Below are 230,686 nucleotides of genomic sequence, written 5' to 3' on the forward strand. Positions count from 1 at the left end.
AGTCGCTCGAGACGCTCTGCCTGGGTTTGCGGCCCGTGCGGCCAGTCCCAGACGAACAGGCCGATGCTCGCGCCGAGCGCTGTGTCCAGCTGCTTGCGTGCCATCAGCCCGGCCACGTTGCCGCGAGCGTTGAGGCTGCCTGCCTGGGCCTGCACATGGCCCTCCAGGCGTTTGTACAGTTCCCCTTGCAGCACCAGGTCCACAGGCTGCGGCAGCTGTCGGGTGATGGCGCCGAGCGAGGGAATATGCCGGCTCCAGTCATGGCCCTGGAGGCCATCGCCACGGCTGAGCAGCCGGACCAACCGACCCTTCTGGTAGACCAGGGAAACCGCGACGCCGTCGACCTTGGGCTGTATCCAGACATCGCGTTTGTCGGCCAGCCAACGACGCATTGCCTGTTCGTCAGGGAGCTTGTCGACGCCGGTGTGGACGATCGGGTGTGCAATCGGACCGCGTGCGCTTGCCAGTGGGGCGGGCGCCGCGTCTGGCAGGTTGAAGCACCGCTGTAGCAGCAATTGGCGCTGGCGGCTCTGGTCATAGAGCTCGTCGGCCACCAATGACTTGCCCTGACGATGGTAGTGGTCGTCCCAGCGGGCCAGGGTCTCGCCCAGCCGGGCCATTTCGGCATTCGCCTGGGATACGCTCCAATCCGGACACTGGCCGGCCTGTGCGCTGGCGATGAGTATCGGCAGGAGCATGAGTATCAGCAGCAACGGCATGGCCGGCATCCTTGCGAGGCGGTAAGGAGTCCTCAGCCTAGGTGTCAGCTGCGCGCTGCGACGTGCCGCATTGTCAGACGATATGTCACGAAAAAGCCCCTGCCGATTGCTCGGCAGGGGCTTTCTTTTACTGCTGTAGGAGACTTACAGGCCGGCGGCGTCGCGCAGGGCGGCGGCGCGGTCGGTGCGCTCCCAGGTGAAGGTGGTGAAGGTGTCGTCACCCACGGTCTTCTGCTGCGGGGTACGACCGAAGTGACCGTAGGCAGCGGTTTCCTGGTACATCGGGTGCAGCAGGTCGAGCATGGTGGTGATGGCGTACGGACGCAGGTCGAAGCATTCGCGCACCAGTTGCACGATCTTCTCGTCCGAGACCTTGCCGGTGCCGAAGGTGTTGATCGAGATGGAGGTCGGCTGGGCCACGCCGATGGCGTAGGACACCTGGATCTCGCAACGCTCGGCCAGGCCGGCGGCGACGATGTTCTTGGCCACGTAGCGGCCGGCGTAGGCGGCGGAACGGTCGACCTTGGACGGGTCCTTGCCGGAGAACGCGCCACCACCGTGGCGAGCCATGCCGCCGTAGGAGTCGACGATGATCTTGCGGCCGGTCAGGCCGCAGTCGCCCACCGGGCCACCGATGATGAAGTTGCCCGTCGGGTTGATATGGTACTGGGTACCCTTGTGCAGCAGCTCGGCAGGCAGGGTGTGCTTGACGATCAGCTCCATCACCGCTTCCTGCAGGTCTTTTTGCGAGACCTCGGGGTTGTGCTGGGTCGACAGTACGACCGCGTCGATACCGACGACCTTGCCGTTTTCATAGCGGCAGGTGACCTGTGACTTGGCGTCCGGGCGCAGCCAAGGCAGCAGCTTGGACTTGCGCGCCTCGGCCTGGCGCTCGACCAGGCGGTGCGAGAAGCAGATCGGGGCCGGCATCAGCACGTCGGTCTCGTTGCTGGCGTAGCCGAACATCAGGCCCTGGTCGCCGGCACCCTGGTCTTCCGGGCGGGAACGGTCGACGCCCTGGGCGATGTCCACCGACTGCTTGCCGATGATGTTCATCACGGCGCAGGTGGCACCGTCGAAGCCGACGTCGGAGCTGTTGTAGCCGATGTCGATGATCACGTTACGTACAAGGTCTTCCAGATCGACCCAGGCCGAAGTGGTGACTTCACCGGCGATGATGGCGACACCGGTCTTGACCAGGGTCTCGCAGGCCACGCGGGCATACTTGTCCTGGGCGATGATGGCGTCCAGCACCGCGTCGGAGATCTGGTCGGCGATCTTGTCCGGATGCCCTTCGGACACGGACTCGGAGGTGAAAAGGGAGTATTCGCTCATCTCGATGGGTTCCTGAAATTTACCGATGTTGTATGTCGCCAGTGGCCCGCTGGAAATGCCGGACCTGGATCTGAAAACCGTTACGCAAGCCCACGTAGAGGCTGTCCCCGGGGGCCAGCCCTGCCGCGTTGGCCCAACGGGCCAGGTCGTCCTGCTCGAAGCCAAGCCACAGGTCGCCGCAGGCTTCGCGCGCCCACCCCTGGTCATGGCTGCACAGCTCGGTGACCAGCAGGCTGCCGCCCGCTTTCACCCGTCTGGCCAGCAGGCGCAAGGCCTGGGCCGGGTCGCTGAAATGGTGCAGGACCATGTTCAGCACAACGCAGTCGGCTTCCACATCCGTTGTACCCAGTGCATCGGCCAACTGCAGGTTCACGTTGTTCAGTGCATTGCGCTCACAGACCTGGCGCGCCAGCTCGAGCATGGTCGGGCTGTTGTCCATGGCCGTGACCTGGTCGAAGCGGCGCGCCAGGTCAGGCAGGAAACCGCCGTCGCCAGGCCCCACTTCCAGGGCGCTGGCGCCGACGCCGAAGCTGAGCTTGTCGAGCAATGCCAGCAGGCTTTCGCGGTACTGCGGCAAGCCGGCGATGAGGTCCTGCTGGGCGCGGAATTTCTCTTCGACGCGCTGGAAAAAGTCCTGGCTGGTGGCGGCGCGGCGCTGTTGCACCAGGGCGATACGTGCCTGTACGTCCACGGGCAGCGAGAGGTCGTCGGCTTCCTCCAGCAGCGCCGTGTGCAGGCGGCCACCCAGGCGCTGACTGTCGGGCAGGGCGCGGCGGTAGAAGATCGCATTGCCCTCGCGACGGGTCGCCACCAGGTCGGCCTGGGCCAGTACCTTGAGGTGGTGGCTCATGCCCGACTGGCCGATGTCGAAGATCTGCGCCAGCTCCAGCACGCCGAACGAGTCGTTGGCCAATGCGCGCAGCACGTTCAGGCGCAGAGGATCGCCGCCGGCCTTGCACAGGGCGGCCAGCTCGTCGCTGCGTTGCGGGGTGATGGGCGCATTGAGGTTCATGGGGCGGGAGTCTAGTCAGGGGATGCTCTCGTCGCAATAGCAATATCAAAAAGTTTTGATATTGCTGGATGGGTGGTGGTTTCGCAGGCGGATTTCTCGTGAAAAGCAGGCCAAACACAGGAAAAAAGCCCGACTGCGACCATACGTCATTGCCCCCGGCCCCCCCTGTGGGCGAAAATGGTCGCCTTTTTTCGCTTCACCACCCTTTCAAGCCCCAGGAGACTCAGCGATGCCCAGCCGTCGTGAACGTGCCAACGCCATTCGTGCCCTCAGCATGGATGCCGTGCAAAAGGCCAACAGCGGCCACCCAGGTGCCCCCATGGGTATGGCGGATATCGCCGAAGTGCTTTGGCGCGACTACCTGAAGCACAACCCGAGCAACCCGAACTTCGCCGACCGTGACCGCTTCGTGCTGTCCAACGGTCACGGCTCGATGCTCATCTATTCGCTGCTGCACCTGACCGGCTACGACGTCACCATCGACGACCTCAAGGCCTTCCGTCAGCTGCACAGCCGCACCCCGGGCCACCCGGAGTTCGGCTACACCCCAGGCGTGGAAACCACCACCGGCCCCCTGGGCCAGGGTCTGGCCAACGCCGTGGGCTTCGCCCTGGCGGAAAAGGTGCTGGGCGCCCAGTTCAACCGTGAAGGCCACAACATCGTCGACCACAACACCTACGTGTTCCTCGGCGACGGCTGCATGATGGAAGGCATTTCCCACGAAGTCGCCTCGCTGGCCGGCACCCTGGGCCTGAACAAACTGATCGCCTTCTACGACGACAACGGCATCTCCATCGACGGCGAAGTGCACGGCTGGTTCACCGACAACACCCCGGCGCGCTTCGAAGCCTACAACTGGCAGGTGATCCGCAACGTCAACGGTCACGACGCCGACGAGATCAAGATGGCCATCGACACCGCTCGCAAGAGCGACCGTCCGACCCTGATCTGCTGCAAGACCATCATCGGCTTCGGCTCGCCTAACAAGCAGGGCAAGGAAGACTGCCACGGCGCACCGCTGGGCAACGAAGAAATCGCCCTGGCCCGCAAGGAACTGAACTGGAACCACGGTCCGTTCGAGATCCCGGCCGACATCTATGCCGAGTGGGACGCCAAAGCCGCTGGCGCCAAGGCCGAAGCTGCCTGGAACGAGCGTTTCGACGCCTATGCCAAGGCTTACCCGGAACTGGCTGCCGAGTTCAAGCGCCGTGACGCAGGCGACCTGCCGGCGGACTTCTCCGAGAAGGCCCAGGCCTACATCAACGAAGTCGCTGCCAAGGGCGAAACCATCGCCAGCCGCAAGGCCAGCCAGAACACCCTGAATGCCTTCGGCCCGCTGCTGCCGGAGTTCCTCGGGGGTTCGGCGGACCTGGCCGGCTCCAACCTGACCTTGTGGAAAGGTTGCAAGGGTGTCGAGGCCAATGACGCCAGCGGCAACTACGTGTTCTACGGGGTGCGCGAATTCGGCATGACCGCGATCATGAACGGCGTCGCCCTGCACGGTGGCCTGGTGCCTTATGGCGCGACCTTCCTGATGTTCATGGAATACGCCCGCAACGCAGTGCGCATGTCGGCGCTGATGAAGCAGCGCGTGATCCACGTCTACACCCACGACTCCATCGGCCTGGGCGAAGACGGTCCGACCCACCAGCCAATCGAGCAACTGACCAGCCTGCGCAGCACGCCGAACCTGGACACCTGGCGTCCGGCCGATGCGGTGGAATCCGCCGTGTCCTGGAAAGTCGCCCTGGAGCGCAAGGACGGTCCATCGGCGCTGATCTTCTCGCGCCAGAACCTGCAGCATCAGGATCGCAATGCCCAGCAGATCGCCGATATCGCCCGTGGCGGTTACGTGCTCAAGGACTGCGCCGGCGAGCCTGAGCTGATCCTGATCGCCACCGGTTCCGAAGTGGGCCTGGCCGTCCAGGCGTTCGACAAGCTGAGCGCCGAGGGCCGCAAGGTCCGCGTCGTGTCGATGCCGAGCACCAGCGTGTTCGATGCCCAGGACGCTGCCTACAAGCAGTCGGTCCTGCCACTGGAAGTCGGTGCGCGCATCGCCATCGAGGCTGCCCATGCCGACTTCTGGTACAAGTACGTCGGCCTCGAAGGTCGCGTGATCGGCATGACCACCTACGGCGAGTCGGCACCGGCCTCCGCGCTGTTCGAGGAGTTCGGCTTCACCCTGGACAACATCCTGGGTACCGCTGAAGAGCTGCTGGAAGACTGATGCACCCGGGAGGCTCCGTGCCTCCCGCCTGATCGCGGGGCAAGCCCGCTCCCACAAGGCATCCCGGTGCCTTGTGGGAGCGGGCTTGCCCCGCGATGGTCGTTCAACGCACCTGCACGTGAGTATCGAATGCCCCACCCGCGTCCCTACAAAGTTGCACTCAACGGTTACGGCCGCATCGGCCGCTGTGTCCTGCGCGCACTGTTCGAGCGAGGGGCGAAGGCCGGTTTCGAGATCGTCGCGCTGAACGACCTGGCCGACCAGGCCAGTCTGGAATACCTGACGCGCTTCGACTCCACCCACGGGCGTTTCCCCGGTGAGGTGAAAGTCGACGGCGATTGTCTGCATATCAATGGCGACTGTGTGAAAGTGCTGCGCAGCGCCACCCCCGAAGGCATCGACTGGGCCGCCCTGGATGTCGACCTGGTACTGGAGTGCTCTGGCGCCTACAACACCCGAGCCGACGGCCAGCGTTTTCTCGATGCCGGTGCGCCACGGGTGCTGTTCTCGCAGCCGATGGCCAGTGAAGCCGACGTCGATGCCACGGTGGTCTACGGCATCAACCAGGGTTGCCTGACCGGCAACGAACTGCTGGTATCGAACGCGTCCTGCACCACCAACTGCGGCGTGCCCCTGCTGCGGGTGCTGGACCAGGCCTTTGGCATCGAGTACGTACAGATCACCACCATCCACTCGGCGATGAACGACCAGCCGGTGATCGACGCCTATCACCATGAAGACCTGCGCCGCACGCGCTCGGCATTCCAGTCGGTGATTCCGGTGTCCACTGGTCTGGCGCGGGGCATCGAGCGCCTGCTGCCGGAACTTGCCGGGCGAATCCAGGCCAAAGCGGTACGCGTGCCAACCGTCAACGTGTCGTGCCTGGACATCACCCTGCAGACCGCGCGCGACACCAGCGCGGCCGAGGTCAACCGGGTGTTGCGCGAGGCCGCCCTGGTTGGCCCGCTAAAAGGCTTGCTGGCCTACACCGAGCTGCCCCACGCCAGCTGTGATTTCAACCATGACCCGCATTCGGCCATCGTCGATGCCAGCCAGACCCGTGTCTCAGGCTCCCGCCTGGTGAACCTGCTGGCCTGGTTCGACAACGAATGGGGGTTTGCCAACCGTATGCTCGACGTTGCCGAACACTATCTGCACGTCGTCCACCCAACCCGCAGCAAACAGCCCTGAAGGACTGCATTCATGACCGTGTTGAAGATGACCGACCTCGACCTGCAAGGTAAGCGCGTACTGATCCGCGAAGACCTCAACGTCCCTGTGAAAGACGGCGTGGTCGCCAGCGATGCGCGTATCCTGGCAGCGCTGCCGACCATCAAGCTGGCCCTGGAGAAGGGCGCGGCGGTAATGGTCTGCTCGCACCTGGGGCGCCCGACCGAAGGCGAGTTCTCCGCCGAGAACAGCCTCAAGCCGGTTGCCGACTACCTGGGCAAGGCCCTGGGCCGCGACGTGCCGCTGGTCGCCGACTACCTCGACGGCGTTCAGGTGCAGGCCGGTGACCTGGTGCTGTTCGAGAACGTGCGCTTCAACAAGGGCGAGAAGAAGAACGCCGACGAGCTGGCGCAGAAGTACGCCGCCCTGTGCGACGTGTTCGTCATGGACGCGTTCGGCACCGCGCACCGCGCCGAAGGCTCCACCCACGGTGTTGCCAAGTTCGCCAAGGTCGCTGCTGCCGGCCCGCTGCTGGCGGCCGAGCTGGACGCCCTGGGCAAGGCCCTGAAGGCGCCGGCCAAGCCGATGGCGGCCATTGTTGCCGGCTCCAAGGTGTCGACCAAGCTGGACGTGCTGAACAGCCTGAGCACTGTGTGCGACCTGCTGATCGTCGGCGGTGGTATCGCCAACACCTTCCTCGCCGCTGCCGGTCACCCGGTGGGCAAGTCGCTGTACGAGGCTGACCTGGTCGAAACCGCCAAGGCCATCGCCGCCAAGGTCAATGTGCCGCTGCCGGTCGACGTGGTGGTTGCCAAGGAATTCGCTGAAAGCGCCGAAGCTACCGTCAAGGCGATCGCCGACGTGGCGGCTGACGACATGATCCTCGACATCGGCCCACAGACCGCTGCCAACTTCGCCGAACTGCTGAAGTCGTCGCAGACCATCCTGTGGAACGGCCCGGTCGGTGTGTTCGAATTCGACCAGTTCGGCAACGGCACCAAGGTACTGGCCAAGGCCATCGCCGACAGCGCCGCATTCTCCATCGCCGGTGGCGGTGACACCCTGGCAGCCATCGACAAGTATGGCGTTGGCGCCGATATCTCCTACATTTCTACCGGTGGCGGCGCGTTCCTCGAGTTCGTCGAGGGCAAGGTCCTGCCTGCCGTGGCAATCCTGGAAGAACGGGCCAAGGCCTGAGTTTGAAGGCGCCTGGCAAAGGGAGCGACCTGATGGTCAAGCAATTGCCTGTGATGATCGTGGCAGTGTTGCTGGGCGCCTGCTCCAGCAACACGGGCAGCGAGGCTGACCCGGCGCAGCCGCCCAAGGGCGGTTGCTACCAGTCCCAGTGGCAGGCCGAGACGGCACCGGTGATCAACAAGCGCCTGGGCCCGGACGGCCTGGAAAAGTACGACGACGAGCACCAGCGCAAGGCGCCGGGCTGCCCTTGATCGGGCGCCAGGCAACCTGAAGGCTGTTTTGTGGTCTTGAACATAGGGCTGCTTTGCAGCCCCTGGCGGAGTGATTGAATGAAAGCGCTTCTGGCCGCATTGGCCCTGGCGACCCTGGCAGGCTGTTCGTTGCTGCAACCCGCCCAACCCGCCCCGGCGGACAACTGGACCCGCTGGGTCTGCGACAGCCAGGCCGAGGTGCTGTGGCGCTTCGCCGATGCACAACGGGACGCGGTCGATGTACGCCTGGGTGGCGGCGACCAGGTCTACCGGCTAAAGGCCGAGCCGGGCGCCTCCGGCGCGCTGTACAGCGATGGCATGCTGGCCTTCCACACCAAAGGTGACGAAGGCCTGGTGTATTGGGTGGCGACCAACGATCTGATTGGGCGGGGCTGCAAGGCACCGTGACTGGCCGGGCCGCGCAGGTGGCCCACACTACTTGAACAGCAACCGCCCCTGCGGCAGGCTTGCACGAAACAAACGACGCTTGTCGGGAGAGAGATACACAATGGCACTCATTAGCATGCGCCAGATGCTGGACCACGCCGCCGAGTTCGGCTACGGCGTTCCGGCTTTCAACGTCAACAACCTCGAGCAGATGCGCGCGATCATGGAAGCCGCCGACAAGACCGACTCCCCGGTCATCGTCCAGGCTTCCGCTGGCGCTCGCAAATACGCCGGTGCGCCGTTCCTGCGCCACCTGATCCTGGCGGCCATCGAAGAGTTCCCGCACATTCCGGTGTGCATGCACCAGGACCACGGCACCAGCCCCGACGTGTGCCAGCGCTCCATCCAGCTGGGCTTCAGCTCGGTGATGATGGACGGCTCGCTGGGTGAAGACGGCAAGACCCCGACCGACTACGAGTACAACGTCCGTGTCACCCAGCAGACCGTTGCCATGGCCCACGCCTGTGGCGTTTCGGTAGAAGGCGAGCTGGGCTGCCTGGGTTCGCTGGAAACCGGCATGGCCGGTGAAGAAGACGGCATCGGCGCCGAAGGCGTGCTGGATCACAGCCAGATGCTGACCGACCCGGAAGAAGCGGCCGACTTCGTCAAGAAGACCCAGGTCGATGCCCTGGCCATCGCCATCGGCACCAGCCACGGCGCCTACAAGTTCACCAAGCCGCCTACCGGTGACGTGCTGGCGATCGACCGCATCAAGGAAATCCACAAACGCATCCCCAACACCCACCTGGTGATGCACGGCTCGTCCTCGGTGCCGCAAGAGTGGCTGGCGATCATCAACCAGTACGGCGGCGACATCAAAGAGACCTACGGCGTGCCGGTCGAAGAGATCGTCGAAGGCATCAAGTACGGTGTCCGCAAGGTCAACATCGACACCGACCTGCGTCTGGCCTCCACTGGCGCCATGCGCCGCCTGATGGCGCAGAACCCGAGCGAGTTCGACCCGCGCAAGTTCTTCGGTGAAACCGTCAAGGCCATGCGTGACGTGTGCATCGCCCGCTACGAAGCTTTCGGCACCGCCGGCAACGCCTCGAAGATCAAGCCGATCTCCCTGGAAGGCATGTTCCAGCGCTATGCCAAAGGCGAACTGGCCGCCAAGATCAACTGATCTGGTACCGTTCAACGAAAGAGCCCGCCGCGAAGCGGGCTTTTTTTGTGCGCGCAAGACCCGATTCGTACGTCGGCTGTCCACCGCTTATACCGTTAGTCGGCTAAGATCGGTTCCGATGGCTTATGGCCATGCGCCTGCATTGCGTCTTGAGATGCCGAGACTAGAGTAACAATCGGATCCAATTAAAAGTCGCAGTTGGACTTACCAAGAGAAGCAACATGGATGGCGCTTATTCTCAAACACCGGAAAGCAGTTCGGTTCTGCTGATCGTAGACGACTATCCGGAGAACCTCATCAGCATGCGGGCTCTGCTGACCCGCCAGGATTGGCAGGTATTGACCGCCAGTTCAGGGATGGAAGCCCTGAGCACCTTGCTTGAGCACGAGGTCGACCTGGTGCTGCTCGATGTGCAGATGCCCGAGATGGACGGTTTCGAGGTTGCCCGCCTGATGCGCGGCAGCCAACGCACCCGTTTGACTCCGATTATTTTTCTGACCGCCAACGAGCAGTCCGACGCCGCGGTGCTCAAGGGGTATGCTAGTGGCGCAGTGGATTACCTGTTCAAACCGTTCGACCCGCAAATACTCAAGCCCAAGGTCCAGGCTCTGCTGGAGCAGCAGCGCAACAGGCGCATGCTGCAACGGCTGACCCGTGAACTGGAGTCGGCGCGGGCGTTCAACGCCTCGATCCTGGAAAATGCCGCCGAGGGCATCCTGGTGGTGGATGAGGGGGGCAGCATCGATTTCGCCAACCCGGCCATCTCGCGCCTCCTGGATGCGCCGGTGGAGAAGCTGCAAGGCGCGCATATGCTGGACCTGATCCAGCTCCCCTGCGCCAATCTTTGGCCTGAGTCGGACTTTTACCAGGCCTATCTGGGGCGGCAGATCTTCCGTGTCCACGACGCCCAGTTGCGCACCCTCGGTGGTCAGTTGGTGCCCGTAGCGCTGTCCTGCGCGCCTTTGCCCGCCGAGCAGAAAGCCATGGTGGTCACGGTGCTGGACATGTCGGTGGTGCGTAGCCTGCACCAGCAACTGGAGTACCAGGCAGTGACCGATCCTTTGACCGGGTTGCTCAATCGCCGTGGCTTCTACCAGACAGCCGAAAGCGCGTTGCTGCGCAACGAGCGTTCAGACAAGGCCAAGGCCCTGATGTACATGGACCTGGACGGTTTCAAGCGGATCAACGATCTGCTCGGCCATGACGCTGGCGATACCGTCCTGCGCTGGGTGGCTGACCAGCTCAAGGAATGCCTGGGCAGCGAGGCGCTGCTGGCGCGTATGGGCGGCGACGAGTTTACCGCCCTGTTTGATGGCCTGCCGTACCCCGAGCAGGCCGGTCGCTACGCCGAGAAACTGCTGGAGCGTATGTCGAGCTTCCAGCAGGTGGATGGGCTGGAGGTGAACCTGGGGGTGAGCATCGGCATTGCCACCTACCCGGACTGTGGCGCTAACGTGGAAGGCCTGTTGCGCGCCGCCGACGCGGCGATGTACGCGGCCAAGCAGGCCGGACGCCAGCAGTATCGCTTCTACGACCAGGAACTCAATGGCCGCGCCCGCTCGCGGCTGATGCTCGAGGACAGTGTGCGTACAGCCATCGAGCAGAATGACTTCACTCTGGTCTTCCAACCGCAGGTGGCTTTCACCGATGGCCGCTTGCGGGGCTTCGAGGCGTTGTTGCGCTGGCAGCACCCCAGCGTTGGCGACGTGCCGCCCGGGTTGTTCATTCCCCTGCTGGAGGAGGCTCGTCTGATCAACCGCCTGGCCAGCTGGATCTATCGCAAGGGCGCCGCGCAGCGCAATGCCTGGAGCGAGCGCTTTGGTTCGCAGCTGGTGCTGGGCATCAGCCTGAGCCGCGCCCAGTTCACCATGCCCGGGTTGGTCGATGAACTGGCCCAGGTGATCGACAAGCATCAACTGCAACCCGCCCAGCTGGAGGTGGAGGTGGCCGAGACCTCGTTGATGTACAACATCGACGCGGCGGTGAAGCAGGTGCACCGCCTGCGAGAGCTGGGCATTCGCGTGGCGCTGGACGATTTCGGCGCCGGCGACTGCTCGTTGCGCATGCTGCGCGACCTGCCTATCGACACGCTCAAGCTCGACCGCCACCTGGTCGCGCGGTTGCCGGACTCGGCGGCGGATATCGCCTTGGTGCGCAGCGTCATCGACCTGTGCGCGGCCTACGACATCACGGTAATCGCCGAGGGTGTCGAGACTCGGGCCCAAGCCGAATGGCTCAAGGGCGCCGGTTGCGCCTACGTGCAGGGGTTCCTGGTGGCCCGGCCGCTCACTGCCGACGCCGCTGGCGATTTCCCGGCGTTTTTCCCATGGGCGTCGTGATTGGCTAAACTCGCGTCTTCTCGTTCCGAACGCCAGCCATGACCGCCCTACGTTACCTGCAAGCCTACCCGCCGCACCTGCAGGAACAGGTGCGCCAGATGATCGCCAGCGATCGCCTGGGCGACTACCTGCGCCAGCGCTATCCCGAACGCCATGACGTGCAGAGCGACAAGGCCCTGTACGGCTATGCCCAGGAAATCAAGCAGCAGTACCTGCGCAGTGCGCCGCCACTGGACAAGGTCCTGTTCGACAACCGCCTGGACCTCACCCACCGTGCATTGGGCCTGAACACGGCGGTATCGCGGGTGCAGGGCGGCAAGCTCAAGGCCAAGAAGGAGATCCGCGTCGCTTCGTTGTTCCGCGAGGCAGCGCCGCAGTTCCTGCGCATGATCGTGGTGCATGAGCTGGCGCACCTGAGGGAGCGCGATCACAACAAGGCGTTCTACCAGCTCTGCCAGCACATGGAGCCGGACTACCATCAACTTGAATTCGACCTGCGCGTCTACCTGACCTATCGGGAACTGCCGGGCAACACCTGAGGGACAAGCACCCCATGACCACGGAAGTGAGCAAGACCCGCAGCAGCTTCTACCGCCGCCTTTACGTGGCCTGGCTGATCGACAGCCAGACCGCCACCAGTGTGCCGGCGTTGATGGAGGCCACCGGCATGCCCCGGCGTACCGCCCAGGACACCATCGCCGCCTTGGCCGACCTGGACATCATCTGCGAGTTCGAGCAGCAGGCCGGTGCGCGCAACCATGCCGGGCATTACCGGATTCACGACTGGGGCGCGATCGACAAGCAGTGGATCATCCAGCACCTGCGGCAGATCCGTGACGTACTGGGCTACCCTTGAGCGTCGCGGGGCAATGCCCTCAGCCCTTGCGCATGCCGATATGCGGAATATCGTCCTCGAGGTACTCCTCGCCCACCACCTCGAAGCCATGGCGGTTGTAGTAGCCCTGCAGGTGCGCCTGGGCCGACAGGTACACCGGCGTCCCCGCCCAGCAGTGCGCTGCGCACTCCAGCCCCTTGAGCAGCAACTGATGCCCCACCCCGCCCCCACGCGCCGACGGGGCGGTGACCACCCGGCCGATCACCACGTCGCCATTGTGTGATTGCGGGTCGAGCAAACGCAGGTAGGCCACCAATCGGTTCCCGTCCCAGCCCATCAGGTGCAGGGTATCGCCTTGCAGATCGAGCCCGTCGACTTCCTGGTAGGCGCATCGTTGCTCGACCACGAACACCTCGGTGCGCAGTTGCAGGATGGCGTAGAGTTGTTCCTTGGCGAGGTCGCCATGGTGCTTGCAGATCCACTCGATGGACATGGGGGGTCTCCTTCGGTTGACCGTCGATCATCGCAAATCCAGGCGGTCACGACGATGGAGAATGACGCCGTCCAGGATTCGGCCAAAATAGAGGCTAAATGACATTATCGTCCGCTGCCGCCAGGATTTGGCTTGTGTAATCTGCAACCTCCGTTGCTAGTTAGAGATCGCCGTCACCAGCGTGGGCCCCCAACTTCGAAAGGATTTGAGCATGCGGCCACTGCTTTGCGTTCTTGCATTACTGGGACTGTTGTGCGCGGGGCCTGCCCTGGCCCATGGCAAGCTGCGGCTGGTGGCCGACAGCTGGCCGCCTTTCACCGATACCAGCATGCCCGGTGGCGGCCTGGCCACCAGCATCGTCACCACGGCGCTGACCCGTGCCGGCTACGCCACCGAGTTCGAGGAGGTGCCCTGGGCCAGGGCGCTGATGGGGGTGGGCGAGGGGCGCTACGATGTGTTGATCAATGCCTGGTACAACCAGGAGCGCACCCTGATCGGCCAGTTCTCTGCAACCTACCTGGTCAACCGCATCCGCCTGCTCAAGCGTGAAGGCGAGGCTTTTGCCTATGCCCGCCAGGCTGACCTGTACCCTTACACCATCGCCGTGGTGCGCGACTACGCCTATTCCCCCGAATTCGACAGCGACGAACGCCTGAACAAGGTACTGGTGCGTAACTTTTCATCAGCGGTGCGCATGCTGGCGGCCGGGCGGGTGAACCTGGCGGTGGAGGATGAATACGTGGCGCGCTACAACCTGCAGCGCGAGCCGCAGCAGGTGCGCGAGGGTGTGACCTTCGTCGAGCCGCCGCTGGGCGAGAACAGCCTGCACATCCTGGTGAGCCTCAAGCACCCGGAGCACAAGAAGATCGTGGCGCGTTTCGAAAAAGCCATCGCCACCATGAAGGCCGACGGCAGCTACGCCCGCCTGATGCGCCAGCATGGTTTCTGAGCCCGCTCCTGGTGTGGGAGCGGGTAATCAGGCGGGCTGGCCTTCCTTGATCAGATGCCCGGCCAAGGTCCGCAACGGCCCCAACTGCCGGCAGATCAGCGCCAATTGCGTCTGCACCAGGCGCTGATGCTCGTCCAGTTCCTCGGGCATCTGTTCCAGCGCGTTGGCCAGCGCCTCCTCGGCGTCACTGTGGATCGCCACCGGCAAGCGTGCCGCCAGGCCATTGGCGATCTCGTCCAGGCTGCTGGCCAGGCTCCGCCCGGCACCATCGATCAACTGCTCGTGGACTTCGGCCGGCAGCGCTGTATCGCGGTGCGCGCCCAGCCCCGAGAGGTAACTCAGCAAGGTATGTGACAACACCAGGAAGCGGAAGCCGACGTCGGCCTCCTTACGGAAATGTCCTGGCTCCATGAGCATGTTGGCCAGGGTGGTCGACAGTGCCGCGTCGGCATTGTGCGCATTGCGCCGGGCCAGGCGGTAGGCCAGGTCGTCACGCTTGCCATGGGCGTATTGCTGCATGATCTGGCGCAGGTACTCGCTGGCGCAGGCGAGGGTGTTGGCCAGTACCTTGTTCAACCGTCGGCCTTGCCAGTCGGGCAGGAACAGGAACACCGCGAGGATGGCGATCAGGCTGCCGACCAGGGTATCGAACAGGCGTGGCAGGAACAGCCCGTAGCCATCGCCGATCTGGTTGAAGCAGAACAGCACCATCAGGGTGATCGCCGCCGTGGCCAGGGTGTAGCGGGTGGTGCGGTTGACGAAGAACACCACCCCCGCGACCACCGCGAACAGCGACTGGACGATCGGGTTGGGGAACAGGTCGAACAGCGCCCAGCCCACGGTCAGGCCGATGGCGGTGCCGATGATCCGCTGCACCAGTTTGCGCCGCGTCGCGCCATAGTTGGGCTGGCAGACGAACAACGTGGTGAGGATGATCCAGTAGCCCTGGGTCGGGTGGATCAGGTGGACCATGCCATAGCCCACCGACAATGCCAGCGACAGGCGCAGGGCGTGGCGGAACAGCAGCGAGGTGGGCGTCAGCTGGGTGCGCAGGCGTTTCCACACATCCTTGAAATTGCGTGGTGAGCGGTCGAGCAGGCTGCTGTCGCTGGCATCGGCCAGGCTGTCCGGGTTGCTGGCGGCGCTGAGCAGGCGGTCCAGCGTGGCCAGGTTGGCCGCCAGGGCTCGTAGTGAACGCAGCAGGCCGCGCCAGGCTGGGTTGTTCTGGGTGCGCAGGTGCTCCAGCGAGGCATTGAGGTCTTCAAGGGCCTCTGGGTAGCCGCTGGCGAGTACGAAGGGTTGGCGCAGGCGGATCGAGCGGGCCAGTTCCTGGCAGGATGAGCCCTGTTTGCGCAGCAGGCGCTGGCAGCGGAACATCACATCGCTGTGGAAAAACGCCTCGGTCAGCGCATTGTAGGGGTAGTGCGAGGCGCTGACCCGCTCATGGATGTCCTGGGCCAGGAAGTACAGCTTGAGGTAGCGGCTGACCTTGGAGTTGGGCTGGCTGTTGCCGACCCGGTGCAGGATGATTTCCTTGGCAGCGTTGAGCGCGGCGACCACCTTGCCATTCTGTTTTGCCAGTTCCAGGCGCGTGGCCTCGACATCGAGGGTGCGGACCGGCTCGAACAGACTCGCCTTGAGCTTGAGGTAGCTGCCCAGCTCGTAGAACAGCCTGGCCAGGCTCTGTTGCACCGGCTGGTTGGAAAACAGCGCCTGCCACAACACCGACAGCAGTCCGTACCAGGCCGCACCCGTGACCAGCAGCAACGGCTCGTGCCAGAAATCGCTGACCTCTCCGCCGCGCTGGTCGACACCGATCATGGTGTAGACCGAGAGGATCAAGGTGGCCGAGGCGATCGCCCCATAGCGTTCGCCCAAGGCTCCGAGCATGGTCAGGGAGAACGCCGCCAGGGCCAGCGCGACCGCGAAGATCCAGGGGTAGGGGAACAACAGCTCGACCGACAGCGCGGCGACGGCGAAACAGCCCAGGGTCACCAGCAGGGCACTGAGGCGTCCCTGCCAGCCATCGTCGGTCTCGGCAAGGGCGCTGGCGATGATGCCCAGGAACAGCGGGATGAGCAGGCTCATCTCGTTCTGGTACCAGCACCAAGCCATGCTGCCGGTGAGGGCGATGGTCACACGGATGGCATAGCTGAACTTGTCTTGGCCCCACAGGCGACGCAATGAATGGCGGAACGAGCTCGATGACATGATGGCCTGCTGGGCAGTATTCGAAAAAGAATCTCTGGGGCCCCATCGCGGGGCAAGCCCTCTCGCACCGTTATGACGTGGGAGCGAGCTTTCCCCGCGATGGTTTCGCACCCTTCACAACACAGAACCAGCAAGAAGCGTTCCGTGCTGCTGAATGGATTCTACTCTACACGAACTGCGCCGCAGCGTTGGCCGAAGCCCAAGCCCACTGGAAGTTGAAACCGCCCAGGTGCCCGCTCACGTCCAGCACTTCGCCGATGAAGTACAGCCCAGGGCTCTTCAGCGATTCCATGGTTTTCGAAGACACTTCGCGGGTATCCACCCCGCCCAGGGTCACTTCTGCAGTGCGATAGCCTTCGGTCCCCGCCGGAACCACCTGCCAGGCCGCCAATTTTTCGGCGACCTGCGCCAGTTCCGCAGGGGTGTACTGCTTCAGCGGCTTGGATTCGAACCACTGCTCGGCCAGCAAGTTGGCCAGCTTGCGGGTGAATACCTCGGCCAGCACGGTCTTCAGCTCGCTGTTGGGACGCTCGGCTTGTTGGCCTTGCAGCCATTCCAGGGCGTCGCGATCAGGCAGCAGGTTGATCTCCAGCGTGTCGCCGGCCTCCCAGAAGGACGAGATCTGCAGGATCGCCGGCCCGCTCAGGCCACGGTGAGTGAACAGCAGGTTCTCGCGAAAGCTGGTGCCATTGCAGCTGGCGATGCAGTCCAGCGAGGTGCCGGACAGCTCGGTGCACAGTGCCTTGAGCTGGGGCTCGGTAATGGTGAACGGCACCAGGCCGGCGCGGGTGGGCAGCAGTTCGTGGCCGAACTGGCGGGCGACCTGGTAGCCGAAGCCACTGGCGCCGAGCGTCGGGATCGACAGGCCGCCGGTGGCGATCACCAGTGACTGGCAGGCGAATGGGCCGGCGCTGGTCTGCAGGGTGTAGCCGGCCTCGGTCTTTTCGATCTTGTCGATGCTGGTGTTCATCCGCAGCTCGGCGCCGGCCTGGTCGCACTCGGCCAGGAGCATGTCGAGGATGTCGCTGGACTTGTTGTCGCAGAACAGCTGGCCGAGTTTCTTCTCGTGGTACGGCACACCGTGCTTGCACACCAGCTCGATGAAGTCCCACTGGGTATAGCGGGCCAGCGCCGACTTGCAGAAGTGCGGGTTGTGCGAAAGGAAGTTGGCGGGTTCGGTGTACATGTTGGTGAAGTTGCAGCGCCCGCCGCCGGACATGAGGATCTTCTTGCCCGGTTTGTTGGCGTGGTCGAGCACCAGCACCCGGCGCCCGCGCTGGGCGCTGAGCAGGGCGCACATCAGGCCGGCGGCGCCGGCGCCGAGGATGATCACGTCGGTGGAGTGCACGGTTTTACCTCTTCAATGGCCGGCGATGGGCTGCACAGCAGCCCCAAAAAGACTTCAGACGATACGGACTTTCAGGGCGCGACCCTTGATCTTGCCGCTGTTCAGGCGCTGCATGGCCTGTCTGGCCACTGCCCGCTCCACGGCCACGAACGCGACGAAGTCGAAGATGGCAATCTTGCCCACCTGCTTGCCTGGCAACCCGGCGTCGCCGGTCAGCGCACCGAGAATGTCACCCGGGCGCAGCTTGTCCTTGCGCCCGGCGGCGATGCACAGGGTGGTCATTGGTGGCAGCAGCGGCTCGCCACCTTTGCTTTTGAGGCTGTCCAACTGTTCCCAGCGCAGCGGCTGCTTCTGCAGGTCTTCTATGGCCTGGGCGCGATGGCCCTCGGCCGGCGCCACCAGGCTGATCGCCACGCCTTTCTCGCCTGCACGACCGGTACGGCCAACGCGGTGCACGTGGATCTCGGCATCACGCGCCAGTTCGACGTTGATGACCATGTCCAGGCCATCGATGTCCAGGCCGCGGGCAGCGACGTCGGTTGCTACCAGCACCGAGCTGCTGCGGTTGGCGAACATGGTCAGCACCTGGTCACGGTCGCGTTGCTCCAGGTCGCCGTGCAGGGCCTGGGCGACGATGCCCTTGGCGGTCAGATGGGCGACGACGTCTTCGCACTGCTGCTTGGTGAAGCAGAACGCCACGCAGGACTGTGGACGGTAGTGGCCGAGTACACGGGTCACGGCGTCCAGGCGCTGCTGAGCGTCGATCTCGATGAAGCGCTGTTCGATCTGGTTGTCGCTGTGCAGCGCTTCGACCTTGACCTGCTGCGGCTGGCGCATGAAGGCCTTGGCCAACTGCTCGATGCCGGCCGGGTAGGTGGCCGAGAACAGCAGGGTCTGGCGGCGCGACGGGGTCTTGCCGATGATGCTGGCGATGGCGTCGAAGAAGCCCATGTCGAGCATGCGGTCGGCTTCGTCGAGCACCAAGGTGTTGAGTCCGTCGAGCACCAGGGTGCCTTTGTCCAGGTGCTGCTGGATGCGCCCCGGGGTGCCGACGATGATGTGCGCGCCGTGTTCCAGCGAGGCGATCTGCGGGCCGAGCGAGACGCCACCGCACAGGGTGAGGATCTTGATGTTGTCCTCGGCGCGGGCCAGGCGACGCAGCTCCTTGGCCACCTGGTCGGCCAGCTCGCGAGTCGGGCACAGCACCAGCGCCTGGCAGCCGAAGTAGCGCGGGTTGATCGGGTTGAGCAGGCCGATGCCGAAGGCGGCGGTCTTGCCGCTGCCGGTCTTGGCCTGGGCGATCAGGTCCTGGCCCTTGAGGATCACCGGCAGGCTCTGGGCCTGGATGGGGGTCATCGAGGCGTAGCCCAGGGCGTCCAGGTTGGCCAGCATGGCGGCGGACAGCGGGAGGGTGGCAAAGGCGGTGGTTTCAACGGTCACGAGGCGGGCCTGCGGCTGGAGCGAAAAATGTCGCACAGTCTACCAGCCTCACAGCCATTCGCCCTACGACTCGACGTGTTCTTCCGGACGACGAGCGCGCCTTCCGTCTGTCGGCGCCAATTGCAGGAAAATCGCCGCCGCCAGCATGGCCATCACGCCGATGGTGACGAAGGTCAGCTGGAACGCCCCCAGGGTGCTTTCCACGCCTTCGGCGCTGCCAGCCGCGGTGAAACCACCGAGCAGCGCGCCGGCGCAGGCTACGCCCAGGCTCAGCGACAGTTGCGCGACCACCGACAGCAGGCTGTTGCCGCTGCTGGCGCTGGCGTCGTCGAGGTCGATCAGGGTCACGGTGTTCATCGCCGTGAACTGCATCGAGTTCACCGCGCCCAGCATCGCCAGCTGCGCCAGCAGCAGCGCATACGGCGTCTGTTCATCGACCAGCCCCAGGCTGGCCAGCAGCAGGCCCAGCAGCAGGGTGTTGCCGGTGAGCACGATGCGATAGCCGAGGCGCTCGATCAGCGGCCGGGCGACCGACTTGGCGAGCATCGCCGCCGCCGCCAGCGGAATCATGCTCATCCCGGCCTGGGCAGGTGAATAACCCAGCGCCACTTGCAGCAGCAACGGCACCAGGAAGGGCAGGGCGCCGCTGCCAAGGCGGGCGAACAGGTTGCCGAGGATACCGATGGCGAAAGTGCGCACGCGGAACAGTGACGGCGAGAACAGTGGCTCCGGATCGCGCCCGGCGCGCAGCCAGTAGGCGGCCAGGCAGGCCATGCCGGCGAACAGCAACAGCATCACCCGCAGGTGCGGCAGGTGCAGTTCGCCCAGCCCTTCCATGGCAATGGTGATCAGCACCATCGCCGCGCCGAACAGCAGGAAGCCCGGCCCGTCGAAGGTGGTGCGCTCGGCGCCGCGCAGGTCGGGGATGAACCTCCACACCGCATAGCAACCCACGGCGCCCACCGGCAGGTTGAGCAGGAAGATCCAGTGCCAGCTAAGAATTTCCACCAGCCAACCGCCCACGGTCGGACCAAGCAGTGGCCCGAGCAGGCCGGGGATGGTGATGAAGCTCATGATCCGCACCAGTTCGCTGCGCGGGTAGGCGCGCAACACCACCAGCCTTCCGACTGGCAGCATCAGGGCGCCACCCAGGCCTTGCACCACCCGGGCGAAGATCAGGAAACCGAGGCTGTTGGCCATGGCACACAACAGCGAGCCGAAGCTGAACAGCAAGATGGCGCTGAAGAAGATGCGCTTGGTGCCGAAGCGGTCGGCAATCCAGCCCGAGGCCGGGATCAGCAGGGCCACGGTGAGCATGTAGGCGATGATCACCCCCTGCATGCGCAGCGGGTCTTCGGCCAGCGAGCGGGCCATGGCCGGCAGCGCGGTATTGAGGATGGTGCCGTCCAGCGATTGCATGAAGAAGGCGATGGCCACCACCCAGGGGATCCAGCGGGCGGTGACGGGGTCCAATGGTGCGCGGTCGGGCATGAGAAACCTCAGGCGAGTGTAGGGCCCATTGTAGGAGCAGGCTCGTGGGAGCCCGCTCCCACGCATGTTACAAGGTGAGGGTCAGCCCTTTGACCAGCGCCCCCGGCAGATGACTCGACCCGGTGCTGCGCTGTCCATAGGTGCTGGTCGACAGGATCATCTCGCGCTCCTGGCTCAGGTCCTCCAGCTGGTTGCCCAGCAGGTTGTACAGGCTGTCGTCGAAGCGCATGGTGCTCACCGGGCCCTGGATCTGCCCGTTCTCCACCCAGAAGGTGGCGAAGCGGGTCAGCCCGGTCATGCGCGCCGCTGGCAGGTCCGAGTAGTTCAAGTACCAGAGGTTGCTGATGTAAAGGCCGGTGCCCAGACGTTCGAGAATCTGCTCGCAGGGCAGGTTGCCCGGCGCCAGGCTCAGCGCGCAGGGCGACTCGTAGCTGTCGGCGCCGTTGGCCTGCTGGCCGAATTCGACGGCGCTGCGCGCACTCACCAGCCGCTCCAGCGCCCGCCCTTCACCGATCAGCAGCAGGTCGCGGCGCGGCGAACCCTCGTCGGAGAAGGCCGGACTCAGCGAGCCGCTGACCTGTTCGCGGAAACTCACCAGCGGGCTCAATTGCGCGTCGCCGTTGTACAGGCGCTGCAACGGGCTGTTGCCAGTGGCCAGCGCCTGCGCGGAAAAACCACCCCAGCACAGCATGCCGGCGATTTCGTCCATCGCCGCCGGTGCCAGGTAGGCGCGGTAGCTGCCGGGCTTGAGGGTGACGGCCGGGCGCCCCAGGTGCGCCAGCTGTTCGCGAGCCTGACGCAGGCGTGCGGCAAAGGTTTCGCCACTCCAGGCCTGCCCTGCGTAGTTGGCTTTGACGGCCTGGCCGTTGGCGTGGAACAGGCTCCAGTCAAAGTTGAAACTGTTGGCCTGGTGCCAGCCAAAGGCGCCGAACGAGCTCGCGAAGCCACGGCAGATGGGGCCGGCGGCATAGATGCCGACCAGATCCAGGTCGCCGGCTTCGCGCTCGACCAAGGCCAGCACTTCGTCCAGCTCGGGCAGTGGCTGCTCCAGCAGGCTATGACTGTGCCAGGCGCTGTAGTCGAGGTTCAGGTAGGGATCCACCGCCAGCAGCGGCAGGGTCTGGCGCAGTTGCGCGAGGGCGTCGTGCAGGCGCTGGCGGTCGAGTTCGGCATCGTCGCCCAGAGTGATCTGCTGCTCTGCCTGGCGTCCTTCGCGGACCAGCCGCAACTGCACGCTGGCCTGGCTGACCAGCCCGGCCTGGCGCACCTTGGCATGGTTGAAGCGCACGAACTGCGAGTGCTCGGCGCTGTAGCCCAGGGTGAACTGCTCGCCGGGCTGCACGGCGGCGTTCAGGCTATCGAGCAAGCTTTCGAAACGTTGCTGGTAGGCGGTGCTCATCAGGCGTCCCCTCCGAATACGTCGATCTGGCGGAACACGCAGGCCGGCGAGGCATGGCCGACTCGCACCACCTGGTTGGGCTCGCCTTTGCCGCAGTTGGGCGTGCCGAGTACCTGGAAGGTGCTGCGGTCACCGACCGCCGAGAGGTTGCGCCAGAAGTCGGCGGAGATGCCGCGATAGTTCGGGTTCTTCACCACGCCCTTGAGTTCGCCGTTCTCGATCAGTTGGCCCCACTCACAACCGAACTGGAACTTGTTGCGCGCATCATCGATGGACCAAGAGCGATTGGTGCGCATCAGGATGCCGTGCTCGATGCCGGCGATCAGTTGCGCAAGCGTCTGCTCGCCCGGCTCGATGTTGAGGTTGGCCATGCGGTCGATCGGCGCGCGGTTCCAGCCGCAGGCGCGGCTGTTGGCCACGCCGTCCAGGCCCGAGCGCAGTTGCGACAGGGCGCCACCCAGGGGGCGCACCAGCAAGCCATCGCGGATCAGGAACTGCTTGCTGGCCGGGGTGCCGTCGTCATCAAAGCTGTAGCTGGCCAGCTCCTCGTGGATTGTCGGGTCGAAGGTCACGTTGAGCAGCTTCGAGCCGTACTGCAGATGGCCGAAATCGCTGGCTTTGACGAAGCTGGTGCCAGCGTAGTTGCGCTCATCGCCGAGAATGCGGTCCAGCTCCAGCGGGTGGCCGATGGATTCGTGGATCTGCAGCATCATCTGGTCGGGCATCAGCAACAGATCGCGCTGACCAGCCGGGGTGTTCGGCGCCAGCAGCAATTGCAGCGCCTCGTCGGCCACCCGGCGGGCCGCGCCGACCAGGCCGCAGCGCTCGACCACTTCGAAGCCGCCTTGCTGCCCGAAGTTCTCCCGGCCCAGGCTGCGGCTCTGGCTGTCCTGGCCGTCGCTGGCGGTGACGCCCAGGCCTGGGTAGATGAAGCGCTGGGCGTGACGCAGCTCGGCGCCGGCGGAGTTCAGGTAGGTCTGCTCGACCACGCTGAAGCCCAGGCTTGCCTGCCAGTCCACAAAGCGCTCGTCCCTGGGTACGCTGGCGGACTCGGCGGCGAGCAGGTCCAGGCAGTCGGCGAGTTTGGGCAGGGACTGTTCGAAGTTGGGCGATACATGATCGTGACGCCCGCTCGGGGCGGCCTGGCCACTCAGGTCGAGCAGGCTGCTGGCCTTGATCCTCCGGGCGAGTGCCTCGGCCTGTTCCAGCGCGCGTTGCAGGCCTGCCTGGGACAGGTCGGCGGTGGCCGCGTAGGCCTCGACGCCGTTGACCCGCACGGTGAGCATGGCGCCTTCGTCCTGGCTGAAGAAGGGCGGCTCGGCGACGTTGCGCCGAACCGACAGTGACTGGTGCGATTGCTTCACATGGCGAAGCGAGAACAGTTCGGCCGTGCTGCGCAGCGCGGCGAAGCGCTGGCGCAGCAGGGTGCTGGAGTCGAACATGGAAATCTCCGTGTGTGCGGTGGCTCCCCCTAGGCTTTATACGAAAAGTGCCTGCGCGTCGATCATGCTGCGTTGAAAACAGGCTCGGAATGCTCATTTGCAACCTGCAAAGTCGAGCGCGACTCCGACCGTTCCTCGCCTGTTTTCGCCTTGCCTGATCGCCGCTCGGCGACTTTTCGTACAAAGCCTAGAACCACCCCTCTTGCATGCCCAGGCACGTATCGTCGCGGGCCTCGAGCAAAGCGAGGTCATTATGGCAGCCCGGCACTTCCCAGGTGAGGAAATAACGCGCGGCCTGGAGCTTGCCCAGGTAGAAGTCGCGGTCGCTGCCCTTGAGCAGGCCGACCTCGGCATGGATCGCCTGCTCCAGCCAGCGCCAGCCGATCACGCAGTGGCCGAAGGCCTTGAGGTACAGCGCCGAGTTGGCCAGGGCCCCAGCGACCTTGCCTTGGCCCAGGTCACCGAGCAGGGCGAGGGTGACCGCTTGCAGGCGATTGACCAACTGCTCCAGCGGCTGGCGCAGTGTGTCGAGGTTCGGGTGATGGCTGGCGCGCTCGCAGGTGCCGGCGATCAGGCGGATCAGTTGCTTGAGCCCGGCGCCGTTGTTCTGCGCCAGCTTGCGCCCGAGCAGGTCGAGGGACTGGATGCCTTCGGTACCTTCGTGGATCGGGTTGAGGCGGTTGTCGCGGTAGTACTGCTCGACCGGGTACTCGCGGGTATAGCCGTGGCCGCCGAGGATCTGGATCGCCAGCTCGTTGGCCTTCAGGCAGAACGCCGAAGGCCAGGACTTGACGATGGGCGTGAGCAGGTCGAGTAGCTCCAGGGCTTGCCGGCGTGCCTCTACATCCGCCGCGGTGTGGGTGTCATCGAACAACCGGGCCGCGTACAGGCCCAGGTCGAAAGCACCCTCCACGTAGGCCTTCTGTGCCAGCAGCATGCGCTTGACGTCGCTGTGCTCGATGATCGGCACGGCGGGGGTGTGCGGGTCCTTGTTGTCCGGCAGGCGGCCCTGTGGGCGTTGGCGGGCGTACTCCAGTGAATACAGGTAACCGGCGTAGCCGAGCATCACCGCGCCCATGCCGACGCCGATGCGCGCCTCGTTCATCATCTGGAACATGCAGGCCAGGCCCTGGTGCGGCTGGCCGACCAGGTAGCCGACGCACTGGCCGTTGTCGCCGAAATTGAGCGCGGTAGAAGTGGTGCCGCGCCAGCCCATCTTGTGAAACAGCCCGGCCAGCAGCACATCGTTGCGCGGGCCCAGGCTGCCGTCGGGGTTGACCAGATACTTGGGCACGATGAATAGCGAGATGCCCTTCACCCCGGCTGGTGCGTCCGGCAGCTTGGCCAGGACCATGTGCACGATGTTCTCGGACAACTCGTGATCGCCGCCGGAGATGAAGATCTTGTTGCCCTTGAGCCGGTAGCTGCCGTCGCCTGCGGGTTCGGCGCGGCTGCGGATATCGGTCAGTGACGAGCCGGCATGGGGCTCGGTCAGGGCCATGGTGCCGAAGTAGCGGCCCTCGATCATCGGCTGCAGGAACAGGCGCTTCTGCTCTTCAGTGCCGAAACTCTCGATCAGGTTGGCCGCGCCCATGGTCAGGAACGGGTAGGCAGTGGTGCCAGCGTTGGCCGCCTGGAAGTGGGCGAAGCAGGCCTGCGATACCAGGCTTGGCAACTGCATGCCGCCGACGTCGAAGTCGCGGTTGGCGTTGAGAAAGCCCGCTTCGAGGAAGGCGTCCACGGCCGGTTTCACTTCCGGGATCAGCTCGGCGCGGCCGTCCACGTAACGTGGCTCGTTTTCATCGGCTTTGCGGTTGTGCGGGGCGAAGTACTTTTCAGCAATGGTGCGTGCGGTGGTCAGCGCCGCGTCGAAGGTCTCGCGGCTGTGCTCGGCGAAGCGCGGGCGCTGGGTCAGGGCCTCGGCGTCGAGGACTTCGTAGAGTTCGAAGGCGAGGTTGCGGCTGCTGAGGAGTTGCTCGGACATGGCGGCTTCCTGGTTCGGGTTGCAGCGAGTCTAGGCGGGGTGGTGGGGCAGGGGACAGGTTAATTGGTGTGGGTGATATGGGGGCAGAAGTGGCCATCGCCCAGGCTGCCTCGGGCGCCGGGCGCTATGGATTCCCACCAAGGCCGCTGTCGCGGGCTGCCGTTTCTCGAGCCGGGCTAGCATGAACCTTTCACCCTAACACCTGCCTGCAGCTGTCGAGACTAGTAAAAGTACCAGTTTCAGAGTGCTCCACGACTATCAATACTTGTTTGAGATTCCTTTTGGCAGGTGTGCGATGAAGTATTTTTTCTATATGGAAGGTAGGCCTGTTGTCGTCGGGGAAGTGGGGGCGGGCAGGCGTATCGTGCGTGGAGCGGGAGGCGCCTTGGCGCAGGCCGGGCAGGGTGACGGGCTGCTTACCGGCACACGCAGCGATGGTTCGATCACCTTCAGCGCCTGGGGCTCCGGGGAGTTTGGCCATGTCTATGGTCCCTACGGCTTTGAGCCTCCTGGGGATCACGCTGCACTACTAGGATATGCCGGTTATCTACGGGACTTGGAACCTGGCTGCTATCTGTTGGGAAATGGGCATCGACTTTACGATACGAGATTGATGAGGTTCGCGAGCCCGGATGCGCTCAGTCCATTCGGTGTCGGGGGGAGGAATGCCTACGCTTATTGTGAAGGTGATCCCATCAATCATGTGGATCCTGTTGGGAGGGGGAGAAACAGGTATGCTCCGATCGTTACTGGGCCCGATGGGCTTACCAGGAACAATTGGGCGAAAAGAGGGAAGAGCGGTGGCGTGATGTACCAAGGAGTTAAGAACCTGGTTGATGCCAGGAAATTACATTCAGCCTTGGGTACGAAGTTTGATATTTCCAATTATCAAGCGGGACAGAAACGGCTCGGAGAAATTATCCCGGACTTTAAGCCTATGGAGTTTGATGCGTTTGCGGCAGAGAATCTGGGGCCTTGGCGCGTAGCCGCAGACATGATGTCGGCCCATGCGGCGCGAAATACCATGCAAGCATGGATGACGGGCGAGTACACAGTTGATACCAGCGAGCTAACGCTGATCGGGCCAAAGGGCAACGATCGCCTTTACAACGGTATGTACACGCAGGATGCGCATGCAATTTTTTATGCAATTAAAAGCTATGAAAACGGCCTATCTCGATGGGCAAAACTTCCAGGGCGGGGTTGGCATGGAAAGTTTGCAAAGACGCCGGAGTTCAGATTGCTTGATCAAATGTTTGCACTGCGCGAGCAAGGCTTGAAGCCCTCTTCTCAATGACACGGCAGAATGCACCGCGGGGCAAGCCCGATCCCACAAAGTCCAAAACACGACCTTGTAGGAACGGGCTTGCCCCGCGATGGTGTCAGCCGTCTTAACCGATGGTCATCAGGCTGGCGTTACCCCCGGCAGCGGCAGTGTTCACGCTCACCGCCCGCTCGATCACCAGGCGCTCCAGGGCGATCTGGTGATCGCCGCTCGACAGCCCATGCACACCGACGATTGCCCCGGCACGCTTGGCCACCTGCTCACAGACGCCGCGCAACTGGTCGGAGTGACCGTGGTGGATGACCGCGTCGAAGGCGACCTCATCCTTGCTCCAGTCCGCCACCAGCTTGATCTTCGCTTGCAGCTCCTTCGGCAGTCGGGCGCGCACGGTCTTGCCCGGCTCGCCGTCCTGGAACACCGCCGAGCTACCCACGGCCAGTACCGCCGCCAGCTGGGCCAGCAGGTCGGCCTCGTTGTCGGCCAGGCACAGCACGTGTTCGCGTGGCAGCACGCTGTAGGTGTTGCGCTCGCCGGTCGGGCCTGGCAGCACGCGGGTGATGCCGCTCTGCGACTGCTCGGCAAACTGCTCGCACAGCGCGACCAGGTCGTTCATCTGGCTGCTGGCCGCCCAGGTCTTGAGGGTGGTCAACGTCTTGAGCTGCTGGTCGCGCAGGGTGGTGTCGGCCTTGCTGCGCGCGTCGTCGGCCTGGAAGTGGCGGGCGATGGCGTCGGCCGGGCGGGTCGACAGCAGGCGGTACAGGTACAGCGGGCCGCCGGCTTTCGGGCCGGTGCCCGACAGGCCTTCACCGCCGAACGGCTGCACCCCGACCACGGCGCCGACGATGTTGCGGTTGACGTACATGTTGCCGGCATTGACGTTGTCCACCACCTTGGCGATGGTCTCGTCGATGCGGGTGTGCACGCCCAGGGTCAGGCCATAGCCGGAAGCGTTGATCTGCTCGATCAGCTGGTCCAGGTCCTTGCGGTTGTAGCGCACCACGTGCAGCACCGGGCCGAAGATTTCGCGCTTGAGCTCGTCGAAGCTTTCCAGTTCGATCAGGGTCGGCATCACGAAGGTGCCGCGCTTGATTTCTTCACCCTCGGCAATGGCCACCTGGTAAACGCTGCGGCCTTTGTCGCGCATGCCCTGGATGTGCTTCTCGATGCCGGCCTTGGCTTCGGCGTCGATCACCGGGCCGATGTCCACCGACAGGCGCTCCGGGTTGCCCAGGCGGCTTTCGGCCATGGCGCCCTTGAGCATCTCGATCACGCGGTCGGCGGAGTCCTCCTGCAGGCACAGCACACGCAGGGCCGAGCAACGCTGGCCGGCGCTGTCGAAGGCCGAGGACACCACATCGATCACCACCTGCTCGGTCAGCGCCGAGGAGTCGACGATCATCGCGTTCTGGCCGCCGGTTTCGGCGATCAGCGGGATCGGACGGCCCTGATTGTCCAGGCGCCCGGCAATGTTGCGCTGCAGCAGGCGGGCGACTTCGGTGGAACCGGTGAACATCACGCCTTTGACGCGCTCGTCACCGACCAGGCCGGCACCGACGGTTTCGCCCTGGCCAGGCAGCAGTTGCAGCACGCCTTCGGGGATGCCGGCTTCCAGCATCAGGCGCACGGCCTGGGCGGCGACCAGCGGAGTCTGTTCGGCCGGCTTGGCCAGTACCGGGTTGCCGGCGGCCAGGGCCGCGGCCACCTGGCCGGAGAAGATCGCCAGCGGGAAGTTCCACGGGCTGATGCACACCACCGGACCCAAAGGGCGGCAGTTGTCGTTGCGCAGGTCGTTGCGTGCCTGCACCGCGTAGTAGCGCAGGAAATCCACCGCCTCGCGCACTTCGGCGATGGCGTTGGCGAAGGTCTTGCCGGCTTCGCGTACCAGCAGGCCCATCAGCGGCTGGATATCGGCTTCCATCAGGTCGGCGGCACGTTCGAGGATGGCAGCGCGCTCGGCCGGCGGGGTGGCCTGCCAGATCGGCGCGGCGTTGAGCGCGCACTGGATGGCGTTGTCGACGTCGGTGACGGTGGCTTCCTGCACATGGCCGACCACATCGCGATGATCGGACGGGTTGAGCACCGGTGCGGCCGGCTGTTCGCTGGCGGCGCAAGCCAGCAGCGGCGTGGCTTTCCAGTCGTTGTGTGCGGTGGCCAGCAGGGCGCAGGACAGCGACGCCAGGCGGTGTTCGTTGGCCATGTCGATGCCGGCCGAGTTGGCCCGCTCGCTGCCATAAAGCGCGCGCGGCATCGGGATGCGCGGGTGCGGCAGGCCGATGCTGCCTTCCTGGGTGCCCATGCGCTCGATGCTGGCGACCGGGTCGGCTACCAGTTCCTGGATCGAGATCGAGTGATCGGCGATGCGGTTGACGAACGAAGTGTTGGCACCATTCTCCAGCAGGCGGCGGACCAGATATGCCAGCAGAGTTTCGTGGGTGCCGACCGGGGCGTATACGCGGCACGGACGGTTTAGCTTACCTTCGGAGACTTTGCCTACCACTTGCTCGTACAGCGGCTCGCCCATCCCGTGCAGGCATTGGAACTCGTACTGGCCTGGGTAGTAGTTCTGCCCGGCAATGGTGTAAATGGCCGACAGGGTGTGGGCGTTGTGGGTGGCGAACTGCGGATAGATGGCTTCTGGCACGGCCAGCAGCTTGCGGGCGCAGGCGACGTAGGACACGTCGGTATACACCTTGCGGGTGTAGACCGGATAGCCTTCCAGCCCCTCGACCTGGGCGCGCTTGATCTCACTGTCCCAGTAAGCGCCCTTCACCAGGCGGATCATCAGGCGGTGACGGCTGCGCTTGGCCAGGTCGATGACGTAGTCGATCACGTACGGGCAGCGCTTCTGGTATGCCTGGATGACGAAGCCGATGCCGTTCCAGCCGGCCAGCGACGGCTCGAAGCACAGACGCTCGAGCAGGTCCAGCGACAGCTCCAGGCGGTCGGCTTCCTCAGCGTCGATGTTCAGGCCGATGTCGTATTGCTTGGCCAGCAGTGTCAGCGACAGCAGGCGCGGGTACAGCTCGCTCATCACGCGCTCGTACTGGGCGCGGCTGTAGCGCGGGTGCAGGGCCGAGAGCTTGATCGAGATGCCCGGGCCTTCATAGATGCCGCGGCCGTGCGAGGCCTTGCCGATCGAGTGGATCGCCTGCTCGTAGGAGGCCAGGTATTTCTGCGCGTCGTGCTCGGTCAGCGCGGCTTCGCCGAGCATGTCGTAGCTGTAGCGGAAGCCCTTGGATTCGAACTTGCTGGCGTTGGCCAGGGCCTCGGCGATGGTCTCGCCGGTGACGAACTGTTCGCCCATCAGGCGCATGGCCATGTCGACGCCCTTGCGGATCATCGGCTCGCCGCTCTTGCCGATGATGCGGGTGAGCGAGGAGGTCAGGCCGGATTCGTTGTGGGTGCTGACCAGCTTGCCGGTCAGCAGCAGGCCCCAGGTGGCGGCGTTGACGAACAACGATGGGCTGTTGCCCAGGTGTGGCTGCCAGTTGCCGGTGCTGATCTTGTCGCGGATCAGTGCGTCCCGGGTGCCTTTGTCGGGGATGCGCAGCAGGGCTTCGGCCAGGCACATCAGCGCCACGCCTTCTTGCGAGGACAGCGAGAACTCCTGCAGCAGGCCCTGGACGATACCGGCGCGGCCACCGGCGCTCTTCTGGTTGCGCAGCTTGTCGGCCAGGCTGGCGGCCAGCTTGTTGGTGGCTTCGGCCTGGGCCGCGGGCAGGCGAGCCTGCTCCAGCAACATCGGCACTACTTCCTGCTCGGGGCGGCGGTAGGCGGCGGTGATCGCCGAGCGCAGGACCGACTGCGGCAGGATGCTTTCGGCGAATTCCAGGAAGCACTGGTGGGCGTGGTCGGCGGCGACTTCGCCGGCGTCGTCGCCAGCGGCGGCATGGCCGTTGAGGTCGTTCAGGGTGGCGCCACCCTCGAGCTTCTCGAGATAGTTGAAGATCGCTTGCTTGATCAACCAGTGCGGCGTGCGGTCGATGGACTGCGCAGCTGCTTTGAGTCGCTCACGGGTCGGGTCGTCGAGTTTGACCCCAAGGGTGGTCGTCGCCATTTCTTATCCTCGTTATTGCCACGGATGTGGCCTAAGCTGACGGCAAGATTAGCCTGTAGGACAATTCGGGTGCAACCGGGTGCAACCCGATTTTTTCAAGGTAAAGGTGCTACTCGTCTGAAGGATGTTTCCATACAACCGAAACGGTCTTTATTGGTTCAATTTGTTATGGAAAACGCTGTGTTTGCTCCGAATTGGAGCAAGAATGCGGTTTTATCTGAAAATGCATGGCTGGGTGCAACTGGCAAATGAAAAATGGTTGCACCTCGTTCACGTTGTTGCATAGGATTCGCCGCCTGGGTGCAACCGTCGTCGTGCACGGCGGGTCGCAAGAGATAAAAACAACGCCAGGGCACAACTCATGGGCAATCCACTAACGATCACTTTCGTGGTCTACATTGCGGTAATGGTGCTGATCGGCTTTGCCGCCTATCGCTCCACCAAGAACCTTTCCGACTATATTCTCGGCGGCCGTAGTCTCGGCAGCGTGGTCACCGCGCTTTCCGCCGGCGCATCGGACATGAGCGGCTGGCTGCTGATGGGCCTGCCGGGCGCCATCTACTTCGCGGGCCTTTCCGAGGCCTGGATCGCCATCGGCCTGAACGTTGGCGCCTACCTGAACTGGTTGTTCGTCGCTGGCCGGCTGCGTGTGCAGACCGAACACAACGGCGATGCCCTGACACTGCCGGACTACTTCGCCAGCCGTTTCGAAGATCAGACCGGCCTGCTGCGGATTATCTCGGCGATCGTCATCCTGGTTTTCTTCACCATCTACTGCGCCTCCGGCATTGTCGCCGGCGCCCGTCTGTTCGAAAGCACCTTCGGCATGTCCTATGAGACCGCCCTGTGGGCCGGTGCCGCAGCCACCATCGCCTACACCTTCGTCGGTGGCTTCCTGGCGGTGAGCTGGACCGACACCGTGCAGGCCTCGCTGATGATCTTCGCGCTGATTCTGACTCCGGTGATCGTGTTGATCTCCACCGGCGGCTTCGACCAGACCTTCGCTGCCATCGACGCGGTGAACCCGGCGCACTTCGACATGTTCAAGGGCGCCACCTTCATCGGCATCATCTCGCTGATGGGCTGGGGCCTGGGCTACTTCGGCCAGCCGCACATCCTGGCGCGGTTCATGGCTGCCGACTCGGTGAAGTCGATTGCCAACGCCCGTCGCATCTCCATGACCTGGATGATCCTCTGCCTGGCCGGTACCTGCGCCGTGGGCTTCTTCGGTATCGCCTACTTCTCGGTGCACCCTGACCTGGCCGGTCCGGTCACCGAAAACCACGAGCGCGTCTTCATCGAGCTGGCCAAGATCCTGTTCAACCCATGGGTCGCCGGTGTGCTGCTTTCGGCCATCCTGGCGGCGGTGATGAGCACCCTGAGCTGCCAACTGCTGGTGTGCTCCAGCGCCCTGACCGAAGACTTCTACAAGGCCTTCCTGCGCAAGAACGCTTCGCAGAAGGAGCTGGTATGGGTCGGTCGCATGATGGTGCTGGCCGTCGCGTTGATCGCCATCGCCATGGCCGCGAACCCCGAAAACCGCGTGCTGGGTCTGGTGGCCTACGCCTGGGCCGGCTTCGGTGCCGCCTTCGGCCCTGTCGTGTTGCTTTCGGTGCTGTGGAAAGGCATGACCCGCAATGGCGCGTTGGCGGGCATCGTGGTCGGTGCGCTGACCGTGATCGTCTGGAAACAGCTGGATACCGGCCTGTATGAGATCATCCCGGGCTTCCTGTTCGCCAGCATCGCCATCTTCCTGGTGAGCAAGCTTGGCAGCCCGACGAACAGCATGGTTTCGCGTTTTGAAACCGCTGATGCGCAGTATCACGCCGACAAGTAATACCTGCTGATTCGGCGTTGTCCCTGTCGCGGGACAAGCCCGCTCCTACGCAGCCTCTTCAAGTGGCGTGGGAGAGGGCTTGTCCCGCGATGCTTTTTGCGGCGGTCAAGGCAAGGTAAACTTGTCGCCTTCGCAGGAGCTGCCATGAACTATCGCCACGCCTTCCACGCCGGCAACCACGCCGACGTCCTCAAGCACATCGTGCTCACTCGCCTCATCGCCCTGATGTCGCGCAAGGAGCAGCCGTTCGCCTATATCGATACCCACGCAGGGCTTGGCCTGTACGACCTGCAGGGCGACCAGGCAAGCCGTACCGGTGAGTACCTCGAGGGCGTCGCCCGCCTGTGGAATCGCGATGACCTGCCCGCCGTTACCGCTGACTATCTGGGCGTTATCAAGCGCCTGAACAAGAACGGCGAGCTGCGCTACTACCCGGGCTCCCCCGAACTGGCCCGGCGTTTGATGCGTGAACAGGACCGTGCGCAGCTCAACGAAAAGCATCCTGAAGACGGCGTGCTGCTCAAAGAGAACATGAAAAAGGACCCGCGAGTCACCGTGCACCTGGGCGAGGGCTGGCACATCCCGCGGGCTCTGCTGCCGGTGCAGGAAAAACGCGCGATCATGTTGATCGACCCGCCGTTCGAGCAGGCCGACGAGCTCAAGCGCTGCACCGTGGCGATGAAGGAGGCGATCGGCCGCATGCGCCAGACCGTCGCGGCCATCTGGTACCCGATCAAGGACCAGCGCTCGCTGACCCGCTTCTACCAGGACCTCACCAGCACCGGTGCGCCCAAGCTGCTGCGCGTGGAACTGTATGTGCATCACCAGGACAGCCCGCAGGGCCTGAACGGCTCGGGCCTGGCCATCGCCAACCCACCGTGGGGCCTGGAAGATGAGCTCAAGGAGCTGCTGCCGTGGTTGGCCAAGGAACTGGCGCAGACCGCCGGCAGCTTCCGCATGGACTGGCTGATCGCCGAATAAACAGGCGTCGCAAGCACCGTGGGAGCGGCGATGCGGCGGCCTGACTTGCCCGGCGATGGCGTCAGCAAATCCAGCGCCATCGCGGGGCAAGCGCGCTGCCACGTCCATGCATCGCGTCAGGCGATCTTTGCGTTATAATCCCGCCCTTTAGCCGCCATCCGCCTGAATGGCCGGTGGCGCACTTCATACCGATTTGAGAGGCTAACCCCTTGGCACTGACGATTCTTGGCCTGTCCGGCGCCCTTAGCCATGACCCTTCCGCGGCCCTGTACATCGACGGCAAGCTGATTGCCGCCGCCGAAGAAGAGCGCTTCGTGCGTGACAAGCATGCGAAGAACCGCATGCCCTACGAGTCGGCGAAGTTCTGCCTGGAGCAGGCCGGCATCAAGCCGTCGGACGTCGACGTGGTGGCCATTCCTTTCGCCCCGATCAGCCTGTTCGGCAAGGCTCGCTGGCACTACGCCAAGCGCTACTGGTACGCCCCGGACCGCGCCCTCGACGCGCTGCTGATGGGCAACCGCCGTTACAAGCGCTACCGCAAGAAGATCGTCTGGTGCCTGGAGCAGTTGGGCTTCGATCCGAAGAAGATCAAGATCGAACCGGTCGAGCACCACCTGGCCCACGCCTCCAGCGCCTACCACTGCTCGGGCTTCAAAGAGAAGACCGCGATCCTCGGCATCGACGGCAAGGGCGAGTACGCCACTACCTTCTTCGGCTATGGCGAAAACGGCAAGATCCACAAGATCAAGGAATTCTTCGACCCGGATTCCCTGGGTGGCCTGTATGGCGCGATCACCGAGTTCCTCGGCTTCGAGATGCTCGATGGCGAGTTCAAGGTCATGGGCATGGCGCCGTATGGCGATGCCAGCAAATATGACTTCTCGCGCCTGGCCAGCTTCGAAAACGGCGAGCTGGTGATCAACACCGAGTACGCCAACGTCATTGGCCTGCGCCGCTATAAAGAGAAGGGCAAGGGCTTCTACTTCTCGCCCAAGCTGATCGAGTGGTTGGGTCCGAAACGCGAAGGCGATATCGCCGACGAGCCGTATATCCACTACGCGGCGAGCATGCAGGCATTGTTCGAGAAACTCGCCCTGCAGATGATCGACCACTACCTGGGCGATGCCCTGAAAGAGACCGGCAAGCTGGCCTTCGCCGGCGGCTGTGCGCTGAACGTCAAACTGAACCAGAAGATCATCGCCCGCGATGACGTGAAAGAGTTGTTCGTCCAGCCAGCGTCCGGCGACGCCGGTACTGCGGTAGGTGCAGCTGCCTATGTGTCCCACGCCCGTGGCGTGCCGGTCGAGAAGATGGAGCACGTCTATCTCGGCCCTGCGTACTCCAACGAAGACGTGATCGCCGCCTGCGCCCGTCACCCGAGCAAACCGGTATGGCGCAAGCTCGAGAACATGCCCGAGCAGATTGCCAAGATCATGGTCGACGGCAACCCGGTTGCCTGGTTCCAGGGTCGCATGGAGTTTGGCCCGCGCGCACTGGGTGGTCGCTCGATCATCGGTTGCCCGAGCGTGCCGGGCGTGGCCGACCGCATCAACCACCAGATCAAGTTCCGCGAGCGCTGGAGGCCTTTCTGCCCATCGATGCTCGACACCGTCGCGCCGCAGATGATCAAGATCGACCATCCGGCCCCGTTCATGACCTTCACCTTCGAAGTGGCTGAAGAGTGGAAGACCCGCGTGCCGGAAGTGGTCCACGAGGACGGTACCTCGCGTGCCCAGGTGCTCAAGCGCGAGTACAATCCGCGCTACTACGACATGATGAAGGCGCTGGAAGACCTGACCGGCAACGGCGTGTCGCTGAACACCTCGCTCAACCGCCGTGGCGAACCGATGATCTGCTCGCCGACCGACGCCCTGAACATGTTCTTCGGCTCGGACCTGCAGTACCTGATCATGGAAGACATCCTGGTGGTCAAGGAAGGCGCCGCGCCGTATGACCAGCCGCTCTGAACCGCGGATCCTGCAGTTCTGCCATGGCTATGACGGGCCGTTCCTCGACTGCGCCCGTCAATACGCCAGCCTGTTCCAGGGCAGCGGCTACAAGGTCACCACCGTGTTCCTCACCGGGGCAGCTGACGCGCAGGTCGCGGCTGGCTGCGCCTCGGACGAGGTATTGTTCCTGGAATTCAGTTCAAAGGCCGTGCGTGGCCTGAAACTGGGTGCCATCGCCGCGCTGCGCAAGATCGCCGCGCAGCGCAATTTCGCGTTCTGCATCGCCCACCGCTTCAAGCCGATCTATGTCGCGCTGCTGGGCACCGGCCTGCCGGTGATCGGCGTGCACCACGCGTTTGGCGACTACCAGCGCAAGGGGCGTCGCCTGTTCGCCAACCTGTTCCGTAAACGCCTGAGCCTGCTCGGTGTCTCGGATGCGGTGCGCGACGACATGCGACGCTGCTTGGGGCGTTGGCCGGCCGAGCGTATCCAGACCCTGTACAACCGCATCGATGTCGAGACATTGCAGGCCAGCTTGGTGCCGCGTGACGAGGCGCGTCGTGCCTTGGGCCTGGATGAGCATGCCTGGGTGGTGGGCAATGTCGGTCGCCTGCACCCGGACAAGGACCAGGCCACGCTGTTGCGCGGCTTCGCTGAAGCCTTGCCTTGCCTGCCGGCTGGCGCGCGGCTGGCAATCCTGGGCAAGGGCCGCCTCGAGGCGCAGCTCAGGGCATTGGCCGCTGAGCTGGGCATTGCCGGGCAGGTGGACTTTCTCGGCCAGGTGCCGGACGCCCGCCGTTACTTCCGCGCCTTCGATGTATTTGCACTGAGCTCCGACCATGAGCCGTTCGGCATGGTCCTGCTGGAGGCCATGGTGGCAGGCGTGCCGCTGCTGGCCACTGCCTGTGGCGGCGCCCGGGAAGTGGTTGAGGGTGTGGGCGTGCTGTTCCCGCTGGGCGATGCCGCGCAGCTGGCCCAGGGCCTGAAACACATGGCCGGGTTGGACGCCGGGCAGCGCGAGGCCTGTGCTTTGCACATGCTGCAGCGCCTGCAGCAGCGTTTCAGCGACCAGGCAGTGCGCGGTGCCTTCTGGCAGTTGCCGCAGGTGCGTGCGCTGGTCGCGGAGGCCTGATGCTCAACTTTATCCAAGGCTGGCGCGAACGCGGTTGGCAAGTCATCGACGCGGCCGCCTACGGCGATACCTGGCAGCGGTTTGGCGGCAGTGTGGCGACCCATCCTCTGGTGATCGAGCAACTGGCCGACCTGGCCCAGATCCCGGTGCGTTATCTGGGTTTTCCACAGGATGGTGAGCTCAAGGCCGCGTTGCCGGTATGGGGGCGCCACTTGGCGCTGTCCAAGGACGTGCTCAAGCGACATGGCAAAAAAGGCCTGTTCGACCTGGGCAACGCCGAGATCATCCTGCCGGCCGCCGATGACTGCGCCGCGCCGCTGCGCCATGCCGGGCGTTACCTGTCCGAACTGAACCAGGGCCGTTTCAGCGGTCTCAAGGCGCAGCCAGAGCAGCTGGCCATGTCTCGTCCGCACGAGGACCTGTCGAAGAAGTTTCGCTATAACCAGCGCCGCGAGCTGCGCCTGCTGGAAGAGGCCGGCGGCCAGGTGCGACCGATTGGCGATTTCACTGCAGCCGAGATCGCGGCGATGTACTGTGACTTGTTTCAGCGTCGCTGGGGGTTCCCGGCTACCGGCGCGGCCCGCATGGCCGAAGTGGTCGAGCGCCTGCGCGAACTGTTGATTGGCTCCGTGCTGTTCCTGGAGGGCGCGCCGATCGCGATCCAGCTGGTGTATCGCGTCGAGGCGCCACAATGGATCAGCGTTGAATATGTAAACGGCGGTGTCGATCCAGAGACCAAGGCCTTCAGCCCTGGTAGCGTACTGAGCTTCCTCAATACCCAGGCTGCCTGGGAGGATGCCAATGCCCGCGGCAAGGCGCTGCGGTTCTCCTTCGGCCGAGCCGATCGAGAGTACAAGGATCGTTGGTGCAACCCCGTCAACGTCTTCCAGGTCTGAACATGAGCGCCAACAAGCAGCAACTGCTCAAACGCCATCGCAAGCGCAAGCGGGTGATCCTGCTGGTGTTGCTTGTCGCGCTGTTGCTGACGGCGCTGTGGGCATGGTGGTTGCCGCCTGTCCTCGCGCTGGTGTTGTGGGTGGCCCATGAGGCCTGGTTCTCCGACCACCTGTTCTACGTGCCCGGCAGCGACTACCAGTACGACTTGCAGGCCAGCGAGCGTCATGCACTGCACGGCCTTGGCGGGGTGCTTGCGTTGCCGAAAGATTGCCAACTGGACGGTAACGAGACCCTGTTGCTGCGGGTGAATCTGCGCGCCGGTTGGTTGGGGCGCCTGCTCGACCCGGCGGTACGCATCGAAGGTGGCGTCGCCGATTGCCAGACCTTCGAGCGTGGTGTCCGCGGTGTGCGCTACCTGAACCTGGGGGGACAGGCAGAGGCGCTGGGCGCCGGACGGCTGCGCCTGAGTGGCCGGCACTGCCGCGTGGCGCCGGAGATGGAGTTGCTGGTGTTGCGTCACACCGACTACCTGGCCGGCTCGCTGATGGTCATCGCACCCCATGCCGACGATGCCGAGCTTGCGGCATTCGCCGCTTATGCCCAGGCTAAAAGCAGCTGGATCGTGACCCTGACCGCAGGTGAGATCGAGAACGCGTATTATCGCGAAACCTTTGGCCTTGACCTGGTAGAGGCGGCACGGCTCAAGGGCGAGTTGCGCAGTTGGGACAGCATCGCCGTGCCCCGCTGGGCCGGGGTGCCTTCCCAGCAGTGCGTGCAGTTGGGTTATTTCTGCATGCAACTGCCGGCCATGCAGGCCGAGCCCGAGACACCTGTCGCATCGCGCGAGGCCGACCTGGCCGACACCCGGCCATTCCGCCGTTTCAACGAAGTCGCACTGCGCAGCGATGCCGATGGCCGGCCGACCTGGCACAACATGGTCCAGGACCTGCGCGAGCTCATCGAGCGTGCGCGCCCGGCAACCATCGTGATGCCGCACCCGACACTCGACCCCCACCCGGACCACGTGTGCGCCCATGACGCCTTGCAGCAAGCGTTGCAAGGGGCGAGTTGGCAACCGCAAAACTTGCTGTTGTACGCCAATCACCTGCACGACAATGATCGCTGGCCGATGGGCGATGCCGGTACCGGGGTGCCTTTGCCACCGTTCTTCGATGCGGGCCTGCCCATGCGCCCCTGGGTGCTTGGGGTTGGCGAGCAGCAGCAGAGGCAAAAGGCCATCGCTTTGGGTATGATGCACGACCTGCAGCCTGCGGCTCCATTCAAACGCAGGGTTCGTCGCTTCCTGCAGCGCTGCCTGGCCGGCCGGCGCTGGCCGGCATTCGGTGACAATGAATTCTTCCGCAAGGCCGTACGGCGCCACGAATTACTGTGGGTCGGTACAGTGATCGACAAGAGAGAGCCACGGTGAAAGTCCTGTTCCTGGTCCAGAAAGAGCAACGCGCCATCCTGGACCGTCTTTACGAAGGCATTGCGGCCGACTGTGAGTGCGACATACGTTGGCTCACCGGTGACGAGCAGGCTGATCTGCGCGGCTACTTCCATCGCCATGTGCAAATCGATCAGTACGACCGCATCCTGTTTTTCCTGCGGTTCAAGAAAGAAATCCGCCAGGCGCGTTTCATCCGCACCATCCCGAATCTGGTGATCCTCGAGCACGATGCCTATCAGAACTACATCCCGTGCAAGTACACCGGCAAGTTCAGCGAGTACTATCGCCAGCTGCCGTGGGCACGGGTCATCACTTCAGGTGCGGTGGTTACCCGTCGCTTACGTGATGAAGGCTTCGATGCGGTATTCGTACCCAAGGGCTACGACCAGGCGCTGCTGCGCAACGAGAATCGCGAGCGCGACATCGAGTTGGCATTCGTAGGCAGTCTGCGTAGCGTGGCCTACTCCGGGCGCAAGCAGATGCTCGAGTCGATCGCGGCGGTAGAGAACCTGCTGATCACCCGCACCAAGTCGGGCGAGGAGTACAGCCAGACTCTCAGTCGCATCCGCTTCTTCGTCAGTGCCGACGTCGGCATGGGCGAGTACATGATCAAGAACTTCGAAGCCATGGCCTGTGGTTGTGTCCTGTTCGCCTATGACCAGGGCGAGGAGGAGAACCAGGCACTGGGCTTCGTAGACATGCACAACATCGTGCTCTACCGCGACCTTGAACAACTACGCGAGAAGCTCGCCCAGCTGCGTGCCGACCTGGCCCTGGCCGAGCGTATCTCGCGCAACGGCCAGCAACTGGCCGAGCAGCGTTATACCTTTCACGCGCTTGGGCAGGCGATCACCGAGGCCATGCGTGCGCCGCTGCGCCCGGCCGCGAAACCCGGCCTGCTGACGCGTGTGCTGCTGGCCCTCGGCCTGTCGCGTTAGCTCCCACACACACATCGAGGAAGCCATGATCTTCAGTGAAAACAGCGAGATCACACTGGTGGTGACCAGCTGTGGTCGTTTTGAACTGCTTAAGCGCACTCTCCAGAGTTTCGATCTCTACAACACGGCACCTATCCGGGAAGTGTTCATCACCGAGGACTCCGGTGACGAAGCGGTACGTGGTTGCATTCCCGAGCATTGGCGCGAGCACACCACCTTCATCGTCAACAACCCCAAGCTCGGGCAGTTGCGCTCGGTGGATGCCGCCTACTCGCAGATCAAGACGTTCTGGGTGTTCCACTGCGAGGATGACTGGGCTTTCTATCGCCCGGGTTTCGTCGAGGAGTCCCAGGCGCTGCTGGAGGCCGACCCGCAAGCCTTGCAGGTCTGGCTGCGCAGCTTCAACCATGACTTGCAGGTGCACAGCCCCTACGTGTTCCTGGAGCCGCGTCAGGTGTTGCAGGGTATTGCCTTCCACAAGCTGGGCTCGCAAAAGACGGAATGGCAGGGGTTCTCGTTCAACCCCGGCCTGCGCAGGCTCGCCGACTACCAGGCGCATGCGCCGTACGCCGCGCATTCGGGCGAGAAGAGCCTGTCGCGGCTCTACGCCGAGCGTGACCGTTACGCGCTGATCCTGGAAAACGACGCGGTGCTGCACACAGGGTTCGGCGAGCATGTGGAAATGCCGGAAGAAAAAATCAAGAAGGTACGACGCAAGCGCATGGATCGCATCCGCTTGTTGGGTGTGCTGGTCATCGGACTATTGCTTGGATGGGTGTTGAAGGATGTTTGAAGGGATTGACCGAGACAACAGCAGGAGTCGTCGCTATTTCACTGCGGCGTTGATCGCTTTCCTGGCCAGCTTTGTGCTGATGGACTCGTCGAAATGGACGAACAACATTTTCTACGCGTTCATCGCGTTGCCGGGTCTGGTGTTCCTGATCAAGGAGCGAGGCGTCGGGCTGCTACACGACAAACTTGGGCTGGCCTGGCTGGTGTTCCTGCTGTGGTTCCTGGTGCCAGCGGTAATCGCCGGTGAGGGCCAGTTCTACAAGCACATCGCCTACGTGACGCTGTTCGTCTTCACCGTCGCGGGGCTGACAAACCAGCGTTTCCTGCGCTCCGAGATGTTTGCCCGGGTGCTGTTCTGGGCCATTTGTCTGTATGTCTTCGGCTATGCGGCATATGCCTACCTGACGGGCGTCCACGTCTTGGGCGAGCGGGTCGACCTGATGCCGGCGCGCATGCAGAACGTCATCTACACCAGCATCTGGCTGCTCTGTGCCCTGGCGCTGGCCATGCCGGGCTGGCTGCACCGTCGTCGCTGGTTCGAAGCTTTTTGCGCGGTGGTGCTGTCGGTGGTGGCTGTCACCTTCGTGATGCAGACACGTACCGCGATGGTCGGTGCAGTGTTCCTGTTCGCTGTCTGGGCGTGCTGGGCCTTGTGGCGCTTCCCGCGGGTGGCCGGGCCGTGGCTCGCCGTGTTCGCGGTACTCGGTGTGGTGGTCCTGTGGTTGGTCAAGGACGCGGCTTGGTTCCACTCGCTTTTCGAGCGTGGCGATTCCTATCGCAGCGAGTTGTTCCATGTGATGGTTGGTGAATGGGAGAACTGTGGCTGGATGGTTGGCTGCGGTATCGAGTTCCATACCGACAAGTTGCTGAGCGGAACCATGCCGATCCAGCATCCGCACAACATTTTCGTTGCCCTGGGCCTCTATACCGGCGGCGTCTCGCTTGTGCTGTTCCTGGTGATCGTCGCCATGACCCTGGTCCAGGCTGTGCGTTTGCGCGACCCGTGGGGCATGTACCTGGCCTGTGCCTTGGTCATGCTCAACTTCGACGGTAGCAAGCTGATTGGTAACCCCGACGAGCTATGGCCGCTGGTCCTGCTGCCAGCAGCCATGGTACTTGGCCGTGGGTTGCAGCAGCGACGTTTGCGCTGATGATGACGATGGCCGCCTTCGGCGGCCATCTTCGTTCAGGCCAGTGCGCTGGCCAGGTCCTGGCGACGGCAGACCTGCTGGCTGGCCAGGTAGGCCTCGATGAACAGGTTGTCGCGGTCACCCAGCAACCATTCCCGATCTTGCCGATACCGCAGCATGTGGCGGAAGTTGCGCTGACGTTGTGAGCGGCGAAGTGGCTTGCGGTACATTCGCAGGTCGGCGACATCGATCAACCCCAGCTTGCCTTCGGGCGTCAGTACCACGTTGCCCAGATGCGCGGAGCGGAAGTACACGCCTGACTCATGCAGCGTCGCGATGAACTGCCCGAGCTGGTCGCGCAGCTCGGGATGCTCGCCGGGCTGGTCCAGTAGCTGACGCAGCGTAAGCCCTGGGAGCGGGTCGTAATGCACGGCATCGCGGGCGATCTCGGCGATACGATACACCGCCTTGACCTGTGGGCAGGGGATGCCGCGCGCGGCCAGGGCCTCGCAGTTGTCGGCGAAGCGTCGGGCATAGGGATACCAGGCCGCGGAGGTGATCAGGCGCTTGCGCCGGAACAGCTTGAGCATCGTGCCGTCGCGCAGGCGCAGGACCTTGTCGCCAGTGCCGTCGGCTTCGAGGACATGAGCGCCCTCGCGCAGGGCAAGGTAGCGGGCGTGGTCAAGTGCGTGCATCTAGCCTCCAGGGCCATGGGTTCGGGACAGCCGCCTATCTTACCTGCAGCGCGCGGTGCGAGACACCGCGTGTGTTATAATCCCGACTCTTTTTGACCCGACGGATTCTCATGACAGTTCCCGAATCGTCTTCGCCTGCGAGCCTGAAGATCTACCTGCGCCTGCTGGGCTACGTCAAACCTTATATTGGCATCTTCCTGCTGAGCATCGTCGGTTTCGTGATCTTCGCATCGACCCAACCGATGCTGGCCGGGATCCTCAAGTATTTCGTCGACGGCCTGAGCAACCCCCAGGCCGTGTTGTTCCCCAGCGTGCCTTACCTGCGCGACCTGCAGTTGCTGCAGGCGGTGCCGCTGCTGATCATCCTGATCGCCGCCTGGCAGGGCCTGGGCTCGTTCCTGGGCAACTACTACCTGTCCAAGGTGTCGTTGTGTCTGGTTCACGACCTACGGGTCGAGTTGTTCAACAAGCTGCTGGTGCTGCCCAACCGCTACTTCGACAACCACAACTCCGGGCATCTGATTTCGCGCATCACCTTCAACGTGACCATGGTTACCGGCGCGGCCACCGATGCCATCAAGGTGGTCATCCGTGAAGGCCTGACAGTGGTGTTCCTGTTCGCCTACTTGCTGTGGATGAACTGGAAACTGACCTTGGTGATGGTGGCGATCCTGCCGCTGATCGCGGTAATGGTGAGCACCGCCAGCAAGAAATTCCGCAAGCAGAGCAAGAAGATCCAGGTGGCCATGGGCGATGTCACGCATGTGGCCTCCGAGACCATCCAGGGCTATCGCGTGGTGCGCAGCTTCGGTGGCGAAAGCTACGAAGAGCGTCGCTTCAACGCCGCCAGCCAGAGCAACACCGACAAGCAGCTGCGCATGACCAAGACCGGCGCGCTGTACACGCCGTTGCTGCAACTGGTGATCTACACCGCCATGGCCACGCTGATGTTCCTGGTGCTGTTCCTGCGCGGCGAGGCGTCGGCCGGTGATCTGGTGGCCTACATCACGGCGGCTGGGTTGCTGCCCAAGCCAATTCGCCAGCTCTCGGAAGTCAGCTCGACCATTCAGAAGGGCCTTGCCGGTGCCGAAAGCATCTTCGAGCAGTTGGACGAGAAGCCGGAGGTCGATGCCGGCACCGTCGAGAAGGAGCGGGTCGACGGGCGCCTCGAAGTGCGCAACCTCAGCTTCACCTACCCCGGCACCGAGCGTCAGGTGCTCAGCGACATCAGCTTCACCGCCGAGCCTGGGCAGATGATCGCCCTGGTCGGGCGGTCCGGCAGCGGCAAGTCGACGCTGGCGGCGCTGATTCCGCGGTTCTATCACCACACGGAAGGGCAGATCCTGCTCGACGGCGTGGAAATCGAACAGTACCGCCTGCGCAACCTGCGTCGCCATGTGTCCCAGGTGACCCAGCACGTCACCCTGTTCAACGACACGGTGGCCAACAACATCGCCTACGGTGACCTGGCCGGCGCCCCCCGGGCGGATATCGAGGCCGCCGCCGCCGATGCCTACGCCAAGGAGTTCGTCGACCAGTTGCCCAAGGGCTTTGATACCGAGGTCGGCGAGAACGGCGTGCTGCTCTCCGGAGGCCAGCGCCAGCGTCTGGCGATTGCGCGGGCGTTGCTGAAAAACGCGCCACTGCTGATTCTCGACGAGGCGACCTCGGCCCTGGATACCGAGTCCGAGCGTCACATCCAGGCGGCGCTGGACCACGTGATGGAAGGTCGCACCACCCTGGTGATCGCCCACCGCCTGTCGACCATCGAGAAAGCCGACCTGATTCTGGTAATGGATCAAGGCCGTCTGGTGGAGCGTGGCACCCACGCCGAACTGCTCCAGGCCAATGGCCATTATGCCCGCCTGCACGCCATGGGCCTGGACGAAGCGGAAAAGGCCGATATCACCTGATCGGCCGTAGGGTGGGGCCCGCGCGGCCCCGCCAGTCAATCGATACAGCATTGCCGCGGTTGGCCGTAAAGCCCTGCGCAACCCTGTGCTAATATCCTGCCCCTGTTCACTTTTCCAATGATGGGTTGCCCATGAAGTTGTCCATGCCGCGTTTCGATCAAGCCCCGGTATTGGTGGTCGGCGATGTCATGCTCGACCGCTACTGGCATGGCGGTACTTCGCGTATCTCGCCTGAAGCGCCGGTGCCAGTGGTCAAGGTCGATCAGATCGAGGACCGTCCCGGCGGCGCCGCCAACGTGGCTTTGAACATCGCCGCGCTCGGGGCCCCGGCCGCGTTGGTCGGTGTTACTGGCCAGGATGAGGCTGCCGACAGCCTGTCCAACAGCCTGCAGGCCGCCGGCGTGCGCTCGATCTTCCAGCGCATCGCCCATCAGCCGACCATCGTCAAGCTGCGTGTCATGAGCCGCCACCAGCAGTTGCTGCGCATCGATTTCGAAGAGCCCTTCGCCACCGACCCGCTATCGCTGGGGGCGGAAGTGGATGCCTTGCTCGAAGGGGTCAAGGTGCTTGTGCTGTCCGACTACGGCAAGGGCGCGCTGAAGAATCACCAGTCGTTGATCCAGGCTGCGCGCAGCAAGGGCATCCCGGTGCTGGCCGACCCAAAGGGCAAGGATTTCTCGATCTACCGCGGCGCCAGCCTGATCACCCCGAACCTCAGCGAGTTCGAGACCATCGTCGGCCGTTGCGCCGACGAAGCCGAGCTTGTTGCCAAGGGGCTGAAGCTGCTCGAAGAGCTGGACCTGGGCGCGCTGCTGGTGACCCGTGGCGAGCACGGCATGACCTTGCTGCGCATCGGCCATCCGGCGCTGCACCTGCCGGCCCGAGCCCGTGAGGTGTTCGATGTCACCGGTGCCGGCGATACGGTGATTTCCACTCTCGCCGCGGCCATTGCCGCGGGCGAAGACCTGCCGCACGCGGTCGCCCTGGCCAACCTGGCTGCCGGCATCGTGGTCGGCAAGCTGGGCACCGCCGCGATCAGCGCACCCGAACTGCGCCGGGCGATCCAACGCGAGGAAGGCTCCGAGCGCGGTGTGTTGGGCTTGGAGCAGTTGCTGCTGGCCATCGACGACGCCCGGGCGCACAACGAGAAAATCGTCTTCACCAATGGCTGTTTCGATATCCTGCACGCGGGCCACGTGACCTATCTGGAGCAGGCGCGTGCCCAGGGTGATCGCCTGATCGTCGCCATCAACGACGATGCCTCGGTCAGCCGCCTGAAAGGCCCGGGTCGTCCGATCAACAGCGTCGATCGACGCATGGCCGTACTCGCCGGGCTCGGTGCGGTGGACTGGGTTATCAGCTTCCCCGAGGATACTCCCGAGAACCTGTTGCGCCAGGTCAAGCCAGATGTGCTGGTCAAGGGCGGCGACTACGGTATCGACCAGGTTGTCGGCGCCGACATCGTCAAGGCCTATGGTGGCACGGTGAAGGTGCTCGGCCTGGTGGAGAACAGCTCGACCACGGCGATCGTCGAGAAGATCCGCAAGCACTGAGACAGTGCTTGCGCGGGACAAGCCCGCTGCCATGATAGGTGGGGGCGGGCTTGTCCCGTGTTCATTTGTGCAGTGTGTCCCGGGCCCGCTCCAACAACGCCCGAGCCTTGTTACTGAAGCGCTCAAAGTGCGAGGCCGGTTCGCGCTTGTGCTCGGCCAGGCCTTGTTGCTTCAACCAATCCTTCCAGCGGACCCGCTCTTCGCGCACCACCCAGCCCTCCTGCTGCGCAAAGCTCTCGGCCAACCATAGGCCGCGCGTGCTTGCCGGCAGCAACTCGTCCTTTCTAAGGGTGAACAGCTCGGCCACGGGGCAGCCATCTTTCAACGGCATCAGGTAAAGGTCTGGGCGCTTGCGGTCAAGCCGAGCCACCAGTTGGTCGCCTTCGAGCCGCTCGTCGACATGGAACAGGCTCAGTGACTTGGCCTCCCTGGGCACTTGCAGTCGCAGGTCGTAGATCAGCTGTAACGATGCGGTAGGCAGGTGCACGTAGGCCCGTGGCCGCTCCATTAGCGTCAGCCTGGCGGAGTGCACCGGGCGGGCGGCACCAGACTCGGGCGAGAGCACGAACGGCAGCGCCTCGCGATAGTGCAGGGCGGCGGCATAAGGCGCCGGCAGCCAGGTGTCGTTGAAGCGCCCGCCAAGCCAGCCCTCGGGGGTTTCCAGCAGGCACTCCTCGGCCACTTCCTGGATCGCCGTGTGCAGCGGCAGGTTCAGCTCGTGGGCCGGGACATAGCCGGAAATCAGCTTGAGCACCACATCGCCACGGTCCTGTCGGCGTTGGCGCACCAGCACCCAGTAGTCGCGGCCTTGCCAGTTCAGGGTGAGGCGCACTGACACGCCAAGGTTGGCCAGCTCCGCCACGAAGTGTTCGGGGTTGGCGACCTGGATGGCCTTGCGTCGCTGCAGGGTCTGGGCGAAGTTCAGCGGCATGCCGATGCTCTGGTAGGTCAGGCCATCGGGCGTGGCTTCGACGTGCAGCGGCAGGGTCTTGAAGTTGCTCGGATTCTTGCGGATCAGCGTACGCGGCACGAGGCTCCTCCTTGCGTTGGGCCCCCGTCTGGGCGGCTCAGGGCCGGCCCAGGATGCGGGCGACGGTGGCCACGTTGTGGGCCAGGTGTACCGGGTTGATGGTGCCGACGATGGCACTGCACACGCCGGGGTGGGCGAACAGCAACTCGAAACTGGCTTGCACCGGGTCGACCCCCGGCGCCAGGCAGATATGGCCGCTGGCCAGGGCCTTTTTCACCAGGATGGCCTTGCCGTGTTCGGCAGCGTAGTCGAGCACGGGCCGCTCCGCCTGCTCGTTGAGGTTGTAGGTGACCATGGCGCAATCACCTTGTTCCAAGGCCTTCAGGCCTCCCGCGGCAGTCTTGCCGGAGAATCCGTAGCCGAGGATCTTGCCTTCGCGCTTGAGCGCGGCGAGGGTTTCGTACACCCCCTCCTGCTCGAGAATCGCCAGGTCGTTGCCATCGGAATGCACCAGTACCAGCTCGATACGGTCGGTTTCCAGGCGCTTGAGGCTGCGCTCCACCGAGCGACGGGTGTGGGCGGCGCTGAAATCGAAATGCGACTGGCCGTCCTCGAACTCCTCACCGACCTTGCTGACGATGACCCATTGGTCGCGCTGGCCGCGCAGCAACGGGCCGAGCCGCTCCTCGCTGCGGCCATAGGCCGGGGCGGTGTCGATCAGGTTGATGCCCAGCTCGCGGGCTTGCGCGAGCAAGAGATGCGCGGCCTGGTCATCGGGAATGGTGAAACCATTGGGGTACTTGACGCCTTGGTCGCGGCCCAACTTGACCGTGCCCAGGCCCAGTGGCGATACCCGCAGGCCGGTGCTGCCCAAGGGACGGTGGTGATCGTGCAGGGTCGGCAGGCTCATGGCAGCAGTTGCTCCCAGGCTGGCAGCGCCAGCGGCGGGCGCGGCAGGTCGGCAAGATCAGGCTGGCTCGTCGCGCGCACGCCGTCGCGCTCGAAGCTGGCCAGCACGCGATCGGCAAAGTCCGGCGCCAGGGCCAGCTTGGTCGGCCAGCCGACCAGCAGGCGCTGCTGGTCGGCAAGGAAGGCGTTGTCCGGGCGTACCAGGCCCGATTGCGCGGGCTCGGCGCGATCGACGCGCAGGGTGGCCCAGCGCACCAGGCTTTGGTCGACCCAAGGCAACAGGCTGGCGATTTCCTTCTGCGCCGCGGCGATTTGTGCGGCGGGCTCACGGGCAACACCGTCGGCCTCGGCGATATCGCCACCCAGGTACCACACCCATTGGCCATCGGCGGCCGGATGGGTGGTCACGGTGATGCGTGGCTTGGGGCCACCGCCCAGGCAGTGGGCATACAGGGGCTTGAGGTTGGGCCCCTTGGCCAGGACCATGTGCAGCGGTCGGCGTTGCATGGCTGGTTGGTCCAGCCCCAGAGCGTGCAGCAGGTCTGCGGTGCCTCCGCCGGCGCTGAGGACGATGCGCTGGGCGCGGATCTCGCGGCCATCGACCACCAGGCCGGCCAGCTCTTCACCGTCGCGCAGTGGTTCGATTCGCTCGCCGGCCAGCAAGCTGTCACCCGCCAATTGCGCGAGGTTGGCCAGCAAGCTGGGTACGTCGATGACCAGTTCGGCCAGGCGGTAGACCTTGCCCTTGAACGCACGATCCTGCAGGGCCGGCGGCAGTTGCTCGCCCTTGACCTGGTCGACCCGGCCGCGCACGGCCTTGCTGGCGAAGAAACTGGTGAGGTTGCCGGCCAGGGTGCCGGGGGACCAGAGGTAATGGGCCTCGGACAGCAGGCGGGTGGCGCTCAGGTTCAGCTCGCCGTTGCCGGCCAGCGCTTCGCGCCAGCGCCGCGGCATGTCGGCGATGGCCTCGGAGGCGCCGGTCAGCGCCCCGTGCAGGGCGTACTTGGTGCCGCCGTGGATGATGCCCTGCGACTTGATGGTCTGCTCGCCACCGAGGCTGGCGCGTTCCACCAGTACCGTCGAGTAGCCCAGGCGGCGCAGCCGGGCATTGAGCCAGAGGCCTGCGACCCCGGCGCCGACGATCAGCACGTCAGTGGTAATGGCGGATGGCATGCGGGCACCTCGAAAACTGGGACAGGTGCGCAGTATACAGGCTGTGGCGTCGTGCTGACCCCTGTGGGAGCCGGCTTGCCGGCGATAGGGCCGCGCAGCGGCCCCATGGGCTCAGGCTCAGTGCCCTGCGGTATTGGAAAACACCTGGATCACCACCACCCCGCCGACGATCATGGCCATGCCCAGCATCGCCGGCACATCCAGCTTCTGTCCATAGATAACCAGCGCGGCGACGCTGATCAGGACGATCCCCAGCCCCGACCAGATTGCATAGGCAATCCCCACCGGAATGCTGCGCACCACCAGGGTGAGCATCCAGAACGCCACGCCGTAGCCGCACACCATCAGCAGCAGCGGCAGAGGCGTGCTCAGCCCCTTGACCGCTTTCATGGAAGCAGTGGCGATGACTTCGGCACAGATGGCGATGGCGAGATAGGTGTAGGCGTTCATGGTGCGGGTCCTCCGGTACTGGATGGGCATTCTAGAGGATCCAAGGATGCGGTAAAGTCATTACCTATCTGATATGGAGATAGGTTGAATGATGACCGAGCACTGGAACCTGGAACAGTTGCGTCTTTTCGTGCGGGCGGCGGAGCTGCGTTCGTTTTCCGCAGTGGCCCGTGAGCAGCACAAGGCGCAGTCGGCGGTGAGCAACGCCATCGCCCTGCTCGAGACGGACCTGGGCGTGACGCTGTTCGAGCGCAGCAGCGGCCGCCAGCCACGCCTTACCGAAAGCGGCACCGCGCTGCTGGAGGACGCCCGCGAGCTGTTGCGCCAGTGCGAGCGTCTGGACGGTCGGGCACTTGCGCTGATGCGTGGCCAGGAAGCGCTGCTGCGGGTGGCCCAAGACGAAGCCATGCCCTATCAGCCGGTGATCGACAGCCTCGACGAGTTGGCGGCGCGCTATCCCTACCTGGAGGTGCAGCTGGCCAGCGGTGCCCAGGGCGATGTGGCGCGCAAGCTGGTGGAGCGGCGCGCCGACCTGGGGTTGTTCTTCCACCACGAAAGCATTCCCGCCTCGCTGGAGAGAAGGGCCCTGGGCAGCGTCGAGATGGTCACGGTATGCGCCATCGACCATCCCTTGGCGAACCTGGCCAAGGTCAGCCGCCAGCAGTTGGCCCGCCATCGCCAGCTGCTGATCACGCCGCAGCAGAGCGGCTACCCCGGCGGCGAGGCGATCAGTCCACAGGTCTGGCGTGCCGACAGCTTCTATGCCATGGCCGAATTGCTGATGCGCGGCCTGGGCTGGGCCTGGCTGCCGCGTCATGTGGTGCAGTACCCCACTTACCAGGCGCAGATGGTCGAGCTGGACAGCGAATGGCGCCCGCCGGCGCTGGTGGCGGAGCTGGCCTGGCGCCGCGACGAGCCCTTGGGCCCTGCGGCGCAGTGGCTGGCCGAGCGCTTCGCCGTGCACCTGCGGGCCATTGGCTGACAGGCCTTTTCATCCAGTTCCTAGTAAACTCCGCCGCCATGAACAGAACCCTCTATACCCTGCTTTTCCATCTGGGCCTGCCGCTGGTCGCGCTGCGCCTGTTCCTGCGCGGGCGCAAGGCGCCGGCCTACCGTGCGCGTATCGCCGAGCGCTTCGCTTGTGGCCTGCGACCCATGCGCCAGGGCGGTATCTGGGTGCATGCGGTTTCGGTGGGCGAGAGCATCGCCGCCGCGCCATTGGTCCGGGCGCTGCTCAAGCAGTATCCGGACCTGCCGATCACGCTGACCTGCATGACCCCGACCGGCTCCGAGCGTATCCGTGCGATGTTCGACGGCGAGCCACGGGTGCAGCACTGTTACCTGCCGTACGACCTGCCATGGGCGGCGGGGCGTTTTCTCGACCATGTGTGTCCGCGCCTGGGCATCATCATGGAAACCGAGCTGTGGCCCAACCATATCCATCAGTGCGCCAGGCGCGGTATTCCGGTGGCGTTGGCCAATGCGCGGCTGTCCGAACGCTCGGCCCGAGGCTATGCGCGCTTCGCTGGTCTGACCCGGCCGATGCTCGAGGAGATGAGCCTGATTGCGGTACAGACCGAAACCGAGGCCGAGCGTTTCCGCTCGCTCGGTGCGCGCCAGGCGTGCGTGCAGGTGACCGGCTCAATCAAGTTCGACCTGAAGGTCGACGGCCAGTTGATGCCTCGCGCCCGGCAGTTGCGCGAGCAGTGGGGGGCCAGTCAGCGCCCGGTATGGATCGCCGCCAGTACCCACGATGGTGAGGATGGGTTGATCCTCGAAGCCCACCGGCAACTGCTGAGCGTGCACAGCGATGCACTGTTGGTGTTGGTGCCGCGCCATCCCGAGCGTTTCGCGGCGGTACATGAACTGTGCGGCGGCCAGTTCTCCACGGTGCGTCGTTCGACAGGCGATGCCGTGACGGCGCAGACCCAGGTGTTGCTCGGCGACACCATGGGTGAATTGCTGTTCCTGTACGCCCTGGCCGATATCGCCTTCGTCGGTGGCAGCCTGGTCCCCACGGGCGGGCACAACCCGTTGGAGCCGGCGGCGCTGGCGCTGCCGGTGCTCATGGGGCCGCATGTGTTCAACTTCCTCGAAATCAGCGCGATGCTGCGCGAGGCGGGGGCGTTGCAGCAGGTGGACGATGCCGAGGGCCTGGCCGCGGCGGTGCGTCGCTTGGTCGAGCTGCCGCAGGATGCGCGGCGCATGGGCGAGGCGGGCAGGGCGGTGATGCAGGCCAATCAGGGGGCGTTGCAGCGGTTGCTCGATGGGCTGGCGCGGCTTCTGAGTTGATGATGAACCTGTAGGCGCGGTTGTTGTGGGAGCGAGCTTGCCCCCACGAAGCCCGCCCTACAGGTAGTGTGTTGCCTTCAAGGCCGGCGTTCGAAGTTTTTCGCCGCCGCTGCTGCCAGGTCCGGTGGCAGGAAATCCTTGTCCGGGTTGTAGTCGGCCTTCAGGTACCGTCCCAGGTCCTGCAGGTCCTGCGGGCTCAGGGTGCCGGCCGCCTGCTTGAGACGCAGGTTGTCGAGGATGTAGTCGTAGCGGCTGTTGTTGTAGTCGCGCACCGAGGTGTACAGCTGGCGCTGCGCGTCGAGCACGTCGACGATGTTGCGGGTGCCGACCTGGTAGCCGATCTCGGTGGCTTCCAGGGCGCTCTGGTTGGAGATGATCGACTGCTTGCGCGCCTGGACCTGTTCCACGTCGGTGTTCACCGCGCGGTGCAGGTTACGGGTGTTCTCCACCACTTGTCGGCGCAGGCTTTCGCGTTGCTGCTCGCTCTGGGTCAGGCGCGCATAGGCCTCGCGTACCTGGGAGCTGGTCAACCCGCCGCTGTAGATCGGAATGTTCAGTTGCAGGCCGACGCTGGTCTGCTCCACGTCGCCGCCGTAGCGCACGCCGTTCTGCGAAGGGTTGGTGAACCCGAGGTTGTCGTTGTCGCCCTTCTGGTACTTGGCCACGGCATCCAGGGTTGGCGCATGGCCGGCCTTGCGCTGGCGCACGGTCTCTTCGGCGGCCGCCACGGCATGGTTGGTGGCCTGCAGGTTGAGGTTCTGCCGCCCGGCGGTCTCGACCCAGGCCTTGGCGTCATTGGGCGTCGGCACCTGCACGGGCAGGGTGTGGACCACGCCCTGGATCGCACTGTATTGGCGGTTGGTCAGGGTGATCAGGGCCTCGAAGGCATCCTGCACCTGGCGCTCGGCGATGATCCGGTTGGCCCGGGCCGTGTCGTAGCTGGCCTGGGACTGGAGCACATCGGTCTTGTCCGAAAGGCCGACATCGAAGCGTTCGTTGGACTGGTCGAGCTGGCGCTTGAAGGCCGCCTCTTCGGCCTTGGTCGAGGCCAGGTTGTCCTGGGCGCGCAACACCGCGAAGTAGTTCTCGGCGCTCTGCAGGATCAGGTTCTGCTCGGTGGCCGACAGTTCCAGCGCGGCCTGCTCGTTGACCGCTTCGGCAGCCTGCAGCTGGAACCAGCGGTCGGCGCGGAAGATCGGCTGCGCCAGGGTGGCGCTCCAGGCATTGCCGCTACGGTTGGAGGTGATCGACGGCTCGTCGAGCTTGGTGCGGGTATTCATCATCTCGGCGCCAGCCGAAAGGTTGGGCAGCAAGCCGGCGCGGGCCTGGGGCACCACCTCGCGGCGGGCGCCGTAGTCGGCGCGGGCGGCGGCCAGGTCGGCATTGTTGTCCACCGCTTCCTGGTAAACGCTGACCAGGTCGGTCTTCACCGTCGTGGGCGTATCTACTGCCCAGGCCACTCCGTTGGACGCACAAGACACGGCAATCGCCAGTGAGAGTTTGCGCAGCATAGGGCAATCCTTGATCAAGATGTATTTACTGTACTGTCGGGTACCGAGCACGCCAGTGTAGTGCCGCGCGCCGCCCTCAACAATCCGTCACGTGTGCCATTTATCACGCCAGGGATTTACCCGCTTGGCTTTGCCAACCACTCCAGTCTAGACTGCGCAGGTTCTTGTCGGGGTGCCTTGATGCAAAGGCTGAGATCGCAAAGTTGCGGATCCCGTTGAACCTGATCAGGTTAGCGCCTGCGTAGGGAACAAGATTGCTCTCATGTCCCGGGAGCCTCTTGTGCCAGGTCCGGGATCGCCACAGCTGCTTGCAGCCCACGGCACCCCTTGTCCGGCACTGCACCCGTCAACACGGGTGCGTCCGCGCCTTTCAGGTTCACCCCGACATTCCGCCCGCTAGGAAGCTGTCTGGAGAGCCTGTGATGAGCAAACAAGAAAAAACGATCAGTCTGAGCGAGTCGGCCCAAGTCGACCAACAGTCCGTGCAACCGCTGCCCAATTCGCGCAAGGTCTATGTCGAAGGTTCGCGCCCCGACATCCGTGTGCCCATGCGCGAGATCAGCCTGCATGACACCCCCACCGACTTCGGCGGCGAAAAAAACGCCCCGGTGCTGGTGTATGACACTTCCGGCCCGTACACCGACCCTAACGTCATCATCGACGTGCGCAAGGGCCTGGGCGATGTGCGCTCGGCCTGGATCGACGCCCGTGGCGATACCGAGCGCCTCGAAGGCCTGAGCTCGAACTTCGGCCAGCAGCGCCTGAACGACGCTGAGCTGGCCAAGCTGCGCTTCGCCCACGTGCGCAACCCGCGCCGGGCCAAGGCTGGCGCCAACGTTTCGCAGATGCACTACGCGCGTCAGGGCATCATCACCGCCGAGATGGAATACGTCGCCATCCGTGAGAACATGAAACTGCAGGAAGCTCGCGCCGCCGGCCTGCTCAGCCAACAGCACGCGGGGCACAGCTTCGGTGCAAATATCCCGAAAGAGATCACCCCCGAGTTCGTTCGCGAGGAGATCGCCCGCGGTCGTGCGATCATCCCGGCCAACATCAACCACACCGAGCTGGAGCCGATGATCATCGGCCGCAACTTCCTGGTGAAGATCAACGGCAACATCGGCAACAGCGCCCTGGGTTCCTCCATCGAGGAAGAAGTGGCCAAGCTGACCTGGGGCATCCGCTGGGGTTCGGACACGGTCATGGACCTGTCCACCGGCAAGCACATCCATGAGACCCGCGAGTGGATCATCCGCAACTCGCCGGTGCCGATCGGTACCGTGCCGATCTACCAGGCCCTGGAAAAGGTCAACGGCGTTGCCGAAGACCTGACCTGGGAGCTGTTCCGCGACACCCTGATCGAACAGGCCGAGCAGGGTGTGGACTACTTCACCATCCATGCCGGCGTCTTGCTGCGCTATGTGCCGCTGACCGCCAAGCGCGTCACCGGCATCGTCAGCCGTGGCGGCTCGATCATGGCCAAGTGGTGCCTGGCGCACCACAAGGAAAACTTCCTGTACACGCACTTCGACGAGATCTGCGAAATCATGAAGGCCTATGACGTCAGCTTCTCGCTGGGCGACGGCCTGCGTCCGGGCTCGATCGCCGACGCCAACGACGCCGCGCAGTTCGGTGAGCTGGAAACCCTTGGCGAGCTGACCAAGATCGCCTGGAAGCACGACGTGCAGTGCATGATCGAAGGCCCCGGCCATGTGCCTATGCAGTTGATCAAGGAGAACATGGACAAGCAGCTCGAATGCTGCGACGAGGCGCCGTTCTACACTCTAGGCCCGCTGACCACCGATATCGCTCCGGGCTACGACCACATCACCTCCGGCATCGGCGCGGCGATGATCGGCTGGTTCGGCTGCGCCATGCTCTGCTACGTCACGCCCAAGGAGCACCTGGGCCTGCCGAACAAGGACGACGTCAAGACCGGGATCATCACCTACAAGATCGCCGCCCATGCCGCCGACCTTGCCAAGGGCCACCCGGGCGCGCAGATCCGTGACAACGCGCTGTCCAAGGCGCGCTTCGAGTTCCGTTGGGAAGACCAGTTCAACCTCGGCCTGGACCCGGACACCGCCCGTGCGTTCCACGACGAGACGCTGCCCAAGGAGTCGGCCAAGGTCGCGCACTTCTGCTCGATGTGCGGGCCGAAGTTCTGCTCGATGAAGATCACCCAGGAAGTGCGTGAGTACGCGGCCAAGATCGAGACCGTGGACGTGACAGTCGAACAGGGCATGCGCGAGCAGGCCGAGCGGTTCCGCCAGGAAGGCAGCCAGTTGTACCAGAAAGTCTGAGTAGCAGACCCAGGCGGTGCGCGATGCGCACCGCATCGCTGGCAAGCCAGCTCCCACAGAGACTGTGATGCGGCCCCTGTGGGAGCTGGCTTGCCAGCGATGGGTTCACCCCAACTCTTCCGTCGAGCGCCCGAGCATGACCACTCCCAGCCACTTCTCTCCCGACCACCCGGTACCCTCCCACCATCGCCAGTTCGGCGCCCGCGACCTGTTCTCGCTGTGGTTTTCCCTTGGCATCGGCCTGATGGTCCTGCAGGTCGGCGGCCTGCTGGCGCCGGGGCTGGGTCTGGCGGGCTCGATCCTGGCGATCACCCTGGGCACGGCGGTAGGGGTATTGCTGCTGGCGGCGGTGGGGGTGATCGGTAGCGATACCGGCCTGTCGGCCATGGCGACCTTGCGCCTCACGCTCGGTAGCCATGGCGCGCGCCTGCCGGCCTTGCTCAACCTGCTGCAACTGGTGGGCTGGGGTTCGTTCGAGATCATCGTCATGCGTGATGCCGCCAGCCTGCTGGGCGCACGCGCGTTCGGCGAGGGCAGCGGCTGGAGCAGCCCGCTGCTGTGGACCTTGTGCTTTGGCGCCCTGGCCACTCTGCTGGCGGTCAGCGGGCCGCTGGCGTTCGTGCGCAAGGTCTTGCGCAAGTGGGGGATCTGGCTGCTGCTGGGCGCCTGCGCGTGGTTGACCTGGAACCTGTTCGCCAAGGCCGACCTGGCCGATCTGTGGCGACGCCCTGGGGATGGTTCGTTGTCCCTGGCCCTGGGTTTCGACATCGTGATCGCCATGCCGCTGTCTTGGCTGCCGCTGATCGCCGACTATTCACGCTTTGGCCAGCGCGCCATCCGCGTGTTCGGAGGTACCGCGCTGGGCTTCTTCATCGGCAATGCCTGGCTCATGAGTCTGGGCGTGGCCTACACCTTGGCGTTCGCGCCCAGCGGCGAGGTGAATGCCCTGCTGTTGGCACTGGCCGGCGCCGGGCTGGGGATCCCGCTGCTGCTGATCCTGCTGGACGAGACGGAGAACGCCTTTGCCGATATCCACTCGGCGGCGGTGTCCACCGGCCTGCTGGTGAAAATGAAGGTCGAGCACCTGGCCCTGGCGATTGGCGTGCTGTGCACGCTGATCGCCTTGCTGGCGCCGCTGGGCCAGTACCAGAACTTCCTGTTGCTGATCGGCTCGGTGTTCGCGCCCTTGTTCGGCGTGGTGCTGGTGGATCACTTTGTGCTTCGCCGCCGTCGCCTGCCGGCGATGGTCGAGGGTTTGCACTGGCAGGCGCTGCTGGCCTGGGGCGCGGGAGTGGCGGCCTATCACCTGATGGCCAGCCAGGCGCCGGAGCTGGGGGCGACCCTGCCGGCACTGTTGCTGGCAGGGGTACTGCATTTGCTGCTATCGCTCAGCCGCGGCCGGGAAACAGCTCGGGCTTGATCACGCCATTGAGGCGCGGGTAGGGGATCTTCAGCTCGACGTGGCCCATGGAGTAGGGCGCGATGGAGTAGACCTCGTACTTGATCACCACCGCGCCGTAGGTCAGGGCGATGTGCGGGGACTGCTTGAACGGCCAGGTCTTGACGAACTCGGGGTCCTTGTCCATGCCGGTGCTGATCAGCCAGGCGCGGTGGGACTCCTCGGCGGTCTTCCAGAAGGTCGCCTCCTGGCCGGGCACCAGCATGTCGTCCAGGGTCAGTACCTTGTCCAGCTTGCGTGAATAGTTGATGAAGCCGCGCCCAGGCATGCCGTGGGCACCGCCGCTGTCGAGGTAGCTGGACAGCTCGACGATCACCAGCCCGTCATGCTGCTCGCGTACCTTGGCCTGCAGATAGGTGCTGTTGCGCTTGTCGGCGCGAGCGAGGTACTGCTGCTCATAGGCTTGCAGCGAGGCTGGCGGGGTGCCGCGCTGGTTGTCCTCGGTCAGCATCAGCAGGCGTTTCTCGACAATGTCGTCAAGTTTGGGCAGGGCTGGGAAGTGCACGACGTCAATGTTGACCAGCGGGCAGTCGCTTTCGCTGCAGCCGGGTTTGACGTGCTCCCAGGCCTCGCGCTTTACCTCGAGCGGGGCCCGGTAGTTGGGCGTGAACAGGCTCTGGCAGGCGCCGAGCGCCAGTGCCAGGACGGCCACGGAAGTCAGTTTGACAAGCGTCATGTTGCCTCTTTCACAACGGTGATGATCGGCCTTGGACCGCCTGCGCGGCCTTCAGTTCGCCACTAAGCTAACAGAGAGTGACACGCCTGTCCCGGCTGCCCGAACGGTCGACGGAAAGGGATGAAACCGGGCCGTGCGCAGAGTAGGATTGCGCGATGCGGTAAACGAGGCATGAGGAGTTTGCATGACGGACACGCACAATACAGTGCCTACCCAGGTCGAGATCGTTCGGCGGGAGTCGCTGTTCAAGGGCTTCTACAAGCTCGACAAGCTACACCTGCGCCACGAGCTGTTCGCCGGGGGCATGAGCCGCGAGTTCACCCGTGAACTGTTCGTGCGCCATGACGCGGTCTGCGTGCTGCCCTACGATCCACAGCGCGACGAAGTGGTGCTGATCGAGCAGTTTCGTGTCGGCGCCATGGGCAAGGTGGCCAACCCCTGGCTGATCGAGATGGTCGCCGGGCTGATCGACAAGGACGAGCAGCCCGAGGAGGTTGCCCACCGCGAAGCCGAGGAAGAAGCGGGCCTGGCCTTCTCGGCGCTGTGGCCGATGACCAGGTTCTTCCCGTCACCGGGCGGCAGCGACGAGTATGTCCACCTGTTCCTGGGCCGTTGCGTTAGCGAGGGTGCCGGTGGCCTGCATGGCCTGGAAGAGGAAAGCGAAGACATTCGCGTGCGCGTGTGGTCGTTCGAGGATGCCCTGCAGGCCGTACGCGATGGGCGTATCTGCAACGCCGCCACGATCATCGGGTTGCAATGGCTGGCGCTGAACCGAGACGAAGTACGAGGTATGTGGAAGTGAACCTGCTGCGCGAGCGCTATCGAGTCGACCTGGTCGGGCTGCAATCGGCCTGCGAGGCCAACTATGCCCGCCTGATGCGCCTGTTGCCCGACATGCGCACCACGCAGAGCTCGCGTCGTATCGGCATGACCCAGGGCGACCAGATGCTCGGTGTGCTGGTGCTTGAAGTGCTATTGGCCTGCCCCTACACCACCACGCTCAAGGTGCGCCAGGAGCACAGCCTGCCCTGGCTGCCGGTGCCCGAGCTGGAGGTGCAGGTCTACCATGACGCGCGCATGGCCGAGGTGGTCAGTGCCGAGCATGCGCGTCGCCTGCGCAGTATCTACCCCTATCCCAACACGGCGATGCACCAGCCGGACGAGAAGGCCCAGCTCAATCTGTTTCTCGGTGAATGGCTGAGCCACTGCCTGGCCTGCGGCCACGAACTGGAAGCCGTGCGCTGAAATGTGATGCGCGTCGGTTTCGAGTATTTGCTCGAAAGCGATCCGCCGCCATAATCCGTGCTGAATCCGTTCGAGGAGACGGCCGTTGCCGCAACCACTTTCACCCCCGTCACCTGTCCATGTGGTGCAACTGACCGATGCCCATCTGTTCGCCGACCCGGCGGGCACCTTGCTGGGCCTCAATACCCGCGCAAGCCTTGGGCACGTGGTCGGCCAGGTTCGCCGCGAACAACCGCGCATCGACCTGCTGCTGTGCACGGGCGATCTTTCCCAGGATGCCAGCGTCGAATCCTACGCGGCCTTTCGCGAGCTCACGTCGACGCTCGGCGCGCCAGCGCGCTGGCTGCCGGGTAACCATGACGAGGCGCGGGTCATGGCAGAAGTGGCGGCGGAACTGGTGCAGGCAGTGACCGATATTGGTGCCTGGCGCATCGTCATGCTCGACTCGGCAGTGGTCGGTGCCACCTTCGGTCTGTTGGCCGATGACCAGCTGGTCGTGCTGGACCAGGCGCTGAGCGGTGCGGACGAGCGCCATTGCCTGGTGTGCTGCCATCACCAGCCGGTGGATATCGGTTGTGCCTGGATCGCGCCGATCGGGCTGCATAATGCCGATGAACTGTTGCGGCGTCTGCGCAGTTATCCACAGGTGAAGGCGCTGCTGTGGGGGCATATCCACCAGGAATGGGACGAAGTGCGTGACGGCATCCGTTTCCTCGCCACGCCTTCGACCTGCATCCAGTTCGCGCCGCGCAGCGAGGACTTCAAGGTGAGCGAGGAGCAGCCGGGTTACCGCTGGCTTCTTCTGCATGCCGACGGGAGGTTGGAGACCGGGGTGGAGCGGGCGCGGGATTTCGTGGTGACGCTGGATTTCGACAGCCCAGGCTATTGAGAGGCCGCTGCGCTGCCTTTGGGAGCTGGCCTGCCAGCGAAAGGGGCGCAGAGCGCCCTGTCATTTGAAGAATTTGTTGCGAAAATCCCCAGGCTGCGCCAATGACCATCGAACACGCTACACTGCGCGTCTTTGCGTCCGGGGGCAGCATGTCGGGTTCCATCCTCTATATCCATGGCTTCAACAGCTCGCCGCTGTCGACCAAGGCACGCCAGCTCGAAGCGGTGATGCAGCAGCTCGACCTGTCCGAGCAACTGCGCGTTCCGGCCCTGCACCATCATCCACGCCAGGCCATCGCCCAACTGGAGACGGCAATCGCCGAGCTCGGCGCGCCCTTGCTGGTCGGCAGCTCCCTCGGCGGCTACTATGCCACCCACCTGGCCGAGCGACACGGGCTCAAGGCGCTGTTGATCAACCCGGCGGTGGCCCCGCACAAGCTGTTCGACGGTTACCTCGGCACCCAGCGCAACCTCTATACCGATGAAGCCTGGGAGCTCACCCACGACCACGTGGACGCCCTGGCCGAACTGGAAGTACCGGCACCGCAGGATGCTGCCCGCTATCAAGTGTGGTTGCAGACCGCCGATGAAACCCTGGACTATCGCCAGGCCGAGCGCTACTACCGTGCTTGCGCCCTGCGGATCCAGGCCGGTGGTGACCACAGCTACCAGGGCTTCGCCGAACAATTGCCGGCACTGCTGGCGTTCGCCGGCATTGCCCGCGGACAGTACGCGGCACTGGACTTTTCTGTATTTTGACTTTTGCATTCACCAGACTGACGACGAGAACCCATGGCCAATCCCAGCGCTAGCGCCTATAACGCAGACGCCATCGAAGTCCTCTCGGGCCTTGACCCGGTCCGCAAGCGACCGGGCATGTACACCGACACCAGCCGGCCCAACCACCTGGCCCAGGAAGTTATCGACAACAGCGTCGACGAAGCCCTGGCCGGCCACGCCCGTTCGGTACAGGTCGTCCTACACGCCGACCATTCCCTGGAAGTCAGCGACGATGGCCGCGGCATGCCCGTGGACATCCACCCCGAAGAGGGTGTTTCCGGTGTTGAACTGATCCTCACCAAGCTGCACGCCGGGGGCAAGTTCTCCAACAAGAACTATCAATTTTCCGGCGGCCTGCACGGCGTCGGCATCTCGGTGGTCAACGCCCTGTCGAGCCAGGTACGCGTGCGCGTCAAGCGCGACGGCAACGAGTACCAGATGACCTTCGCCGACGGCTTCAAGGCCAGCGAGCTGGAAGTGGTCGGCACCGTCGGCAAGCGTAACACCGGCACCAGCGTGTACTTCAGCCCCGATCCGAAGTACTTCGATTCGCCGAAGTTCTCCATCAGCCGCCTCAAACACGTACTCAAGGCCAAGGCGGTATTGTGCCCGGGGCTGTCCATCAGCTTCGAGGACAAGGGCACCGGCGAGAAGGTCGAGTGGCACTACGAGGACGGTCTGCGCTCCTACCTGGTCGATTCGGTCAGCGAGTTCCAGCGCCTGCCCGACGAGCCGTTCTGCGGCAGCTTGGCCGGTAACAAGGAGGCCGTGGACTGGGCCTTGTTGTGGCTGCCGGAAGGTGGCGACAGCATCCAGGAAAGCTACGTCAACCTGATCCCCACCGCCCAGGGCGGCACCCACGTCAACGGCCTGCGCCAGGGCCTGCTGGACGCCATGCGCGAGTTCTGCGAGTTCCGCAACCTGCTGCCGCGCGGGGTCAAGCTGGCCCCCGAGGACGTCTGGGAACGCATCAGCTTCGTGCTGTCGATGAAGATGCAGGAGCCGCAGTTCTCCGGCCAGACCAAGGAGCGCCTGTCGTCCCGCGAGGCGGCCGCGTTCGTTTCCGGCGTGGTCAAGGACGCCTTCAGCCTGTGGCTCAATGCCCACCCCGAACTGGGCATGCAGCTGGCGGAACTGGCCATCAGCAACGCCGGCCGGCGCCTGAAGGCGAGCAAGAAGGTCGAGCGCAAGCGCATTACCCAGGGCCCTGCATTACCGGGCAAGTTGGCCGATTGCGCCGGCCAGGACCCGATGCGCGCCGAGTTGTTCCTGGTCGAGGGTGACTCGGCCGGTGGCTCGGCCAAGCAGGCACGGGACAAGGAATTCCAGGCCATCCTGCCGCTGCGCGGCAAGATCCTAAACACCTGGGAGGTTGATGGCGGTGAAGTCCTGGCCAGCCAGGAAGTGCACAACATCGCCGTGGCCATCGGCGTCGACCCGGGCGCAGCCGACCTCTCGCAGTTGCGCTATGGCAAGGTCTGCATCCTTGCCGACGCCGACTCCGACGGCCTGCACATCGCCACACTGCTGTGCGCGCTGTTCGTCCAGCACTTCCGCCCGCTGGTCGAGGCCGGGCACGTGTACGTGGCCATGCCGCCGCTGTACCGCATCGACCTGGGCAAGGAGATCTACTACGCCTTGGACGAGGCCGAGCGTGACGGCATCCTCGACCGCCTGGTCGCAGAGAAGAAGCGTGGCAAGCCACAGGTCACCCGATTCAAGGGCCTGGGCGAGATGAACCCGCCGCAACTGCGCGAAACCACCATGGACCCCAACACCCGGCGCCTGGTCCAGTTGACCCTGGACGATGTACAGGGCACCACCGAGATCATGGACATGCTGCTGGCCAAGAAGCGTGCGGGTGATCGCAAGAGCTGGCTGGAGACCAAAGGCAACCTGGCCGAGGTCCTGGTTTGATTCGTCCGTTGCTCCTGGCCTGCCTGGCGTGGTTTGCCCTGCAGGCCCAGGCCGGCGACTGGCCGCAGCTCAAGCTTAGCGCCGAGCATGCGGTCGATGGCATGCGCGGCGGTAACCTGTCGGGCCTGGCCTGGTGCCGTGGGGCATTGTGGGCGGTGTCCGACCGCGATGACGACCGGATCTACCGCCTCGACCAGGAGGGAGCGACGTGGCAGGCCCAGCCACTGACCTTCACCCCGCCGGCGGCGCCAGACACCGGCCTGCCATGGGGGCTCAAGTCGCGCAACTGGGCGGCGTCCTACATCCGCGGCGGCGAGCTGGATTTCGAGGGCATCACCTGCGATCAGGCCGGCAACCTCTATATCGTCAGCGAGGCCCACGCCGCCGTGCTGCAGTTGCCCGTGGACGGTGAACCGGACTGGCTGAAAATCGACCAGGCCATGGTGCGCCAGGCGCGGGCCAGCGGCATGTTGCTGCATTTCAACGCACTGTTCGAGGGGCTGGCGATCAACCCGGCGGGCGATCGCCTGTGGCTGGCAGCCGAGCGCGAGCGTCGCGGCCTGCTCGCGGTGCAGCGCCAGCAATCGGTGTGGACCTGCGGGCGCGGCTGCGTGCTGCTCAGCGAGGCGGGTGTCGAGATGCAGCCGCCACAGTTCCCCGAGTCGCGTCCGGTATCACGTGACTTTGCTGACCTGGCCTGGTTCGAAGGCAAGCTGTTCACCCTCGAGCGCAATGCCTACCGCATTTGCCGGCGGGATGCCGACACGGGCGCCGTGGAGCGCTGTTGGTCGTTCGCCGCCGACGCCCTGATGGAATCGCGGCGCTACTCGCAGTCCTACGGCCTGGCCGAGGCGCTGGTGATCGACAAGGGCGGCGCCTGGATCGGCGTGGACAACAACGACCGCCCGCGGGTGGATGGTGAAACACGGCCGATCGTCTGGCGCTTCGACGCGCCACAGGGCGGCTGGAGCGCCAAGCCATGAGCCAGCCACCGGGCAAGCGCGCGGGCAGGGTGTTGATGATTGTCGCCTGGGCGGCGGCGTTGTTCCTGGCCACGCGCTTTTTCGGGCAGTGGGAAAAACATCAGCAGAACCCCAACAGCGTGGTGCAGAGCGAGCAGGGCGACGGCTTCGTCGAGGTGCGTCTGTTGAGCAACGGTCAGGGCCATTTCGTTGCCGATGGCGCGATAAATGGGCGACGGGTGCTTTTCATGCTCGACACCGGCGCCACCGACGTGGCGATCCCCGAGGCACTGGCCCGCGACCTGGACCTGGCGCGTGGCGCCGCGGTGCAATTGAGCACCGCCAATGGCCGGACCCAAGGCTACCGTACGCGGCTCGACAGCCTGCAACTGGGCGATATCCACCTGCGCGACGTACGCGCGCTGGTGGTGCCTGGCCTGGATGGCCAGGGCGTACTGCTGGGAATGAGTGCCCTGAAACAACTTGAATTTACCCAGCGCGGCGGCACCATGCTGCTGCGCCAGAACCTGAAATGACGAGGCCCGCATGAGCGACTCACTCGAACTCAGTCTCGACGGCGTCGAACGCCGTTCCCTGGCTGAATTCACCGAACAGGCCTACCTCAACTACTCCATGTACGTGATCATGGACCGCGCCCTGCCGCACATCGGCGACGGCCTCAAGCCGGTCCAGCGACGCATCGTCTATGCCATGAGCGAGTTGGGGCTCGATGCCGACTCCAAGCACAAGAAATCGGCACGTACCGTCGGTGACGTGCTCGGCAAGTTCCACCCCCACGGCGACTCGGCGTGCTACGAGGCCATGGTGCTGATGGCCCAGCCGTTCAGCTACCGCTACACCCTGGTCGACGGCCAAGGCAACTGGGGTGCGCCGGACGATCCGAAGTCGTTCGCCGCCATGCGTTACACCGAGGCGCGCCTGTCGCGCTACTCCGAGGTGCTGCTCACTGAATTGGGCCAGGGCACCGTCGACTGGGTACCGAACTTCGACGGCACCTTGCAGGAGCCGGCCGTGCTGCCCGCGCGTCTGCCGAACATCCTGCTCAACGGCACCACCGGCATCGCCGTGGGCATGGCTACCGACGTGCCGCCGCACAACCTGCGCGAAGTGGCCAGCGCCTGCGTGCGCCTGCTCGACGAACCCAAGGCCACCATCGAGCAGCTGTGCGAGCATATCCAGGGGCCGGACTATCCGACCGAAGCCGAGATCGTCACCCCGCGCGCCGACATCCAGAAGATCTACGAGAGCGGCAAAGGCTCGATCCGCATGCGTGCGGTATACCGCATCGAGGACGGCGACATCGTCGTCACCGCACTGCCACACCAGGTCTCCGGCGCCAAGGTGCTCGAGCAGATTGCCGCGCAGATGCAGGCCAAGAAGCTGCCGATGGTCGCTGACCTGCGCGACGAGTCGGACCACGAGAACCCTTGCCGCATCGTCATCATCCCGCGCTCGAACCGCGTGGATGCCGCCGAGCTGATGCAGCACCTGTTCGCCACCACCGACCTGGAGAGCACCTACCGGGTCAACGTCAACATCATCGGCCTCGACGGCCGTCCGCAACTGAAGAACCTGCGGGCGCTGCTGCTGGAGTGGCTGGAGTACCGCATCGGTACCGTGCGACGCCGCCTGCAGCACCGCCTGGACAAGGTCGAGAAGCGCCTGCACCTGTTGGAAGGCTTGCTTACCGCGTTCCTCAACCTGGATGAGGTGATCCACATCATCCGCACCGAGGAGCACCCCAAACAGGCCTTGATCGCCCGTTTCGATTTGAGCGAGATCCAGGCCGACTACATCCTCGAGACCCGCCTGCGTCAACTGGCGCGTCTGGAAGAGATGAAGATCCGCGGCGAGCAGGACGAACTGCTCAAGGAACAGAAGCAACTGCAAGCGCTGCTGGGTAGCGACAGCAAACTGCGCAAGCTGGTGCGCAGCGAACTGATCAAGGACGCCGAGACCTACGGCGACGACCGCCGCTCGCCGATCGTCGAGCGCGCCGAGGCCAAGGCCCTGTCGGAAAACGAACTGATGCCGACCGAGCCGGTTACCGTGGTGCTGTCGGAGAAGGGCTGGGTGCGCTGCGCCAAGGGCCACGATATCGATGCCACGGGGCTTTCGTACAAGGCTGGCGACGGCTTCAAGGCCGCCGCCGCCGGACGTTCCAATCAGTTCGCCGTGCTCATCGACTCCACCGGCCGCAGCTACTCGCTGGCCGCCCACAGCCTGCCGTCGGCCCGTGGCCAGGGCGAGCCGCTGACCGGCCGCCTGACCCCGCCACCGGGCGCCACCTTCGAGTGCGTGCTGCTGCCGGAAGACGATGCCCTGTACGTTGTGGCCTCCGACGCCGGCTACGGTTTCGTGGTCAAGGGCGAGGACCTGCAGGCCAAGAACAAGGCCGGCAAGGGCCTGCTCAGCCTGCCCAATGGCGCCAAGGTGATGACCCCGCGTCCGGTGGCCGACCGCGAGCAAGACTGGCTGGCAGCGGTAACCACCGAGGGGCGCCTGTTGGTGTTCAAGGTCGCCGACCTGCCACAGCTGGGTAAAGGCAAGGGCAACAAGATCATCGGCGTGCCGGGTGACCGGGTGGCCAGCCGCGAGGAATACGTGACCGATCTTGCGGTGATCAGCGAGGGCTCGACCCTTGTATTGCAAGCTGGCAAGCGTACCCTTTCACTCAAGCCGGATGATCTCGAGCACTACAAGGGCGAGCGGGGTCGCCGTGGTAGCAAATTGCCACGCGGTTTCCAGCGCGTCGATGGGTTGCTGGTGGAAACCCCTGCTTGAGTGGATGGGCTGTCTGTTGCGGCGTTTTCGACGCCGCTTCGGGCGGAAATGCTGGAGTCGGGCGACCATTTCGCGGATGATAGGGCCCTCGTTGGCGCCGGCGTGGCCGAGTGCCCGGATGAATCTACATGAGTATCACTGCGGTCAGTCTACTGACGACCGCCTGGATGGGATGAATGAAATTTCTGCGCCTTCCATTTGCGCTGCTGATGACTGGCTTGCTGGGCTTGAGCGGGTGCAGCATGCACCAGCCGGTTGCCCTGTATCAGCTCGACAGCGGTGATCCCGGTCAGCCGACCCAGGCTGCGGGCATGGCGGTGGTGCTTGGCCCGGTATCGGTGGCCGATTACCTGCAACGCGAAACCTTTTTGCAGCGTCAGACCGATGGCAGCCTGACTGCAGCGACCGACGGTCGCTGGGCCGGCAGCCTTTCGTCGGATATTGACCAATTGCTGGTACGCCAGCTGGCCTGGCGCCTGGACAGCCAGCGCGTGGTGCTGGCGCCGGCAAGTGCCGGCTTCACGCCGGACGTGCAGGTGCTGCTGTCAATCACCCGCCTGGACTCGGGCAAGAACCAGCCGGCGATCCTTGATGCGCAATGGCGCGTGTTGGACCGCCGTGGCCAGGTGCGTGACAACCGTATCGTCCACCTCGAACAGCCCCATGCCGGCAGCGAGTCGGCGCAGGTTCAAGCCCAGGGGCAGTTGCTGCAGAAGCTGGTCGAACAGCTCAGCACCACGGTCAAGCCGTTGGCCAACCAGCCGGCCATCGCCGAGGAGGCGCCACGCAAGCCGGCCGCGCCGGTGCAGGTGAAGAAAGAGCCGGAGAAGCCAAAGATTCCGATGGCTTCACCGATTCGTACCGATATGGAAGTGTTCCGCTTCTGATATCCGTAGCCACAAAAAAGCCCGCAGCGATGCGGGCTTTTTTGTGGGTCTCGCCATGTGATCGGGACGGCGTGGGAGTGGGCTTGCCCCACGATAGGGCTCGCCATACAGCAACATTGCCTGCCCCGATGTTATCGTGGGGCTAGCCCGCTCCTACACAGGCCTTGAATCAGCGTTGGCTCATGCGCGGCGCTCGTGCATCCGCGCCAGTTGGCGCTCCAGCATGGACGGGTAAGGCTCCATCAGGCGCTCGACACAGCACGCGCCCTCCGGGCTGGCGATCGGCCGGATACGCGCACGCTGGCGGATCAGAGCATCATCGCTGATACGGCGCTCCACGAGCAGCAGGTTGCGGCTGTGCTGCGACAAGGCCAGCGCGTCCTGGGCTTGTTCGGTCATCAGCAAGTCGACCTGATCCATGCCTTGCAGGTCGTCGGCCAGCACCAGGCCCAGCTGCAGTTGCAGGGTGATGCCGCTGTCGGCCACCTCGATCTGCAGGGCGTGGCCCAGGGCGCGTAGCAGCTCGCCACAGCAGATGGCGTTGGTGAGGTAGTCCTCGCCGCTGTCACGGCTGTGGAACAACAGCAGGGTGCTGCCGTCGTTCAAGGTATGGACTTCCCCTTCGTACAGCGAGGCGGCCTGGTCCAGGCAGTCGCGGTAGCGCTCCAGCAGTTCGGTCAGGCGAGTGCGTGGCAGGCGGCGCAGTTGCTCCTGGGAGCCCAGTTGCACGGCCAGCACGGCGCTGTGCTGCGGTTCGTCGGACTCAACGATGACGGGTTTGGCCGGCGCGCTTTGCTCATCCAGCAGATCGGCGAAGGCGTCATCGTCATCGTCTTGATCGGGTGCCAGCGCCGCTACCTTCGTGCGTGGCGCGGTCTTGGGAGCGGGCATGTCATCGAAATCGTCTGGCTCGTCTTCTTCTTCCGGTTCCGGAGGTGGCGGCGGGGCGAGGCGGGCGTGCAGCTGACGGGCCAGGTCGCCTATCTCGTCCTGACGCTCGATGCCCGGCGTGTAGGGGTGCGGATCACGCAACCAGACGCGCAGTTGCAGCAGCGGGGTGGAGATGAAACGACCCAGGCGCAGGCTGAGGGTCAGTGCCAGGGCCAACAGGATCGCGGCAAGGATACCCATGCTCTGCAGGCTGATCAGCATCGGTTGCTGGAACTGGCTCATGTCCAGGCTGATGCGCAACTGGCCGGCGGTCACGTCCTGGAAGGTGATCTTGGTCTGGTAGACCCCTTCGGTTTCGCCCAGCAAACTATTGCGTGGGCGCTGGCCGGCCTCGGCGAGGATGCGGTTGTCCACGCTGTAGATGGCGGCATGGGCCACCAGCGGGTTCTTCACCAGGTTGCCGAGCAGCACGTTGAGGCTGAGGATGTCGTTGGACACCAGCAGCTCGGTGGCCGATGTGGCCGTTTGCGTGGTCAGGCTCTGGCCAACGGCATCGGCTTGATCGTGCATGGCCTGCTTGAACTGCAAACCCATCACGCAGGCATAGATCACCAGGGCCAGGGCCACCAGGAAGATGTTATGGCAGGCAATGCGCAGGGCCAGTGGGATTCGGCGCTGGCTGAGGGCTCGGTAGATCATCAGGAAGAAGTTATCGGGTTTAACGGGCGTGGGCCGGTTCACAGAGCGCGGCTCTTCATGGCGAGAAAGTTGCTGGGCAGTATAGCGATACGTGTTTTGTCGGCAAAGTAGCGTTGGCGCCCGATGGTCATGGAAAATCGGTAGAATGCGCATTTTTCATCGAGTTGGAGCCCGGTCTTGCGCGAAATCGTCCTGATCAACATCACTGGTGAAGACCGTCCAGGTCTTACCGCGGCCATCACCGGCGTCCTGCTCCAGGGCGGTGTGAATATTCTCGACATCGGCCTTGCGGTCATGCATGGCACGCTGTCGTTCGGCATCCTGGTCGACATCCCCGACAACGAGGTGGCCACCGCGCTGCTGCAAAGCGTACAGGCCAAGGCCCATGAGCTGAACCTGCAGGCGCGCTACACGCCGATCTCCGAGGCCGACTATCAGCACTGGGCCGACAGCCAGGGCGAGGCCCGCCACATCGTCACCCTGCTCAGCCGCCGGGTCACGCCACAACAGTTGCAGCGGGTCAGCGCCATCATCAGCCAGTACGGCCTGACTATCGAGCGCATCGAGCGCCTGTCGGCCCGCGTGGCGCTTGATGCCCAGGTCGAGAAGGGCAAGTCCGCGCTGGAAATCTCCGTGCGTGGCGAAGCCAGCGACGCCCAGGCACTGCGCGCCGACTTCTTCGCGCTGTCCGAAGAGCTGAACATCGACATCGCCTTCCAGCGTGACGACCTGTTCCGCCGCAACCGCCGCCTGGCGGTGTTCGACATGGACTCGACGCTGATCGAGGCCGAAGTCATCGACGAGCTGGCCAAGGCTGCCGGTGTCGGTGAGCAGGTGGCGGCGATCACCGAGCGCGCGATGCGTGGCGAGCTGGATTTCCGCGCCAGCTTCAAAGAGCGCATGGCGCTGCTCAAGGGCCTGGACGTGAGCGTACTGGACCAGATTGGCGCCTCGCTGCGTCTGACCGAGGGTGCCGAGCATCTGTTCGCCGAGCTCAAGCGCCTGGGTTACAAGACTGCGATCCTTTCCGGCGGCTTCACCTACTTCGCCAAGCAGGTACAGGCGCGCCTGGGCATCGACTATGTATTCGCCAACGAGCTGGAAGTGGTGGATGGCAAAGTCACCGGCGTGGCCGTCGAGCCGATCGTCGATGCGCAGCGCAAGGCTGATCTGCTGCAGCAACTGGCCAGTGAAGAGGGCCTGCAGCTTGAGCAGACCATAGCCGTGGGCGATGGCGCCAACGACCTGCCGATGCTGTCCCTGGCCGGCCTGGGTGTAGCGTTCCGCGCCAAGCCGCTGGTGCGTCAGTCGGCCAAGCAGGCGATCTCGACCCTGGGCCTGGATGGTGTGCTGTACCTGCTCGGCGTACGCGATCGCGAAGCGCGCGGCTGATCTTGAGCCCTGGGGCTGCGCTGCAGCCCTTTCGCCGGCAAGCCGGCTCCCACAAAGGTTTGCGTTCTCACTGTGGGAGCCGGCTTGCCGGCGATGGACCGCGTAGCGGTCCCAATGAAAAAGGCCCTGCTGAGCAGGGCCTTTCTTGTTGCAGCAGTCAATCAGGCCTGGGCCGGTTGCGCCAGCAGCTCACCCATGCGCACGGTGGAGCCGGCACCGAGGCTCTCGGCCCACTTCACCTGCTCTGGCCCGAACAGCACGATGGCAGTGGAGCCCAGCTTGAAGCGACCCAGCTCGGCGCCTTTCTCCAGATGGATCGGCGCACGGCTGGCGTCGTCATAGCGGAAGGTCTTCAGCTCGCGCTTCGGCGGCGTGACCAGGCCGGCCCAGACGGTCTCGATAGAGGCGACGATCATCGCGCCGACCAGCACCACGGCCATCGGGCCGCGCTCGGTGTCGAACAGGCAGACCACGCGCTCGTTACGGGCGAACAGCTCCGGTACGTTCTCTGCGGTGGTCTGGTTGACCGAGAACAGCCGCCCCGGCACATAGACCATCTCGCGCAGGGTGCCGGCCAGCGGCATGTGCACGCGGTGGTAGTCCTTGGGCGACAGGTAGATGGTGGCGAATTCGCCGCCCATGAACGGCGCGGCCAGGGCCGGGTCGCCGCCCAGCAGCTCCAAGGCGCTGTAGCCGTGGCCCTTGGCCTGGAAGATGCGGCCGTGCTCGATCGGGCCAAGCTGGCTGACTGCGCCGTCGGCCGGGCAGAGGATCGCGCCGGGGGTTTCGTCCAGCGGGCGGGCACCGGGCTTGAGGGCACGGGTGAAGAAGGCGTTGAAGTGCTCGTAGGCGCTGAGGTCTTCGACCAGTGCCTCGGACATGTTCACCTGGTAGCGCTTGGCGAACCAGGCGGTGAAGGCGTTCTTGAACCAGCGTGCGCGGCACTCGGCGACGCAGCCGGCCAGCCGCGACAGCAGGTGGTGCGGCAGCAGGTACTGGCTGATGATGAACAAGCGGGATTTCATTGAGCGTCCTTAAACTTCGACGGGCGTGTCGGGGTGGTTGCCCCATTCGCCCCAGGAACCGGCATAGCCCTTCACCCGTGGATAGCCGAGGGCCTTGGCCACGAGGTAGGTGAAGCCGGAGCGGTGGTGGGTCTGGCAGTGGGTGATCACTTCCTTGTCTGGGGTGATGCCCAGGTTTTGCAGGACTTCGGCGATGTCCTTGCGGATGCGCAGGTGGTCGTTGAGGTCCATGCCGGCGGTCCACTCGAAGTTGATCGCGCCGGGAATATGCCCGCCTTTGGCGGCCAGTACTTTCTCGCCGCTGTATTCCAGTGGCCCGCGAGCGTCCCAGATGACCAGGTCGGCGGCGCCCAGGCGGCTTTGCAGGTATTCGCGGGTGGCGGTGGGCTCCGGGTGCAGTCGCAGGTTCACCGCGCCGCCCATGCTGGCGGGCACCTCGGTGGACAGTTTGTCCGCCGGCCAGGCCTGTATGCCGCCGTTCAGGTAGTGATAGCGCTGGTGGCCAATCACGTCGAGCAACCAGATGAAACGGCCGGCCCAGCCGCCGCCTTCGTCGTCGTAGACCACATAGATCGCATCGTCGCGATGACCGAGTTCGGCGAACAGCTTTTCCAGGTCGGCGCGTGCCGGCAGCAGGCCAGGCGCCTGTGGTTGCCCCAGCTGGGTGCGCTTGGGATCGACGAAGCGTGCCCCGGGGATGTGGCCGCTGCCATAGCGGTTGGCGCTGGTCAGGTCGACCAGGATCAGTTGCGGCGATTCCAGGCGCGGCAGCAGGTCCTTGGCTTCGATCACCAGGGGCAAGCCGGAAAAGTCAGTCATCCACGGTCTCCAGGGTGCAAAGGGGGCGATTGTAGCGCAAGGCAATCATGAATGGCGGTTGCCGAAGATGGCCAGGGCGCGCTCGATGCATTGCACGGTTTTACCGAACGCCTGCACGCTGACATCGGCCAGCGGTTTGCCGTCCTGGTCCGCCACCGCCAGCATCAGCACCTGGTCGCCGACCGCCAGCGAGCGCAGCAGCAGGTGTTCGCTGCGGAAGAATGCGCGCAGTGGCGCTGGCAGCAGCGCGGTGAACTGGGCGTGGTTCTCGGGAGTCAGGCGCAATTGCCCGGCCTTGCTCATCAGTTTCTGCAGGAGTTTGTTCTGCGCGATCGGCAACGCAATGACGCTGGCTTCCTTGGGCAGGCCCGCAGTTTGCTGCACCCGCAGGTGGTCGGTAGCCTTGTCCAGGCTCAGCAGCATCAGGCGCTGCATGCCGCACGCCAGTAGCGCTTCGCGGGCCTGGGTGGCCAGGTGCACGGTGTTGCTGAACGGGCTCGGCTGGGCGAGCAGTTCCTGGCACAGCGTGCGCCAGCGGCCCAGCTCCTCGGTGCTGGGCGGTGGCGGGGTGAGCATGTCCGGGTGCGGGCGGCGCTGGTGCCAAGGCCAGATCAGCGCCTCGGCCGGGTGGAACAGGGCATGCCGGGCGTGATGGCGGGCACTGGCCGCGGCCTGCTGGTGAACCTGCTGCTGCACATCGTCCAGCGTGGTCTGCAGATAAAGGGCGGTAAGCAGCTGCCAGCGCAGCAAATGCGGATTGTCCCAGCCAACCTGGGCGGCCAGGGCAAGGCCGTTGGCCAGCAGTACGGTATTCGGGGGCTGGTTGAACCAGCGGCGCAGGGCCGGCTCTTCGTCCAGGCGCTGTTGCTGGACCAGCGGGTCCTGTTCGCGGGCGATGTTCAGTACCTGCGCCAGTTGTTCGCGCTCGTCCATCAGCAGGCGGTAACCCTGGGTCACCCACTCGGGCAGGCGCCAGTGGTCGGCCATGGCCTGGCACAATTGCATGATGCGCACGCCAAACAGTTGCTGCTCGACTTCAGCAGCCTCCTCGCCCTTGTGGATAACTCGCAGCTCCCATGTGTCCAGCAACTTGGGATAGGCCAGGGCCAGCGGCCACAGGGGCGAGAGGAACAACAAGCTGCCCCAGTGGATTTCCTGCCACAAGCGCGCCAGGCGGCTGGCGAACAGGCCGTTGGCCTGCTGGGTGGCATGCTGGCTGATCAGCAGGAACTGGCGCAGCACCGGCGGGATCTCGTCGGCCGGCAGCGATGGCAGGCGTGCCAGCAGTTGGCTGACGCGGGCCAGGCCAAGGCGGTTAAGGGCTATTTCCAGGCTCTCGGCCGGTTCGGCCTGGCTGGCGTTGGCCGGGTGGTTGGCCTCGCGCAGCACGCAGAGCACCAGCGCGGGGCTGTCCTGCATCAGTTCGGCGATATCGCGCAGGGAGCGACGGCTGTCGTTGATGGCTTGCAGCACGCGATCATGGCTCTCTTTCGGCACCGGTACGCGGACCCCGTCGAGCAGCTTGATCCAGGCCTCTAGACTCGACGGAGCCTGACTTGGCACCTTGGTTTCAATTGGCATATTGACATCAGTCCGAACTGGCTTTTCGCAATGAGTGGCTATAGTCTGGCGCAGTTCTGCCGATAAGTAGAAGAAGAGTTTTCAAGCTTCCGTTCCCTATCCTGACCACGACAGCAAGTGCTTCCAACTTATGGCTAAAATTATCGGCATCATCGTCGTATTCGCGAGCGTGCTCGGCGGCTACGTGCTTTCCCACGGCAAGATCGCGGCACTGATCCAGCCGTTCGAAGTGCTGATCATCGGCGGCGCGGCCTTTGGTGCGTTCCTCCAGGCCAACCCTGGTTACATGACCATGCATGTAATCAAGAAGTCGCTGAAGATGTTCGGCACCCGCTTCACCCACACCTTCTACCTGGAAGTGCTGGGCCTGGTGTACGAGATCCTCAACAAGAGCCGTCGTGAAGGCATGATGGCGATCGAGGGCGACATCGAGGACGCCGCGGCCAGCCCGATCTTCGCCAAGTATCCGGCGGTGCTGGGTGACGAGCGCATGACCGCGTTCATCTGCGACTACCTGCGGATCATGTCCACCGGCAACATGGCGCCCCACGAGCTTGAAGGGCTGTTCGACATGGAGCTGCTGAGCATGAAGGAAGAGCTCGAGCACCCGTCCCACGCAGTGACCGGGATCGCCGACGGCATGCCCGGCTTCGGTATCGTCGCGGCGGTACTGGGTATCGTGGTGACCATGGCGTCGCTGGGTGACGGTGACCAGAAGTCCATCGGCCTGCACGTTGGTGCGGCGCTGGTTGGTACCTTCTTCGGTATTCTTGCTGCCTACGGCTTCTTCGGCCCATTGGCCAACGCCCTGCGCCACGATGCCAAGGAAGAGCTGAACGTCTACGAGGCGATCAAGGCCTCGCTGGTGGCCTCGGCTTCCGGCATGCCGCCGTCGCTGGCGGTCGAGTTCGGTCGCAAGGTGCTGTACCCGGCGCACCGCCCGAGCTTCGCCGAGCTGGAACAAGCAGTACGCGGTCGCTAAGCCATGGAGAACAATCAGCCCATCATCGTCAAGCGCGTCAAGCGCTTCGGCGACGGCCATCACGGCGGCGCCTGGAAAATCGCCTTCGCCGACTTCGCCACGGCGATGATGGCGTTCTTCCTGGTGCTGTGGTTGCTGTCGACCGCCACGCCCGAGCAGAAGATCGCCATTGCCGGTTACTTCAAGGATCCGATCGGCTTCTCCGAAAGTGGCACGCCCTACATCATTGACCTGGGTGGTTCGCCACAGCTGGCGCCCGAAAAGACCATCAACCCGGAAGTGAAGTCCGAGCCGACGCCGGATACAAGCTTGCAGTTGGACAAGGACAAGGTCGAGACCATGGCCGAGCAGGTCGAGCGCGAGCGCCTCGAGTTGCTGCTGCAGGAGCTGCAGAACAAGGTCGAGGAAAACCCGCAGTTGCAAAAGTTCAAGGACCAGATCCTGTTCGAGATCACCCAGGACGGCCTGCGCATCCAGATCATGGATGCCGAGAACCGGCCGATGTTCGACCTGGGCAGCGCACGCCTGCAGCCGTACTTCGAAGACATCCTGCTAGCCATGGCCGACACCATCAAGGCGGTGCCGAACAAGATCAGCATCAGTGGCCATACCGATGCCAAGCCGTATTCCGGTACCGGCGACTTTGGTAACTGGGAGCTGTCGGCCAACCGCGCCAACGCGGCGCGTCGCGCACTGGTCGCCGGTGGCTATCCAGATGAGCAGGTGGCCCGTGTGGTCGGCTATGCATCGTCGTCGCTGTTCGATCGCGCCAACCCGTTCAACCCGGTCAACCGTCGTATCGACATCATCGTCCTGACCAAGAAAGCCCAGCGCGATATCGAGGGCGAGCAGGGCAAGCCGCAGGCTGCGCCGCCTGGCGCTGAAGCACCGCCTGCGGGCGCTGCGCCAGGTGCGGCCGCGACTCCGGGCGATACGCCGATGCAACCGCGCGAGTTGCGCCAGAAGCTGAACATCTTCGAGGATGGCGTGTTGAAGATGGATGAGGCCAAAGACCAGTAAAGGACAGGGGCCGCTTCGCGGCCCCGATGCATTCAGAACCCCCGCCTGATCTTGGCCTTGAGATCGGCATGGAAGAAATCCGCATTGTCCCTGTCCGACACTAAGCTGCGCCCGGCCTGCGAAGCCATGGCCCGGCCAAAAGTCTGCTCGTCATGGTATGCGCGCACGAAAAGGTCTATATGCTCCCGTTCCCGCATCACTGGCCACTTGCCCAGGCGCTGCGGCAGGTCAGTCGAGCCAGCATGGTAGAAAGTCACTCGCCGATGCGCCATGGCCGCAGCGCCCAGCAGCCAGGCTGTCCACCAGTCTTCGCCATGGGCCTCGTAGAGCACGCCGATCCAGTGAGTGGCATCGGCCATGTGCTGGCAAAAGCAACCATGCAGGTCGTCGAGGGTCTGGCCTTCGTCGTCGAAGGGGACAAGTTGAGTAGGAATGCCTTCTAGCAGAAGGCGTTCGTTGAGGATGAAGGCATCGAGCCGCTCATCTCGGCGGTAACTGATGAAAACCGGCATCCTTGTTGCCCTCCCTGATCAATGCCGACGACAAGGCATGACCATCGGGGAAAGCGGAGAGATGGACAATAGGTGACTGCGAAACCGGAGTGGTCCTACCTGCTCCGGTAACATCTCCTACAGCAAAAGCCGGCAGATCCGCCAATCAGTAGGTGTCTTCCGGCAAGCTGGCGATGATTGAACGGTAGCTGTTCATCCGTTGCTGCGTGACGCCGCCGTCTTCCAGCGCCTTGAGCAGGGCACAACCAGGCTCGCGGTCATGCTTGCAGTCACGGAAGCGGCAGTTGCCGATCAGTTCGCGGAATTCGATGAAGCCATCCTCGACATCGTCACGGCTGACATGGCCCAGGCCGAATTCACGGATGCCTGGAGAGTCGATCAGGTCACCGCCATTGGGGAAGTGGTAGAGGCGCGCGGTGGTGGTGGTGTGGGTGCCCTGGCCGGACCATTCCGACAGGTCGCCGACACGGGTGCCCGCATCAGGCAGCAGGCTGTTGACCAGCGAGGACTTGCCCACGCCCGACTGGCCGACGAACACGCTGATATGACCATCGAGTGTCTGCTGCAAGCGCTGCATGCCATCGCCCTGGTGCGCCGAGACTTCCAGCAGCGGGTAGCCCAGGCCACGGTAGACCTCGAGCATGGCATTGAGAGTCGGGGCGTTCTCGTCGTTGATCAGGTCGGCCTTGTTCAGCAGCAGCAACGGGCGGATGCCGGCATGCTCGGCGGCGACCAGGTAACGGTCGATCAGGTTGGGGTGCGGTTCGGGCGCAGGGGCGAAGACAATGACGATCAGGTCGACGTTGGCTGCCACCGGCTTGAGCTGGCCATGGTTGTTCGGCCGGCACAGTTCGGTGCTGCGCGGCATCTGCGCGACGATCACGCCGATGCCCTGGTTGCCGGCGCGCCAGACCACGCGGTCGCCAGTCACCAGCGCCGGCAGGTTGGCCCGCAGGTGGCAGCGGAACACCTGGCCCGCGACCTCGCCGTCCTGGGCCTCGACCTCGACCTGCACGCCGAAGTGGGCAATCACCAGGCCCAGTTGCTCCGGTCCCAGGTCGCCACCCTCCAGTTCCTGCAGCACATGCTGCTCGCGTTTGGCGGCGCGAGCGGCGCGTTCACCCTGGATCTTTTCGATGCGCCAGTTCTGGCGGCGGTTGAGCTGGCGTTTGGCCATGAAGGTTCCGTGTCGGCGGGGCAGAAAGAAAACGGCAGGCAGTTTAGCACGGCGCGCCCAACACCCGTTCGCTAGGCTAATATGACGGCCTATTCGAGGAGCCCTTTCATGCAAAACCCACAGAACCTGATCTGGATCGATCTGGAGATGACCGGCCTGGATCCGGACAACGACGTCATCATCGAGATGGCTACCATCGTCACCGACAGCGAGCTGAACACCCTGGCCGAAGGCCCGGTGATCGCCATTCACCACAGCGACGAGGTGCTGGCGCGCATGGACGAATGGAACACCCGCACCCATGGCGCCTCGGGCCTGACCCAGCGCGTGCGCGAAAGCAAGGTGAGCATGGCCGAGGCCGAGGCACAGACCATCGCTTTCCTCGAGCAGTGGGTACCGAAGGGCAAGTCGCCGATCTGCGGTAACAGCATCTGCCAGGACCGCCGTTTCCTCTATCGCCACATGCGCGAGCTGGAAAACTACTTCCACTATCGCAACCTCGATGTTTCCACGCTCAAGGAATTGGCCGCGCGCTGGGCGCCGGAAGTGCGTGACAGCTTCAAGAAGGGCAACACCCATTTGGCGTTGGACGACATCCGTGAGTCGATTGGCGAACTGCGTCACTACCGTGAGCATTTCATCAAGGTCTGACCTCCTGCGCCGATGATCGTCGGCGCGCCCCTTTTGGTGCCCTGCGTGACTGGGTAGACTGCGCGCCTTTCCCGCACGGACCTGCACCATGTTGCTGATGCTCTATCTCATTGCCATCACCGCCGAAGCCATGACCGGCGCCCTGTCCGCTGGCCGTCGGGGCATGGACTGGTTCGGCGTGGTGCTGATCGCCTGCGTCACCGCGCTGGGTGGCGGCTCGGTGCGTGACGTGCTGCTCGGGCACTACCCGCTGACCTGGGTGAAGCATCCCGAGTACCTGGTGCTGACCAGCTTCGCGGCGCTGCTGACCATCTTCATCGCGCCCTTGATGCGCCACCTGCGGTCGTTGTTCCTGGTGCTCGACGCCCTGGGTCTCGTGGCGTTCACCCTGATCGGCTGCATGACCGCGCTGGAGATGGGGCAGGGGTTCCTTGTCGCCTCCATCAGCGGGGTGATTACCGGGGTGTTTGGCGGCATTCTGCGGGACATCTTCTGCAATGATATTCCGTTGGTGTTTCGGCGTGAGCTGTATGCCAGTGTTTCGTTCGCGGCGGCTTGGTTCTATCTGGGGTGTGTTTACTTCAAGGTGCCGGCGGAGCAGGCCATGCTGCTGACACTGTTTGGTGGTTTTCTGGTGCGGTTGTTGGCGATTCGGTTTCATTGGGAGATGCCGAAGTTTCATTACAATGATCAGCAATAACGGCTTTTGCGGCGCAGCCATTGGGTTCAGAATTGTTCTGGCAGGGTTGTAGCTGTAGTCATATAGCCATTGTTCAGAAGAGTTGCTTGTTCTTGCTCTTGCTCTGCTTTTGCTTCTAAGTGCGCGATAGTGCAGGCGACGCAAATTGCGACTTCAGGAGGCCGAACGGAGGTCTTGCGGAGGGAGGTGACGGGCATGGATGCCCGTCAAGCGCTGCGCCCCAGGATGGGGCGTTCAGCGCGGTCCTCCCGGGAGCAAGGCCGGAGTGAGGGGACCCCGGAGCGAAGCGTAGGGGCCGGATGAATGGAGCGAGGATTTTTTGGTTCCTTTTTGATCCTTCAAAAAGGGACCCGCCGTAAGGGCGGAAAGGTGATTATGCGTCACCATCGCAAATGAATGCGCATATAACTTTCGAGACACGCGCTGTGTAAGTCAAAGTCAAAGTCAAAGTCAAATGCGATTGGCGTGGGTTTTTACAGTTGTAAGTGCATTCATTTGCTATAATGACGCATAGTCACCCTTTCGCCACCCGTGAACTGACCCCCGAAAGTTGGACAGGTAGCGCTATGCGGCCAGCGCTTGGGTTCGGAATTCTACCGGACTCAAGCCATTCAGTCTGAGACTGATGCGTTCTTGGTTGTAGTAGGCGATGTAATCCTCTAGTCCTGATGCCAGTTGCTCAACACTCTCAAACGACTCCAGGTAAAAAAACTCGCTCTTGAGCGTGCCGAAAAAGCTTTCCATGGCGGCGTTGTCCAGGCAATTGCCCTTACGCGACATGCTCTGCTCGATATTCTTCCCAGCCAGCATATGCCGGTAAGTTGGCTGTTGATACTGCCAGCCTTGATCGGAATGCAGTATCGGTGTGTCACCTGGATTCAGCCGCTCGAAGGCTTGCTCCAGCATTGTCGAAACCATCTTGAACTCAGGACGCCGGTTGATCTGATAAGCAAGGATCTCGCCGTTGTACAGGTCCATCACAGGCGAGAGAAACAGCTTCTGCCCCTTTACCTTGATGTCAATGGCCATTAATTTTGACCCACTTTTGGCCAATAGAATTGACCCACTTGCTCACCGCTAACCGCCGGTTTTCTGCTTCAAACGATAGCTCTCACCTCCCAGCATAAAGATGTGTGAATGGTGGATCACGCGGTCGATGATGGGCACGGCCACGTTGTCGTCATGGAAGAACTCGCCCCAGCTGGTGAAGTCCTTGTTGGTGGTCAGGATGACCGAGCGGTACTCGTACAGGTTGTTGATTAACTGGAACAGGTTGTACCGGGCTTGGCGCGTCATCGGCAGGTAGCCCAGCTCATCGATGATCAGCACGTCGTATTTGCTCAGCTGATTAAGGCGCTTCTTCAGCTCGCCCTTCATTTCCGCCAGCTCCAGATCCTCGACCAACGCCAGAGCCGTGCGGAACAGCACCTTGTAGCCCGCCTGAACCGCCTTGTGGCCAATCCCAATGGCCAAGTGGGTCTTGCCCACACCCGGTGGTCCGATGAACACCAGGTTGTCGCGGTTGTCGATAAAGCTGAAGTCCAGCAAGGTGCTGACCTGGCGCTTGGTGATGGTGGTCTGGTGCCGGTAATCGAAGGCCTCCAGATGCTTCTCCGAGGGGAACTGCGCCTGCTTGAGGTTGCGGCTTACGCGGCTACTGGAGCGGGCGTTAAGCTCATGCTCGACCAGTGACTGGGCGAAGCTCAGGTAGGACAGTTCATTGGCTTCGGCTCTGGCCAGCAGGGTGGCCAGCTCACCCGCGGTCGCGCTGAGGCGCAGGCTTCGGTACTGCGCGATAGTGCTGTCGAGCAGGCTCATTGGGTCACCCCGTGGCCAGTCGACTGGCCAATGCGGGCATAAGCGTTCAGGTCGGCGTGACTAACCTGGCTACCGGCCTCTGGCGCATAGTCATGGTCGCCGATGATCCGGCCCCGCGCCTTGGCTTGCTGCCATGCTTCGAGGTAGCGCTTGAGCCCGGTGGCGGTCAGTTCACTGCGCTCGCACAACTCGCCGAGCAACGCCGTATCAACCGGCGCATGGGCCATGAGCAGGTCGCGTGCAGCAACCAGCTGATCCTTGTAGATACGCGGCGAAGTACGCTTGAGCAGTTGGCACAGGGTTGCCCCAAGGGCATCGGGCAGGATCGAGTCGATGCCGCGCTCCAGGTCGGTAATGCGCTGGGCATGGTCTCGGTAATGGTTGTTGTTCTTGATCATCCGGCCCTTGGCCTTGCACAGGTCATGGGTGGCTATGAGTTCACCGCTCTCCAGGTCATGGATCAGCAACTGGTTGTCCTGTGCGCTGACACCGACACGGGCTTGCTGCCAGGCCATGGGTACCGAGTACTTGTTGGCCTGCCATGAGATCAAGCCGGTCTTGTCGACCTTGCGGGTCTCCCTTGTCGGCGCCACGTGCAGCAGGTTCTGCGGGACGAGATAGGGCTTGAGCTGACTACGCTCCAGTGCCTCGAAATGCGCTCTTGGATGCTGCCCCGTCGTGCCGTGCACGCGTGCGTTGGCGACAGTCTCGAGCCAATCATTCAGGTGCTGTCGGACGGCGGCCTCGTCCTGGAAGTGCTCGCCGTAGAAGCAGTCACGCTTGACGTACTTGACCCCGGCCTCCACCTTGCCCTTGCTCTCCGGGTCATAGCCCTCGCAGGCATGGATGCGGTACCCGACGGTAGTCGCATACTGGTGGAAGCGCTGGTTCAGCGTCAGCTCACGGTACTGCTCGTTGATCACCACCATCTTGGTCTGATCGTAGATGCACTCCTCGGTGACGCCGCCGAAGTAGCGGAAGGCCTCGTCGTGCATCTGGATAAACCGTTCGGTATCCAGCGGCCGGAAGTTCAGACCGACATACATCAGCCGTGAACAGGACAGCACAAACACCACAAAATGAACGACACGCTCCAGGCCGCCAATCATGACGCCTCGCAGCTCACCGGGGTCGACCTGACACTGCACGCCAGGCACTGACTCAACGACCGGCTCGTAATAGCGCAACTGGCCACTGGCAACCTGCTGCTTGAGCGCTTGCACATAGCGGCGAATGCTCCGGTCTGACACCGCCAGCTCGGTGGTGCGCTCCCTCAGGCGACGGGCCAGCTTGACTGCGCTCAGGGCTGGAAACTGACCCAACTGATTAATCAGATAATCGCGGTGCTCGTCGAGCACCTTGGTGCGTGAAGGGTCAGCAATGGTAGCGCTGATCTGCATCTCATCCAGGTGGAGATACTTGCGTACGGTGTTCCGGGAAATCCCCAGCTCACGACTGATGGCACGGACCGACAGGCCTCGGCCCTGGTCATACAACCCCTTGATCTTGTGAATCACAACCCACTCCTTCAATGATCTGTCCCCGGCCTGTGCATAAGGCGGGTGACGCTACATGGTCGGTGGCCAATGCCACTATGGGTGGGTCAAAATTGTTGGCCAGAGGTGGGTCAGTTTAATTGGCCATTAACAACCTTGAACTCTGTCACGTCGGTTGCCCATTTCTGATTGGGGGCTTCTGCCTTGAATTTGCGTTTGAGTAGATCAGATGCAACAACCCCCTCGGAGCCTCGGTACGAGCGATATTTCTTAACTTTTACCAGAGATTTGAGGTCCATCAACTGCATCAGTCGCTGCACCTTCTTGTGGTTGACCACCTCGCCATTGTGCCTGAGGGCCGCAGTGATGCGACGATAGCCATACCGCCCCTTATTTCCGTGATAGAGGCTGTTGATGCGCTCTTTGAGAGCAGCATGCTTGTCAGCCACCAGCACTTTGCTTTGGTAATAAAAGGTACTGCGTGCCAGCCCTGCAGCACGTAGCAGCAGAGCAAGTCGATGCCCGCGCCTCAATCCTTGGATAGCCTGCGTTTTCTTGCCTGCGCAGTTCGAGGGTCCGCTTGGATCAAGGCATCGAGCTTTTTTAGATAAGCATTCTCCGCGCGCAGGTATTCCAGCTCTTCGAGCATTTGCTTTGGTGTCAGCTCGCTGTCCGTTGGAGTGGGCGGGCTTGTGCTGGACTGTTTTGATGGTTTGCGGGGCATGCTGAACTCTCGGGTACGGCGCGGGTGAAGGGCTTCTACTCCGCCTTTATCGTACAACCTTTTCCATTGCCTGATGCTACTCGGGCCGCGGATATCAAACTGCACGCAAGCTTGCTGAGCGGACAGTCCGTCTTGCTCAATGCACTGCAAAACCTTCAATTTGAACTGCGCGTCGTAGTGGCTGTACTTGGCAATCAAACCGGCTGCACCGTGTTGCTCGTAGCCCTTTACCCAGCGGCGTAACAGCGATGGACTCAGGTCATGCTTGAGCGCCACCTCATGAACACTGCGGGCAGAAAGGCACTCTTCGATGAGTATCTGCTTGAGTGCCAGGTTGTATTTCGTCATGGAACACCCTCCGGTTGGGGATCAGGTGTCCAACTTTCGGGGGTCAGTTCACCGGCGAGTCACTTTTTGTCAAACGCGACAAAAAGTAACCAAAAAACGCTGCGCTCCATTCATCCGGCCCTCCGCTTCGCTCCGGGTTCCCTCACTCCGGCCTTACTCCCGGGAGGACCGCGCTGAACGCCCCATCCTGGGGCGCAGCGCTTGACGGGCATCCATGCCCGTCACCTCCCTCCGCAAGACCTGCGTTCGGCCTCCTGAAGTCGCGAAGTTACGGGCGGCGCCTGCACTGGCGCAGCTGGCGCTCGCAGGCTATGGGGTTGACCTTTTGATCGCCAAAGGCAAAGGCAAAGGCAAAGGCAAAGGCAAAGGCAAAGGCAAAGCAGCGAGCGTCAAAGGGCGTTGTGGCGAGCCAGGGCCCATTCCACGTGTTCGCGTACCAGTTCCGAAGGATCATCCCTACGCGCATTGAGCGCCTCCAGTACGGGGATGGTCGACGGTGCGTTGCCAAGCCCTACCGCGAGGTTGCGCAAGAACCGTTCATACCCCGCCCGGCGCAATGGCGAGCCTTCGGTGCAGCCGAGAAAACGCTTTTCATCCCACAGGAACAGTTCGGCCAGCTCGATATTGTCCAGCCCCCGGCGGGGCATGAAGTCGTCTTCGGTCGTGGTCTTGGCGAAACGGTTCCACGGGCAGACGATCTGGCAATCGTCGCAACCAAACACTCGGTTACCGATCAATGAACGCAGTTCCATTGGAATGGCCCCGCGCAATTCGATGGTCAGGTACGAGATGCAGCGCCGGGCATCGAGCTGATAGGGCCCGACGAACGCCTGGGTCGGGCAGATGTCCAGGCAGGCCTGGCAACGCCCGCAATGATCGCTACCCTGCACGCCGTCGATCGGCAGCGGCAAGTCGACGAACAACTCGGCGAGGAAGAAATAGCTGCCCGCCTTGCGGTTGAGCAGCAGGGTGTTCTTGCCTATCCAGCCAAGGCCGGCCTCCTGGGCCAGGGCTTTCTCCAGCACCGGAGCGCTGTCGACGAAGGCGCGGTAGCCGAACGGGCCGATGGCTTCCTGGATGCGGTCGGCGAAGTGCTGCACCCGCTTGCGCACCAGCTTGTGATAGTCGCGGCCCAGGGCATAGCGCGAGATGTAGGCTTTTTCAGGGTCCGCCAAGCGCTTTGCCATCTGCGTGTCGCCGGGCAGGTAGTCCATGCGCAGCGAGATCACCCGCAAGGTGCCGGGTATCAGCTCGGCCGGGCGCGAGCGCTTGTTGCCATGCTCGCCCATGTACTCCATCTCGCCATTGTGGCCAGCGGCCAGCCAACGCTGCAGGTGCTGTTCGTGCTCGCCAAGGTCGACACCGGCGATGCCGACATGGGCAAAACCGAGTTCGCGGCCCCAATCCTTGATCGATTGGGCCAGTGTGGCGATGTCTGGAAGGTCGGCGGACATGTATGAACAAGCATTACAAGCGGAGGTGCGTATAATTCTGCCAGACATCGGAGCCTTTGACCCCATGCCTCAGACCAAACACCCCCCATTACCGCTCAGCAGCCTGACCTTGGCCAGGTTGCCGCCACGTGCTGCTGATGCCCACAAGGGCGATTTCGGCCATGTGCTGGTGGTCGGCGGCGACCTGGGCACAGGCGGCGCGGTCATGCTCAGTGGCGAGGCGGCGTTGCGTTGCGGCGCCGGCCTGGTCAGCGTCGCCACCCGCCCCGAGCACGTAGCTGCGGGGCTGACACGCCTGCCCGAGACCATGTGGCTGGGCGTGAGCTCGGCCAACCAGCTGATGCCGCTGCTCGAGCGTGCCACGGTGCTGGTGGTCGGCCCTGGCCTCGGCCAGGCCGGGTGGGGGCGCAGCCTGTTGTCGGCGGTGGCCAATGCCCACCGACCACAGGTGTGGGACGCCGATGCGCTCAACTTGCTGGCGCGCACGCCACTGGCACTGCCCAGCGGCAGCATCCTCACCCCGCATCCCGGCGAGGCCGCGCGCCTGCTGGGGATTTCCACCGAGGCGGTGCAGGCCGACCGGCCGGGTGCGGCGCGCAAGCTTGCGCGTCGTTACGCCAGCGTCTGTGTGCTCAAGGGCGCCGGCACGTTGGTGGCCGACCCTGCCGGGCAACTGGCTTTTTGCGGCCGTGGGCACCCAGCCATGGCCGGTGCCGGATTGGGCGATGTGTTGACTGGCGTGCTGGCAGCCTTGCTGGCCCAGGGGCTGGATGCCTGGCAGGCCGCGTGCCTGGGGGTGTGGCTGCATGCGTGCGCCGGCGAGCGGTTGGGTGTCAAAGGTAGAGGGCTGGCGGCCAGTGATCTGGTGCCGGTCATTAGAGCGTTATTGGAGGAGCATTCAGCGTGTCAGGCATAACCCTGTTTCTGGGCGACGAGGACGCCACCGTCGCCTTTGGCGCGAAACTGGCCGAAGTGACCAAAGGTCATGGTGTGATTTTTCTCGAGGGCGACCTGGGGGCCGGCAAAACCACCCTGTCCCGCGGGCTGATCCGGGGCCTGGGTCATACCGGCCCGGTGAAAAGTCCGACATTTACCGTGGTTGAACCCTACGAGATAGGTGATGTTCGCGCCTTCCATTTCGACCTCTATCGTCTGGTCGACCCGGAAGAGCTTGAATTCATGGGCATTCGCGATTATTTCGAGGGCGATGCATTGTGCCTGTTCGAATGGCCCGATAAAGGTGCGGGCGTTTTGCCAAAGCCCGACCTGACCATTACCATAAGCCCGCAAGCGGGCGGACGTTCGCTGAACCTGTCGCCGCAGGGGGCACGCGGCGAAGCCTGGTGTGCCGTTCTGGCCAAAGAATTCATACAGTAAGTGGGGAAAGGTATGCGCATACGCGCACTGGTCGCTGTCGTTGGGCTGCTGCTGACCGCGGTGACCGTTGACGCTCTGGCCGTCACTCAAGTCAAGAGCATGCGCCTGTGGCGCGCTCCGGACAACACGCGGCTGGTCTTCGACCTGTCCGGGCCTGTGCAGCACAGCGTCTTCACCCTCACCGCTCCCGATCGTCTGGTGATCGACATCAACGGTGCCACCCTGGGGGCGCCGCTGAACGTCTCCACCTCGAACACGCCGATCACCAGCGTGCGTTCGGCCCAGCGCACGCCCACAGACCTGCGCGTGGTGGTCGACCTGAAGAAAGCCGTGTCGCCGAAGAGCTTCACCCTGGCCCCGAACGCCCAGTATGGCAATCGCCTGGTGGTCGACCTGTACGACCAGGAAGCCGACGCCATCGCCGCCAGCAACCCGACACCGCCGCCGACACCGCAGCCACCGGCCACCACGCCGGCGGTGCCCGTCACCCCGGCGCAGCCGGCGATCAAGTTGCCACCGGCACCGAGTGGCAAGCGTGACATCGTGGTCGCCATCGACGCCGGCCACGGCGGCGAAGACCCGGGCGCGTCCGGCTCGCGTGGCCAGCACGAGAAAGACATCGTGCTGGAGATCGCCAAGGAACTGCAGCGCCAGATCAACTCCGAGAAGGGTTATCGCGCCGAGCTGACCCGCACCGGCGACTACTTCATCCCGCTGCGCAAGCGCACCGAGATCGCCCGCAAGAAGGGCGCCGACCTGTTCGTCTCGATCCACGCCGACGCCGCGCCGTCCAAGGCTGCCTTCGGCGCCTCGGTGTTCGCCCTGTCCGACCGCGGTGCCACCTCCGAGACCGCCCGCTGGCTGGCCGACACGGAAAACCGCTCCGACCTGATCGGCGGTGCCGGCAACGTCAGCCTCGACGACAAGGACCGCATGCTGGCCGGCGTGCTGCTCGACTTGTCGATGACCGCCACCCTCAGTTCCAGCCTCAATGTCGGGCAGAAGGTGCTTGGCAATATGGGTCGGGTCACGCCGCTGCACAAGCAGCGGGTGGAGCAGGCCGGGTTCATGGTGTTGAAGTCGCCGGACATCCCTTCGATCCTCGTTGAAACCGGGTTCATCTCCAATGCCAACGAGGCGGCCAAGCTGGCTACCCGCAGTCATCAGCAGGCCTTGGCGCGTTCGATCCATACCGGTGTGCGTCAGTTCTTCCAGCAGAACCCGCCGCCTGGCACCTACATTGCCTGGCTGCGTGACAGCGGCAAGATCGCCGAGGGCCCGCGTGAGCACACCGTGCGACCGGGCGAGACCCTGGCGATGATCGCCGTGCGCTACCAGGTGAGTGTTGCCGCCCTGCGCAGCAGCAACAGCCTGAAAAGCGATGAGTTGAAAGTCGGCCAGCACCTCGACATTCCGACCACCGCCCTGGCGTCCCAGCGATGAGTGGCGGCTCGCGCATCCAGCTGCTCAGCCCGCGGCTGGCCAACCAGATTGCCGCCGGCGAGGTAGTCGAACGTCCCGCGTCGGTGGCCAAGGAACTGCTGGAGAACAGCCTCGACTCCGGTGCCCGGCGTATCGAGGTCGAGGTCGAGCAGGGCGGCGTGAAGTTGCTGCGGGTGCGCGACAATGGCAGCGGCATCGCCCCTGACGACCTGCCGCTTGCCCTGGCGCGTCATGCCACCAGCAAGATTCGTGAGCTGGAAGACCTCGAAGGTGTGCTCAGCCTCGGGTTTCGCGGCGAGGCGCTGGCATCGATCAGCTCGGTCGCCCGCCTGACCCTCACCTCGCGTACTGCCGAGGCGAGCGAGGCCTGGCAGGTGGAGACCGAGGGGCGCGACATGCTCCCGCGGGTGCAGCCGGCGGCTCATCCGGTCGGCACCTCGGTCGAAGTGCGTGACCTGTTCTTCAATACCCCGGCCCGACGCAAGTTCCTCAAGGCCGAAAAGACCGAATTCGATCACCTGCAGGAAGTGATCCGGCGCCTGGCGCTGGCGCGTTTCGACGTGGGCTTTCACCTGCGGCACAACGGCAAGACCATCTTCAGCCTGCATGAGGCCGCCGACGAGATGGCGCGGGCGCGGCGCGTCGGCACCATCTGCGGCCCGGGCTTCCTCGAGCAGGCGCTGCCGATCGATGTCGAGCGCAACGGCCTGCGCCTGTGGGGTTGGGTGGGCTTGCCGACCTTCTCGCGCAGCCAGGCCGACCTGCAGTACTTCTTCGTCAATGGCCGCGCGGTGCGCGACAAGCTGGTCGCCCATGCGGTGCGCCAGGCTTATCGGGATGTGCTGTTCAATGGTCGGCACCCAACCTTCGTGCTGTTCCTCGAGTGCGACCCGACCGGTGTGGACGTCAACGTCCACCCCACCAAGCACGAAGTGCGCTTCCGTGAAGGGCGCATGGTCCATGACTTTCTCTACGGCACCTTGCACCGTGCCCTGGCCGATGTGCGCCCGGAAGACCAGCTTGCCGCGCCGGCGGCCAGCGACGAACTGGTCCGCCCCAGCGGCTTGCAGGCTGGCGAGTTCGGCCCCCAAGGCGAAATGCGCCTGGCCTCGCCAGTGCTCGAGCAGCCTCAGGGCGAGCAGCGGGGCTTCGCTTCGAGCGGTTCGGGCGCGGGCTATCAGTACCAGTACACGCCCAGGCCCTCCCAGCCGCTGAATGCCGGCGAGGCGCAGGCGGCCTACCGCGAGTTCTACGCCCCCCTGGACAATGCCGCCGCCGCGCCGAGCGCGTTGCCGGAAAGCCAGGGCGATATCCCACCGCTCGGCTACGCGCTGGCGCAGCTCAAGGGGATCTATATCCTTGCCGAGAACGCCGTCGGCCTGGTGCTGGTGGATATGCACGCCGCCCATGAGCGGATCATGTACGAGCGTCTGAAGGTGGCCATGGCCAGTGAAGGCTTGAGCGGCCAGCCATTGCTGGTGCCCGAGTCGCTGGCGTTGAGCCAGCGCGAAGCCGATTGCGCCGAGGAGCATGCCCAATGGTTCCAGCGCCTGGGCTTCGAACTGCAGCGCCTGGGCCCGGAAACCCTGGCGATCCGCCAGATCCCGGCCTTGCTCAAACAGGCCGAGGCTAATCGCCTGGTGCACGATGTGCTGGCAGACCTCATGGAGTACGGCACCAGTGACCGTATCCAGGCGCACCTCAACGAGCTGCTGGGGACTATGGCCTGCCATGGCGCGGTGCGGGCCAACCGGCGTCTGGCCATCCCGGAGATGAACGCCTTGCTGCGCGACATGGAGAACACCGAGCGCAGCGGCCAGTGCAACCACGGCCGACCGACCTGGACCCAGATGGGCCTGGACGATCTGGACAAGCTGTTCCTGCGGGGCCGATGACATGAGTGCCAGACCTCCGGCGATTTTCCTCATGGGCCCGACCGCGGCCGGCAAGACCGACCTGGCGATCGAGCTGACCAGCAAGCTGCCCTGCGAGCTGATCAGTGTCGACTCGGCGCTGGTCTATCGCGGCATGGACATCGGTACTGCCAAGCCCTCCAAGGAAGTGCTGGCCGCGCATCCGCACCGCCTGATCGACATTCTCGATCCCGCCGAAAGCTACTCGGCCAAGCGTTTCTGCACCGATGCACTCCAAGCCATGGCCGAGATCAGCGCGCGCGGCAAGATCCCGCTGCTGGTTGGCGGCACCATGCTCTACTACAAGGCACTGGTCGATGGCCTGGCGGACATGCCGCCAGCCGATGCCACGGTCCGCGCCGAGCTCGAGGTACAGGCGCAGGCCCTCGGCCTGGCCGAATTGCACCGGCAACTGGCCGAAGTCGATCCAGAGTCGGCGGCGCGCATTCATCCGAATGACCCGCAGCGGCTGATCCGTGCGCTTGAAGTGTACAAAGTGAGCGGCGAGAGCATGACCGCCCACCGTCAGCGTCAATACGCGCAAAGTAGCGGCGCAGACGCAGGCGCGGGCGAGCATTTGCCCTATACTGTCGCCAGCCTGGCGATAGCGCCTACAGATCGTCACATTTTGCATCAGCGAATTGCGTTACGATTTTCACAGATGCTGGAACAGGGCTTTGTCGACGAGGTCCGAACGCTGCGGGCCAGAAGTGACTTGCACGCCGAGCTGCCGTCTATAAGGGCAGTGGGGTATCGGCAGGTGTGGGACTACCTCGACGGCAAGCTGACTGAGAATGAGATGCGTGAACGCGGTATCATTGCCACGCGTCAGCTGGCCAAGCGGCAATTCACCTGGTTGCGCGGCTGGTCCGACGTCCACTGGCTGGATAGCCTGGCCTGCGACAATCTGTCCCGCACCTTGAAATACCTGGGGACCGTCTCCATATTGAGCTGAGTCCCTGCCAGTTGCCGTCTATTCTTGCGAAGGGGCGGCATAATTTATCGATTTTCTTGATTTTCTATTATTGATCCTTACAGGAGTGCGGCATATGTCAAAAGGGCATTCGCTACAAGACCCTTACTTGAACACCTTGAGAAAAGAAAAAGTCCCGGTTTCGATCTATCTGGTCAACGGGATCAAGCTGCAGGGCCAGATCGAATCCTTCGACCAGTTCGTCGTGCTGCTGAAAAACACCGTCAGCCAGATGGTCTACAAGCACGCCATTTCGACCGTCGTCCCAGCACGCCCGGTTCGTCTGCCAAGCCCGACCGATGGTGAGCACGGCGACAGCGAGCCAGGCAACGCTTGAAAAAAGTAGGAGCCTGCATTGTTCTTTGAGCGCCACGGTGGTGGTGAGCGAGCGTTGCTCGTTCACTTGGAAGGTCAGAACCCTGAGGCGCGCGAAGACCCGCAGGAGTTTCAGGAGCTGGCGCTGTCGGCCGGAGCCGATATCGTTTCGCTGGTGACAGTGGCGCGGCATCAGCCCACCGCCAAGTTTCTGATCGGCAGTGGCAAGGTCGAGGAGTTGCGCGACCTGGTCCATTCGGCCGAAGCCGACCTTGTGATTTTCAATCACACCCTCACGCCCAGCCAGGAACGCAACCTCGAGCGCGTCTTCGAGTGTCGCGTGCTGGACCGTACCGGGCTGATTCTCGATATCTTCGCCCAGCGGGCGCGTACTCACGAAGGCAAGCTGCAGGTCGAACTGGCCCAGCTCGAGCACATGAGCACGCGACTGGTACGCGGTTGGACCCACCTTGAGCGGCAGAAAGGCGGTATCGGCTTGCGTGGCCCGGGTGAAACCCAGCTCGAAACCGACCGCCGCCTGCTGCGGGTGCGCCTGCGCCAGATCAAGGCACGCCTGGAGAAGGTGCGCAGCCAGCGCGAGCAGGCCCGTCGTGGGCGCAAGCGCGCCGACATTCCTTCGGTGTCGCTGGTGGGTTATACCAACGCCGGTAAATCGACCCTGTTCAACGCACTCACGCAATCCGATGTGTATGCCGCGGACCAGCTGTTCGCCACCCTCGACCCGACCTTGCGCCGGCTCGAGCTGGTCGACCTGGGGCCGATCGTGCTGGCCGACACCGTAGGTTTCATCCGCCACCTGCCGCACAAGCTGGTCGAGGCATTTCGGGCTACGCTCGAAGAGTCGAGCAACTCCGACCTGCTGCTGCACGTGATCGATGCCCATGAGCCCGAGCGCATGGAGCAGATCGAACAGGTACTGGCGGTGCTGGGCGAGATCGGTGCCGAGAGCTTGCCGATCCTCGAGGTCTATAACAAACTCGACCTGCTCGAAGATGTCGAGCCGCAGATCCAGCGCGATGCCGATGGCAAGCCGCAGCGGGTCTGGGTATCGGCACGCGATGGACGAGGCCTGGAGCTGGTTGGCCAGGCGATTGCCGAGTTGCTGGGGGACGATCTTTATGTCGGAACCCTGTGCCTGGAGCAACGGTTTGCCCGCCTGCGCGCGCAATTCTTTGCCCTGGGTGCCGTGCAGAGTGAAGAGCATGATGAAGAAGGGCGCAGCCTGCTGAGCGTGCGACTGCCCAGGGTCGAGCTGAATCGCCTGGTCAGCCGCGAAGGCATGGAGCCGCAAGTGTTTGTCGAGCAACACACTTTGCAATAAATGCCCGTCGAGGTCGCCGGGCAGCCGTGACAGGCATTCTGTAGCATTGGACGGCGCGCCGTGGGCGCGTCTTTGCTTTATCAGATGGAGAGCGCTATGGCTTGGAACGAGCCGGGTGGCAACTCGAACAATCAGGATCCCTGGGGCGGCCGCCGTAATGGTGGCGGCGGTGGTGGCGACAAGAAAGGTCCACCGGATCTGGACGAGGCCTTCCGCAAGCTGCAGGACAGCCTGAACGGCATGTTCGGCAGTGGCAAGAAACGTGGCGGCGGCGGTGACCGCAATATCGGCAAGGGTGGCGGCTACGGGCTGCTGGGCATCGGCCTGGCGGCTCTGGCGGCAATCTGGCTGTACAACGCCGTCTATGTCGTGGACGAGCAGGAGCAGGCCGTGGTGCTGCGCTTCGGCAAGTACTACGAGACCGTCGGTCCCGGCCTGAATATCTACTTCCCGCCGATCGACCGCAAGTACATGGAAAACGTGACCCGCGAGCGGGCCTACACCAAGCAGGGGCAGATGCTCACCGAAGACGAGAACATCGTCGAAGTGCCACTGACCGTGCAGTACCGCATCAGCAACCTGCAGGACTTCGTGCTCAACGTCGACCAGCCGGAAGTCAGCCTGCAGCATGCGACTGACAGCGCCCTGCGCCACGTGGTGGGTTCCACCTCGATGGACCAGGTGCTGACAGAAGGCCGCGAGCAGATGGCCGTGGACATCCGCGAGCGTCTGCAGCGTTTCCTCGACACCTACCGTACCGGTATCACCGTCACCCAGGTCAACGTACAGAGCGCGGCAGCCCCGCGTGAAGTGCAGGAAGCCTTCGACGACGTGATCCGTGCCCGTGAGGACGAGCAGCGTGCGCGCAACCAGGCCGAGTCCTACGCTAACGGCGTGGTGCCGGAGGCCCGTGGCCAGGCGCAGCGCATCATCGAGGACGCCAATGGCTACCGCGATGAAGTCATCGCCCGTGCCAAGGGTGAGGCCGATCGCTTCACCAAGCTGGTCGCCGAGTACCGCAAGGCGCCGGAGGTCACGCGTCAGCGTCTGTACCTGGACACCATGCAGGAGGTCTACAGCAACTCCAGCAAGGTCCTGGTCACGGCCAAGGACGGGCAGAACAACCTGCTCTACCTGCCGTTGGACAAGATGGTCGAAGGCAGCCGCGGCACCAGTGCAGCGCCGTCCAGCAGCGTATCGCCGTCGGTCAATGACGCCGCCGCGCGTGCCGCCCAGGATCTGCAACCACAACCGCCGCTGCGTTCCAGGGAGAGCCGCTGATGAGCAATAAGTCACTGTTCGCCCTGATCGGCGCCGTGGTGCTGGCGATCGCCGCCTGGAACTGCTTCTACATCGTTTCGCAGACTGAACGCGCGGTACTGCTGCAGTTCGGCCGCGTGGTCAAGGCCGATGTCCAGCCTGGCCTGCACGTGAAGGTGCCGTACGTCAACCAGGTGCGCAAGTTCGACGCCCGCCTGATGACCCTCGACGCGCCGACCCAGCGTTTCCTGACGCTGGAGAAGAAAGCGGTGATGGTCGATGCCTACGCCAAATGGCGGGTCAAGGACGCCGAGCGCTTCTATACCGCAACGTCGGGTATGAAGCAGATCGCCGATGAGCGCCTGTCGCGTCGTCTGGAAAGCGGCCTGCGTGACCAGTTTGGTAAACGCACCCTGCACGAAGTGGTTTCCGGTGAGCGTGATGCGCTGATGGCGGATATCACCGCCTCGCTGAACCGCATGGCCAGCAAGGAGCTGGGTATCGAAGTGGTCGACGTTCGCGTCAAGGCCATCGACCTGCCCAAGGAAGTCAACCGCAGCGTGTTCGACCGTATGAGCACCGAGCGCGAGCGTGAAGCCCGCGAGCACCGTGCCAAGGGTAACGAACTGGCCGAAGGTATTCGTGCCGACGCCGACCGTCAGCGCCGCGTGCTGCTGGCCGAAGCGTACCGCGAAGCGGAAGAGACCCGCGGTGATGGCGATGCCCAGGCAGCTGCCATCTATGCCAAGGCGTACACGCAGGACGCCGATTTCTACGCGTTCTACCGTAGCCTCAAGGCCTACCGCGAAAGCTTCTCCAGCAAGAGCGACGTGCTGGTCCTGGATTCGAAGAACGAGTTCTTCCGCTTCCTGGACAAGAGCAAGCCCTGATCGTGCTCTCATGGGGGATTCGCCCCGCCGGGCAGCTAAAATGCCTGGCGGGGTGCATCCTGAATGAAAAGGGGTGTATGATGAGTCAGCCGGGAAATTCCCGGCTTTTTTGCGTCTGCAAGGTTGATTGGCAAACGGCCAGTTGACGGTTTGGTCAGGTCGCAAGGCAATTCGAGGGTATTGGCTACGGTGGTTGCGCTGGGATCAGTGCTGCCCGCTGTTGTGCGTCAATGCCTGCTTTACTCACGGCTCGCCAGCTGGCAGGCCGCCCGGACCAGAGGGGAAATGGCGTAATGGCAACGGTAGACCGCTGGCTACTGCCAGATGGCATCGAGGAAGTACTGCCACCTGAGGCCGCGCGCATCGAGATCGCGCGTCGTCAGGTGTTGGACCTGTTCCAGAGTTGGGGTTACGAACTGGTCGTCACCCCGCATATCGAGTACCTGGAGTCGCTGCTCACCGGCGCCGGCCAGGACCTGGACCAGCGTACCTTCAAGGTCGTCGACCCGCAGTCCGGCCGCCTGATGGGCTTCCGTGCCGACTTCACGCCGCAGGTGGCGCGCATCGACGCCCACACCCTGCGCCGTGAAGGCCCGAGCCGCCTGTGCTATGCCGGCAGCGTGCTGCATGCACAGCCGCGTGCCCTGTCGACCTCGCGCAGCCCGATCCAGCTGGGCGCCGAGCTGTACGGCGACGCCAGCCCTACCAGCGATGTCGAAGTCATCAGCCTGATGCTCGCCACGCTGCAACTGACCGATGTCGCCGATGTGCACATGGACCTTGGCCATGTCGGTATCTATCGCGGCCTGGCCCGTGCCGCCAACCTGTCCGGCGCGGTCGAGCAGCAACTGTTCGATGCCCTGCAGCGCAAAGCCGTCGATGAAGTGCAGGCGCTGACCGCAGACCTGCCGAAGGACCTGGGCAACATGCTGCGCGCCCTGTGCGAGCTCTGCGGTGGTCGTGAAGTGCTGGCCGAGGCCCGTGTGCGCCTGGGCCGTGCCCCCGCCAGCGTGCTGGCGGCGCTGGACGACCTGTTGGCGATCGCCGATCGCCTGGCTTCGCGCTACCCGGACCTGCCGCTGTACTTCGACCTCGGCGAATTGCGCGGCTACCACTATCACACCGGCGTGGTGTTCGCCGTGTTCGTGCCTGGCGAAGGTCAATCGATCGCCCAGGGCGGCCGCTATGACGACATCGGCGCCGATTTTGGCCGGGCACGCCCGGCCACCGGATTCTCCACGGATTTGAAGACCCTGGTCACACTGGGGCGAGCGGAGGTCGTATTGCCTGCTGGCGGCATCTGGATGCCCGACAGCAGCGATGCGGCCCTCTGGCAGATGGTCTGCCAGTTGCGCAACGAGGGCCAGCGAGTGGTCCAGGCTTTGCCTGGCCAGCCGCTGAGTGCTGCTCTCGAGGCGGATTGTGATCGGCAATTGATTCAGCAAGACGGGCGCTGGCAGGTTCTGCCGCTGACCCATTGAGATTCTTCGCCGGCAATGGGCCGGCACCAAGTTTGCGTGAATGAGGACAAATGTAATGGGTAAGAATGTCGTCGTCCTGGGCACCCAGTGGGGTGATGAGGGCAAAGGCAAGATCGTCGATCTGCTGACCGAACATGCTGCCGCCGTCGTGCGCTACCAAGGTGGCCACAACGCGGGCCACACCCTGGTGATCAACGGTGAGAAGACTGTTCTGCACCTGATTCCGTCCGGCATCCTGCGTGAAGGCGTGCAATGCCTGATCGGCAACGGCGTGGTCGTTGCCCCGGATGCCCTGATGCGTGAAATCACCAAGCTGGAAGAGAAGGGCGTACCGGTGCGCGAGCGCCTGCGCATTTCCCCGGCGGCTCCGCTGATCCTGTCGTACCACGTGGCCCTCGACCAGGCCCGTGAAAAAGCCCGCGGCGAAGCCAAGATCGGCACCACCGGTCGTGGTATCGGCCCGGCCTACGAAGACAAGGTGGCCCGTCGCGGCCTGCGCGTCGGCGACCTGTTCCACCGCGAGCGCTTCGCCGCCAAGCTCGGTGAGCTGCTGGATTACCACAACTTCCAGCTGGTGAACTACTACAAAGAGCCGGCCATCGACTTCCAGCAGACCCTGGACGAGTGCATGGCCTACGTCGAGCAGCTCAAGCCGATGATGCTCGACGTCACCGCCGAACTGCACAACCTGCGCCGCGCCGGCAAGGACATCATGTTCGAAGGCGCCCAGGGCTCGCTGCTGGACATCGACCACGGCACCTACCCGTATGTCACCAGTTCCAACACCACCGCCGGCGGCATCTCCACCGGTTCCGGCGTTGGCCCGATGTACCTGGACTACATCCTGGGCATCACCAAGGCCTACACCACTCGCGTCGGTTCCGGTCCGTTCCCGACCGAGCTGTTCGACGAGACCGGCGCCACCCTGGCCAAGCGTGGCCATGAGTTCGGCTCCACCACCGGCCGTGCCCGTCGTTGCGGCTGGTTCGATGCCGTGATCCTGCGTCGCGCCATCGACGTCAACAGCATCTCGGGCATCTGCCTGACCAAGCTGGACGTGCTGGACGGTCTGGAAACCATCAACATCTGCGTTGGCTACAAGAACGAGAACGGTGCCGTCATCGACGCGCCTTCCGATGCCGACAGCTACATCGGCCTGGAGCCGGTGTACGAAGAGATGCCAGGCTGGAGCGAGTCGACCTTGGGCGTTAAAACCCTGGAAGAGTTGCCGCAGGCCGCGCGCAACTACATCAAGCGCATTGAGGAGCTGGTCGGCGCGCCGATCGACATCATCTCGACTGGTCCGGACCGCAACGAGACCATCGTGCTGCGTCATCCGTTCGCCTGATCAGCTACTTGCTAGCTGACTGAACGCCGCGCCCCCGCAAGGAGGCGCGGCGTTTTCATATGGGTACGAAGTAGCGGGAGGCTTGCCCCGCGCATGGCATCGGCGCAGGCAATTTCGCTGCCATGGATAATCGCCTCATATCTTTGGCATTTATACCTGCTGTCTCAGGCACAACCCTTGCTGTAAGAAGTTTCTGTAGATGCCATCAAAGTAATGGCGCCAGAAACACGAGGGTTACAACGTGTCTGCCATCCTTTCACTGTTACGAAGCCGCCTCTTGCGGCCTGTGTTTGTTGCGCTTGGTATCGCTCTTCTGGTGCAGGTGCTGGTTGCCGTTGCACTGACGCGGAGCACGGTCACCGCCCTGGAAGCCGATTTGGGGGCGCGCCTGGGCAATGACAGCCAGAAACTGGCTGCCGAACTGGAGCAGGCCGGGGAGGATGTCCGGGCTGGGCTCGACAGCCTTTCCGTCAGTACGCGTCAGCGTTTGAGTGCGGGCCTGTCCAGCCGTCTGCAGGATGAGCAGCAGCAGTTGCGCGCGACGCTGGAGGAAAATCTCAGGGACTCGGCCCATGAAATGGCCGATCTGTTGGCCTCGGTCGCGCCACGGGCGATCTGGGACAACGACGTGCCGATGCTCTCGGACTTCGCTCGCCGTGCCCAGCGCAATCCCAACGTGTTGTTCGTGATCTACGACGATGCCCAGGGCCAGCACCTGACCCGCTACCTCAACCGGCAGAACCCGATCAACCAGGCATTGATGGAAAAAGGCCAGGGCGAACGGGCGCTGGACAAGGTGCTGGATGCCGCACGCAAGGATTCGTCGGTGTACTTCGTAGAGGCGTCGATCAACCCCAACGGCGCAGAGATCGGCAAGGTGCTGATGGGCGTGTCCACCGCGGGCATCGACCAGGAGCTCAAGGCTCTGGATCAGCGCTTCGCGGCCTTGATCGCCAGTGGCGAGCAACTGGTCGGGGACAGCCTAGTGGCCGCCGCCGCCGACAGTGGCAAGGCCTTGCGTGCGCGCCTGGAGACAGCCCAGCACAGCGCCACGGCGATGCAGGCCAATACCGCGCAGACGGTGCGTGATGCCGCCGCCGAGCTGCGCTGGCGCATCGGCCTGGGTCTGGTGCTGGTCGGTCTGGGTGTGCTGCTGGTGGTGGCCGTGGTGCTCGGGCGTCGCGTCCTCAGCAAGCTTGGCCTGCTGATCGCCGCGTTGAACGATCTGGCCGCCGGCGAGGGCGACCTGACCAAGCGCGTCAAACTCGATAGCCGTGACGAGATCGGCGACATGGCCTCGGCGGTCAATCGCTTCGTCGACAAGCTGCAGCCCATCGTCCGCGAAGCCGGCGAAGTGGCGCAGCGTACTGGCGTGGAGATCGACAGCATGGCCCAGCGCAACGCCGGTGCCGATGCCGCTGCCGCGTTGCAGCGCGACGAAGTGGCTGCCAGCCTGCGCGACCTGTCGAGTATGGCTGACGAGGCCCAGGCCGAGAGCCATGCCATGCAGGCGGCATTGCAGCAGGTGGTGGACATTCGCCAGGCGACCGACGAGAACAGTCGTGCTTCGACGCAGCTGGCGCGGTTGATCGAGAACCTGGCCGGCGAAGTGCAGACTGGCTCCCAGGTGATCGAGCGGCTGGCCAAGCAGAGCGAGCAGATCGAGGTGGTACTGACGGTGATCCATGGCATTGCCGAGCAGACCAACCTGTTGGCGCTCAATGCCGCCATCGAAGCGGCGCGGGCTGGAGAAACCGGGCGCGGTTTCGCCGTGGTGGCCGATGAGGTGCGTGCCTTGGCGAGCAAGACACAGAGCTCGACCGGGGATATCCAATCGCATATCGCTGCGCTGCAGCAAGGCGCCAAGGAGGCGGTGGCGACCATCAGTCAGGCCGGGCGCCAGGCCAGTGAAGGCTTGCTGGTGTTACGCGACAATGAGCGGCGCCAGCAGTCGGTGCAGGCTGCGGTCGAGCAGGTGCATGCGGCGATCGGCCTGGCCACGCGAGCGGCCGAGCAGCAGGCCAGCGGCGCGCAAGCCGTGCGTGGGCGAGTCGAAACCATCCATGCCCAGGCCGAGCGTTCGGCCGAGGTGGTAATGCAGACCACCGCCAGCAGCAAGGTACTGGATGACCTGGCGGCGCAGTTGCGGGCCAGTCTGGGGCAGTTCAGGGCCTGAGGAAAGGTGGGGGGCTGATCGCCGGCAAGCCGGCTCCCACATTTACAGTGCGGCTTGAGAGCGACGCGGTAGGGGTGGGAGCCGGCTTGTCGTGGCGACGAACCGCGGCAAAAGGGGCGCAACGCGCCCCCAAGAGGAGGTTGTCACGCCTTGTTCAGGTACATCCTGGTAGTCAGCAGATACACCGGCAGCCCCGACACCACGATCAACAACGCCGCATAAGGCGCCGCCGCCGCGAACTCGACGTTGGCGGTATGCGCCCACACCTCGGTGGCCAAGGTGGTCATCCCGGTCGGGCTGAGCAGCAGGGTCGCGGTCAGTTCCTTCATCGCATCCAGGAACACCAGGGCGAACGCTGCTGCCATCGCCGGGAAGATGATCGGCAAGGTAACCCGGCAGAAGGCTGCGAAGCTGCTGGCGCCCAAGGTGCGCGCCGCCTCTTCCAGGGTTGGCGAGGCCTTGTTCAGTGCGGTGCGCACCGGCGACTGCGCCAACGGCAGGAACAGCAAGGCATAGGCCAGGATCAGCAGCGCCGTAGTCTGGTACAGCGCCGGCACATAGTGCAGGGCGAAGAACACCAGGGTCAGTGCAATGACCAGACCGGGCAGGGCGTGCAGCAGATAGGGCAACCGCTCGGCCCAGATCGCCAGGCGCCCCTTGTAGCGAACCACCAGGAAGCTGATTGGCAGTGCCAGCAGCACGCAGAAGCCAGCGCCACCCAATGACACCGACAGCGAGGTGCCCAGGGCCTTACCGATGGCCGCGACCGGGAAGGCCGCCGATGAGCCCACGCTCAGCCAGTAGCCGAGCATGGCCAGTGGAATGCCACTGCCCAGCACCGCCAGCGCTAGGCAGAACAGCTGCCCCAGTGGCATCCAGCCGCGCAGTCGCAAGGGTTGGGCGCGGCGCGCCACGCCCTGGCCAATGCGCACATGACGCGCCTTGCCACGCACCCGCAGTTCCAGCCACAGCATCGCCAGGCACAGCACCAGCAGCACCGCCGAGAGCATCGCGGCGTTGGCGTTGCTGAATTCCAGTTCGAACTGCTGGTAGATCGCCGTGGTAAAGGTCTGCAGGCCAAGGATCGACAGGGCGCCGAACTCCACCAGCATGTGCAGGGCAATCAGCAGCCCGCCGCCGAGCATCGACGGCCACAGCAACGGCAGGGTGATCTTGCGGAACACGCCCCAGCGGCTGCAGCCCAGCGTGCGCGCCGACTCCTCCAGCGCGGTATCCAGGTTGCGCAGGGTGGCGGCCACCGGCAGGAACACCAGCGGGTACTTCGACAGTGCCATCACCAGGATCGCCCCGCCCAGCCCTTCGAAGTCCGAACTCAGCGACACCCAGGTGAAGCTGCTGACGAACGATGGCACGGCAAACGGCAGGCATAGCACCACGCCCCACAGGCGTCGGCCAGGCAGGTCGCTGCGCTCCAGCAGCCAGGCCAGGGCCACGCCCACCACCAGGCACAGCGCGGTGACGCCGACCATCAGCAGCAGGGTGTTGCGCAGCAAGCCCCACACGAACGGACGCCATAGCAGGCGCAGGGCTTCATGCCAGCCGGCATCCCAGGCCTTGAGCCCGACGTACAGCAATGGCAGCAGGCTCATGGCCACCAGGAACAGCACGGGCAGCACCACCCAGATGGACGGGCGCTTGCGCTTGGGGACGAAGCGCGCCAAGGCGGGCGAGGGCAGGGCGGCAGTCATCAGAGCAGGCCAACCTCACGTTCCAGCTCGATGGCTTCCTCGGCATTGCCAAGGTCGGCCGGCGAGATCTTCGGCGGGCGCAGCTCATCGAACGGCTTCAGGCCACGGTCAGAGACCATGCCTTTATGCAGCGGGTATTCGGCGGTGGTCTGGGTGATCACGCGCTGGCCTTCTTCGCTGGCCATCCAGTTGAGCAGGGCCTGTGCTTCTTTCGGATGCTTGCTGGCCTTGACCGCAGCGGCGCCGGAGATGGTCACCAGGTTGCCGGCGTCGCCGTCGGCCAGGTAGTACAGCTTGGAGTCTAGCTTGCCGCGCTCGCGCTCCAGGGCGTACCAGTAGTAGTTGTTCACCAGCACGGCGGCGACTTCGCCCTTCTCCACGGCCTTCAGTGCGACCATGTTGTTGGTGTAGGTCTTGCCGAAGGCTTTCAGGCCGGTCAGCCATTCTTCGGTGGCTTCGCGCCCGTGCATCTTGAGGATGGCCACCGCCTGTTCCTGGAAGGCGCCGCTGGTGGGCACGTAGCCGACACGGCCGTCCCATTCGGGGCCGGCGAAATCCATCACCGTGGTCGGCAGGTCTTTCTCATCGATCTTCTTCGGGTTGTAGACCACCACGCGGGTGCGCGCGGTAACGCCCATCCAGGTGCCGTTGGCGCCCACGTATTCCTTGGGCAGCATGTTCAGGGTGGCGTCGTCGATCTTCGCCAGTAGGCCCAGTTCGCCCAGGTTGTTCAGCGGTGGCGACTCTTCGGTATAGATGATGTCGGCCGGCGAGCGTTCGCCTTCCTCGATGATCTGGCTGGCCAACTGGTTGCTGCTGCCCTTGCGAATATTGATATGAATGCCGGTCTTGGCCTCGTAGGCCTTGGCGATGGCTTCACCGATTTCCTTGTGCTGGCCGTTGTACATCGTCAACGTGACCGGTTCGTCTGCCAGGGCGGCCGGAGCGCCGATCACCAGGCTCAGAACTGCGGCGGCCAGGGTGCGCATCAGCGGTTGCGGGCGGATCGTCATGCGGGTATTTCCTCGCTTACGGCTACATATTTGGAAACAATGGTAAACGAAATTGTTTCTCAAATGGGCGCATGTCGGGAAATTCATGGGTAGACGAAGGAGGGGCTGCCCGGCGACATGAAATCGCAGGCAAGAAAAAACCCACTAGCAAGCTAGTGGGTTTTTGTATGGTGCCCAGGAGAAGACTCGAACTTCCACGACCGTTAAGTCACTGATACCTGAAACCAGCGCGTCTACCAATTCCGCCACCTGGGCAAAGCTTTGCATCGTCTGCTGAAGGCGACTTTCGTCTGCTTTCACACAGTAGTAACAGATCCTTGGTCATCTGTTACTTGAAAATTTTTGGTGCCCAGGAGAAGACTCGAACTTCCACGACCGTTAAGTCACTGATACCTGAAACCAGCGCGTCTACCAATTCCGCCACCTGGGCACACATTCGAGATTAAAAGATGCTTTACAGCGTCGTTCATCTCTACTACAACTCCGGGGTTGTCCGTCGTTGTGGTGCGCACTATACGGACGCTCCTGATGGCTGTAAAGCCCCTGATCGAAAAAAAATTCAAAAAATTCAACCCGTTGATTCCACGCGCCTATTTTCGTTCGGCGGATACCGCGTCGGGGCTGTCCAAGGCTGACATTTCCGGTTTCAATACGTCTATGCCAGAATTCATATCTATATACCCCAAGGTGAACCCCTTCTGATGGCCGATTGGCAATCCCTCGATCCCGAGGCCGCTCGCGAAGCGGAAAAATACGACAACCCTATCCCCAGCCGTGAGCTGATCCTGCAGCGCCTCGCCGACCGTGGCGAGCCGGCTGCCCGCGAACAGCTGGCCGAAGAGTTCGGTCTTTACGAAGAAGACCAGATCGAAGCCCTGCGCCGCCGCCTGCGTGCCATGGAGCGCGACGGTCAGCTTATCTATACCCGGCGCGGCACCTATGCCCCGGTGGACAAGCTCGACCTTATTTGTGGCCGTGTCTCCGGGCACCGTGACGGCTTCGGCTTCCTCATCCCCGACGATGGTAGCGAGGACCTGTTCCTCAGCCCGGCACAGATGCGTCTGGTGTTCGATGGCGACCGCGGCCTGGCCCGGGTCTCCGGTGTAGACCGCCGTGGCCGTCGCGAAGGCGTGCTGGTAGAGATCATCTCCCGCGCCCATGAAAGCGTGGTTGGTCGCTACTTCGAAGAAGGCGGCATCGGCTACGTAACCCCTGACAATCCGAAAATCCAGCAGGAAGTCCTGGTCACTGCCGGACGCAACGGCGGCGCCAAGATCGGCCAGTTCGTGTCGATCAAGATCACTCACTGGCCAACCCCACGCTTCCAGCCGCAGGGTGATGTGGTCGAGGTGATCGGCAACTACATGGCTCCGGGCATGGAAATCGACATCGCCCTGCGCAGCTATGACATCCCGCATGTCTGGCCACAGGAAGTGATCAAGGAAGCGCGCAAGTTCCGCTCCGAAGTCGAGGAAAAAGATAAAGAGAAGCGCATCGACCTGCGTCATCTGCCTTTCGTCACCATCGACGGCGAAGACGCTCGCGACTTCGACGATGCGGTGTATTGCGAACCGTTGGGCAAGCTGCGCATGTTCTCCGGCGGCTGGCGCCTGTACGTGGCCATCGCCGACGTTTCCAGCTACGTGCGCCTGGGCTCGGCGCTGGATACCGAAGCGCAGCAACGGGGTAACTCGGTGTACTTCCCCGAGCGCGTCGTGCCGATGCTGCCCGAAGAACTGTCCAACGGCCTGTGCTCGCTGAACCCGCACGTCGATCGCCTGGCCATGGTCTGCGAAATGACCATCAACAAGGCCGGCCAGATGGTCGACTACCAGTTCTACGAGGGTGTCATCCACTCCCATGCGCGCCTGACCTACAACAAGGTCAGCAGCATGCTCGAGCATTCCCGTACCCGCGAAGGCAAGGCCCTGCGCGAGGAATACAGCGCGGTGCTGCCGGACCTGAAGAGCCTGTACGCCCTGTACAAGGTGCTCCTGGCGGCCCGTCACACCCGCGGCGCGATTGACTTCGAGACCCAGGAAACCCGGATCATCTTCGGTGAAGATCGCAAGATCGACGAAATTCGTCCGACCGTACGCAACGACGCCCACAAGCTGATCGAGGAATGCATGCTGGCGGCCAACGTCGCGACGGCCGAGTTCCTGCAGAAGCACAACGTGCCTGCGCTGTACCGCGTGCACGACGGCCCGCCGCCGGAGCGCCTGGAGAAGTTGCGCGCATTCCTCGGTGAGCTGGGCCTGAGTCTGCACAAAGGCAAGGACCCTTCGCCTAAGGACTACCAGGCACTGCTGGCGAGCATCGCTGGGCGCCCGGACTTCCACCTGATCCAGACCGTCATGCTGCGCTCGCTGAGCCAGGCGGTGTACAGCGTCGAGAACAACGGCCACTTCGGCCTGAACTACGAGGCCTACACCCACTTCACCTCGCCGATCCGTCGTTACCCGGACCTGCTGGTGCATCGCGCCATCCGTAGCGTGATCCGCTCCAAGGTCGACACCCCGCACGTCAAGCGTGCCGGTGCCATGAGTATTCCCAAGGCGCGCATCTACCCGTACGACGAAAACAGCCTCGAGCAGATGGGCGAGCAGTGCTCGATGACCGAGCGCCGCGCCGACGAGGCTACCCGCGACGTGGTCAACTGGCTCAAGTGCGAGTACATGCGTGATCGCGTCGGCGAGACCTTCCCTGGTGTGATCACCGCGGTGACCGGCTTTGGCCTGTTCATCGAGCTGACCGACATCTATGTCGAAGGCCTGGTGCATGTCAGCGCCCTGCCGGGTGACTACTACCACTTCGATCCTGTGCATCACCGCCTGTCCGGTGAGCGCAGCGGCCGCAGCTTCCGCCTGGGCGACACGGTCGAGGTTAAGGTCATGCGTGTCGACCTCGAGCAGCGCAAGATCGACTTCGAAATGTCGGAGAAGACCGTCACCGCACCGGTCGGCCGCAAGCCACGCGCTGCCGCGCAGCCGGTGGTCGAACAGGCGCCTGCCGCTGAAGCGAAGATTTCGCCCAAGCCGCGGAGCCGCAAGAGCGAGGCCTCCGAGGCGTACTTCCCGAAAGACGCGGTGCAGCGCAATGCCGAGGTGCGCAAGAGCCGTGAAATGAAGAAGGCGCTGATGGGCGAGGCGCGTGCCAGCGGCCATGCCGGCGGCAAGTCGGATAAAGGTGGCAAGTCGTCCGGCAAGCCGACCAAGCATCGCAAGGGGCCGCCCAAGTCCGGCGCGCCACGCAAGGGCAAGAACAAGTCATGAGTCAGCTGGAAAAGATCTACGGCGTGCATGCCGTGCAGGCACTGCTGCAACACCACCCCAAGCGGGTAAAACAGATCTGGCTGTCCGAAGGGCGCAGTGAGCCGCGCATCCAGGCCCTGCTGGAGCTGGCTGCGCAGAACCGCGTCCAGGTCGGCCAGGCCGAGCGCCGTGAACTCGACGCCTGGGTCGAAGGTGTGCACCAGGGTGTGGTTGCCGAGGTGAGCCCGAGCCAGGTGTGGGGCGAGGCGATGCTCGACGAGCTGCTCGAGCGTACCGAGACGCCGCCCTTGATCCTGGTGCTCGATGGCGTCACCGACCCGCATAACCTCGGCGCCTGCCTGCGCACCGCCGATGCGGCCGGGGCGACCGCCGTGGTGATCCCCAAGGACAAGTCCGCGACCCTGACCGGCGTGGTGCGCAAGGTGGCCTGCGGCGCCGCCGAGGTGATGCCACTGGTGGCCGTGACCAACCTGGCGCGTACCCTGGAGAAACTCCAGCAGCGCGGACTGTGGGTGGTGGGAACCGCTGGCGAGGCCGAACAGGAAATCTACCAGCAGGACCTGACCGGTCCGCTGGTGATGATCATGGGGGCCGAAGGCAAGGGCATGCGCCGCCTGACCCGTGAACACTGTGATTTCCTGGTGAAGTTGCCGATGGGTGGCAGCGTCAGCAGCCTGAACGTTTCGGTGGCCACCGGGGTGTGCCTGTTCGAGGCCGTGCGGCAGCGTCAGGTCAAGCGCTGATTCGTTGCTCGTGGGGCGGGTTCGTGGGAGCGGGGCAAGTCGGGTCGCCGCATCGCCGCTCCCACGAACCCCGTTCCCGCAAGCAGCACCCAGCCTGGCGAATATATCTCCGGCTGTTCAATTATTCGCCAACCTCCTTGCTTGTCCTTCCCGGCTTCTCTACAATTGCGCCCCTTGCCGAGCTGGCAGGCGCGCATGTGCCTTCTCACTAGGGCAAGACATACAGTGTCATTCACTCCTTGTCTGACCAGGTTGCTGGCAGACTACTAACCCGTAAGGAGCATTCATGCGTCATTACGAAATCATCTTCCTGGTTCACCCGGACCAGAGCGAGCAAGTCGGCGGCATGGTTGAGCGTTACACCAAGCTGATCGAAGAAGATGGTGGCAAGATCCACCGCCTGGAAGACTGGGGCCGTCGTCAACTGGCCTACGCAATCAACAATGTTCACAAGGCTCACTACGTGATGCTGAACGTTGAGTGCTCCGGCAAGGCCCTGGCCGAGCTGGAAGACAACTTCCGCTACAACGATGCCGTGATCCGTAACCTGGTCATCCGTCGCGACGAAGCCGTCACCGGCCCGTCCGAGATGCTCAAGGCAGAAGAGAACCGCAGCGAGCGCCGTGAGCGTCGCGAACGTCCTGAGCATGCTGATGGCGCCGAAGGCGACGACAGCAATGACAGCGACAACAGCGATAACGCTGACGAGTAATCCACGGACCTTTTGAGGAGCCTATTACATGGCACGTTTCTTCCGTCGTCGTAAATTCTGCCGCTTCACTGCTGAAGACGTGAAAGAGATCGACTTCAAAGATCTCAACACCCTGAAAGCTTACGTATCCGAAACCGGCAAGATCGTTCCAAGCCGCATCACCGGTACCAAAGCTCGTTATCAGCGTCAGCTGGCCACCGCTATCAAGCGCGCCCGCTTCCTGGCCCTGCTGCCCTACACCGACAGCCACGGCCGCTGAGACCGGGTCGTCGACTAAGTAGCAAGGGATAGGCATGCGAGCGTTGGCAAGTTTCATCATGCGCGGTCGTGTGCAGGCCACCCTCGTGGTGGTCATCAGCGCGGTACTGCCGCTGCTGTTCTGGTTGAGTGCCGCCGCTGGGAGCCTGGTTCTCCTGCGGCGCGGGTTCAAGGACGCTTCATCGGTCATCGCCTGGGGCCTTCTGCCAGCGTTGATCATGGGGTTCTTCGGCGAACCGAGCACCTTGCTGGTGCTGCTGGGAACGCTGGGTCTGGCCGCCTTGTTGCGCGCTGGGCATTCGTGGACTCGGGTACTGCTGTCCAGTGTCGCGTTAGGCTTGCTATACAGCCTGATCCTGGATGCGGTGATGCGCGAGACCTTCGAGGTGCTGGCCAAGGCGCTTGAAAAAGCCCTGCCGCAGTTCGAGGGCCAACCGGTACTACCTGGTGAGCTGATCGGCCCTTTGCTGGTCGCTTCCAGTGCGGTAATGCTGCAGCTGTTCAGCCTGCTGGCTTTGATGCTGGCGCGGTATTGGCAGGCTGCGTTGTACAACCCCGGTGGTTTCGGGCGCGAGTTTCGCGAGCTGAGGCTGCCGCTGGTACCGATGCTGGTGCTGGTGTCATTGATGGTGTTGGGCCCGTTCATCGGGTCGCAGTTCATCGTCCTGGCCAGTGCGTCCAGTCTGGTGCTGCTGCTCGCTGCCATCGCCCTCATTCATGGGTTGGTGGCACAAGGGCGACTAGCTGGTTTCTGGCTGGTGGGGATGTACGTGACGCTGCCGCTGCTCATGCAGCTGATGTATCCGTTGCTCGTGGTTCTGGCCATTGTCGACAGCCTGATTGATTTTCGCGGTCGCAAGTCCCCTTCACAGGGTGACGACTCCGCGAACGGTGAAGGTTAAAAGTTAAGAGGTTTTACCAAATGGAACTGATCCTGCTGGAAAAAGTCGCCAACCTGGGCAACCTGGGCGACAAAGTAAACGTTAAGGCTGGTTACGGCCGTAACTTCCTGCTGCCATTCGGCAAGGCCACCGTTGCCAACGCCGCCAACCTGGCTGCGTTCGAAGAGCGCCGCGCCGAGCTGGAAAAAGCTGCAGCAGACAAGAAAGCTTCGGCTGAAAGCCGCGCTGCCCAACTGGCCGAGCTGGAAGTGACCATCACTGCCACCGCTGGCGACGAAGGCAAGCTGTTCGGTTCGATCGGCACCCACGACATCGCTGACGCCCTGACCGCCTCCGGCGTTGAAGTGGCCAAGGCTGAAGTTCGCCTGCCGAACGGCACTATCCGTCAGGTTGGCGAATACGACGTAGCCGTGCACCTGCACAGCGACGTTGAAGCTACCGTACGTGTGGTTGTCGTAGCTGCCTAAGCTGCCTTAATCGACTGGCCCCTCGTGGGTCAGGCGGTTAACATCGGGCACGGTCCTGTTTTGCGCAGGCCGTGCCCTTTGTCTTTTTCATCTTGCAGAATTTTTCGTGGCCATGAACGAGATCACCACCCCCGAACAACTCGACCTGCAAACCGCTGCCCTGAAGGTGCCGCCGCATTCCATCGAGGCCGAACAGGCCGTGCTCGGTGGCCTGATGCTGGACAACAACGCCTGGGAGCGAGTGCTGGACCAGGTGTCGGACGGCGATTTCTACCGGCATGACCATCGCCTGATCTTCCGCGCCATCCACAAGCTGGTGGACGCGAACCAGCCGTTCGACGTGGTCACCTTGCACGAACAGTTGGACAAGGAAGGTGTGTCTACCCAGGTGGGCGGCTTGGCGTATCTGGCCGAGCTGGCCAAGAACACCCCGTCGGTGGCTAACATCAAGGCCTACGCCGCGATCATCCGTGAGCGGGCCACGCTGCGACAGCTGATCAGCATCAGCACCGACATCGCCGATAACGCCTTCAACCCCCAGGGCCGTAACGCCGAAGAGATCCTCGACGACGCCGAACGGCAGATCTTCCAGATCGCCGAGGCGCGGCCGAAGACCGGTGGGCCGGTGGGGGTCAACGAACTGTTGACCATGGCCATCGATCGCATCGACACACTGTTCAACTCCGACAGCGATATCACGGGCGTGTCCACTGGCTTCACCGACCTGGATGAAAAAACCAGCGGCTTGCAGGCGGCAGACCTGATCATCGTCGCGGGCCGGCCGTCGATGGGCAAGACCACCTTCGCCATGAACCTGGTGGAAAACGCCGTGTTGCGCAGCGATAAGGTGGTGCTGGTGTTCTCCCTGGAGATGCCCGGTGAATCGCTGATCATGCGTATGCTGTCGTCGCTCGGGCGCATTGACCAGACCAAGGTGCGTTCCGGCCAACTGGACGACGACGACTGGCCGCGGCTGACTTCGGCGGTGAACCTGTTGAACGACCGCAAACTGTTCATCGATGACACTGCTGGCATCAGCCCCTCGGAAATGCGTGCGCGTACCCGCCGCTTGGCGCGAGAGCATGGCGAGATTGCCATGATCATGGTCGATTACCTGCAGCTGATGCAGATCCCGGGTTCGGCCGGTGACAACCGAACCAACGAGATTTCCGAGATCTCCCGCTCGCTCAAGGCGCTGGCCAAGGAATTCAACTGCCCGGTAATCGCCCTGTCACAGCTCAACCGCTCCCTCGAGCAGCGTCCCAACAAGCGCCCGGTCAACTCCGACTTGCGTGAATCGGGTGCGATCGAGCAGGACGCCGACGTGATCATGTTCGTTTACCGCGACGAGGTGTATCACCCGGAAACCGAACACAAGGGCGTGGCCGAGATCATCATCGGCAAGCAGCGTAACGGCCCCATCGGCTTCGTGCGCCTGGCGTTCATCGGCAAGTACACCCGTTTCGAGAATCTCGCGCCGGGCATGTATAACTTCGACGACGACGAATAAAACCATCTTGCTGGGCTGGCCCCTGTGGGAGCGGATCGTGGGAGCGGGCTTACCCCGCGATGGCGATGGTGAATTCCCCGATGTCAACGCGAGGCAAGCTCGCTCCCACAGTGATATTTGTTGGCACGCTTGAATCCGACCACCACCGTCGGATTTGGTCAAAATTTGTGCTATATTTCGCGCCCGCGATTTCCCTGCACTTTAAAACCGGTCACTGACATGCAAGCAGCCAAACCACTCTACGACTATCCCAAGTACTGGGCCGAATGCTTCGGGCCAGCGCCGTTCCTGCCGATGAGCAGGGAGGAGATGGATCAGCTCGGCTGGGATTCCTGCGACATCATCATCGTGACCGGTGACGCCTACGTCGACCACGCGTCGTTCGGCATGGCCATCATCGGTCGACTGCTCGAGGCCCAGGGCTTCCGGGTGGGCATCATCGCCCAGCCGAATTGGCAGTCGAAAGACGACTTCATGAAGCTCGGCGAGCCGAACCTGTTCTTCGGGGTCGCGGCGGGCAACATGGACTCGATGATCAACCGCTACACCGCGGACAAGAAAATTCGTTCCGACGACGCCTATACGCCTGGCGGCCTTGCCGGCAAGCGCCCGGACCGCGCCAGCCTGGTGTACAGCCAGCGCTGCAAGGAAGCCTACAAGCATGTGCCGATCGTGCTTGGTGGCATCGAGGCTTCGCTGCGCCGCATCGCCCACTACGACTACTGGCAGGATAAGGTCCGCCATTCGATCCTGGTCGACGCCAGCGCCGACATCCTACTGTACGGCAACGCCGAACGCGCGATCGTCGAGGTTGCCCAGCGCCTGTCCCAGGGTGAAAGCATCGAGCACATCACCGATGTGCGCGGCACCGCGTTCATTCGTCGCGACACCCCGCAGGGCTGGTTCGAGATCGACTCCACCCGTATCGACCGCCCGGGCCGCGTCGACAAGATCATCAACCCGTACGTGAACACCCAGGACACCCAGGCCTGTGCCATCGAGCAGGCCAAGGGCGACCAGGAAGACCCGAACGAAGCCAAGGTGGTGCAGATCCTCGACAGCCCGAGCGTCACCCGCGAGAAGTCGGTGATCCGCCTGCCGTCGTTCGAGAAGGTACGCAACGACCCGGTGCTCTATGCCCACGCCAACCGCGTGCTGCACCTGGAAACCAACCCGGGCAACGCCCGCGCCCTGGTGCAGAAGCATGGCGAGGTGGATGTGTGGTTCAACCCGCCACCCATCCCCATGACCACCGAAGAGATGGACTACGTGTTCGGCATGCCCTATGCGCGCATCCCGCACCCGGCGTATGGCAAGGAGCGCATCCCGGCCTACGAGATGATTCGCTTCTCGGTGAACATCATGCGTGGCTGCTTCGGTGGCTGTACCTTCTGCTCGATCACCGAGCACGAAGGCCGGATCATCCAGAACCGCTCGCACGAATCGATCCTGCACGAGATCGAGGAGATGCGCGACAAGGTACCCGGCTTCACCGGCGTGGTCTCCGACCTCGGCGGGCCGACCGCCAACATGTACCGCATCGCCTGCAAGAGCCATGACATCGAGAAGCACTGCCGCAAGCCGTCGTGCGTGTTCCCGGGCATCTGCGAGAACCTCAACACCGACCACAGCTCGCTGATCGAGCTGTACCGCAAGGCTCGCGCCCTGCCGGGGGTGAAGAAGATCCTGATCGCCTCGGGCTTGCGCTACGACCTGGCGGTGGAGTCGCCGGAGTACGTGCGTGAGCTGGTCACCCACCACGTCGGCGGTTACCTGAAGATTGCCCCGGAGCACACCGAGCGTGGCCCGCTGGACAAGATGATGAAGCCGGGCATCGGCACCTACGACCGCTTCAAGCGCATGTTCGAGAAGTTCTCGAAAGAGGCGGGCAAGGAGCAGTACCTGATCCCGTACTTCATCGCTGCCCACCCGGGCACCACCGATGAAGACATGATGAACCTGGCCCTGTGGCTCAAGGGCAACGGCTTCCGTGCCGACCAGGTGCAGGCGTTCTATCCGTCGCCGATGGCTTCGGCCACGGCCATGTACCACTCGGGCAAGAACCCGCTGCGCAAGGTCACCTACAAGAGCGAAGGGGTGGAGATCGTCAAGAGCGAGGAGCAGCGCCGCTTGCACAAGGCGTTCCTGCGCTATCACGATCCGAAGGGCTGGCCGATGCTGCGCGAAGCGCTGCAGCGCATGGGCCGCGCCGACCTGATCGGACCGGGCAAGCACCAGCTGATCCCGCTGCACCAGCCGGCGACCGACACTTACCAGAGTGCGCGGCGCAAGAACTCGACCCCGGCCGGGAGCCACAAGGTGGGCAAGGACCAGAAGATCCTCACCCAGCACACCGGCCTGCCGCCGCGCGCCAGCGATGGCAGCAAGCCGTGGGACAAGCGCGAGAAGGCCAAGGCCGAGGCGTTCGCCCGCAACCAGCAGGCGGCCAAGGAGCGCAAGGAAGCGGCCAAGGGTGGCAAGGGCAAGAAGCCGCGCCAGCCGGTGATTCCGCGCTGATCATCAAAGGGGCTGCAAAGCAGCCCCCTGCTGGTCAATCAGGCTGCTTGTCGACCCACTTCGGCACCACGGGTGCAACGAAGCTGTCCATCCCGTCCAGCAACTCATCCGGCTGCTCCCCGAGCAACAGCATCGCCCGGTGCTGCGGCCGCACGAAACCTTCCTCGACAATATGGTCGAGGAACCCGCCAAGCCTCGCGTAGAAACCATTCACATCCAGCAGCCCCAGCGGCTTGGCGTGATACCCCAGCTGCCCCCAGGTCCATACCTCGAACAGTTCCTCCAGCGTGCCCAGGCCACCTGGCAGGGCAATGAAGGCGTCGCTGAGTTCGGCCATGCGCGCCTTGCGCGCATGCATGCCGTCCACCACTTCCAGGCGGGTCAGGCCCTTGTGGCCGATTTCGGCGTTCATCAGGCTTTGTGGGATGATGCCGATGACTTCGCCCCCGGCAGCCATGGCGGCATCGGCCACGGTGCCCATCAGGCCGACCGCGCCGCCGCCATAGACCAGCGTCAGGCCACGGCGGGCGATGGCCTGGCCGAGGGCGACGGCGGCTTCACGGTAGGCAGGATTGGCACCGATGCTGGCGCCACAGAAGACACAAACGGAACGTACAGGCATTGCTTATCTCCCTTTACATGCGCGCACAGGGTAAGACGCATGCCGATCGGTTCCAAGGGGATCATTCGGGACGGGCGAACTCGCAGACCGCTGAACCGGCGGCACCGCAGGCGTAGGCTGCCAGCAGGCTGCGCATCATGTTGCTCAATGTCATGACATTTGCTCCTGATTGAGAGGTTGTCTCATCGTCTATTAAGAGGGCATGATGTGCACTTTGATTGGTTGTATACAATCCATTGAACAAATCTACTGGCTGGCTACTTGACACCCCTTGACCCATATCAGGTACGGGCGTCCTGTTTTCAGGCAGTCTCGCAATTGATAAAACCCTGCCAAGGAGATTCATGATGTTTGCGAAAGCTGTAGCGGTATCCCTGCTGACCCTCGCCAGCGCCTCCGTCTTCGCTGCTGACAAGTGCTCGGTGACTGTCGACTCGACTGACCAGATGTCCTTCAATACCAAGGAAATCACCGTCGACAAGAGCTGCAAGGAGTTCACCGTAAAACTGACCCACTCCGGCAGCCTGCCGAAGAACGTCATGGGGCATAACCTGGTGATCAGCAAGACCGCCGACATGCAAGGCATCGCCACCGAAGGCATGTCGCAAGGCCTGGACAAGGACTACATCAAGGCCGACAACGCCGCGATCATCGCCCACACCAAGATGATCGGCGCTCCTGAGAAAGAAACCGAAGTGAAGTTCGATGCCACCAAACTGGAAGCTGGCGGCGACTACAGCTTCTTCTGCACCTTCCCGGGCCACATCTCGATGATGAAGGGCAAGGTCGTCGTCAAGTAATCAAAACCTGACGCAATACCCTGTGGGAGCGGCCTTGCACCGCGATGGCGATGGTGAATCCACCACGTCATCGCAGGGCAAGGCCGCTCCCACAGTTGTTTCTAAGCCTGATCAAGGGGCGAACGGCAGCTCGCGCTTGTGCTGGGTCTTGCGGTAGGTAGCGACGATGATGTCGAACGCCTCCTGGCTCACCGGCTCACCGTGCAGGAAGGCGTCGATCTGCTGGTAGGTCACGCCGTGGGACGCTTCGTCCGGCTTGCCCGGTTCAAGGTCTTCCAGGTCTGCGGTCGGTACTTTCTCCACCAGCGATTCCGGCGCGCCAAAGCTGCGCGCAATGGCCCGCACCTGGTTTTTCACCAGCCCGCTCAGCGGTGCCAGGTCGCAGGCACCATCACCAAACTTGGTGAAGAAGCCCATTACCGCTTCGGCCGCATGGTCCGTGCCGATCACCAGGCCGGCACGGGCGCCGGCGACGGTGTATTGGGCGACCATGCGCGTGCGCGCCTTGACGTTGCCGACGACGAAGTCGACCAGGGTCGGCGAGCCGTTTTTCAGTTCCTCGACCTCTGCCGCCAAGGCCTTTACGGCTGGGGCGATGTCGATGGTGTGCACCTCGTCGGCCTTGATCACCTCCAGGCAGGCCTGGGCGTCGTGCTCGTCGTGCTGCACGTGGTATGGCAGGCGTACGGCGATGAAGGTATAGGCCTTGTCGCCGGTCTCGGCGCGCAGTTCGTTGATGGCGCGCTGGGCGAGGAGGGCGGCGGTCAGCGAGTCGACACCGCCACTGATGCCCAGTACCAGGGTCTTGAGCCGGGCATTGGCCAGGCAGTCCTTGATGAACGCCACGCGTCGGGCCACTTCCTGCTCGAGGGCGGCGGCATCGGCGAACGGCGGCTGCACCTTGAGCGCCTGGGCAATCTCTTGCTGAACGGCTTGCATGGGTTACTCCTTGCTGGGGACTTTGAATACATGGCGCATGTAGGCAACGAAGTTTTCGTCGCGGCACTGGGTCTTGGCGGCTTCGTCGGAGATCTTTGCCACCGGCGAGCCGTTGCAGTCGGTCATTTTAAGCACGATGCTCATGGGCGCCACGCCGGGAATGTCACAGGTCAGGTTGGTGCCGATGCCGAAGCTGACATTGATGCGCCCACGCAGGGCCCGGAAGATCTCCAGCGAGCGGGTCAGGTTCAGGCCATCGGAGAACACCAGGGTCTTGGTCATCGGGTCGATACCTAGCTTCTGGTAATGGGCGATGGCCTTTTCCGCCCAGGCCACCGGCTCGCCCGAGTCATGGCGCAGGCCATCGAAAAGCTTGGCGAAGTACAGGTCGAAATCCTTCAGGAAGGCATCCATGGTGATGCAATCGGTCAAGGCGATGCCAAGCAGTCCGCGGTACTCGCGCACCCAGCAGTCCAGGGCGGCGATCTGGCTGTCGATCAGGCGTGGGCCGAGCTGCTGGTGGGCCATGATCCATTCATGGGCCATGGTGCCCAGGGGCTTGATATCCAGTTTCCATGCCAGGTCGACGTTGCTGGTGCCGACGAAGCGGCCCGGGAACTCATCGCGCAGCACCCGTACCACGTCTTCCTGCACGCGGCTGGAGAAGCGCCGGCGGGTGCCGAAGTCGGCTACCTGCAGTTCGGCCAGCTCGTCGTCGCTGGCGTGGGCGCGCAGCCAGTCGAACTTGCGATATAGCTGATCGCGGGCTTCGGCCAGGCGCATGCGCGGGTGCAGGTGGCGGTTGCGCACTTCGCTGATGATGGCCAGCAGCGGCACTTCGAACAGGATCACATGCAGCCATGGGCCTTTCAGGCGGAGAAACAGTTGGTCGTTCTCGATGCCGATGCGCACATAGCGCAGGTTGAAGCGGAACAGGCGCAGGAAACGCAGGAAGTCCGGCTTGAGGAAGCTGATGCGCTCGAGGAAGGCCAGTTGGCCGTCATCCAGGGTCAGCTCGCTGAGCAGCTCGAGCTGGTTGCGGATCTCGCCCAGGTAGGGGCGCAGGTCCTCGCCGTTGCGGCAGCGAAACTCCCATTCGACATCGGCGTCCGGGTAGTTGTGCAGGACGCCCTGCATCATCGTGAGCTTGTAGAAGTCGGTGTCGAGCAGGTTGTGCACGATGCGCTCGGCGAATGCGCTCTCGCTCATCAGGGGGAAGCTCCAAGGCGGGCAATAGCGACCATTGTGCCAGATCGCGGGGCAAGCCCGCTCCCACGCCGCCCACGATATTGGCCTCTGCAGGTAATTTTGCGTGCGCCAGCTAGCCTTCAAACAGTGCTCCCTGTAGCAGTCGCGCACCAGTGGTGTGCAGTTCGGTGACGTCCGCTGTTACAGCGCGGTTGCACGTTAACACTTGCGAGGGTTGCAATGATGGCAGGCGCTGGTTGCTCCTTGTCTAGGCGTGTGGGTGTCACTTGTCGTGCGGCAGACGGTTGCACGCTCAGTAAAGAAAAGGCCGCCGGTCGCCTCTGTCCACCCCTTGTCGTGTGTTTTCCCGGAAGACAAAACCACTGGCACGGCCCTTGCTCGGAGCACAGGGCTGAGAAGTTGTAGTGCCAACCAAAAAAATATTCTAGGAGCACCACCTCATGTCGCAGACGTTTTACAAGAAAGGTTTCCTGGCACTGGCTGTAGCCACCGCACTGGGTGTTTCTTCGTATGTTCAGGCCGACATCAAGATCGGCGTCGCGGGCCCGATGACCGGAGCCAACGCAGCGTTTGGCGAGCAGTACATGAAAGGTGCGCAGGCCGCGGCCGACGTGATCAACAAGGCTGGCGGCGTCAACGGCGAGCAGATCGTCCTGGTCAAGGGCGATGACGCTTGTGAACCGAAACAGGCCGTGGCCGTGGCCAACCGCCTGGTCGACCAGGACAAGGTGGCGGGCGTGGTCGGTCACTTCTGTTCCTCCAATACCATCCCCGCTTCCGAGGTTTACGACGAGGCCGGTGTGATCGCCATCACTCCCGGCTCCACCAACCCGCAGGTGACCGAGCGCGGCCTGTCCGCGATGTTCCGCATGTGCGGCCGTGACGACCAGCAGGGCATCGTCGCCGGCAACTACATTGTCGATGTGCTCAAGGGCAAGAAGGTGGTGGTGCTGCACGACAAGGACACCTATGGCCAGGGCCTGGCCGACGCGACCAAGGCGCAGCTTGAAAAGCGTGGCGTCAAACCCGTGCTGTACGAAGGCCTGACCCGTGGTGAGAAAGATTTCAGTGCCGTGGTCACCAAGATCCGTTCCGCGGGTGCCGACGTTGTCTACTTCGGCGGCCTGCACCCGGAGGCCGGCCCGCTGGTGCGCCAGCTGCGCGAGCAGGGGCTGAAAGACGTCAAGTTCATGTCCGATGACGGCATCGTCACCGACGAACTGGTCACCACCGCCGGTGGCGCGCAGTACGTCGAAGGCGTGTACATGACCTTCGGCGCCGACCCGCGCCTGCTGCCCGACAGCAAGGCGGTGGTCGAGGAGTTCCGCAAGAACGGCACCGAGCCTGAAGGCTACACCCTGTATGCCTACGCCTCGGTCCAGGCCCTGGCCGCCGCGTTCAACGGCGCCAAGTCGAACAAGGGCGAGGACGCCGCCAAGTGGCTCAAGGCCAACCCGGTCAAGACCGTCATGGGCGAGAAGAAGTGGGACCAGAAGGGCGACCTGACCGTCTCCGACTACGTGGTCTACCAGTGGGATGCCAACGGCAAGTACCACCAGCTGGAAAAACAACAATAACAATGGCTGACGGCCCGGGCGCGCACTGCCCCGGGCCATAGCCCCGCGGTACCTGTCTTTGTCAGTAGATGTGCACAGTTCTGCGCTGCGAGGGCCGCTGCATCCGGGCCCTGCGTGGTCGGCGCTCGTGCAATCTCAATCAGGTGAGATTGCGTTATGGATGGTATTTTCCTGCAGCAACTGGTCAACGGCCTGACCCTCGGGTCGGTCTACGGCCTGATCGCCATCGGCTACACAATGGTCTATGGCATCATCGGCATGATCAACTTCGCGCACGGCGAGGTGTACATGATCTCCGCGTACCTCGCGGCGATCAGCCTGGCATTGCTGGCCTACTTCGGTATCGAGTCGTTTCCGCTGCTGATGCTGGGCACCCTGTTGTTCACCATCGTCGTCACTGGCGTCTATGGCTTCACCATCGAACGCATCGCCTACAAACCCCTGCGCAACTCCACCCGCCTGGCGCCCTTGATCAGCGCCATCGGCATTTCGCTGATCCTGCAGAACTACGCGCAGATCAGCCAGGGCGCCCGCCAGCAAGGCGTGCCGACCCTGCTCGAAGGCGCCATGCGCGTCGAAGTGGGCACCGGCTTCGTGCAGCTCACCTACACCAAGATCTTTATCCTGGTGGCCGCTTTCGTCGGCATGGGCCTGCTCACCTACGTGATCAAGTACACCAAGCTCGGGCGCATGTGCCGGGCCACGCAACAAGACCGCAAGATGGCCTCGATCCTGGGCATCAATACTGACCGGGTGATCTCCTACGTGTTCGTCATCGGCGCTGTGATGGCTGCGCTGGCGGGCGTGCTGATCACCATGAACTACGGCACCTTTGACTTCTACGCCGGCTTCATCATCGGCATCAAGGCCTTCACCGCCGCGGTGCTCGGCGGCATCGGCTCGCTGCCGGGAGCCATGCTTGGCGGGATCATCCTGGGGATTTCCGAATCGTTGTTCTCCGGCCTGATCAACTCCGACTACAAGGACGTGTTCAGCTTCTCGCTGCTGGTGATGATCCTCATCTTCCGTCCCCAAGGCCTGCTGGGTCGCCCGCTCGTGGCTAAGGTGTGAAACATGTCCGTTGCCAATACTGCCTCTACTTCGCAAACCAAGGGTTTCGACCTTAAACGCAGCCTGCTGGAGACCATCGTCGCCGGCTTGCTGGCCCTTATCGTCTTCGGCCCCGTCGTCGGCGTGGTGCTCGATGGCTACACGTTCAACGCCGAACCCGCCCGCGTCGCCTGGCTGGTCGGCGGCGTGATGATCGGGCGTTTCATCCTCAGCCTGTTCCTGCAGACGCCGACCGGCCAACGCATGCTCCAGGGCTTCGACAGCGGTGGCTCGGGCGTGCATGTGCTGGCGCCGAACTACAAGTCGCGCCTGCGCTACATCATCCCGGCGCTGGTCGTCATCGCCATCGTGTTCCCGATCTTCGCCAACAAGTACCTGCTGACCGTGGTCATCCTCGGCCTGATCTACGTGCTGCTGGGGCTGGGCCTGAACATCGTGGTCGGCCTGGCCGGCCTGCTCGACCTGGGTTATGTGGCGTTCTACGCCATCGGTGCCTACGGCCTGGCGCTGGGCTATCAATACCTGGGCCTGGGCTTCTGGAGCGTGCTGCCACTGGCGGCCATTGCCGCGGCGCTGGCGGGGTGCATCCTCGGCTTCCCGGTGTTGCGCATGCATGGCGACTACCTGGCCATCGTCACCCTCGGCTTCGGCGAGATCATCCGCCTGGTGCTGAACAACTGGCTGTCGTTCACCGGCGGCCCCAACGGCATGCCGGCGCCGTCGCCGACGTTCCTGGGCCTGGAGTTCGGCCGGCGGGCCAAGGACGGCGGGGTGCCGATCCACGAGTTCTTCGGCTTCGAATACAACGCCAACCTCAAGTTCGTGTTCATCTACGCGGTGCTGTTCCTGGTGGTGCTGGCGGTGCTGTACATCAAGCACCGGCTGACCCGCATGCCGGTGGGCCGCGCCTGGGAAGCCTTGCGCGAGGACGAGATCGCCTGCCGCTCGATGGGCCTGAACCACGTACTGGTCAAGCTTTCCGCGTTCACCCTCGGCGCGTCCACCGCAGGCCTTGCCGGGGTGTTCTTCGCCACCTACCAGGGCTTCGTCAACCCATCGTCGTTCACCTTCTTCGAGTCCGCGCTGATCCTGGCCATCGTCGTGCTCGGCGGCATGGGCTCGACCGTGGGCGTGGTGATCGCGGCGTTCGTGCTGACCGTGGCGCCGGAGCTGCTGCGCAGCTTCTCCGAGTACCGGGTGCTGCTGTTCGGCGTGCTGATGGTGCTGATGATGATCTGGCGACCGCGGGGGCTGATCCGCATCAGCCGTACCGGCGTGGTCCCGCGTAAAGGAGTGGCGCCATGAGCGACGAAGTCATTCTGTCTGTAGATAACCTGATGATGCAGTTCGGTGGGATCAAGGCGCTCAGCGATGTCAGCCTGCAGGTCAAACGCAACCAGATCTTCGCCCTGATCGGCCCCAATGGCGCTGGCAAGACCACGGTGTTCAACTGCCTCACGGGCTTCTACAAGGCCACCGGCGGGCGGATCGAACTGAACGTGCGCGGCAGCCATACCAACGTCATCCAACTGCTCGGCGAGCGCTTCCGGGCGGCGGACTTCGTTTCGCCGGCACGCTTTGCCAACCGCCTGTACTACAAGATGTTCGGTGGCACCCACCTGGTCAACCGCGCCGGGCTGGCGCGCACCTTCCAGAACATCCGCCTGTTCAAGGAAATGTCGGTGGTTGAGAACCTGCTGGTGGCCCAGCACATGTGGGTCAACCGCAACCTCCTGGCCGGGGTGCTCAATACCCCGGGCTACCGCAAGGCCGAGAGCGATGCCCTCGACCATGCGTTCTACTGGCTGGAGGTGGTCGACCTGGTGGACTGCGCCAACCGCCTGGCCGGCGAGCTGTCCTACGGCCAGCAGCGTCGCCTGGAGATTGCCCGGGCGATGTGCACGCGGCCGAAGATCATCTGCCTGGACGAACCGGCTGCCGGCCTCAACCCCCAGGAAACCGAAGCGCTGAGCCGCATGATCCGTGTGCTGCGCGACGAGCATGACATCACCGTGGTGCTGATCGAGCACGACATGGGCATGGTCATGAGCATCTCCGACCACATCGTCGTGCTCGACCACGGCAACGTGATCGCCGAAGGATCACCGCAGGATATCCGCCACAACCCGACGGTGATTGCCGCCTACCTGGGTGCCGACGAAGAGGAACTGACATGAGCGCGCCCATTCTCGAGCTGAAGGACCTGGATGTGTTCTATGGGCCGATCCAGGCCCTGAAGAAGGTCTCGATGCACATCAACGAAGGCGAGACGGTCAGCCTGATCGGCGCCAACGGCGCGGGCAAGTCCACGCTGTTGATGTCGATCTTCGGCCAGCCGCGCGCGGCATCCGGGCAGATCGTCTATCGCGGTACCGACATCACCCGCAAGTCGTCGCACTACATCGCGTCCAATGGCATCGCCCAGTCCCCGGAGGGGCGTCGCGTGTTCCCCGACATGACCGTCGAGGAAAACCTGATGATGGGCACCATCCCGATCGGCGACAAGCATGCAGATCAGGACATGCAGCGCATGTACGAGCTGTTTCCGCGGCTCAAGGAACGGCGCAACCAGCGGGCCATGACCATGTCCGGGGGGGAGCAGCAGATGCTGGCGATTGCCCGGGCGCTGATGAGCCGGCCCAAGCTGCTGCTGCTCGATGAGCCGTCGCTGGGCCTGGCGCCGATCGTGGTCAAGCAGATCTTCTCGACCCTGCGCGAGCTGGCGCAGACCGGGATGACCATCTTCCTGGTCGAGCAGAATGCCAACCATGCGTTGAAGCTGTCGGACAGGGCCTATGTGATGGTCAACGGGCAGATCCGCATGACCGGGACGGGACAGGAGCTGTTGGTCAACGAGGAGGTGCGTAACGCCTACCTGGGCGGGCACTGAAGTAAATCGCGGGGCAAGTCGGTGCGGCAACCCGACTTGCCCCGCTATGCGTTTTATGCCTTTCAGCACATGTGGACAACTTGTCGCATATCTTTCTCGAAGCACTCCACAACTCCCACGCAAGCCATTGTTTCCACAGCTGGAAAACTTTCCACGGATTATGTGGAACCGCCTGTGGAAAACATGGTGGCACCTTGCTCAAGCCTTTGTGTAGCAACGCTTCCAAGGATCTGTTCGTTTTTTGATCAGGTCTTGCTTGTGCATGATTTATCGAGGGTTTTTAGCAGTAGCGCGGTTCATCCACAGTTGTTCGGATTCTGTGGATAAGTCTGTGAAAAAACTTTGGACAGACCGCCGCAGACGGCAGGCTGAAAGCGTTGCGCCATCACGGGCAGATGTCCACAGCAGGCAAAGGTTCCCTGGAGCCGACGAGTTGCCCCCAATCTGTGGGGAAAGCCTTGTGGATAAGATGCGCATAGCCTCACGAAAGCCCGCAATCACGGGGCTTTTCAGCGTCTGTACGTTTTTTGACCAGTCGCTGAAACGGTTGTCGACAACGCTTGCGCCGGGCATGCTGCAAGCCCCGCCGAGTACACCCAAGGATAAGAGCATGACATCAACAGTATTCATCACTGGCGCGACCTCCGGTTTCGGTGAAGCCACCGCCCGCCGTTTCGCCGATGCCGGCTGGAAGCTGGTGCTCACCGGTCGCCGCAAGGAGCGCCTGGATGCGCTGTGCCAAGAACTCTCGGCCAAGACCGAGGTGCATGGGCTGGTGGTCGATGTGCGTGATCGCCAGGCCATGGAGGCCGCCATCGCCAGCTTGCCGCCGAGCTTCGACAAGCTCCAGGGCCTGGTCAACAATGCCGGCCTGGCATTGGGTGTGGATGCGGCGCAGAACTGCAGCCTGGACGACTGGGAAACCATGGTCGACACCAACATCAAGGGCCTGATGTACACCACCCGCCTGTTGCTGCCGCGCCTGATCGCCCACGGGCGCGGCGCGTCGATCCTCAATGTCGGTTCGGTGGCGGGCAACTACCCGTATCCGGGCGCGAATGTGTATGGCGGCACCAAGGCCTTCGTCGGCCAGTTCTCGCTGAGCCTGCGCTGCGACCTGCGCGGCACTGGCGTGCGGGTCAGCAACATCGAGCCGGGACTGTGCGAAAGCGAGTTCTCGCTGGTGCGTTTCGGCGGCGACCAGGCAAAGTACGACGCTACCTACGCCGGTGCCGAGCCGATCCAGCCGCAGGACATCGCCGAGACCATCTTCTGGATCCTCAACCAGCCGGCGCATATCAACATCAATAGCCTTGAGCTGATGCCGGTTAGCCAGGACTGGGCAGGGTTCTCGATCGACCGGTCGGTTAAAGGTTGATTCGCTGATGATCGCGGGGCAAGTCGCATCGGCGCACCGCCCCGCGATAGCGTCAGGTCAGGCGCTGCAGACCTTCGAGGCAAGTCGCCAAATGATAGGGCGTGGTCGACGGCATGTCATGGCGGCTCACCGCCCCCTCGCCATCGCGGCACTCATGCCAGCCGCCTTCATGCAGGAAGCGTGACTCCAGCGCCGTGAGTTGCTCAAGCAGCCGCGCCTCGCTTCCCGGCCGCAGGGCCAGTGCCCGCAGGTACTCCGCCTGGGCCCAGATACGCTGTGTCGCGTCGATCACCTTGCCGTCCACATCCAGCGTCGCCAGCACCGCAGCATCCTTTACGCCGCACTGTTCGGCGAAGTCGAAGGCCCGCTCGATGGAGGCATGCAGCGCAGTACCGCGCAGCAACCCGGAAGTGTCGAGCAGGTAGAACCATTCGAACTGGTGGCCCGGCTCGAACCAGTTATCCACAGCCCCGCGCGGCTTCTCCAGCATCAGGCCATGGGCCGGTTCGACGAACTGCGCCTGCAGCGCTTCGCACAGCTGCAGCAGCGATTGGCGAACGTCGTCGTCCTCACGTACGGCCAGCACCTGCAGGAAGGCCTCGGCCAAGTGCATCTGCGGGTTCTGCAGCGGGCCGCTGCCCAGGTCTGACCAATCCTCACCCAGGCTGGCCTCGTACAGGCCATCGTCGCGGGCGAACTGCTCGTGGATCACCTCGAGGGCGCCATTGAGCGTGGCCTCCACCAGCCCTTCGTCGACCTTGCCCAGGTAATGGGCGCAAGCGAAGACGATGAAGGCGTGGGTGTAGAGGTCCTTGCGCCGGTCCAGCGGCCTGCCCTGGGCGTCGATGCTGTAGAACCAACCGCCGTGTTCGGCGTCATGGAAGTGCTTCTGCAACGAACGGAACAATGCCGCGGCGCGTTCGGCCGCGCCAGGTTGTTCGATGCGGCTGCTGAACAGGTACAGCTGGCGGGCGCAGGCCATGGCCCGGTAGCGTTGCACTGGCAGTGGCCGGTGCCGGGTGTCCAAAGCTTCGTACGGCAGGGCCATGTCGGCGTTCCAGCCCGGGCCTTGCCACAGCGGCACGATGCGCTCGGCGAAGTGCTGTTGGAAACGGGTCAGTGCGGGGCGGGGGTCGGACATGGTGGCGCTCGTGGACGGTCGGGCAGGGCGCCATGGTAGCAGAAGTGGCCATCGGTTCGTGGGAACGGGCAGCGTGGGAGCGGCGATGCGGCGACCCGACTTGCCCCGCTATGGCGCTATCGCGGGGCAAGTCGGGTCGCCGCATCGCCGCTCCCATGATCCTGTTTGGGCAAAAGCGTCAGGCTGGATTGCCCAGCCCCTGCCAATGCCGAGCGCCGACAAAAATGAAGCGCAGTTGCTGGGTGATCTTTTCCTGTGCCGTCAGTGCCTGTGCATGGCCCGGTTCGGGGCTGTCGATCAGCTCGGGCAGGGTGGCGAACACGGTCTTGACCACCAGGTCGGCCATCACCGCCAAAGCGGCGCCGTCCAGGTGCCGCCAGCGCGGCATGCGCGCAAGGTCGGTGGCCAGGTCGCTGCTGATGTCCTGGCGCAGGCGGGCGATGGCCTGGCGCACCGGTTGCGAGCCGCCGTACTGCTCGCGGGCCAGGAACAGGAACTGCGCGCGGTGGGCGGCGACCACGTCGAGGAAGATGCGCACCGAGGCATCGGTGATACCACCCAGTTCGAATTCGTTATGGCGCACCAGGCGGATGGTCTGGCGGAAGGTGGTGTCCACCTCGGCGACCAGGGCCAGGCCCAGGGCATCCATGTCAGGGAAGTGGCGGTAGAAGCCGGTGGGCACGATGCCGGCGGCCTTGGCCACCTCGCGCAGGCTGATGCTGCCGAAACCCCGGCCGCTCTCCATGAGCAGGCAGGCGGCATCCAGCAGGGCCTGGCGGGTTTGTAGCTTCTGTTCGGCGCGCGGCAGCATGGGGCAGGCTTCTATGACGGTACGGCTGGGCATTCTGGATAGAAAAACGAAGCCCGGTCAATGGACCGGGCTTGGAGGGGAGCAGCTACCGCACGGAGGGTTGTTGTTTTCGGCCATGGCGATCAGCTCACACGGCTGAGTTCGACCAGGCGATCCGAGCCACCCTCGGCTACACGGTTGTTGCGTTCGTTGAGGCGATCGGAGCCACCTTCGGCGACACGGTCGTTGCGTTCGATCAGGCGATCGGAGCCACCTTCGGCGACACGGTCATTGCGTTCGATCAGGCGATCAGAGCCACCCTCGGCGACACGGTCGTTGCGTTCGATCAGGCGATCCGAACCACCCTCGGCGACACGGTCATTGCGTTCGATCAGGCGATCAGAGCCACCTTCGGCAACACGGTTGTTACGTTCGAGCAGGCGTTCGGCACCGCCTTCGGCCACGCGGCCTGCACGTTCCTGCAGGCGCTCGGCGCCACCTTCTGCCAGGGGGTTCAGCGGTTGGCTGACGGTGATGGTGCTGGAGCGCGACTCGGCGCTCAGGTGCTGGTCTTCGGCTGGCAGGGCGAAGGCGTTGGCAGCAAGTACGGACAGGGTCAGGCTCAGCAGCAGATGGCGTTTCATGATTCGGTGCTCCTCTGGGGGGCTGGAAAGTGGGTACGGAGCCAATGCTACGCCCGGTAACTCCAGAGAAAAGTTCATCAGGATAATGGTAACAATCGACGGCATTGATACTGTGCGCGGAGCGCTCTGGCTCAATGTTTTCGGCGATGCGCCGAGCATTGAGGCAAGTCGACTCCCCGGTAACACTGCCACGCTCCGTAGACCAAAAGCTGAGAAAATCGTCAGGAAAATCTTGGTTATCATGCTGCGCGGATTAAACCCGGCGGGTTTTCATCAGTCCGACATAATGAGTGCCATCGTCGCGCCGCCTTCCAAGCAGTCAGGAGAATCACGCAATGACGCGCCCTGCCAGAATCATCGTCTGGACCTTCGCCACCCTGGCCACCCTGTTGGCAATCCTGGTGGTGGTGATCGCCACCTTCGACTGGAACCGCGTCAAGCCGCTGCTCAACGAGAAAGTCTCCGAAGCCCTGCACCGGCCTTTCGCGATCAACGGCAACCTCGCCGTGCACTGGCGCACCGAACCCGAGGAGGGTGGCTGGCGTGCCTTCGTGCCCTGGCCGCACTTCACCGCCGAAGACCTCACCCTGGGCAACCCCGAATGGCTCAAGGAGCCGCGCATGGTGGGCCTGGAGCGAGTGGATTTTCGCCTGGCGCCGCTGCCGCTGATCGTCCAGCGTATCAGCATCCCGCGCATCGACCTGGTCAAGCCCAGTGCCAGCCTCATCCGCCTGGCCGATGGCCGGGCCAACTGGGTGTTCGACTTCGGGCCCAAGGATGAGCACGAGGAGCCGTCGAAGTGGGTGCTGGACATCGGCGCGATCGGATTCGACCAGGGCAATGTCAGCTTCGACGACCAGACCCTGAAAACCAGCATGAAAGTGCAGGTTGATCCGCTGGGCAAGCCGATCCCGTTCAGCGATATCGTCGGCAAGGCCCGCGCCGAGAAAGCCGGCAATGCCCAGGACTATGCCTTCGGCTTCAAGGCCCAGGGGCGCTACAAGGGCCAGGCGGTTGCCGGCACCGGCAAGATCGGCGGCCTGCTGGCGCTGCAGGATGCCAGCCAGCCATTCCCGCTGCAGGCCGACGTGCGCATCGGCGATACCCACGTCGCCCTTGCCGGTACCCTGACCGACCCCCGCAACCTGGGCGCCCTCGACCTGCGCCTGAAGCTCTCCGGCAGCAGCCTGGGCAACCTCTACCCGCTGACCGGCGTGACCCTGCCAGACACGCCACCCTACGCCACCGACGGCCACCTGAGCGCCAACCTGCATGCCGCCGAGGGCGCGCATTTCCGCTATGAAGGCTTCAACGGCAAGATCGGCGACAGTGATATCCACGGCGGCCTGGCCTTCGTCGCCAGCCAGCCTCGGCCGAAACTGTCCGGCAACCTGGTCTCCAACCAACTGCTGTTCAAGGACCTGGCACCGCTGATCGGCGCCGATTCGAACGCCGAGCAGAAGGCCCGGGGCGGCGCCAGCAAGCAGCCGGCCAACAAGGTGTTGCCGGTAGAGGAGTTCCGCACCGAGCGCTGGCGGGCGATGGATGCCGATGTGACCTTCGCCGGCAAGCGCATCGTGCACAGCGAGAAACTGCCGTTCAATGACCTGTCTGCCCATGTGATTCTCGAGGACGGCCTGCTGCGCCTGGAACCGCTGCGCTTTGGCGTGGCCGGGGGCAACCTCGATTCCAACATCCGCCTGGACGGGCGCAGCACGCCGCTGCAGGGGCGTGCCCAGCTCACCGCCCGGGGATTCAAGCTCAAGCAATTGTTCCCCAGCTTCGCGCCCATGCAGACCAGCTTCGGCGAGCTCAACGGCGACGCCGATATCAGTGGCAGGGGCAACTCGGTGGCGGCGCTGCTCGGTACTTCCAGCGGCGACCTGCGCCTGCTGATCAACGATGGCGCCATCAGCCGCAGCCTGATGGAGATCGCTGGGCTCAACGTGGGCAACTACGTGATCGGCAAGCTGTTTGGCGATGAGGAAGTGAAGATCAACTGTGCCGCAGCCGATGTCGGCATCAAGGAGGGCCTGGCGACCACCCGCCTGTTCGTCTTCGATACCGAGAACGCGATCATCTACATCGACGGCACGGCCAATTTCGCCAGCGAGCAACTGGACCTGAAGATCACCCCGGAATCGAAAGGGCTGCGGCTGTTCTCGCTGCGGTCGCCATTGTACGTGCGCGGGCCGTTCGCCAAGCCCAGTGCCGGTGTGCAGGCAGTGCCGCTGGCGCTGCGTGGCGCGGGGATGGTGGCATTGGGTGTGGTGGCGGGGCCTGCGGCGGGGCTGCTGGCGCTGATCGCGCCGAGCAGCGGGGATGTGCCCAACCAGTGCACGCCGTTGTTGCAGCAGATGCGCGCCGGCAAGGCGCCGGCGGCGGTGAAGGCCAAGAAGTAGGGGCGCTGCGCGCCCCCAATATTTACAACCCCTGCAACAGATCCGACATATCGTCGGCGTGCTCTTCTTCCTGGGCCAGGATGTCTTCGAAGATGCGTCGAGTGGTCGGGTCTTTATCACCGATGTACTGGATGATCTCGCGGTAGCTGTCGATGGCGATCCGTTCGGCCACCAGGTCCTCCAGCACCATCTCCTTCAATGAACTGCCCGCCACGTACTGGGCATGGGAATTCTTGGTCAGGTTGTCGGGGTTGAAGTCTGGCTCGCCGCCCAGTTGCACGATGCGCTCGGCCAGCTTGTCGGCATGCTCGGCTTCCTGGGTGGCGTGCTCGAGGAACTCCGCGGCGGCGACGCTGGCCTTGATACCGCTGGCCATGAAGTAGTGACGCTTGTAGCGCAGCACGCAGACCAGCTCGGTGGCCAGCGACTCGTTGAGCAGGCGCAGGATCTTCTCGCGATCGGCGTGGTAACCCTCGGTCACCGCGCCTTGCTCGACATGCTGACGGGCACGTTCGCGCAGGGTTTTCACATCGGTCAGTTCAACGCTCATGTTCATCTCCGAAAGGATCAGGGTAGTCATGGGGTGTCATGCGCCGTGGACGGCGTCGCTGTCTTCCTGGCGTTGCTTGCAGGTCTTGAAGCCCTTGGCGTCGACATGGCCGGTGGCGTCGAAGCGCACGTAGTAGGGCTGTTGCTGGCCGTCACGGTTGAGGATGTAGTCGTTGCAGGTGCCACCGTGGGGCAGGTCGCTGACATTCGAAGGGCTGCCGCCGATGGCGATGACCTTCTGCATGGTCATGCCGTGCTCCACCTGCTTGACCAGCGGCTCGTTGCGGTAGGTGACGTAGTCCACCGGGTTTTCCGGGCGGCTGCCGCAGGCGGCGAGGGTGGCGCTTGCCAGAAGGATGGCCAGAGTCTGCTTGTACATGGTCCCGCTCCTTGCTCAGGGTCTGTTCTCCTTGGAACCGCGCAGCACGCCGGGAGTTCGATTGCGAATGACACAGGGCGCGCTGTAGTGTGGGCCGGTCGTCCATGGAAGAGGGCAGGGTGATGAGTCAGGAACTGGCCACGCGTTATCCATTGGTGCTGGTGCCGGGCATGCTCGGTTTCGTGCGGGCGCTGCTGTATCCCTACTGGTTCGGCATTGTCCCGGCGTTGCGCCGGGGCGGCGCGCAGGTGTATCCGGTGCAGGTGTCTCCGCTGCATTCCAGCGAGGTGCGCGGCGAGCAGCTGTTGATCATCATCGAGGACATCTGCCGGCGAACGGGGGCCGAGAAGGTCAACCTGATCGGCCACAGCCAGGGCGCGCTCAGTGCCCGCTATGCGGCGGCGAAGCGGCCAGGCCGGGTGGCCTCGGTGACCTCGGTGGCCGGCCCCAACCATGGCTCGGAACTGGCCGACCACCTTGAACGCACGGCGCCGGGCCACTCCGCCAAGGGGCGCCTCCTCAAGGCCGTGCTGCATGGTTTCGCCGTGCTGCTGGGCTGGCTGGAGACCGGCTGGCGCCGAGATCCGCTGCCGATCGACGTGCATGCCTCGCACCAGTCGCTGACCAGCGCCGGGGTGGCGCTGTTCAACCAGGCTTATCCACAGGGGCTGCCCGAGGTCTGGGGCGGCGAGGGGCCGGCCGAGGTGAACGGCGTGCGTTACTACTCCTGGTCAGGCACCTTGCAGCCGGGCCGCACCGACCAGGGGTTGAACCGCTTCGACGGCAGCAATCGCTTCTGCCGTCTGTTCGCCCGTAGCTTCGTGCGCGAGAAGGGTCACTGCGACGGCATGGTCGGGCGCTTCAGCTCGCACCTGGGCCAAGTGATCGGCGACGACTATCCGCTCGATCACCTGGACATCGTCAACCAGTCCCTCGGCGCCGTGGGCAAGGGCGCCGAGCCGGTGCGGCTGTTCACCGAACATGCTGCGCGGCTCAAGGCCGCGGGGTTGTGACCGTGCGCCGTACTGGCGTTGTCCAGCGCTCGGCCAGCAGCACGCCGACCAGTGTCAGCAAGCCGCCAACCAGGTGATAACTGGCCAGTTGCTCGTCCAGCACCACGGCGGCGATCACCGCCGTGACCACCGGCAGCAGGTTGAAGAACAGCGTGGTGCGGCTCGGGCCAAGGCGATGCACGGCCTGCATCCATACCCGCGGCGCGACCATCGAGGCCAGCAGGCCGGCATACAGCACCAGGCCGAAGTTGTGGCCGTTCAGCCCGGTCTTCGGTGACAGCACGAACAGCGGCAGCAGCACCAGGATAGCCACCAGCACCTGCAGGTAGAGCAACTGCAGCGGCGGCAGGCGCAGCTGCCATTTCTTCAGCAGGAAGCTGTACAGCGCATAGGCGAGGGTGGCCACCAGCATCATCAGGTCGCCACTGTTCAGGCCCTGATGTAGCAGCGTGCCAGGGTGCCCGGCCGAGACAACTTCGAGCACACCGAAGAACGACACGATCGCGCCCAGCAGCGCGCCGTAGCTCAGGCGCTGGCCCAGCCAGGCGATGGACAGGGCCAGTGACATCAGCGGCATCAGCGAGAGAATGATGCCCATGTTGGTGGCGCTGGTGATGCTGGCGGCGAAGTACGCCAGGCTTTGGTAGATGGCCATGCCCAGCACGCCCAGCACGAACACCTTGCCCAGATGCGGGCGGATCGCCGCGCGGTTGCGCCAGACCTGGGGCAGCAGGAAGGGCGTGAACAGCAGGCCGGCCAGCAGCCAGCGGTAGAAGCCGATCTCTGCCGGGAAGATGGCCCCCGCGGACATCTTGGTGACCACGGTGTTGCCGGCCCAGATGAGGATGGCGATGAGGGGGAAGAGGTAGTTCATTGGGACTCTCAGGTAACGGGTGTCCCCTGCGGGAGCGGGCTCGCTCCTGCAGGGAGGGTATGACGGCGGGTATTATCGCTTGTCTGCTTGCATGCTTATACTTCCATCCAGACAACCTACCCCGCGAAGCAGACAGCATGACCCGCAAGTACCTCGACATTCCGCGCTTCGACCAGCTCCCGGCCCCGGTGTACTTTCGCTACGACGAATTCGGTGCCGACACCCACAGCGCCCCGCACCGTCACCCCTGGGGCCAGCTCAACTACGCGTCCCATGGCCTGATGCACCTGGACGTCGAAGGCCAGCGCTTCATCTCGCCGCCGCACTACGCCGTGTGGGTACCGCCGGATACCGAGCATGGCTGCTACAACCCCCAGGCCATCGTCTACCGCTCGGTCTACCTTGACCGCAGCCTGTGTGCCGGGCTGCCGGCGCAACCCTGCAGCCTGGTGATCAGCGACATCCTCAAGGCGATCCTTGGCGACTTCGCCCGCCGTGACCTGCGCGTCGCCCGGGACGAGCGTGACCAGCGCCTGGCACAGGTGCTGCTGGACCAGTTGCACCTGGCGCAGACCCAGACCTGCTACCTGCCCTTCGCCCGCAGCGACAGCCTGCGCCAGGTGCTTGAAGGATTGCATGACGAACCCGGCGACAACCGCCCGCTGGCTCACTGGGCCGGGCAGGTGCATGTCAGCGAGCGCACCCTGGCGCGGCAGTTCTTGCGTGAACTGGGAATGAGCTTCGGCGAATGGCGCCTGCGTCTGCGCTTTCTGCGCGCCATCGAGGCGCTCGAGGCAGGCACCGCGATCCAGTCCATCGCCTTCGACCTCGGCTACAGCAGCGCCTCGGCCTTCATAGCCATGTTCCAGCGCCAGGCCCGGTGCACCCCGGAACAGTACCGACGGCGAGCGCGGACAGAGATGTAAAAATTCTTGTCTACACTCAGCAGCGACGAGCGCGCATTCGGCGCGCAGGCAAGGAGACCACGCCATGAAGCTGCTGCACGTACCCCTGCTGGTGTTGGGCATGATGATCGCGGGGCAAGGATTTGCCGCCACCGCGCAACAGGAAAAGATGAAGACCTGCAACGCCGATGCCACTGCCAAGGCGCTCAAGGGCGACGAGCGCAAGGCATTCATGAGCACCTGCCTCAAGGCCAAGCCCGCCGCCACTCAGCAGGAAAAAATGAAAACCTGCAACGCCGACGCCACCACCAAAGCGCTCAAGGGCGATGAACGCAAGACCTTCATGAGCGACTGCCTGAAGAAGAAATGACCTGCGCCTATGCCTCTGCCGTGAAGGCTGGCAGACTGCGGAACTTTCCGCTGTCTGCCGTCGAGGCTGTATGACCTTCACCCCCCGCCAGATCACCCTTGCCAGCCTGCTCATCGTTGTCGCCGGCCTGCTGCTGGCGTTGCCGCTGAAACTGCTGCCCAGCTTGCTCGCCGGCCTGCTGGTATTCGAGCTGGTCAACATGCTGACGCCGCGCCTGCAACCGCTGATCGCTGGGCAGCGCGCACGCTGGCTCGCTGTGGCGCTGCTTGGCACCCTGGTAGTGAGCACATTGACCCTGCTGATCGCCGGTGCCTTCAGTTTCCTGTTGCATGAGGCCGAGAACCCCGGCGCCTCGCTGGACAAGTTCATGGGTTTGGTCGAGCGTGCGCGGGGCCAGTTGCCGCCGTTCATCGACGCCTACCTGCCGGCCAGTGCGGCCGAGTTCAAGGTGGCCATCGGCGATTGGCTCAAGAGTCACCTGAGCGAGTTGCAGCTCGTGGGCAAGGGCATGGCGCACATGTTCGTGACCCTGTTGATCGGCATGATCCTCGGCGCCATCGTCGCCCTGCAGCGCATCCCCGACATTTCCCGGCGCAAGCCCCTGGCCGCTGCCTTGTTCGAGCGCCTGAGCCTGCTGGTGCAGGCGTTTCGCAACATCGTCTTCGCGCAGATCAAGATCTCGCTGCTCAACACCTTCTTTACCGGCATCTTCCTCGCCGTGGTGTTGCCGCTGTTCGGCGTGCACCTGCCGCTGACCAAGACCCTGATCGTGCTGACCTTCCTGCTCGGGCTGCTGCCGGTAATCGGCAACCTGATGTCCAATACCCTGATCACCATCGTTGGTCTGTCGCTGTCGATCTGGGTGGCGATGGCGGCGCTGGGCTATCTGATCGTTATCCACAAGGTCGAGTATTTCCTCAACGCGCGGATCGTCGGCGGGCAGATCAGTGCCAAGGCCTGGGAGCTGTTGCTGGCGATGCTGGTGTTCGAGGCGGCGTTCGGCCTGCCGGGTGTGGTGGCGGGGCCGATCTACTACGCCTACTTGAAGAGCGAGTTGAAGCGGGCGGAGCTGGTCTGAGGATCACCAGGGCCGCAAAGCGGCCCCAAATCGATCAGAGCACGCCGTAACGCTTGCGCGCCTCGATCGCCAGGCCGCTGCCAATGCTGCCGAAGATATTGCCTTCCACATGCCGCGCATTGGGCAGCATCGCCGCCACGCTGTTGCGCAGCGCCGGAATGCCGCTGGAGCCGCCGGTGAAGAATACCGTGTCCACCTGGCTCTCGCTCACGCCGGCCTTGGCCAGCAATTCGCTCACACTGCCGCGCACGCGCTCGAGCAAACCGTCAATTGCATCTTCGAACAGTGCCCGGGTCAGCTCGGCCGACAGCTGCGGTTCGATCCGGCCAAAGTCGATGCTCCGGCTGTCGCGCTCGGTCAGCTCGATCTTGCTGGCTTCCACCTCCATCGCCAACCAGTGCCCGGCGCGCTGCTCGATCAGCTTGAACAGTCGGTCGATGCCGAGGGTGTCCTCGATGTCATAGCGCATGCTGCCCAGGGCCAGTTGCGACTTCTGCGCATACAGGGCGTTGATGGTGTGCCAGGTGGCCAGGTTGAGGTGGTAGCTGGTGGGCATCAGCGCGCCGCTCTTCATCCGGCTGCCGTAGCCGAACAGCGGCATCACGCCCTGCAGGCTCAGTTGCTTGTCGAAGTCGGTACCGCCGATGTGCACGCCGCCGGTGGCGAGGATGTCGTCATGGCGCTCGGCCACCAGGTGGCGCTCGGGCGACAGGCGGATCAGGGTAAAGTCCGAGGTACCACCGCCGATATCGACAATCAGTACCAGCTCTTCACGGCTGATGCCCGACTCGTAGTCGAAGGCCGCGGCGATCGGTTCGTACTGGAACGACACGTCCTTGAAGCCGATCTTGCGCGCAACTTCCGCCAGGGTATCCTCGGCTTCCTGGTCGGCGGTCGGGTCCTCGTCGACGAAGAATACCGGGCGGCCCAGCACCACCTGGTCGAATTCGCGGCCGGCATCGGCTTCGGCGCGCTTCTTCAGTTCGCCGATGAACATGCCCAGCAGGTCCTTGAACGGCAGGGCGCTGCCCAGCACGCTGGTGTCGTGCTTGATCAGCTTGGAGCCCAGCAGGCTCTTGAGCGAGCGCATCAGGCGGCCTTCGTAGCCCTCCAGGTACTCGTGCAGGGCCAGGCGGCCATACACCGGGCGACGTTCCTCGATGTTGAAGAAGACCACCGACGGCAGGGTGATCTTGCCGTCTTCCAGGGCGATCAGCGATTCGGCGCCAGGGCGGTGCCAGCCGACCGTGGAGTTGGAGGTGCCGAAGTCGATGCCGAGGGCACGGGCCGGGGATACGTCAGACATGAAGGAGAGCTTCCGGAGGCAAAACGGCCGCGCAGTTTATGCCAGTCTGCGGCTAAATCAAGACCGGTCGTCTGCGATAGCGCAACCCCGGATGAACCTTGAAAGGCTATGCTTGACCCCAATCTTCAGTAGCAATACGTACATTCACATCGGTGATCCATAGATGGACTTCAAAGACTATTACAAGATACTCGGCGTCGAGGCGAGCGCGGACGAGAAGGCGATCAAGGCCGCTTACCGCAAGCTCGCGCGCAAGTATCACCCGGATGTCAGCAAGGAGCGTGACGCCGAGGACAAGTTCAAGGAGGCCAACGAGGCCTACGAAGTGCTTGGCGACAAGGACAAGCGCGCCGAGTACGACGAGATCCGCAAGTATGGCGGCCAGCATGGCCGGCCTTTCCAGGCACCGCCTGGCTGGCAGTCCCGTGGCGGCAATGGCGGCGGCGGTGGCTTCGAGGGCGGCGATTTTTCCGATTTCTTCAGCTCGATCTTCGGCGCCCGGGGTGGCAACCCCTTCGGTGGCGGCGGTGGCCGGCAACAACGCAGTACCGGCAGGCGAGGGCAGGACGTGGAACTGGAGCTGGCGGTGTTCCTCGAGGAAACCCTGAACAAGGAATCCAAGCAGATCAGCTTCCAGGTGCCGCAGACTAACGCTGCCGGCCAGCGCACCGGGTTCACCACCAAGACCCTGAACGTGAAGATCCCTGCCGGGGTGACCGACGGCGAGCGCATCCGCCTCAAGGGCCAGGGCGCGCCGGGCGTGGGCGGTGGCGCCAATGGCGACCTGTTCCTGACCATCCGCATGGCACCGCACCCGCTGTTCGATGTCGAAGGTCATGACCTGATCATCACCGTGCCGCTGGCACCGTGGGAGGCAGCGCTCGGCGCCAAGGTGGCCGTGCCGACCCTGACCGGCAAGATCAACCTGACCATCCGCCCCGACAGCCAGAGCGGCCAGCGCCTGCGGGTCAAGGGCATGGGCCTGCTGAACAAGCAGGGCGAGCGCGGCGACCTGTACGCCCAACTCAAAGTCGTGATGCCCGCCCAATCCGATGACGCAACGCGTGCACTGTGGACCCAGCTCTCCGAGAAAGCCGCGTTCAATCCGAGGACTCAATGGAGTAAGTGATCATGAGCAGCACCCTGATCGTTCAACTGGACATGCGTACCCTTTGCCAGGAAGCCGACCTCACGGCCGATTGCGTGATCGAGATCGTCGAGCACGGCATTGTTGAACCTTCGGGGCGAACGCCGGAGGAATGGGTGTTCGACGACCGCGCGCCGGTCACCCTCAAGCGCGCGGTGAAGCTGCATGATCAGCTGGAGCTCGAATGGGAAGGGGTGGCCCTGGCGCTGGAATTGCTGGAGGAAGTGCAGCAGTTGCGCAGCGAGAACCATATGCTGCGCCAACGGTTGGGCCGGTTTACCCAGATGTGAACGTTGTGGGGCCGCACGGCGGCCCCTCGGGTTTCACGGCTGCGCCCCTGGATCGAGCATCAGTTGCATGAAGGTCAGGTCCAGCCACCGGCCGAACTTCACGCCCACCTGCGGCATCTGCCCGGTCACCACGAACCCCAGCCGCTCATGCAGGCGCACCGACGCGGCATTGCCGCTTTCGATGGCGGCGACCATCACATGCTTGCCACAGCCCCTGGCCCGCTCGACCAGTGCTGCCATCAGCACCGGCCCCAGACCTTTGCCGCGCTGGTCTCCACGGATGTACACCGAATGTTCGACCGTATGGCGAAAGCCCTCGAACGGCCGCCAGTCGCCGAATGAGGCGTAACCGAGCACGCCGCTGTCATCCACCGCCACCAGGATCGGATAACCCTGCTGCGCACGGGCCTCGAACCAGGCCAGGCGATTGGCCAGGTCCACCGGGGTTTCGTTCCAGATCGCCGTGGTGTTGGCCACGGCGTCATTGTAGATGTCGAGGATGCCCGGCACGTCGTCGATCAGGGCGTCGCGGATCTGGTAACTCATGACAGCGTCTCGCAAGGGAAGTGGTTGCAGATTAAATGGTAACCAGGCCGCGCACACCTTCGGCCTGCATGTTTTCGCCGCGGCCGCGCTGGACGATTTCGCCACGGGCCATGACCAGGTACTGGTCGGCCAGTTCCTCGGCGAAGTCGTAGAACTGCTCCACCAGCAGGATGGCCATGTCGCCACGGTCGGCGAGCTTGCGGATCACCGCGCCGATCTCCTTGATCACTGAGGGTTGGATACCTTCGGTGGGCTCGTCGAGGATCAGCAGGCGCGGGCGGCTGGCCAGGGCGCGGCCGATGGCCAATTGTTGCTGCTGGCCGCCGGACAGGTCGCCGCCACGGCGTTGTTTCATCTGCTCCAGCACCGGGAACAGTTCGTAGATGAATGCCGGCACATCCCGTGCCTCGCGGGCGGGGAACCGCGACAGGCCCATCAGCAGGTTTTCCTCCACGGTCAGGCGCGGGAAGATCTCGCGGCCCTGGGGCACGTAGGCGATGCCGGCCTGCACTCGTTGTTGTGGCTTGAGTGTGGTGATCGCTTTGCCTTCCCATTCCACGCGGCCCTCGCGGGCCGGCAGCAGGCCCATCAGGCAGCGCAGCAGGGTGGTCTTGCCCACGCCGTTGCGGCCCAGCAGGCAGGTGACCTCGCCGACCTTGGCCTCGAAGGACAGGCCGCGCAGGATGTGGCTACCGCCGTAGTACTGGTGCAGGGTGTCGATTTTCAGCATGTCTTGCCCTTGTGTGATTTGTGCGTGAGAGCGGGCTTCATAGGCCTATCTACCGAGGTACACCTCGACCACTCGCTCATCCTCCTGCACCTGCGCCAGCGACCCTTCGGCCAGCACACTGCCCTGATGCAGCACCGTCACATGGTCGGCAATGCTGCCGACGAACCCCATGTCATGCTCCACCACCATCAGCGAATGCCTGCGCGCCAGCGAGCGGAACAGCTCGGCGGTGAACTCGGTCTCGGCATCGGTCATCCCCGCCACCGGCTCATCAAGCAGCAGCAGCTTCGGCTCCTGCACCAGTAGCATGCCGATCTCCAGGAACTGCTTCTGCCCGTGGGACAGCAACCCCGCCTGGCGCTGGGCCAGGGGCAGCAGCCGCAAGGTGGTCAGCACCTCGTCGATGCGCTGGCGCTGCTCGCCGCTCAAGCGTGCCAGCAGGCTGGCCCACACCGACTTGTCGGCCTTGAGCGCCAGCTCCAGGTTCTCGAACACCGTCAACGCCTCGAACACCGTGGGCTTCTGGAATTTGCGGCCGATGCCGGCCTGGGCGATCTGGCATTCGCTCATGCGGGTCAGGTCGAGGGTGTCGCCGAAAAACGCGGTCCCCGTGTCGGGCCGAGTCTTGCCGGTGATCACGTCCATCATCGTGGTCTTGCCGGCGCCGTTGGGGCCGATGATGCAGCGCAACTCACCGACGCCGATGTACAGGTTCAGGTCGTTGAGCGCCTTGAAGCCGTCGAAACTGACGCTGATGCCCTCCAGGCTCAGCACCGTGCCGTGGCGGGTGTCGAGCCCAGTCTCGCGGCGCCGACCGAGGCCGATCGCCTCGCGACCGCTGCCGATCTGGTCGAAGATCGGTTCGAGCATGAATTCCGGATGTACCGGGGGCACGCTTCTCATGGCTGGCTCCTTTTCTTCACAAGGCCGACCACGCCCTTGGGCAGGTACAGGGTGACGAGGATGAACAGCGCGCCGAGGAAGAACAGCCAGAACTCGGGAAACGCCACGGTGAACCAGCTCTTCATGCCATTGACCAGGCCGGCGCCGAGCAGTGGCCCGATCAACGTGCCGCGCCCGCCCAGGGCCACCCACACGGCGGCCTCGATGGAGTTGGTCGGCGACATCTCGCTGGGGTTGATGATGCCCACCTGCGGCACGTACAGCGCCCCGGCCAGGCCGCACAGCACGGCGCTGAGCACCCATACCAGCAGCTTGAAGCCACGCGGGTCGTAGCCGCAGAACATCAGGCGGTTCTCGGCGTCACGCACGGCAGTGAGCAGGCGCCCGAACTTGCTCTGGGTCAGGCGCCAGCACAGGAACAGGCTGCCCAGCAGCAGGCCGACCGTGAGCAGGAACAGCACGGCCCGGGTGCCCTGGGCGGCGATGTCGAAACCGACGATGGTGCGGAAGCTGGTGAAGCCGTTGTTGCCGCCAAAGCCTGTCTCGTTGCGGAAGAACAGCAGCATCCCGGCGAAGGTCAGGGCCTGGGTCATGATCGAGAAATACACGCCCTTGATCCGCGAGCGGAAGGCGAAGAAGCCGAACACCAGCGCCAGCAGCCCCGGCGCCAGCACCACCAGGCACAGCGCCCAGGCGAAATGCTGGGTGCCGGCCCAGTACCAGGGCAGCTCGCTCCACGACAGGAAGGTCATGAACCCCGGCAGGCCGTCGCCGGCCGCCTGGCGCATCAGGTACATGCCCATGGCGTAGCCGCCCAGGGCGAAGAACAGGCCATGGCCGAGCGACAGCAACCCGGCGTAGCCCCAGACCAGGTCCAGGGCCAGGGCGACGATGGCGTAGCAGAGGACCTTGCCGACCAGGGTCAGGGTGTAGGCCGAGACCTGCAAGGCGTGCCCGTCGGGCAGCAGCGACAGCAGCGGCAGGGCCAGCAGCACCAGGACGACAACGGCGCCGACGGCCATTGAAACCCGGGTGCCGGCCTTGCGCGTGGCAGTGACAATCAATGGCTGGTTCATCAGTCGATTACCCGTCCCTTGAGGGCGAACAGGCCTTGCGGGCGCTTCTGGATGAACAGAATGATCAGCGCAAGGATGAGGATCTTGCCCAGCACCGCACCGATCTGCGGCTCCAGCAGTTTGTTGGCGATGCCCAGTCCGAAGGCCGCCCACAGGCTGCCAGCCAGTTGGCCGACACCGCCGAGCACCACCACCAGGAACGAGTCGATGATGTAGCTCTGGCCCAGGTCCGGCCCCACGTTGCCGACCTGGCTCAAGGCCACGCCGCCGAGCCCGGCGATGCCTGAGCCGAGGCCGAAGGCGAGCATGTCGACGCGGCCGGTGGACACCCCGCAGCAGGCGGCCATGTTGCGGTTCTGGGTGACCGCGCGCACGTTCAGGCCCAGCCGCGTGCGGTTGAGCAGCAGCCAGGTGAGCAGCACCACGGCGAGGGCGAAGCCGATGATCACCAGGCGGTTGTACGGCAGCACCAGGTTGGGCAGCACCTGGATGCCGCCGGACAGCCAGGCCGGGTTGCTTACCTCGACGTTCTGCGCGCCGAAGAGCAGGCGCACGGCCTGGATCAGGATCAGGCTGATGCCCCAGGTGGCCAGCAGGGTCTCCAGCGGGCGGCCATACAGGTGGCGGATCACCGTGCGCTCCAGGGCCATGCCGACCCCGGCGCTGACGGCGAAGGCCACCGGCAGGGCGATCAGCGGGTAAAACTCGATGGCACCGGGGGCATAGCGCTGCAGCAGCACCTGGACCATATAGGTGCTGTAGGCGCCGAGCATCAGCATCTCGCCGTGGGCCATGTTGATCACCCCGAGCAGGCCGAAGGTGATCGCCAGGCCCAGTGCCGCCAGCAGCAGAATCGAGCCCAGCGACAGACCGCTGAAGGCCTGGCCGAGCAGTTCGCCCACCAGCAGCTTGCGCTGTACCTGGGCCAGGCTGGTTTCGGCGGCGGTGCGCACGGCTGCGTCGGTTTCGGCGTTGGGTTGTAGTAGCGCTTCAAGCCGGGTGCGGGCCAGCGGGTCACCGGTTTCGCCGAGCAGACGCACGGCGGCCAGACGCACTGCCGGGTCGCTGGCGCCCAGTTGCAGGTTGGCCAGGGCCAAGCCGAGGGCCGCGTGCACGGCGGCGTCGGGTTCGGCGGCGAAGCGCCGGTCGAGGAAGGCCATCTGTGCCGGCTGGGCGCTTTTCTGCAACTGCTGGGCGGAGGCCAGGCGGATTGCGCTGTTGTCGCTGAGCAGCTGGTGGCTGGCCAGGGCGTTGTCGATCAGGCCGCGCAGGCGGTTGTTCAGGCGTAGTTTGCGGGTGTCATTTTCAGCGATGCGGCCCTGGCGCAGGTTGTCCAGCAGCGGCAGGCGGGCGGCGTCGGGTTGCGCGGCCCAGGTTTCGAGCAGGCGCGCCTGTTCGGCGGGTTTGGCGCTGAGGAAGAATTCGCCTTCGCTGGCTTGGGTGGCCAGGGGCAGTAGCAGTAGAAAGGTGAGCAGGAGTCTGAGCATGCGGGCCATCCTGGAAATCGGCGGTGGATTCATCGCGGATGAATCCGCTCCTACACGGACCTGTAGGAGCGGATTTATCCGCGATAGGGCTGCGCAGCAGCCCCAGTGCACTCAGTTACCCTTCACCGCATAATCCGGCCGCTTGTCATTCCCCGGAATGAACGGGCTCCACGGCTGCGCCCGCAACGGCTCTTCTGTCTGCCAGACCACACTGAACTGCCCGTCATCCTGGATCTCGCCGATCATTACCGGCTTGTGCAGGTGGTGGTTGCTCTTGTCCATGGTCAGGGTGAAGCCCGACGGTGCCTTGAAGCTCTGCCCGGCTAACGCTTCACGTACTTTGTCGACGTCCGTGGACTTGGCTTTCTCGGCGGCCTGCGCCCACATGTGAATGCCCACGTAGGTGGCTTCCATCGGATCGTTGGTCACCGCCTTGTCGGCCCCGGGCAGGCCCTTGGCCTTGGCGTAGGCCTTCCAGTCGGCGACGAACTTCTGGTTCACCGGGTTATCCACCGACTCGAAGTAGTTCCACGCCGCCAGGTGGCCCACCAGCGGCTTGGTGTCGATGCCGCGCAGCTCTTCTTCACCCACCGAGAACGCCACCACCGGCACATCGGTGGCCTTCAGCCCCTGGTTGGCCAGCTCCTTGTAGAACGGCACGTTGGAGTCGCCGTTGACCGTGGAGATCACCGCTGTCTTGCCGCCCGCCGAGAACTTCTTGATGTTGGCGACGATGGTCTGGTAATCGCTGTGGCCGAACGGCGTGTAGACCTCTTCGATATCCTTGTCGGCCACGCCCTTGCTGTGCAGGAATGCGCGCAAGATCTTGTTGGTGGTGCGCGGGTAGACGTAGTCGGTGCCCAGCAGGAAGAAGCGCTTGGCGCCGCCACCGTCCTCGCTCATCAGGTATTCCACCGCAGGGATCGCCTGCTGGTTGGGCGCCGCGCCGGTGTAGAACACGTTCGGCGACATCTCTTCACCCTCGTATTGCACCGGGTAGAACAGCAGGCCATTGAGCTCCTCGAACACCGGCAGCACCGACTTGCGCGACACCGAGGTCCAGCAGCCGAACACCACCGCCACCTTGTCCTGGGTCAGCAACTGGCGGCTCTTCTCGGCGAACAGCGGCCAGTTGGACGCAGGGTCCACCACCACCGCCTCGAGCTGCTTGCCGTTGACCCCGCCCTTGGCGTTGATCTCGTCGATGGTCATCAGCGCCATGTCCTTGAGCGAGGTCTCGGAAATGGCCATGGTCCCGGAAAGCGAATGCAGGATGCCGACCTTGATGGTCTCGGCGGCCTGGATGCTCCAGCTCAGGCCCATTGCGGCAATCGATGCGCTGAGGGTGAAGGCCTTGATCAGACTGCGTCGCTTCATGTGCTCACTCCGATGTGATGGTGGGTGTTGGCCAGATCGGAGATTGCAAGGGCTGTGCCGAGCGATGGAATGTGCGTGATAGAGCGGTTGTGCGACGAATCGGGGCGCGGGGTGGGGCCAGGATGGTGCTTGCTGCACAGGCCTGCACAGGATTGGGGCCGGGGGCAGTGAACACTTTTGACACATAAGCGGTACTTGAGTACCGTGCCGCACCGCAGTAGTTTCTGCGGTTCGGGATTGGCGTCCCGCTGTCAGAACCGGGCACATCGCACTTGCGATAGCGTGTCCTGCATGGTTGCACCCGTTATGGGCGGAGCCGTGTGTGGGAGCCTTCGGGCTCACCGGACCTTCTGACCGGCAACGCCAACCCGCACGGCTCCGTCCACCCATATTGGCGTATGGGCACGGAGATACACTTCAGAAGGCTGCAAGGAGTAGCACCATGCTCAAGAAGATCGTTCCAGATCCACCGTTCGCATTTATCGAGATCTCCACCTTTCATCGAGAGGTGCAGCCATGAACCAGGAATCGCTGGTCAACCTCACCCCGCGCAAATCACGTCCGGTCACCGGCAGTTCCCACTTTGGCACCTGCAATCACGCCCACGCGCCGATGCTCTCGGTGCAGGCCGGGGTCGATAGCGAGGATGCGCTGGTGTGCGCCGTGGCGGCGTTGAAGGCGGCGTATGAGACCAATGCCGCAGCATTGGAGAAGGCCGGGGAGCCGTTGCGCAGTCTGCTGACGGCAACGGAGAACTCGCTGGAGAAGGGGTTGGCGTTGGCTGAGGCTGTGCTTGAAGGGTTGGAGCACGGCCAGTAGGCCTAATCGCTGGGCAAGCCCGCTCCCACGCCAGCCTGTGGAGATCGGCATGGGAGCGGGCTTGCCCCGCGATGGGTTTAGGCGTCACGCACCTCTGCCCGCGGTTGGCGCTTGCTGCGAACAAATTGGTAGGTCACTGCCAGCAACAAGAACCAGATCGGCGTCACCACCAGCGCCGAGCGCGTATCGGCCTCCAGGCTCAACAGCACCAGGATGCCGGCGAAGAACACCAGGCACACGTAGCACATGAAGCGCCCGCCGGGCATCTTGTAGGTGGATTGCTCATGCAGCGCCGCACGTTGCTTGCGGTAGCTCAGGTACGACAGCAGGATCAGCGTCCAGACGAACATGAACAGCACCGCCGACACCGTCGTCACCAGGGTGAAGGCTTCGATCACATTGGGTACCAGGTAGATCAGCACCGCGCCCAGCAGCAGGCAGGTGCAGGAGAAGTACAGGCCGTTGGCCGGCACCGCGCGGCGCGAGAGTTTCTCGAACGCCTTGGGCGCATCGCCCTCCTGGGCCAGGCCGAACAGCATGCGGCTGGTGGAGAACACGCCGCTGTTGGCCGACGAGGCCGCAGAAGTCAGCACCACGAAGTTGATGATGCTTGCCGCCGCCGGCAGGCCGGCCAGCACGAACAGCTCGACGAACGGGCTCTTGCCCGGCACCACGTCGCGCCATGGGGTCACGGCCATGATGGCGATCAGCGCCAGCACGTAGAACACGATGATGCGGATCGGGATCGAGTTGATCGCCCGCGGCAGGGTGCGCTCGGGGTTCTTCGCTTCGGCGGCGGTGGTGCCCACCAGTTCGATACCGACGAAGGCGAATACGGCGATCTGGAAGCCGGCGAAGAAGCCCAGCAGGCCATTGGGGAACATGCCGCCGTCATTCCACAGGTTGGTCAGGGTGGCGGTGTGCCCACTCGGCGACTGGAAGCCGGTGATGACCATGTACAGGCCGGTGGCGACCAGGCCCATGATGGCGATGATCTTGATCAGGGCGAACCAGAATTCCATTTCGCCGAACATCTTCACCGTCACCAGGTTCAGCGACAGCAACAGCGCCACGCAGCTCAGCGCCGGTATCCACTGCGGCAGGTCGGGGAACCAGAATTGTGTGTAGGCGGCAATCGCCACCACGTCGGCGATGCCGGTGACCACCCAGCAGAACCAGTAGGTCCAGCCGGTGAAGTAGCCGGCCCAGGGGCCAAGCAGGTCGGCGGAGAAATCGATGAACGACTTGTAGTTGAGGTTCGACAGCAGCAGCTCGCCCATGGCGCGCATGACGAAGAACAGCATGAAGCCGATGATCATGTAGACGAAGATGATCGACGGGCCGGCCAGGCTGATGGTCTTGCCCGAGCCCATGAACAGGCCGGTGCCGATGGCGCCGCCAATGGCGATGAGCTGGATGTGGCGGTTGGTCAGGTTGCGTTGCAGGTGCTGCTCTTCGGAGGGTGTCTGGGAGGTCCGGGTCATAGGCTGCATTCCATTGAGGGTCAGTCTTTTTGTGAGCGAAAGCCGAGTAGGCTATCACGTCGCGTTCCAATCGCGGGTGTGGCAGATCGGCACGATCTTGGCGGTACAGCGCGATGCTCGACATGACTGGAGTCAATGGTTGCATGGGCTGGCATCATCGCTGGCAAGCCGGCTCCCACAGGGATCGCATCCACCCTTGTGGGAGCCGGCTTGCCGGCGATCAGGCCGGAACAGCCAAGCAAGGTCTCAGGCCCGGGCCAAGGCCCGCTGCCGCACCACCAGGCTATCCACCCCCCACATCACCACCATGGACAACCCCACCAGCGGGAAGGCGAGGCCCAGCACCAGCATCACCGCCACCGCCGTCTTCCAGCGCGGCAGGTCATGGCGCAGTGGCGGCACCCCCAGCCCACCGGCCGGCTTGCGCTTCCACCACATCACCAGCCCGCTTACCGAACCCAGCAAGATCATCAGGCACACCAGCAGGATGACGAGCTGGTTCAACGGCCCGAACATCTTGCCCTCGTGCAGCATCACCCCCAGCTCCGTGGCGCGGGCCACCGGGCTGTAGTCCTGCCAGCGCACGTCGGCCAGCACCTGCCCGGTGTACTGGTCGACATGCAGGGTGGCGTCGTTGCGCGGATCGTCGGCGAACACCGCGATGGTGAACACGCCGTCGGCACTGGTCGGCAGGGTGATGCTGTAGCCCGGTTCGACCTTGCGCAGGGTGGCGACATCCTCGACTTGTTGCAGGCTGACCTGCGGCGCCGCTGGTGCATGATCCATCATGTGATGCCCGGCATGCTCGGCATGGGCGCCGGACACTGGCATCGGCGTGTTCTCCATCGCCCACGGCACGGTCTGGCGGTGGGCGCTGTTGAGGTCGCGGGCTTCTTTGTCGGACTTGGGCACGTCGTTCCACATGGCCGCCGGGAAGCGGTTCCACAGGTCGGCGTACTGTTTGCCCCACAGCCCGGTCCAGGTCATGCCGCTGAGCAGCATCAGCAGCAGCAGGGCCGAGCCCCAGAAACCGGTGACGGCATGCAGGTCGCGCCACAGCAAGCGGCCGCGCGCGCTGAAACGTGGCCACAGCACGCCCGCGCTGCTGCGCCCGCGTGGCCACCAGAGATAGAGCCCGGACACCACCAGCACAATGCCCCAGCCCGCCGCCAGTTCAACCAGCCGGTCACCGACCGTGCCGACCATCAGTTCGCCATGCAAGGCGCGTGCGATGGCCTGCAGGTTCTGTTTGCCATCCTGCTCGCCCAGTACCTGGCCGCTGTACGGGTCGACGAAGACATTCAGCTCGCGCCCGCCGTCATGCACCACGAACTGTGCGCTGCGCTCGGCGCTCACCGGCGGCAGATACTGTCCCACCTGGCCTTGTGGATAAGCCTGGCGCACGTTGGCCAGCAGCGTGTCGGCGCCCTGTCGGTGATGGCCGGCCTCGACCACCATCAGCTCGCGGTACATCAACGGATCGAGTTGCGGCTTGAACAGGTAGATGATCCCGGTAAGCGCCAGCAGGATCATGAATGGCGCCACGAACAGCCCGGCATAGAAATGCCAGCGCCACGCAAGGTTGTAGAAGGAAACGTTTGGTTTGCTCATTAGAGCCTCCCGTAGACCTTAAGTGGGCGCGGTCAGGTCCCGCGCCCGTTTGTTGTTGTCAGAAGCTGAAGTCGACCTTGGTCCAGAAGGTCCTGCCTGGCTCGTTCACCGGGTCCGTGGCGCTGGCCGGGTAGCCGAACCCGGCGTTCCCGGCCAGGTTCAGGTGCTCGGCGTAGGCCTTGTCGAACAGGTTGTCGACGCCCGCGCTGAGCTTGAGGTTGTTGTTGACCTTGTAGGCGCCGTTGAGCGAGAACACGCCGAAGCCTGAGCTTGCGTCGTAATCCTTGCCGACCACGTTGCCCTGGTTTTTGGCAATGCGGTTCTGCTCGGCGACCAGGCGCCACAGGGCACCGACGCTCCAGGTGTCGCGGCTGTAGGTCAGCCCCAGGCGGCTTTCCAGCGGTGGCATCTGTGGCAGGGCCTTGCCGTCGCTGCTGTTCTTGCCCCAGGCGTAGGCCAGGGTGGCGTCGGCCTTCCAGTTCTCGGTCAGTTTGTAGGCCGCGCCCAGTTCGCCGCCCATGATGCGGGCGTCGACGTTCTGCGCCTGGGAGGTGAGCGAGCCCATCATGTTGCGCTGGTAGTCGAACAGGATGTAGTCGCGGACCTGCCCGACATAACCCGAGGCCCAGGCCTCCAGGCGCTCGTCGCGGTACTGGATGCCGAAGTCGAGCTGGGTGGTCTTCTCCGGCTTGATGCCGTCGAAGGCGTTGACCGAGCCGGCCGGGGCGCGCTTGGGCGAGAACAGCTCCCAGTAGTCGGGGAAGCGCTGGGTGTGGCCGAGGCCGATGTAGGTGGTGGCCGGAATCGCCGCCAGGTCGTGCTCGTAGCGCACGAAGCCGCTGGGCAGGGTGTCGGCGCGGGTGTCGCCTTCGGTGGCGCTGCCCTTGCGGAAATCGCGGGCCGAGGCACGGTCCAGGCGGGCGCCGGTGACCAGGCGATCCTCACCGGTCGCATACCAGGTGAGCTCGCCGAAGGCGCCGTAGTTGTGGAAGTCGGCGTCCTTGGTCCAGGGCTGGCCCTTGTGCGCGTTGACGCCCATGCCGCCGCGCTGGCGGTGTTCGTTGGTCTGCGCGTCGATGCCGCTGATCAGTTGCACGTCGGCCCAGCGCCAGGTGGCCTTGATCCGTGCGCCCATGGTACGGCGGTCGACGTTGCTGACCATGGGCATGCCCATCATGCCGGTGCCCGACGGAGTGCGCAGGGTGTAGTTGTCCATCACGTGGTCAGCGTAGTTGTAGTAGACCTGCGCCTCGACCTTGTCGAGCACCTCGCCCAGGTTGGACTTCTCGAAGCGCAGCCCCAGGCTCTCGCGCTTGAACTGCGAACCGTCCATGCCGCGTCCGGCGGAGCGAGCCTCGCCGTCGCCCTTGCCAGCGGTCAGTTCCAGCAAGGTGTCGGCGTCCGGGGTCCAGCCGAGGCTGACGTCGCCGTTCCACTTGTCCCAGCGCGACGGCACGGTATCGCCGTTGCCGTCCTCGAAGTCGTCCGAGTGCGACTGGTTACCGATGAAGCGCACGTAGCCGAGCTGGTTGCCGGCCGCGGCGTCGAGGACCTTGTCGAAGCGGCCGTTGGAGCCAGCCAATACGCTGCCGTTGACCCGGCTACCCAACTCGCCGAACTTCTCCGGCTCACGCTCGAAGAGAATGGTGCCAGCCGAGCCGCCCGGCCCCCAGATCACGCTCTGCGGGCCCTTGATCACGGTGAGGCGGTCGTAGGTTTCCGGCGAGATGTACGAGGTTGGCGCGTCCATGCGGCCCGGGCAGGCGCCGAGCATCATGCCGCCGTTGGTGAGGATGTTCAGGCGCGAACCGAACATGCCGCGCAGCACCGGGTCGCCATTGGTGCCGCCAGCGCGGATCACCGAGAACCCGGGGATGGTCTTGAGGTAGTCACCGCCGTCGCTGGCCGGCACGGGCTGGCGCGGGTCCTTGGGGTTGGTGACCACGGTCAGCGGCGAGCTCGGGGCGATGGCGGTGATCACCGTCGGGCTCAGTTCGGCCGCGTCGTGGATGTGGCCTTCGTGGCCGGTTTCGGCGGCAAGGGCCAGTGGCGCGAGCAGCGAGCCGCAGAGCACGGCGATGGTGCCGCGCAGGGAAAGGGCAAAAACAGGGGTGCAGCCGGACATAATGATTCCAGTCGATCAGTCATGAGTCAGCGCGAAGCCTCCTGGCTTCGGGCGTTTATCGGGTTGTGTTCAGGCGACGATCGAACCGGGCGGCGCGCGGCTGCGGGCGCCGGGGAATACAGCCTGCCGGGCATGGCCCTGGCGCGTGGCATTGGCGAGGTGGACAGGGGGGAGTTGGCTGCCCGCAGTCAGCGGGCTGAGGGTCTGGGGCAGGGCGGGGCAGTTGAACAGCAGGCTGCAGTAGCCGCACTTCTCCCACATGACATGCAGCTGGCCATCGTTGCCGTGGCCATGGTGCTCGTCGTGAGCGTGGGCCATGGGCATGCTCATCGACATGTCCATGGGCATGCCGGCGTGGTGCTCCATTGGCATCGACTGGGAAACCAGCGGGCCGATGAAGATCATCCACATGGCGAACAGGCTCAGCCAGCCGCCACCGACGCGCCTGCGATCAGGGCGGGTGCTGCGGGCGGAGCTGTAGCGCGGCAGGCTCATGGCGAGCGCCTGTCAGTCGGTCAGTGCGTGTGTTCGTGCGCTGCGGCTTGTTCGGCCGGCGGCTGCTTCTGCACCGCGACGTCGACCGTGACGTCACCGGCTTTCTCGAAGTGCAGGGTCAGCGGGAAGCGTTTGCCATCGGTGAGCAGGCTGCGGTCCTTGGGCTGCATGATCATCACGTGGTAGGCGCTGGGGGCGAACACCACATCCTTGCCGGCCGGGACCAATACGCTAGGTACATGCTGCATCTTCATGGCGCCGGCGGCGCTCATCACATGCTCGTGCAACTGGGCGTCGTCGGTGATGGGGCTTTGCACCGAGAGCAGGCGGTCATCGGCCTTGCCGTTGTTGTGCACGACAAAGTAGGCCGCGACGTTAGGCGCGTTCGGCGGCAGCTCCAGCGACCAGGGGTGGGCGATGTGCAGGTCGCCGACGCTGTACTCGTGGGCGTTGGCGTAGGCGCCGGGCAGCAGCAGGGCGGCCAGGACGAGGGCTTGCTTGAGCATGGGTGAGTCTCCGGTCTGTTCAGTTTCTGAAGGACAGCGTAGTGAAATCAGACCAGCGGAGAGGCACGAGGATTGAGCGCGGGCCAGAGCTGGCGCGGCGTGGGTTGGTAGTCGGCGAGGTGCGGCAGGTGCCTGGCGATCAGAAGCGGCGGGTTGTGCAACTGTGGCGGGTAGCTGGGCAAGGCCAGCAGTGGCGCCGCGCCCAGGCAGCACCAGCAGTTCATCATGCTGGCGCTTTCGTCGCTTTGCTGCCCCAGGTCGATCTTGGCCAGGGCCTGGACATCGACCTTGGCCTTGTTGGCCATGCTGGAGCAGAAAGCCCCCCACAGCAACTGCTCGGCCGGGCCTTTGGGCGCGGCAGAAGACAGCGGCATGGCCAGCAGGTTGAACAGCACTGCAAGGCAGGCTATCCAGGCAATGTGCCGACGTGGGGGCATGGAGAGATCCGGTCAGGAATCGTGATGGCTATTGTACGGCGGAGTATAGGTAAAAAAGCCGGGGTGCGGTGAAGTGCCGCACCTGGGGCTGCACAGCAGCCGCAGGTGATATCAGGCCTTGCCGCGCCCCATCAGGCCGCGCACGGTTTCCTGCAGGTCAGCCGGCAGCACCACGACTTTCGAATTGTCGCTGGCCGCCAGGTTTTCCATTGCGCCAATGTAACGCTCACCCAGCAGGTACATGGCCGGCACGGTCTCGCTACCCACGGCTTCCTTGACCAGGGTGATCGCCCGCGCCGACGCCTCGGCCAGGTTCACCTGGGCCTCGGCATCCAGCTTGGCCGCCTGCAGGCGCGCTTCGGCCTCGAGAATCGCCGCCTGCTTGTTGCCCTCGGCGCGGGTCACGTCGGCTTTACGTTCACGCTCGGCGGCGGCCTGACGCTCCATGGCGGTCTGCATGCTCGGCGACGGCTTGATGTCCTGGATCTCCACCGAGCGCACGGTCACGCCCCAGTCTTCGGTTTGCTCGGACATCGCCTCGCGCAGGCGCGCCTTGATCTGCTCGCGGCTGGACAGCGCCTCGTCCAGGTCCATGGCGCCGACGATGGCGCGCAGCGAGGTCATGGTCAGGCTGGTGACGGCGAACGAGAAGTTCTGCACGCCGTACGAGGCTTTCTGTGGGTCGACCACCTTGGCGAAGCACAGGGCGTTGGCGACGATCACCGCATTGTCCTTGGTGATGATTTCCTGCTGTTGCACATCGAGGATGATGTCCTTGGTCGGCAGGCGGTAGGCGACCACGTCCATGTACGGAATGACGATGTTCAGGCCCGGCTTGAGAGTGCTGTGGTAGCGGCCCAGGCGCTCGACGATCCATTCCTCGCCCTGGGGCACGATGCGCACGCCCTTGAACACGGTGATGAGGACGAATACAGCGAGGGTGGCGACGACGATGAGGCTGGTCATGGTGCGAACTTCCTTTTAGTGCGGATTCAGGCCCGGGTAACCCGGGCGGTGTTGCCTTCGATGGCGGCCAGGCGCACGCGCTCGCCGGCGGGGATGTCGCTGTCGGCGACGCAGGTCCATTCCTCGTTGCCGAGGATCGGTTTCTGGAAGCGCACCCGGCCTTTCTGGAACTGCGACACGTTGGCGGTCAGCAGGCCGACCTCGCCGATCACGCTGTCGGCGGTCCAGCGCACGTCTGGCTTCTTGCGGCGGAACACCTTGAACCAGAGCACGGTGGTGATCGATGAGAACACCACCCACAGCAGGCCCTGCATATCGAGTTGCAGGCTGGGCGCGAGCAGCGAGACGAGCGACACCAGCACGGCGCCGATGCCGAACCAGAGGATGAAGAAGGTGGGGAGTACCAGTTCCAGCAGGATCAAGGCCACGCCGAAGACGAGCCAGATCCACCATTGCATTTCCATATGGGTGGAGCCTTCCAGAAGGGGAGAGGTGATTTTACGGCAGGATCAAGGCACAGGGCCATCTCGCGACCGTCAGCGTGGATGTGTCACCCAATCTTCCACACGCAGCCCCGGAACACGCTGGAACTCGCGCAGGTTGTTGGTCACCAGCGTGAGGCCGCGCGCGCGGGCGTGGCCGGCAATCATTCTGTCGTAGGGGCCGATGGGCGTGCCGGCCTTGGCCAGTTCCGCACGTAGCTGCGCGGTGTGAGCTGCGCCCTGAATGTCGTAGTCAAGCACATCGAGCCGTGCGGCGAACCCCTCGACAATGGCCAGATTACGCTCCGGCGCGGCGGACTTTTCCGCACCGTAGATCAACTCCATCAGGGTTACCGTGCTGATGGCCAACTGGCCGTGGTGCCGATTGAATGCCTCGCGCACCACTTGTGGCTTGTTCTTGATGGTGAAAATGCAGATGTTGGTATCGAGCATGTACCTGAGCATCAGAATCCTTCGCGCTCCTGGTCGGCTGGCTGTTCCCTGCTCGCCATGAAGTCCGAACTCACATCGTCACCCTCGAACCAGCTGTCCCAGCTTTCGCCGGCAGGCGAGATGATACGGGAACGGCCCACCGCGACGATGTCCACTCGGGTGACGTCGTCTGGAAGGGCGAGGGCTTTTGGCATGCGGATAGCCTGGCTGCGGTTGCTTTTGAAGACTGCACCTTGCTCCATGATGGGCCTCCTTGAAAGCGCAAATGTATGTCCGGAGTTTAATTCCAGGAGTGGATATGTCAATGGGATATACGTAGCATGATCAGGCCTTGAACAGGCCGAGTGCCTCTAGCAGCGACCCTGCATCGTGAAATGCCCGATCCACTTCCGGCAGCACCGGCCGCTCGAGCACCAGTACTGGAATCCCGCGCTCCCGCGCCACTTCCAGTTTCGGCTCGGTGGCCGTGCTGCCGCTGTTCTTGCTCACCAGCACGTCGATCTGCCGACGTTCGAACAGGGCACGTTCATCGTCGATGAGGAATGGCCCGCGCGCACCGATCACTTCGCAGCGGTCATTGCCGGGGCACGCCTCGAGGGCGCGCAGGGTCCAGAACTGGTGTGGCGGGATTTCGTCCAGGTGTTGCAGGGGCTCTCGACCTAGGGTGAACAAGGGGCGTTCGAATGGGGCCAGCGCCGCGATCAGCCCGGCCCAGTCCTCGACTTCGCGCCAGTCATCACCGGGCTGCGCCTGCCATGCCGGACGGCGCAGGGCCCAGCAGGGAATGCCGGCGCAGTGTGCGGCGAGGGCGGCGTTGCGGCTGATCTGCGCGGCATAGGGATGGGTGGCGTCGATCAGCAGGTCGATGCCTTCGGCGCGCATGTACTCGGCCAGGCCTTCGGCGCCGCCATAGCCGCCGACTCGCACCTGGCAGGCCAGGTCCTGGGGAATGCGGCCGATGCCGGCGAGGCTGTAGACATGTTGCGGACCCAACTGGCGGGCGATGGCCAGGGCTTCGGTGACGCCGCCGAGGAGCAGGATGCGCCCGTTCATGCCACACCCGCCTTGCCGACGATGCCACCCTGGCGGTCGATGGCGAACACTTCCACCTGCACCTGGGCCGGCACCACGCTGCGGGCGAAGACCAGGGCGTGGCGGCACACCTCGTCACCCAGGGCGATGCCGGCGGCATGCGCCAGGGCGAGGGCCTGCTGGCTGGTGTTGGCGGCGACGATCGCCTGTTGCAGGGCCTGGTCCGCGCCAATGGCCGCCGCCCAGCCCGCCAGTTGCGGCAGGTCGATGCTCGAATGACGGCTGTGCAGGTCCATGTGCCCGGCCGCCAGCTTGCTGATCTTGCCGAAGCCGCCGCACAGCGTGAGGCGCGGCACCGGCACCTTGCGCAGGTGCTTGAGCACGGCGCCGACGAAGTCGCCCATCTCGATCAGGGCGATTTCCGGCAGGTCGTAGACCCGGCGCATGGTGTCTTCGCTGGCGTTGCCGGTACAGGCGGCGATGTGCGTGTAGCCGTTGGTGTGGGCGACGTCGATGCCCTGGTGGATCGAGGCGATGTAGGCCGAGCAGGAAAACGGCCGGACGATGCCGCTGGTACCGAGGATCGACAGCCCGCCGAGGATGCCCAGGCGCGGGTTCATGGTCTTCAGGGCCAGCGACTCGCCGTCCTGGACATTGACCGTGACTTCAAAACCGCCGTCATAGCCACATTCGCAGGCCAACTGTTGCAAGTGGTCGCCGATCATCCTGCGCGGTACCGGGTTGATCGCCGGCTCGCCGACGCCCAGCACCAGCCCCGGGCGGGTCACGGTCCCCACGCCTTGCCCGGCGACAAAGCGAATGCCGGGCTCGGCCAGCAGGCGCACCTGGCTGTAGAGCAGGGCGCCATGGGTGACATCGGGGTCGTCGCCGGCATCTTTCAGGGTGCCGGCTTCGGCGGCTTCGCCTTTGAGATGGCAGAACTCCAGGCGCATCTCTACCACCTTGCCCTTGGGCAGGGTGATGTGCACCGCGTCATTGTGCTGGCCGGTCAGCAGCAGGCGCGCCGCCGCCAGGCTGGTGGCGGTGGCGCAGCTGCCGGTGGTCAGGCCGCTGCGCAGGGGCGCGGGCTGTTCGCGGGTTTCTTCACGCATCGACGGGTTTCACCACATCGAGCAAAGTGATCGGCAGGGCCTGGCGCCAGGTGTCGAAACTGCCCAGCGGCTGGGTGTGGGCGATATGGATACGGGTCAACTCGCCGCCATGCTGGTCGCGAAACTGCGCCAGGGCGACCTCGCTTTGCAGCGTGACGGCGTTGGCAACCAGGCGCCCGCCCGGCAGCAGGCGCTGCCAGCACAGGTCGAGCACGCCTTCGCGGGTGACGCCGCCGCCGATGAAGATCGCGTCCGGACGCTCCAGCCCGGCCAAGGCCTCGGGTGCCTTGCCGCGGATCAGTTGCAGGCCGGGCACCCCGAGGGTGTCGCGGTTGTGTTCGATGTAGCCCTGGCGGCCTTCGTCTGCCTCGCTCGCAAGGGTGCGGCAGCTGGGATGGGCGCGCATCCATTCGATGCCGATGGAGCCGCAACCGGCGCCTACGTCCCACAGCAGTTCGCCCGGCTGCGGTGCCAGGCGGGCCAGGGTAATCGCTCGTACGTCGCGCTTGGTCAGCTGGCCGTCGTGACGGAAGGCGCTATCGGGCAGGCCGGCCACGCGAGGCAGGCGTGGGGTATCAGGTGAGGCCTGGCATTCGATGGCGACCAGGTTGAGCAGGGCGATGTCGGTATGTGGCCAATCGTCGGCGGTGCCGCTCAGCGTTCGTTCCAGTGGGCCGCCGAGGTGTTCGAACACCTGGAGACGGCTGGGGCCGAAGCCACGTTCGCGCAACTGCGCGGCAATGGCCGCCGGGCTGCTTTCGTCGTTGCTCAACACCAGCAGGCGCATGCCGCTGTACAGGTGGGCATTGAGCGCCGCCAGCGGGCGGGCGACCACCGAGACCACCTGCACGTCCTGCAGCGGCCAACCCAGGCGGGCGGCGGCCAGGGCGCAGGAGGAGGGCATCGACAGCACCTGCAGTTCCTCGGCGGGCAGCTGGCGCGCCAGGCTGGCGCCGACGCCGTAGAACATCGGATCGCCGCTGGCCAATACGCATACCGGCTCACCGCGCAGGGCCAGGACCGGGGCCAGGGAGAAGGGGCTGGGCCAGTGCAGTTGCTCGGCGGTGACGCAGCGGGGCAACAGGGCCAGCTGGCGCGGGGCACCGATGATGCGCGTGGCTGCTAGCAGGGCGCGCCGGGCCTGTTTGCCCAGGCCGCTGAAGCCGTCTTCGCCGATGCCTATTACTGTCAGCCAGGGGGCCATCTGTTCCTCGTACCGTTCATTGATCGCGGGGCGTTCGACCACCGGTTTTTCATGCCGCCGGACAAAGCAGGCATAATACCGCGCCTTCTACACTGAAGCGCACTTTCACGATTGCCGGATGCCCCCTTGACGCCGCCCCTGCCCCCCGAAGTTTCGCCCCGTCCCTCGGCCTGCCCGGGGTTGTGGCGTATCGTCGCCGCGCGCGATGGCGGCATCTGCCGGATCAAGCTGCCCGGTGGCCTGCTGCTGGCCGACCAGGCCGATGCCGTGGCCGACGCCGCCGAGCGTTTTGCCGGAGGCGTGATCGAGGCGACCAACCGGGCCAATCTGCAGATTCGCGGCATCGGTGATGATCACCGGGGCCTGGTCGAGCATCTGCTGGTTGCCGGGCTCGGCCCGCGTGACGCGGCCGGTGATGATGTGCGCAACCTCATGGTCAGCCCATTGGCCGGTCTCGATCCGGCCATGGTGTTCGACACCCGACCGTTGGCCGGGCAGGTTCTCGACCTGCTGGAAAGTACACCCAGGTTCCACAAGCTGTCGGCCAAGTTCGCCATGCAACTCGATGGCGGCGAAGCGCTGGCGATGCTCGAGCACGCCCATGATCTGTGGCTGTCCGCGATGCAGCGCGAAGGACGCATCTGGTTGCGGTTCGGGCTCGCCAGCAGCCTGTCGAATAGCCAGGCGCTGGGCGCGGTGCCGGTGGACCAGGGGCTGGCGTTGGTGCGTGCAGTGCTGGAGCGCTTCCTCGACCTGGCGACGCCCGAGCAGTCGCGCATGCGTCAATTGCTGCAGGTGTGCCCGGTGGAGCACTTCCTTGAAGGGCTGCCCCTGCAAATCGACACCTCATCGCTGGCTTGGCAGCGCCCGGCAACGACAAGTGCCTGGCTTGGCGTGCTGCCCCAGCGCCAGGGCGTGGCCCTGGGCGTCGCGCCACCCCTTGGTCGCCTGACTCCGGCCATGCTGCGCGGCGCCGCCCATGTCGTCCGCCAATGGGGCGATGGCAGCTTGCGCCTGACGCCTTGGCAGAGCCTGGTACTGACCAACCTGAACCCGACCCATGTGCAGCCTGCCCGCGAACACCTTGCGGCCCTGGGCCTGCTGTGCCACAGCGAGCACCCGCTGGCGCGGGTCGTCGCCTGCACTGGCTCCAGCGGCTGCGCCAAGGGCCAGGCCGACACCAAGGCCGATGCCGTGACCCTGGCCGGCTTGCTGCACCACGGCGCCCCAGGCAGCGTGCACCTGTGCGCCTGCCCACGTTCCTGCGCCATGGCCCACACGGCCCCGGCCACCCTGCTGGCCCGCGCCCCGGGCCGCTATGACCTTTACTTGCGCGATGCGCGCCAGCCGGGCTTCGGCAGGCTGCGCGGCGCCGACCTCACCCCAGAAGAAGCAGGCGCCATGCTCGACCTGCCGACGGAGCACCTTGATGATTGACTACATCCGCGATGGTCAGGAGATCTATCGCAATTCCTTCCGCATCATCCGCGAGGAAGCCCGGCTCGAGCGGATCCCCGCCGATCTTGAAAAGCTCGCTGTGCGCGTGATCCATGCCTGCGGCATGGTCGAGGCCATCGATGGCCTGCAGTTTTCCGAAGGCGCCGGCACTGCCGGTCGCGAGGCCCTGGCCAAGGGCGCGCCGATCCTCTGCGACGCGCACATGGTCGCCGAAGGCATCACCCGCGCCCGTCTGCCTGCCAACAACCCGGTGATCTGCACCCTGCGCGACCCGAGCGTGCCGGACCTGGCCAAGGCCGAAGGCAACACCCGTTCCGCCGTGGCCCTGGGGCTGTGGCGTCCGCACCTGGAAGGCAGCGTGGTGGTGATTGGCAACGCGCCGACCGCGCTGTTCTACCTGCTGGAAATGCTCGATGCCGGTGCACCGAAACCGGCGTTGATCCTCGGCTTCCCGGTCGGCTTCGTCGGCGCCGCCGAATCCAAGGCGATGCTCGCCGCCGACAGCCGCGGCGTGCCGTTCGTGATCATGCAGGGCCGCCTGGGCGGCAGCGCGATGGCCGCCGCGGCAGTCAACGCCCTGGCCACGGAGGTGGAATAATGCAGGCACGCGGACGACTGCTGGGCCTGGGCGTGGGCCCAGGCGACCCTGAGCTGATCACGGTCAAGGCCTTGCGCCTGCTGCGCGAGGCTCCGGTGGTGGCGTACTTCGTCGCCAAGGGCAAGCGCGGCAATGCCTTCGGCATCATCGAAGCGCACCTGCAGGCCGAACAGACCCTGTTGCCGCTGGTGTACCCGGTGACCACCGAAGCGCTGCCCGCGCCGCTGTCCTATGAGCAGGTGATCAGCGACTTCTACGACGAAGCCAGCCTGCAGGTGGCCGAACACCTGGATGCCGGCCGTGACGTGGCGGTGATCTGCGAGGGCGACCCGTTCTTCTACGGCTCCTACATGTATCTGCACGACCGCCTGGCCTCGCGCTACGAGGCCCAGGTGATCCCGGGCGTGTGCTCGATGCTCGGCGGCGCCTCGGTGCTCGGAGCGCCGCTGGTGTATCGCAACCAGACCCTCACCGTGCTTTCTGGCGTGTTGCCCCATGAGGAGCTCAAGCGCCGTCTGGCCGATGCCGACGCCGCAGTGATCATGAAACTGGGACGCAACTTCCCCAAGGTGCGCCTGGTGCTCGCCGAACTGGGCATGGATAGCCGTGCGCTGTACGTGGAGCGGGCGACCATGGCCAACCAGAAGATCGTCGCGCTGGACGAGGTCGACCCACAGTCCTCGCCTTACTTCTCGCTGATCATCGTGCCGGGTGAGAAATGGCAGGGATGAACAAGGCTCCGGCAATCGTCATTCTCGGCCCGGGCAGCCTGGCCACCGCGCGGCGTATCCAGGCCTGTTATCCACAGGCGCTGATCCATGGCCTGGAAGGGCGTGTTGAAGGGGCCGACCGCTACTACGCAGCATTTGGCGACACCCTGCGGGCGCTGTACCAGCAGGACACGCCGATCATCGCCCTGTGCGCGGCGGGTATCGTCATTCGCACCCTGGCGCCGCTGTTGAGCGAAAAAGGTGTCGAGCCACCGGTACTGGTGGTGGCCGAGGACGGCAGCGCCGTGGTGCCACTGCTCGGTGGCCTGGGTGGGGTCAACGTCATGGCCCGAGAGATCGGCGAGGCGCTGGGTGTGAGCGCGGCGATCACCACCAGTGGTGAGCTGCGCTTTGGCACCTGCCTGCTCAACCCGCCCGAGGGTTACGCACTGGCGGACCTGGAGCAGGGCAAGCGCTTCGTCTCCGACCTGCTGGCGGGCGAGACGGTGCGTGTCGAAGGCGACGCGCCGTGGCTCGAACACGCGCAGTTGCCCGCCAGTGACGAGGCGCAACGCACTATCCACGTGGGCAGCGCACTGCGTCCGGCCAGCCGGGACGAACTGCTGATCCATGCGCGTTGCGTGGTGGTGGCGGTCACGGCCGGTAGCGCCGACCTGGTGCACCAAATACGCGAGGAGCTGCTGCGGGCGAACATCGCCGAGCCCGCGCTGGCCTGCCTGCTGGCGAGCGAAGCCGAGATGACGGAGCCGGCGCTGCACGAAGCTGCACAGGCACTGAATGTCGCACTGCGCTTCGCCCCGGCTGCCGAAAGCCTGGAGCGGATGCTGGCTGATGCAGTGCCGCAAGCGCGGGTAGGTTCGGCCGTCGGGCTCGCCCACGCCGTTTGCCCGGCACCTGTCGACATCGACCGCGTTGGCCGGCGCCGTGGCCGCCTGGCCGTGATCGGCCTGGGCCCTGGTGCCGCCGAGCTGATGGTACCGGCGGTCAAGGCTGAGCTGGCGCGTGCGCAGGATGTGCTGGGTTACGAAACCTACGTGCGCATGGCCGGCCCCTTCCGCAACGATCAGGTGCTGCATTGCACCGACAACCGCGAAGAGATGCAGCGCGCCCGCCATGCCTTCGAGCTGGCGGCGCAAGGGCGTTCGGTGGTGGTGGTGTCGTCGGGCGATCCGGGCGTGTTCGCCATGGCTGCCGCAGTGCTCGAAGCGCTCCACGAATCCAGTGACCCGGCCTGGCAGCGCGTCGAGCTGGAGATCCTGCCCGGTGTCTCGGCCTCGCTGGCTACCGCCGCCCAGGCAGGGGCGCCACTGGGCCACGACTTCTGCGTGATGTCGCTGTCGGACAACCTCAAGCCCTGGTCGATCATCGAGAAACGCCTCGACCTGGCGGCCCAGGCGGATCTGGTTCTGGCGTTCTACAACCCGATCTCCAAGTCCCGGCCGCATCAGCTGGGCGTGGCGCTGGAGCTGGTACGCCGCCATCGCGACGCAGGCACCCCCGTGGTGCTGGGCCGTGATATCGGCCGGCCAGGGCAGACCCTGCGGGTGGTGACCTTGGGCGAGCTGCTGCCGGAGATGGTCGACATGCGCACCATGGTGCTGGTCGGCTCCTCGACCACCTGCACCTTCCCCCGTGCCGATGGCGGCCAGTGGGTGTACACGCCGCGCTGGTACCCCGCCAAGCCCTGAGCGCAGCCGGGGTCAGGGCAGCAGGTAGCCCTTGATCCCGGTGAAGATGATCTGCGCCGCGAGGGCGCAGACGAACAGCCCCATCAGGCGGCTGACGATCTGCAGACCCTGGTCGCCCAGGATCCGTTCGATACGGTGCGAGAGGTACAGCACCAGGCCCACGGTGAAGCTGGCCAGGGCGATGCTGACGATGGCCAGCAGCTTGTCGTCCCAGTGTGGCTGGCCCACGCCCATCACCAGCAGCGCGCCGATGGTGCCGGGGCCGACAGTGAGCGGAATGGTCAGCGGCACGATGGTCACGTCCTGCTGCACGTTGTCGGTCTGCACCGCCGACTTGCCCTGGGCCATGCCCAGCGCGGAGATGAACAGCACCGAGCCTGCGCCGATGCGGAAGGCGTCGGCGGTGATGCCGAATACCCCGAAGATCACCCGCCCGAACAGGTACAGCAGCACGCTGGCGACCAGCGTGGCAATGGCTACCCGCCAGGCCAGTTGCTTGCGCTCCTTGCTGGAGTGGCCGCGGGTCAGGCCGATGAAACATGAGAGCACGAAGAAGGGGCTGTAGAGCACGAGCATTTTCAGGTAGACGCTGAACAACTCATGGAGCATGGCGCTGGGTCCGCGACGGGAATGGGTGGCACCTGTATAGCACGGAACCTGTAGGAGCGGCTTCAACCGCGATCACCCGCGAAGCGGGTGCAAGATTGTGTGGTGGTTGCCTCGCGGCTGAAGCCGCTGCTACAGGATCTGCGTGGTGCCGTCGGACACCACCTGCCGCTGCCCCGCCCAGAACTGCACCAGCTCGCGCAATTGCGACAGCTCCACCGGCTTGGCCATGTGCCCGTCCATGCCGGCCAGGCGCGCGCGTTCCTTGTGCTCGTTGAGGATATGCGCGGTCAATGCCACCACCGGGGTGCGCGGGCGCTGGTTGGCGGTCTCCCAGGCGCGCAGCTGCTGGGTGGCGGAGAAACCGTCGAGCACTGGCATCTCGCAGTCCATCAGTACCAGGTCGTAGTGCTTGGCCTTCATCGCCTGCAGGGCCTCTTCGCCGTTGCTGGCGGTATCCGGCTCGAGGTTGAGCTTGCCGAGCATGCCGCGGATGACCTTGGTCGAGATGCTGTTGTCCTCGGCCACCAGGATGCGGAAGTCGCCGGGCAGGTCCAGCGGCACCGGGGTGCCGACCGGCAGCGGCGGCGCGGCCTGCTCGCGGCCGCGCAGGGCGAGTTCCTCGGCAAGGGTGGTCTTGAGCGTGTAGCCGGCCACCGGCTTGGCCAGGATGCGCTTGACCCCGGCGTTGCGGGCAATGATCTTGCTCGGCGCATTGCTGATACCGGTGAGCATCACCACCAGGATGTCGTGGTTCAGGCTCGGGTCTTCCTTGATCTTCGCCGCCAACTGCATGCCGGTCATGCCGGGCATGTTCTGGTCGAGCAGCACCGCGTCGAAGTAGTCGCGCAGGTGCGCCTTGGTGCGCAGCAAGGCCAGCGCCTCCTTGCCCGACGGCACCGCGCTGACGTTCATGCCCCAGGCGCTGCATTGCTGCACCAGCACCTTGCGGCAGGTGTCGTTGTCGTCCACCACCAGCACCCGGGCGTCGCGCAGCGGGCCGTCGAGGTCGGTGGGCGGCTGCTCCAGGCGCAGCGGGTCGAGCGGCAGGGTCAGCCACAGGGTGTTGCCCATGCTGGTGCTGGTCTTGATGCCGAACTCGCCCTGCATCAGGCCGATCAGTTGCTTGGCGATCACCAGGCCCAGGTGGCCACCGAGCTTGTTGCTGGAGAGGAAGTGGCGGCTGTGCAGCTCGGCCTGCAGCAAGGCGTCGCGCTCGGCCGGCGGCATGGGCTCGCCGCTGTCCTGCACGGCGATGCGCAGGCGCGGGCTGTCGCCACGCTGGTCGAGGGCCACCACCAGCAGGATCTCGCCCTGGGTGGTGTTCTTCAGGGCGTTGTCCAGCAGGCTCGACAAGGCCTGGCGCAGGCGCGTCGGGTCGCCGCTGACCACTCGCGGCACTTGTGGCTGGGTGAAGCTGATCAGCTCGATGTTCTGCTGTTCGGCCTTGGTCCGGAAGATGTTCAGGCAGTCCTCGATCAGGGCGTTGAGGTCGAACTGCACGTCGTCCAGTTCGATCTGCCGCGACTCGAGCTTGGAGATGTCGAGGATTTCGTTGATCAGGGTGAGCAGTTCGTTGCCGGCGCTGTGGATGGTCTGCACATAGTCGCGCTGCTTGACCGACAGCGGCGTGCCGAGCAGCAGCTCGGTCATGCCCAGCACGCCGTTCATGGGGGTGCGGATCTCATGGCTGATCTTGGCCAGGAACTCGGCCTTGGCGTTGATCTCGGCGTCGCTGGCGGCCAGGGCGCGGCTGGCGCGGAAGCGCTCCTCGCTGATCCGGCGCAGGCGCTCGCTGACCGCGAGGTTGAGCAGCAGGCCGCTGACCACGGTCAGCGCCATGAGGATGCACAACAACCAGGGCGTGGAGGTGCGGGTGAGGCCCAGCAGGGCCGGTAGCAGCACCAGGCCGCCGAGGTTGAACACCAGCATCGCCACGGCGAACAGGCGCGCCGGGCCGTAGCCCTTGTACCAGTGATAGCCGCTGACCAGCAGCATGCTCACGCTGCCCAGGGCGAGCAGGGCATAGGTCATCAGGTTCAGCGGCAGCGTATCGACGAACAGCAGCACCAGGCCGCTGACGGCGGCCACCAGCATCTCCATGTGCAGCAGGCGGTTGAGCCGCGCCGAACTGCAGGGGGAGAAGAAATGCAGGGTGAAATACAATCCGGCCAGGCCAGCCAGTACCAGGGTCAGGTAGGCTGCCGGGGTCTGCGCGCTGTGCCACAGGTGCCACCAGGGGCCACTGAGGTTGAGCAGGATCAGCGCGCTGAGCAGCATCAGGCCGTGGTACAGCGCCAGCACCAGCGTGGTGCTGGAGCGTGTGTAGCCGAAGCGGATCAGGTTGTGCAGGATCAGCATGGCCAGCCCCCCGAACAGCAGGCCGAACAGCAGCGACTGGCGCTGGTCGGCGGCGGCGTGGGCGGTGGTCTCGACAGTGATGGCCGGGCGCAGCTGGTGTTCGGAAACCAGCCGCAGGTAGATATCCAGCGGTTGGTTGCTGTGCGGCAGTGGCAGCACGTGGTCCCTGCCGCGCAGGGTGGGGCTGAGGCCGTCGCCCTGCCGGCCATGGTGCAGCTGGCGCAGCAGTTTGCCGCCTTCCAGGGCGTAGAGGTCCAGGCGTGACAGGTCGGGGGCGAAAATGCGTACCAGTTGTTCCTGGTCGCTCGGATCCAGGCGGTAGTGCAACCACAGGGCCTGGTCGGGGAGGGCGGCATCCAGTTCTTCGAGGGCCAATGGGCTGAACTGGTTGCGGTAGCGTTCGGAGCGCACGTCGGACAGCTGCAGGTTGGCCTGTTCATCGAGCAGCGCCGACCAGCCCGCGGCCTGTTCGGCGTGTGCCGGGAGCAGGCAGAGCAGGGTCAGCAGGCTGACGATCAGGGCTATGGCAATCCGAAGCCGACGCACGACGAAATCCCTTCTTAGCTAATGTGCCGGATATCCACTATGCGCGGCGCGCCAAGGCGAAGGCAAGGCCCCGGCGGGGCCTTGACGACGAGCCGAAGGCCGTGCGCCGGGAACGGCACGACCGTTGGCTGCACTTTTACTGCTGCTCACCGCGCTCGCGGGCGATGGCCCGGTAGCCGATGTCGTTGCGGTAGAAGCTGGCGTCCCACTTGACCTGCTCGGCCAGGCGGTAGGCCTGCTGCTGGGCGGCTTCGACGGTGTCGCCCATGGCGGTGGCGCACAGTACGCGGCCACCGGCGGTGACCACCTGGCCGTCCTTCAGCGCGGTGCCGGCGTGGAACACTTTGCCTTCAAGCTTGGCGGCCGCGTCGAGGCCGCTGATCACGGCGCCTTTGGCGTAGTCGCCCGGGTAGCCACCGGCGGCCAGCACCACGCCCAGGCTAGGACGCGGATCCCACTGCGCCTCGACCTTGTCCAGGGCCTTGGCGAAGGCGGCTTCGATCAGCAGTACCAGGCTCGACTCCAGGCGCAGCATGACCGGCTGGGTTTCCGGGTCGCCGAAGCGGCAGTTGAACTCGATGACCTTGGGGTTGCCTGCCTTGTCGATCATCAGGCCGGCATACAGGAAGCCGGTGTAGACGTTGCCTTCCTCGGCCATGCCGCGCACGGTTGGCCAGATCACTTGGTCCATCACGCGCTGGTGCACGTCGGCGGTGACCACGGGGGCAGGGGAGTAGGCACCCATGCCGCCGGTGTTCGGGCCGGTATCCTGGTTGCCGACACGCTTGTGGTCCTGGCTGGTGGCCATGGGCAGCACGTTGTGGCCGTCGACCATGACGATGAAGCTGGCTTCTTCGCCGTCGAGGAACTCTTCGATCACCACGCGCGAACCGGCTTCACCGAAGGCGTTGCCGGCGAGCATGTCGCGCACGGCGTCTTCGGCTTCCTGCAAGGTCATGGCGACGATTACACCTTTACCGGCGGCCAGGCCGTCGGCCTTGATCACGATCGGCGCACCTTTTTCACGCAGGTAGGCCAGGGCCGGCTCGATCTCGGTGAAGTTCTGGTAGTCGGCAGTCGGGATCTTGTGGCGGGCCAGGAAGTCCTTGGTGAAGGCCTTGGAGCCTTCTAGCTGGGCCGCGCCCTTGGTCGGGCCGAAGCAGTCCAGGCCGCGGCTGCGGAACAGGTCCACGACACCGATCACCAGCGGCGCTTCCGGGCCGACGATGGTCAGGTCGACGTTCTTCTCGGCGAAGTCGGCCAGTTGCTCCAGGGCGGTGACGTCGATGGCGACGTTCTCGCACTTGGCTTCGCTGGCGGTGCCGGCGTTACCTGGCGCCACGAAGATTTTCTCGACCCGTGGGTCCTGGGCGACTTTCCAGGCCAGGGCGTGTTCGCGACCGCCGCTGCCGATGATCAAAACTTTCATGTCAAAACCTCGAAATCTGTCGAACGAGAGGCAGCACCCCTCGCTGTACGAGGTCGCACTGAAGCAGATGCCTGCTTCAGTGCGGCCGATTGCCATAATCAGTGGCGGAAGTGGCGCATGCCGGTGAATACCATGGCGATACCGGCTTCGTCGGCAGCGGCGATGACTTCGGCATCACGCATCGAACCACCTGGCTGGATCACCGCGCTGATACCCACTTTAGCCGCGTTGTCGATGCCATCACGGAACGGGAAGAACGCATCCGAAGCCATTACCGCGCCCTGCACTTGCAGGCCGGCATGTTCGGCCTTGATCGCGGCGATGCGCGCGGAGTTGACGCGGCTCATCTGGCCGGCGCCGACGCCGATGGTCTGGCGCTGCTTGGCGTAGACGATGGCGTTGGACTTGACGAACTTGGCCACTTTCCAGGCAAACACCAAGTCGTGGATTTCCTGCTCGGTCGGCGCACGCTTGGTGACGATCTTCAGGTCGTCGGCAGTGATCATGCCGATATCGCGGCTCTGCACCAGCAGGCCACCGTTGACGCGCTTGAAGTCCCAACCGGCGGCGCGCTCGGCTGGCCACTCGCCGCACTCCAGCAGACGCACGTTCTGCTTGGCGGCCACGACTTCGCGGGCGGCCTGGGAGATTTTCGGGGCAATGATCACTTCGACGAACTGGCGCTCGACGATGGCTTTGGCGGTTTCGCCGTCCAGCTCGCGGTTGAAGGCGATGATGCCGCCGAATGCCGACTCGGTGTCGGTAGCGTAGGCCAGGTCGTAGGCCTTGCGGATACCGCCTTCGTCTTCAGGCACCACGGCCACGCCGCACGGGTTGGCGTGCTTGACGATCACGCAGGCCGGCTTGACGAAGCTCTTCACGCACTCCAGCGCGGCGTCGGTATCGGCCACGTTGTTGAACGACAGCTCCTTGCCTTGCAGCTGGATGGCGGTGGAAATGCTGGCCTCGCCCTTCTTGGCCTCGACGTAGAACGCCGCGCTCTGGTGCGGGTTCTCGCCGTAGCGCATTTCCTGGGCCTTGACGAACTGGCTGTTGAAGGTGCGCGGGAACTCGCTGCGATCTTCGGTGGACAGGGTGTCCTTTGCCTGGTCGATGGTGCCCATGTAGTTGGCGATCATGCCGTCGTAGGCGGCGGTGTGCTCGAAGGCCTTGAGCATCAGGTCGAAGCGCTGGGCGTAGGTCAGGCCGCCGGCTTTCAGGCCTTCGACAATGCCGGCGTAATCGCTGGCGTTGACCACGATGGCCACGTCCTTGTGGTTCTTCGCCGCGGAACGGACCATGGTCGGGCCGCCGATGTCGATGTTCTCGATGGCTGTCGGCAGGTCGCAGCCCGGCTTGCTGATGGTGGCTTCGAACGGGTACAAGTTGACCGCGACCAGGTCGATCGGCTTGATGCCATGCTCGTTCATGATGGCGTCGTCGGTGCCGCGACGGCCGAGAATGCCGCCGTGGATCTTCGGATGCAGGGTCTTGACCCGGCCGTCCATCATTTCGGCGAAGCCGGTGTAGTCGGCCACTTCCACCGCGTTCACGCCATTATCCTTGAGCAGCTTGTAGGTGCCGCCGGTGGACAGGATCTCGACACCGAGCTGTTGCAGCTCCCGGGCGAATTCGAGGATACCGGTCTTGTCGGAGACGCTGATCAGGGCGCGGCGGATCGGCAGGCGGGTAGTCTGGTCGGTCATTTCAGATTCCATAACGCGGTGGAGTCAGCAAAAAAGGCGCCTTTTTGCATGAGCGCCTTTTCTGGTTGGGGTTCTGGCCTTACAACAGATCGTACTGCTTGAGCTTCTTGCGCAGCGTGCCTCGGTTGAGCCCGAGCATCTCGCTGGCTTTGGTCTGGTTGCCCTTTACGTAGTTCATCACGCATTCGAGCAGCGGCGCCTCGACTTCCGAGAGCACCAGGTTGTACACGTCCGTGACGGTAGCGCCTTCCAGGTGGGCGAAGTAGTTGTGCAGCGCCTTCTCGACGCTGTCGCGCAGGGTCTGGCCCTCCTCGCTCGGCGTGTTCAGGTGCTGCTTGAGGTTGGCGTTGTCGCTCACGGGCGTTGTTCCACTCACTAATGTCTCGGTCATCATCGTCATGCGGCCACCCCTTGTTCGTCCTCTGTCCCAAGGCTCTGTCGACGTTCGGCAAAATAAGCCTGAACGTTGGCGCACTGCGCTTGTGTGTCTTGCAAAGCGTTGAACTGGCTGCGGAACTCCTTGCCGCCAGGTCGGGTTGCCAGGTACCAGCCAACGTGCTTGCGGGCGATCCGCACGCCCATCACATCGCCATAGAAGGCATGCAGCGCGGCCAGGTGTTCCAGCAGAATGCGTTCCACTTCGTCCAGCGCCGGGGTGGGCAGGTGCTCGCCCGTGCGCAGGTAATGCTCGATCTCGCGGAAAATCCACGGCCGCCCTTGGGCGGCACGGCCGATCAGCAGGCCGTCGGCGCCGGTGGCATGCAGCACCGCCCGGGCCTTTTCCGGCGAAGTGATGTCGCCGTTGGCGAAAACCGGGATCGACACCGCCTGCTTGATCGCGGCGATGGTGTCGTACTCGGCGTCACCGGTGTACAGGTCGGCGCGTGTGCGGCCATGCACCGCCAGCGCCTGGATGCCGGCCTGTTCGGCGATCTTCGCCACGTTCAGGCCGTTCTTGCTTGCCCGGTCCCAGCCGGTGCGGATCTTCAGCGTCACCGGCACGTCCACGGCGCCGACGACGGCGTGGAGGATTTCGGTGACCAAGGCTTCATCTCTCAATAAAGCAGAGCCTGCGGCCTTGTTGCAGACTTTTTTCGCCGGGCAACCCATGTTGATGTCGATGATCTGCGCGCCGGCCTCGACATTGGCCCGGGCCGCCTCGGCCATCATCTGCGCATCGCCGCCGGCGATCTGCACCGAGCGTGGCTCGGGATCGCTTTCATGTATGCGGCGCAGGCTCGACTTGCGGCTATTCCACAGACGCATGTCGCTGGAGACCATCTCCGAGACCACCATGCCCGCTCCCAGACGCTTGCACAGGGTACGGAAAGGTTGGTCCGTGACGCCGGCCATCGGGGCCAGGATCAGGTTGTTCTGCAGTGTGTAAGGGCCGATGCGTACCGCCGACATAGGTGTTCCCTGTTGTGGGGCCGAATCATTGGAGTCGAAAAAGGGATGGCATGATACCCGCTCTCGATGACCGGATAAAGATGAATCTGGATAAAATCTGAACAGTTGCGGCGTTATGACATCCAGTGCCAAGCGGCAAGCTTCAAGCTGCAAGAGGGCTGCGGACAGGCATTTACCTGCGGTGTGAAGCTTGCCGCCTGTCGCTTACTCCGGCGAACGGAAGCTCAGGCTGTAGTTCACCGCCTTCGGCCCAGGGTCGAGGATGTCCAGGGCGATGTGGATCGGCGTCTGGCTGGGCATCTCGCCGCGCCCGGCCAGCTCGCCCGACAGGTACTCGCTTGGTTTGAAGCGTCGGCTGGCGATCAGCTGGCCGTTGAGGTCGGCGAAGCGCAATTCGAGAAGGGGGAAGGGCTGGGCGAAGGGCGCGCGGTTGTAGATGATCGCGTCGACGATCAGCGCCCCTTTGAAGTCCGGGTGGCTGCGCACTACCAGATTGCTGCTTTTGATCCGCGAGATGTCTACGCGGGTCGGCACCTGGCAGCCGAACATCGGGCACAGCTGCTGGAACCAAGGGCGATACTGGTCCTGGCGGGCCATTTCGTCGAAGTGGAACCAGACGTACTGGAATGCCAGCAGGCCCGCGGCCAGCAGTGTCAGGAAACCCCACAGCAGGCGTTTTCCCCAGTTCGGGGCGGGCTTTTCCCAGCCCAGCTGCAACGGGTCGTCGACCACGTCGACCAGCGGCTCCTTGCGCGCGCGTTCGGGCTTGGTGGCCAGGCTCGGTTCCAGGCGTTGCCCGGGATGTTCTTCGGGGTCATAGTCGCGGGCCGAGAACGGCGCGCTGTGCACCTCGTCGTCAAGCGCCGAAAGGCCCTTCTCCGGCAAGGGTTCGTCGTGGTTGGGCAACTGCCGCGAGGGTTCGTCGAGTGGCTGATTGCGCACTGGAGGCTCATCGTCCAGCTCGAGGCTGGTCGCGCCGAGGGTAGGCTCGGTGCGCTCGTCGTCGGCCGGCGCCAGGTCCAGCGGCTCCTGCTCGACCAGCATCGGTGCGTCCTCGCGCTCCTGCGCAGGCTCACGGTCGCCGTCAGTGGCGGTGCCGAACGGTTCATCGCCAGGCCCATCGCCGAGCTGATCGTCGCGGCGGGCCTGGAGCATGCCTTTGGCCGGGGCGGCGCGCCGATCACCCGGGCTGCGCCGTTCAAGGCGCGCCAGCTCCTGGTCGAGATCGAGGGCATCCAGTTCCTCGGCCGTGACCGTCCAGTTGTCCTCGCTCGGTGCCGGCGGGGCGGCCTCCGGTTGCACGGCTGCGGGCGCTGGCACGGCCGGCTCGGCTGCCGGCGCCGGCGCACGGGTGTCGCCTTCGCCAGCCGCGGCGCGGTTCTGCTCCAGCAGTTGTTTCGCCGCGTTGAACACCTGCAGGCATTGGCCGCAGCGCACCACGCCGCGGGCCACGCTCAACTGGTGATGGGTGACGCGAAAGCTGGTCTGGCAATGCGGGCACTGGGTGACGAAACTGTCGGTCATGCGGCTGTCCGGGAAGCTGTGCAGGAGTTGAGTCTAGGCGCGCTTAGCGGCGGCGACCACTGATACGTACCCAGCCGTCGCGCACGACGATCGGGTCCAGGTCGAAGTCGGCGGCATAGGCGGCGGCCACTTCCTCACCCTGTTCGGCGAGGATGCCCGACAGCGCCAGCAGGCCGCCGGGGCGAACCAGGCCGGATAGCTGCGGCGCCAGCGATACCAGCGGGCCGGCCAGGATGTTGGCGACCAGTACGTCGGCCTGCATGGCCGGCATCTGCTCGGGCAGGTACAGGTCGAACGTGTCGTCGGCAATGCCGTTGCGCTGGGCGTTGTCACGGGAGGCCTCGATAGCCTGCACGTCGATGTCGGTGCCGACCGCGTGGCGGGCGCCGAGCAGCAGCGCGGCAATGGCCAGGATGCCCGAGCCGCAGCCGAAGTCGAGCACTTGCGTGCCTTGCAGCTGCTGGCCGTCGAGCCATTCCAGGCACAGCGCGGTGGTCGGGTGGGTACCCGTGCCAAAGGCCAGGCCCGGGTCGAGCAGCAGGTTCACCGCGTCCTTTTCCGGGGCTTCGTGCCAGCTTGGCACGATCCACAGGCGCTGGCCGAAGCGCATCGGCTGGAAGTTGTCCATCCAGCTGCGCTCCCAGTCCTGGTCCTCGATCACCTCGGCGTGGTACTCGGGCAGCTCGGCGCCGGTCAGCAGGCGCAGGTGGGCGAACACCTGCTCGGGCTCGGCATCGGCCTCGAACAGCGCCAGCAGGTGCGTGTGCGACCACAGCGGGGTGGTGTTGAGGTCCGGTTCGAAGATCGGCTGGTCTTCTGCGTCCATGAAGGTCACCGAGACGGCGCCCACTTCAAGCAGGGCGTCTTCGTAGGTTTCGGCTTGTTCCGGGCTGATGGCCAGGCGTACTTGCAGCCAGGGCATGGCGGGCACCTTTGGTAAATCGACAGGGGCAGCCCGAGGCTGCGCGAAAAGGCCGCCAGTTTACTTGAGTGCGTGGGGTTTGTGCAGGACGCAGTTGTGCTGGCGGCTTTGCCGGCGCCATCGCGGGGCTGGCCCGCTCCCACCAGAGAGCGGGGCTGCCTTGCGGTTCAGAGACTGCGCGCCCGCGTCACCCGGTCCACCAGGTACACAAGCCCGTGATAATCGATGCCACTGTGGCTCGACAGGCCGATCTCGCAGGTGCGGCTGGTGGAGATCCCCTCGCTGCAATACTGCACCGCGTCCTTGAGGGTACGCAGCGAATGGGCGTTGAGCTCCGGTGTGGTGAAGCCCTTGTCGCCGGCGAAGCCGCAGCAATGGATGCCTTCGGGGATCACCACCTGCTTGCTGCAGCGCCGCGCCAGGTCGATCAGCGCCTGGCTTTCGCCCAGGTGCTGGGTGCTGCAGGTCACGTGCACCGCCACGGGCTCGTCCTGGGGGGTGAACTCCAGCTTGTCGACCAGGTGGGTGCGGATGAAGCGCACCGGGTCGTACAGGTCCAGCCGCGATTCGCCCAGGTCCTGCACCAGGCGCAGGGTGCAGGGGCTGGTGTCGCAGTAGATCGGGTCAAGGCCGCCGCGGCTGGCGTGCAGCAGTGCGTTGATCAGTTCCTGGCGCTTGTGCTCGGCCTGCTCGGGGTAGCCCTTGGAGGCGAACGGCTGGCCGCAGCACAGACTGTCGGCGTTGTCCGGGAACACTACCTGGTAGCCGGCCTTCTCCAGCAGGGCACGGGTCTTGTCCAGCAGCGAACTCTGCTCGCGGTCGGCATAGGCCGGGCCCATCACCCGCGAAACACAGGCGGCCAGGTAGACCACGCGAGGGCGGGCGTCGTGGCTCGCGGTGCTGAGCTCGACGGCCCGCAGCGGCTGCGGCATGGCGGGGGTCCACTGCGGCAGGCGGCCTTTGCTGGCCTTGCTCAGGCGGGCGCTGAGCCGGCTCATGCGCGGGGCGCCGAGCAGCTTGCGCGCGCCATTGGCGGCGGCCAGCGTGAATCGCGCGCCGCGCAAGGTGGCGTGAAAATGCTCGGCCAGCCAGTCGGCGGCCTTGCCGTGCTCGGCCGCCTGACCGCGCAGCTTCTTCACCAGCTCGCCGGTGTTGATGCCCACCGGGCAGCGCTGGGCGCACAGGCCGGTGGCGGCGCAGGTGTCGATGCCCTGGTACTGGTAGGTGCGCAGCAGTTCGCGGGTATCAACGCCGGCGCGTTTCTTCGCCTGGATGTCGCGCCACATGACGATGCGCTGGCGCGGGCTCAAGGTAAGGCCTTTCGACGGACACACCGGCTCGCAGAAACCGCACTCGATGCACTTGTCGACGATCTCGTCGGCGGCCGGCAGCGGCTTGAGGTTCTTCAGGTGGATGTCGGGGTCCTCGCTCAGCACCACATCGGGGTTGAGGATGCCGTTGGGGTCGAGCAGGCGCTTGAGCTTCCACATCAGCTGGTAGGCGTCATGCCCCCATTCCAGTTCGACGAAGGGCGCCATGTTGCGCCCGGTGCCGTGCTCGGCCTTGAGCGAGCCGCCGAATTCCACTGCCACCAGCTGCGCCACGTCGTCCATGAAGGCCTGGTAGCGCTCCACTTCCTCGGCGCTGTTGAAGCCCTGGGTGAAGACGAAGTGCAGGTTGCCTTCCAGGGCGTGGCCGAAAATGATCGCCTCGTCATAGCGGTGCTTGTCGAACAGCTGGATCAGGCGGTTGACGCCTTCGGCCAGTTGCTCGATGGGGAAGGTCACGTCCTCGATGATCACCGTGGTGCCGGTCTGGCGCACGGCGCCGACGGCGGGGAAGGTATCCTTGCGGATCTTCCACAGCTGGTTGTACACCGCCGGGTCTTCGCTGAACGCGACCTTCTGCTCCAGCGGGTAGTCGTCGATGGACGCCATCACCTGCTCGAGCTGCTCGTGCAGCAGGCTCTGGCTGGCGGCGCGGCACTCGATCAGCAGGGCGCAGGCGTTGGCCGACAGGTCCTTGACCCACGCCGGCATGCCCGGCATCTCCTGCACCGAGCGCAGGCTGCGGCGGTCGAGCAGCTCCACGGCGGAGACTGGCTGGCGCTTGAGCACGGTCACGGCGCGGCAGCAGCTTTCGACGCTGGGGAACACCAGCAGCGCGCTGGCCTTGTGCGGGTGGTCGGGCACGGTGTTGTAGGTGACGGCGCTGATGAAACCAAGGGTGCCTTCGGAACCGACCAGCAGGTGCTGGAGGATATCGAGCGGCTGGTCATAGTCCACCAGTGCGTTGAGTGATAGCCCCGTGGTGTTTTTCAGCCGGTACTTGTGCCGGATGCGCTCAGCCAGCGCGGTGTTGGTGCGGGTCTCGCGGCCAAGGCGGGCCAGTTCGTCCAGGAGGCCGGCGTGGCTGTGCTCAAAGGCGGCGACGCTGGCCGGGTCCTCGCTGTCCAGGCGAGTGCCGTCGGCCAGCACCAGACGCAGACCGGCGAGGGTGTGATAGGTGTTCTGCGCGGTGCCGCAGCACATGCCGCTGGCATTGTTGGCGACGATGCCGCCGATCTTGCAGGCGTTGATCGATGCCGGGTCCGGGCCGATCTTGCGCCCATAGGGGGCCAGCCAGGCATTGGCCTGGGCGCCGATCACGCCGGGCTGTAGTCGGATCTGCCCGCCCTGGTGGCGAATCTCCCGGCCATTCCAGTTGTCGCCGAGCACGATCAGCACCGAGTCGCTGATGGCCTGGCCGGACAGGCTGGTGCCGGCGGCGCGGAAGGTCACCGGCACCCGGTCGCGCTGGGCCAGCTGGATCAGCGCGACCACTTCGTTCTCGGACTCCACGCGCAGCACCAGCTTGGGGATCAGCCGGTAGAAGCTGGCGTCGGTGCCGAAGGCCAGGGTCGAGGTCGGGTCGTCGAAGCGGCGTTCGGCGGGGATCAGGCGCTCGGCATCACGCAGGAACGCGGCGGGCAGGCTCATGCAATCTCCTCGCGGGGCCGCGGCGTCTGGTGCGCGGCGTGCCCCGGGTATTCAGGCGTTGGTGGGCGCGCTCAGGCGCCCAGTTCGCGGACCAGCGAGTCTTTGCTGATCTCGCCGATGGACTTGGCGCCGGTCAGCACCATGGCCACGCGCATCTCTTTCTCGAACAGCTCCAGCAGGTTCTTCACACCGGCCTCGCCGTGGGTGGCCAGGGCATAGAGGAAGGCGCGGCCGATCAGCACGCTGTCGGCGCCCAGGGCGATCATGCGCACCACATCGAGGCCGCTGCGGATGCCGGAGTCGGCGAGGATCTTGATATCGCCCTTCACCGCGTCGGCGATGGCCGGCAGGGCGCGGGCGCTGGACAGCACGCCATCGAGCTGGCGGCCGCCGTGGTTGGAGACGACGATACCGTCGGCGCCGAACTTGACCGCGTCGCGGGCGTCATCGGCGTCGAGGATGCCCTTGATGATCATCGGACCATCCCAGAATTCGCGGATCCACTCCAGGTCTTTCCAGGAGATGGACGGGTCGAAGTTGTTGCCCAGCCAGCCGATGTAGTCGGCAAGGCCCGTGGGGTTGCCGCGGTAGGCGGAGATATTGCCCAGGTCGTGGGGGCGGCCCATCACGCCGACGTCCCACGCCCATTGCGGGTGGGTCATCGCTTGCAGCACGCGGCGCAGCGGGCCGTTGGCGCCGCTCATGCCGGAGTGGGCATCGCGGTAGCGCGCGCCGGGCACGGGCATGTCGACGGTGAACACCAGGGTCTTCACTCCGGCGGCCTTGGCGCGCTCCAGGGCGTTGCGCATGAAGCCGCGGTCCTTGAGCACATACAGCTGGAACCACATCGGCCGGTCGATGGCCGGGGCCACTTCTTCGATCGGGCACACCGATACCGTCGACATCGTGAACGGAATGCCATGGGCCGCCGCTGCGCGTGCCGCCTGCACTTCGCCACGGCGGGCGTACATGCCGGTGAGGCCGACCGGGGCCAGGGCCACGGGCATGCTCAGGGTTTCGTCGAACAGCTGCGTCTGCAAGCTCAGCTCGGACATGTTCTTCAGCACGCGCTGGCGCAAGGCGATGCCGGCCAGGTCCGAGACGTTGTGGCGCAGGGTGTGTTCGGCGTAGGCGCCGCCGTCGGCGTAGTGGAACAGGAAGGGAGGCAGCTTGCGTTGGGCCGCGGCGCGATAGTCGGTGGAGGCGGAAATGATCATGGATTCTCGCAGCGTTGCTTGTGGGGAATGCCGGGCGCGTCAAGGCGCCCGGCCCCTTTCACTTTAGTGATGAACCAGCATGCCAGTGAGCCAGTAGGCCTGGACCAGAGTGATCAGGCCGACGATGGTGGCGAAGAACAGGCTGTGCTTGACGGTGAAGCGGAACAGGTCGGATTCCTTGCCGACCAGGCCTGTGGCGGCGCAGGCCACGGCGATCGACTGCGGCGAGATCATCTTGCCGGTCACGCCGCCACTGGTGTTGGCCGCCACAAGCAGGGTGTCGTTGACCCCGATCTGGTGCGCGGTAGTAGCCTGCAGCGAGCTGAACAGGGCGTTGGACGAGGTATCCGAACCGGTCAGGAACACGCCCAGCCAGCCGAGGAACGGCGAGAAGAACGGGAACGCCGCGCCGGTGCCGGCCAACACCAGGGCCATGGTCGAAGACATGCCCGAGTAGTTGGTGACGAAGGCGAAGGCCAGCACCATGCCTATCGACAGGATCGGCCAGCGCAGTTCCCAGAAGGTTTCTTTGAAAGTGGTAAGACCAGTTTTGAAGTTGATCTTCAGCACCCACATCGAGATCAGTGCCGAGAGGAAGATCGCGGTGCCGGTGGCGGAGATCGGGTCGAGCTTGAACACCGCCGGCATGGCGGTGGGCGCTGTGACGATTGGTGCGGTCTTGACCACCAGCTGGTCGAGGTGCGGGATGGCGAAGTTGAACACGAAGTTGTACATCGCGCCGCCTGGGGCGAAGGCCGCCTTGAACGGTTTCAGGGTCCAGATGGTGACCAGTACGGTGAGGATCAGGAATGGCGACCAGGCCTTGAAGATCTCGCCAAAGCTGTACGGGCTCGGTTGGCTGCCGCTGGATTGCACGACGGCGGCGCCGACACTGCCCTTGGCCTCGGCGAATGCGCGCTTGGGCTGCCAGACCTTGAGGAACAGGGTCAAGGCGATCAGGCTGGCCAGGGCCGAGGTGATGTCGGGCAGCTCCGGGCCGATGAAGTTGGAGGTGAAGTACTGGGTGACGGCGAAGCTCAGGCCGGCCACCAGGGCGGCAGGCCAGGTCTCTTTCACGCCGCGCACGCCGTCCATCATGAACACCAGCCAGAACGGCACGAACAGCGACAGCAGCGGCAGTTGGCGGCCGGTCATGGCGCCGATGTGGAAGGCATCGATGCCAGTCACCTGGCCGGCGACGATGATCGGGATGCCCAGGGCGCCGAAGGCCACCGGGGCGGTGTTGGCGATCAGGCACAGGCCGGCGGCGTACAGTGGGTTGAAGCCCAGGCCCACCAGCAGCGCGGCGGTGATCGCTACCGGGGCGCCGAAGCCGGCCGCGCCTTCGAGGAAGGCGCCGAAGCAGAAGCCGATCAGCAGTACTTGCAGGCGCTGGTCGTCGGTGATCGACAGTACCGAGCTGCGGATGACTTCGAACTGGCCACTCTTGACCGTGAGTTTGTAGAGGAACACCGCGGCGACGATGATCCAGGCAATCGGCCACAGGCCGTAGAGGAAGCCATAACCCGCAGCGGCCAGTGCCATGTCGACAGGCATCTGGAAGGCGAAGATCGCCACCAGGATCGACAGTGCCAGGGTGATGCTGCCGGCGACGTGGCCCTTGAGGCGGAACACGGCGAGGGCGAGGAAGAAGAACACGATTGGGATGACCGCCGCCAGCGCGGACAGGCCAAGGCTACCAAGCGGGGTATAGAGTTGTTGCCAGGTTTGCATATGGGGTGGCCCCTAATTGTTGTTGGTCAAGGCACTGGCATTGGATAATTGGTAAGACCAATTTACAATGGCTGGTCGCTAGGTTAAGAGCGCCACGCAGGGTGTGTCAATTTGTCCTGTGGGAAACTTTGGTCGGATGCCGATGAGCGGGCATCTGATTGGCTGGGAAAAACGCCGCCTGACGGCTGTCGGCGCAAGCCGGATAGGCGCAGAATAGGCGCCCCCGGATTGGCATCCCCGGGGTTCGTGGAGAGCATGTGATGGTTTTTGATCAGGTCCGCCAGCGGCGCCTGTCCGACGACATCGTCGATCGGTTGGAAGGGATGATTCTCGAAGGCACCCTCACCTCGGGTCAGCGCCTGCCGGCCGAGCGCGCCCTGGCCGAGCAGTTCGGCGTGTCGCGGCCGTCGTTGCGCGAGGCTATCCAGAAGCTGGTGGCCAAGGGCTTGCTGGTCAGTCGCCAGGGCGGCGGCAACTATGTGGCCGAGTCATTGGGCTCGACCTTCAGCGACCCCTTGCTGAAGCTGCTCGAATCCAGCCCCGAGGCGCAGCGTGACCTGCTGGAGTTTCGTCATACGCTGGAGGCGTCCTGCGCCTACTACGCGGCGCAGCGCGCCACCGGGCCGGATCGTGAGCGGCTGAAGACTGCGTTCGACGCCTTGCAGGACTGCTACAACCGTGTCGGTGAGGTGGATCGGGCGGAGGAGGGGGCTGCCGATGCTCGCTTCCATCTGGCCATTGCCGAGGCCAGCCACAATGCCGTGTTGTTGCACACTATTCGCGGGTTGTTCGACCTGCTCAAGCGCAATGTGGTGACCAACATTGGCGGCATGTACCAACAACGCACTGAGACCCGCGACATGCTGATCAGCCAGCATCGCGAGTTGTACCTGGCGATTGTCGAAGGGCGTGCGGAGGACGCGCGGGAGGTTTCCAGCCGGCACATCCTGTATGTGCAGGAGGTGCTGCAGGAGGCGCAGCAGGAAGCACAGCGGGTTGCGCGGGCGGAGCGGCGCAGCGGGCGCTGATTCTGGGCTTCGTGGGAGCGGGCTGGCCCCGCGATCGCGCTAGCATGGGCAGCGGTGCTGCCTGGCCTGGCGCGATCGCGGGGCAAGCCCGCTCCCACGGGAAAGGTCAGGCCGAGCCTTACTCTTCCTTGCCCTTGTTGCGCATCGTGCGCTGCAGCTCGCGGTTGGAGTCGCGCTCGCGCACGGTATCGCGCTTGTCGAACTCCTTCTTGCCCTTGCCGAGTGCGATCTCACACTTGATCAGGTGCTTGCTCCAGTACAGCGACATCGCCACGCAGGTGTAGCCCTTCTGCGCCACGGCCGCTTCCAGGCGCTCGAGCTCGCGCTTGTTCAGCAGCAGCTTGCGGGTGCGGATGGGGTCGGCAATGACGTGGGTGCTGGCGGTGTTCAGTGGGGTGATGTGGCTGCCGAACAGCCAGGCTTCGCCATCCTTGAGCAGCACGTAGCTGTCGGTCAGGTGCGCCTTGCCGGCCCGCAGGCTTTTTACTTCCCAGCCGGACAGGACCAGCCCGGCCTCGAACTTGTGTTCGATGAAGTAATCGTGTCGCGCTTTCTTGTTCTGCGCGATGGTCCCGGTCGGATGCTTCTTTTGTTTAGCCATAGGGGCGGCATTATAGGCAGTCGCCGCGTCCTCGGCTACGGGGTTTAGCTGCGCTTGAGCCTGTTGTGTGAATCCCGGACAATGCAACCCACGCTCTGCCGCGCAGAGCCGTTTTCAAGGCGCTGACAAGCGCTGCCGCCCAGTTTGGAAGTGACGCCTGGATGACTACCCATATTCAACGCTCCGCTCTGCTGCCGTACCCTGCCCAGGCGCTCTACGACCTGGTCAACGATGTGGCGAGCTACCCGGAGTTCCTGCCCTGGTGCTCGGCGTCCACAGTGCTCGAGGCCAGTGATACGCACATGCGCGCCAGGTTGGAAGTGGCCAAGGGTGGCATGAGCCAGCAGTTCATCACGCGCAATGTGCTGGTGCCGGGGCAGTCGATCGAGATGAACCTGGAAGAGGGGCCGTTCACCCAGTTGCATGGGCTGTGGGTGTTCAAGCCGCTGGGAGAAAAGGCCTGCAAGATCAGCCTCGACCTGTCGTTCGACTACGCCGGTGCCCTGGTGCGGGCCACCTTGGGGCCACTGTTCAACCAGGCAGCCAACACCATGGTCGATGCCTTCTGCCAGCGGGCCAAGCAGCTCAATGGTTGAGGGTGCGCGTGGCGGGTGAGTAAACTCCGTCATTCATGCAGGCAATAAAAAGCCCGGAAACGATCCGGGCTTTTTAGTATCGGCGCATTTACTGCGGCGAAGTTTCCAGCGGTGCTGGTGTTGGCACCGGGGTGGTCTCGACGTTGTCGATTTCCTTTTGCAGCGAGTCTTCCAGCGAGCCTGGCTTGGCCGGCTTCTCGGACTGGCTCGGTTGCTTGTCCGGGTTGACTGTAGTGTCGCCGCTGCCGCCGAGGATTTCCTGGTCGCGGCTGACGCCTGGCATGAAGTCGCCTGAGAGGTTGACCAGTTGGTCGTTCTCGTTGAAGAAAATGCTCATGCGCTCTTGCTGGCGCTGGCCGCCGCCAGGCTGCAGGCTGTAGAGGTAATCCCAGCGATTGGTGTGGAAAGTGTCCTGCAGCAGGGGGTTACCCATGATAAACCTTACTTGTCGGCGGGTCATTCCCGGGCGCAATTGGTCTATCATGTCCTGCGTGACGACATTGCCCTGCTGGATGTCGATTTTGTAAACCCCGGGAAACGAGCAACCGGCGAGTGCGAGCAGTCCCACGAGGGTGAGGCTGTTTAGCAAGAGCTTGGTGTTTTGCATCGGTGGGCGACTTCCACTATCTTGGCTGGACAACGTAAACCCCGATCATACCCGTATTAAGAGAAGCTGCGAAGCAGCATCGGCGAGAAAGCTGACCATGGTTGAAAATAGCGAATTGCGCAAAGCGGGCCTCAAGGTAACCCTGCCTCGAGTAAAGATTCTTCAGATGCTCGACTCCGCCGAGCAGCGTCACATGAGTGCCGAGGATGTGTACAAGGCGCTGATGGAAGCTGGCGAAGATGTCGGTCTGGCGACCGTGTACCGCGTACTGACCCAATTCGAAGCGGCGGGCCTGGTGGAGCGCCACAACTTTGATGGCGGCCACGCGGTGTTCGAGCTGGCGGATGGCAAGCACCACGATCACATGGTCAACGTGGACAGCGGTGAAGTCATTGAATTCTTCGATGCCGAAATCGAGAAGCGCCAGAAAGAGATTGTTGCCGAGCATGGCTTCGAGCTGGTGGACCACAATCTGGTGCTGTACGTACGTAAAAAGAAGTAACGATTGAATCGTTATTGACGACAAAGGCGACCTTCGGGTCGCCTTTGTGCTTTTTGGGTTGGGCTCGCTTCGGCCGCTCAGGTCTTGCTGGTCACCACCATCTTGCGCGCATGGGCCAGCGACTCCTTGGTGAGGTCGATGCCGCCCAGCATCCGCGCCACTTCCTCGACCCGCTCGCGCTTGCCCAGGCTGGCCACGGCGGTGTGTGTGGTGTCGCTGTTGCGCACCTTGTGCACGAACAGGTGGTGATGCCCTTGGGCGGCTACCTGTGGCAGGTGGGTCACGGTCAGCACCTGGCCGCGTTCGCCGAGGCGGCGAAGCAATTGGCCGACGATCTCGGCGGTCGGGCCGCCGATACCCACGTCGACTTCGTCGAATACCAGGGTCGGAATGCGTGAAGTCTGTGCGGTGATCACCTGGATCGCCAGGCTGATGCGTGACAGCTCGCCGCCTGAGGCCACCTTGGCCAGGCCCTTGAGTGGCTGACCAGGGTTGGCGCTGACCAGCAGCTCGATCTGCTCCAGGCCGTGGGGCGAGAGGTCAGTGCTTTCGAAGGGGGTGAGTTCGATGCAGAAACGCCCGCCTGGCATGCCCAGGCGCTGGATTTCCTGCTCCACTGCGGTGGCCAGCTGTTTGGCCGCCTGCTGGCGCAGGGCGCTGAGCTCAATGGCCTTCTCTTTATAGTGCTGGGCGAAGGCCGCGAGCTCCTCGCCCAGTCGCTCGATCGATTCGTCGCTGGCATTCAGGCCCTCCAGCTCTTCCATCAGCCGCTGTTGCAGGTGCGGAAGTTCGGTGGGGTGCACGCGGTGTTTGCGCGCGAGGGTATAGATAGTGTCCAGGCGTTCTTCGAGGGTCTGCAGGCGCATCGGGTCGGCATCGAAGTTGTCGAGGAAGCGGTTGAGTTCGCCGACGGCCTCCTCCACCTGGATCTGCGCGCTGGCAATCAGGTTGACCGCCTCGCCCAGTGCCTTGGGTGCATTGCCTACCGCGCCGAGGCGATTGAGGCTCATGGTCAGGGCGCTCAGTACGTTGCCCGAATCGCTTTCGCTGCACTGCTCGATGACCTGGCGGCAGATGCCGAAGAGTGCCTCGGCGTTGGTCAGGTTCTTGTGCTCCTGCTCCAGCTGTTCCAGCTCGTTTTCGCCAAGGCCGAGGTTGTCGAGTTCTTCCAGCTGGTAGCTGAGCAACTGGTGGCGCGCCCGCTGCTCGTCGCCGGAGTTGCTCAGGCGCTCCAGCTCCTGGCGCGTCTGGTTCCAGCGCTTGGCGGCCAACTGCACCTGGCGGGCCAGGTCGGTGGCGCCGGCGTACTCGTCCACCAGGCGGCGATGGGTGTCGGTTTTCAGTAGTGACTGGTGTTCGTGCTGGCTGTGGATGTCGATCAGCAGCTCGCCCAGCGCCTTGAGGTCGCCCAGCGGGCAGGGGGTGCCATTGATGTAGCCGCGGCTGCGGCCCTCGGCGGTGATCACCCGGCGCAGGATGCACGGGCCGTCGCTTTCCAGGTCGCGCTCGGCGAGCCAGGCGTGCGCTTCGGGGATGTCGACCAGGTCGAAGGTGGCGAGGATGTCCGCCTTGTCGGTGCCCGGACGCACCACGCCACTGTCGGCGCGGTCGCCAAGGGCCAGGCCGAGGGCGTCGAGCATGATCGACTTGCCGGCCCCGGTCTCGCCGGTGATGACGGACATCCCGCGGGCGATCTCGAGGTCGAGGTGTTCGACGATGGCGTAGTTGTGGATGGACAGGTGCACCAGCATTGGGGCGGCTCCCGAGGGGTCGTGTCTGGATATTTATACAGTGCTTTTCGCGAGTCTGCCAATAGCCGGTCGACGAATGTGGAAAAGCACCTGCCCCCTTGAACCTGGTTTTTCCGACCCCATATAGCCGGCAAGACATGGCGAGCCTGGCTCGCACGACAGAAATCGTGGAGGAGAAACCCAATGGCTGACGAACAGCTGGATGAGAAGAACCTGAATTCCGAAGAAGCCGGTGCAGCAACCGCCGACGCGCGCGTTCTGGAGCTCGAAGAGCAGCTGGCCGCCGCCAAGGACCAATCCCTGCGCGCCGCCGCCGACCTGCAGAACATCCGTCGCCGTGCCGAGCAGGACGTCGAGAAGGCGCACAAGTTCGCCCTGGAGAAGTTCTCCTCCGACCTGCTGCCGGTGATCGACAGTCTGGAGCTGGCCCTGGCGCACTCCAGCGCCGAAGACGAGAACGTCAAGAAGATCCGTGAAGGTGTCGAGCTGACCCTGAAGATGTTCCAGGACACCCTCAAGCGCTACAACCTTGAGGCCGTCGATCCGCACGGTCAGCCGTTCAACGCCGAACACCACCAGGCGATGGCCATGCAGGAAAGCGCCGATGTCGAGCCGAACAGCGTGATCAACGTGTTCCAGAAGGGCTACCTGCTCAACGGCCGCCTGCTGCGCCCCGCCATGGTGGTGGTCAGCAAGGCGCCGAGCGCTGCGCAACCTTCGATCAATGAAAAGGCTTGAAATCTTTCCGGGCGCCCCCATCTAGGTGTCAAGCCTTCAAGTATTAGTGCAGATGGCCAAAGCAGTCACTGCTACCAAATTCAAGTTTCGGGAGAATCATCATGGGTAAAATCATCGGTATCGACCTGGGGACCACCAACTCCTGCGTCTCCGTGCTGGAAAACGGCACTGCCAAGGTCATCGAGAACGCCGAAGGCGCGCGCACCACGCCTTCGATCATCGCCTACGCCAACGACGGCGAAATCCTGGTTGGCCAGTCGGCCAAGCGCCAGGCGGTCACCAACCCGCACAACACCCTGTTCGCGGTGAAGCGCCTGATCGGCCGCCGCTTCGAAGAAGACGTCGTCCAGAAAGACATCAAGCTGGTGCCTTACAAGATCGTCAAGGCCAACAACGGTGATGCCTGGGTCGAGGCTTCCGGCAAGGAAATGGCGCCGCCGCAGATCAGCGCCGAAGTCCTGAAGAAAATGAAGAAGACCGCCGAAGACTACCTCGGCGAGCCTGTCACTGAAGCGGTCATCACCGTGCCGGCCTACTTCAACGACAGCCAGCGCCAGGCAACCAAGGACGCCGGCCGCATCGCTGGCCTGGACGTCAAGCGCATCATCAACGAACCGACTGCCGCCGCGCTGGCCTACGGCATGGACAAGGGCAAGGGCGACCACACCGTCATCGTCTATGACCTGGGTGGTGGTACCTTCGACGTGTCGGTCATCGAAATCGCCGAAGTCGACGGTGAGCACCAGTTCGAAGTACTGGCCACCAACGGCGACACCTTCCTGGGTGGTGAAGACTTTGACATGCGCCTGATCGACTACCTCGTCGACGAGTTCAAGAAAGAGTCCGGCATGGACCTGAAGAACGATCCCCTGGCCCTGCAGCGCCTGAAAGAAGCCGCTGAAAAAGCCAAGATCGAGCTGTCCTCGGCCCAGTCGACCGACGTCAACCTGCCGTACATCACTGCAGACGCAACCGGTCCGAAACACCTGAACGTGAAGATCTCCCGCGCCAAGCTGGAGTCGCTGGTCGAAGACCTGGTCAACCGTACCATCGAGCCATGCCGAATCGCCCTGAAGGACGCCGGCATCGATGCCAGCAAGATCGACGACGTGATCCTGGTCGGTGGCCAGACCCGTATGCCGATGGTGCAGAAAGCCGTTGCCGACTTCTTCGGCAAGGAAGCGCGCAAGGACGTCAACCCGGACGAAGCCGTCGCCATGGGTGCCGCCATCCAGGGCGCCGTTCTGGCTGGTGACGTGAAGGACGTACTGCTGCTGGACGTCAGCCCGCTGACCCTGGGTATCGAAACCATGGGTGGCGTGATGACCGCGCTGATCGAGAAGAACACCACCATCCCGACCAAGAAGTCGCAGGTGTTCTCGACCGCCGATGACAACCAGGGCGCCGTGACCATCCACGTGCTGCAGGGCGAGCGCAAGCAAGCTTCGCAGAACAAGTCGCTGGGCAAGTTCGACCTGGCCGATATTCCGCCGGCTCCACGTGGCGTACCGCAGATCGAAGTGACCTTCGACATCGACGCCAACGGCATCCTGCACGTCGGTGCGAAGGACAAGGCCACCGGCAAGGCGCAGTCGATCGTGATCAAGGCCAACTCCGGCCTGTCCGACGAAGAAATCGAGAAAATGGTGCGTGACGCCGAGGCCAATGCCGAGGAAGACCGCAAGTTCGAAGAGCTGGCCGCCGCCCGTAACCAGGGTGACGCGCTGGTCCACTCGACCCGCAAGATGATCACTGAAGCGGGTGACAAGGTCACCGCCGAAGAGAAAACTGCCATCGAGGCCGCCGTGGTAGCCCTGGAAGCCGCCGTCAAGGGCGACGACAAGGCTGCCATCGACGCCAAGGTCGAGGAGCTGTCCAAGGTTTCGGCCCCTGTTGCCCAGAAGATGTACGCCGAGCAACAGGCCGAGCAACCGCAGGGCGGCGCCCAGCAGGCCGAGCCGGAAGCCAAGCATGACGACGTGGTTGACGCCGAGTTCGAAGAAGTAAAAGACAACAACAAGCAGTAAATCCTGCATGTTGTCGCCCAGTTCACCGTCGTTTGCCGGTGAGCTGGTAGGATGTCGCCGCGCGGGGGCTTGCTCCCGCGTTGGCGTGTCTGGAACACGAGAATTATTTACAGCATCTGTCTGGGCGCATTCGCGTATGGCGGCAGGTGCTGACGGCATGGCGCACCGATGCGCAGAGGTATGCCGAACGCCCCCAAGAGTGCAAATGACCTATGGCAAAGCGTGATTTTTATGAAGTCCTGGGTGTCGAGCGTGGCGCCAGTGAAGGTGATCTGAAGAAGGCCTACCGCCGTCTGGCGATGAAGTACCACCCTGACCGCAACCCGGGTGACAAAGAGTCCGAAGACCTGTTCAAGGAGGCCAACGAGGCCTACGAAGTGCTGTCGGATGCCAGCAAGCGTGCGGCGTACGACCAGTACGGCCATGCCGGCGTCGACCCGAGCATGGGCGGCGGCGGTGCCGGCTTCGGTGGTGCCAACTTCTCCGATATCTTCGGCGATGTCTTCAGTGATTTCTTCGGCGGTGGTCGTGGTGGTGGTCGTGGCGGCGCCCAGCGTGGCAGCGACCTGCGCTACACCCTCGAGCTCAATCTCGAAGAGGCGGTGCGCGGTACCACGGTCAATATCCGCGTCCCCACGCTGGTCAACTGCAAGCCGTGCGATGGCTCCGGCGCCAAGAAGGGCTCGACCCCGTCGACCTGCCCGACCTGTGGCGGTATCGGCCAGGTGCGCATGCAGCAGGGCTTCTTCGCGGTGCAGCAGACCTGCCCGCGCTGCCACGGCCAGGGCAAGATCATCACCGACCCTTGCGGCTCGTGCCACGGCGAAGGCCGTGTCGAGGAATACAAGACCCTGTCGGTCAAGGTGCCGGCTGGCGTCGATACCGGCGATCGCATCCGCCTGTCCGGCGAAGGCGAGGCGGGTGCCCATGGCGGCCCTACCGGTGACCTGTACGTGGTCGTCAATGTGCGCGAGCACCCGATCTTCCAGCGCGACGGCAAGCACCTCTACTGCGAAGTGCCGATCAGCTATACCGATGCCGCCCTGGGGGGCGAGCTGGAAGTGCCGACCCTCGATGGTCGCGTGAAGCTGAAGATCCCCGAAGGTACCCAGACCGGCAAGCAGTTCCGCTTGCGTGGCAAGGGCGTGGCACCGGTGCGCGGTGGCGCGGCAGGCGACCTGCTGTGCCGAGTGGCGGTGGAAACGCCGGTCAACCTCAGCCGTCGCCAGCGCGAGCTGCTCGAAGAGCTGCGCGATTCGCTGGAAGGCGACAGCTCCCATTCGCCCAAGGCCAGCGGCTGGTTCGAGGGTGTGAAGCGCTTCTTCGGCGATCTCTGAGAAGGAACAGGCTATGCGACGTATTGCGGTAATGGGCGCGGCGGGGCGGATGGGCAAGACCCTCGTCGAGGCTGTGCAGCAGCAGGCGCCCCAGACCGGGCTGACGGCGGCGATCGATCGCCCGGACAGCTCGCTGGTCGGGGCCGATGCCGGCGAACTGGCGGCCCTGGGGCGTATCGGCGTGCCGATCTGCGATGACCTGGCCAAGGTCGCCGACGAGTTCGATGTGCTGATTGACTTCACGCATCCTTCGGTGACCCTGAAGAACCTGGCGTTCTGCCGCAAGGCAGGCAAGGCCATGGTCATCGGCACCACCGGTTTCACGCCGGAAGAGAAAGAGCTGCTGGCGGAGGCGGGCAAGGAAATCCCGATCGTCTTCGCCGCGAACTTCAGCGTGGGCGTGAACCTCAGCCTCAAGCTGCTGGACATGGCGGCCCGGGTGCTGGGCGATGATGTGGATATCGAGATCATCGAGGCCCATCACCGGCACAAGGTCGATGCGCCGTCGGGGACCGCGCTGCGCATGGGTGAAGTGGTTGCCAATGCGCTGGGGCGTGACCTGCAGGAAGTGGCGGTTTATGGGCGCGAAGGCCAGACCGGTGCTCGTGATCGCAAGACCATCGGTTTCGCCACCGTGCGTGCCGGTGATGTGGTCGGTGACCACACTGTACTGTTCGCCGCCGAAGGCGAGCGCCTGGAGATCACCCACAAGGCCTCCAGCCGCATGACGTTCGCCAAGGGCGCCGTGCGCGCTGCGCTGTGGCTGGAAGGGCGCGAGCCTGGCCTGTACGACATGCAAGACGTGCTCGAACTGCGTTGATGCCGTGGGGCTGCCTGGCAGCCCCTTGTCGCATTGGTGTGTTTTAGAGACACATCTACGGTAGACCGAAAACGCACTTTTCTGTAAGCTACAGCTTTAGTGTGTCCACTAAAAGCGCGCAGCGAATTGAATTCAGCACTTAAAAGCGGGGTGACGTGTCCATACGTCACTCCGCTTTTTTGCAACCTGCGATCGCCCTTTCATGCTTGATTTACGGGAGGTCTTCTTGACAAAGCCAGCCATACTCGCCCTTGCCGACGGCAGTATTTTTCGCGGTGAAGCCATTGGTGCCGACGGTCAGACCGTTGGTGAGGTGGTATTCAACACCGCTATGACCGGCTACCAGGAAATCCTTACAGACCCTTCCTACTCGCAGCAAATCGTCACCCTGACCTACCCGCACATCGGCAATACCGGCACTACCCCGGAAGACGCCGAATCCAACCGCGTCTGGTCCGCCGGCCTGGTCATCCGCGACCTGCCGCTGCTGGCCAGCAACTGGCGCAATACCCAGTCGCTGCCTGAGTACCTCAAGGCCAACAACGTTGTCGCCATCGCCGGTATCGATACCCGTCGCCTGACCCGTATCCTGCGTGAAAAGGGCGCCCAGAACGGCTGCATCCTCGCCGGTGACAACATCACCGAAGAGCAGGCCATCGCCGCTGCCCGTGCCTTCCCGGGCCTGAAGGGCATGGACCTGGCCAAGGTCGTTTCCACCAAGGAGCGCTACGAGTGGCGTTCCAGCGTGTGGGAACTGAAGTCCGACAGCCACCCGACCATCGACGCTGCCGACCTGCCTTACCACGTGGTTGCCTTTGACTACGGCGTCAAGCTGAACATCCTGCGCATGCTGGTCGCGCGTGGTTGCCGCGTGACCGTGGTGCCAGCCCAGACCCCGGCCAGCGAAGTGCTCGCGCTCAACCCCGATGGTGTGTTCCTGTCCAACGGCCCTGGTGATCCGGAGCCATGCGACTACGCCATCCAGGCGATCAAGGAAATCCTCGAAACCGAGATTCCGGTCTTCGGCATCTGCCTCGGCCACCAGCTGCTGGCCCTGGCCTCCGGCGCCAAGACCGTGAAGATGGGCCATGGCCACCACGGTGCCAACCACCCGGTCCAGGACCTGGACACCGGCGTGGTCATGATCACCAGCCAGAACCACGGCTTTGCCGTCGACGAAGCCACCTTGCCGGCTAACGTACGCGCCATTCACAAGTCGCTGTTCGACGGCACCCTGCAGGGTATCGAGCGCACCGACAAGAGCGCGTTCAGCTTCCAGGGCCACCCTGAAGCGAGCCCGGGCCCGACCGATGTCGCGCCACTGTTCGATCGTTTCACCGATGCCATGGCCAAGCGCCGCTGAGCATCCTGCTTCAAGGCCCCGGGCCGGCTTGTGCCGCGCCCGGAAGCGCCTGACCCAGATTGTTCAAAGCGGCTTGCCGACTGACCCCGGATTTGAGTGACCACCATGCCAAAACGTACAGACATCAAAAGCATCCTGATTCTCGGCGCTGGCCCGATCGTGATCGGCCAGGCCTGTGAGTTCGACTATTCCGGCGCCCAGGCCTGCAAGGCCCTGCGCGAGGAAGGTTTCCGCGTCATCCTGGTGAATTCCAACCCAGCCACCATCATGACCGACCCGGCCATGGCCGACGCCACCTACATCGAGCCGATCAAATGGCAATCGGTGGCCAAGATCATCGAAAAAGAGCGCCCGGACGCCGTCCTGCCGACCATGGGCGGTCAGACCGCGCTGAACTGCGCCCTGGACCTGGAGCGCCATGGCGTTCTGGAAAAGTTCGGCGTAGAGATGATCGGTGCCAACGCCGACACCATCGACAAGGCCGAAGACCGCTCGCGCTTCGACAAGGCCATGAAGGATATCGGCCTTGAGTGCCCGCGCTCGGGTATCGCCCACAGCATGGAAGAGGCCAATGCGGTCCTCGAGAAGCTCGGCTTCCCATGCATCATCCGCCCGTCCTTCACCATGGGCGGCACCGGTGGCGGTATTGCCTACAACCGTGAAGAGTTCGAAGAAATCTGCACCCGTGGTCTGGACCTGTCGCCGACCAAGGAACTGCTGATCGACGAATCGCTGATCGGCTGGAAGGAATACGAGATGGAGGTGGTCCGCGACAAGAAGGACAACTGCATCATCGTCTGCTCCATCGAAAACTTCGACCCGATGGGCGTGCACACCGGTGACTCGATTACCGTGGCTCCGGCACAGACCCTGACCGACAAGGAATACCAGATCATGCGCAACGCCTCGCTGGCGGTGCTGCGTGAAATCGGTGTCGAAACCGGTGGTTCCAACGTGCAGTTCGGCATCTGCCCGAACACCGGCCGCATGGTCGTGATCGAGATGAACCCGCGTGTTTCGCGTTCGTCCGCCCTGGCGTCCAAGGCCACTGGCTTCCCGATCGCCAAGATCGCCGCCAAGCTGGCCATCGGCTACACCCTGGACGAACTGCAGAACGACATCACCGGCGGCCGTACCCCGGCGTCCTTCGAGCCGTCGATCGACTACGTCGTCACCAAGCTGCCACGCTTCGCCTTCGAGAAGTTCCCCAAGGCCGACGCCCGTCTGACCACCCAGATGAAGTCTGTTGGTGAAGTCATGGCCATCGGCCGTACCTTCCAGGAATCCCTGCAGAAAGCCCTGCGTGGCCTGGAAGTCGGCGCCTGCGGCCTCGACCCGAAAGTCGACCTGGCCAGCCCGGAAGCCGCCAGCATCCTCAAGCGCGAACTGACCGTGCCGGGTGCCGAGCGTATCTGGTATGTCGCCGATGCCATGCGTTCGGGCATGACCATCGAGGAAATCTTCCAGCTGACCGGCATCGACCTGTGGTTCCTGGTGCAGATGGAAGACCTGATCAAGGAAGAAGAGAAGGTCAAGACCCTGGCCCTGTCGGCGATCGACAAGGACTACATGCTGCGCCTCAAGCGCAAGGGCTTCTCGGACCAGCGCCTGGCCAAGCTGCTCGGCATCACCGACAAGAACCTGCGCCGTCACCGCCACAAGCTGGAAGTGTTCCCGGTGTACAAGCGCGTCGACACCTGCGCCGCCGAGTTCGCCACCGACACCGCCTACCTGTACTCGACCTACGAGGAAGAGTGCGAGGCCAACCCGTCGACCCGCGACAAGATCATGATCCTGGGCGGTGGCCCGAACCGTATCGGCCAAGGCATCGAGTTCGACTACTGCTGCGTGCACGCAGCGCTGGCACTGCGTGAAGACGGTTACGAGACCATCATGGTCAACTGCAACCCGGAAACCGTCTCCACCGACTACGACACCTCCGACCGTCTGTACTTCGAGCCGCTGACCCTGGAAGACGTGCTGGAAGTCTGCCGCGTCGAGAAGCCGAAGGGCGTGATCGTCCACTACGGCGGCCAGACCCCGCTGAAACTGGCCCGTGCCCTGGAAGAAGCCGGCGTGCCAATCATCGGCACCAGCCCGGACGCCATCGACCGCGCCGAAGACCGCGAGCGTTTCCAGCAGATGGTTCAGCGCCTGAACCTGCTGCAGCCGCCAAACGCCACCGTGCGCAGCGAAGACGAAGCCATCAAGGCGGCCGGCACTATCGGCTACCCGCTGGTGGTGCGCCCGTCCTACGTACTGGGCGGCCGTGCGATGGAGATCGTCTACGAGCTGGACGAGCTCAAGCGTTACCTGCGTGAAGCGGTGCAAGTGTCCAACGACAGCCCGGTGCTGCTCGACCACTTCCTCAACTGCGCCATCGAGATGGACGTGGATGCGGTCTGCGACGGCACCGACGTGGTGATCGGCGCGATCATGCAGCACATCGAGCAGGCCGGCGTTCACTCCGGTGACTCGGCGTGCTCGCTGCCACCTTACTCGCTGAGCAAGGAAGTGCAGGACGAAGTCCGCGTACAGGTCAAGAAAATGGCCCTGGAACTGGGCGTGGTCGGCCTGATGAACGTGCAGCTGGCCCTGCAGGGCGACAAGATCTACGTGATCGAGGTCAACCCGCGCGCCTCGCGTACCGTGCCGTTCGTGTCCAAGTGCATCGGCACCTCGCTGGCGATGATCGCCGCGCGCGTCATGGCTGGTAAAACCCTGAAAGAACTGGGCTTCACCCAGGAAATCATCCCGAACTTCTACAGCGTGAAGGAAGCCGTCTTCCCGTTCGCCAAGTTCCCAGGGGTTGACCCGATCCTCGGCCCTGAGATGAAATCCACCGGTGAAGTCATGGGTGTCGGCGACAGCTTCGGTGAAGCCTTCGCCAAGGCCCAGATGGGCGCCAGCGAAGTGCTGCCGACCGGCGGTACCGCGTTCATCAGCGTGCGCGACGACGACAAGCCGCAAGTGGCTGGCGTTGCCCGCGACCTGATCGCCCTGGGCTTCGAAGTGGTTGCAACTGCAGGTACCGCCAAGGTTATCGAAGCGGCCGGCCTGAAAGTGCGCCGTGTGAACAAGGTGACCGAGGGGCGCCCACACGTGGTCGACATGATCAAGAACGACGAAGTGTCGCTGATCATCAACACCACCGAAGGCCGCCAGTCGATCGCCGACTCCTACTCGATTCGTCGCAATGCGCTGCAGCACAAGATTTACTGCACCACCACCATTGCGGCCGGTGAAGCCATCTGCGAGGCGCTGAAATTCGGTCCGGAAAAGACCGTTCGTCGCCTGCAGGATCTGCATGCAGGACTCAAAGCATGAGCATTACCAAGTACCCGATGACCGTCCAGGGCGCTCGCGCCCTGGAAGAAGAGCATCTGTTCCTGAGCAAGACCGAGCGCCCGCGCCTGAGCCAGGCTATCGGTGAGGCCCGCGAGCTGGGCGATCTCAAGGAAAACGCCGAATACCATGCCGCCCGTGAGGAGCAGGGCATGGTCGAGGCGCGTATTCGCGATATCGAAGGCCGCCTGCAGAACTCGGTGGTGATCGACGTGACCACCATTGCCCACACCGGCAAGGTCATCTTCGGCACCACTGTCGATCTGGAGAACACTGAAACCGGCGATCAGGTGACCTACCAGATCGTTGGCGAAGATGAAGCCGACGTGAAGAAAGGCAAGCTTTCCAGCGGTGCACCTATCGCCCGTGCCATCATTGGCAAGGAAGAAGGTGACACGGTGGTCGTGAAGACGCCGAACGGTACGGTCGAGTACGAGATTGTCGAAGTCAAGCACATCTGACCGGCGCCTGCGGGCGCCATCCCTCGAGGTGATCCTCTGGCAGCTGGCCCAGGTTTTCTGGGTCGGCGGCCTGTGGGTGTTCCACGTGGGGCTGGTGCCTGCGCTGAAAGTCAGTGGCCTGGCGCCGTTGCTGGTGCACGACATTGCTGCGCAGATCGACCGTTGGTTGATCGGCGTGGCAATGCTCGGGCTGTTGACCCAGCTGGCGGTATTGGCGAGGGTGGATGGCCTGGCGGCCTGGTGGCGGCAATTTCGCGGCCAGATGCTGTTGCTCGGTTTTGCTGCCTGCGTCAGCTACTACACTCTGCGCTACGGGATCTCCGTGGGCGAACGCTGGCAGATGTTCTGCTTTTTGGTGCTGGGTTTTTCCGGCATCGTGCTGGTGGCCCAGCCGGTTCCGGTCAGGGCGCGCAAGGCGCGCCACTGATCGGCGCCACCGTTACTTGAAGCGGTGGATGTTGGACAGCTGCTTGTTCGGCTGTGGATTCTTGCGGTAGATCAGCGCCTTCTTGCCGATGGTCTGCACCAGCTCGGCGCGGCCGACCTTGCACAATTCGGCGATCGCGGCGGCGCGCTCTTCACGGTCTTCCGAACGGATTTCGACCTTGATCAGCTCGTGATCGGCCAGGGCGCGTTCCAGTTCGGCGGCGACGCCTTCGTTCACACCGTTGCCAGCAACGATCAGGACCGGCTTCAGGTCATGACCAATGGACTTGTATTGCTTCTTCTGCTCGTTATTGAGCGGCATAATCTGACCCTTTTCGTCTGATTCTGTAAAATTGACGGGCATTTTACCCGAGGGCCGCTGGCTCCGCCCAGTCAAACACGACGCATATCATCGAGGTGCCCCGTGGTACAACGTTCCAAAAGCAGCGCAAACTGGCTGCGAGAGCATTTCAACGATCCTTTTGTGAAACAGGCGCAGAAGGATGGCTACCGCTCGCGTGCGAGCTACAAACTGCTGGAGATCCAGGAAAAAGACCGCCTGATCCGCCCCGGCATGAGCGTGATCGACCTCGGCGCAGCGCCAGGTGGCTGGTCGCAGGTGACCAGTCGTCTGATTGGTGGCCAAGGGCGGTTGATCGCCTCGGACATCCTGGAAATGGACTCGATCCCGGACGTTACCTTCATCCAGGGCGACTTTACCCAGGACGAAGTGTTGCAGCAGATCCTGCAGGCGGTCGGTGATTCGCACGTAGACCTTGTGATTTCCGATATGGCCCCCAATATGAGTGGTACGCCCGCGGTGGACATGCCGCGTGCCATGTTCCTCTGTGAACTGGCCCTGGATCTGGCTACCCGCGTGCTCAAGCCCGGCGGGGATTTCCTGATCAAGATCTTCCAGGGCGAGGGTTTCGACATGTACCTGAAGGACGTGCGCAGCAAGTTCGACAAGGTGCAGATGCGCAAGCCGTCGTCCTCGCGGGATCGCTCCCGCGAACAGTACCTGTTGGGCAAGGGTTTCAAGGGAGCGTGAAAGGCGTGCTGCGGGGTTGCCGATAGTTATTTCCAATCGGCGGCTCCGTCTGGATCGTCCGAACTTCGTGTAGTCTAGCTTTCACAAAGGGTTACAGACGGTGCCTGCGGATGCGTGGGTAATGTAGTAAGTTAGGGCGATGAATATCATGCGAGGCACGGCTGCGTCGTGCGCCGGCCTCAGAGGGTAGCGAATTGAACGACATGGCAAAGAATCTGATCCTCTGGTTGATCATCGCCGCCGTCCTGGTGACGGTGATGAACAACTTCTCGAGCCCTAACGAGCCGCAGACCCTCAACTATTCCGACTTCATCCAGCAGGTCAAGGATGGCAAGGTCGAGCGCGTGACCGTCGACGGCTACATCATTACCGGCAAGCGCACCGACGGCGACAACTTCAAGACCGTCCGCCCGGCCATCACCGATAACGGCCTGATCGGCGACCTGGTCGATAACCACGTCACCGTCGAAGGCAAGCAGCCTGAGCAGCAGAGCATCTGGACCCAGTTGCTGGTGGCCAGTTTCCCGATCCTGGTGATCATCGCCGTGTTCATGTTCTTCATGCGCCAGATGCAGGGCGGTGCCGGTGGTAAAGGCGGCCCGATGAGCTTCGGCAAGAGCAAGGCGCGCCTGCTGTCCGAAGATCAGGTCAAGACTACCCTGGCTGACGTTGCTGGTTGCGACGAGGCCAAGGAAGAAGTTGGCGAGCTGGTCGAGTTCCTGCGTGACCCAGGCAAGTTCCAGCGCTTGGGTGGCCGCATTCCCCGCGGTGTGCTGATGGTCGGCCCGCCCGGTACCGGTAAGACCCTGCTGGCCAAGGCCATCGCCGGCGAAGCCAAGGTGCCGTTCTTCACCATTTCCGGTTCCGACTTCGTCGAGATGTTCGTCGGCGTGGGTGCCAGCCGCGTGCGCGACATGTTCGAGCAAGCCAAGAAACATGCTCCTTGCATTATCTTCATCGACGAGATCGACGCCGTCGGCCGCCACCGTGGCGCCGGCATGGGCGGCGGTCACGACGAGCGTGAGCAGACCCTGAACCAGTTGCTGGTCGAAATGGATGGCTTCGAGATGAACGATGGCATCATCGTCATCGCCGCCACCAACCGTCCCGACGTGCTCGACCCGGCGCTGCTGCGTCCCGGTCGCTTCGACCGCCAAGTTGTGGTCGGCCTGCCGGACATCCGTGGTCGCGAGCAGATCCTCAAAGTGCACATGCGCAAGGTGCCAATCGGCGAGAACGTCAACGCGGCGGTCATCGCCCGCGGTACCCCTGGCTTCTCCGGTGCCGACCTGGCCAACCTGGTCAACGAGGCGTCGCTGTTCGCTGCCCGTTCCAGCAAGCGCGTAGTCGAGATGAAGGAGTTCGAGCTGGCCAAGGACAAGATCATGATGGGCGCCGAGCGCAAGACCATGGTCATGTCCGAGAAAGAGAAGCAGAACACCGCTTACCACGAAGCTGGCCACGCCATCGTCGGCCGTGTCGTCCCCGAGCATGATCCGGTGTACAAGGTGTCGATCATTCCGCGTGGTCGTGCCCTGGGTGTGACCATGTTCCTGCCGGAAGAAGACCGTTACAGCCTGTCCAAGCGTGCGCTGATCAGCCAGATCTGCTCGCTTTACGGCGGTCGTATCGCTGAAGAGATGACCCTGGGCTTCGATGGTGTGACCACTGGCGCCTCCAACGACATCATGCGTGCGAGCCAGATTGCCCGGAACATGGTCACCAAGTGGGGCCTGTCCGAAAAACTCGGGCCGCTGATGTACGCCGAAGAAGAGGGCGAGGTATTCCTCGGCCGTAGCGCGGGTAGCCAGCATGCCAGCGTTTCCGGCGAGACGGCGAAGATGATCGACTCCGAAGTGCGCAGCATCATCGACCAGTGCTATGCCACGGCCAAGCAGATTCTCACCGACAATCGCGACAAGCTCGACGCCATGGCCGAGGCCTTGATGAAGTACGAAACCATCGATGCCGACCAGATCGACGACATTATGGCGGGCCGCACTCCACGTGAGCCACGTGACTGGGACAACGATGCCGGGACCTCTGGCAAGCAAGCTTCCCAGGATGATCGTCCGGAGTCGCCGATCGGCGGTCCAGCGGCTCAGCACTAAGGGTTTCTATGACCTCACAGCAGTACCCGACCCGGTTGCCTTGCGGCAACCGGGTTCTTGATTTGTCCCGTACCCATGTCATGGGTATCCTCAATGTCACCCCAGACTCGTTCTCCGATGGTGGGCGCTTCAGTCAGCGCGATGCGGCTCTGCGTCATGCCGAGGAGATGGTGGCGGCCGGAGCGACCCTGATCGACGTGGGGGGCGAATCCACCCGCCCGGGTGCCCGCGCCGTTTCGCCTACCGAGGAGCTGGAGCGTGTGGCGCCGATTGTCGAGGCGATCAACAGCCGGCTCGACGTGGTCATTTCGGTCGATACCTCGACACCTGCGGTCATGCGCGAATCCGCGCGCCTCGGTGCTGGCTTGATCAATGACGTGCGCGCCCTGGAGCGCGACGGTGCGCTTGATGCGGCGGCGGATACCGGCTTGCCGGTGTGTCTCATGCACATGCGTGGCGAGCCGGGCAACATGCAGGACAATCCACAGTACGAAGATGTGACAGCCGATGTTACGCGCTATCTTGAACAGCGTATGGCCGCCTGCGCGGCTGCGGGCATCGGGGCTGAGCGCATCATCCTCGATCCGGGGTTCGGCTTTGCCAAGACCCTCGAGCACAACCTCAGCCTTTTCAAACACATGGAAGCGCTCTATCGCCTCGGCAGGCCGCTTCTGGTAGGTGTCTCGCGCAAGAGCATGATCGGCCTCGCGCTGGGCCGCCCCGTCGGTGAGCGCCTGTACGGTAGCCTGGCGCTGGCAGCATTGGCCATGACCAAGGGTGCGAGCATCCTGCGGGTGCATGACGTGGCGGAAACCGTCGACGTGGTGCGCATGATCGCGGCCGTGCAGAGCGCCGAATAAGAACATTGGAGTCACTATGAGCAGAAAATACTTTGGTACCGATGGTATCCGTGGTCGCGTTGGCCAGTTCCCCATCACCCCGGACTTCATGCTGAAACTCGGCTGGGCGGCGGGCATGGCCTTCCGCAAGCAAGGCAATTGCCGTGTGCTGGTGGGCAAGGACACCCGTATCTCGGGCTATATGTTCGAATCCGCGCTGGAGGCCGGACTGTCTGCGGCCGGCGCCGACGTGATGCTGCTCGGGCCGATGCCGACGCCTGCCATCGCCTACCTGACCCGCACCTTCCATGCCGAAGCGGGTATCGTCATCAGTGCTTCGCACAATCCGCATGATGACAACGGCATCAAGTTCTTCTCCGGTGCCGGTACCAAGCTGCCGGACGAAGTCGAGCTGATGATCGAGGAACTGCTCGACCAGCCGATGACCGTCGTCGAGTCCAGCAAGCTGGGCAAGGTTTCGCGTATCAACGACGCGGCGGGGCGCTACATCGAGTTCTGCAAGAGCAGCGTGCCCAGCAGCACCAGTTTCGAAGGCCTCAAGATCGTGGTGGACTGCGCGCATGGTGCCACCTACAAGGTGGCGCCGAGTGTGTTCCGTGAGCTGGGTGCCGACGTTACCGTGCTCCACGCCGCACCGGATGGTCTGAACATCAACGAAAACTGCGGTTCGACCCATATCGAGTCGCTGCAGGCGGCGGTGCTGGTCGGGCATGCGGACATCGGCATCGCCTTCGACGGCGACGGTGACCGTGTGTTGATGGTCGATCATACCGGCACCATCGTCGATGGCGACGAGCTGCTGTTCATCATCGGTCGCGACATGCAGGAGCGCGGCAAGCTGCAAGGCGGCGTGGTCGGAACGCTGATGAGCAACCTGGGTCTGGAGTTGGCGTTCAAGGAGCTTGATATTCCGTTCGTGCGCGCCAAGGTTGGTGATCGCTACGTGATGGCCGAGCTGCTCGAACGCGAATGGCTGCTGGGTGGCGAAAATTCCGGGCATGTCGTCTGCGGCAGCCACACCACCACGGGAGATGCGATCATCGCCGCGCTGCAAGTGCTGATGGCGCTCAAGCGCCGTGGCGAGAACCTCGCCCAGGCTCGCCAGGCGGTGCGCAAGTGCCCGCAGGTGCTGATCAACGTGCGCTTTGCCGCGGGCAAGAGCGATCCCCTGGAAAACCCGTTGGTCAAAGAGGCCAGCGCCAAGGCGACCGAGGCCATGGCCGGTCGCGGTCGAGTGCTGCTGCGCAAGTCCGGTACCGAGCCGTTGGTGCGGGTGATGGTCGAAGGTGATGACGAAACCCAGGTGCGCGGCCATGCCGAGGCCCTGGCCAAGCTCGTTGAAGAAGTTTGTGCCTGAAAGAGGCTTGCCAGCGCAGATCGGGTTGGGTAAGATCTGCGCCCACTTTGACCGACGAGGTAAAGCATGCGTCGCCCCATGGTAGCTGGTAACTGGAAGATGCACGGTACCCGCGCCAGCGTCGCTGAGCTGACTCAGGGGTTGGGCAAAATGCTCATTCCCGACGGTATCGAAGTCGCGGTGTTTCCACCGGTTCTGTTCATCAATCAAGTTGTTGATGGGCTGAAAGGCAAGGGGATCATCGTTGGAGCACAGAATTCTGCGGTACAGTCCGAACAGGGCGCACTGACCGGTGAAGTTGCACCGAGTCAGTTGTCAGAAGTCGGTTGCAAGTTGGTGTTGATCGGCCATTCGGAGCGTCGCCAAGTTATCGGTGAAAGCGACGAAGTGCTGAATCAAAAGTTTGCAGCCGCACAGAAAAGTGGTTTGACGCCAGTGCTCTGTGTAGGGGAAACTCTCGCCGAGCGTGAAGCAGGCAAGACGCTAGAAGTTGTAGGGCGTCAACTAAGCAGTGTAATCGACGTGTTCGGTATCGCCGCTTTTGCCAATGCAGTAATTGCCTATGAGCCTGTTTGGGCCATTGGTACAGGTTTGACGGCCTCGCCCCAGCAAGCCCAGGATGTGCATGCAGCCATCCGCAAGCAGTTGGCGGAAAAGGACGCCGAAGTTGCCCGCAAGGTGCGGCTTCTCTACGGCGGCAGCGTGAAGGCGGCTAATGCGGCCGAACTGTTCGGCATGCCGGATATCGATGGGGGGCTCATTGGTGGAGCGTCCCTGAATGCAGACGAATTCGGTGCAATTTGTCGCGCCGCAGGAAACTGAAAAATGCTGGAAACAGTCGTAGTTGTTTTTCATCTGTTGGCAGCACTGTCACTGGTAGTCATGGTGCTGCTGCAACAGGGTAAAGGTGCGGAAGCAGGTGCATCTTTCGGCGCAGGTGCTTCAAATACTGTGTTCGGAAGTCAAGGTTCCGCTACCTTTTTGAGTAAAGTTACTGCTATACTTGCTGCCACTTTCTTTTTGACTGCACTTGGGTTAGGATACTTCGCCAAGCAGCAAGCACACCAGCTGACTCAAGCCGGTTTGCCAGATCCAGCAGTGCTGGAAGTCAAAGAGCCAAAGCCGGCAGTCAATGATGATGTACCGGTGCTCCAGCAGCAGAAGAGCGAAACCACCAACTCTGGTGATGTACCTCCTCCAGCCAAAGAGCAGCAGTAACGGGTTTCAAATGTAGTATTGCCGAGGTGGTGGAATTGGTAGACACGCAACCTTGAGGTGGTTGTGCCCATAGGGTGTAGGGGTTCGAGTCCCCTTCTCGGTACCAATTGAAGCATGAGAGCCCGCTTTAGCGGGCTTTCTTGCAGGTGGAGGTCGGATTGACCCAGCACTGGGTTCAGTCTTATACTTTCGCCCCAGCTTTGTCGCGGGGTGGAGCAGCTTGGTAGCTCGTCGGGCTCATAACCCGAAGGTCGTTGGTTCAAATCCAGCCCCCGCAACCAGCTTCAGCAGAGCCCCTTTTCAGGGGCTTTTTGCTAGCCGAACAGTTTTGGCGTCGTTGTCCAACGGCGCTTTCAGGGATGGGCGCTTCGCCCATTTTTTATTTGCACAGCATGCACGAGGGGGTTCAGGTGTCGAGCAAGCTAGAACAGTTGCAGGCCTTGTTGGCCCCGGTTGTCGAGGGCCTGGGCTACCAATGCTGGGGGATCGAATACGTCTCCCAAGGCAAGCATTCGGTACTGCGTATCTACATCGACAAGGAAGGCGGCATCCTGGTGGAAGACTGCGAAGCCGTCAGCCGTCAGGCCAGCGCCATCCTCGATGTGGAAGATCCGATCAGCTCTGAATATACCCTCGAGGTGTCCTCTCCAGGCATGGACCGCCCGCTGTTCACGTTAGAACAGTTTGCAGCGCATGCCGGCGAGCAGGTGAAGATCAAGCTGCGTACGCCCTTCGAGGGCCGTCGTAACTTCCAGGGCCTTCTCCGCGGTGTGGAGGAACAGGATGTGGTGGTGCAAGTGGACCAGCACGAGTTCCTGTTGCCGATCGACTCGATCGACAAGGCCAATATTATTCCCAGTTTTGACTGAGACGTGCCGGGCCCGGCGGATGTTCCGGGGCCAATGGCTTGCGCAAGGCGAGGCGTACGATGAGCAAAGAAGTACTGCTGGTTGTTGAATCGGTATCCAACGAGAAAGGTGTACCGCCAGGCGTCATTTTCGAAGCGCTGGAAGTGGCCCTGGCCACTGCAACCAAAAAACGTTTTGAGGACGAAGTCGACCTGCGTGTGGAAATCAACCGCCACACCGGTAGCTACGAGACCTTCCGCCGCTGGACCGTGGTCGACGAAAACGACCTGGACGATCCGGCGATCGAGACCTGGCTGGAAAAGATCCAGGACACGCACCCGGATGCCAAGATCGGTGACGTGATCGAAGAGAAGATCGAGTCGATCGAGTTCGGTCGCATCGCCGCGCAGACCGCCAAGCAGGTCATCGTGCAGAAGGTCCGTGAGGCCGAGCGCGCCCAAGTGGTCGATGCCTACCGCGAGCGCGTGGGCGAGATCATCTCCGGTACCGTCAAGAAGGTCACCCGCGACAACGTCATCGTCGACCTGGGAAACAATGCCGAGGCGCTGCTGGCGCGCGAAGACATCATTCCCCGTGAGACCTTCCGTGTCGGCGTGCGCCTGCGTGCGCTGCTCAAGGAAATCCGCACCGAGAACCGCGGCCCACAGCTGATCCTGTCGCGCACTGCGCCGCAGATGCTGATCGAGCTGTTCCGCATCGAAGTGCCGGAAATCGCCGAAGGCCTCATCGAAGTCATGGCCGCGTCCCGTGATCCGGGTTCGCGTGCCAAGATCGCCGTCCGCTCCAAGGACAAGCGCATCGACCCGCAGGGTGCCTGTATCGGCATGCGTGGTTCGCGCGTCCAGGCCGTATCCGGCGAGTTGGGTGGCGAGCGTGTGGATATCGTCCTCTGGGACGAGAACCCGGCGCAGTTCGTCATCAACGCCATGTCGCCGGCAGAGGTTGCCGCGATCATCGTTGACGAGGACGCCCATGCGATGGATATCGCCGTTGCCGAGGACAACCTGGCCCAGGCGATTGGCCGTGGTGGCCAGAACGTCCGCCTGGCCAGCCAGCTGACCGCCTGGACCCTGAACGTGATGACCGAGAAGGACATCCAGGCCAAGCAGCAAGCTGAAACCGGCGACATCCTGCGTAATTTTGTCGAGGAACTGGAAGTCGACGAGGAGCTGGCGCAAGTGCTGGTCGACGAAGGCTTTACCAGTCTCGAAGAAATTGCCTACGTACCGTTGGAAGAAATGCTCAACATCGATGGCTTTGACGAGGAAATCGTCAATGAGCTCCGCGCTCGAGCCAAGGACCGTTTGTTGACCAAGGCCATCGCTACCGAAGAAAAACTGGCAGACGCCCATCCGGCCGAAGACCTGCTCTCCCTCGAGGGCATGGACAAGGACCTGGCGGCGGAACTGGCGGTGCGCGGCGTGGTTAACCGCGAAGACCTGGCCGAGCAGTCGATCGACGACCTGCTCGACATCGACGGCATCGACGAAGAGCGTGCCGGCAAGTTGATCATGGCCGCCCGAGCCCACTGGTTCGAGTAATTAGGCGCGGCCTGAGGAGAGAAGTGCATGACGCAAGTCACGGTGAAAGAACTGGCCCAAGAGGTCGAGGCACCGGTAGAGCGCCTGCTGCAGCAGATGCGTGAGGCAGGTCTGCCGCACACCGACGCCGGTCAGGTAGTGACCGACAATGAGAAGCAGACCCTGCTGACTCATTTGAAGAGCAGCCACAAGAGCAAGGCGGAAGAGCCGCGCAAGATTACCTTGCAGCGCAAGACCACCAGCACTCTGCGTGTCGCCGGTAGCAAGAGCATCAGCGTAGAAGTACGCAAGAAGAAAGTATTCGTGCAGCGCAGCCCGGAAGAGATCCAGGCTGAGCAGAAGCGCGAACAGGAAGAGCGCCGTGCGGCTGAGAACGCAGCCCGCGAGAAAGTCGAAGCCGAAGTCCGCCAGCGCAACGAGGAGCAGGCACGCCGTCAGGCCGCTGAAGCTCCGACCGCCGCGCCAGCGGCCAAGGCTGAGCCTGTTGCCGTTGCCGCTCCGGTAGTGGCCAACGCGCCGGTATCCGAAGACGCCGCTGCGCGTGCTGCCGAACGCAAGAAAGACGAGACTCGTCGCAACGAGAGCCGTAGCCGTGATGACGATCGTCGCGGTGGTGGCCAGGCTACCGCCGGCCGCGGCGAAGCGCCGCGCATGTCGGTCAAGGTCAAGGTCAAGGAGAAGGAAAAGGCTCCGACTCCGCGCGCCGCGCCGCGTACCACCGATGAAGAAAGCGATGGCTTCCGTCGCCGCGGTGGCAAGGGTAAAGGCAAGAAGCGCAATGCCCATGGCTTCCAGAGCCCGACTGGCCCGGTTATCCGTGACGTGGCGATTGGCGAGACCATCACTGTCTCCGATCTGGCCAACCAGATGTCCGTCAAGGGCGCTGAAGTGGTCAAGTTCATGTTCAAGATGGGTACTCCGGTCACCATCAACCAGGTGCTCGACCAGGAAACCGCTCAGCTGGTAGCAGAAGAGCTGGGCCACAAGGTCACCCTGATCAGCGACACCGCCCTGGAAGATTCCCTGGCCGAATCGCTGAAGTTCGAAGGCGAAACCACTTCGCGTGCGCCGGTCGTGACCGTCATGGGCCACGTCGACCACGGCAAGACCTCGCTGCTCGACTACATCCGTCGTGCCAAGGTTGCTGCTGGCGAGGCCGGTGGTATCACCCAGCACATTGGTGCCTATCACGTCGAAACCGACCGTGGCATGGTTACTTTCCTCGACACCCCTGGCCACGCTGCGTTCACGCAGATGCGCGCCCGTGGTGCCAAGGCGACCGACATCGTCATCCTGGTGGTGGCGGCGGACGACGGCGTGATGCCGCAGACCCGCGAAGCCGTGCAGCATGCCAAGGCAGCTGGCGTACCGCTGGTCGTTGCCGTGAACAAGATCGACAAGCCAGGCGCAGACCTCGACCGCATTCGCAACGAGCTGTCCGTCGAAGGCGTGACCTCCGAGGAATGGGGTGGTGACACGCCGTTCGTCAAGGTTTCGGCGAAGATGGGTACCGGCGTCGACGAACTGCTCGAAGCGGTCCTGCTGCAGGCCGAGATCCTCGAACTCAAGGCCACCCCGACCGCACCTGGTCGTGGTGTCGTGGTCGAGTCGCGTCTGGACAAGGGCCGTGGCCCGGTGGCTACCATCCTGGTTCAGGACGGTACCCTGCGTCAGGGCGACATGGTCCTGGTCGGCTCCAACTATGGCCGCGTGCGTGCCATGCTCGACGAGAACGGCAAGCCTGTGAAGGAAGCCGGCCCGTCGATCCCGGTCGAGATCCTCGGCCTGGATGGTACGCCGGACGCCGGTGAAGAGATGTCGGTGGTTGCCGACGAGAAGAAAGCGCGTGAAGTTGCGCTGTTCCGTCAAGGCAAGTTCCGCGAGGTCAAGCTGGCCCGTGCTCACGCCGGCAAGCTGGAAAACATCTTCGAGACCATGGGTCAGGAAGAGAAGAAGACCCTCAACATCGTCCTCAAGACCGACGTGCGCGGTTCCCTCGAGGCGCTGCAAGGTTCGCTCGGCGGCCTGGGCAACGACGAGGTTCAGGTTCGCGTCATCGGTGGCGGCGTCGGTGGTATCACCGAAAGCGATGCCAACCTGGCGCTGGCGTCCAACGCTGTACTGTTCGGCTTCAACGTGCGTGCCGATGCCGGCGCGCGCAAGATCGTCGAGCAGGAAGGTCTGGATATGCGTTACTACAACGTGATCTACGACATCATCGAAGACGTCAAGAAAGCCCTGACCGGCATGCTCGGCAGCGATGTTCGCGAGAACATCCTGGGTGTCGCCGAAGTCCGTGACGTGTTCCGTTCGCCGAAGTTCGGCGCCATCGCTGGCTGTATGGTCATCGAGGGTACCGTGTACCGCAACCGTCCGATCCGCGTTCTGCGCGACGACGTGGTGATCTTCGAAGGCGAGCTGGAATCGCTGCGTCGCTTCAAGGACGATGCGTCCGAAGTACGCAACGGCATGGAGTGCGGTATTGGCGTCAAGAGCTACAACGACGTCAAGGTCGGCGACAAGATCGAAGTGTTCGAGAAAGTCCAGGTGGCTCGTACCCTGTAAGGGCCGAGCGTGGTGCAGGCCCCGCCCCAGGGCGGTTGCCTGAACCTCTGAAGGTAGCGCCCGGTCAGGCTTCGAGCTTGACCGGGCGTTTGCCGCTTTAAGATACAGGTAGCAAGAATGGCAAAAGAATATAGCCGTACCCAACGTATCGGTGATCAGATGCAGCGTGAGCTGGCAGAGCTGATCCGCCGTGAAGTCAAAGACCCGCGTGTCGGCCTGGTGACCATCACCGCCGTCGACGTCAGCCGTGACCTGGGCCATGCCAAGGTTTTCATCACTGTCATGGGTGAAGAAACCCCGGACGCTGTCAAGCAGTCGCTCAAGGCCTTGAACAGCGCCGCCAGCTTCCTGCGACTGCACCTGGGCCGCTCGATGCAGCTGCGCAGCGTGCCGCAGCTGCATTTCCACTTCGATGAAAGCGTGAGCCGCGGTGTGCATCTGTCAGCGCTGATCGAGCGTGCGGTGGCCGAAGACCGCCAGCACCAGGATGCCGACGCGCCGGACACCAAGGAGTAAGTGGTGGCCCAGGTCAAACGTATCCGCCGCAACGTCAGCGGCATCATCCTGCTCGACAAGCCGCTGGGGTTCACCTCCAACGCTGCCCTGCAGAAGGTCCGCTGGCTGCTCAACGCCGAGAAGGCTGGCCACACCGGCAGCCTCGACCCGCTGGCCACCGGCGTGCTGCCGTTGTGCTTCGGGGAGGCCACCAAGTTCTCGCAGTACCTGCTCGATTCCGACAAGGGCTACGAGACGGTTATGCAGATGGGCCAGACCACCACCACCGGGGACGCCGAAGGCGAAGTGCTGAAGACCCGCGACGTGACCGTTGGTCGCGCCGACATCGAAGCGGTGATCCCGCGTTTTCGCGGTGAAATCCAGCAGGTGCCGCCGATGTACTCGGCCCTCAAGCGCGATGGCCAGCCCCTGTACAAGCTGGCGCGCGCAGGAGAGGTAGTGGAGCGTGAGGCGCGTTCTGTTACTATTGGCCGGTTGGACTTGCTGGAGTGCGAAGGCACCCGGGCACGTCTGTCGGTTGGCTGTAGCAAGGGCACCTATATCCGCACCCTGGTGGAGGATATGGGCGAGGCGTTGGGCTGTGGTGCCTACGTCGCCGAGTTGCGCCGCACCCAGGCCGGCCCTTTCGAGCTGGCCCAGACCGTCACGCTCGAAGAGCTGGAACAGGCTCACGCCGAAGGTGGCAACGAAGCGCTCGATCGCTTCCTGATGCCCTCGGACAGCGGCTTGCAGGACTGGCCATTGGTGGTATTGTCCGAGCACAGCGCGTTCTATTGGCTGCATGGCCAGGCAGTACGTGCGCCGGACGCACCGCAATTCGGCATGGTCCGCGTACAGGATCACAATGCCCGCTTCATCGGTATCGGTGAGGTGAGCGAAGACGGGCGCATTGCGCCGCGTCGACTGATTCGGTCGGAATGACCGATACCACAGGGCGAGGTCAACGCTTTGCCCTGCGGATTCGAGGATGGCTGTCAGTAGGCACGGTCATTACTCTTTTTATTAATACAGGGATCCAGTCCCTGGCCTATTGGACCCCGCTTGCGGGATCCGTTTATCAGGAGAAGCCAAATGGCCCTCAGCGTCGAAGAAAAAGCTCAGATCGTTGCAGACTATCAGCAAGCCGCCGGCGACACCGGTAGCCCGGAAGTACAGGTTGCCCTGCTGACCTTCAACATCAACAAGCTGCAAGGCCACTTCAAGGCCAACGAAAAAGACCACCACTCCCGTCGTGGTCTGATCCGTATGGTCAACCAGCGTCGTAAGCTGCTGGATTACCTGAAGGGTAAAGACACCACTCGTTACAGCGCCCTGATCGGTCGCCTGGGCCTGCGTCGCTAATAGCGGCCTGGCCAGTGGTGTTGCATGGTGTGTCGCATTCTTCGGCAACGCTGTCTATCAGCGCTGCCGTTGGACACGCCGCGCGATCTGCGAGGTTGGCAGCCTGGTGTGCCGAGCGGTTTATCCGCCCGGCGCCAGGCTCCCAGCCTCGTGTTGTATCTGGACGGTCAATGGGGCCGATTCCCCGTTCTGCCCAAGAATTCGCAAGAACCAGTTCCCCCAAGAGCCACTGAAAAAGGTAGGAAACCGTGAACCCGGTAATCAAGCAATTCCAGTTCGGTCAATCGACCGTTACCCTCGAAACGGGCCGCATTGCCCGTCAGGCCACCGGCGCCGTGCTGGTCACCGTCGACAACGATGTCACTGTGCTGGTGACCGTGGTCGGTGCCAAGCATGCCGATCCGAGCAAGGGCTTCTTCCCGCTGTCCGTGCACTACCAGGAAAAGACCTACGCCGCTGGTAAGATCCCAGGTGGTTTCTTCAAGCGTGAAGGCCGCCCATCCGAAAAAGAAACCCTGACTTCGCGCCTGATCGACCGCCCGATCCGCCCGCTGTTCCCTGAAGGTTTCATGAACGAAGTGCAGGTTGTCTGCACCGTGGTTTCCACCAGCAAGAAGACCGATCCGGACATCGCTGCGATGATCGGTACCTCGGCTGCCCTGGCCATCTCGGGCATTCCGTTCGAAGGCCCGATCGGCGCCGCCCGCGTTGCCTTCCACGAAAGCACCGGCTACCTGCTGAACCCGACCTACGAGCAGCAGGCCGCTTCGAGCCTGGACATGGTCGTTGCCGGTACCGAGTCGGCCGTACTGATGGTTGAATCGGAAGCCAAAGAGCTGACCGAAGACCAGATGCTGGGCGCCGTGCTGTTCGCCCACGATGAATTCCAGGCCGTGATCAAGGCTGTCAAAGAGCTGGCTGCCGAAGCCGCCAAGCCGACCTGGGACTGGAAACCTGCCGTTGCCAACACCGAACTGTTCAACGCCATCCGCGCCGAGTTCGGCGAAGCGGTGTCGCAAGGCTACACCATCACCGTCAAGGCCGACCGCTACGCGCGCCTGGGCGAGCTGCGCGATCAGGCGATCGCCAAGTTCTCCGGTGAAGAAGGCCAGCCATCGGCCGGTGAAGTCAAAGACATCTTCGGCGAGATCGAATACCGCACCGTTCGCGAAAACATCGTCAACGGCAAGCCACGTATCGACGGTCGCGACACCAAGACCGTGCGCCCGCTGAACATCGAAGTCGGCGTTCTGCCGAAGACCCACGGTTCGGCCCTGTTCACCCGTGGCGAAACCCAGGCCCTGGTCGTCGCGACCCTGGGTACCGCCCGTGACGCCCAGCTGCTGGACACCCTCGAAGGCGAGAAGAAAGACCCCTTCATGCTGCACTACAACTTCCCGCCGTTCTCGGTAGGTGAGTGTGGTCGCATGGGCGGTGCTGGCCGTCGTGAAATCGGCCACGGCCGTTTGGCCCGTCGTTCGGTACAGGCCATGCTGCCGGCCGCTGACGTGTTCCCGTACACTATCCGCGTAGTATCGGAAATCACCGAGTCCAACGGCTCCAGCTCCATGGCTTCGGTCTGCGGTGCCTCCCTGGCGCTGATGGACGCGGGCGTGCCGATGAAGGCGCCGGTTGCCGGTATCGCCATGGGCCTGGTCAAGGAAGGCGAGAAGTTCGCCGTACTGACCGACATCCTGGGTGACGAAGACCACCTCGGCGACATGGACTTCAAGGTAGCCGGTACCGCCAAAGGCGTCACCGCGCTGCAGATGGACATTAAGATCAACGGCATCACCGAAGAGATCATGGAAATCGCCCTGGGCCAGGCCCTGGAAGCGCGCCTGAACATCCTCGGCCAGATGAACCAGATCATCGGCGAGTCGCGTACCGAGCTGTCGGCCAACGCGCCGACCATGATCGCGATGAAGATCGACACCGACAAGATCCGTGACGTCATCGGTAAAGGCGGCGCCACCATTCGCGCCATCTGCGAAGAGACCAAGGCTTCGATCGACATCGAAGACGACGGCTCGATCAAGATCTTCGGCGAAACCAAGGAAGCCGCGGACGCTGCCAAGCAGCGCATCCTGGGCATCACCGCCGAGGCCGAGATCGGCAAGATCTACGTCGGCAAGGTTGAGCGCATCGTCGACTTCGGTGCCTTCGTCAACATCCTGCCGGGCAAGGACGGCCTGGTGCACATCTCCATGCTGAGCGATGCTCGCGTCGAGAAGGTCACCGACGTGCTGAAGGAAGGCCAGGAAGTCGAAGTACTGGTACTGGACGTGGACAACCGCGGCCGTATCAAGCTGTCGATCAAGGACGTTGCCGCTGCCAAGGCATCGGGCGTCTAAGCCTTTCAAGGCTAAAGGAAGGACCCTCCGGGGTCCTTTTTTTATGCCCGCCGCAAAATAGTTGAGAGCATGCATCTTGCACGTGGCTTTTTTACCGGGATTGCAAAATGCACGGTAACGGCTTCTTCTAGCTTTGCTTAACTCATTGATTTCAAAGGTTTTATAGGGCTCGCAAAAACTGGCACAGCCCCTGCAACTACCTTACTACCTGACGCCAGGACCCAAGGCGCAGACCTTTCGAAAAAACAGGAGTGACCCATATGAAGAAGTTCGCCATTGCTGCCGCTACTGCTACCGCTCTGACCCTGACCATGGCTAACGCGGCATTTGCTGCCCAGTCCACCCAGGCCCCGATGACGCTTGCGGCCGGTGAGGTGACCAAAGCCAAGGAAGCCACTTCCGACACCTGGATCACCACCAAGGTGAAGGCTGACCTGATGACCGAGAAAGGCGTGCCAGGCAGTGACATCAAGGTCGAAACCAACAAAGGCGTAGTGTCCCTGTCTTCGGACGTGGCCATTACCGATGCACAGAAAGACATGGCGGTTGCCATCGCCAAGAAGATCAAGGGCGTACAGGCCGTCTCGGCTGATGGCCTGAAAGCCGAATAAGGATTGTCCCGTCGGCCAAAAGGATTTGGCCACCCCTTCAAGCAAAAGCCCCGGCCATCGCCGGGGCTTTTCTATTGGCATTCAGGAAGGCCGCTTCAGCTCACCGGGTTGCGGGCGATCACATCGCTCTCGAAGCACACCTGCTCTTCGATCAGCGGCTCCACCAGGGGGCGGCTGTCGCGAAAATGTGCGGTCCGGGTATGCGCCTCGTACGCCTCATCGTCCTGGTAGATCTCGTACAGGTAGATGACTTCGGCATCATCCCGGTCCTGCGAGACATCGAATACCAGGCAACCCGGCTCGGTGGCGACCGACGCCGCTGCGTTGGCATTGATGGCTGCCAGGAAGGCATCGGCTGTGCCGGGTCTCACGCGTGTCTTGATAAATAGGCAGTACACATGACGCTCCTTTTGTTTTAAATTCTAAAGTGAATTGTATACAAAAAAGGAGCCGCGCTATGTCCGATCTACCTGCCCGCCCTGGTCGTCTCAATGGCCTGCGTCACATCGCTCTGCTGGTGCCCAACCTGGAGGAGTGCGAGCGCTTCTACGTGGATGTGCTGGGCATGGAGGTGCTCAACCGTGCCAACGAAGACCTGGTCTATCTCACCTGCGGCAACGACAACCTGTCGCTCGGGCGCGGCGCAGGCGCGGCCAATGGCCTACAGACCTTGGATCACTATGGTTTCATCGTCGACAGCGTGGAGGAGTTGGAAGCCTGGTATCAGTATTTCAAGGCCCATGGCGTGACGCTGCTGGACCGCCCGTTCAATCACGGCGATGGCGCGCGCAGTTTCCATTTGCTGGACCCGGCGGGGAACAAGGTGCAGCCGTTGTATCACCCGGCGGTGTCGGGACAACGGCTGGCCTGACCGTATCTATCACTTGCGCTGCCCTCATTGCCGGCAAGCCGGCTCCCACAGAGGTACAGTGTGTATCTGTGGGAGCCGGCTTGCCGGCGATGAGGGCTACTCGGTCGAGAGCTACTCGGCATCCAGGTGCATCGGCGTCACCACGCGGCCATCGCTCTCGGCCTGGCCGAGGTTGGTGTCGATGAAGTACACGCGGTCATCTTCCAGCTGGCCCTTGTCTACCAGGTAGTCCTTGATGCTGCTGGCCCGCTCCTGGCCCAGGTTGCGCAGCAACACGGCGCTTTCCGCCCAGGACTTGATGACCGCTTCACGCAGCTTGGCGCTGCGCTCGTCACGGCCCAGGTTCTGCCAATCAGCTGGAGGCTGCTGTTTCAGGCGTGCACGATAGATGCCCTCGAGCATCGCCGGTTTGTCGCTGTCGTCCACCACCAGCAACGAGGCATTGGCTGGGACCTTGTCGCCCCGACGCTGTAGGATTTTGTACCAGGTGGCCTGGTACTCGCGCTCCAGGCGCTGCTGGGCGATCAGCGGGCCGTCACTGCTCTGGGCCGCCGTGCCTTCGATTTCCAGGCGCAGCTCGGGGCGCTCCTTGAGGGCCGAGGCGAGCTTGTCCAGGGACGCTTGAACCTCGGGCGTAAGGTCGCTCGAGCCGGCGGCGAACGACACATTGCCGAGATCTTCCGCGCCACCCCCCGAGACCAGCCCGCCAAGCAGTTTGAACGGCGCCTGCGCCGCGCGCAGCACCAGGTTGCGCAGGGTCTGCCAGACGATCGGCATCACGCTGAACTGAGGGTTGTTCAGGTCGCCCGAAACCGGCAGTTCGATGGAAATCTTGCCTTCGGTATCCTTGAGCAAGGCCACCGCCAGGCGGATGGGCAGATCCACCGCGTCAGGGCTGTCGACTTTCTCACCCAGCTGCAGTTGCTCGACCACCACTTTGTTTTCGGCCTTGAGCTGGCCATTGGTGATCAGGTAGTGAAGGTCCAGGTTCAACCGCCCCTTGCGGATGCGAAACCCTGCGAACTTACCCGAGTAGGGCGTCAGGGTGGTCAGCTCGACGCGTTTGAAGCTGGTGGCGATATCGAGACTGGCCAGCGGGCTGAACGGGTTTAGTGCCCCCTTGATGGTCACAGGCGCGTAACGGTCGACCTTGCCCTTGATGTCCACCTTGGCGGGCGTGGGCTTGCGGTTGTCGATGGTTCCGATCTGGCCGTTGAGCTGCTGTACCGCGGTGGCGAAGTTAGGCGTCAGGGTCAGGTCGGCGAAGTTGGCCGAGCCATCGTTGATGCCGATCTGGCCGATGCGGATGCCCAGCTCCTTGCCGCTACCGGCAGCAGCGGGCTTGCTCGGGGCCGAGGCAGGCTTGTCGGCGGGTTGCGGGATCAGCAGGTCGTCGACGTTGGTGGTGCGGTCTTCGTTGATGATGAAGCGCGCGTAGGGTTGCAGCAGGGTGACCTTGTCGATCGACAGGGCATCGCCATGCACGTACGACAGGCCATCGACGTTGACCTGTTGCCATTTGACGAAGTCGCGGTTCTTGATGGTGTCCAGGGTGTGCAGTTGGTTGGCCTGGGCCTTGCCGGTGATGGTGAAGGCCAGCGGCTCGGTGCTCTTGAGGTCGACCTTGAGGTCGCTGGAGAGCATGCCACTGCGCAGCTCCAGGCGGATGAACGGGCTGATGTAGGCCTGGGCCACCCGTAGGTCGATATCGCGGGTGGCAACGTCGAGCTTGGCCGAGACCGGGGCCAGGTTAACCTGGCCTGCGGCCTGTAGCTTGCCCTGCCTGCCCACGCCGGTGTCGAGCTTGAGGGTGAAGGGCGACTGGTTGAGGCTGTCGAAATTCTGTACGTCGAGGTTGAGCGGGCCGACATCCAGGGCCACGGGCTCTTTCTGGCTGCGATCGGCCAGATGGACCATGTAGTTGCGCGCCTGCACGTCCTTGAGCAGGACCTGCCAGGGCTTGCTCGGCTCTTTGGCAGCCTGTTCTTCCGGGGTGGGTTCGGCGGCGGCGGGCTCGGCCTTTTCCTTTGGCGTGGCCTTGGCCGGCTGGCTGGCGAACAGCTTCTGCCAGTCGAGCTGGCCGTCCTTCTCCAGGGCTGCCCAGGTTTCCAGCTTGTCGCTGCGGATCTTGCCGACGGTGACCAACTGCTTGGCCAGGTCGATGGAGGTTTCACTGACCTCCAGGCTGGCCAGGCGCGCCAGTGGGCGGCCATCCGGTGCCTTGATGGCGAAGGGTGCGACCCGCACCGAGGTGTTGTCGAGCAGCAGCTCGGTTTCCTTGGAAAGGTTGAGCTTGTAGTGGGTGTCGAGGCTGACCATGCCGTCTTCCAGCACCAGCGGCACGGCGTCGCGCACGTAAGGCCAGAACAGCTTCATCTTGCCGTCGGTGACTTTCAGCGTGCCCTCGGAAGCGATCGGCGTCAGGCTGAGCGTGCCGCTCCAGTCGATACGCCCACCCGCCGGGCCGTTGGCCACCAGGGTCATGTCGGCGTTGTCGTCGGGGAGGGTGCTGAGGTTATTCAGCTCCAGGTTCATCGAGTCGTAGAGAAACTCGATCGGCTCGCTCGGGCGCAGGTCCTGGAAGTGCAGGTAACCCTCGCTCAGCTTGATGCTGGCAATGCGCAGCGGGAACGGGTCGCTTGGCGGTTCCTCGGCCTTGGGCTCGCTGGGCGGAAGCTTGAACAGCTGGGCCAGGTTGAGGCTGCCGTCCTTGGCGAACAGCAACTCGGTACGCGGCTTGTCCAGCTCCACCGCGTCGAGGCGCAGGGCCTTGGTCCACAGGCTGTCGAGGGACAGGTTGGCGTAGAGACGCTCGAAGCCGACCTGCTCCTTGCCGGGCTCGCCGATCTGCAGGCCCCACAGGGTCAGTTCAAGGCTGAACGGATTGAGTTCGATGCGCTGCAGATGCGCCGGCACCGTGGCGTACTGCGCCAGTTGCTGGTTGGCGATGCGCAGGGCGATGCCGGGGAGAATGAAAAAGCCGAGCAGGCTGTACAGGGCCACGAGGGCCACGAGTGCGCCGAGGGCGCGGGTCAATCCTTTGGGCATGTGTCGCTTCGTCTGTATCAGGCTGGAGTGCTTGGAGTATGGCACGTTAAATCGGTTCCGATGAACGGACCAAAATACCTCATTCGACGCCCATGCGCCGCCTGGCGCGCTGCGCCGAGCCATTGCGCATGGCCCAGCGCAGCACCGGCGCGGTATTGCTCAGGCCCAGGCGTATCATGCGCCGCTCGACCGCGCCCTGGTGCAGGCCGAGCATTGCGCTGGCCCAGTCCGGCAGCAGGTCGATGCCGGCCTTGAGCATCAGCTTGCCCACCGGCTCGGCCAGGCGGCTGGGGGCCGGGGCCTTGAGCAGGATATCGACCACCTCGAGGCTACGCGCATCGCACTGCAACTGCGGGCGCATGCGCCGCAGGTAGGCATCCACCTCGGCACAGGAACGGGGTACGTCGCGCGCGCCAAGGCGTTCGGCGATCAGGGCGATCTCGTTGTAGTAGGCGTCCTGCGCGCTACGCGGCAGGTCAGGATTGCGGTAGCGCAGGTGGGCGGCGAGGAAGCTGCTGACTTCGGCCACATGCACCCAGGTCAGCAGGTCGGGGTCGCTGGCGGCATAGGGGCGGCCATCGGCCGCGGTGCCGACCACCTTGAGGTGGATGGTGCGGATCTTGTCGATCAGCCACTCGGCGTCACGGGTCGAGCCGAAGGTGGTGCCGGAGATGAACTGGCTGGTGCGGCGCAGGCGGCCGAGCAGGTCCTGGCGAAAGTTCGAATGGTCCCAGACCCCGGCCAGGGCCAGCGGATGCAGCAGTTGCAGCATCAGCGCGCTGATCCCGCCTACCAGCATGCTGGGGAAGTCGCCGTGTACCTGCCAGCTGATGCTCTGTGGGCCGAACAGGCCGGGATCGCCCTTGGGCGACTCCAGGTCGAGCTGACCGAGGGCCAGCCCGGTGAGGCTCATGACTTGGGTTTCGATGCGGCGACGCAAGGCTTCCATGGCGACCTGTGCTGGCCGCCATGGCGGCCGTCTAGGGGGTTGGGCGATTGTCGTCCAGTCGGGCACCGCCCGGGCTGGTGGGCGCGTGCGTTTCGAACGCGCCGCCCTGTACATGATAAACCGTGGGCTCCTCGGAAAAATATGGTGTCAGGTGGGCCATGAAGACCTCATGGTCTTCACTGGCCTCGAAACCCGGCGTGTGGTCCTCGAGTGTCTGCCATTGCACGATCAGGTTGAACTGATGAGGGCTCTCGATCCCTTGCGTGAGCATATGGCTGACGTGACCCTTGGCTCGGCTGAGCAACGGGGCGACCTCGGCGAATACGTGCGCGAAGGTATCGACGTGGGTCGGACGAATGGGAAGCAGGGCAATTTCGTAGATCATGGCGGTCCTTGAAGTCGAAAAGGGTGGCAGGTGCTTCAAGCGCTGGCGGGGTCGGCCAAGGGCACGACCGCAATGGCGATCTTCCCCTGCAGGCCATTGTTGGCGCTTTGCAGCCGGGCATGGGCGAGGGGAACCTCAGCGAGGGAGTAGACGGCGCCCACGTGTGGCTTCAGTTGCCCGCGTTCGACCAGCGCGCTCAACTCGTCGAGCTTGCCGCGGTGCTGCCGGGTGAAGACGAAGTGGTAACTCGCGTTGCGGCCCCAAGCCTGGATCAGGTTCTGCGGTTGCGCGATGTCCACGATCGACACCACGCGCCCCAGTTGCGCCAGGACGTCCGGGCTGCGTGCCAGGGTATCGCCACCGATGGTGTCGAAGACCACGTCGACGCCTTGGCCCCCGGTTTCCCGCTGGACGACATCGACATAATCCTGATGCTCATAGTCGATGACCACGTCCGCGCCCATTTGCCGCACGAATTCGGCATTGGCCTCGCGCACGGTGGTGAACACCCTTGCGCCCATGGCCTTGGCCAGCTGGATCGCCACGTGGCCGACACCACCTGCGCCGCCGTGAATCAAGATGCGCTCGCCCACCCTGAGCGCCGCACGCACTACCAGGGCCTCCCAGGCCGTGCCGCCGACCAGGCTCAGGCTGGCTGCCTCCAGGTGGCTCAGCGAAGGCGGCTTCAGGCCGATGATGTCTTCGGCGGCGACGTGGTACTCGGCATAGCTGCCCGCCCCGTCGAAGATCTGCGGCGTGTACCACACCTCGTCGCCCGGCCTGAACGCGGTCACACCCGGCCCGACGGCTTCGACCACGCCGGAAACGTCGTGCCCGGTAATGGCCGGGAGGGGCACCAGGTCGGGGTAGTCGCCACGCCGAACCTGGTAATCCAGGGGGTTGATGGAGGTGGTGTGCACCCGGACCAGCACCTGTCCGGCCTGCGGCACCGGTTTGGCGACATCGCGATAGGCGAATGCGTCCGGGCCGCCAAAGGAATCCAGTATCAACGCTTTCATGGTGTTTCCTCGCTTCGATAAAAAGGGATATCGGGAAATATCGATGTATAAAGTAGAGTGAAGTTGCTGTTCTATGCCTTGGCACCTGCCAGGTGCCGCAGTTGTTGCCTCCTTGGGTTAGATAAAAGGGTTCGATAAAACGGGATATCGGGAAAAGTCGATGTATAGAGATAAAAGTAAAACCTACAACTCACTCCCGATCAGCTCGGCGAGCGCGCTGATGGCTGCTTCGTTACGCTTGTAATAGGTCCACTGGCCAATGCGCCGGACTTCGACCAGGCCTGCACGCTGCAGGGTGGCCAGGTAGTCGGACACCGTCGACTGCGACAGCCCGACGCCTTCCTGGATGCTGCTCACACAGACGCCCACGGTATGAACGTCACCTTCGTCCTGGGGAGGAAAGTGTTTCACCGGGTCTTTCAGGCCTTTGAGGATCTCGAGACGGGTACGGTTCGAGAGTGCCTTGAATATGTCGAGCAGTTCCATGGCGCGATAATATCGGGATTTACCGATAATGTCAATGCGGTAAAGGATGATCGGGGCGGCGGTGGCGGCCGCCCCAAGGGTTCTACTGGTTGAGACGTTTGTCGATCAGGCCCTGGACCACGCTGGGGTCGGCGAGGGTGGATGTATCCCCCAGGTTGTCCAGCTCGTTGCAGGCGATCTTGCGCAGGATGCGCCGCATGATCTTGCCCGAGCGGGTCTTGGGCAGGGCGGGCGCCCACTGGATCAGCTCGGGCTTGGCGAAGCTGCCGATTTCCTTGCTGACCAGGGCCAGCAGTTCGGCCTTGAGCGCATCATCCGGTTCTATACCGTTCATGGGGGTGACGAAGGCATAGACGCCCTGGCCCTTGAGGTCATGGGGATAACCGACCACCGCGGCTTCGGCGACGCTGTCGTGCAGCACCAGCGCGCTCTCCACCTCGGCGGTGCCGATGCGGTGGCCGGAGACGTTGATTACGTCGTCGATGCGCCCGGTGATCCAGTAGTCGCCATCGGCGTCGCGGCGGGCGCCGTCGCCGGTGAAGTAATAGCCGGGCATGGGCTTGAAGTAGGTGTCGACCATGCGCTGGTGATCGCCGTAGACGCTGCGGATCTGCCCGGGCCAGCTGGCCCTGATCGCCAGCAGGCCGGCGCCTGGCCCCTCGATGAGCTTGCCCTTTTCATCCAGCAGCACAGGCTGCACGCCGAACATCGGTTGGGTGGCGCAACCGGGCTTGAGCCTTTGTGTGCCGGGAAGGGGCGTGAGCATGATGCCGCCGGTCTCGGTCTGCCACCAGGTGTCGACGATGGGGCAGCGTTTCTGCCCGACCGCCTCGAAGTACCATTCCCAGGCCTCCGGGTTGATCGGCTCGCCGACGCTGCCGAGCAGGCGCAGGCTCTGGCGCGAGGTGCCCTGCAGCGGGCCGGAGCCTTCACGCATCAGGGCCCGCAACGCGGTGGGCGCGGTGTAGAAGATGTTCACCTTATGCTTGTCCACCACCTCCCAGAAACGTGAGGTGTCGGGGTAGTTGGGCACGCCTTCGAACATCAGCGAGATCGCGCCGTTGGCCAGCGGACCATAGACGATATAGCTGTGGCCGGTGACCCAGCCGACGTCGGCGGTGCACCAGAACACTTCGCCGTCGCGGTAATCGAATACCACTCTGAAGGTCATCGTGGCCTGCAGCAGGTAGCCGGCGGTGCTGTGCAGCACGCCCTTGGGTTTGCCGGTGCTGCCGGAGGTGTAGAGGATGAACAGCGGGTCCTCGGCGTTCATCGGTTCGGGCGGGCAGTCGTCACCGGCCTTTGCCGTTGCCTCGTGGTACCAAAGGTCACGGCCTTCGCTCCAGCTGACGTCGCCGCCGGTGCGCTTGACCACGAGCACACTGCTGACGGCCGGGCAGCTGGCCAGCGCCTTGTCGACATTCTGCTTGAGCGGTATGCGCTTGCCGCCGCGCACCCCTTCGTCGGCAGTGATCACGGTGCGGCAATCGGCGTCGAGGATACGGTCGCGCAGGGCATCGGGGGAGAAGCCGCCAAACACCACCGAGTGAATGGCGCCGATGCGGGTGCAGGCGAGCATCGCATAGGCGGCCTCGGGGATCATCGGCATGTAGATGCACACCCGGTCGCCTTTGTTCACACCCCGGGCTTTCAGGGCATTGGCCAGCCGGCACACCTGGCGGTGCAGCTCGCGGTAGCTGATGGCCTTGCTGTCCTTGGGGGCGTCGCCCTCCCAGAGCAGCGCGGTCTGTTCGCCGCGCGTGGCCAGGTGGCGATCGATACAGTTCTGGCTGACATTCAGCTGGGCGCCATCGAACCAGCGCGCCGTGCCGGTCTTCAGGTCGCATTGCTGCACGCTCGACCAGGGCTTGATCCAGTCCAGGCGCTTGGCCTGCTCGGTCCAGAAGGTGTCGGGGTCGTCCACCGACTGGCGATAGAGGCGGCGGTAGTCGTCGTCGGAGAGTGTGGCGGCCTGGCTGACGGCCAGTGCCTCGGGATAGTCGCGGATATCGAACATGGCGGGTGGTCCTGCTCTTGTTAGGGGCGAGGGACTGCAACGGCTATTCGATGGACAGTGTAGAAGGTGGGGGTGTTCCCGGGCCGAAAGCATCGCGGGGCAAGCCGCATCGGCGCACCGATGCGATTTGCCCCGCGATTGACGGCTACAGGGCGATCAGCCGCGGTGACGGCCGCGGAAGTAGTTGATCAGTCCTTGGGTCGAGCCATCCTCGGCGCTGTCTTCCTGGGCCCCGACCAGGCGCTGGTACACGCCCTTGCCCAGTTCCTTGCCCAGCTCCACGCCCCACTGGTCGAAGGCGTTGATGCCCCAGACCACGCTCTGCACGAACACCTTGTGCTCGTACATTGCCACCAGCGCGCCAAGGCGGCGCGGGCTGATGCGCTCGACCACCAGGGTGTTGCTAGGGCGGTTGCCTGGGATCACCTTGTGCGGCGCCAGCTTGGCGATGTCGTCCTGGTTCAGGCCCTTGGCGCGCAGTTCGGCCTCGGCTTCCTCGCGGGTCTTGCCGAGCATCAGTGCCTGGCTCTGCGACAGGCAGTTGGCGTACAGCCACTGATGATGGTCGGCCACCGGGTTGAAGCTCACCACCGGCACGATGAAGTCGGCCGGGATCAGCTGGGTGCCCTGGTGCAGCAGTTGGTGGTAGGCGTGTTGGCCGTTGCAGCCGACGCCGCCCCAGATTACCGGGCCGGTTTCGGTCTGCACCGGCGTGCCATCGGTCAGCACGCTCTTGCCGTTGGACTCCATGTCCAGCTGCTGCAGGTGCTTGGTGATGTTGCGCAGGTAGTGGTCGTACGGCAGGATCGCGTGGCTGCGGGCGCCCCAGAAGTTGCCGTACCATACGCCCAGCAAGGCCAGCAGCACCGGCATGTTCTTCTCGAACGGCGCGGTCTGGAAGTGCTGGTCCATGGTGTAGGCGCCGGACAGCAGCTCCTTGAAGTTGGCGGTGCCGATGGCCAGGGCGATCGGCAGGCCGATGGCCGACCACAGCGAGTAACGCCCGCCCACCCAGTCCCACATCGGGAAGATGTTCTCTTCGCGGATGCCGAAGGCCACGGCCGCAGCCTTGTTGCTCGACACGGCGATGAAGTGGCGGTACAGCTCGGCTTCCGAGCCGCCCTGGGCCAGGTACCAGGTACGCGCGGCCATGGCGTTCTTCAGGGTCTCGAGGGTGTTGAACGACTTCGACGACACGATGAACAGGGTGGTCTCGGCGCGCAGGTTGGCCGACAGTTCATGGAACTCGCTGCCGTCGATGTTCGCCAGGTAGTGGCAGCGCACGCCGCGCTGGGCGTAGGGCAGCAGAGCCTCGGAGACCAGCTCCGGGCCCAGGAACGAGCCGCCGATGCCGATGTTGACCACGTCGGTGATCGGCTTCTCGCTGTAGCCGCGCCACAGGCCATCGTGGATGCGCCCGACCAGTTCGGTGATCTGGTTGAGCACCTTGTGCACTTCGGGCATCACGTTGACGCCGTTCACGCTGAGCTTGTCGCCGACCGGGCGGCGCAGGGCGGTGTGCAGCACCGGGCGGCCTTCGGAGGCGTTGATGATCTCGCCGCTGAACATCGACTTGATGGCTGCTTCCAGGTCGACTTCCTTGGCCAGGTTGACCAGCAGGTCTCGGGTCTGCTCGGTGATCAGGTTCTTCGAGTAGTCGAGAAACAGGCCGCAGCTGCTCAAGGAGAATTGGTCGAAGCGCTTGCCGTCGGCGGCGAAGGCTTCGCGCATGCTGAAGCCCTGCATGGCGTCGCGGTGTTGCTGGAGCGCCTGCCAGGCGGGCAGCGCCGTCACATCGTGGGGGGTACGGTAATACGCCATTGCGGGTGGTTTCCTTGTTGCATGGTCAGGCTTGGACAGCGGCAGTCATTGCCGGTTGCAAGCTGGACATTATAGGCATTGGCGCCAAGGCGGGAATGGGGGGAGGCGGGCGGCGCGGATTAAAAATTGTCACCGGCCTGATACCCAAGGTACGCGTGGGGCGGCGTTGAGCCGCTCCCACGCGTCGAGCTCAGGCGGTCTGCTCTTCCAGGTGCAGATAAAGATTGTCGATCAGCCGAGTGTTACCCAGGTAAGCTGCGGCGATCACCACCAGGTCACGGTCATCGACCTGCGCCGGGCGCAGGGTGACGGCGTGGCGCACTTCCAGGTAATCCTTACGGAACCCGGCGGCTTCGAGTTGCGCCTGGCCCTCGGCGATCAGCGCCGCGTAGTCGCGCTGGCCACGGCGCAAGGCCTCGACCATGCCGCCCAGCACACGGTACAGCGCCGGCGCGGCGGCACGCTGCTCCGGCGTCAGGTAGCCATTGCGCGAGGACAGCGCCAGGCCATCCTCGGCGCGCACGGTCGGCTCGCCGATGATCTGGATCGGCATGTTCAGGTCGCGGACCATGGCGCGGATCACCGCCAGTTGCTGGAAATCCTTCTCGCCGAACACGGCCAGGTCTGGCTGGACCATGTTGAACAGCTTGCTGACCACGGTCGCCACGCCCTCGAAGTGGCCAGGACGGCTGGCGCCGCACAGCCCTTCGGACAGTTGCGGCACGCTGACGCGGGTCTGCACGGTCATGCCGTCGGGGTACATCTCCTCGACGGTAGGGGCGAACAGCAGGTGGCAGCCGGCCTGGAGCAGTTTCTCCTGGTCGGCGGCGAGGGTGCGTGGATACTTGTCCAGGTCTTCGCCGGCGCCGAACTGCAACGGGTTGACGAAGATGCTGGCGACCACGAAGTCGGCGCGCTGTGCGGCCTTGGTCACCAGGGCGGCGTGGCCGCTGTGCAGGTTGCCCATGGTCGGCACGAAGGCGATGCGCTTGCCCTCGCCACGGGCGCGGGCCACGGCGGCGCGCAGCTCACGGACGGTCTTGACGGTATTCATGCGCTGAACCCATGTTCGCTGCCGGGGAAGCTGACGTCCTTGACCGCGCGGACATAGGCGGCCAGGGCACTCTGGATGTCCGGTTGGCCGACCATGAAGTTCTTCACGAACTTCGGCACGCGGCCGCTCAACGACAGCCCGAGCATGTCGTGCAACACCAGCACCTGGCCATCGGTGGCGCTGCCGGCACCGATGCCGATCACCGGAATGCTCACGGCCTGGGAGATTTCTGCGGCCAGCTCGCTGGGCACACACTCGAGCAGCAGCATGGCCGCGCCGGACTGTTCCAGGGCGATGGCGTCGGCGCGCATCTGACGCGCCTGGGCTTCCTGGCGACCCTGGACCTTGTAGCCGCCCAGCACGTTGACCGTCTGCGGGGTCAGGCCCATGTGCGCGCACACCGGCACGCCGCGTTCGGCCAGCAGGCGAATGGTTTCGCCCAGCCAGGCGGCGCCTTCGATCTTGAGCATGTGGGCGCCGGCACGCATCAGTTCGGCGGCGTTGGCGAAGGCTTGCTCGGGGGTGGCATGGGCCATGAACGGCAGGTCGGCGAGGATCAGCGACCCCTCGTTGCCGCGCTTGACGCAGGCGGTGTGGTAGGCCATGTCGCGATTGGTGACGGGCAAGGTGCTGTCATGGCCCTGCAGGACCATGCCCAGGGAGTCGCCCACCAGCAGCACCTCCACGCCGGCCTGGCTGGCTGCCTTGGCGAAGGTCGCGTCATAGCAGGTCAGCATGGTGATTTTTTCACCCTTGGCCTTCAGGCCGTGCAGGGTAGTCAGGGTTACTTCAGGCATGTAGGGGAGTCCTCGTTCAGGCGCTGTGAACAACAACTGCGTACAACGCGTGTATTCATCTTCCGGAGCGGCACATCATCGGTCGTGATGTTCGGGCACAGATCCGTCCGAGCCTAAATGGGTGATAGCGGCACAGTGGCGCCGCGGGACGCCTATAGTCGTGAGCGAGGTGGGGGAAGTCAACCAGCCGTGTTACCGCATTGTTACGGCGTGGGTGTTACTGGCGTTACCGCCGTCTGAAACGCCCGATTTACAGGCGTTCCAGGCCGACGAACGGGCAGCCCTCGAGCAATTGCGCGAGGGGGCGGCCGTCGGCAAGGCAGAAGCTTTCGGGAACCAGCTCGGCGAGCGGGTAGAGCACGAAGGGACGGGCCTGCATATGGTAGTGCGGGACTTTCAGGCGTGGTACGTCGATGACCTGGTCGCCGAACAGCAGCATGTCCAGGTCGAGGGTGCGTGGGCCCCAGCGTTCCTTGCGTACGCGGCCCTGGTCGTTCTCGATGGCCTGCAGGGCGTCCAGCAGGTCCAGCGGTGCCAGTGCCGTGTCGATGGCCGCCACGGCGTTGGTGTAGCGTGGCTGGCCCGGCAGCAGCGAATCGCTGGTGTAGAGCGCCGAGGCCGCCGCCAGGCGGGTCTCGGCGATCAGGTCCAGCGCCTGCAGGGCGCTGCGCAGCTGCTCGGCGGGCTCATCCAGGTTGCTGCCCAGGCCGATGTACGCACGGGTGGTCATGCTCAGTCCCAGGCCTGCTCGTCGTCACGCTTGCGCTTGCCGCCACTGCGCTTGCGCTTGCGTGGGCCGGCACCGGCGCCAGCGGCGTCGTCACGGTTGCCCAGCTCGCGGATCATGTCGCGGCGCTGGCTGTCGTTGGCATCCTGGTAGTCGGTCCACCATTGGCCCAGCCCATCGGTTTCCTCGCCGGCGCTTTCACGCAGCAGCAGGAAGTCGTAGCCGGCGCGGAAACGCGGGTTGTCCAGCAGCATGTCGGCGCGCTTGCCGCTGCGCCGTGGCAGGCGCTCCTGCATGTCCCAGATCTCGCGGATCGGCAGGGTGAAGCGCTTGGGGATGGCGATGCGTGCGCACTGTTCGGCGATCAGGTCGTGGGCCGCGCCGTTCATGGCCGGAATCGGCGGCACGCCCTGGCTCTGCAGGTACAGTACGCGGCTTGGCAGGGCAGGCCAGAGCAGCGCGGCGAACAGGAAGGCGGGCGTCACCGGCTTGCCCTGCTTGACGCGCAGGTCGGTGTTGGCCAATGCCTGGCTGATCAAGCTGTGGGTGTAGCTCGGGCGTTCTTCCAGGGCATGGCTGCTGGCCGGGAACAACGGCTCGAACAATTGCAGGTCGACCAGCATCTCGAAGGTGATCGCCCCCTGGCCGTTGAGGAAAAGCTTGAGGCTTTCCTCGAACAGGCGCGCGGGTGGGATGTCGCGCAGCATCGGCGCCAGCTCGCGGATCGGCTGCACGGTGTGCTTCTCGATGCCGAAGTCCAGCTTGGCGGCGAAGCGCACGGCGCGCAGCATGCGTACCGGATCTTCCTGGTAACGGTGGGTCGGATCGCCGATCAGGCGCAGCAGCCGGTTACGGATGTCGTGGACACCGTTGGCGTAGTCGAGGATGCGCTCGCTGACCGGGTCGTAGTACAGGGCGTTGATGGTGAAGTCGCGGCGTTGCGCGTCTTCTTCCAACGTGCCGTACACGTTGTCGCGCAAGATGCGACCGCTGGCATTGTGCGACGAACGGTGGCTATCGGACTGGTCTTCATCGGAGTGGGGCGCACGGAAGGTGGCGACCTCGATGATGTCACGGCCGAAATGCACGTGGACCAGCTTGAAGCGCCGGCCGATGATACGGGCGTTGCGGAACTCCGCGCGGACCTGCTCGGGGGTGGCGCTGGTGGCGACGTCGAAGTCCTTGGGCGTGATGCCCAGCAGCAGGTCGCGCACGCAGCCACCGACCAGGTAGGCCTGATAGCCGGCCGCCTGCAGGCGCTCGACGATGCTCACGGCATGGCGGCTGAACTGGCTGCGCTGCAGCGAGTGCTGGCTCTTGTTGATCACTTCAGGCGTGGTACGCCTGTGGTGCTGGCCACGAACGGGCGGGCGGAACGACTGGAACAGCTTCTTCAGCATGGGATGCACTGTTTGAAGGAATGATCGGCCAAGGATAGGAGAATGGCCGCATGATGGGCGGGGATTCTAGCATTTACTGGGGGAATGGTGTAGGCGGTGTGGCAAGGGTGATGCGAAGGGGAGAAACGACATGGGGAGCCGAAGCTCCCCATCAAGTCGTTGCGTGCTCTTATTGTTCTTCTGCTGGGCTTCTTGTTTTTGTTGAGTGCCCTGTCCACAAATCTTGAAGCTTGTGGACGACCCCCAAACCGGGGGTAAAGAGCAAACGGATTGCTTTGGTCGCCGAGTTGATGCTGATCTGTCGATCCAATCAGTTCAGGTGCTGCTTTTGAATGCAGTTTTTGTTGTTCTCTGCCTGATCGTGGGGCAAGCCCCAAACACAACGCCTCTCCAAAAGAATCAGTTAGCTGCGCCTCCGCCGTCTTGTTTTTATTGTGCGTGAGCCGTTTCGTCTTGTTCTTATTCTGAGTTGCAGTGCTTGTTATTGTTCTTGTGCCAGAGATATAGCAGGTGCCGTGCCAACTTTTGAAGATCCAATGAAATCGGGGCTTTCAGCGTTCCAGGCAGCTTTTGCCGCGGGGCAAATGTAGAAATTTCGTTACCTTACGCCTCGGGGGATGTTACGCCCGGCAGGGTAGGTAACAGATTTTTGCGGTAACTGATGTGTTACCCCAAACAACCGCGGGGCAAGCCCGGCTCCCACGGACCAGGCAAGACTGGCGTGGGAGCGGGCTTGCCCCGCGATCGGATTACACAGAATCAGTTGTCGCTGGTGGCGTTGCTCTTGCGCCGCGGGATGCCCAGGCGCTGGCGGCGTTCCCACAGGCATTTGCGGCTGACGCCCAGCTTGCGGGCCAGTTCGGTTTCGGTCATGTGGTCCTGGTGCTCGAGCACGAAGTGCTGGAAGTAATCCTCCAGCGACAGGTCCTCGGTCGGCTCATGGCTGGCGCTGTTGCTGCTGGCCAGCGCCGGCAGGTTGTCCAGCATGTCGTCGTCTTCCAGGTCGCTCAGCTCGATGTCGATGCCCAGCAGGTCGGCGGAAATTTCCGCGCTTTCGCTGAGAATCACTGCGCGCTCCACCGCGTTTTCCAGCTCGCGCACGTTGCCCGGCCAGCTGTAGTGGCGAATGGCTTGTTCGGCATCGTGGGAGAAATGCAGGTCGTCGCGGCCGATCCGTGCGCTCTGGCGGGCAAGGAAGGCATTGGCGATCTCGTTGACGTCGCTGCCACGCTCGCGCAGGGCCGGCAATTTCAGGGCGATCACATGCAGGCGGTAGTAAAGGTCTTCACGGAACTGCCCGGCCTTGGCCAGGTTCTTCAGGTCGCGGTGGGTGGCCGCGATCAGGCGCACGTCGACCTTCTGCGATTGCACCGAGCCCACCCGGCGGATCTCGCCTTCCTGCAGCACCCGCAGCAGGCGGGCCTGGGCTTCCAGCGGCAGCTCGCCGATCTCGTCGAGGAACAGGGTGCCACCATCGGCGGCTTCGACCAGCCCCGCCCGGCCCGCGCTGGCGCCGGTGAAGGCGCCCTTCTCGTGGCCGAACAGTTCCGACTCGATGAGGGTTTCCGGGATCGCCGCGCAGTTGACCGAGATCATCGGTGCCTTTGCCCGGCGCGAGAGGTTGTGCAGGGCGCGGGCGACCAGCTCTTTGCCGGTGCCGGATTCGCCCTGGATCAGCACATTGGAGTCGGTTGGCGCGACCTTGCGAATCTTCACGAACATGTCCTGCATCGGCGGGCAGGAGCCAATGATGCCGATCTCGCCATTGGCGGCGGCGGGGCTGGTCTTCTCCGCGCTGGCCTTGCCATTGGCGGCCCGGGGCTCGCCGGCCGGCGCCGAGGCCGGGGCGTTCACCCGGTCGCGCAGGATACGCGCCACGGCCTGGAGCATCTCGTCGTGGTCGAAGGGCTTGGCGATGTAGTCCACCGCGCCCATTTTCATCGAGTCCACCGCCGAGCGCAGGCTGGCGTAGCTGGTCATGATCAGTACCGGCGTGCCCTGGCCGAGCTTGATCAGCTCGGTACCCGGGGCACCCGGCAGGCGCAGGTCACTGACGATCAGGTCGAAGGTGGCAATGCTGAAGCGTTCCTGGGCTTCCTGCACCGAGCCGGCTTCGCTGACCTGGTACTGGTTCCGCTCGAGCAGGCGACGCAGGGCCGAGCGGATGATGGTTTCGTCTTCGACGATCAGAATGTGCGGCATTGATTCAATTCTCTCGACGGTCTCGAATTTCAGGGGACGTCGCTACGACATGCCGGGGCAGGGTCACGCGGATCCGGGTACCACGTTGGCGCTCGATGTCGGCCGGGCTGTCGATGGTGATTTGCCCATAATGCTCTTCCACGATGGAATAGACCAGAGCGAGCCCCAGTCCGGTTCCTTCGCCCGGGTCCTTGGTGGTGAAGAAGGGTTCGAACAGGCGGTCCATGATGCTTTTCGGAATACCGCTGCCTTCGTCCTCGACCACCAGGTCGACGGTGTGCTCGTTGATTTCACTGCGAACGCGCACGGCGCTGCCGGGTGGCGAGGCGTCGCGGGCGTTGGAGAGCAGGTTGATCAGCACTTGGGCCAGGCGTTGCGGGTCGCCCTCGACCCAGTGTTGCGGGTCGCAGAGGTTGAAGAACTGTACTTCGAAATTGCGCCGGTTCAACGCCAGCAGACCAATGGCATCCTGCGCCACCTCGGCCAGGCACACCGGCTCTTCGCTGTTCTGCTGGCTGCCGCCGGCGTGGGCGAAACTCATCAGCGACTGGACGATGCGCGACACGCGCTTGGTCTGCTCAAGAATCTGGCTGGACAGCTCAATGATCTCGCCGTCGCCCTCGCGCTCCTCGCGCAGGTTCTGCGCCAGGCAAGCGATGCCGGTGATCGGGTTGCCGATCTCGTGGGCCACGCCCGCGGCAAGGCGGCCGATGCTCGCCAGGCGCTCGGAGTGCACCAGCTTGTCCTCCAGTGCCTGGGTCTCGGTGAGGTCCTCGACCAGCAGCACCAGGCCACTGTTGCCCGGGGCCAGCGGCTCGTCGATGGCGGCCTTGTGCAGGTTCAGCCAGCGCGGCTGGCCATCGAGGACCAGGCGCTGCTTGTGCAGGTGTTCGTCGGGCACGTTGATGAAGCCTTGCAGCAGGCCGCGCCAGGGTTCGGCGATGGTCACCAGGCGCGAGCCGACCACATGCTTGGCGGCGATGCCGGTGAGCTCCTCCATCGCCTTGTTCCACATCAGGATCTCCTGGTCCTTGGCCAGCGAGCACACGCCCATGGGCAGTTCCTGCAGGGTCTGGCGGTGGTAGCGGCGCAGGGCGTCGAGCTCGGCGGCAAGGCCGGTCAGGCGCGAGTGATAGTCCTCGAGGCGGCTCTCGATGAAGTGGATGTCCTCGGTGACGTAGTTCTCGTTGCCGGACTTGTACGGCAGGAAGGTCTCGACCATGTCCTGCGCCACGCTCGGCCCCATCAGGCCGGACAGGTTGGCCTCGATGCGGTCGCGCAGGCGCCGCAGCGCATAGGGGCGGCGTTCGTCGAAGGGCAGGTAGAGGTCGCGCAGGGCCTGCTCCACCTCTTTTTGCGCAGCCTTGGCACCCAGCGGCTTGGCCAGCTGGGTGGCGAACTCCTGGGGCGAGGCTGCGTGCAGTTCGCGGCGTTGCGGGCGGCGCACGTTATCCACCGCGCAGGCCTCGGCGGCGCTGACCTCTTCGCTGCTGGCATTGGTGAACAGCGAGATCAGGGTGAACAGCAGGACGTTGGCCGCAAGCGAGGCGATGGCCGCCATGTGCCAGCTGGTGTCGTCCAGCACGTAGATCATGTCCAGCAATGGGATGTAGAAGCCCTGCAGGTTGCCCAGCAGCGGCAGCAGCATGGTCACCATCCACACCAGCATGCCGGCCAGCAGGCCGGCGATGAACCCTCGTCGGTTGGCGGTCGGCCAGTACAGCACCGAAAGCACCCCGGGCAGGAACTGCAAGGTGGCGACGAAGGCGACGATGCCCAGGTTGGCCAGGCTCTGGTGGTTGTTCTGGGTGAGGTAGAAGACGAAACCGGCGGTGATGATGGCGACGATCAGCGCCCGGCGGGTCCACTTCAGCCAGCGGTAGATGTTGCCTTCGGCCGGCGGCTGGTACAGCGGCAGCACCAGGTGGTTCAGCGCCATGCCCGACAGCGCCAGGGTGGTGACGATGATCAGTCCGCTGGCGGCCGACAAGCCACCGACATAGGCCAGCAGCGCCAGCGCTTCGTTGTTGGCGGCGATGCCCAGGCCCAGGGTGAAGTACTCGGGGTTGGTGCTGGCGCCCAGGCGCAGGCCGGCCCACAGCACCAGCGGCACCGCCAGGCTCATCAGCAGCAGGAACAGCGGCAGGCCCCAGCTGGCGCTGACCAGCGAGCGCGGGCTGAGGTTTTCGGTGAAGGCCATGTGATACATGTGCGGCATGACGATCGCCGAGGCGAAGAACACCAGCAGCAGGGTGCGCCAGGGGCCTTCCTGCAGCGGCGTGTGCAAGGCGGCGAGGGCGGTCTGGTTCTGCAGCAGCCAGACTTCCAGCCCATGCGGGCCACCGAACACGCCGTACAGCGCATAAAGGCCGATACCACCCAGCGCCAACAGCTTGATCACCGATTCGAAGGCGATGGCGAACACCAGGCCTTCGTGTTTTTCGCGGGTGGCGATATGGCGTGAGCCGAAGAAGATGGTGAACAGGATGATCAGCACGCAGAAGGCGAACGCCACCCGCGCCTTGACCGGCTCGCCGGTGAGGATGCTGATCGAGTCGGCCACCGCCTGGATCTGCAGGGCCAGCAGGGGCAGCACGCCGATCAGCATGAAGATGGTGGTCAGCGCGCCGGCCCAGGTGCTGCGAAAGCGAAACGCCAGCAGGTCGGCCAGTGACGACAGCTGGTAGGTGCGGGTGATCTTGAGGATCGGATAGAGCAGCACCGGGGCCAGCAGGAAGGCCCCGGACACCCCCAGGTAACAGGCAAGGAAGCCGTAGCCATATTGATAGGCCAGGCCGACCGAGCCATAGAAGGCCCAGGCACTGGCGTAGACGCCCAGCGACAAGGTGTAGGTCAGGGGGTGGCGAATGATCGCCCGCGGGATCAGCCCGCGCTCGCTGATCCAGGCCACGCTGAACAGCACCAGCAGGTAGGCGGCGCTGATCAGGATCATCTGGGTCAGGCTAAAGCTCATCGGCATCTCGTTGGCTCTGCAGGATGAAGGTGACGACGATGAGGATCAGCCAGAGCAGGTAGGGGCGGTACCAGGCACCGGTCGGCTCGATCCACCAGTCCATGATGGCGGGGGAGAACAGGTAGATCCCCACCACCAGAAGCAGGACCAAACGATAGATGTACATGCTGGCCTCGAAGGGTTGGGCGCTGCGGTTTGGACTTATTATTGGCGCAAATGGCTGGGGCGATGCTAGCGGGAATCGGGGCTGTTAGCCAAGGGTTTGAATTTGTTGGGCTTTTGAGCCTGGTTTTGCTTGTTCTGGCCCTGTCGCGAGCCTGCGCATAGCCAGGCATCGTGGGCGCGGGCTTGCTCCGCGATAGGGCCGCTACTGCCTCAGCGCAAATCAGCCTCGGGCACGGTCATCTGCCGTGCAATGTGCTCCGGCCGCCACTGCTGGCGTGCCACCGCCAAAACCTCGGCCGGACTGGCTCCTGTCAGTGCCGGATCGATCTGCTGCCCCAATGCCCGCAACGCTCGCAGCAGCAAGGGCGTGGCCTGGTCCGCCTCAAGCGGCGGCGATCGATACGACTTGCCCAGCTTGTGCCCGTCAGGCTGCACGATCAATGGAATGTGCAGGTAACGCGGCTGCGAGAAGCCCAGCAACTCCTGCAGGTACAGCTGGCGGGGCGTGTTGTCCAGTAGGTCGGCGCCGCGCACGATGTCGGTGACGCCCTGCCAGGCATCGTCCAGCACCACTGCCAACTGGTAGGCGTAGAGCCCGTCGCGGCGCTGGATGACGAAGTCGCCCACCTCGCGCCCGAGGTGCTGTTCGAACGTACCCTGGACGCGATCCGTGAAGCGGTAGATCAATTCCGGCACGCGCAGGCGAATGGCCGCGTCTTGCCGAGGATGCCCGGCGTTACGGCAAAAGCCTGGGTAGATACCGTCGTACCCTTCCAGTTGCTTGCGCGAACAGGGGCAGGCATAGGCCAGGCCCATGCTGAACAAACGGTCGACCACGGCGGCATAGGCCTCATGGCGCTGGCTCTGGAACACTACCTCGCCGTCCCACTCCAGGCCGTAGCGCTCCAAGGTCTGCAGGATCGCATCGCGTGCCCCGGGCATTTCCCGGGGCGGGTCGGTGTCTTCCATGCGCAGCAACCAGAGGCCATCGACCGCGCGAGCGTCTAGCCAGGAGGCGAGGGCGGCCACCAGCGAGCCGAAGTGCAGAAAGCCGCTGGGGGTGGGGGCGAAGCGGCCGATGTAGCGGGAGTCGTTCATGGATTGCACAGCTATATAAATGAAGACGGGGCGTACCGATTGCAGGAGCGGGCAAGCCCGCCTCCACAACCAGTACGCCCCGTCTGCGAGGTTCTGGAATCAGCCTTTACCGACAGTCTTTTCCTTCTTCTCGGCAATTTCCTTGCAGTCGAAGCACAGGTCGGCGGTCGGGCGGGCTTCGAGGCGGCGCAGGCCGATCTCGATGCCACAGGAGTCGCACCAGCCGTACTCTTCGTCCTGAATCTTCTGCAGGGTCTTGTCGATTTTCTTGATCAGCTTGCGCTCACGATCGCGGTTGCGCAGTTCCAGGGCGAACTCTTCTTCCTGGCTGGCACGGTCAGCCGGGTCTGGGAAGTTGGCTGCCTCGTCCTTCATGTGCGTCACGGTCTGGTCCACGCTCGTCATCAACTCAAGCTTCCATGCTCCCAGAAGCTTGGTGAAGTGCTTGCGCATGGGCTCCCCCATGTACTCTTCGCCCTTGGTTTCTTTATAGGGCTCTACACCGTACATGGACTGACTGGTTTTTTGCTTTTCTACGGTGGACATGAATAGACCGCCTCTCACTCATCTGATCCAATGCGCAGGCTTGCTTCCATCGCCGGCACCCGCCGGCCCTGCGACTGCGAGCCGCCGAACTTACCAGATAGATCCGGGGTGCGCTACCCCGCCCTATGCCTGCTATTGACAGCAGGGCGGGCGGCACGTTCGCTGCGGTGCACAGGTAGAATCACCAGTTTACACCCAATTGAGAGAAGGCCCATGGCTCAGCCACACAGTGCGCGCAGTCGCGCCATCGAACCCTTCCACGTGATGGCCCTGCTGGCGCGTGCCAACGAGCTGCAGGCTGCGGGCCACGACGTGATCCACCTCGAGATCGGCGAGCCGGACTTCACCACCGCCGCGCCCATCGTCGCCGCGGGCCAGGCTGCCTTGGCCGCCGGGCACACCCGTTACACGGCTGCCCGCGGCTTGCCGCAACTGCGTGAGGCAATCGCCGGGTTCTATGGCCAACGCTACGGTGTGGACCTCGACCCGGAGCGCGTGCTCATCACCCCGGGCGGTTCCGGCGCGCTGCTGCTGGCCAGCAGCCTGCTGGTCGATCCGGGCAAGCACTGGCTGCTGGCCGACCCGGGCTACCCGTGCAACCGCCACTTCCTGCGCCTGGTGGAAGGCGGCGCGCAGCTGGTGCCGGTGGGGCCGGAGGTCAATTACCAGCTGACCGCCGATCTGGTCGAGCGTTACTGGGACAAGGACACGGTCGGTGCCCTGGTGGCGTCGCCAGCCAACCCGACGGGCACGGTGCTCGACCGCGACGAGTTGGCCAGCCTTTCCAAGGCTACCCGCGAACGCCATGGGCATCTGGTGGTGGACGAGATCTATCACGGCCTCACCTACGGCATGGATGCGCCGAGCGTGCTGGAAGTCGACGATGAGGCCTTCGTCCTGAACAGTTTTTCCAAATATTTCGGCATGACCGGCTGGCGCCTGGGCTGGCTGGTGGCGCCGCCGTCGGCGGTAGCGGACCTGGAAAAGCTGGCGCAGAACCTCTACATCAGTGCTCCGAGCATGGCCCAGCATGCCGCGCTGGCCTGCTTCGAGCCGCAAACACTGGCCATCCTCGAGGAGCGCCGCGCCGAGTTCGCCCGCCGCCGCGACTACTTGTTGCCGGCATTGCGTGAGTTGGGCTTCGGTATCGCCGTGGAGCCGCAAGGCGCCTTCTATCTGTATGCCGATATCAGCGCGTTCGGCGGCGATGCCTTCGCGTTCTGCCGGCACTTCCTCGAAACCGAGCACCTGGCATTCACCCCGGGGCTGGACTTCGGTCGTCACCAGGCCGGCCACCATGTGCGTTTTGCCTACACCCAGAGTCTGCCGCGCCTGGAGGAGGCGGTGCAGCGCATCGCCCGTGGCCTGAAAAGCTGGCAGGGCTGACGGATGCTGTTTCCGCAACTGGAGCAGGCGCGCCTGCTGCGCCGCTATAAACGCTTCCTGGCCGACATCGAACTGGCCACCGGCGAGCAGCTGACCATTCACTGCCCCAACACTGGCTCCATGCTCAATTGCATGCGCGAAGGCGGGCAGGTGTGGTTCAGCCGCTCCAACGACCCCAAGCGCAAGCTGCCCGGTACCTGGGAGATCAGCGAAACGCCCCAGGGGCGGCTGGCCTGCATCAATACCGGGCGCGCCAATGCGGTGGTGGAGGAAGCGCTGCGGGCCGGAGTGATCACGGAGCTGACCGGGTTCACCACGCTCAAGCGTGAAGTGGCGTATGGCGAGGAACGTAGCCGTATCGACTTCTACCTGGAGTTCGCCAATGGCGACAAGGCCTACGTCGAGGTCAAGAGCGTGACCCTCGGTTACCCCGATACTCCCGTGGCGGCGTTCC

General features: G+C 63.9%; 201 protein-coding genes, 4 tRNA genes, 2 pseudogenes and 1 riboswitch (2 of these 208 running past the window's edge). Of the genes and pseudogenes, 111 read left to right on the plus strand and 96 right to left on the minus strand.

The features are described from left to right. From ligB to C3F42_RS20250, 3 genes are all read right to left on the minus strand, one after another. Positions 1-719 carry the start of an NAD-dependent DNA ligase LigB gene (ligB, locus tag C3F42_RS20240; RefSeq protein ID WP_104444804.1) on the minus strand. 982 nt of this gene lie to the left of the window's left edge, so 719 of the gene's 1,701 nt are visible here — the first part of the coding sequence; it begins with the start codon at positions 717-719; its stop codon lies beyond the left edge, outside the window. Between the two features lie 144 nt (positions 720-863). Beyond that, positions 864-2,054, minus strand: coding sequence for a methionine adenosyltransferase (gene metK / locus C3F42_RS20245; RefSeq protein WP_038706913.1), 1,191 nt, complete (start codon positions 2,052-2,054; stop codon positions 864-866). Positions 2,055-2,073: 19 nt separating this feature from the next. Continuing rightward, positions 2,074-3,066, minus strand: coding sequence for a metalloregulator ArsR/SmtB family transcription factor (locus C3F42_RS20250; protein WP_104444805.1), 993 nt, complete (start codon positions 3,064-3,066; stop codon positions 2,074-2,076). A gap of 229 nt (positions 3,067-3,295) precedes the next feature. Here C3F42_RS20250 and tkt point away from each other — a divergent pair, with 229 nt between their 5' ends. The 9 genes from tkt (at position 3,296) to C3F42_RS20300 (ending at position 12,679) form a co-directional block, all read left to right on the plus strand. Next, a complete protein-coding gene (tkt, locus tag C3F42_RS20255; RefSeq protein ID WP_104444806.1) occupies positions 3,296-5,293 on the plus strand; it encodes a transketolase in 1,998 nt (665 codons plus the stop codon). A gap of 129 nt (positions 5,294-5,422) precedes the next feature. Further along, positions 5,423-6,484: an erythrose-4-phosphate dehydrogenase gene (gene epd, locus C3F42_RS20265; RefSeq protein WP_023631030.1), complete on the plus strand. Its 1,062-nt coding sequence runs from the start codon at positions 5,423-5,425 to the stop codon at positions 6,482-6,484. Positions 6,485-6,496: 12 nt separating this feature from the next. Further along, entirely contained in the window at positions 6,497-7,660 is a 1,164-nt protein-coding gene (locus tag C3F42_RS20270) for a phosphoglycerate kinase (protein WP_038706911.1), read from the plus strand. A 32-nt stretch (positions 7,661-7,692) separates the two neighbouring features. Beyond that, entirely contained in the window at positions 7,693-7,911 is a 219-nt protein-coding gene (locus C3F42_RS20275) for a hypothetical protein (RefSeq protein ID WP_031315764.1), read from the plus strand. Positions 7,912-7,989: 78 nt separating this feature from the next. Continuing rightward, complete coding sequence (locus tag C3F42_RS20280; RefSeq protein ID WP_104444808.1) at positions 7,990-8,319, plus strand: MliC family protein; 330 nt, start codon at positions 7,990-7,992, stop codon at positions 8,317-8,319. 100 nt (positions 8,320-8,419) lie between these two features. Further along, positions 8,420-9,484 (plus strand): class II fructose-bisphosphate aldolase, encoded by a 1,065-nt coding sequence (gene fba, locus C3F42_RS20285; RefSeq protein WP_023631710.1) that lies wholly within the window; start codon positions 8,420-8,422, stop codon positions 9,482-9,484. A 221-nt stretch (positions 9,485-9,705) separates the two neighbouring features. Beyond that, positions 9,706-11,823: a bifunctional diguanylate cyclase/phosphodiesterase gene (locus tag C3F42_RS20290; RefSeq protein WP_023631709.1), complete on the plus strand. Its 2,118-nt coding sequence runs from the start codon at positions 9,706-9,708 to the stop codon at positions 11,821-11,823. Between the two features lie 38 nt (positions 11,824-11,861). Further along, the gene (locus C3F42_RS20295; RefSeq protein ID WP_023631708.1) at positions 11,862-12,362 is read left to right on the plus strand and encodes a M48 family metallopeptidase; all 501 of its coding nucleotides are present in this window, start codon (positions 11,862-11,864) and stop codon (positions 12,360-12,362) included. 14 nt (positions 12,363-12,376) lie between these two features. Then, positions 12,377-12,679: a helix-turn-helix domain-containing protein gene (locus C3F42_RS20300; RefSeq protein WP_023631707.1), complete on the plus strand. Its 303-nt coding sequence runs from the start codon at positions 12,377-12,379 to the stop codon at positions 12,677-12,679. A gap of 19 nt (positions 12,680-12,698) precedes the next feature. Here the strand turns inward: C3F42_RS20300 and C3F42_RS20305 are convergent, their stop codons facing one another. Continuing rightward, a complete protein-coding gene (locus C3F42_RS20305; RefSeq protein WP_104444809.1) occupies positions 12,699-13,151 on the minus strand; it encodes a GNAT family N-acetyltransferase in 453 nt (150 codons plus the stop codon). 211 nt (positions 13,152-13,362) lie between these two features. Between C3F42_RS20305 and C3F42_RS20310 the strand changes: the two genes are divergently transcribed. Continuing rightward, entirely contained in the window at positions 13,363-14,100 is a 738-nt protein-coding gene (locus C3F42_RS20310; protein ID WP_104444810.1) for an ABC transporter substrate-binding protein, read from the plus strand. Between the two features lie 27 nt (positions 14,101-14,127). On the opposite strand, the gene yccS is transcribed toward C3F42_RS20310, so the two are convergent. The 7 genes from yccS to C3F42_RS20345 all read right to left on the minus strand — a co-directional run bounded on the left by yccS (position 14,128) and on the right by C3F42_RS20345 (position 25,415). Beyond that, positions 14,128-16,311: a YccS family putative transporter gene (yccS, locus tag C3F42_RS20315; RefSeq protein ID WP_023631168.1), complete on the minus strand. Its 2,184-nt coding sequence runs from the start codon at positions 16,309-16,311 to the stop codon at positions 14,128-14,130. A 166-nt stretch (positions 16,312-16,477) separates the two neighbouring features. Next, positions 16,478-17,659: an NAD(P)/FAD-dependent oxidoreductase gene (locus C3F42_RS20320; protein ID WP_094012354.1), complete on the minus strand. Its 1,182-nt coding sequence runs from the start codon at positions 17,657-17,659 to the stop codon at positions 16,478-16,480. Between the two features lie 54 nt (positions 17,660-17,713). Further along, entirely contained in the window at positions 17,714-19,051 is a 1,338-nt protein-coding gene (gene dbpA / locus C3F42_RS20325) for an ATP-dependent RNA helicase DbpA (RefSeq protein WP_244891349.1), read from the minus strand. A 111-nt stretch (positions 19,052-19,162) separates the two neighbouring features. Beyond that, positions 19,163-20,590 (minus strand): multidrug transporter subunit MdtD, encoded by a 1,428-nt coding sequence (gene mdtD, locus C3F42_RS20330; RefSeq protein ID WP_023632381.1) that lies wholly within the window; start codon positions 20,588-20,590, stop codon positions 19,163-19,165. Positions 20,591-20,657: 67 nt separating this feature from the next. Further along, positions 20,658-21,989, minus strand: coding sequence for a TldD/PmbA family protein (locus C3F42_RS20335; protein WP_094012356.1), 1,332 nt, complete (start codon positions 21,987-21,989; stop codon positions 20,658-20,660). Next, positions 21,989-23,431: a TldD/PmbA family protein gene (locus tag C3F42_RS20340; protein ID WP_094012357.1), complete on the minus strand. Its 1,443-nt coding sequence runs from the start codon at positions 23,429-23,431 to the stop codon at positions 21,989-21,991. The genes C3F42_RS20335 and C3F42_RS20340 overlap by 1 nt, the downstream gene beginning before the upstream one ends. Positions 23,432-23,618: 187 nt before the next feature. Continuing rightward, entirely contained in the window at positions 23,619-25,415 is a 1,797-nt protein-coding gene (locus C3F42_RS20345; RefSeq protein ID WP_104444811.1) for an acyl-CoA dehydrogenase, read from the minus strand. Positions 25,416-25,710: 295 nt separating this feature from the next. Between C3F42_RS20345 and C3F42_RS20350 the strand changes: the two genes are divergently transcribed. Beyond that, a complete protein-coding gene (locus C3F42_RS20350; protein ID WP_104444812.1) occupies positions 25,711-26,712 on the plus strand; it encodes an RHS repeat-associated core domain-containing protein in 1,002 nt (333 codons plus the stop codon). A 94-nt stretch (positions 26,713-26,806) separates the two neighbouring features. Here C3F42_RS20350 and putA read toward each other — a convergent pair whose 3' ends face one another. Then, on the minus strand, positions 26,807-30,757 hold the full coding sequence (putA, locus tag C3F42_RS20355) for a trifunctional transcriptional regulator/proline dehydrogenase/L-glutamate gamma-semialdehyde dehydrogenase (RefSeq protein WP_104444813.1): 3,951 nt from the start codon (positions 30,755-30,757) through the stop codon (positions 26,807-26,809). Positions 30,758-31,118: 361 nt separating this feature from the next. Between putA and putP the strand changes: the two genes are divergently transcribed. The 9 genes from putP to C3F42_RS20400 all read left to right on the plus strand — a co-directional run bounded on the left by putP (position 31,119) and on the right by C3F42_RS20400 (position 41,884). Next, complete coding sequence (gene putP / locus C3F42_RS20360; protein WP_104444814.1) at positions 31,119-32,594, plus strand: sodium/proline symporter PutP; 1,476 nt, start codon at positions 31,119-31,121, stop codon at positions 32,592-32,594. A gap of 144 nt (positions 32,595-32,738) precedes the next feature. Further along, entirely contained in the window at positions 32,739-33,575 is an 837-nt protein-coding gene (locus C3F42_RS20365; protein ID WP_094012361.1) for a 23S rRNA (adenine(2030)-N(6))-methyltransferase RlmJ, read from the plus strand. Between the two features lie 209 nt (positions 33,576-33,784). Beyond that, the gene (locus tag C3F42_RS20370; protein ID WP_104444815.1) at positions 33,785-35,542 is read left to right on the plus strand and encodes a carbamoyltransferase; all 1,758 of its coding nucleotides are present in this window, start codon (positions 33,785-33,787) and stop codon (positions 35,540-35,542) included. Then, positions 35,526-36,656 (plus strand): glycosyltransferase, encoded by a 1,131-nt coding sequence (locus C3F42_RS20375; RefSeq protein WP_104444816.1) that lies wholly within the window; start codon positions 35,526-35,528, stop codon positions 36,654-36,656. Before C3F42_RS20370 ends, C3F42_RS20375 begins: the two co-directional genes overlap by 17 nt. Then, positions 36,656-37,552 carry an antimicrobial resistance protein Mig-14 gene (locus C3F42_RS20380; protein ID WP_104444817.1) on the plus strand — a complete coding sequence of 299 codons (897 nt, stop codon included), beginning with the start codon at positions 36,656-36,658 and terminating at the stop codon, positions 37,550-37,552. Before C3F42_RS20375 ends, C3F42_RS20380 begins: the two co-directional genes overlap by 1 nt. Positions 37,553-37,554: 2 nt before the next feature. Next, complete coding sequence (locus C3F42_RS20385) at positions 37,555-38,982, plus strand: PIG-L deacetylase family protein (protein WP_104444818.1); 1,428 nt, start codon at positions 37,555-37,557, stop codon at positions 38,980-38,982. Beyond that, positions 38,979-39,941 carry a glycosyltransferase gene (locus C3F42_RS20390; RefSeq protein ID WP_104444819.1) on the plus strand — a complete coding sequence of 321 codons (963 nt, stop codon included), beginning with the start codon at positions 38,979-38,981 and terminating at the stop codon, positions 39,939-39,941. Before C3F42_RS20385 ends, C3F42_RS20390 begins: the two co-directional genes overlap by 4 nt. A gap of 25 nt (positions 39,942-39,966) precedes the next feature. Next, positions 39,967-40,734: a glycosyltransferase family 2 protein gene (locus C3F42_RS20395; protein ID WP_104444820.1), complete on the plus strand. Its 768-nt coding sequence runs from the start codon at positions 39,967-39,969 to the stop codon at positions 40,732-40,734. Next, the gene (locus C3F42_RS20400; RefSeq protein ID WP_104444821.1) at positions 40,727-41,884 is read left to right on the plus strand and encodes a hypothetical protein; all 1,158 of its coding nucleotides are present in this window, start codon (positions 40,727-40,729) and stop codon (positions 41,882-41,884) included. Before C3F42_RS20395 ends, C3F42_RS20400 begins: the two co-directional genes overlap by 8 nt. Before the next feature lie 35 nt (positions 41,885-41,919). Here the strand turns inward: C3F42_RS20400 and C3F42_RS20405 are convergent, their stop codons facing one another. After that, entirely contained in the window at positions 41,920-42,558 is a 639-nt protein-coding gene (locus tag C3F42_RS20405) for a phosphotransferase (protein ID WP_104444822.1), read from the minus strand. Positions 42,559-42,668: 110 nt separating this feature from the next. Here C3F42_RS20405 and msbA point away from each other — a divergent pair, with 110 nt between their 5' ends. Both msbA and hldE read left to right on the plus strand, forming a co-directional pair. Further along, positions 42,669-44,471 (plus strand): lipid A export permease/ATP-binding protein MsbA, encoded by a 1,803-nt coding sequence (gene msbA / locus C3F42_RS20410; protein ID WP_046853969.1) that lies wholly within the window; start codon positions 42,669-42,671, stop codon positions 44,469-44,471. Between the two features lie 131 nt (positions 44,472-44,602). Then, the gene (gene hldE, locus C3F42_RS20415) at positions 44,603-46,024 is read left to right on the plus strand and encodes a bifunctional D-glycero-beta-D-manno-heptose-7-phosphate kinase/D-glycero-beta-D-manno-heptose 1-phosphate adenylyltransferase HldE (RefSeq protein ID WP_104444823.1); all 1,422 of its coding nucleotides are present in this window, start codon (positions 44,603-44,605) and stop codon (positions 46,022-46,024) included. Between the two features lie 61 nt (positions 46,025-46,085). On the opposite strand, the gene C3F42_RS20420 is transcribed toward hldE, so the two are convergent. The 4 genes from C3F42_RS20420 to C3F42_RS20435 form a co-directional block, all read right to left on the minus strand. Next, entirely contained in the window at positions 46,086-47,054 is a 969-nt protein-coding gene (locus tag C3F42_RS20420) for a metal ABC transporter ATPase (RefSeq protein WP_104444824.1), read from the minus strand. A 37-nt stretch (positions 47,055-47,091) separates the two neighbouring features. Beyond that, positions 47,092-47,904 (minus strand): aldo/keto reductase, encoded by an 813-nt coding sequence (locus C3F42_RS20425; protein ID WP_104444825.1) that lies wholly within the window; start codon positions 47,902-47,904, stop codon positions 47,092-47,094. Then, a complete protein-coding gene (locus tag C3F42_RS20430; RefSeq protein ID WP_104444826.1) occupies positions 47,901-49,076 on the minus strand; it encodes an FAD-binding oxidoreductase in 1,176 nt (391 codons plus the stop codon). The genes C3F42_RS20425 and C3F42_RS20430 overlap by 4 nt, the downstream gene beginning before the upstream one ends. Before the next feature lie 117 nt (positions 49,077-49,193). Next, a complete protein-coding gene (locus C3F42_RS20435) occupies positions 49,194-49,526 on the minus strand; it encodes a multidrug efflux SMR transporter (protein ID WP_023632892.1) in 333 nt (110 codons plus the stop codon). 91 nt (positions 49,527-49,617) lie between these two features. Between C3F42_RS20435 and C3F42_RS20440 the strand changes: the two genes are divergently transcribed. Together C3F42_RS20440 and waaA are read left to right on the plus strand one after the other, a co-directional pair. Then, positions 49,618-50,508, plus strand: coding sequence for a LysR family transcriptional regulator (locus C3F42_RS20440; RefSeq protein ID WP_094012388.1), 891 nt, complete (start codon positions 49,618-49,620; stop codon positions 50,506-50,508). Positions 50,509-50,546: 38 nt separating this feature from the next. Next, positions 50,547-51,818 carry a lipid IV(A) 3-deoxy-D-manno-octulosonic acid transferase gene (waaA, locus tag C3F42_RS20445; protein WP_104444827.1) on the plus strand — a complete coding sequence of 424 codons (1,272 nt, stop codon included), beginning with the start codon at positions 50,547-50,549 and terminating at the stop codon, positions 51,816-51,818. A 77-nt stretch (positions 51,819-51,895) separates the two neighbouring features. Here the strand turns inward: waaA and C3F42_RS20450 are convergent, their stop codons facing one another. Next, positions 51,896-53,329 (minus strand): TolC family outer membrane protein, encoded by a 1,434-nt coding sequence (locus C3F42_RS20450; RefSeq protein WP_023632667.1) that lies wholly within the window; start codon positions 53,327-53,329, stop codon positions 51,896-51,898. A 158-nt stretch (positions 53,330-53,487) separates the two neighbouring features. Then, a riboswitch (TPP riboswitch) is annotated at positions 53,488-53,594 on the plus strand. A 157-nt stretch (positions 53,595-53,751) separates the two neighbouring features. On the opposite strand from C3F42_RS20450, the gene thiC reads away from it, so the two are divergent. Further along, complete coding sequence (gene thiC / locus C3F42_RS20455) at positions 53,752-55,632, plus strand: phosphomethylpyrimidine synthase ThiC (RefSeq protein ID WP_094012374.1); 1,881 nt, start codon at positions 53,752-53,754, stop codon at positions 55,630-55,632. Positions 55,633-55,768: 136 nt separating this feature from the next. After that, positions 55,769-57,052 (plus strand): putative hydroxymethylpyrimidine transporter CytX, encoded by a 1,284-nt coding sequence (gene cytX / locus C3F42_RS20460; RefSeq protein WP_038706900.1) that lies wholly within the window; start codon positions 55,769-55,771, stop codon positions 57,050-57,052. Here cytX and C3F42_RS20465 read toward each other — a convergent pair. Then, the gene (locus tag C3F42_RS20465; RefSeq protein WP_023630806.1) at positions 57,021-57,767 is read right to left on the minus strand and encodes an RsiV family protein; all 747 of its coding nucleotides are present in this window, start codon (positions 57,765-57,767) and stop codon (positions 57,021-57,023) included. The genes cytX and C3F42_RS20465 overlap by 32 nt on opposite strands. A 184-nt stretch (positions 57,768-57,951) precedes the next feature. On the opposite strand from C3F42_RS20465, the gene C3F42_RS20470 reads away from it, so the two are divergent. From C3F42_RS20470 to C3F42_RS20510, 9 genes are all read left to right on the plus strand, one after another. Further along, entirely contained in the window at positions 57,952-58,569 is a 618-nt protein-coding gene (locus C3F42_RS20470; protein WP_104444828.1) for an NUDIX domain-containing protein, read from the plus strand. Next, a complete protein-coding gene (locus C3F42_RS20475) occupies positions 58,560-59,012 on the plus strand; it encodes a DUF1249 domain-containing protein (protein WP_023630808.1) in 453 nt (150 codons plus the stop codon). The genes C3F42_RS20470 and C3F42_RS20475 overlap by 10 nt, the downstream gene beginning before the upstream one ends. An 85-nt stretch (positions 59,013-59,097) precedes the next feature. Continuing rightward, positions 59,098-59,901: a 3',5'-cyclic-AMP phosphodiesterase gene (gene cpdA / locus C3F42_RS20480; RefSeq protein WP_094012376.1), complete on the plus strand. Its 804-nt coding sequence runs from the start codon at positions 59,098-59,100 to the stop codon at positions 59,899-59,901. 149 nt (positions 59,902-60,050) lie between these two features. After that, positions 60,051-60,659: a YqiA/YcfP family alpha/beta fold hydrolase gene (locus C3F42_RS20485; RefSeq protein WP_038707608.1), complete on the plus strand. Its 609-nt coding sequence runs from the start codon at positions 60,051-60,053 to the stop codon at positions 60,657-60,659. 33 nt (positions 60,660-60,692) lie between these two features. Beyond that, positions 60,693-62,597 (plus strand): DNA topoisomerase IV subunit B, encoded by a 1,905-nt coding sequence (gene parE / locus C3F42_RS20490; RefSeq protein WP_023630810.1) that lies wholly within the window; start codon positions 60,693-60,695, stop codon positions 62,595-62,597. Further along, entirely contained in the window at positions 62,594-63,580 is a 987-nt protein-coding gene (locus C3F42_RS20495) for an esterase-like activity of phytase family protein (RefSeq protein WP_104444829.1), read from the plus strand. The genes parE and C3F42_RS20495 overlap by 4 nt, the downstream gene beginning before the upstream one ends. Beyond that, positions 63,577-64,095, plus strand: coding sequence for a TIGR02281 family clan AA aspartic protease (locus C3F42_RS20500; RefSeq protein WP_023631341.1), 519 nt, complete (start codon positions 63,577-63,579; stop codon positions 64,093-64,095). Before C3F42_RS20495 ends, C3F42_RS20500 begins: the two co-directional genes overlap by 4 nt. A gap of 10 nt (positions 64,096-64,105) precedes the next feature. Then, complete coding sequence (gene parC, locus C3F42_RS20505; protein ID WP_094012379.1) at positions 64,106-66,364, plus strand: DNA topoisomerase IV subunit A; 2,259 nt, start codon at positions 64,106-64,108, stop codon at positions 66,362-66,364. Positions 66,365-66,540: 176 nt separating this feature from the next. Further along, positions 66,541-67,251, plus strand: a complete 711-nt coding sequence (locus C3F42_RS20510) for a membrane integrity-associated transporter subunit PqiC (protein ID WP_038706898.1) — start codon at positions 66,541-66,543, stop codon at positions 67,249-67,251. A gap of 180 nt (positions 67,252-67,431) precedes the next feature. Here C3F42_RS20510 and C3F42_RS20515 read toward each other — a convergent pair whose 3' ends face one another. Beyond that, entirely contained in the window at positions 67,432-68,883 is a 1,452-nt protein-coding gene (locus C3F42_RS20515) for a histidine kinase (protein WP_094012380.1), read from the minus strand. A gap of 135 nt (positions 68,884-69,018) precedes the next feature. Here C3F42_RS20515 and serB point away from each other — a divergent pair, with 135 nt between their 5' ends. Beyond that, on the plus strand, positions 69,019-70,233 hold the full coding sequence (gene serB / locus C3F42_RS20520; protein ID WP_104444830.1) for a phosphoserine phosphatase SerB: 1,215 nt from the start codon (positions 69,019-69,021) through the stop codon (positions 70,231-70,233). A gap of 161 nt (positions 70,234-70,394) precedes the next feature. Here the strand turns inward: serB and asd are convergent, their stop codons facing one another. From asd to C3F42_RS20535, 3 genes are read right to left on the minus strand one after another with little or no spacing between them, the layout of a single operon-like run. Continuing rightward, on the minus strand, positions 70,395-71,258 hold the full coding sequence (gene asd, locus C3F42_RS20525; RefSeq protein ID WP_104444831.1) for an archaetidylserine decarboxylase: 864 nt from the start codon (positions 71,256-71,258) through the stop codon (positions 70,395-70,397). Between the two features lie 9 nt (positions 71,259-71,267). After that, positions 71,268-72,077: a thiosulfate sulfurtransferase gene (gene rhdA, locus C3F42_RS20530; protein ID WP_104444832.1), complete on the minus strand. Its 810-nt coding sequence runs from the start codon at positions 72,075-72,077 to the stop codon at positions 71,268-71,270. 45 nt (positions 72,078-72,122) lie between these two features. Further along, a complete protein-coding gene (locus C3F42_RS20535; protein WP_094012384.1) occupies positions 72,123-73,658 on the minus strand; it encodes an HDOD domain-containing protein in 1,536 nt (511 codons plus the stop codon). A 130-nt stretch (positions 73,659-73,788) separates the two neighbouring features. On the opposite strand from C3F42_RS20535, the gene motA reads away from it, so the two are divergent. After that, on the plus strand, positions 73,789-74,640 hold the full coding sequence (motA, locus tag C3F42_RS20540; protein ID WP_023630652.1) for a flagellar motor stator protein MotA: 852 nt from the start codon (positions 73,789-73,791) through the stop codon (positions 74,638-74,640). Positions 74,641-74,643: 3 nt separating this feature from the next. Beyond that, entirely contained in the window at positions 74,644-75,660 is a 1,017-nt protein-coding gene (motB, locus tag C3F42_RS20545; RefSeq protein ID WP_023630651.1) for a flagellar motor protein MotB, read from the plus strand. Positions 75,661-75,692: 32 nt separating this feature from the next. Here motB and C3F42_RS20550 read toward each other — a convergent pair whose 3' ends face one another. Together C3F42_RS20550 and rsgA are read right to left on the minus strand one after the other, a co-directional pair. Continuing rightward, entirely contained in the window at positions 75,693-76,172 is a 480-nt protein-coding gene (locus C3F42_RS20550; protein WP_023630650.1) for a hypothetical protein, read from the minus strand. A 145-nt stretch (positions 76,173-76,317) separates the two neighbouring features. Next, positions 76,318-77,349, minus strand: a complete 1,032-nt coding sequence (gene rsgA / locus C3F42_RS20555) for a small ribosomal subunit biogenesis GTPase RsgA (protein WP_023630649.1) — start codon at positions 77,347-77,349, stop codon at positions 76,318-76,320. A gap of 108 nt (positions 77,350-77,457) precedes the next feature. Here rsgA and orn point away from each other — a divergent pair, with 108 nt between their 5' ends. Next, the gene (orn, locus tag C3F42_RS20560; RefSeq protein WP_046853993.1) at positions 77,458-78,000 is read left to right on the plus strand and encodes an oligoribonuclease; all 543 of its coding nucleotides are present in this window, start codon (positions 77,458-77,460) and stop codon (positions 77,998-78,000) included. Positions 78,001-78,088: 88 nt separating this feature from the next. Continuing rightward, positions 78,089-78,700: a trimeric intracellular cation channel family protein gene (locus tag C3F42_RS20565; protein ID WP_023630647.1), complete on the plus strand. Its 612-nt coding sequence runs from the start codon at positions 78,089-78,091 to the stop codon at positions 78,698-78,700. 564 nt (positions 78,701-79,264) lie between these two features. Here C3F42_RS20565 and C3F42_RS20570 read toward each other — a convergent pair. The 6 genes and pseudogenes from C3F42_RS20570 to queG all read right to left on the minus strand — a co-directional run. Then, positions 79,265-79,720 (minus strand): annotated as a pseudogene (locus C3F42_RS20570) (IS3 family transposase); the annotation flags it as partial. A 57-nt stretch (positions 79,721-79,777) separates the two neighbouring features. Continuing rightward, a complete protein-coding gene (gene istB / locus C3F42_RS20575; RefSeq protein WP_064491510.1) occupies positions 79,778-80,518 on the minus strand; it encodes an IS21-like element helper ATPase IstB in 741 nt (246 codons plus the stop codon). Continuing rightward, the gene (istA, locus tag C3F42_RS20580; RefSeq protein ID WP_081273177.1) at positions 80,515-82,035 is read right to left on the minus strand and encodes an IS21 family transposase; all 1,521 of its coding nucleotides are present in this window, start codon (positions 82,033-82,035) and stop codon (positions 80,515-80,517) included. Before istA ends, istB begins: the two co-directional genes overlap by 4 nt. A 110-nt stretch (positions 82,036-82,145) precedes the next feature. Next, positions 82,146-82,463 carry an IS3 family transposase gene (locus C3F42_RS29420; protein WP_158659578.1) on the minus strand — a complete coding sequence of 106 codons (318 nt, stop codon included), beginning with the start codon at positions 82,461-82,463 and terminating at the stop codon, positions 82,146-82,148. A gap of 80 nt (positions 82,464-82,543) precedes the next feature. Then, entirely contained in the window at positions 82,544-83,086 is a 543-nt protein-coding gene (locus C3F42_RS20590; RefSeq protein ID WP_023631905.1) for a helix-turn-helix domain-containing protein, read from the minus strand. Positions 83,087-83,475: 389 nt separating this feature from the next. Further along, positions 83,476-84,540: a tRNA epoxyqueuosine(34) reductase QueG gene (gene queG, locus C3F42_RS20595; RefSeq protein WP_023630646.1), complete on the minus strand. Its 1,065-nt coding sequence runs from the start codon at positions 84,538-84,540 to the stop codon at positions 83,476-83,478. Between the two features lie 64 nt (positions 84,541-84,604). Between queG and C3F42_RS20600 the strand changes: the two genes are divergently transcribed. The 13 genes and pseudogenes from C3F42_RS20600 (at position 84,605) to C3F42_RS30360 (ending at position 99,058) form a co-directional block, all read left to right on the plus strand. Further along, a complete protein-coding gene (locus C3F42_RS20600) occupies positions 84,605-85,456 on the plus strand; it encodes an NAD(P)H-hydrate dehydratase (protein WP_038706895.1) in 852 nt (283 codons plus the stop codon). Then, positions 85,444-85,917 carry a tRNA (adenosine(37)-N6)-threonylcarbamoyltransferase complex ATPase subunit type 1 TsaE gene (tsaE, locus tag C3F42_RS20605; RefSeq protein WP_023631735.1) on the plus strand — a complete coding sequence of 158 codons (474 nt, stop codon included), beginning with the start codon at positions 85,444-85,446 and terminating at the stop codon, positions 85,915-85,917. Before C3F42_RS20600 ends, tsaE begins: the two co-directional genes overlap by 13 nt. Continuing rightward, positions 85,918-87,360: an N-acetylmuramoyl-L-alanine amidase gene (locus tag C3F42_RS20610; protein WP_371041631.1), complete on the plus strand. Its 1,443-nt coding sequence runs from the start codon at positions 85,918-85,920 to the stop codon at positions 87,358-87,360. After that, positions 87,357-89,255 (plus strand): DNA mismatch repair endonuclease MutL, encoded by a 1,899-nt coding sequence (gene mutL / locus C3F42_RS20615; RefSeq protein WP_104444836.1) that lies wholly within the window; start codon positions 87,357-87,359, stop codon positions 89,253-89,255. The genes C3F42_RS20610 and mutL overlap by 4 nt, the downstream gene beginning before the upstream one ends. 1 nt (position 89,256) lies before the next feature. Next, positions 89,257-90,228 (plus strand): tRNA (adenosine(37)-N6)-dimethylallyltransferase MiaA, encoded by a 972-nt coding sequence (gene miaA, locus C3F42_RS20620; protein WP_104444837.1) that lies wholly within the window; start codon positions 89,257-89,259, stop codon positions 90,226-90,228. Between the two features lie 94 nt (positions 90,229-90,322). After that, positions 90,323-90,583, plus strand: coding sequence for an RNA chaperone Hfq (gene hfq / locus C3F42_RS20625; protein ID WP_023629894.1), 261 nt, complete (start codon positions 90,323-90,325; stop codon positions 90,581-90,583). Between the two features lie 18 nt (positions 90,584-90,601). After that, complete coding sequence (gene hflX, locus C3F42_RS20630) at positions 90,602-91,903, plus strand: ribosome rescue GTPase HflX (protein WP_104444838.1); 1,302 nt, start codon at positions 90,602-90,604, stop codon at positions 91,901-91,903. A 96-nt stretch (positions 91,904-91,999) separates the two neighbouring features. Then, positions 92,000-93,184: an FtsH protease activity modulator HflK gene (gene hflK, locus C3F42_RS20635; protein WP_038706892.1), complete on the plus strand. Its 1,185-nt coding sequence runs from the start codon at positions 92,000-92,002 to the stop codon at positions 93,182-93,184. After that, complete coding sequence (gene hflC, locus C3F42_RS20640; RefSeq protein WP_023629896.1) at positions 93,184-94,053, plus strand: protease modulator HflC; 870 nt, start codon at positions 93,184-93,186, stop codon at positions 94,051-94,053. Before hflK ends, hflC begins: the two co-directional genes overlap by 1 nt. A 293-nt stretch (positions 94,054-94,346) precedes the next feature. Next, on the plus strand, positions 94,347-95,534 hold the full coding sequence (locus C3F42_RS20645; protein ID WP_038706891.1) for an ATP phosphoribosyltransferase regulatory subunit: 1,188 nt from the start codon (positions 94,347-94,349) through the stop codon (positions 95,532-95,534). Positions 95,535-95,589: 55 nt separating this feature from the next. After that, positions 95,590-96,882: an adenylosuccinate synthase gene (locus C3F42_RS20650; RefSeq protein ID WP_104444839.1), complete on the plus strand. Its 1,293-nt coding sequence runs from the start codon at positions 95,590-95,592 to the stop codon at positions 96,880-96,882. 1,057 nt (positions 96,883-97,939) lie between these two features. Next, positions 97,940-98,152 (plus strand): annotated as a pseudogene (locus tag C3F42_RS30355) (methyl-accepting chemotaxis protein); the annotation flags it as partial. A 201-nt stretch (positions 98,153-98,353) separates the two neighbouring features. Beyond that, positions 98,354-99,058 carry a methyl-accepting chemotaxis protein gene (locus C3F42_RS30360; protein ID WP_371920599.1) on the plus strand — a complete coding sequence of 235 codons (705 nt, stop codon included), beginning with the start codon at positions 98,354-98,356 and terminating at the stop codon, positions 99,056-99,058. A 143-nt stretch (positions 99,059-99,201) separates the two neighbouring features. Here C3F42_RS30360 and C3F42_RS20660 read toward each other — a convergent pair whose 3' ends face one another. The 4 genes from C3F42_RS20660 to C3F42_RS20675 form a co-directional block, all read right to left on the minus strand. After that, on the minus strand, positions 99,202-100,767 hold the full coding sequence (locus C3F42_RS20660; protein ID WP_038706889.1) for an iron ABC transporter permease: 1,566 nt from the start codon (positions 100,765-100,767) through the stop codon (positions 99,202-99,204). Then, positions 100,767-101,780, minus strand: a complete 1,014-nt coding sequence (locus tag C3F42_RS20665; protein WP_023629373.1) for an extracellular solute-binding protein — start codon at positions 101,778-101,780, stop codon at positions 100,767-100,769. The genes C3F42_RS20660 and C3F42_RS20665 overlap by 1 nt, the downstream gene beginning before the upstream one ends. Positions 101,781-101,948: 168 nt before the next feature. Further along, positions 101,949-102,035: transfer RNA gene (locus tag C3F42_RS20670), tRNA-Leu, on the minus strand. Positions 102,036-102,123: 88 nt separating this feature from the next. After that, positions 102,124-102,210, minus strand: a tRNA-Leu gene (locus C3F42_RS20675). A gap of 98 nt (positions 102,211-102,308) precedes the next feature. On the opposite strand from C3F42_RS20675, the gene C3F42_RS29425 reads away from it, so the two are divergent. The 9 genes from C3F42_RS29425 (at position 102,309) to C3F42_RS20715 (ending at position 112,164) form a co-directional block, all read left to right on the plus strand. After that, entirely contained in the window at positions 102,309-102,482 is a 174-nt protein-coding gene (locus C3F42_RS29425; RefSeq protein WP_023629372.1) for a hypothetical protein, read from the plus strand. Continuing rightward, positions 102,482-105,055, plus strand: coding sequence for a ribonuclease R (gene rnr / locus C3F42_RS20680; protein ID WP_104444840.1), 2,574 nt, complete (start codon positions 102,482-102,484; stop codon positions 105,053-105,055). Before C3F42_RS29425 ends, rnr begins: the two co-directional genes overlap by 1 nt. Then, positions 105,052-105,798, plus strand: coding sequence for a 23S rRNA (guanosine(2251)-2'-O)-methyltransferase RlmB (gene rlmB / locus C3F42_RS20685; protein WP_104444841.1), 747 nt, complete (start codon positions 105,052-105,054; stop codon positions 105,796-105,798). Before rnr ends, rlmB begins: the two co-directional genes overlap by 4 nt. A gap of 286 nt (positions 105,799-106,084) precedes the next feature. Further along, a complete protein-coding gene (rpsF, locus tag C3F42_RS20690; protein WP_023629370.1) occupies positions 106,085-106,510 on the plus strand; it encodes a 30S ribosomal protein S6 in 426 nt (141 codons plus the stop codon). A 28-nt stretch (positions 106,511-106,538) separates the two neighbouring features. After that, on the plus strand, positions 106,539-106,769 hold the full coding sequence (gene rpsR / locus C3F42_RS20695) for a 30S ribosomal protein S18 (protein WP_003249563.1): 231 nt from the start codon (positions 106,539-106,541) through the stop codon (positions 106,767-106,769). A 34-nt stretch (positions 106,770-106,803) separates the two neighbouring features. Further along, positions 106,804-107,670 (plus strand): hypothetical protein, encoded by an 867-nt coding sequence (locus C3F42_RS20700; protein WP_104444842.1) that lies wholly within the window; start codon positions 106,804-106,806, stop codon positions 107,668-107,670. A gap of 20 nt (positions 107,671-107,690) precedes the next feature. Beyond that, positions 107,691-108,137: a 50S ribosomal protein L9 gene (gene rplI / locus C3F42_RS20705; RefSeq protein WP_011535934.1), complete on the plus strand. Its 447-nt coding sequence runs from the start codon at positions 107,691-107,693 to the stop codon at positions 108,135-108,137. A 112-nt stretch (positions 108,138-108,249) separates the two neighbouring features. Further along, positions 108,250-109,647 carry a replicative DNA helicase gene (gene dnaB, locus C3F42_RS20710; RefSeq protein ID WP_023629368.1) on the plus strand — a complete coding sequence of 466 codons (1,398 nt, stop codon included), beginning with the start codon at positions 108,250-108,252 and terminating at the stop codon, positions 109,645-109,647. A gap of 219 nt (positions 109,648-109,866) precedes the next feature. After that, entirely contained in the window at positions 109,867-112,164 is a 2,298-nt protein-coding gene (locus C3F42_RS20715) for a YgiQ family radical SAM protein (RefSeq protein ID WP_023629367.1), read from the plus strand. A 34-nt stretch (positions 112,165-112,198) separates the two neighbouring features. On the opposite strand, the gene C3F42_RS20720 is transcribed toward C3F42_RS20715, so the two are convergent. After that, positions 112,199-112,786: a TIGR00730 family Rossman fold protein gene (locus C3F42_RS20720; protein WP_104444843.1), complete on the minus strand. Its 588-nt coding sequence runs from the start codon at positions 112,784-112,786 to the stop codon at positions 112,199-112,201. 347 nt (positions 112,787-113,133) lie between these two features. Here C3F42_RS20720 and azu point away from each other — a divergent pair, with 347 nt between their 5' ends. After that, positions 113,134-113,586, plus strand: coding sequence for an azurin (azu, locus tag C3F42_RS20725; protein ID WP_023629364.1), 453 nt, complete (start codon positions 113,134-113,136; stop codon positions 113,584-113,586). Positions 113,587-113,697: 111 nt separating this feature from the next. Here the strand turns inward: azu and nadE are convergent, their stop codons facing one another. Continuing rightward, the gene (nadE, locus tag C3F42_RS20730; RefSeq protein WP_031314652.1) at positions 113,698-114,525 is read right to left on the minus strand and encodes an ammonia-dependent NAD(+) synthetase; all 828 of its coding nucleotides are present in this window, start codon (positions 114,523-114,525) and stop codon (positions 113,698-113,700) included. Positions 114,526-114,528: 3 nt separating this feature from the next. Further along, complete coding sequence (gene pncB, locus C3F42_RS20735) at positions 114,529-115,734, minus strand: nicotinate phosphoribosyltransferase (protein WP_031314651.1); 1,206 nt, start codon at positions 115,732-115,734, stop codon at positions 114,529-114,531. A gap of 440 nt (positions 115,735-116,174) precedes the next feature. Between pncB and C3F42_RS20745 the strand changes: the two genes are divergently transcribed. The 6 genes from C3F42_RS20745 (at position 116,175) to C3F42_RS20770 (ending at position 122,650) form a co-directional block, all read left to right on the plus strand. Next, positions 116,175-117,311 (plus strand): branched-chain amino acid ABC transporter substrate-binding protein, encoded by a 1,137-nt coding sequence (locus C3F42_RS20745; RefSeq protein WP_038706887.1) that lies wholly within the window; start codon positions 116,175-116,177, stop codon positions 117,309-117,311. Positions 117,312-117,467: 156 nt separating this feature from the next. Next, the gene (locus C3F42_RS20750) at positions 117,468-118,382 is read left to right on the plus strand and encodes a branched-chain amino acid ABC transporter permease (RefSeq protein ID WP_019098910.1); all 915 of its coding nucleotides are present in this window, start codon (positions 117,468-117,470) and stop codon (positions 118,380-118,382) included. 3 nt (positions 118,383-118,385) lie between these two features. Then, positions 118,386-119,687, plus strand: a complete 1,302-nt coding sequence (gene livM, locus C3F42_RS20755) for a high-affinity branched-chain amino acid ABC transporter permease LivM (protein WP_104444845.1) — start codon at positions 118,386-118,388, stop codon at positions 119,685-119,687. Next, on the plus strand, positions 119,684-120,559 hold the full coding sequence (locus C3F42_RS20760; RefSeq protein WP_031314650.1) for an ABC transporter ATP-binding protein: 876 nt from the start codon (positions 119,684-119,686) through the stop codon (positions 120,557-120,559). The genes livM and C3F42_RS20760 overlap by 4 nt, the downstream gene beginning before the upstream one ends. Next, entirely contained in the window at positions 120,556-121,272 is a 717-nt protein-coding gene (locus C3F42_RS20765) for an ABC transporter ATP-binding protein (RefSeq protein ID WP_023629375.1), read from the plus strand. The genes C3F42_RS20760 and C3F42_RS20765 overlap by 4 nt, the downstream gene beginning before the upstream one ends. Before the next feature lie 610 nt (positions 121,273-121,882). Further along, a complete protein-coding gene (locus C3F42_RS20770; protein ID WP_094012220.1) occupies positions 121,883-122,650 on the plus strand; it encodes an SDR family oxidoreductase in 768 nt (255 codons plus the stop codon). Positions 122,651-122,702: 52 nt separating this feature from the next. Here C3F42_RS20770 and C3F42_RS20775 read toward each other — a convergent pair whose 3' ends face one another. The 3 genes from C3F42_RS20775 to C3F42_RS20785 form a co-directional block, all read right to left on the minus strand. After that, positions 122,703-123,791, minus strand: coding sequence for an AGE family epimerase/isomerase (locus C3F42_RS20775; RefSeq protein ID WP_094012221.1), 1,089 nt, complete (start codon positions 123,789-123,791; stop codon positions 122,703-122,705). A 178-nt stretch (positions 123,792-123,969) separates the two neighbouring features. After that, complete coding sequence (locus C3F42_RS20780; RefSeq protein ID WP_038706886.1) at positions 123,970-124,602, minus strand: TetR family transcriptional regulator; 633 nt, start codon at positions 124,600-124,602, stop codon at positions 123,970-123,972. Between the two features lie 122 nt (positions 124,603-124,724). Next, positions 124,725-125,225, minus strand: a complete 501-nt coding sequence (locus C3F42_RS20785) for a phage infection protein (protein ID WP_094012222.1) — start codon at positions 125,223-125,225, stop codon at positions 124,725-124,727. Between the two features lie 335 nt (positions 125,226-125,560). On the opposite strand from C3F42_RS20785, the gene C3F42_RS20790 reads away from it, so the two are divergent. After that, positions 125,561-127,627 (plus strand): AsmA family protein, encoded by a 2,067-nt coding sequence (locus C3F42_RS20790; protein WP_094012223.1) that lies wholly within the window; start codon positions 125,561-125,563, stop codon positions 127,625-127,627. A 22-nt stretch (positions 127,628-127,649) separates the two neighbouring features. Here the strand turns inward: C3F42_RS20790 and C3F42_RS20795 are convergent, their stop codons facing one another. Both C3F42_RS20795 and osmE read right to left on the minus strand, forming a co-directional pair. Next, positions 127,650-128,207, minus strand: coding sequence for a bacterioferritin (locus C3F42_RS20795; protein WP_023631202.1), 558 nt, complete (start codon positions 128,205-128,207; stop codon positions 127,650-127,652). A 6-nt stretch (positions 128,208-128,213) separates the two neighbouring features. Then, the gene (osmE, locus tag C3F42_RS20800) at positions 128,214-128,555 is read right to left on the minus strand and encodes an osmotically-inducible lipoprotein OsmE (RefSeq protein WP_094012225.1); all 342 of its coding nucleotides are present in this window, start codon (positions 128,553-128,555) and stop codon (positions 128,214-128,216) included. Positions 128,556-128,677: 122 nt separating this feature from the next. Between osmE and C3F42_RS20805 the strand changes: the two genes are divergently transcribed. Next, positions 128,678-129,568: a triacylglycerol lipase gene (locus C3F42_RS20805; protein WP_104444846.1), complete on the plus strand. Its 891-nt coding sequence runs from the start codon at positions 128,678-128,680 to the stop codon at positions 129,566-129,568. On the opposite strand, the gene C3F42_RS20810 is transcribed toward C3F42_RS20805, so the two are convergent. Further along, entirely contained in the window at positions 129,549-130,442 is an 894-nt protein-coding gene (locus tag C3F42_RS20810; protein WP_104444847.1) for a DMT family transporter, read from the minus strand. The two genes, C3F42_RS20805 and C3F42_RS20810, sit on opposite strands and share 20 nt — an antisense overlap. A 137-nt stretch (positions 130,443-130,579) precedes the next feature. On the opposite strand from C3F42_RS20810, the gene C3F42_RS20815 reads away from it, so the two are divergent. The 3 genes from C3F42_RS20815 to C3F42_RS20825 all read left to right on the plus strand — a co-directional run bounded on the left by C3F42_RS20815 (position 130,580) and on the right by C3F42_RS20825 (position 132,795). Beyond that, on the plus strand, positions 130,580-131,368 hold the full coding sequence (locus C3F42_RS20815; protein ID WP_104444848.1) for a helix-turn-helix transcriptional regulator: 789 nt from the start codon (positions 130,580-130,582) through the stop codon (positions 131,366-131,368). Between the two features lie 64 nt (positions 131,369-131,432). Further along, a complete protein-coding gene (locus C3F42_RS20820; protein ID WP_023630090.1) occupies positions 131,433-131,717 on the plus strand; it encodes a PsiF family protein in 285 nt (94 codons plus the stop codon). Between the two features lie 70 nt (positions 131,718-131,787). Next, a complete protein-coding gene (locus C3F42_RS20825) occupies positions 131,788-132,795 on the plus strand; it encodes an AI-2E family transporter (protein ID WP_023630089.1) in 1,008 nt (335 codons plus the stop codon). A gap of 34 nt (positions 132,796-132,829) precedes the next feature. Here C3F42_RS20825 and C3F42_RS20830 read toward each other — a convergent pair whose 3' ends face one another. Continuing rightward, entirely contained in the window at positions 132,830-134,101 is a 1,272-nt protein-coding gene (locus tag C3F42_RS20830; protein ID WP_104444849.1) for an Hsp70 family protein, read from the minus strand. 163 nt (positions 134,102-134,264) lie between these two features. Between C3F42_RS20830 and cbpA the strand changes: the two genes are divergently transcribed. Together cbpA and C3F42_RS20840 are read left to right on the plus strand one after the other, a co-directional pair. Then, positions 134,265-135,230: a curved DNA-binding protein gene (gene cbpA / locus C3F42_RS20835; protein WP_094012229.1), complete on the plus strand. Its 966-nt coding sequence runs from the start codon at positions 134,265-134,267 to the stop codon at positions 135,228-135,230. A gap of 2 nt (positions 135,231-135,232) precedes the next feature. Then, positions 135,233-135,538, plus strand: coding sequence for a chaperone modulator CbpM (locus tag C3F42_RS20840; RefSeq protein ID WP_023630087.1), 306 nt, complete (start codon positions 135,233-135,235; stop codon positions 135,536-135,538). 33 nt (positions 135,539-135,571) lie between these two features. Here the strand turns inward: C3F42_RS20840 and C3F42_RS20845 are convergent, their stop codons facing one another. The 6 genes from C3F42_RS20845 to urtA form a co-directional block, all read right to left on the minus strand. Further along, a complete protein-coding gene (locus C3F42_RS20845) occupies positions 135,572-136,084 on the minus strand; it encodes a GNAT family N-acetyltransferase (protein ID WP_023630086.1) in 513 nt (170 codons plus the stop codon). Positions 136,085-136,115: 31 nt separating this feature from the next. Further along, complete coding sequence (gene urtE / locus C3F42_RS20850; RefSeq protein ID WP_023630085.1) at positions 136,116-136,814, minus strand: urea ABC transporter ATP-binding subunit UrtE; 699 nt, start codon at positions 136,812-136,814, stop codon at positions 136,116-136,118. A 45-nt stretch (positions 136,815-136,859) separates the two neighbouring features. Next, on the minus strand, positions 136,860-137,717 hold the full coding sequence (gene urtD / locus C3F42_RS20855; protein ID WP_094012231.1) for an urea ABC transporter ATP-binding protein UrtD: 858 nt from the start codon (positions 137,715-137,717) through the stop codon (positions 136,860-136,862). Further along, entirely contained in the window at positions 137,714-138,793 is a 1,080-nt protein-coding gene (gene urtC, locus C3F42_RS20860) for an urea ABC transporter permease subunit UrtC (protein WP_062572703.1), read from the minus strand. The genes urtD and urtC overlap by 4 nt, the downstream gene beginning before the upstream one ends. Further along, entirely contained in the window at positions 138,793-140,280 is a 1,488-nt protein-coding gene (urtB, locus tag C3F42_RS20865) for an urea ABC transporter permease subunit UrtB (protein WP_177182943.1), read from the minus strand. Before urtB ends, urtC begins: the two co-directional genes overlap by 1 nt. A 111-nt stretch (positions 140,281-140,391) precedes the next feature. Beyond that, the gene (gene urtA, locus C3F42_RS20870; protein WP_094012233.1) at positions 140,392-141,657 is read right to left on the minus strand and encodes an urea ABC transporter substrate-binding protein; all 1,266 of its coding nucleotides are present in this window, start codon (positions 141,655-141,657) and stop codon (positions 140,392-140,394) included. Positions 141,658-142,173: 516 nt separating this feature from the next. Between urtA and C3F42_RS20875 the strand changes: the two genes are divergently transcribed. Continuing rightward, entirely contained in the window at positions 142,174-142,476 is a 303-nt protein-coding gene (locus tag C3F42_RS20875) for a hypothetical protein (protein ID WP_104444850.1), read from the plus strand. A gap of 77 nt (positions 142,477-142,553) precedes the next feature. On the opposite strand, the gene cycA is transcribed toward C3F42_RS20875, so the two are convergent. The 13 genes from cycA to cbiE all read right to left on the minus strand — a co-directional run bounded on the left by cycA (position 142,554) and on the right by cbiE (position 154,383). Then, complete coding sequence (cycA, locus tag C3F42_RS20880) at positions 142,554-143,960, minus strand: D-serine/D-alanine/glycine transporter (RefSeq protein ID WP_023630078.1); 1,407 nt, start codon at positions 143,958-143,960, stop codon at positions 142,554-142,556. 246 nt (positions 143,961-144,206) lie between these two features. After that, on the minus strand, positions 144,207-145,571 hold the full coding sequence (locus C3F42_RS20890) for a PepSY domain-containing protein (RefSeq protein ID WP_104444852.1): 1,365 nt from the start codon (positions 145,569-145,571) through the stop codon (positions 144,207-144,209). 58 nt (positions 145,572-145,629) lie between these two features. Next, positions 145,630-147,696, minus strand: a complete 2,067-nt coding sequence (locus C3F42_RS20895) for a TonB-dependent copper receptor (RefSeq protein ID WP_104444853.1) — start codon at positions 147,694-147,696, stop codon at positions 145,630-145,632. A 69-nt stretch (positions 147,697-147,765) separates the two neighbouring features. Beyond that, positions 147,766-148,191, minus strand: coding sequence for a DUF2946 domain-containing protein (locus tag C3F42_RS20900; RefSeq protein ID WP_023631117.1), 426 nt, complete (start codon positions 148,189-148,191; stop codon positions 147,766-147,768). 20 nt (positions 148,192-148,211) lie between these two features. Beyond that, complete coding sequence (locus C3F42_RS20905; protein WP_023631116.1) at positions 148,212-148,697, minus strand: copper chaperone PCu(A)C; 486 nt, start codon at positions 148,695-148,697, stop codon at positions 148,212-148,214. Positions 148,698-148,744: 47 nt separating this feature from the next. Further along, positions 148,745-149,134: a DUF2946 domain-containing protein gene (locus C3F42_RS20910; RefSeq protein ID WP_094012237.1), complete on the minus strand. Its 390-nt coding sequence runs from the start codon at positions 149,132-149,134 to the stop codon at positions 148,745-148,747. Positions 149,135-149,245: 111 nt separating this feature from the next. Next, positions 149,246-150,100 carry an SPFH domain-containing protein gene (locus tag C3F42_RS20915; protein WP_023631114.1) on the minus strand — a complete coding sequence of 285 codons (855 nt, stop codon included), beginning with the start codon at positions 150,098-150,100 and terminating at the stop codon, positions 149,246-149,248. A 26-nt stretch (positions 150,101-150,126) separates the two neighbouring features. Further along, entirely contained in the window at positions 150,127-150,564 is a 438-nt protein-coding gene (locus C3F42_RS20920) for an NfeD family protein (RefSeq protein WP_088852331.1), read from the minus strand. 72 nt (positions 150,565-150,636) lie between these two features. Then, positions 150,637-151,047 (minus strand): tRNA(fMet)-specific endonuclease VapC, encoded by a 411-nt coding sequence (vapC, locus tag C3F42_RS20925; protein ID WP_028691288.1) that lies wholly within the window; start codon positions 151,045-151,047, stop codon positions 150,637-150,639. After that, entirely contained in the window at positions 151,047-151,277 is a 231-nt protein-coding gene (vapB, locus tag C3F42_RS20930; RefSeq protein WP_094012238.1) for a type II toxin-antitoxin system VapB family antitoxin, read from the minus strand. Before vapB ends, vapC begins: the two co-directional genes overlap by 1 nt. A gap of 82 nt (positions 151,278-151,359) precedes the next feature. Further along, a complete protein-coding gene (locus tag C3F42_RS20935; RefSeq protein WP_028691287.1) occupies positions 151,360-152,088 on the minus strand; it encodes a cobalt-precorrin-6A reductase in 729 nt (242 codons plus the stop codon). Then, entirely contained in the window at positions 152,085-153,179 is a 1,095-nt protein-coding gene (locus C3F42_RS20940) for a cobalt-precorrin-5B (C(1))-methyltransferase (RefSeq protein WP_094012239.1), read from the minus strand. The genes C3F42_RS20935 and C3F42_RS20940 overlap by 4 nt, the downstream gene beginning before the upstream one ends. Beyond that, positions 153,172-154,383, minus strand: coding sequence for a precorrin-6y C5,15-methyltransferase (decarboxylating) subunit CbiE (gene cbiE, locus C3F42_RS20945; RefSeq protein WP_104445328.1), 1,212 nt, complete (start codon positions 154,381-154,383; stop codon positions 153,172-153,174). The genes C3F42_RS20940 and cbiE overlap by 8 nt, the downstream gene beginning before the upstream one ends. A gap of 111 nt (positions 154,384-154,494) precedes the next feature. On the opposite strand from cbiE, the gene cobG reads away from it, so the two are divergent. Genes cobG through cobJ form a run of 4 tightly spaced genes read left to right on the plus strand, consistent with a single transcriptional unit; the run spans position 154,495 to position 158,858 of the window. Then, entirely contained in the window at positions 154,495-155,820 is a 1,326-nt protein-coding gene (gene cobG / locus C3F42_RS20950) for a precorrin-3B synthase (protein WP_038706878.1), read from the plus strand. Beyond that, positions 155,813-156,439, plus strand: coding sequence for a precorrin-8X methylmutase (locus C3F42_RS20955; RefSeq protein WP_094012241.1), 627 nt, complete (start codon positions 155,813-155,815; stop codon positions 156,437-156,439). The genes cobG and C3F42_RS20955 overlap by 8 nt, the downstream gene beginning before the upstream one ends. Continuing rightward, positions 156,439-157,170 (plus strand): precorrin-2 C(20)-methyltransferase, encoded by a 732-nt coding sequence (locus C3F42_RS20960; RefSeq protein ID WP_031316572.1) that lies wholly within the window; start codon positions 156,439-156,441, stop codon positions 157,168-157,170. The genes C3F42_RS20955 and C3F42_RS20960 overlap by 1 nt, the downstream gene beginning before the upstream one ends. Beyond that, a complete protein-coding gene (gene cobJ / locus C3F42_RS20965) occupies positions 157,158-158,858 on the plus strand; it encodes a precorrin-3B C(17)-methyltransferase (RefSeq protein ID WP_038706877.1) in 1,701 nt (566 codons plus the stop codon). The genes C3F42_RS20960 and cobJ overlap by 13 nt, the downstream gene beginning before the upstream one ends. A gap of 12 nt (positions 158,859-158,870) precedes the next feature. Here cobJ and C3F42_RS20970 read toward each other — a convergent pair whose 3' ends face one another. The 11 genes from C3F42_RS20970 to C3F42_RS21020 all read right to left on the minus strand — a co-directional run bounded on the left by C3F42_RS20970 (position 158,871) and on the right by C3F42_RS21020 (position 175,291). Continuing rightward, a complete protein-coding gene (locus tag C3F42_RS20970; RefSeq protein ID WP_023633040.1) occupies positions 158,871-159,467 on the minus strand; it encodes a MarC family protein in 597 nt (198 codons plus the stop codon). Between the two features lie 129 nt (positions 159,468-159,596). Then, entirely contained in the window at positions 159,597-162,371 is a 2,775-nt protein-coding gene (locus C3F42_RS20975; protein ID WP_104444854.1) for a hybrid sensor histidine kinase/response regulator, read from the minus strand. A gap of 136 nt (positions 162,372-162,507) precedes the next feature. Beyond that, positions 162,508-163,800: a phosphoribosylamine--glycine ligase gene (gene purD / locus C3F42_RS20980; RefSeq protein WP_038706875.1), complete on the minus strand. Its 1,293-nt coding sequence runs from the start codon at positions 163,798-163,800 to the stop codon at positions 162,508-162,510. A gap of 98 nt (positions 163,801-163,898) precedes the next feature. Beyond that, entirely contained in the window at positions 163,899-165,506 is a 1,608-nt protein-coding gene (gene purH / locus C3F42_RS20985; RefSeq protein WP_023630842.1) for a bifunctional phosphoribosylaminoimidazolecarboxamide formyltransferase/IMP cyclohydrolase, read from the minus strand. Between the two features lie 79 nt (positions 165,507-165,585). Then, positions 165,586-165,906, minus strand: a complete 321-nt coding sequence (fis, locus tag C3F42_RS20990) for a DNA-binding transcriptional regulator Fis (protein WP_011535876.1) — start codon at positions 165,904-165,906, stop codon at positions 165,586-165,588. Then, entirely contained in the window at positions 165,903-166,916 is a 1,014-nt protein-coding gene (gene dusB / locus C3F42_RS20995) for a tRNA dihydrouridine synthase DusB (protein WP_038706874.1), read from the minus strand. The genes fis and dusB overlap by 4 nt, the downstream gene beginning before the upstream one ends. A gap of 204 nt (positions 166,917-167,120) precedes the next feature. Next, positions 167,121-168,440, minus strand: coding sequence for a DUF3426 domain-containing protein (locus C3F42_RS21000; RefSeq protein ID WP_104444855.1), 1,320 nt, complete (start codon positions 168,438-168,440; stop codon positions 167,121-167,123). Between the two features lie 43 nt (positions 168,441-168,483). Beyond that, positions 168,484-169,362, minus strand: a complete 879-nt coding sequence (prmA, locus tag C3F42_RS21005; RefSeq protein ID WP_046854052.1) for a 50S ribosomal protein L11 methyltransferase — start codon at positions 169,360-169,362, stop codon at positions 168,484-168,486. Positions 169,363-169,529: 167 nt separating this feature from the next. After that, positions 169,530-172,340, minus strand: coding sequence for an FAD-binding and (Fe-S)-binding domain-containing protein (locus tag C3F42_RS21010; RefSeq protein WP_104444856.1), 2,811 nt, complete (start codon positions 172,338-172,340; stop codon positions 169,530-169,532). Between the two features lie 71 nt (positions 172,341-172,411). Next, the gene (lldD, locus tag C3F42_RS21015) at positions 172,412-173,557 is read right to left on the minus strand and encodes an FMN-dependent L-lactate dehydrogenase LldD (protein ID WP_038706870.1); all 1,146 of its coding nucleotides are present in this window, start codon (positions 173,555-173,557) and stop codon (positions 172,412-172,414) included. 63 nt (positions 173,558-173,620) lie between these two features. Then, a complete protein-coding gene (locus C3F42_RS21020; RefSeq protein WP_038706869.1) occupies positions 173,621-175,291 on the minus strand; it encodes a lactate permease LctP family transporter in 1,671 nt (556 codons plus the stop codon). Between the two features lie 260 nt (positions 175,292-175,551). Between C3F42_RS21020 and C3F42_RS21025 the strand changes: the two genes are divergently transcribed. Continuing rightward, positions 175,552-176,319: an FCD domain-containing protein gene (locus tag C3F42_RS21025; protein WP_104444857.1), complete on the plus strand. Its 768-nt coding sequence runs from the start codon at positions 175,552-175,554 to the stop codon at positions 176,317-176,319. Positions 176,320-176,437: 118 nt separating this feature from the next. On the opposite strand, the gene smpB is transcribed toward C3F42_RS21025, so the two are convergent. Then, positions 176,438-176,920 carry an SsrA-binding protein SmpB gene (gene smpB, locus C3F42_RS21030; RefSeq protein WP_023629355.1) on the minus strand — a complete coding sequence of 161 codons (483 nt, stop codon included), beginning with the start codon at positions 176,918-176,920 and terminating at the stop codon, positions 176,438-176,440. 161 nt (positions 176,921-177,081) lie between these two features. Here smpB and C3F42_RS21035 point away from each other — a divergent pair, with 161 nt between their 5' ends. Then, positions 177,082-177,516 (plus strand): type II toxin-antitoxin system RatA family toxin, encoded by a 435-nt coding sequence (locus tag C3F42_RS21035; protein WP_038706868.1) that lies wholly within the window; start codon positions 177,082-177,084, stop codon positions 177,514-177,516. Between the two features lie 88 nt (positions 177,517-177,604). Here the strand turns inward: C3F42_RS21035 and C3F42_RS21040 are convergent, their stop codons facing one another. Further along, a complete protein-coding gene (locus C3F42_RS21040) occupies positions 177,605-178,123 on the minus strand; it encodes an outer membrane protein assembly factor BamE (protein WP_023629354.1) in 519 nt (172 codons plus the stop codon). 97 nt (positions 178,124-178,220) lie between these two features. Here C3F42_RS21040 and fur point away from each other — a divergent pair, with 97 nt between their 5' ends. After that, positions 178,221-178,625 (plus strand): ferric iron uptake transcriptional regulator, encoded by a 405-nt coding sequence (fur, locus tag C3F42_RS21045; protein WP_028691268.1) that lies wholly within the window; start codon positions 178,221-178,223, stop codon positions 178,623-178,625. Positions 178,626-178,702: 77 nt separating this feature from the next. Here the strand turns inward: fur and recN are convergent, their stop codons facing one another. Continuing rightward, positions 178,703-180,376, minus strand: a complete 1,674-nt coding sequence (recN, locus tag C3F42_RS21050; RefSeq protein ID WP_094012246.1) for a DNA repair protein RecN — start codon at positions 180,374-180,376, stop codon at positions 178,703-178,705. A 183-nt stretch (positions 180,377-180,559) separates the two neighbouring features. Here recN and grpE point away from each other — a divergent pair, with 183 nt between their 5' ends. From grpE to C3F42_RS21090, 8 genes are all read left to right on the plus strand, one after another. Further along, positions 180,560-181,114, plus strand: a complete 555-nt coding sequence (grpE, locus tag C3F42_RS21055) for a nucleotide exchange factor GrpE (RefSeq protein WP_023629352.1) — start codon at positions 180,560-180,562, stop codon at positions 181,112-181,114. A gap of 101 nt (positions 181,115-181,215) precedes the next feature. Further along, positions 181,216-183,141, plus strand: a complete 1,926-nt coding sequence (dnaK, locus tag C3F42_RS21060; protein ID WP_023629351.1) for a molecular chaperone DnaK — start codon at positions 181,216-181,218, stop codon at positions 183,139-183,141. A gap of 212 nt (positions 183,142-183,353) precedes the next feature. Beyond that, a complete protein-coding gene (gene dnaJ / locus C3F42_RS21065) occupies positions 183,354-184,478 on the plus strand; it encodes a molecular chaperone DnaJ (protein WP_028691264.1) in 1,125 nt (374 codons plus the stop codon). 13 nt (positions 184,479-184,491) lie between these two features. Further along, on the plus strand, positions 184,492-185,298 hold the full coding sequence (gene dapB / locus C3F42_RS21070; protein WP_038706867.1) for a 4-hydroxy-tetrahydrodipicolinate reductase: 807 nt from the start codon (positions 184,492-184,494) through the stop codon (positions 185,296-185,298). A gap of 226 nt (positions 185,299-185,524) precedes the next feature. Beyond that, entirely contained in the window at positions 185,525-186,661 is a 1,137-nt protein-coding gene (gene carA / locus C3F42_RS21075; protein WP_094012247.1) for a glutamine-hydrolyzing carbamoyl-phosphate synthase small subunit, read from the plus strand. Positions 186,662-186,766: 105 nt separating this feature from the next. Beyond that, a complete protein-coding gene (carB, locus tag C3F42_RS21080; protein WP_031314636.1) occupies positions 186,767-189,988 on the plus strand; it encodes a carbamoyl-phosphate synthase large subunit in 3,222 nt (1,073 codons plus the stop codon). After that, positions 189,985-190,467 (plus strand): transcription elongation factor GreA, encoded by a 483-nt coding sequence (gene greA / locus C3F42_RS21085; RefSeq protein ID WP_082120346.1) that lies wholly within the window; start codon positions 189,985-189,987, stop codon positions 190,465-190,467. The genes carB and greA overlap by 4 nt, the downstream gene beginning before the upstream one ends. Beyond that, positions 190,445-190,894, plus strand: a complete 450-nt coding sequence (locus tag C3F42_RS21090; protein ID WP_094012248.1) for an MFS transporter — start codon at positions 190,445-190,447, stop codon at positions 190,892-190,894. Before greA ends, C3F42_RS21090 begins: the two co-directional genes overlap by 23 nt. 12 nt (positions 190,895-190,906) lie before the next feature. On the opposite strand, the gene C3F42_RS21095 is transcribed toward C3F42_RS21090, so the two are convergent. Further along, positions 190,907-191,215: a YhbY family RNA-binding protein gene (locus tag C3F42_RS21095; protein WP_027595032.1), complete on the minus strand. Its 309-nt coding sequence runs from the start codon at positions 191,213-191,215 to the stop codon at positions 190,907-190,909. Positions 191,216-191,317: 102 nt separating this feature from the next. On the opposite strand from C3F42_RS21095, the gene rlmE reads away from it, so the two are divergent. From rlmE to C3F42_RS21175, 16 genes are all read left to right on the plus strand, one after another. Next, positions 191,318-191,944: a 23S rRNA (uridine(2552)-2'-O)-methyltransferase RlmE gene (rlmE, locus tag C3F42_RS21100; RefSeq protein WP_011532133.1), complete on the plus strand. Its 627-nt coding sequence runs from the start codon at positions 191,318-191,320 to the stop codon at positions 191,942-191,944. Between the two features lie 203 nt (positions 191,945-192,147). After that, positions 192,148-194,055, plus strand: a complete 1,908-nt coding sequence (gene ftsH, locus C3F42_RS21105) for an ATP-dependent zinc metalloprotease FtsH (protein WP_038706866.1) — start codon at positions 192,148-192,150, stop codon at positions 194,053-194,055. Between the two features lie 8 nt (positions 194,056-194,063). Further along, positions 194,064-194,915 carry a dihydropteroate synthase gene (gene folP / locus C3F42_RS21110; protein WP_094012249.1) on the plus strand — a complete coding sequence of 284 codons (852 nt, stop codon included), beginning with the start codon at positions 194,064-194,066 and terminating at the stop codon, positions 194,913-194,915. A gap of 16 nt (positions 194,916-194,931) precedes the next feature. Beyond that, positions 194,932-196,272 carry a phosphoglucosamine mutase gene (gene glmM / locus C3F42_RS21115; protein ID WP_077418147.1) on the plus strand — a complete coding sequence of 447 codons (1,341 nt, stop codon included), beginning with the start codon at positions 194,932-194,934 and terminating at the stop codon, positions 196,270-196,272. 66 nt (positions 196,273-196,338) lie between these two features. Then, entirely contained in the window at positions 196,339-197,094 is a 756-nt protein-coding gene (gene tpiA, locus C3F42_RS21120; RefSeq protein ID WP_104444858.1) for a triose-phosphate isomerase, read from the plus strand. Between the two features lie 3 nt (positions 197,095-197,097). After that, the gene (secG, locus tag C3F42_RS21125) at positions 197,098-197,490 is read left to right on the plus strand and encodes a preprotein translocase subunit SecG (RefSeq protein ID WP_077418140.1); all 393 of its coding nucleotides are present in this window, start codon (positions 197,098-197,100) and stop codon (positions 197,488-197,490) included. Positions 197,491-197,510: 20 nt separating this feature from the next. Beyond that, positions 197,511-197,596: transfer RNA gene (locus C3F42_RS21130), tRNA-Leu, on the plus strand. A 98-nt stretch (positions 197,597-197,694) separates the two neighbouring features. Beyond that, positions 197,695-197,771: transfer RNA gene (locus tag C3F42_RS21135), tRNA-Met, on the plus strand. Positions 197,772-197,900: 129 nt separating this feature from the next. After that, positions 197,901-198,359: a ribosome maturation factor RimP gene (rimP, locus tag C3F42_RS21140; protein ID WP_038707604.1), complete on the plus strand. Its 459-nt coding sequence runs from the start codon at positions 197,901-197,903 to the stop codon at positions 198,357-198,359. 59 nt (positions 198,360-198,418) lie between these two features. After that, positions 198,419-199,900, plus strand: a complete 1,482-nt coding sequence (gene nusA, locus C3F42_RS21145; protein ID WP_038706865.1) for a transcription termination factor NusA — start codon at positions 198,419-198,421, stop codon at positions 199,898-199,900. Between the two features lie 27 nt (positions 199,901-199,927). Next, positions 199,928-202,465 carry a translation initiation factor IF-2 gene (infB, locus tag C3F42_RS21150; RefSeq protein WP_023629338.1) on the plus strand — a complete coding sequence of 846 codons (2,538 nt, stop codon included), beginning with the start codon at positions 199,928-199,930 and terminating at the stop codon, positions 202,463-202,465. Positions 202,466-202,582: 117 nt separating this feature from the next. After that, entirely contained in the window at positions 202,583-202,981 is a 399-nt protein-coding gene (rbfA, locus tag C3F42_RS21155) for a 30S ribosome-binding factor RbfA (RefSeq protein WP_023629337.1), read from the plus strand. Positions 202,982-202,984: 3 nt separating this feature from the next. Further along, positions 202,985-203,902 carry a tRNA pseudouridine(55) synthase TruB gene (truB, locus tag C3F42_RS21160; RefSeq protein ID WP_046854068.1) on the plus strand — a complete coding sequence of 306 codons (918 nt, stop codon included), beginning with the start codon at positions 202,985-202,987 and terminating at the stop codon, positions 203,900-203,902. 150 nt (positions 203,903-204,052) lie between these two features. After that, entirely contained in the window at positions 204,053-204,322 is a 270-nt protein-coding gene (gene rpsO, locus C3F42_RS21165; protein WP_023629335.1) for a 30S ribosomal protein S15, read from the plus strand. A gap of 248 nt (positions 204,323-204,570) precedes the next feature. Then, entirely contained in the window at positions 204,571-206,676 is a 2,106-nt protein-coding gene (gene pnp / locus C3F42_RS21170; RefSeq protein WP_023629334.1) for a polyribonucleotide nucleotidyltransferase, read from the plus strand. Positions 206,677-206,936: 260 nt separating this feature from the next. Next, entirely contained in the window at positions 206,937-207,287 is a 351-nt protein-coding gene (locus C3F42_RS21175) for a BON domain-containing protein (protein WP_046854069.1), read from the plus strand. A 95-nt stretch (positions 207,288-207,382) separates the two neighbouring features. Here C3F42_RS21175 and C3F42_RS21180 read toward each other — a convergent pair whose 3' ends face one another. Next, the gene (locus tag C3F42_RS21180; protein WP_104444859.1) at positions 207,383-207,685 is read right to left on the minus strand and encodes a putative quinol monooxygenase; all 303 of its coding nucleotides are present in this window, start codon (positions 207,683-207,685) and stop codon (positions 207,383-207,385) included. A 59-nt stretch (positions 207,686-207,744) separates the two neighbouring features. On the opposite strand from C3F42_RS21180, the gene C3F42_RS21185 reads away from it, so the two are divergent. Next, on the plus strand, positions 207,745-208,158 hold the full coding sequence (locus tag C3F42_RS21185) for a VOC family protein (protein WP_046854071.1): 414 nt from the start codon (positions 207,745-207,747) through the stop codon (positions 208,156-208,158). Positions 208,159-208,269: 111 nt separating this feature from the next. Here the strand turns inward: C3F42_RS21185 and C3F42_RS21190 are convergent, their stop codons facing one another. The 16 genes from C3F42_RS21190 to dksA all read right to left on the minus strand — a co-directional run bounded on the left by C3F42_RS21190 (position 208,270) and on the right by dksA (position 228,846). Further along, positions 208,270-211,206 (minus strand): DUF748 domain-containing protein, encoded by a 2,937-nt coding sequence (locus tag C3F42_RS21190; protein WP_104444860.1) that lies wholly within the window; start codon positions 211,204-211,206, stop codon positions 208,270-208,272. A gap of 79 nt (positions 211,207-211,285) precedes the next feature. Next, the gene (locus C3F42_RS21195; RefSeq protein ID WP_104444861.1) at positions 211,286-212,155 is read right to left on the minus strand and encodes an oxygenase MpaB family protein; all 870 of its coding nucleotides are present in this window, start codon (positions 212,153-212,155) and stop codon (positions 211,286-211,288) included. Between the two features lie 31 nt (positions 212,156-212,186). Further along, entirely contained in the window at positions 212,187-212,540 is a 354-nt protein-coding gene (locus C3F42_RS21200) for an antibiotic biosynthesis monooxygenase (RefSeq protein ID WP_104444862.1), read from the minus strand. A gap of 35 nt (positions 212,541-212,575) precedes the next feature. After that, positions 212,576-213,559, minus strand: a complete 984-nt coding sequence (locus C3F42_RS21205; protein ID WP_104444863.1) for a zinc-dependent alcohol dehydrogenase family protein — start codon at positions 213,557-213,559, stop codon at positions 212,576-212,578. 183 nt (positions 213,560-213,742) lie between these two features. Further along, complete coding sequence (locus C3F42_RS21210) at positions 213,743-214,045, minus strand: helix-turn-helix transcriptional regulator (protein WP_023631021.1); 303 nt, start codon at positions 214,043-214,045, stop codon at positions 213,743-213,745. A gap of 82 nt (positions 214,046-214,127) precedes the next feature. Beyond that, complete coding sequence (acs, locus tag C3F42_RS21215) at positions 214,128-216,062, minus strand: acetate--CoA ligase (RefSeq protein WP_104444864.1); 1,935 nt, start codon at positions 216,060-216,062, stop codon at positions 214,128-214,130. 156 nt (positions 216,063-216,218) lie between these two features. Continuing rightward, positions 216,219-217,883, minus strand: coding sequence for a glucose-6-phosphate isomerase (gene pgi, locus C3F42_RS21220; protein ID WP_038706862.1), 1,665 nt, complete (start codon positions 217,881-217,883; stop codon positions 216,219-216,221). A 190-nt stretch (positions 217,884-218,073) separates the two neighbouring features. Then, a complete protein-coding gene (gene panC / locus C3F42_RS21225; RefSeq protein WP_038706861.1) occupies positions 218,074-218,937 on the minus strand; it encodes a pantoate--beta-alanine ligase in 864 nt (287 codons plus the stop codon). Then, positions 218,934-219,734: a 3-methyl-2-oxobutanoate hydroxymethyltransferase gene (gene panB / locus C3F42_RS21230; protein WP_094012256.1), complete on the minus strand. Its 801-nt coding sequence runs from the start codon at positions 219,732-219,734 to the stop codon at positions 218,934-218,936. The genes panC and panB overlap by 4 nt, the downstream gene beginning before the upstream one ends. Before the next feature lie 250 nt (positions 219,735-219,984). Next, positions 219,985-220,464, minus strand: a complete 480-nt coding sequence (folK, locus tag C3F42_RS21235; RefSeq protein WP_023632696.1) for a 2-amino-4-hydroxy-6-hydroxymethyldihydropteridine diphosphokinase — start codon at positions 220,462-220,464, stop codon at positions 219,985-219,987. A 2-nt stretch (positions 220,465-220,466) separates the two neighbouring features. Next, on the minus strand, positions 220,467-221,861 hold the full coding sequence (locus C3F42_RS21240) for a polynucleotide adenylyltransferase PcnB (RefSeq protein WP_094012257.1): 1,395 nt from the start codon (positions 221,859-221,861) through the stop codon (positions 220,467-220,469). Positions 221,862-222,620: 759 nt separating this feature from the next. After that, positions 222,621-224,063, minus strand: coding sequence for a sigma-54 dependent transcriptional regulator (locus C3F42_RS21250; protein WP_038706859.1), 1,443 nt, complete (start codon positions 224,061-224,063; stop codon positions 222,621-222,623). 4 nt (positions 224,064-224,067) lie between these two features. Then, the gene (locus tag C3F42_RS21255) at positions 224,068-227,043 is read right to left on the minus strand and encodes a sensor histidine kinase (protein ID WP_172670868.1); all 2,976 of its coding nucleotides are present in this window, start codon (positions 227,041-227,043) and stop codon (positions 224,068-224,070) included. Next, positions 227,027-227,203, minus strand: coding sequence for a hypothetical protein (locus tag C3F42_RS21260; RefSeq protein WP_003250005.1), 177 nt, complete (start codon positions 227,201-227,203; stop codon positions 227,027-227,029). Before C3F42_RS21260 ends, C3F42_RS21255 begins: the two co-directional genes overlap by 17 nt. Positions 227,204-227,412: 209 nt before the next feature. Further along, a complete protein-coding gene (gene gluQRS, locus C3F42_RS21265; protein ID WP_094012258.1) occupies positions 227,413-228,300 on the minus strand; it encodes a tRNA glutamyl-Q(34) synthetase GluQRS in 888 nt (295 codons plus the stop codon). Between the two features lie 99 nt (positions 228,301-228,399). Continuing rightward, positions 228,400-228,846, minus strand: coding sequence for an RNA polymerase-binding protein DksA (gene dksA, locus C3F42_RS21270; RefSeq protein ID WP_046854085.1), 447 nt, complete (start codon positions 228,844-228,846; stop codon positions 228,400-228,402). Positions 228,847-229,059: 213 nt separating this feature from the next. Here dksA and C3F42_RS21275 point away from each other — a divergent pair, with 213 nt between their 5' ends. Both C3F42_RS21275 and sfsA read left to right on the plus strand, forming a co-directional pair. After that, a complete protein-coding gene (locus tag C3F42_RS21275) occupies positions 229,060-230,232 on the plus strand; it encodes a pyridoxal phosphate-dependent aminotransferase (RefSeq protein WP_104444866.1) in 1,173 nt (390 codons plus the stop codon). A 3-nt stretch (positions 230,233-230,235) separates the two neighbouring features. Then, on the plus strand, positions 230,236-230,686 hold the 5' portion of the coding sequence (gene sfsA / locus C3F42_RS21280) for a DNA/RNA nuclease SfsA (protein WP_094012259.1). The gene runs 263 nt beyond the window's last position; the window shows 451 of its 714 coding nt (coding positions 1-451); the start codon lies at positions 230,236-230,238; the stop codon falls past the right edge of the window.

The organism is Pseudomonas sp. PONIH3 (assembly GCF_002934345.1).
In the GTDB taxonomy this organism is placed as follows: domain Bacteria; phylum Pseudomonadota; class Gammaproteobacteria; order Pseudomonadales; family Pseudomonadaceae; genus Aquipseudomonas; species Aquipseudomonas soli.

Bases quoted from the DNA above. Each gene is read 5' to 3' on its own strand.
- metK (WP_038706913.1), bottom strand. From the start codon at position 2,054: ATGAGCGAATACTCCCTTTTCACCTCCGAGTCCGTGTCCGAAGGGCAT.
- C3F42_RS20250 (WP_104444805.1), bottom strand. From the start codon at position 3,066: ATGAACCTCAATGCGCCCATCACCCCGCAACGCAGCGACGAGCTGGCC.
- tkt (WP_104444806.1), top strand. From the start codon at position 3,296: ATGCCCAGCCGTCGTGAACGTGCCAACGCCATTCGTGCCCTCAGCATG.
- epd (WP_023631030.1), top strand. From the start codon at position 5,423: ATGCCCCACCCGCGTCCCTACAAAGTTGCACTCAACGGTTACGGCCGC.
- C3F42_RS20270 (WP_038706911.1), top strand. From the start codon at position 6,497: ATGACCGTGTTGAAGATGACCGACCTCGACCTGCAAGGTAAGCGCGTA.
- C3F42_RS20275 (WP_031315764.1), top strand. From the start codon at position 7,693: ATGGTCAAGCAATTGCCTGTGATGATCGTGGCAGTGTTGCTGGGCGCC.
- C3F42_RS20280 (WP_104444808.1), top strand. From the start codon at position 7,990: ATGAAAGCGCTTCTGGCCGCATTGGCCCTGGCGACCCTGGCAGGCTGT.
- fba (WP_023631710.1), top strand. From the start codon at position 8,420: ATGGCACTCATTAGCATGCGCCAGATGCTGGACCACGCCGCCGAGTTC.
- C3F42_RS20290 (WP_023631709.1), top strand. From the start codon at position 9,706: ATGGATGGCGCTTATTCTCAAACACCGGAAAGCAGTTCGGTTCTGCTG.
- C3F42_RS20295 (WP_023631708.1), top strand. From the start codon at position 11,862: ATGACCGCCCTACGTTACCTGCAAGCCTACCCGCCGCACCTGCAGGAA.
- C3F42_RS20300 (WP_023631707.1), top strand. From the start codon at position 12,377: ATGACCACGGAAGTGAGCAAGACCCGCAGCAGCTTCTACCGCCGCCTT.
- C3F42_RS20305 (WP_104444809.1), bottom strand. From the start codon at position 13,151: ATGTCCATCGAGTGGATCTGCAAGCACCATGGCGACCTCGCCAAGGAA.
- C3F42_RS20310 (WP_104444810.1), top strand. From the start codon at position 13,363: ATGCGGCCACTGCTTTGCGTTCTTGCATTACTGGGACTGTTGTGCGCG.
- yccS (WP_023631168.1), bottom strand. From the start codon at position 16,311: ATGTCATCGAGCTCGTTCCGCCATTCATTGCGTCGCCTGTGGGGCCAA.
- dbpA (WP_244891349.1), bottom strand. From the start codon at position 19,051: ATGCTGGCCAACCTGGACGCCCTGGGCTACGCCTCGATGACCCCCATC.
- mdtD (WP_023632381.1), bottom strand. From the start codon at position 20,590: ATGCCCGACCGCGCACCATTGGACCCCGTCACCGCCCGCTGGATCCCC.
- C3F42_RS20335 (WP_094012356.1), bottom strand. From the start codon at position 21,989: ATGAGCACCGCCTACCAGCAACGTTTCGAAAGCTTGCTCGATAGCCTG.
- C3F42_RS20340 (WP_094012357.1), bottom strand. From the start codon at position 23,431: ATGTTCGACTCCAGCACCCTGCTGCGCCAGCGCTTCGCCGCGCTGCGC.
- C3F42_RS20345 (WP_104444811.1), bottom strand. From the start codon at position 25,415: ATGTCCGAGCAACTCCTCAGCAGCCGCAACCTCGCCTTCGAACTCTAC.
- C3F42_RS20350 (WP_104444812.1), top strand. From the start codon at position 25,711: ATGAAGTATTTTTTCTATATGGAAGGTAGGCCTGTTGTCGTCGGGGAA.
- putA (WP_104444813.1), bottom strand. From the start codon at position 30,757: ATGGCGACGACCACCCTTGGGGTCAAACTCGACGACCCGACCCGTGAG.
- putP (WP_104444814.1), top strand. From the start codon at position 31,119: ATGGGCAATCCACTAACGATCACTTTCGTGGTCTACATTGCGGTAATG.
- C3F42_RS20365 (WP_094012361.1), top strand. From the start codon at position 32,739: ATGAACTATCGCCACGCCTTCCACGCCGGCAACCACGCCGACGTCCTC.
- C3F42_RS20375 (WP_104444816.1), top strand. From the start codon at position 35,526: ATGACCAGCCGCTCTGAACCGCGGATCCTGCAGTTCTGCCATGGCTAT.
- C3F42_RS20380 (WP_104444817.1), top strand. From the start codon at position 36,656: ATGCTCAACTTTATCCAAGGCTGGCGCGAACGCGGTTGGCAAGTCATC.
- C3F42_RS20385 (WP_104444818.1), top strand. From the start codon at position 37,555: ATGAGCGCCAACAAGCAGCAACTGCTCAAACGCCATCGCAAGCGCAAG.
- C3F42_RS20395 (WP_104444820.1), top strand. From the start codon at position 39,967: ATGATCTTCAGTGAAAACAGCGAGATCACACTGGTGGTGACCAGCTGT.
- C3F42_RS20400 (WP_104444821.1), top strand. From the start codon at position 40,727: ATGTTTGAAGGGATTGACCGAGACAACAGCAGGAGTCGTCGCTATTTC.
- C3F42_RS20405 (WP_104444822.1), bottom strand. From the start codon at position 42,558: ATGCACGCACTTGACCACGCCCGCTACCTTGCCCTGCGCGAGGGCGCT.
- msbA (WP_046853969.1), top strand. From the start codon at position 42,669: ATGACAGTTCCCGAATCGTCTTCGCCTGCGAGCCTGAAGATCTACCTG.
- hldE (WP_104444823.1), top strand. From the start codon at position 44,603: ATGAAGTTGTCCATGCCGCGTTTCGATCAAGCCCCGGTATTGGTGGTC.
- C3F42_RS20425 (WP_104444825.1), bottom strand. From the start codon at position 47,904: ATGAGCCTGCCGACCCTGCACGATCACCACCGTCCCTTGGGCAGCACC.
- C3F42_RS20430 (WP_104444826.1), bottom strand. From the start codon at position 49,076: ATGCCATCCGCCATTACCACTGACGTGCTGATCGTCGGCGCCGGGGTC.
- C3F42_RS20435 (WP_023632892.1), bottom strand. From the start codon at position 49,526: ATGAACGCCTACACCTATCTCGCCATCGCCATCTGTGCCGAAGTCATC.
- C3F42_RS20440 (WP_094012388.1), top strand. From the start codon at position 49,618: ATGACCGAGCACTGGAACCTGGAACAGTTGCGTCTTTTCGTGCGGGCG.
- waaA (WP_104444827.1), top strand. From the start codon at position 50,547: ATGAACAGAACCCTCTATACCCTGCTTTTCCATCTGGGCCTGCCGCTG.
- C3F42_RS20450 (WP_023632667.1), bottom strand. From the start codon at position 53,329: ATGCTGCGCAAACTCTCACTGGCGATTGCCGTGTCTTGTGCGTCCAAC.
- thiC (WP_094012374.1), top strand. From the start codon at position 53,752: ATGAGCAAACAAGAAAAAACGATCAGTCTGAGCGAGTCGGCCCAAGTC.
- cytX (WP_038706900.1), top strand. From the start codon at position 55,769: ATGACCACTCCCAGCCACTTCTCTCCCGACCACCCGGTACCCTCCCAC.
- C3F42_RS20465 (WP_023630806.1), bottom strand. From the start codon at position 57,767: ATGACGCTTGTCAAACTGACTTCCGTGGCCGTCCTGGCACTGGCGCTC.
- C3F42_RS20470 (WP_104444828.1), top strand. From the start codon at position 57,952: ATGACGGACACGCACAATACAGTGCCTACCCAGGTCGAGATCGTTCGG.
- C3F42_RS20485 (WP_038707608.1), top strand. From the start codon at position 60,051: ATGTCGGGTTCCATCCTCTATATCCATGGCTTCAACAGCTCGCCGCTG.
- parE (WP_023630810.1), top strand. From the start codon at position 60,693: ATGGCCAATCCCAGCGCTAGCGCCTATAACGCAGACGCCATCGAAGTC.
- C3F42_RS20500 (WP_023631341.1), top strand. From the start codon at position 63,577: ATGAGCCAGCCACCGGGCAAGCGCGCGGGCAGGGTGTTGATGATTGTC.
- parC (WP_094012379.1), top strand. From the start codon at position 64,106: ATGAGCGACTCACTCGAACTCAGTCTCGACGGCGTCGAACGCCGTTCC.
- C3F42_RS20510 (WP_038706898.1), top strand. From the start codon at position 66,541: ATGAAATTTCTGCGCCTTCCATTTGCGCTGCTGATGACTGGCTTGCTG.
- asd (WP_104444831.1), bottom strand. From the start codon at position 71,258: ATGAAATCCCGCTTGTTCATCATCAGCCAGTACCTGCTGCCGCACCAC.
- rhdA (WP_104444832.1), bottom strand. From the start codon at position 72,077: ATGACTGACTTTTCCGGCTTGCCCCTGGTGATCGAAGCCAAGGACCTG.
- C3F42_RS20535 (WP_094012384.1), bottom strand. From the start codon at position 73,658: ATGCCAATTGAAACCAAGGTGCCAAGTCAGGCTCCGTCGAGTCTAGAG.
- motA (WP_023630652.1), top strand. From the start codon at position 73,789: ATGGCTAAAATTATCGGCATCATCGTCGTATTCGCGAGCGTGCTCGGC.
- motB (WP_023630651.1), top strand. From the start codon at position 74,644: ATGGAGAACAATCAGCCCATCATCGTCAAGCGCGTCAAGCGCTTCGGC.
- C3F42_RS20550 (WP_023630650.1), bottom strand. From the start codon at position 76,172: ATGCCGGTTTTCATCAGTTACCGCCGAGATGAGCGGCTCGATGCCTTC.
- rsgA (WP_023630649.1), bottom strand. From the start codon at position 77,349: ATGGCCAAACGCCAGCTCAACCGCCGCCAGAACTGGCGCATCGAAAAG.
- orn (WP_046853993.1), top strand. From the start codon at position 77,458: ATGCAAAACCCACAGAACCTGATCTGGATCGATCTGGAGATGACCGGC.
- C3F42_RS20565 (WP_023630647.1), top strand. From the start codon at position 78,089: ATGTTGCTGATGCTCTATCTCATTGCCATCACCGCCGAAGCCATGACC.
- istB (WP_064491510.1), bottom strand. From the start codon at position 80,518: ATGAGCCTGCTCGACAGCACTATCGCGCAGTACCGAAGCCTGCGCCTC.
- C3F42_RS20590 (WP_023631905.1), bottom strand. From the start codon at position 83,086: ATGACGAAATACAACCTGGCACTCAAGCAGATACTCATCGAAGAGTGC.
- queG (WP_023630646.1), bottom strand. From the start codon at position 84,540: ATGTCCGCCGACCTTCCAGACATCGCCACACTGGCCCAATCGATCAAG.
- C3F42_RS20600 (WP_038706895.1), top strand. From the start codon at position 84,605: ATGCCTCAGACCAAACACCCCCCATTACCGCTCAGCAGCCTGACCTTG.
- mutL (WP_104444836.1), top strand. From the start codon at position 87,357: ATGAGTGGCGGCTCGCGCATCCAGCTGCTCAGCCCGCGGCTGGCCAAC.
- miaA (WP_104444837.1), top strand. From the start codon at position 89,257: ATGAGTGCCAGACCTCCGGCGATTTTCCTCATGGGCCCGACCGCGGCC.
- hfq (WP_023629894.1), top strand. From the start codon at position 90,323: ATGTCAAAAGGGCATTCGCTACAAGACCCTTACTTGAACACCTTGAGA.
- hflK (WP_038706892.1), top strand. From the start codon at position 92,000: ATGGCTTGGAACGAGCCGGGTGGCAACTCGAACAATCAGGATCCCTGG.
- hflC (WP_023629896.1), top strand. From the start codon at position 93,184: ATGAGCAATAAGTCACTGTTCGCCCTGATCGGCGCCGTGGTGCTGGCG.
- C3F42_RS20645 (WP_038706891.1), top strand. From the start codon at position 94,347: ATGGCAACGGTAGACCGCTGGCTACTGCCAGATGGCATCGAGGAAGTA.
- C3F42_RS20650 (WP_104444839.1), top strand. From the start codon at position 95,590: ATGGGTAAGAATGTCGTCGTCCTGGGCACCCAGTGGGGTGATGAGGGC.
- C3F42_RS30360 (WP_371920599.1), top strand. From the start codon at position 98,354: ATGGCTGACGAGGCCCAGGCCGAGAGCCATGCCATGCAGGCGGCATTG.
- C3F42_RS20660 (WP_038706889.1), bottom strand. From the start codon at position 100,767: ATGACTGCCGCCCTGCCCTCGCCCGCCTTGGCGCGCTTCGTCCCCAAG.
- C3F42_RS20665 (WP_023629373.1), bottom strand. From the start codon at position 101,780: ATGACGATCCGCCCGCAACCGCTGATGCGCACCCTGGCCGCCGCAGTT.
- C3F42_RS29425 (WP_023629372.1), top strand. From the start codon at position 102,309: ATGGCTGTAAAGCCCCTGATCGAAAAAAAATTCAAAAAATTCAACCCG.
- rnr (WP_104444840.1), top strand. From the start codon at position 102,482: ATGGCCGATTGGCAATCCCTCGATCCCGAGGCCGCTCGCGAAGCGGAA.
- rlmB (WP_104444841.1), top strand. From the start codon at position 105,052: ATGAGTCAGCTGGAAAAGATCTACGGCGTGCATGCCGTGCAGGCACTG.
- rpsF (WP_023629370.1), top strand. From the start codon at position 106,085: ATGCGTCATTACGAAATCATCTTCCTGGTTCACCCGGACCAGAGCGAG.
- rpsR (WP_003249563.1), top strand. From the start codon at position 106,539: ATGGCACGTTTCTTCCGTCGTCGTAAATTCTGCCGCTTCACTGCTGAA.
- C3F42_RS20700 (WP_104444842.1), top strand. From the start codon at position 106,804: ATGCGAGCGTTGGCAAGTTTCATCATGCGCGGTCGTGTGCAGGCCACC.
- rplI (WP_011535934.1), top strand. From the start codon at position 107,691: ATGGAACTGATCCTGCTGGAAAAAGTCGCCAACCTGGGCAACCTGGGC.
- dnaB (WP_023629368.1), top strand. From the start codon at position 108,250: ATGAACGAGATCACCACCCCCGAACAACTCGACCTGCAAACCGCTGCC.
- C3F42_RS20715 (WP_023629367.1), top strand. From the start codon at position 109,867: ATGCAAGCAGCCAAACCACTCTACGACTATCCCAAGTACTGGGCCGAA.
- C3F42_RS20720 (WP_104444843.1), bottom strand. From the start codon at position 112,786: ATGCCTGTACGTTCCGTTTGTGTCTTCTGTGGCGCCAGCATCGGTGCC.
- azu (WP_023629364.1), top strand. From the start codon at position 113,134: ATGTTTGCGAAAGCTGTAGCGGTATCCCTGCTGACCCTCGCCAGCGCC.
- nadE (WP_031314652.1), bottom strand. From the start codon at position 114,525: ATGCAAGCCGTTCAGCAAGAGATTGCCCAGGCGCTCAAGGTGCAGCCG.
- pncB (WP_031314651.1), bottom strand. From the start codon at position 115,734: ATGAGCGAGAGCGCATTCGCCGAGCGCATCGTGCACAACCTGCTCGAC.
- C3F42_RS20745 (WP_038706887.1), top strand. From the start codon at position 116,175: ATGTCGCAGACGTTTTACAAGAAAGGTTTCCTGGCACTGGCTGTAGCC.
- C3F42_RS20750 (WP_019098910.1), top strand. From the start codon at position 117,468: ATGGATGGTATTTTCCTGCAGCAACTGGTCAACGGCCTGACCCTCGGG.
- livM (WP_104444845.1), top strand. From the start codon at position 118,386: ATGTCCGTTGCCAATACTGCCTCTACTTCGCAAACCAAGGGTTTCGAC.
- C3F42_RS20760 (WP_031314650.1), top strand. From the start codon at position 119,684: ATGAGCGACGAAGTCATTCTGTCTGTAGATAACCTGATGATGCAGTTC.
- C3F42_RS20765 (WP_023629375.1), top strand. From the start codon at position 120,556: ATGAGCGCGCCCATTCTCGAGCTGAAGGACCTGGATGTGTTCTATGGG.
- C3F42_RS20770 (WP_094012220.1), top strand. From the start codon at position 121,883: ATGACATCAACAGTATTCATCACTGGCGCGACCTCCGGTTTCGGTGAA.
- C3F42_RS20775 (WP_094012221.1), bottom strand. From the start codon at position 123,791: ATGTCCGACCCCCGCCCCGCACTGACCCGTTTCCAACAGCACTTCGCC.
- C3F42_RS20780 (WP_038706886.1), bottom strand. From the start codon at position 124,602: ATGCTGCCGCGCGCCGAACAGAAGCTACAAACCCGCCAGGCCCTGCTG.
- C3F42_RS20785 (WP_094012222.1), bottom strand. From the start codon at position 125,225: ATGAAACGCCATCTGCTGCTGAGCCTGACCCTGTCCGTACTTGCTGCC.
- C3F42_RS20790 (WP_094012223.1), top strand. From the start codon at position 125,561: ATGACGCGCCCTGCCAGAATCATCGTCTGGACCTTCGCCACCCTGGCC.
- C3F42_RS20795 (WP_023631202.1), bottom strand. From the start codon at position 128,207: ATGACTACCCTGATCCTTTCGGAGATGAACATGAGCGTTGAACTGACC.
- osmE (WP_094012225.1), bottom strand. From the start codon at position 128,555: ATGTACAAGCAGACTCTGGCCATCCTTCTGGCAAGCGCCACCCTCGCC.
- C3F42_RS20805 (WP_104444846.1), top strand. From the start codon at position 128,678: ATGAGTCAGGAACTGGCCACGCGTTATCCATTGGTGCTGGTGCCGGGC.
- C3F42_RS20810 (WP_104444847.1), bottom strand. From the start codon at position 130,442: ATGAACTACCTCTTCCCCCTCATCGCCATCCTCATCTGGGCCGGCAAC.
- C3F42_RS20815 (WP_104444848.1), top strand. From the start codon at position 130,580: ATGACCCGCAAGTACCTCGACATTCCGCGCTTCGACCAGCTCCCGGCC.
- C3F42_RS20820 (WP_023630090.1), top strand. From the start codon at position 131,433: ATGAAGCTGCTGCACGTACCCCTGCTGGTGTTGGGCATGATGATCGCG.
- C3F42_RS20825 (WP_023630089.1), top strand. From the start codon at position 131,788: ATGACCTTCACCCCCCGCCAGATCACCCTTGCCAGCCTGCTCATCGTT.
- C3F42_RS20830 (WP_104444849.1), bottom strand. From the start codon at position 134,101: ATGTCTGACGTATCCCCGGCCCGTGCCCTCGGCATCGACTTCGGCACC.
- cbpA (WP_094012229.1), top strand. From the start codon at position 134,265: ATGGACTTCAAAGACTATTACAAGATACTCGGCGTCGAGGCGAGCGCG.
- C3F42_RS20840 (WP_023630087.1), top strand. From the start codon at position 135,233: ATGAGCAGCACCCTGATCGTTCAACTGGACATGCGTACCCTTTGCCAG.
- C3F42_RS20845 (WP_023630086.1), bottom strand. From the start codon at position 136,084: ATGAGTTACCAGATCCGCGACGCCCTGATCGACGACGTGCCGGGCATC.
- urtE (WP_023630085.1), bottom strand. From the start codon at position 136,814: ATGCTGAAAATCGACACCCTGCACCAGTACTACGGCGGTAGCCACATC.
- urtD (WP_094012231.1), bottom strand. From the start codon at position 137,717: ATGAGAAGCGTGCCCCCGGTACATCCGGAATTCATGCTCGAACCGATC.
- urtC (WP_062572703.1), bottom strand. From the start codon at position 138,793: ATGAACCAGCCATTGATTGTCACTGCCACGCGCAAGGCCGGCACCCGG.
- urtB (WP_177182943.1), bottom strand. From the start codon at position 140,280: ATGCTCAGACTCCTGCTCACCTTTCTACTGCTACTGCCCCTGGCCACC.
- urtA (WP_094012233.1), bottom strand. From the start codon at position 141,657: ATGAAGCGACGCAGTCTGATCAAGGCCTTCACCCTCAGCGCATCGATT.
- C3F42_RS20875 (WP_104444850.1), top strand. From the start codon at position 142,174: ATGAACCAGGAATCGCTGGTCAACCTCACCCCGCGCAAATCACGTCCG.
- cycA (WP_023630078.1), bottom strand. From the start codon at position 143,960: ATGACCCGGACCTCCCAGACACCCTCCGAAGAGCAGCACCTGCAACGC.
- C3F42_RS20890 (WP_104444852.1), bottom strand. From the start codon at position 145,571: ATGAGCAAACCAAACGTTTCCTTCTACAACCTTGCGTGGCGCTGGCAT.
- C3F42_RS20895 (WP_104444853.1), bottom strand. From the start codon at position 147,696: ATGTCCGGCTGCACCCCTGTTTTTGCCCTTTCCCTGCGCGGCACCATC.
- C3F42_RS20900 (WP_023631117.1), bottom strand. From the start codon at position 148,191: ATGAGCCTGCCGCGCTACAGCTCCGCCCGCAGCACCCGCCCTGATCGC.
- C3F42_RS20905 (WP_023631116.1), bottom strand. From the start codon at position 148,697: ATGCTCAAGCAAGCCCTCGTCCTGGCCGCCCTGCTGCTGCCCGGCGCC.
- C3F42_RS20910 (WP_094012237.1), bottom strand. From the start codon at position 149,134: ATGCCCCCACGTCGGCACATTGCCTGGATAGCCTGCCTTGCAGTGCTG.
- C3F42_RS20915 (WP_023631114.1), bottom strand. From the start codon at position 150,100: ATGACCAGCCTCATCGTCGTCGCCACCCTCGCTGTATTCGTCCTCATC.
- C3F42_RS20920 (WP_088852331.1), bottom strand. From the start codon at position 150,564: ATGGAAATGCAATGGTGGATCTGGCTCGTCTTCGGCGTGGCCTTGATC.
- vapC (WP_028691288.1), bottom strand. From the start codon at position 151,047: ATGCTCAGGTACATGCTCGATACCAACATCTGCATTTTCACCATCAAG.
- vapB (WP_094012238.1), bottom strand. From the start codon at position 151,277: ATGGAGCAAGGTGCAGTCTTCAAAAGCAACCGCAGCCAGGCTATCCGC.
- C3F42_RS20935 (WP_028691287.1), bottom strand. From the start codon at position 152,088: ATGAACGGGCGCATCCTGCTCCTCGGCGGCGTCACCGAAGCCCTGGCC.
- C3F42_RS20940 (WP_094012239.1), bottom strand. From the start codon at position 153,179: ATGCGTGAAGAAACCCGCGAACAGCCCGCGCCCCTGCGCAGCGGCCTG.
- cbiE (WP_104445328.1), bottom strand. From the start codon at position 154,383: ATGGCCCCCTGGCTGACAGTAATAGGCATCGGCGAAGACGGCTTCAGC.
- C3F42_RS20955 (WP_094012241.1), top strand. From the start codon at position 155,813: ATGATTGACTACATCCGCGATGGTCAGGAGATCTATCGCAATTCCTTC.
- C3F42_RS20960 (WP_031316572.1), top strand. From the start codon at position 156,439: ATGCAGGCACGCGGACGACTGCTGGGCCTGGGCGTGGGCCCAGGCGAC.
- cobJ (WP_038706877.1), top strand. From the start codon at position 157,158: ATGGCAGGGATGAACAAGGCTCCGGCAATCGTCATTCTCGGCCCGGGC.
- C3F42_RS20970 (WP_023633040.1), bottom strand. From the start codon at position 159,467: ATGCTCCATGAGTTGTTCAGCGTCTACCTGAAAATGCTCGTGCTCTAC.
- purD (WP_038706875.1), bottom strand. From the start codon at position 163,800: ATGAAAGTTTTGATCATCGGCAGCGGCGGTCGCGAACACGCCCTGGCC.
- purH (WP_023630842.1), bottom strand. From the start codon at position 165,506: ATGACCGACCAGACTACCCGCCTGCCGATCCGCCGCGCCCTGATCAGC.
- fis (WP_011535876.1), bottom strand. From the start codon at position 165,906: ATGACGATGATGACCGAGACATTAGTGAGTGGAACAACGCCCGTGAGC.
- dusB (WP_038706874.1), bottom strand. From the start codon at position 166,916: ATGTCGGCGGTACGCATCGGCCCTTACACACTGCAGAACAACCTGATC.
- C3F42_RS21000 (WP_104444855.1), bottom strand. From the start codon at position 168,440: ATGACCGACAGTTTCGTCACCCAGTGCCCGCATTGCCAGACCAGCTTT.
- prmA (WP_046854052.1), bottom strand. From the start codon at position 169,362: ATGCCCTGGCTGCAAGTACGCCTGGCCATCAGCCCGGAACAAGCCGAA.
- C3F42_RS21010 (WP_104444856.1), bottom strand. From the start codon at position 172,340: ATGAGCCTGCCCGCCGCGTTCCTGCGTGATGCCGAGCGCCTGATCCCC.
- lldD (WP_038706870.1), bottom strand. From the start codon at position 173,557: ATGATCATTTCCGCCTCCACCGACTATCGCGCCGCGGCCCAACGCAAG.
- C3F42_RS21020 (WP_038706869.1), bottom strand. From the start codon at position 175,291: ATGCAAACCTGGCAACAACTCTATACCCCGCTTGGTAGCCTTGGCCTG.
- C3F42_RS21025 (WP_104444857.1), top strand. From the start codon at position 175,552: ATGGTTTTTGATCAGGTCCGCCAGCGGCGCCTGTCCGACGACATCGTC.
- smpB (WP_023629355.1), bottom strand. From the start codon at position 176,920: ATGGCTAAACAAAAGAAGCATCCGACCGGGACCATCGCGCAGAACAAG.
- C3F42_RS21035 (WP_038706868.1), top strand. From the start codon at position 177,082: ATGACTACCCATATTCAACGCTCCGCTCTGCTGCCGTACCCTGCCCAG.
- C3F42_RS21040 (WP_023629354.1), bottom strand. From the start codon at position 178,123: ATGCAAAACACCAAGCTCTTGCTAAACAGCCTCACCCTCGTGGGACTG.
- fur (WP_028691268.1), top strand. From the start codon at position 178,221: ATGGTTGAAAATAGCGAATTGCGCAAAGCGGGCCTCAAGGTAACCCTG.
- recN (WP_094012246.1), bottom strand. From the start codon at position 180,376: ATGCTGGTGCACCTGTCCATCCACAACTACGCCATCGTCGAACACCTC.
- grpE (WP_023629352.1), top strand. From the start codon at position 180,560: ATGGCTGACGAACAGCTGGATGAGAAGAACCTGAATTCCGAAGAAGCC.
- dnaK (WP_023629351.1), top strand. From the start codon at position 181,216: ATGGGTAAAATCATCGGTATCGACCTGGGGACCACCAACTCCTGCGTC.
- dnaJ (WP_028691264.1), top strand. From the start codon at position 183,354: ATGGCAAAGCGTGATTTTTATGAAGTCCTGGGTGTCGAGCGTGGCGCC.
- dapB (WP_038706867.1), top strand. From the start codon at position 184,492: ATGCGACGTATTGCGGTAATGGGCGCGGCGGGGCGGATGGGCAAGACC.
- carB (WP_031314636.1), top strand. From the start codon at position 186,767: ATGCCAAAACGTACAGACATCAAAAGCATCCTGATTCTCGGCGCTGGC.
- greA (WP_082120346.1), top strand. From the start codon at position 189,985: ATGAGCATTACCAAGTACCCGATGACCGTCCAGGGCGCTCGCGCCCTG.
- C3F42_RS21095 (WP_027595032.1), bottom strand. From the start codon at position 191,215: ATGCCGCTCAATAACGAGCAGAAGAAGCAATACAAGTCCATTGGTCAT.
- ftsH (WP_038706866.1), top strand. From the start codon at position 192,148: ATGGCAAAGAATCTGATCCTCTGGTTGATCATCGCCGCCGTCCTGGTG.
- folP (WP_094012249.1), top strand. From the start codon at position 194,064: ATGACCTCACAGCAGTACCCGACCCGGTTGCCTTGCGGCAACCGGGTT.
- glmM (WP_077418147.1), top strand. From the start codon at position 194,932: ATGAGCAGAAAATACTTTGGTACCGATGGTATCCGTGGTCGCGTTGGC.
- tpiA (WP_104444858.1), top strand. From the start codon at position 196,339: ATGCGTCGCCCCATGGTAGCTGGTAACTGGAAGATGCACGGTACCCGC.
- secG (WP_077418140.1), top strand. From the start codon at position 197,098: ATGCTGGAAACAGTCGTAGTTGTTTTTCATCTGTTGGCAGCACTGTCA.
- nusA (WP_038706865.1), top strand. From the start codon at position 198,419: ATGAGCAAAGAAGTACTGCTGGTTGTTGAATCGGTATCCAACGAGAAA.
- infB (WP_023629338.1), top strand. From the start codon at position 199,928: ATGACGCAAGTCACGGTGAAAGAACTGGCCCAAGAGGTCGAGGCACCG.
- rbfA (WP_023629337.1), top strand. From the start codon at position 202,583: ATGGCAAAAGAATATAGCCGTACCCAACGTATCGGTGATCAGATGCAG.
- rpsO (WP_023629335.1), top strand. From the start codon at position 204,053: ATGGCCCTCAGCGTCGAAGAAAAAGCTCAGATCGTTGCAGACTATCAG.
- C3F42_RS21175 (WP_046854069.1), top strand. From the start codon at position 206,937: ATGAAGAAGTTCGCCATTGCTGCCGCTACTGCTACCGCTCTGACCCTG.
- C3F42_RS21185 (WP_046854071.1), top strand. From the start codon at position 207,745: ATGTCCGATCTACCTGCCCGCCCTGGTCGTCTCAATGGCCTGCGTCAC.
- C3F42_RS21190 (WP_104444860.1), bottom strand. From the start codon at position 211,206: ATGCCCAAAGGATTGACCCGCGCCCTCGGCGCACTCGTGGCCCTCGTG.
- C3F42_RS21195 (WP_104444861.1), bottom strand. From the start codon at position 212,155: ATGGAAGCCTTGCGTCGCCGCATCGAAACCCAAGTCATGAGCCTCACC.
- C3F42_RS21200 (WP_104444862.1), bottom strand. From the start codon at position 212,540: ATGATCTACGAAATTGCCCTGCTTCCCATTCGTCCGACCCACGTCGAT.
- C3F42_RS21205 (WP_104444863.1), bottom strand. From the start codon at position 213,559: ATGAAAGCGTTGATACTGGATTCCTTTGGCGGCCCGGACGCATTCGCC.
- C3F42_RS21210 (WP_023631021.1), bottom strand. From the start codon at position 214,045: ATGGAACTGCTCGACATATTCAAGGCACTCTCGAACCGTACCCGTCTC.
- acs (WP_104444864.1), bottom strand. From the start codon at position 216,062: ATGTTCGATATCCGCGACTATCCCGAGGCACTGGCCGTCAGCCAGGCC.
- pgi (WP_038706862.1), bottom strand. From the start codon at position 217,883: ATGGCGTATTACCGTACCCCCCACGATGTGACGGCGCTGCCCGCCTGG.
- panC (WP_038706861.1), bottom strand. From the start codon at position 218,937: ATGAATACCGTCAAGACCGTCCGTGAGCTGCGCGCCGCCGTGGCCCGC.
- panB (WP_094012256.1), bottom strand. From the start codon at position 219,734: ATGCCTGAAGTAACCCTGACTACCCTGCACGGCCTGAAGGCCAAGGGT.
- folK (WP_023632696.1), bottom strand. From the start codon at position 220,464: ATGACCACCCGTGCGTACATCGGCCTGGGCAGCAACCTGGATGAGCCC.
- C3F42_RS21240 (WP_094012257.1), bottom strand. From the start codon at position 221,861: ATGCTGAAGAAGCTGTTCCAGTCGTTCCGCCCGCCCGTTCGTGGCCAG.
- C3F42_RS21250 (WP_038706859.1), bottom strand. From the start codon at position 224,063: ATGCCGCACATTCTGATCGTCGAAGACGAAACCATCATCCGCTCGGCC.
- C3F42_RS21255 (WP_172670868.1), bottom strand. From the start codon at position 227,043: ATGCCGATGAGCTTTAGCCTGACCCAGATGATCCTGATCAGCGCCGCC.
- C3F42_RS21260 (WP_003250005.1), bottom strand. From the start codon at position 227,203: ATGTACATCTATCGTTTGGTCCTGCTTCTGGTGGTGGGGATCTACCTG.
- gluQRS (WP_094012258.1), bottom strand. From the start codon at position 228,300: ATGAACGACTCCCGCTACATCGGCCGCTTCGCCCCCACCCCCAGCGGC.
- dksA (WP_046854085.1), bottom strand. From the start codon at position 228,846: ATGTCCACCGTAGAAAAGCAAAAAACCAGTCAGTCCATGTACGGTGTA.
- C3F42_RS21275 (WP_104444866.1), top strand. From the start codon at position 229,060: ATGGCTCAGCCACACAGTGCGCGCAGTCGCGCCATCGAACCCTTCCAC.